Here is a 181007-nt window from a genome sequence, read left to right on the forward strand (position 1 = left end):
TATTATCCACTATTTATTTTTTGGAAACTATTTTATGGAAATTGTTAATATTTCGTTTGTACAAAACTTAGGTAATTATATATTTGATAATTTTTTTCAATTTATTAATATTTTGCAGTATGTACTTAAAATATTACCAGTGTTATAATTTATTTTGTGTATAGGGAGGGTAAGATATTTATGTATAATGTTAGAGAGAGAACTTTATTAAGTAATCTACAGTATATATTTAGTAAAGTTTTAAGCTTGATTTATGAGTATTATTTTGTAATAATAGGAGCATTTTTTCTGAAAAAGGCTATAAGACTCTGCATGTATCCATCAATTAGTCCAACGACTAAAGTATACATGTTTTTATTGGCTTTTATAAGCTTTTCAGCATATGGGGATATTAAAAAGAATGTAAAATTAATTCCTTTTTTATTGTTTTGTATTCCTTTTTTGATTTTCATATTTTTTCTAAACAAATACGGATATACATTGTGGGGAAAAATGCTCAGTTGGGAAATTTCAAAAAAAATAGTAGTAAATTTAAATTCCATATTCAGTAAAATACCTTTTAATGATGGATCTTTTGCCAGAATCTATAAAACCGAAACTCTAACCTGGTATTTCAGGATGGTCTATAACAATGGTTTCGTACTTCCTGTTCTTATAGCAATATATAGATCTGTCATTATAAAAGACTTTAAAAAGATGATACGGTATGGGTTATCTTCACATATTGTGCAAGTATTTTTGATAACACCTTTTTACCTGATTTTTCATCTTCAGGAAGTATGGTTTGTACTAAACCAACCAGATGGTCTAGCGAGACATTTAAGTAAAATGGCTGCCGCAGGAGTGACATTAAATTGTTTTCCATCCATGCATACTTCTATAAATTTTGCCATTCTATTATTAGTTTGGAGAGAAAAGGACAAGCCATTTAAAATTATCATGTCAGTTTTTTGTATAAGTGTGATATTCTCTACACTATACTTGGAAGTACATTGGGTAATAGACGTATTCGCAGGAATGCTATTAGCATTTGTAACAGTAAAATTAGTAGATTTCATACTTGCAAACTCACAAAGGCTTATTCAAAAACCTCTAAATAAATTTTATTATAAGAATACAAAAACTTCTTATATAAATAATTATTATTTAGATGTTACAAAAAAACATTAATATAGAAAATACAGCTGTATTTTCTATATTTGATCTAAAGACTTTTGTTTTGTTTCTACTCCTAATATTAAAATAATTAATGCCACGACTATTAATAGTATATCTAATGAAATAAATACTAATTTCACACTATAATTATTAATAAGCCAAGCTACTCCGTATGGAGTAAAAATTGTAGCAAGTCTGCCTATTGCATTTGAGAAACCAGTTCCTCTAAGCCTTATTTCTGTAGGAAATAGTTCTGGTACATAGACAGCAAGTCCAAGAGTTAATAATATGTATATCATAATTGTAAGGAAAAAGCCTATTACAAGTATTAACCACATAGTTTGCTGAACGGCATAGGCATATCCAAGCACCCCTGCAAGAATCATAAATATAATCAAACACCATTTACGTCCACATCTATCTACAATAAATCCTCCTACCAATGCTCCAAGTGGTGCTCCCACCATCATAATAGTAGTATATCCCAATGACTTTGATACATTTATGCCATTTCTAAGGAATAATGTAGGTGCCCATGTTACAAAAGTATATATAAGAGTATTAATGGCAATAAGAATCATACATCCTACTACTGTTCTTAGAAGTATGTTTCCCTTAAACAGATCAGAGAATCTTGCACTTTTTTTACTCTGTAGCTTAGACTGACTATTCATATCAAGTACTGGTCTTGATATGTGTATACCAGTTTCATCTTCAGCTTTCTTCTCAAACATCTCTATAACTTCTTCGGCTTTTTCTATCATTCCCTTTGATTCATACCATCTTGGAGATTCAGGCATTGTTCTTCTTAAAAACCAAACTATCAATGAAAGTATTCCTACAATTACAAACATCAATCTCCACCCAAGCCTTGGTATTATCAAATATCCAAGTAAAGCTGAAGCTGGAGCAGATACATTAGTTATAAGTGAAAGCATTGAAACCCATTTTCCTCTTGTTTTAGATGGAACAAATTCAGCAAGAAGAGCGTATCCAGTTACAATTTCTGCTCCCAATCCTATTCCCATTATGCCTCTGCAAACTATAAGGAATGTCATATTAGGAGCTACTGCTGCAACTAATGATGCCAGACCAAATATTAGAAGATTTAATTGATAGGCAAATTTACGTCCCATACTATCTCCTACAAATCCCGTAAGCAGTGATCCTATTAATAATCCTATAAAAGTTACTGATATAAATGTGGCATTCAAGTTAATCGTAGACCATCCACTTTTAAGTAAAACTCCTAAAACTCCACCTGACAAATAAACATCAAATCCATCTAGAAATATCCCAAGGCCAATTAGCCACAACATTTTGTAATGAAGCCTGGATATTGGAATATTATCCATTCTTTCAGAAACATAATTAATTTCAGACATAGATATTAAAACCTCCATTTGATAATAAAATAATATTAGTTCATATATATAAAAGCAGACTTTTCGTTGGGGCGAAAAGTCTGCCGCGGTACCACCCAAATTATTGATTATTTAATAATAGACACATAAACAAAGCGGCAATCTTCTCTTGGAGCGAGAAAATTACCGCATTACCATCCAAAATTATCTCTTGATTTAATAACGATTTTCACCGATAATACCTACTTGATTCAGCTTATAACTCAAGAATGAGTTTCAATATACAGCTACTGTGAATTTTCACCAAACTTCACTCTCTTTTAAAGTTTCCATACATTTACTTATTTCCTGTCATAGTCTTTTATTCTATTATAAACATGAAGTTATTATATTACTATTTATATTTTGTGTCAATAATTAAATTATTCTGCTTTAGCTATATCTGAAAGCACCAATCCTTTATTGTGTTCAAGTGCCCAACTAATTGACCATTCATTTTGGAATATCAAAAGATTTCTATCGCTTAGATCCTTAACTTTTTTAGTATCACTAGTTAGAACAAGATCCTCTACGTCATTAGTCCATTCTTCTATCCATCTTATTGCCCTATAAGGCAATCTTTCAACTTTTATATCTACATTATATTCATTTTTCATTCTATATTCCAAAACTTCAAATTGAAGTACACCAACTACTCCAACAATTATTTCCTCAATACCTATATGCAATTCCTTAAATACTTGAATTGCACCTTCTTCTGATATTTCATTTATTCCCTTTATAAATTGTTTTCTTTTCATAGTATCTACTGTTCTTACTCTGGCAAAATGCTCTGGCGCAAATATAGGTATTCCCTCAAATTTAAACTTTTTCTGTGATGAACACAATGTATCACCTATATTAAAAATTCCAGGATCAAATACACCTATTATATCTCCTGCATATGCCTCTTCAATTATTTCTCTATTTTGGGCTAGAAATTGCTGTGGTTGAGCAAGTTTAACCTTACTATTACCCTGTACATGAAAAACTTCCATTCCTTTTTTGAATTTTCCAGAACATATTCTCATAAAAGCAATTCTATCTCTATGGGCAGGATTCATATTTGCCTGTATCTTAAATACAAAAGCAGAAAAAGGCTCACTGTAAACATCTATTTCTCCACTATCTGAAGTTCTAGATAAAGGTGGGGTAGTTAAATTCAAAAACTCTTTTAAAAAAGGTTCTACTCCAAAATTGGTTAAAGCACTTCCAAAAAACACTGGAGTGAGCTCTCCAACGCCAACTTTTTGTATATCAAACTGATCTCCTGCAATATCTAGAAGTTCTATATCCTCTTTAAGTTTAGAATGAAGTTCTTCACCAATAAGATCCTTAAATATAGTATCATCCACATTTCCTTCCACAGACTTTACAGCAGTCTGACCATGATTTCCACCATTAAAAGCTTCTATTAGATTTCTATTTCTATCATAAACTCCTTTAAACTGTGAACCAGATCCTATAGGCCAGTTCATAGGATATGATTTTATTCCAAGTACATTTTCTATATCTTCCATAAGTTCAAAGGGATCTTTACTTTCTCTATCCATTTTATTTACAAATGTAAATATAGGAATTCCTCTTAAACTACATACATGGAATAATTTTTTAGTCTGTTCTTCTACTCCCTTAGCTGCATCTATTACCATAACAGCACTATCTGCTGCCATTAAAGTTCTATATGTATCTTCACTGAAATCTTGATGTCCAGGTGTATCCAATATATTTATACAGTAATCATTGTAATTAAACTGCATAACTGATGATGTGACAGAGATCCCTCTCTTTTTTTCTATATCCATCCAATCTGATACTGCATGTTTTGAAGCCTTTCTAGCTTTAACTGAACCTGCAAGTCTTATGGCACCACCATATAGCAGTAATTTCTCTGTAAGTGTAGTTTTACCTGCATCCGGGTGAGATATTATTGCAAAGGTTCTTCTTTTCTCTATTTCCTTCTTTAAGTCTGCCACACATTTCCCTCTCTTCTTATTTTTTATTCTCAACAATGATTTTAACTTTATTATACATCTATGTCAACAAAACTTATTATAACGTTTAAGTCTAAAATATTTAACTGTGATTTACTGATATTGCACTAAAGTGATGATATAATTATTTATATATCATACTAAATTATATATTTATGGAGGAGAATATGTACAAATTAATTGCAATAGACATGGATGGCACTTTATTAAAAGATAATAAAACCATATCAGATGAAAATATCGCCGCTATAAAAAGAGCAACCGACAATGGTGTTAAAATAGCTTTAGCTACTGGAAGACCTATTAAAGGAATTGAAAAATATTTAAAGCAGCTTAATCTGATTTCTGACTCAAATTATGCTGTAGGATTCAATGGAGCAGTAGTTGAAAACACCAAAAATCATAAAGTTATATCTGAAATTTTATTATCACCTGATGACATCAAATATATACATAAGCTAAGCAAAGCAATAAATGTAAATATTCAAATAGCATTAAAAGAATCTAGCATAACACCAGTACGAAATAAATACAGCGAACTAGATGCTCGATTAAATAATATAACTCTCTATATAGATAATTTTGAAAATATGTCTGAAGATGAGCACATTCTAAAAGCTATGTTTATGGATGATGATTGCAAACTGTCGCATGGCATACCCAATCTTCCTAAGGATATATATGAAAAATATACTGTAGTCAGAAGTGAACCATGGATATTGGAATTTATGAACAAGTCTGCCAACAAAGGTGAAGGAGTTAAAACCTTAGCTGAAAAATTTGGGATAAATAGAAACGAAGTAATATGTATTGGTGATTCCTTCAATGATATTCACATGATAAAATATGCAGGTCTTGGAATAGCAATGAAAAATGCCCTGCCTGAAATAAAATCTCATGCAGATTATATTACAAAGACAAATGAAGAAAATGGTGTAGCCTACGCTATAAATAAATTTATATTTGATAAATGATAAAGAGTGTAGTAAAATTCATCAATTGGTTTTACTACACTCTTTATAGTTCAAATATTATCGTGCAGGAGGAATAAATCCTATTTTTTTCTGCATTTTTCTCAGAACTTTATTTGATACATAATATGCCTTTTCCGCACCTTTTTTATAAATTTCTTCCAAATAATGTTTGTTTTCCAAATAATGATTGACTTTATCCTGTATTGGTTTAAGTTCTTGTACTATAGCCTCTGCTACATCATTTTTAAACCCCGCATATCCTAAATTCTCGTATTTCTTCTCTACTTCCTCAGCTGTAGTACCCTGAAGAGCTATAAGTATATTTATAAGATTTTTTATTCCAGGTTGATCATCACTATACCTTACTTTTCCTATACTATCAGTTACACATCTATTTATTTTCCTTCTTATAACTTCTGGTGGATCCATGATAAGTATAAAACTATTTGGATTATCAGAGGACTTCGACATCTTCTTGGTAGGCTCTTGAAGATCCATAACCTTGGCTCCGCTTTCAGGTATATATCCTTCTGGAATAGTAAAAGTAGGACTATAAATATTATTGAATCTTTGAGCTATATCACGTGTAAGTTCTATATGCTGGGTCTGATCTTTTCCAACTGGCACAAGATCTGCATTATACAAAAGTATATCTGCAGCCATCAGTATAGGATAATTTAAAAGTCCTGCACTTATTGGTTCTCCTGAATCACTATATTTTTGAGATTTGTTTTTATATTGTGTCATTCGGCTAAGTTCACCTACATATGTAAAACAATTCAAAAGCCATGCAGCTTCACAATGAGTTGGAACATGAGACTGAATAAATATAGTATTTTTTTCTGGATCTATACCTGCAGCAAGATATATTGCAAGCACTTCTAAAGTCCTTCTTCTTAAGTCCTTAGGTTGTTGCCTTACTGTTATAGCATGTAAGTCAACTACACAAAAATAGCAATCATATTTATCTTGAAGTTTTACCCAGTTTTTCAAGGCCCCTAAATAATTACCTATAGTAAGGTTGCCTGATGGCTGAATACCGCTAAATATTATCTTCTTTTTTTCTTCCATAATATAATTCCTGCTTTCTTAACTCTATCATAAAAATATATGTATAATTAATTATTGATTTATTATATCATAAAAATGAATATATAGTAAATCTCCTATAAAATATAGGAGATTTGTCAATATAATTATTTTGTTTTCCAAAGTCCATGAAGATTGCAATATTCTCTTGCAAATACAACCTTTTCATCTAACTTGAATTCAGCTTGTGGCTTGTCATCTGGAGTTAAATATTTTCTGTAAATCTTGTTATTGTCAGTGTGAACCTCAATCCATTGAATATAATGATCTTTTGTCATCGGATGTTCAACTGAACCAACCTTTACCAATACACCATCATCAGTTTTTTCAATTACTGGTACATGCTTTTCCAACGCGGCATCTACAGTATTTGCTTCAAGAAGCTTCATTGGTTTGCCACAACAGGTCAAAATACCTCCACCAACATTCAGCACCTCTACTATATTTCCACATAATTCACATTTATAAACTTGTTTAATTTCCATTATTCCTAATCCCTCCTCATTAAGTATAATTTATTTACTCAATTATAAAATTCTACATTACTATAAAAATTCCTGCTAACAGGATTTAAATATTGACAATTATTTTGTGAACTCCTTCTTTTAAAAATGGAATTATATTATCATCTACAATATTATCATCCAGCCAAATTCCCTTATTGGAATTTTTAGTTACTTTTATATTATATATACATCCATTTCTTTTATATTTTATATCATACTCATTCCAATTTTCAGGAATACATGGATCTATTGTAAAACCTCTATTATTTTTGAACTTAAATCCGAGTATACTTTCAATACCTGCTCTATACATCCATCCAGCAGCGCCAGTATACCAGCTCCATCCTCCCCTTCCAAAATTATTTCTTGAAGCATATATGTCTGCAGCAATTACATATGGCTCCAGTTTGTATGTTTCAGCATTTATATATGATTTACTATGATTTATTGGATTCAACATGCTGAATATACTATATGCCTTGTTATTGTATCCAAGTTCAGCAAATGCAAATATTGACCATATTGCACCATGAGTATATTGGCCGCCATTTTCTCTTATTCCAGGAAGATAGCCTTTTATATAACCCGGTTCTAAAGGAGAATTATTAAAAGCTGGTGTTAGTAGTAATACCATTCCCTTATCCTTTTTAACCAAATTTTTATTCAGTGCTTCCATGGCCTCTCTCGCTCTTGATTCTTTAGCGGCCTTTGATATTACTGCCCAGGCTTGAGCTATACAATCTATTCTACATTCATCATTTTCTATGGAACCAAGAGGTGTGCCATCATCGAAGTAAGCTCTTCTATACCAACTGCCATCCCATGCATTTTTTTCTAGGTTTTCACGTACAAATTCTTTAAGCTCGCTAAATTTTTCCACATTTTCATTATCTGATTCATGCCTGCAGATTGGTATGAATTTATCTAATATACTATATAAAAACCATCCAAGCCATACACTTTCTCCTTTTCCCTTATTTCCAACTGTACTCATGCCATCATTCCAATCACCTGAACCCATTAAGGGAATATTGTGACTTCCAAATTTAGATGCTCTTTCTATGCTCTTGATACAGTGTTCATATACAGTTCCCTTTTTCTCAGAAATTCTAGATATATTATATCTTTCATCTTCATCTTGTTTTAAGAGGTCATCCTCTAAATAGTTAGTTTCTTCTTTTAAAATGCTGTAATCTCCCGTATTATTTATATAGTCAGCCGTAACATACGGTAGCCATAGAAGATCATCCGAAAATCTAGTCCTTATACCACTATCTACAATAGGATGCCACCAATGCTGAACATCACCTTCCAAGTATTGTCTTGTTGTACTATATAGTATGTGCCTTCTTGTTATATCTGGGTTTAAATAACCTATTGCCATAACATCCTGAAGCTGATCTCTAAAACCATATGCCCCACCAGACTGGTAAAAAGCAGTTCTTGCCCAATATCGACATGCTAGTGATTGATACATAAGCCATCCATTGAGCATTATATCCATTGATTTATCCGGTGTTTTTACTTGTATGGTTTCAAGAAAATCATTCCAGAAAGTCTTGCAATTTTCAATTTCTGCCTCCCATTTCTCTATTTTGCTGTATTTTTCTATAACTCTGTCTATACTTTCAAGACTATCTTCCTGTCCAAGGAGAACAATTACCTCCTTTTCAGAATTAGGCTCCAAATCCAAATTTGAACTTTCCGCCAGACAAGGATCAAATCCGGCACCTGAAGTATTGGACAATTTATCTTTTGTAAAACATTGAGGATTATCTATACCACTACCTCTACCTATGAACTCTTCTCTACTTCCTGTATAAGAACAGTCCTGGCCACCAATAATTTTTAAATAACATATTAAATTTCCAAAATGTTGGCTATAAGAATTTTTGGAATAGATATATTCATTTTTATTGTTGAAATCCGTAAATATATACTGAGCCGTCTTCTCATGTGAAACTCCCATAACTAATTTTGCATAATAAGTTATGGAAAGTTTTCTCGTGATTTTACTATTGTTTTTAAGTTTTAACCTGCATAGTTTTACACTTTCATTCATATCCACAAACATAGTAATTTCCCCTGCTATGTCATATGCATAATGTTTGAAAATTGAATACCCAAATCCATGTTCTATTATATATTCCCCTGAATCCCTTATAGGTGCTGGTGATATGCTCCAAATATTTCCTGTTTCCCTGTCTTTTATATATACAGCCTCGGCTTCTCCATCTGATACAGCATCATTGGTCCATGCTGTTAATTTATTTTCTCTGCTATTTTTATTCCATGTATAAGCTACACCTGATTCTGATACATGAAATCCAAAACTACTATTTGAAATAACATTTATCCATGGAGCTGGAGTATTGCTATAATCTTTAAGAACTATAATATATGACTTTCCATCTCTGGAAAATCCTCCTAATCCATTAAAATAACAAAGCTTTTTAGTATCAACTTCCCAATTAAAATTATTTTCTTTTTTAAAATCTATAATCTTTTGTTCACTATCGTTTTGTAATAAAAATTTCTTATTTTCTTTTTTATAAATTATATTTTCTTTAATTTGTTTAAATAGTGCTCCATTTTCACTATCTATAACAAGCCTTGATATTCCCTTTATAAAATCAATATCTTCTCCTGGCATATTCCCACTATTGTATACAAATACACCCCCGGGTTGATTCCGTTTATTTCTAAGATGACTTGAATCTATAAGTTCCCTTAATTGCAATTGAACAGGAGCAGTATAAGAATTTTCTTCCAAATTGAATATAACTAAATCCACTTTTAATCCTTTTAAGCAAAAATATTCGTGAGCTCCTAAAATTTGTCTTGCAACAGATATATCTTTTTCTTGCTTAATTATAATAGTCATTATGGGTAAATCTCCTGAAATTCCATAAGACCAAAGTGAAGACTGGCTTTTTTGTATGTTTTTAATATATTTACTTCTCTTTTTCATAAGTTCATTTAAGAACAGTATTCTAGATGCCATGATCTGATACATATTTATCTTTGATGATGTTAAACCAAGATACTGCACTTGCATATTTGATTCACTGAAAGACAGTTCAAATATTCTATTTATAGTTGCTATATTCCTATATTTTTCAGCTAGTTTAACCACATCTTCTCTCGAATTGGTCACAGCTGTAGTATATGCAGTCCTACATGTTTTTCCAGGTTCTATTTTTACTCTAACTCTTATACTTATTACAGGATCAATTACAGAACCTACAGTCATGCTTAATTGTTTATCACTATCCATAGCTCTAGGATTGGAAACATCTCTATCTCTTCCTATAAAATTTTCTCTACTGGTTTCATATTGAAATGAACCTATCTGACTACCTTCAATTGCAACTGTCTGCATAATCCAATTTTTTTCAGCATTCTTCGTTCTAGGTCTTCTACTTGCAATTAAACACAGTGGATTTTGCAAAAATTCTGTTTGTATAAATAGATTACTAAATGCAGGATGAACTAAATCCGCATCATAAGGAGCCAATGTAACTTCTAAATAACTAGTGATTTCAACTTGCCTAATATGATTGCTGTTATTGGTAACTGAAATTTTTCTAATCTCTGCATCATCTTCCTGGGATACGGTAACTTCCATATCTGTTTTTAAATTTCCATCCTTTCTTTCAAATTCAGCTCTGTTCTCAGAAAATTTAACTTTATATTCTTCTCCTTCATATCTACATGGTTCATATGAAGCGCTCCAATATTCATTGGAATTTACATTTTTTATATAAAAGAACATACCTGTATTGTCACACACAGCATCTTCTCTCCATCTATAAATGGTCATTTCACCCTTTTTACTGTATCCACTTCCACTGTTTGTCAACATCATTGAATAGTTTCCATTTGACATGATATTTGATTCTGGAAATTTTGTATTGGCTGTTGTGTATTGTCTTTCCATCATATTATATGTTATTTCTTCTATTTTGTTTTTATTGTTGTTTTGCTCTGTTCTATCATAGACTATGGATTTAGGAACCTTTTCTTGAAGTAGTAACTCTACAGCCTTTACCCTGGGTATATTATGGAATCTATTTTGAAATATATTATTTTTTAAAGCATTATTTAATGACATAAGACTCATACCTTGATGATGAACCATAAAGCACTTGACTAATTTCATTTTTTTAGTATAATCCAACGCTTCATAAAAACCATATCTACCTTCAGCTCCAACATCAATTAATCTTTTTATATTATGTATAGTTTGATGTATATCAACTTGAAGTGCCATAATGGATGCATATGGAGCAACTACAATCTCATTTGCCGTATTCCTATCAAGTGCTATGTCTGGAACTCCAATAGCCTTGTATTGATATATGGAATTGACATCCAATCTATAATATGCACTTTCTGATATTCCCCATGGAATTCCCTTGCGCTCAGCATAGTTCATTTGTACCTTGATTACATTTTTATAGGTTTCACTTAAAAGTGTATTTGGAAAAGATTTCATTATGATAAGAGGCATTAAATACTCAAACATAGTTCCAGACCACGATATCAAGAGTTTCTCTCTTGATGCCAGTGCCATGGATCTACTTAACTTAATCCAATGATTTTTATCTATTTGATTTTTAGCAATAGCTATAAAACTTGCCTGTCTTGCTTCAGAGGCTAAAAGATCATAATAGCTTTTATCCTGTAAATTTTTATCTACATTATACCCAATAGAAAAAAGTTGTCTTCTTTTGTCATATAATATTCCAAAATCATGAGATTCTTCAATGCTCTTAAATCTTTTTACTATTTGCTTGAGTTTGTTTATCAAAATATCTATATTATTACTACTTGATTTAAGACAAGTTTTAAATCTTAATATAGAGCTATCCTCACCATGTTTTTTGTCTAAATTTTCCATTAACTGATTCATATATTTAGGTATATCTTGAAGTGAAATGTCATAGAGACTTTTATAAAACTGCTCTTTTATTTCTGAAAGATCTTCTGAATTTTTATAAAAATCATCATTAATCCAACTTACATAACTATCAATAAATTTCAAAAAATCTTCAGCAGTATTTTTAACCTTTTTACTCCAATAAAAATCATCATATTTATGTAAAATATAGTTTGATTTCTCCCTTAAATCTTTCAATATCTCCTGAAGAGTATAAATATTCATATTCTTTTTTAATTGTTCCATATTTTCTTCATATACACTTTTCACGTCAACTGATTTATTGATTTCATAATTTGCTAATTTAATAGTATCTTCAATTCCATTAATACAATTTTTACTTATAATAGGTGATTTCAAATATTCACAAAGAGTTTCTTCTGTAAGCCATATATAACAAACCAGATTACCACTATCTACTGTTGAAATGTACTTATTAAGTGGTTCTTTAGTTTTTATATCATACCAATTATAAAAATGACCATTGAATCTATCAAGTGTTTCCATAGTAGATACTATATTTTCCAATCTGTATTGAAGTCTATCTATGGTAATATACCCCAAATCATAGGCCGCTAAATTTGATGTTATACCCATAGCCATATTAGTTGGAGAAGTTCTACATGCCAAACCTACAGGAGGATATTCCTGATAATTATCTGGGGCTAACCAATTATTTTTCTCCGTAATAAAATCTTCAAAATAAGCCCAGGTTCTTCTTGAAATTTCTCTCAAAATTCCTGTTTCTTGAGAGCTTAGTTCATCGTCTACGATATTTTTGTCTTGACTTATTTTATATGCAATATATGGTGATAAAACCCATACAATACAGGAAGGAAGAAGTAAAAATCCTGTAACTTGAGAATTATAAAACGCCAGTACTTCTATAAGTACTGCTATAATGCTACCTAAATGCATGGACTTTACATAGTCAATAAACTTTTTACCTGATTTTAATTCTACATCTGCTGCAGTCTTCCATTCAAGCAAATGTCGTTTGCTTACAAACATTCTATATAATGTCCTAAGAATAGCATCCATCATTAGATATGCTTTATATGGTATAAATATAAATATAAGAATAAATTGTTCTGCGGTAATTTTAAAACTATTGACCCTGCCTGATAGACTTATTCCTCTAGACGGTAATACTACTGAATCGGATACATTGAAAAATACAGGACATATAAGAGTTATTAATGCTATAGCAAGACCTTTATCTGGATTTTTAAATACTATAAGAGACCAAAAAATAAGAGCTATTACCGAAGGAGATATCAAGCTTCTTCTTAAATTGTCAATTATCTTCCATACGGATAATTTATTTAGTCCTTTATTTTTAAATATCCATGGAATCAATTGCCAATCCCCTCTAACCCATCTGTGAAGTCTCTTTGAACTTGCATTATAATATGCAGGATATCCATCTATAAGTTCTATGTCCGTAACCAGCGCTCCTCTTACATAGCATCCTTCAAGCAAATCATGACTTAATACTGAATTTTCCGGTATTTTGTCTTTTAAAACAGCCATAAAAGTATCTATATCATAAATTCCCTTTCCAGTAAATATACCTTCATCAAAAAGATCTTCATATACATTTGAAATTGCATTGGTATATAAATCTATTCCTGTTTCTCCAGAAAAAATATTAGAATAAATAGTCTTATTTGCACTAAGAGTTCCCACACTTATTCTAGGTTGCATTAATCCATGTCCTCTTACTACTTTTCCATTTGTCAAATAAGGTCTGTTTAGAACATGTGCCATGGCACCTATAAGTATTTTTGCAGTATCTTTGGGCAATTGAGTATCTGTATCAAGAGTTATAACATATTTTATTTTATGTAATTTTTGTATATCTCCACTTATAACATTATAACTAGTAGAATCACTACCCCTCATAAGGTAATTAAATTCCATGAGTTTTCCACGTTTTCTTTCCCATCCAATCCACTTTTTTTCACATTCATTGTATCTTCTATACCTTGAAAAGAAATAAAATTTATCATCATTATTTCCACAATATCTCATGTTTAATTTTTTGATCATGTCAATCGCAGTGTCAACTATTAATTTATCATCTTGTTCATGCTGGTTGATACTATCTTTAAAATCTGAAAGAATGGCAAAGTATAAATTTTTTTCTTGGTTTGCAAGATAGTATACTTCTATTTCTTCAATAATATTTTTAACTGCATTTATATTATTTAAAATTGTAGGTATAACTACAATAGCTGCATATTTATCTGGTATTCCAGATTTGAATTCCAGCTTAGGTATGAATTTAGGCTCTACAAGCTTATTTATACTATAATTAAGGAGCGATATAAATATCTCACTTACTGGTACAGCAAGAAGTATAAATGTTATTATATACTTCCATATGGTATTGTAGGTTTGATTGTATATGTCCATATAACTTATAAGGGCACTTGCAATTACAGTTACAGCTATTATGCTCCATATATATTCACCTATGTTTAGTACTATATTGTCTTTATATGAATATTTGTAATTTTTTCTGGAATCTTTTATCTTGTTTTTAAGACATTCCAATCCCTTATCAATTATATAATATCCTACATGCATTTTATATTCTTCTACATTCAATCCATTTTCCTTCTGATTTAAAACTTCTTCAGCACATTCTATAGAATTTTTAGCTATAAAACCTTCTGATAGATTGAATTTTTTAGATAGTTTTTCTATACAGTGTCTATAATAATCTCTTGACTTGAAATCCATATTTTCATAAATTTCAAGTGGATCTCTTCTTAATATTTTCTCAACATTACTTAATCTTTCAAAAATTTTTTTCCAATTAAGCGTTGAAATATCCCTTATAGCATTAAATGAGTTACTCATGGAAATTTGGTAGCTACTCTGATTTTGATGATCTATGTTAATCATTAAATCAATAGTTCCATCTTGTTTGCTAAGTTCTCCATCTATCCATTTATAAACTTCTGAGTTCTGTATGAAATTATCTCTAAGTATTTTTATAAGTCTTTCTGTAAAAGCTGGGGTAAATTTTATTTTTTCATCTTTCAAATTTTGAATCTGATCTATCTTATTTTTGCTATTTATATCTATTATTCTATTTGCTATAATTTCTCCTCTATTTTTTTCTTTCTGCTCACAAACTATATTATTGGTTACTACACTTATATTTTGAATCAAAGCTATTCTAAGCATTATTGGGAATGCCCAAAGTTCTCCAATAGTAAGTAATGTATTTTCCTGATATGCATTTATAAATATTTCTATATTTTCCTCAGAGGTTTTTCCATAAGTTCTTGATAACATTTCTACTACAATATAATATATTCTTGGATATCCCTTCATATATCCTCTATTTATAACAGGAAGACTTTTATAGTATTCCAAAGGCATATTATATCTTATATCTTTATATTCTCTTTGAACTAGATAAAAATTATCAAGTATCCATCTGGCACATGGAACTATCTCTTTTCTGTTCTCAAATTGTTCATTTAAAAAATTATATCCTTTGTCTATATTTCTATAACATAGATTCAAATTTTTTATTAATTTTCTTTTACAATCTTTTATTTTAACGTGAGAAGACATAGATGCTATTTTATGTGCATGTATTTTTAAATTTTCACTGTCTTGATCTACAGGACTCATATCCTCCATTATATTTTCATCGTCATAACTAAACTTATTTAATATAATATATATTAACAATAAAATCAATATGATAATCATTAAAATACTGATATACAACAGCATAAAAAATTCATCCTTTCCTGTGAAGAGAATAATTTCACTTTGATTATTGTTCCCAATAACCTGCAAAATATTAATTCACAAAAGGATGAATTTTAGAAATCAAATATACTTTTTTACAATTTATTAAATCATTAATTCTCCACTTATTATATCCTGTAAACTCTGTCTTTTACAAACCAATGAAGTCATTCCTGCATTAACAAATACTACGGCAGGTCTCTCAGCCTTATTATAATTACTGGCCATAGAATAACCATATGCTCCAGTACTAAATACTGCTAAAATATCTCCACTATTAATTTTAGGAAGTTCTGCTTCATTTATTAATATGTCTCCAGATTCACAGAATTTACCGGCTATAGTTACTTTTTCCGTATAATCTGAGCTCATATTATTTGCCACTGCACATTCATAATCTGCTCTATAGAGTGATGGTCTTATATTATCAGCCATTCCTCCATCTACAGATACATACTTTCTTATATTTGGAATATTTTTTATAGCTCCAACAGTATATAGTGTTGTACCAGCATTTCCGATTATGGATCTTCCCGGTTCAATTACCAATGCTGGGAGTTTTATATTCAAATTCTCAGCCTTTTTTTCTGCTTTTTCCAATATAATAGAACAAAATTCTTCTATAGGTTTTGGATTATCACCATCAATATAGTATATTCCGAAACCTCCGCCTAAATCCAGTTCTTCAACATCGCATTTAAATTTGGATTGTATATCTTTTACTAATGACAACATTACTTCAACTTCGTGGCAATACGGGGCTACTTCAAATATCTGCGATCCTATATGAGAATGCAAACCTATAAATTTTATATTTGAAAGTTCCAATGCTTTTTTTACTGCATCTTCAGCTTTATTTCCCAAAATACTGAAACCAAACTTAGAATCTATCTGTCCTGTCTTTATATAATCATGTGTATGTGCTTCTATTCCTGGAGTAATTCTGAGTAATATATCCTGAATCTTATTTTCCTCTATGGCAATGGAATTTATTTTTTCCATTTCTTCTATATTATCCACTACAAATCTTCCGACTCCCAGTCTTACTGCCATTTTAATTTCATCCAAAGTTTTATTGTTTCCATGAAAATAAATCTTTTCCATAGGAAATTTACTTTTATATGCAGTATATAATTCTCCACCAGACACTACATCAAGACACAATCCTTCACTTTTTATAAGTTGGCACATTGACAAAGTCAAAAATGCCTTACCTGCATATGCCACTTTATTTAAACCCTTATTGACCTTAAAGGATTTATAATACCTACTGCATTTATCTCTAACTAATTTTTCATCAATAACATAAAGAGGTGTTCCAAATTTATTTACCAAGTCTACTGTACTAACCCCATCAATGTATAGAGTGTTGTCCTTAACTTTCATATTGTCAAATAATTTCAAGAAAGTTTCCTCCTAAACATTCATTTCTATTGTGCTTTATAGATTAAATTCTTTTGCTACTATTTTAACAGTTCTAAGTTTATCCTCATGCTTTATGGCACAAGTCACTCTTATTTCAGATGTAGTTATCATTTTTACTTGTATGTTATTTTCTCTAAAAAGCTTAAACATTTTAGCTGCTACTCCAGATGTAGTTTTCATTCCTATACCGACTATAGAAAATTTAGTTATATCTTCATCTACATCTACTTGAGTTTTTACATCACAATGATCTTTTAATATATTTAAACATTCATCTAATTCAATCTTTGGTATTGTAAATGATATATTTATTTTATCCTCTATAGGTGCAGTCTGACTTATCATGTCTATATTAATTTTTTTACTTGCAATACTTTCAAATAAATTTGAAATCAAATTTATTTCCCCATTTATATTTTTTATAGTTACAGCTACATCAGCATCACTAGTAGCAACTCCCGTTACAGGCTTATTTTCCATATTCATATTGCTTTCCCCCTTTATAATGGTTCCATTTATTTTACTGTTGCTTAGTCCAACATATATTGGTATATTGTATTTTTGTCCAAGTTCTATTGATCTAGGATGCATTACCTGTGCTCCAAGGCTCGAAAGTTCAAGCATTTCTTCATAGTCTATTTCATCAAGTTTTCTTGCTTCTTTATATTCTCTTGGATCTACACTGTATATTCCATCAACATCAGTATAAATTTCACAGACACCGTCCAGTTTTGCAGCTATGGCTACAGCAGTAGTGTCGGATCCTCCTCTTCCAAGTGTAGTTATGTTTCCTTCTTCATTTATACCCTGAAATCCAGCTACAATTATTATTTTTCCATCATCAATACTCTTTTTTAATCTGTTTTTATTTATATCTTCTATAAGTGATTTTCCATACTGTCCGCTAGTTTTTATACCTATTTGATATGCAGTATAACTTATCGCATCTTCACCTGATGCTTTAATAGCCATGGCAAGTAATGCTGCAGATCTCATCTCTCCAGTAGATAATAAGGCATCCAATTCTCTTTTATCTGGATTGCTGGTAACTTGATTTGCAAGATCTATCAATTCATCTGTAGTATCACCCATAGCCGATACTACAACTACCATACTATTTCCAGATTTTTTTCTATCTATTACAGTTTTTGCTATGTTTTTTATTTTTTCTACTGTACTAACAGAACTTCCTCCATATTTTTGAACAACAATTGCCACAATATCACTCCTTAAAACTTTATAAAATAAATGCAGCAAAGGAACACCTCTACTGCAAAAATCATGCAATGCCGTGTTACCTTTGTAGCTCTCCACTAAAAATAATTTAAATTTAGTGACAGACCTGAATATATTCTATACAAGTCCAAAAGATAATTCCGCCAAATTATCTCCTTCGGCTGCAATTCCTTTCTTTGAATTTAATAGCACCTGCCAGCTAAAATCAAATATTCTTAATTACAGCACCTCTACCCTAGGTAGGTCAAATTTTTAAATTTCTCTAAGTTTAACATAAACATTTACATATTTCAACTATATTTTTATAAATCATAAAATTCTTTAAAGGATCTTAATGCATATATATAGTCTTTTACACCGCCAAGTTCTCTTATTGAATGCATAGACAATATTGCAAGTCCCATATCAACAGACATAATATTTACATGACTTGAAGATATAGGTCCTATAGTTGATCCTCCTCTTTCATCTGATCTATTTACAAATGTTTGTACGGGAATACCCGCATTGCCACACACTTCTCTGTATATAGCACCAGATACTCCATCAGTAGTGTAACTTTGACTTGCACTTATCTTTATAATAGGTCCTTTATTTATTATAGGTCTGTTTACAGGGTCTGCTTTTTCTTGATAATTAGGATGAAGCGCATGTCCTAAATCACATGATATTATAAAAGATTTAGCTATAGATCTATAGAACTCATCTTTGTCTTTTCCAAGATTAATTGATATTCTTTCAAGAATAGATGACAACATAGGTGAATCTGCACCTTGTTTTGTTGTGCTTCCAACCTCTTCATTGTCAAAACATACCATTATATTGGTAGTTTTTTGAGGTTTTGTATTACATATTGATTTTATTCCGGAATATACCATACTTAGATCATCCAGTCTTCCTGAAGATATGAACTCGCTGTCTGCACCCATTATTTTTCCTTTTTCAACTTCATATAGATATAAATCAAAATCCAATATATCTTCTTTATTTACAGAAAGTTGTTGTGAAATAATTTCGAGAAGATATTTTCCCTTTTCAAATTTGTCATTTACAAGAGCTAGAAGTGGAAGTAAATGCTTCTGCCTGTTTAATTTTATACCGGAATTCACATCTCTATTCATGTGTATTGCAAGATTTGGTATTACCACAAGGGGTTTTTCCATATTTAGAAGCCTTATATCAGGTGAAAATGGATCTCGTCCCTTTAAAACAACTCGTCCTGCTATGGAAAGAGGCCTATCCATCCAAGTATTTAATATTGGTCCTCCATACACTTCTGTATTTAATTTCACATAGGAATTTTCTACTTCTATATCTGCATTTGGTTTTATTCTAAAACCTGGAGAATCAGTATGGGCTGCTATTATTTTAAATCCATGCTTCTCTAGTTCTGCATTTCCTACTATAAATGCAATTAGTGCAGATTGATTTTTTACTATAAAATATTTACCACCTTTTTCAAGATTCCATGGCTCTTCTTCTTTAATTTCAGCAAACCCTGATTTTTGAAGCAGCAGTGATGCATTTTTTACTGCATGGTATGCGGTAGGGCTTGCATATATATAGTCTATAAGTTCCTGTGCCTCTTTAATATCATCATATTCCACACTCTCACCCCATTTTTCATATACTCTTTACTCTAAATCCCTTATCTGAAGCAACTTCTCTTCCTATCATTACTATCTTGCCTGTAATACAATTTACACAGTGTGCAGGAGTATCTCCAGTACATATTTTCCCAGGATAAAGTGCATATAGTTTTCTATAAATTCCTTCAGTTACATTAGGCATGACAACGTTTGATCCACTGTTCAATGCTATAGTTCTGCCATTTGGATTCAAAGTCTCCATAGCAGTTGTAGCTGGTATATTTATATCAGGTATTAAAAGCCTTGTCATAGCTACTACTTTTAGTGCCAATTGAAAACTACCTCCCTCAGCTTCCTTAAGGGGTGTATCTGCATTGGGTATAAATGGACCTACTCCTACCATATCCGCATCTATGTCTTTAAAAAACAATATATCATCTGCCAATGACTCTAAACTTTGACCTGGAAGTCCTATCAAACATCCTGTTCCAACTTCATAACCCAGTTTTTTCAAATTATCAAGGCATCTCTTTCTATTCTCATGACTCATTCCTGGGTCCATATTTTCATATAATTCAGGATCCGTAGTTTCTATTCTTATAAGATACCTGTCAGCTCCTGACTCTTTATATGCCTTATATTCTTCAAAAGTCTTTTCCCCTATGCTCAAAGTTACGGCAATATCCATTTTCTTTATGTGTGATATAATATACTTCATCATATCAACAGTATAATAGTCATCTTCGCCAGATTGCATAACTACAGTTCTATATCCGTATCCAACAGCTTTTCTAGCCAATTCTATAATTTTATCTGGTGGAATTCTATATCTCTCTATATTCTTGTTTGAGTGTCTTAGTCCACAATACATACAATTTCTCCTGCATATATTTGAAAATTCTATAAGACCTCTTAAATGCACTTTGTCACCTACATATTTCTTTCTTACTCTATCTGCTGCTCCAAAAAGAGCTTCATCATATTTACTTTCTCTAAATAAGGAGACCATATCTTTCTTATCCATATAATGTAGGTTTTCTGCATTTTTTATCACATTCAGCAAGTCTTTCATATTAATTCAAATCCCTTCTGAAAATTAAAATATATCAAAAGTCTTATATACATGCAGCTGGTGAAGTGCTCTTGTTGCCATTATATATCTAAGTTTATTCTCATTTTGTGAAGATGTTGAAAAATCATCTATCATGAGAACTGCATCAAATTCCAAACCCTTTGCAAAATAGCTTGGAAGTATTACCTCTCCCTTAGAATATATCATATTTTCCTTATCAAATGTATCTATGTGAATTTTACTTTTAATCAATCCATCTATCAATTTTACTTCTCTCATAGATCTACATACAACAGCTACGCTTTCATATCCATCTTGCTTTAATTGAACTATGTCATGGACAATATTATCCATAAGATCATTTATGCCTTGGACTTGTATATCCTTAACTTTCTTTCCAGATCTAACTGAAGATATAGAATCTATACTATTATCCAAATATTTATTTGCATATTCAATAATCTGACTTGTAGATCTATAACTAGTTTTCATTGAAAAATATTTAATATGTTCATTTTTAAATATTTTTTCCAAACTCATCATAGCACATTTACCTGTTGCTGGAATAATTGTCTGATTTGTATCTCCTACTATAGTAAATGATTTACAATTTGTAATTTGCTTTATAACTATAAATTCCAAACTAGAATAATCTTGTGCCTCATCTACTACTATGTGCCTTAAATTTAAATTATATTTCAATCCTTCCAGTTTTATTTTAAGATACAATATAGGTGCTAAATCTTCATATATAATTTTGTGATTATTATTAAAATCATTATATATATTAATTATATCTGGATTTTTCAACCAACACAGTTTTTCATTTTTAATTTTTATAACTTCTTTTATTACATCTTTTATTGCATTTTTTCTTCTAAATTCTAAATTAGTAGCCTTATTGTTTAACTCTCCCTCTGCCAAATTAGATATACTTTTTTTATAATCTTCATTTATCTTTCTTACAATCTTATTCCTTTTATCTCGTATTTTAGAATATATCACACGAATTATTCTGTCGCTTCTCTTAAAAAGAGGCATATATTCAAAATGTATATTTAACATATCTTGTATTTCTGATTTTTTAACTATTACCTCATCATAGAACCTCACATCTTCAACTTTAAAATAGTTATTCTCAAGTTCATTAATTAAAGAATCAAGTTCATTAATATATTCAGTTGATCTTTTATGCATAATTTCAACTTTGAAATTATTTTTGTTTTCCAATATATCTTCCATATATTCCTTAAAATCCAAAGTATTATCTATACCTGCAATACCAGAAGCAAATTCTCTAAAAGTTGTCTGCAGTACTCCTTCTTCTCCAAGACTTGGTAGGACTGTAGAAATGTAGTCCATAAATATACTATTTGGTCCAAGTATGAGCACCTTTCCCTGCAGTTCAGCCCTATAATTATATAAAAGATAAGCTATTCTATGAAGAGCTATTGTAGTTTTACCACTTCCCGCAGCCCCATTTACAACCATAATGCTCTTTCTAGGCTGTCTTATAAGTTCATCCTGTTCTTTTTGTATGGTCATAACTATATTTTTTAATTTTTGATTGGAATTTTGACTCAAAACAGCTTGCAGTATTTCATCCTTAACATTCAAGCTTGAATCAAACATGCCTTCCAAATTTCCATCTTTTATTATAAATTGTCTTTTAGATAAAATATTTGCTTTTTCTCTTCCTTCAGGTGCAGTATACTCAACAGCTCCCAACTTTCCCTCATAAAATAATGAACTTACAGGGGATCTCCAATCAACTACTATAGGCTCATATTCATTTTCACTGGTTACTCCAAATCTTCCTATATATATTATTTCTTGACCATATTTATCAACAAATTCTACTTTTCCGAAATATGGTGAATCTTTTAAAATTGTAAATTGTTTGAGCTTCATATCTACTAATTTGAATTGTTCCTCTTTTACAAATATTTCATGATTAAAATAGTCTATCTTTTTATCTTCATCATCTCTATATTCTTCGAGATTTTTTTCTCTATATTTTAAGATAAAGTCAACTACCCTTTTTCTAGTATCTATAAACTCCAATATCTGACTATTGATTTCTTTAATAGTATCATCTAATTTTTCTTTTTCTTTATTTATCTCGATTTCCTTCAAAAGCTCTTTTTCCAATTCTGTATTCTTCATAAATCTATCCCCATTTTCACAAAATATATCTTAATCTGAATTCAATGGAAGCTCTTGCTTATGATTTTTTACTATATCCATAAATTCATCACCCATAAGAGTTTCTTTCTCAATAAGTAAATTCGATATTTCTTCCAAAAGATTCATATTATTTTCAAGTATACTGACAGCATCCTCATGACATTTTTTAATTATATTTAAAGTTTCCTCATCAATAATAGCTGATGTTTGAGCACTACAGTTTTGAACAGGTCTTCCATCTAGATATTTATTCTGCATGGACTCCAAACCCATCATGTCAAATCTATCTGTCATTCCATACATAGTTACCATGCTTCTAGCCATTTGAGTGGCTCTTTCTATATCGTTTGCTGCTCCTGTAGATATACTATTAAATTTAACTTCCTCAGCTGATCTTCCACCTAACATAACACTTATCTTATCTAACATTTCCTGCTTTGTATTCAAGTATTTTTCCTCTTCCGGAAGCTGCATTGTATAGCCTAGCGCTCCCATGGTTCTTGGCACTATGGTTATCTTGTGAACAGGATCCGTATGTTTTAAAAGAGCAGCTATAAGTGCATGACCTACTTCATGAAATGCAACCTTTTGCTTTTCTCCTGAAGAAAGTATTCTGTCTTTCTTCTCTTTACCAGCTATGATAACTTCAACTGCTTCCTCCAAATCTTCCTGTTTTACAGACATTCTTCCATCTTTTACAGCTCTTAGAGCAGCCTCATTTATCATATTAGCCAAATCAGCTCCTACTGCACCTGGAGTAGCTTTTGCTATATCATTCAAATCAACATCTGTAGAAACTCTTACACCCTTTATATGAACTTTTAATATTTCTTCTCTGCCCTTTAAGTCAGGTCTGTCAACTATTACCCTTCTATCAAATCTGCCTGGTCTTAAAAGTGCCTTATCAAGTACTTCCGGTCTGTTAGTAGCTGCCAATATGACTACACCACCTTTAGATGAGTCAAAGCCATCCATTTCAGCTAGAAGCTGATTTAAAGTTTGTTCTCTTTCATCATTTCCACCAGATATATTGCCATCTCTGCTTTTACCTATTGCATCAATTTCATCAATAAATACTATACAAGGTGCCTTTTCCTGTGCCTGTTTAAAAAGATCTCTTACTCTAGCTGCACCCATTCCAACAAACATCTCTACAAATCCAGAACCTGAAATGGAAAAAAACGGTACTTTTGCCTCTCCGGCAACTGCCTTCGCAAGAAGCGTTTTTCCTGTTCCTGGAGGTCCTACAAGAAGTGCACCTTTAGGTAATTTAGCTCCTATAGCTACATATTTTTGAGAATTATGAAGAAAATCTACTATTTCAACTAAAGACTCTTTTGCTTCCTCCTGTCCGGCTACATCTCCAAAATTTACACCGGTTTCATTTTCAGCATATATCTTTGCAGTATTTTTACCAAATGACATAACTCCACTGCCCATTTTTTTGCCAAATATACCGAGAAAAAGTCTCCACATCAAACCCAATATTATGATTGGTATTACCCAAACTGTAAAAAAGTTTTTTACTGCTGAATTTTCCTGTGGAATACCTCCATATTTAACTTTAGCTTTATCCAATTTCTCAACTAGATCTGGATCATTGATTCTTTCGGTATATAAAATTTTTCCGCTGCTGTCCTGTTTGGGAATAATCATTAATTTATCCCTGCTTATTTGTACTTCAGCAACTTTATTCTGATTAACATAATTCATAAAATCACTATATTGTATATGCTGTGATTTCGTACCGCTTATGTAATCATTTAATATAAATATTATTACAACAACAGCTAAAGCATAATATATAGTATACTTCCATTTATTGCCATTAAATTTCTTATTATTGAGCATATTTATCCTCCACTTTATTTCATATATATTTATATTATAACAATAAATAGACTTTTTCCGAATAGCATTAATAAAAATTTTTATATATTTCTATTAACATATTGAAAATATTATGAAAATCTCTAAAATTTGCGACAACAAATTTTAGAGATTTTCTTTGTGCTATTTAGCTAATTCATATATTGCATGAGCATATATCTTGGCATTTTTAATTATGTGATCTATTTTTATATATTCATTTGAATTGTGGATTGTCTCAGGTTCTCCCAATATCATTGGTCCAAAAGCTACCATATTGGGCATATCCTTTGCATAGGTTCCGCCACCTATTGCAAGAAGCTTAGCTTCCTCCCCAGTTTGTTCAGTATAAACTTTCTGCAATATCTTAATTAAAGGATGATTCTCCGGGAAAAACAATGGTTTTTGATGCATCATATTTTGAATTTCAAATCCTAATCCAGATATTCTATTATTAAATGGATCCATCATATCTTCATATTTAAAAGTTACTGGATATCTAAGATTAAATGCCAGAGAAATTTTATTATCCTTCATATGGACTGCACCTATATTAAATGTAAGTTTACCTGATTCCTTATCTTCAAGTGCTACTCCAAAAGATTTTCCATCTGTTTCATAGCCTACATATCTATTGAGAAAATCTATTATATCGGATATATCTGATTTTTCGATTTTTAATTCTCCTAAGATTTTAAACATCTGCATCACTGAATTGTTACCAAGCTCCGGAGTACTCCCGTGAGCTGCCAATCCAGTGACAGTTATCACAACTAATCCTTTTTTGCATTCTACTTTTGCTTCTATATTATTTTCATTGCAAAATTGATTTATAGCATTTATAATATCCTCCGAATTCTTAACTTTTAACCCAGCCTCACAATGGTTTGGAACCACATTGGCACGTTCGCCGCCTTCTATATATTGTACCGATACATCTCCGTAGGCCTTTACCTTAATATTTTTAACCAAATCAAATGTTACTATACCTTTTTCAGCGTATATAATAGGATAGTCTCCGTCTGGGGTGAAACCCATTATAGGAGGTTTTTCCCTATCTTTATAATATTGAATTTCAGAACATCCGTTTTCCTCATTAGTTCCAAAAATTATTCTAACTCTCTTGGAAAGGGGAAGTTTTAAATCTTTTATAACTTTAAGAGAATAAAGAGTAGTTATAATAGGCCCTTTATCATCCATAGTTCCACGTCCATACATTTTTCCATCATGAATTTCAGCACCATAAGGTGGAAATTTCCATCCCTTTCCCTCAGGAACTACATCAAGATGCCCTAAAACAGCAATATAGTCTTTTTCTTCGCCATACTCTGCATAACCCACGTAACCATCTAAATTTTTAGTCTTGAATCCTAATCTTTCAGAAATCTCAAGTGCCTTATCCAGTGCCTTCGACACACCTTCGCCAAATGGCTTACCTGGTTTTTTCTTATCTGTTACACTTTTTATTTGAACAATTTCTCGAATAGATCTTATCATTTCATCTTTTATTTCTTCAACTCTATCATTTATTCCCATATTAAACCTCCACTCTGTTTAAATATCAAATCTCAGATATCAAAATGCAAATATTGTAGCTATTCAGTTGATACCAAATATCTTAATTATTTGCATTTTGTTCTTTTTACTCTGAAATTTTAGTAGGCTCTTCCCCAATAAACCAATTTTTTAGCTTTCTTTCCGCAATACACACAAGTATCTGAAACTTCTTCCTGTTCAAATGGCATACACCTTGAAGTTGCTCCTGTTTCCTCTCTTATTTTATCTTCACATTCTCTATCTCCGCACCACATTGCTTTTACAAATCCTGTTTTATTTTCTACTATATCTTTAAATTCTTTCATATTTACTGCTGCATGAGTCTTTTCTTCTACAGATTGTTTTGCCCTATTAAACATATTATTATGAATATCATCTAAAAGTTCAGGAATTTTATCTTCTAAATCTTCCATTGGAACAAATATCTTTTCTCCTGTATCTCTTCTTGCAAGAACAACTTGATTTTTTTCAATATCTTTAGGACCTACTTCAAGACGAATAGGTACACCTTTCATCTCATATTCACTAAATTTCCAACCTGGCATTTTATCACTATCGTCTAATTTTACCCTGGCAATTTTTGATATTCTATCTTTTAATTCATTTGCCTTTTCAAGTACTCCCTCTTTATGCTGGGCTACTGGTACTATAATAACCTGTACTGGTGCTATTCTTGGTGGAACTACAAGCCCGTTGTCATCTCCATGGACCATTATAATTGCTCCTATAAGACGTGTAGTAATTCCCCAGGAAGTCTGATATACATATTGAAGTTTTCCATCTCTATCTGAATATTGCATTCCAAAAGACTTTGCAAAGTTTTGTCCCAGGAAATGAGATGTTCCTGCCTGAAGAGCCTTGCCATCATGCATCAATGCTTCTATTGTATAGGTAGCTTCTCCTCCTGCAAATTTTTCTTTCTCAGTTTTTTGTCCTTTTAAAACTGGCATTGCCAGAACATTTTCACAAAGTTCTGCATATATATTCAACATTCTCTTAGTTTCTGATTCTGCTTGTTCTTTAGTTTCATGAATTGTATGACCTTCCTGCCATAAAAATTCTGTAGTTCTTAAAAATGGACGTGTAGTCTTTTCCCACCTTACTACAGAACACCATTGGTTATAAAGTTTAGGAAGATCCTTATAGGATTGAACTATTTTTGCATAATGTTCACAAAATAATGTTTCAGAAGTAGGACGAACACATAGTCTTTCAGTGAGTTCTTCATCTCCTCCATGAGTTACCCATGCAACTTCCGGTGCAAATCCCTCTACATGATCCTTTTCTTTTTGAAGAAGACTTTCAGGTATGAATACAGGCATATATACATTTTCGTGCCCTGTTTCTTTGAATCTTTTATCAAGATAACTTTGTATACTCTCCCACATTGCATACGCATATGGTCGTATTATCATGCATCCCTTTATACTTGAGTAATCCGCCAATTCCGCTTTTTTTACTATATCAGTATACCACTGTGCAAAATCTTCATCTCGTGATGTTATCTGTTCTACTAATTTTTTTGACTTTTTTGACATTATTTTTCCTCCCAATTGTGTTTTAAAAATATAAAAAACCTCAATCCCTATAATAGGGACCGAGGTTATATCGGCGATACCACCCTGATTAATATACTTCAAATTTAAAATATATTCTCTCAAGTCATAACGACATCTCTGCCGCTGTAATTTTATATTACAGAACTCTAAGGTAGGTTCAAAACATTCTTTGGAAACTTTCACCTTCCGTTTCCTCTCTAAAAAAGATATGATTTTACTAATCCTCTTCTTTGATTTCAATTATTCAAAATTCACCTTTTATATTAAGATACAAAAATTATATTGTCAATAAAAAATTATTCCATTTTTGATATATATCTTTTAGGATCTATATCAAAATATTTACATATATCATATATTTCTTTTAGAGTACTGTCATTCATAGGAATTCCATTTTTCATCTTATCATTATATGCCTCAACTTCTTTTTGTCCATGAGTATATATTTTAACTGCACCTTTTGCTTTATTTGAATTTCTAAGTTCATCTAAATATTTTGAAAAACCGTCTTCAATTGATTTCTTGTCTCCAAATATTCCATAGTCCACTGCACAAAAATAATGACAAGTACCTGATCCGCCTTTACCATCCAGATGCACATAATTTCCTGTCAATCCACCTGATAAAATAGCTGTAAACATCTCAACTGCAAGAGCGAATCCATATCCCTTATGTCCTCCTGTCAATTCGCCTGATCCACCCAAAGGTACTATGCCTCCACCTAAATGTCTTGGAACATTATATAAAATGTCTTTAGGATCTGTGGTATCTTCTCCATTTGCATTTAACGCCCAACCTTTTGGAAGAGGTTCTTGTCTTTTATTGTATACTTCAACTTTTCCTCTCGTAACTACGCTTGTAGCCATATCCATTAAAAATGGATATGGCTCTGCAGGCATGGCTATAGCAATAGGATTTGTGCCGAGCATAGCCTCTTTCCCAAAAGTTGGTACTATAACTGCTGGAGAATTTGTCATTGAAATTCCCATTAATCCTTTTTGTTCCGCCATTCTAGCATAATACCCTGCAATTCCATAATGATTTGAATTTCTAACTGTTACCATTCCTATTCCAGAAGTCTTAGCCTTCTCAATAGCCATATTCATTGCCTTCTTAGCGATTAGCTGTCCCATTCCAGCTTGACCATCCAATGTGACAGATACTGGTGTTTTCTTAACTATTTTAGGTTCAGATTTAACATTTATTAATCCACTTTTTATTTCAGTGTAATATTTTACCAATCTCTGGATTCCATGAGATTCAATGCCAAATAAATCCGACAATAACAAAACCTCTGTTATAGTTTCACTATCTTCTAATTGGAAACCAAATTTTTCAAAAACAAGATCACACATTTTTTTTAATTCTTCATATTTAACTTTAGTGTATGTCATTTTTTCTCCTCCTACTATTGTTGTTTTACACATTGAAACTTTATCAAATTAAAATACAATTATATATTATCACATTATTTATTACTCCGTCTCCCATATTCCATCTTTTAAAAATGATTTCGCTTTTTCTTCAGCCTTATTTACAATATCCTGTTTATATCCTAAAATGCTTAAAAGTTTTATAGCATTTTGAGTTGTAGATCTTCCGTCATGAATTTTATAGTCGAACATTATCTCATTGTCAACTATATTCTCCTGGAAATGATAATTCTCAAAATAATCCTCAAGTATATGAGTAAGTTCTATATCATGGGTAGCGGCTATACATATACAATTGCTCAATGTAAGATATTTAAGTATTTGTGATGATGCTGCTATTCTCTCAATTGTATTAGTTCCTCTAAGTATTTCATCTACAAAACATATAGTTGGTATATCTTCACCTATACTATCGATGATTCTCTTCAGAGATTTTGTCTCTGCCACGTAATAACTCTCTTTACTGAATATATTATCCCGCAGCGCCATGGAGGTATAAATCTTCAGGTAGCATCCTTCGAAATAACTGGCAGTACATGTACATATGGTTTGTGAAAATATTATATTTAAAGCTAAAGTCTTCAAGAATGTTGACTTTCCAGATGCATTGGATCCTGTAATTAAAATGGAATCATTAATTTTCAAAGAATTGGCTACAGCTTTGTCTATAAGTGGATGAACCATATCCTTGATAATAATAGTATCACCTTGTTTATTATTACATTTACGTAATTTGGGGACAACATAGTTTTTCACTCTATCTCTATAGGATGCAATGGATATATAACTATCTATATTGCCAATTATGGAATATATGGTTCTAAAATCCTCACTTTTTTGTCTTAAAGCACTATTCATCTTTTCATAATTAATTAAGTCCGTTAAAAACAATATATTCATATATTCCATCATTAATCCTATATCCGAACCATTATTTTCTAAATTGAAGGAGAGATTTTTAATATTTTTTATAGATTTAATAGAATTTTTCAATCTGTCATTGTATTCTCCCAATTCATCCAAATTAGTTCTTAATATTGCATTACCACACTTTACTACTTTAGTTATATAGGTGAAATCTCTAAGTTTATAATCCAATCCTTTTTTAAAAAAGTAATGAAGCATAATATTTATTACAAAGCATAAAATTATACATGATACTCCTAAATACTTATTTAAGAATATTAACGCAACTGATGCAATAGGTAAAACCCTAAAAATTCTATATACATTTAAATATGATGTTGATTTTTCATTTTCATACTGATTATAAAAATAGTTAGTTATTGAGCTTCCTCTTTTTCTACCTAATTTAGCAATTATGTATTGTACAGTCTTCCTCTTATCAGAGTTTTTTCTAAAATATTCTATGACCTTGTTTCTATATTGTAGTTTTTCATCATTATATACAGGTTCTCTCAACATGGCATAAAATATCTCTTCTCCAGCAGTACTGAAAGTGGTATCTATATCCCTAAATACCTCATCCATCTCCAAATCATTCCATGTAATTTCATCAATAAAAAAACTGCCTTTTCCATATTGCTTTATATTGTAAAAGTATCCCGATATATCATTAAGTTCTTCTATATTATATTTTTTATCTGACTTTTTACCCCATTGTTCTTCCACTCTTCTTTTGGTATCTTCATTATTTCTTAAATTTGATACAATAGAAACTACAGCAATTATTATTACAACTATTATCAAGTATCCTATTATTGCAATCAACTGCATACCTCCTCATATTAAAATTGACATATTTTTATTATATCAGAAAATATGCTTGAAATTAAAAAATCTACCTGAAAATTACATTTCAAATAGATTTTTACCTGATTTTATAATTAATATTATTACTTTTTCAATACATGTCTATCATATCTTTCATACATTAAAAATGCAACTATTGAAAAGAATAAGGGCCCCCCCATCATCCAGATAGTATCTGTCCAATTTCCTTGAGTTGCCGGTTGAATTATTGTAAAAAAATTAGCAAATCCTACTGTAAAAGTAACCAATATAGTACAAACCCAAGTTATAGCTCTATTTTTATATACTTGAAAGGGTTTTGCTATTTTTTTGTTATTTTTAAAAGCTACAAATGCCCCTGATAAGAACATATAAGGCAGAGTCATCGCCACATTAGTCATTAAAACAAGCCTTGAAAAAAATTTAGCAGCAGCATCTCCTCCAAAAGATACAAGAGCCACAAATACCACTACTACTATACACTGTATCCACATGGCATTTAAAGGCATTCCATCTTTAATTTCAGACATTTTTTTTGGCCACAATTTTTTTGGTGTACCCTCTATAATCTGTTTCAAGGGTGAATAACACAATGTAAAGAAAGCTCCTGTCAAAGCCAAAAACATTGATAGCCCTACAAATCTAGCTATCCAGGCTCCAATAGTAAGGGAAGCAGCTTGGCTCATGTTAAAGCTTTGACCGAATTGATATCCTAGATTTTGCATAACTACATATGCAGCATTTGCCATATGAACTCCCTTTACTGATAATACATCGTTCCAATTAGTAAATATTCCACATAGAAATATTCCCACTGAATATCCTACTGTAATAATTAAAGCAGCTATAGTAACGCCCTTAGGAAATGTGACCTCAGCTTTTTCAGTCTGATCTACCAATCCTCCAACTACTTCAATACCTCCATATGCAAATATTGCAAAGACTAAAAACGATAACATCCCGATGGGAGATTGATATTCTGGATTAGGTGACTTTACAAAAGTATATGTTGAAGTAACCGCTTGTGCAATATGACCTCCATTTGCTGCAAGTATAATTAATGCCCCGATCAATAATACTATATTCAGAATTACAACTGCTGTACCTCCTACCGAAGTTATTTTAGTAATCTTTCCTAATCCTTTTGAAGCTATAAATGTTACAAGTATTATCCATAATATTCCCAATATTCCTATAGTTTGAGTAGAATTTAAACCAAAGATTGTCCATGTAGAGGTTATATCTTTTCCAAATATTGCATTTGAAAAAGGAATCCATATTGTGGAGCATATATTCACCATCCATACAATATAAGAAGCAAACCACATAAATGTTCCTACAAAAGCATATTTAGGACCTACAGCTCTCTCCATCCATGAATAAATACCACCTTTTTCATTCTTAAATGCCGCACCATATTCAGCCATCATAAATGCATATGGTATAAAAAATGTAATTCCAGATAAAATAAACCACGGAATTGCTCCATATCCCATTAAATAAAATGATCTTGGCATATTTGCAAAACCAAATACAGAAGTAAATATCATTAATATCAGAGTATTAATTTTCATTTTATCCTTTTCGATTACGTTTACATTCGGTGATGTCATTATTTCCCCTCCTTGTTTAAAATATTATATCTATTTATTACAACCCTATTATATATACCATATTTTCATACTTTTTTGCAATAATAAACTTATAATTCATCATAACAAAATATTTTTTAATATATTGACATTTTTTAAACGTTTTATTTGATGTTTACAATTATTTTTAATTTCTTTATTCTGAATATTAATACTGATTATTAATTCGAATTTTATAACAATATTAATTTCATATCAGTTATCTCAATTTAATTCATATATATATACTGTTTTTATTGTTAATTGCCTTATAATTGTTTACTATAAATCATCTTCAATACTTTACTAATTTATCAATGCATTACAGTGTATTAAACAGATATTATGTATTAGCATTTATTCATTATCATATATATTAATTCTAGAATTTTAATGCATATTAACTTTTATGGGGATATTTTTCTTTGTTTAAATAATTTTTTATAATAATTATTTATAATAATTATTTGATTTTAATATTAATTTTTTAAATTTCACTATTAAAATTTATTATACTTACATATAAAAATCAATAAAAATTTATTTATATGATAAATACGACTATCTAACTCAAAGTTCATTTTGAATTAGATAGTCGTATAATTCATAATTTAAGGAATCTTTTCCTGTTCTCTAATTTTTAAACAAATCTCGTGGTATATGGCAGTATCCGTTAGGATTTTTATGAAGATAGTTTTGATGATATTCCTCTGCCTCATAAAAATTCTTAAGATGCTCTACTTCAGTAACTATTGGATCTTTGTATTTTTTCTGCTCATCTTTCTTGGATTTATCTATTTCTTCTATATCTTCCTCATTTAGATAGTAAATTCCCGTTCTATACTGATTTCCTACATCATTACCCTGTCTATCCTTTAAAGTTGGATCAACTATCTTCCAGTACGCCTCCAATAATTCCTTAAGTATTGTAAGATTTTCATCGTATTCTATAAGGCAAGCTTCTGCAAAACCGGTATTGTAATTACAAACTTCTTCATAAGTAGGATTTTTAGTCTTTCCATTTGCATATCCCACTACTGTTTTTGAAACTCCTTTCATTGAATCAAAGTATGACTGTACTCCCCAAAAACATCCTCCTGCAAGAACAATTTTTTTCATATATATACTTCCTTTCAATTAGAAATTAAGTTTATTATATACCAAATTGCAAAAAATAAAAGAGCAGCTGTCTCAAATTTCATATTTGAACAGCTGCTCTTTTATTTTATATGGATTCTGCAATAAGATCTCCCATCTTTACAGTTCCAACTAATTGTTTTCCTTCCCTCATAATATCTGGAGTACGATATCCCTTATCCAAAACTTTTGAAACAGCATTTTCTATATCATCAGCTGCTTCATTCATATTAAAACTATATCTAAGCATCATGGCAACACTCATAATCGTAGCTATTGGATTGGCTTTGTCCTGCCCTGCAATATCCGGTGCAGATCCATGTATAGGTTCATATATACCTACCTTTCCATCGCCAACACTTGCAGATGGAAGCATTCCAAGAGAACCTGTAAGCATTGATGCCTCATCACTTAAAATATCTCCGAAAGTATTTTCAGTTACAATTACATCAAATTGCTTTGGATCTCTTATAAGCTGCATGGATGCATTATCCACATACATATATTGTAAATCTATATTCTTATATTCTTTTCCAATTTCAGTTACAGTTTCTCTCCAAAGCCTTGAACTTTCAAGAACATTTGCCTTGTCTACCAATGTAAGTTTTTTACCTCTCTGGCCTGCTATTTCAAAAGCCTTGCGTGCAATTCTGTCAATTTCCGGAGTTGAATAGGAAAGCGTATCCCAGGCCTTTTGTCCTCCTGGTATATCTATACGTTTCTTCTCTCCAAAATAAGCTCCTCCAATTAGCTCCCTTACAATCATGATATTCAATCCATCACCTAGAACTTCAGGTTTTAAATTAGAAGCTTCTTTAAGCTGTGGAAATAAAATGGCAGGCCTTAAATTTGCAAATACTCCAAGTGCTTTTCTTATACCTAAAAGTCCTATCTCCGGCCTCAAATTACTTGGTATGTTATCCCACTTTGGTCCTCCAACAGCACCTAGAAGAACTGCATCACTAGCTTTACATACATCTATAGTTTCCTGAGGAATAGGTCCTCCAGTTTTATCTATAGCTATTCCTCCTAACAGTACCTCATTCAAGTTAAAATTTACTTTATATTTTTTAGAAACAGCATTTAATACTTTAAGTGCTTCACCTACTATTTCCTTGCCTATTCCATCGCCTCTTATAACTGCTATCTTCACTTGTTTGACACTTCCTTTTTAACATAATTTATCAATCCATCTGAATCTATGATTTTTTGCATGAATGGTGGAAATGGTGCAGCTTTATAAGTTTTTCCCTTGGTAATATTTTTTATAATACCTGCAGCTACATCTATTGAAACCTCATCCTTATCTTCTATATCCTTGGCTGCTTCTTCACATTCCATTATTGGAAGACCTATATTTATTGAATTTCTAAAGAAAATTCTTGCAAAACTTTCTGCAATTACACATCCAACTCCTGCTGCCTTTATAGCTATTGGTGCATGTTCTCTTGAAGAACCACATCCAAAATTTCTTCCTGCTACAATTATGGATTTCTTCTTGGTTTTTTCATTAAATTGACTATCCAAATCTTCCATACAATGAGAAGCTAATTCTTTAGGATCACTTGTATTTAAGTATCTTGCAGGTATTATTACATCTGTATCCACATTATCTTTATATTTAATTGCTTTTCCTTCTATCATTATTTTACCTCCTCAGGTGATGTAATTTTTCCAGTTATTGCAGATGCTGCCGCTACTGCTGGACTAGCCAAATATACTTCACTTTCTGGATCTCCCATTCTTCCAACAAAGTTTCTATTTGTAGTGGATATTGCTCTTTCACCTTTAGCAAGTATTCCCATATATCCTCCAAGACAAGGTCCACAGGTTGGAGTACTTACTACTGCCCCTGATTTTATAAATGTTTCAATAAGACCTTCTTTTAATGCTTGGAGATAAATCTTCTGAGTTGCTGGAATTATAATTGCTCTTACATTTTTATGCACCTTTTTGCCTTTAAGCACTTTAGCCGCTATTCTCAAATCACTTATTCTTCCATTTGTACATGAACCTATAACGGACTGATCTATAGCTATATCTCCAACTTCATCAATAGTTCTTGTATTTTCAGGAAGATGAGGGAATGAAACTGTAGGTTTTATAGATGACAGATTAATCTCTATGGTCTGTTCATATTCCGCATCATTATCTGCAGTATATACAGTATATTTTTTTGTAGAATGTTCTTTCATATATTCAATGGTGTTTTCATCAACTTCAAAAATACCATTTTTAGCTCCAGCCTCAATGGCCATATTGGTAATTGTAAATCTATCATCCATAGGTAGGTTACTTACTCCATCTCCTGTAAATTCCATGGATTTGTAAAGAGCTCCATCTACTCCTATCTGGCCTATAATATGAAGGATTACGTCTTTTCCACTTACCCATTTTGAAAGTTTTCCTTTTAATACAAACTTAATTGCAGGTGGTACCTTGAACCATGCCTCTCCTGTTGCCATGCCAGCTGCCATATCTGTACTTCCTACCCCTGTAGAAAAAGCTCCAAGTGCACCATAAGTACAAGTATGTGAGTCAGCGCCTATAATCACTTCACCTGCTACTACAAGTCCCTTTTCAGGCAATAGTGCATGTTCAATTCCCATCTGTCCTACTTCAAAATAATTCTCTATACCTTTATCCCTTGCAAATTCTCTGACACATTTACATTGTTCAGCAGATTTTATATCCTTAGTAGGTGAAAAATGGTCTGGTACAATTGCGATTTTCTTCTTGTCAAAAACCTTATCTAATCCTGTCTTTTTAAATTCCCCTGCAGCAACAGGTGTTGTTATATCATTTCCTAAAACCAAATCTAATTTACAATTAATTAGCTGGCCAGCTTTTACGCTATCTAATCCTGAATGTTTTGCTAAAATCTTTTGTGTCATAGTCATTCCCATTTGCGTATCTCCTCCTATTGTTTCGATTGCTTAGATATTTTAACTCTAATTTATTTATTATATATTAAATTTAAATTTAATAAAACTACTAATTTTAATTATCTGCTACTTTTGAATATTTTATAGTTTCATCATATATTCTGTTTATAGCATTTACAAGTGCTCTTGCACTTGCCTCTACTACATCTGTACTCATTCCTTTAGCATTAAATACCTTGCTGTCACCTTCTTTTTGTATTTGCACGGTTACTTCTCCTATGGCATCTTTTCCACTTCCTATTGATTTTATAAAATAATCTTTAAGTTTCAGATGCATTCCTGATGCTTTTTCAATTGCTTTAAATGAAGCATCAACAGGTCCATCTCCATAGGCAGCTTTTCTTATCTTTTCACCTTTAAATTCAACTTCCACAGTAGCAGTTGATATCATTGTATTTCCACTTGAAAATTGGAAATAGTCTAAACTATATGCCTCTGGAACCTGAAATATTTCATGATTCATTATTGTTTCTATATCTTCATCTGACACTATCTTCTTCTTTCCTGTTAAATCTTTAAATTTACTAAATGCTTCATTTATCTTATCATCACTTAAATTATCATATCCTAGTTCTTTTAAATGTTCTGCAAATCCATGTCTTCCTGAATGTTTACCTATTACCAAAGTACTTTTCTTAATTCCAACGGATTCCGGAGTCATTATCTCATAAGTTTCACTGCAGGCAAGTACTCCATGCTGATGAATTCCAGCTTCATGTGCAAAAGCATTAGCTCCAACTATAGCTTTATTATTTGGTATGTTCATTCCTGTTGCATGACTTACTATCTTGCTTGTTTTAGCTATTTCTTCAGTTATGATGTCCGTCTTGCATTCAAAATAAGATTCCCTGGTCTTAATGGCCATGACGACTTCTTCCAATGCAGCATTTCCTGCTCTTTCTCCAATTCCATTAACCGCACATTCTACCTGTCTTGCACCATTTTTAACTGCCGCTATTGAATTTGCAACTGCCATACCTAAATCATCATGACAATGAACGCTTATAATCGCTTTATCTATATTAGGTACATTTTCCTTGATTCCTTTAATGAATTTTCCATATTCCTCTGGAATATCATAGCCAACGGTATCTGGTATATTTACTATATCAGCTCCTGCATCTATTACACCTTCCAGTACCTTGTATAAAAATTCAGGATTCGTCCTAGTTGAATCTTCTGCAGAGAATTCAACACTTGGACAAATTGACTTTGCATACTTAACCATATCTACTGCTCTTTTATAAACTTCCTCCGGTGTCATTTTTAATTTATATTTCATATGAATATCGGAAGTAGCTATAAATGTGTGTATTCTAGGTTTTACTGCATATTGGACTGCCTCCCATGCTCTATCAATATCCTTTTTTACTGCTCTTGAAAGTGCTACAATTACTGGTTTTTTTACAGTCTTAGCTACAGCTCTAACTGCCTCAAAATCTCCTTCAGAAGCTATTGGAAACCCTGCCTCTATAACATCTACATTCATTTTTTCAAGCTGCTTTGCTATTTCTATTTTATCCTTAATATTCAAGTTAACTCTAGGAGTCTGTTCTCCATCTCTCATAGTAGTATCAAATATATAAACTTTATTATTTTTCATATTAATTCCTCCAAATTTTAATTTTAAATACAAAAAGGCATTCTTCTCGCTATGGGGCGAAAAGAATGCCGCGGTACCACCCAAATTATTACTCAATGTATATAACGACTTATGCCGACACAGCTTACTATAATTCAGCCTGCAATTCAAGGATGAGTTTCAATTTACAGTATTTATGAGTTTTCACCATTTCTCACTCTCTTTAAAATATCTGAAAATTTAATTTTTCCTATCACTATTTTTAACCTATATTTATTTTTATTCCAATAACATCCTAATTTTATGCATAAAAAAAGATCGTACACTATGGGGCGAAAAATCTGCCGCGGTACCACCCAAATTATTACTCAATATATATAACGGCTTACGCCGGCACAGCTTACTGTACTTCAGCCTGCAACTCCAGGGTGAGTTTCAATTTACAATGTTTGTGAGTTTTCAGCATTCCTCACTCTCTTTTAAAACTAATAAATTTACTTTTCCCTATCATAGTTTATAATTAACTTTAACTTACAAATAGTATAATATATATATTCATAGATGTCAACATATCTTTCAATTTTATAAATGCAACTAAAAAGGGATCAAAATAATTCAATCCCTTTTAGTTAATATTTTTATGAAGTTTTTTCTTGATTATTATTGGACTGTGAAGTTACAATGCTGTGCTTATAACCATATCCAAAATAAATTATAAGCCCAAATACAAGCCAAATTAAAAATCTTATTTGAGTTACATGTGGAAGTTTAAATATGAGTCCTCCACAAAATATTATTGCCAAAATAGGTACAACTGGAACCCATGGGCATTTAAATACTCTTTTTCTATTAGGTTCTTTCTTTCTCAAAACTATGACAGCTATAGATACTATTATAAATGCACATAATGTTCCTATATTAGTAAGTTCTGCCACTATATTGATAGGTATAAATCCTGCAACCACTGCAGTAACAATTCCTATAAGAATTGCACTTCTAGCTGGAGTCTTGTATTTTGAATGTACATGTCCAAACACTTTAGGAAGTAATCCATCTCTTGACATTGCAAAAAGTACACGAGTCTGACCAAACATCATAACTAAAATTACAGAAGTTAATCCGCATATAGCTCCAACTGAAATAAGAGCAGCACCCCAGTGATATCCAACTTGTTGCATTGCAAATGCAACAGGTGCGGCAGTAGCTTTAAACTTCAAATATGGAACCATACCTGTCAATATTGCAGATACTACTATATAAAGTAAAGTACAGACAATAAGTGAAATTATAATTCCTCTTGGTAATGACTTCTGCGGATTTTTAACTTCCTCCGCTGCTGTAGAAACAGCATCAAATCCTATATATGCGAAAAATATTACGGATGCACCAGATATGACTCCTCCAAAACCATAAGGCATAAATGGATGCCAGTTTGTAGGATTAACATGACCTACCCCAAGTGCTATAAACAAAAATATAACGATCAATTTTATAGCAACTATTATATTATTTACTGTAGTACTCTGTTTTACACCTATTACATTAATATAAGTTATGAATGCTATTATAAGTACTGCAGGTAAATTTATAATTCCCCCTGCCAAAGGTGCTGATGTTATAGCTTTGGGCAAATTAATTCCAAAATCATTAATTATATTTACTATATATCCTGACCATCCTATAGATACAGTACCAATTGCGAAAGCATACTCAAGTATCAGATCCCATCCTATAATCCAGGCCCAGAATTCTCCCAGTGCTATATAACCATAGGTATAAGCACTTCCTGCCGCCGGTACCATGGCAGCAAATTCTGAATAACATAATGCTGCACATCCACATGCAATTCCAGCTATTATAAATGAAATTACAAGTGCAGGTCCTGAATAGTTTGCCGCTGCCACTCCCGTCAGCACAAATATACCAGTTCCAATTATAGCTCCAATCCCAAGCATGGTAAGTCCAAAAGTACCCAATACTTTTTCCAGACCACCATCTCTTTTAGTTTCATCCATAAGTGCATCTATGGATTTTGTTCTAAAAATACCCTTCATAATCATTCCCCCTTAATGAACAATAATATAAGATTAAGTAATAATGCATTTTATTATGTTTTGCATATTGTTATTATAATACTCCCATTTTAAATTAATTTCAATACGGTTTAGCATTTTTCAGTCGTTTTTTTTAATAAAGTAATATATTATTGCATATTTTTAAATTAAATTTAGAATATGTTGTGTATGGTCATGAATAATTTCTGTATAGTTATTGCATGTTTTATATCTTTAATATAAATAAATGAGACCCTATAAATTATGGAGTCTCATTTAAAAATCAGATTTATAATTACCCAGCATTCTAAAATATTTGCAGTTGTTTTTTATACCTTCCATAGCTATTTTAGTATCTTCATTCATAAAATTTCCGTTGAAATCCACATAAAAAAAATATTGCCATGGTTTATCTACTATAGGTCTCGATTCTATTTTAATCAAGTTTAAATTATTTTCTTTAAAATAACTAAGTATATTAAATAAAGTTCCTACTTTATGATCTAAAGTAAATACTATACTTATTTTATCTTTGTTTTCACAATCAATTTCTTCTTTGCCTATTACTATAAACCTAGTATAATTATTTTTATTATAATTTATGTTTGATTTTATCATGTCAAGTTCATAAAGCTCTCCTGCTTTTTCACTTGCTATGCAAGCTTTGTTCTTTAGTTTAACTTCACTTATATATTTTGCACTTCTGGCTGTGCTGAAGTATGGTATGAGTTTCCAGTCCTGATGTTCTATTAAAAATTTTTTGCTCTGTAAAAAGGCTTGACTGTGTGAATATACTTCATCTATATCATCTATTTTTGTGCCTTTTATCCCAAGTAAGTTATGATTTATTTTTATGCATTTTTCACCAACTATGTAAAATCCATAATCTCTCATTAAATCATAAACCTCAAGTATTCCTCCTGTAGAGGAATTTTCAATTGGAACTACTCCATACTTTATATGATCATCATTAAGAGCGTCAAATACATCCTTAAATTCAGCGCAGCTTAAAGTATCTACTTCATTTCCAAAATATTTCAATAGAGCTTCATGACTAAAAGATGCTTCAACTCCATAAAAACCTATTCTATAATTTTTAAAATTGCTCAAAAAAATTTCCTTCTTCCTAAAATAATTAAATATCCATCATATCTAATATTCCTATAGCAGCAACCGCTTCAATCACGGGAATCGCCCTAGGTACAATACATGGATCATGCCTACCCTGTATTATAAGTTCGGAATTCTGCATTTTTTCTACATCTACAGTTTTCTGTACCTTTGAAATTGAGGCCGTAGGCTTTATAGATGTTTTAAATAAAATTGGCATACCATTGGTAATTCCGCCCAAAATTCCACCATTATTATTGGTTTTTGTTTTTATTTCATTATTAGCATCTACATAGTATTCATCATTTGCCTGTGAACCTTTCATACTACTTATATTGAATCCTTCACCAAATTCTACTCCTTTAACAGCAGGTATGGAAAAAAGCAAATGTGAAAGTATACTCTCTACAGAATCAAAAAAAGGATTTCCTATACCAGATGGAATATTTATAATTGCAGTTTCCACAATACCACCTACAGAGTCTGCTTCCGATTTTGCACTTATAATGGTATCTTTCATTTTTTGACATGATTCCTTATCTATTACTGGGAATCTACTTTTAGAAAGTAATCTTAAGTCATCTTCTTTTATCAAAACAGGATCAAATAAACTAGTATCGGAAATATTTCCTATACTCTTTATATGGCTCCCTATTATTATATTTTTATCTTCTAAAATTTTCTTGCATATAGCTCCTGCAAAAACCAAAGGTGCAGTAATTCTCCCCGAAAAATGTCCTCCACCTCTATAATCATTAAATCCATTATATTTTACAAAACCTGTAAAATCAGCATGTCCTGGTCTGAGAAGATTTTTAGTTTTTTCATAATCCTTGGAATGAGTATCCTTATTTTTTATAATGGCACAAATAGGTGCCCCAGTAGTTTTTCCATTAAAACAACCACTTAATATTTCAAACTCATCAGCTTCTTTTCTTGGTGTAGTAAATTCACTAGTACCTGGAGCCCTTCTTCCCATCTGTTCTTTTATATAATCCAAATCCAATTCAATCCCTGGCTTTAATCCATCAATTGTAATTCCTATAGCTTTGCCGTGTGATTCTCCAAAAATAGACAATTTTATTTTATTACCAAAAATTCCACTCATGCTAAAACTCCAATCACTCTATTATTATATTCCCACCTAAACTCTTAAAATCTTTCCAAAAATCAGGATAAGATTTTTTTACACATTCTGCATTCTCTATTATTAGATCATCTGAACATTTTGAAGACACCGCTGCAAGAGCCATAGCTATTCTATGATCATTAAAGCTTGAAACTATTCCACCTTTTAATTTTTCCATACCATTTATAATTAATCCATCTTTTTTTTCTTTTACATCTGCACCTATTTTATTTAATTGAGAAGATATAGCTGTCAATCTATCAGATTCTTTTATTCTAAGTCTTTCTGCATTTATTATTTGAGTAGTTCCACTACTTACTGAAGCTAATGCCGCTACAGCAGGTACTAAATCAGGGCATTGAGCTGCATCAAAAATCACTCCATTTGTTTTTGATGATCTGGCTATTATATTATTTCCTCCTACTTCTATATTTGCCCCCATATTTTTAAATATATCCACTATAACCCTATCACCTTGAGAAGACTCAATTTTAATATCACTACAGCAAACTTCATCTCCCAGTATTCCAATAGCCAGCAAAAATGCAACTTGCGAGAAATCACCTTCTACAGTATAATTTGAATTTCTATATTTTTGATTTCCTGAAATTACAAATTTTTTATATTGAGCATTTTCTACATTTATTCCAAAATGTTTTAAAACATCTAAAGTTATATCTACATATGGTTTTGATTCTAGATTGGTAGTTATATTTATTTCGGAGTCTCCATCTAAAAGTGGAAGCTCATACATAAGTCCTGTTATAAACTGGGAACTTATATCTCCTCTCACTTGATAATTGCCGGATTTCAACTTTCCCTTTATGGCAAGTGGCAATCTTCCAGAATTATTTTTATAGTATATATTTTGTTCTTTAAATATATTGTAATATACATCAAGAGGTCTTTCTACAAGCTTTCCCTCTCCAGTTAAAATTACCTCTTCATTCATTGAAGCCGCCAAAGGAATTAAGAATCTCAAAGTAGACCCTGATTCACCACAATGTATATTCTTACTCTTTAGAACCAATTGTCCAGTTCCATCTATAACAAGCCTGTCTTCTTTTCTATCTATTTTAACGCCAAAATTTTTCATGGCTTCTGTTGTAACTTCTATATCACGTGAAAAATATACATTATCTATTATACTTTTTCCTGATGCCAGTGAAGCACATATTATACTTCTATGGCACCCACTTTTAGATGATGGAACTTTTACTTTTCCTCCCAATCTACCAGGTTTGATTTTAACAGTTTTCATACAAAATCCCCTTTTTATTTAAATCTATTTCTAAGAGCATTAGACTTTTCAAAGACTGTTTCTAAATCCTCTACATTTTTATTTAAAACATCATTTTTAATTCTATCTAAAACTTTTTGAAATCCATTTATTGTATCAACTAGTTTATCAGAATTAAGCATAAATAGTTCCGACCACAATCTCGAGTTAATTAAAGCAACTCTTGTAGCATCCCTAAAGCTGCCTCCAACAAACAACTCAGGTTTGAATTCCTGTAAATTTGCATTCATAAGTGCTGCAGCTATTACATGTGGAAGCTGGCTTGTATAGGCAATTATTTTATCGTGCTCATCTGCAGAAATATATTCTACATTTTTACATCCAAGTTTTCTAGCCATGGACGTTATAAAATCCACACTGGATTTTTTATTCTTGCTACTTGGAGTTATTATATAATTTGCATCTTTGAATATATTGGCATCAGCATAGTCTATTCCTTTGTATTCCTTACCTGCCATAGGGTGACCTGATACGAATTCCATGTCATCAGGTAAAATTGATTCCACAGATTGAAGTACTATTTTCTTTATACCTGAAGTATCTGTTATAAGTACTCCTGATTTAAAATATTTTATATTCTGTTGTATAAAAGAAATGGTATCTTTTGGATAAAGAGCTATTATAATAAAATCTATATCTTTTAAAAATTCTCCAGGTTTTTCATAGGCTCTATCTATTATATTCATCTCTACAGCTTTATCTAAGGTTTCCAAATTTTTGTCTATACCGACTATATATTTTGCATTCAAAGATTTTAGCGCCATGGCATAGGAGCCTCCAATGAGGCCCAATCCCACAACAGCTATTTTTAAATTATTAAAGTCACAATCCTCCAATTTTATTCCCCCTATATTCTAAACATTAGCAGTACTGTATGACTGCCTTATACCAGATTCTACCAATTTATTCAAGTCACCCATTAAATTATCAAATCTATCAGGAGTTATAGATTGCTGACCATCACATAATGCATTTTGTGGATCATTATGAACTTCAATTATAAGTCCATCTGCTCCAACAGCTACTGCAGCTTTAGCAAGTGGTTCCACCATCCACCATAATCCAGCGGCATGACTTGGATCAACTATTATTGGAAGGTGGCTCAATTTCTTTATTGCAGGAATTGCACTCAAATCCAAAGTATTTCTTGTGTAATTTTCAAAAGTTCTTATTCCTCTTTCGCAGAATATTACATTCTCATTACCTTCTGACATTATATATTCAGCTGACATTAAAAGCTCTTCTATAGTAGCTGAAAGTCCTCTTTTTAGAAGTATTGGCTTTCTTGTTTTTCCAAGTTCTTTTAAAAGGTCAAAATTTTGCATATTTCTTGCTCCAACTTGTATTACATCAACATCCTCAACAAATTTTTCTATCATATTTGTGGACATTATCTCTGTAACTATAGGAAGTCCTGTTTCCTGTCTTGCTATTTTTAACAGTTCCAATCCTTCAGTTTTAAGTCCCTGGAAACTATAAGGTGAAGTTCTTGGTTTAAATGCACCACCTCTTAAAAATTTAGCTCCGCTTTTTTTTACAGCTTTTGCTATTTCAACTATCTGTTCTTCACTTTCTACGGAACAAGGTCCTGCTATAACAGCTAACTCATTTCCTCCTATTTTTCTTCCGTCTATATTTACTACAGAATTATCTGGATGAAATAATCTATTTGCCAATTTATAATTTTGCTGAACTTTATGAACATCTTCAACATATACGTTTGCCTGAATTTTAGTTGTTTCAATCTTTGAGGTATCTCCAATTAAGCCAAGTACACAATAATTTTGCCCCTCCGAAACATTTACCTGAACATTCTCTTTTTCCAATTTGCCCTTTAATACCAATATTTCTTCTTTAGGTGCATGGGGTTTCATAATTATTACCATAGTCATACTCTCCAATCTTAATTTTAAATTTGTAATTTCATAAGGATTTTCTTAATTTTAATATATAAAAAAACAGGGTCTCTAATGAGCCCTGTTAATTAAAATACACTGTCACCGTTAAAATATGCATAATTTATATCATGTATTTATAATTATTCTTTTACTCATTAGAAATGAACCAAATATTTTTTTGCAAAACAAATAACCAGCACTAAAGTAATAGTAGCCCCAGCTAAAGCTAAATTCAAAATAGAATTTTTTGTTTAGTTTTTCGGTTCCCTTTCCAATGATATTTTTCATAATATATAATCCTCCAAAATATTAACTTCTGATGTGAATAATTATATCAGTTTTAAAGTTTATGTCAATAGCTTATTATTTTTTTATATTAAATGTAATGGTTTTATTTTACATCCTATATCTATAGGTTTTGTATAATAAACAGAACTTGTTACAATACCATTCACCCCTGTTTTTGCATACTTTGCTGCATTATTTTCATTTATTCCTCCAGCTGCAAGTATAACTATATCAGGATTTATATTTCTTAAAATATTTACATTTGATATTAAGTCTTCAGGTGAAAGTTTATCAAATTGTATTCCATCTATATTGTTTTTGCAAAGTTTTACGGCCTCATCTATATTCTCTACTTCTACTAATATTTTTTTCTCACATACTTTATTTTTAAAAGTTTCAATATTTTTGACAAATTCGTTGATTCCACCTAAAAAATCCAAGTGTTGTTTAAAAACCAATATAGTTTCGGATAGTCCTAATCTATGAGGGAATGCCCCTCCATCTATAACGGCCTTGGTAGACAGTTCTCTAGTTCCAGGCATACTTTTCCTTGTAGTAATTACAGCTATATCCGGGTTTACACTTGATACCTCATCTACCATTCGCCTTGTTTTAGTTGCAATTCCTGAGAAATTATCAATAATATTTTGACACACTTTCCATGCAATATGCAGATCCTCGACGTTTCCCATTCCTTCAAGTAAAATATCCCCTTTTTTAATTTGAGTTCCAGAAGTTTTTAAATTAATTACATCTATATTTAATTTTCTAAATATCCTGGCTGCCTCTTCTGTACCACATAATATTGCATTTTCTCTAGTAAAAAATTTTATATTTCCCCTAATACCCTTAATCTTTAGAACTAAACTTGTCAAATCTATATAAGGCACATCTTCTTTAATAAATTTATCCAGTGTTTCATCTGAAATATACATTTTAAATCCTCCAATACAATTTATTTTATTTAATTATATTCCATTAAAAACATATATCATAATTTGCAGGATTCCAGTAAAATTTTGTAGTATATTTAACAATAGCATCATATATAATATGAAACTGCTTAGTATAAAAATGAGATACTATCAAATAACTTGATAGTACCTCATTTTAATCCAGTTTAGAAGTACAGTGTGGGCATCTAGTTGCTTCTATTGGTATTTCACTTAAACAATACTTACACTTCTTAGTAGTGCTGGCCTTTTCCTCCTCTTTTCTACTTGTAAATCTAGTTAGCTGCCTTATAACTATAAATATAGAAAAAGATATTATTAAAAAATCTATTACATTATTTATAAATACGCCATAATTCAATGTAGGAACCCCTGCTTTTTTAGCTTCAGCTATAGTATTAAAATGTCCACTTCCAAGAGTAATAAACAGATTGGAAAAATCTACTTTTCCAATAATCAAACCAACTAATGGCATTATAATATCACTTACAAGAGAAGAAACTATTTTACCAAATGCTCCACCAATTACTACACCTAACGCTAAATCTACTATGTTTCCTTTCATCGCAAATTTTTTAAATTCTTTTAACATAGCCAATACACCTCATTTAATCTTTAGTTATTTATTCCATATGACATTACCAATACTTTCAAATCCAAGTCCAGAAGTACCAGGAATAGAAATTATTGATTTATCAAAAACCGCACCTCCTTTTACTGGATCTTCCATGCACAAAACAGGCCCGTCTAAATCAACTTTAGTAATGATGCTCTTTGCTCCAGCCAAATGTACAGCAGCTGTAACACTCAGCTTGCTTTCAATCATGCATCCAATCATACATTGAACACCAAAAGTTTCAGCAATTGAGCATATCTTTAAAGCATTATGAATACCTCCCGTTTTCATAAGTTTAATATTCAATAAATCTGCAGCTCTATTTTCTATTATTTTAGCTGCATCTTTAGATGAAAACATACTCTCATCTGCCAGTATAGGTATCAAAACATTATCAGTAACATATTTCAATCCTTTCATATCACAACATGAAACTGGCTGTTCTACAAACTCTATATCAATATCCATTTCTTCAATTTTTCTAATAATATTTACTGCTTCCTTTGGATTCCAACCTTGATTTGCATCTATCCTTAAAATAATATCATTACCTACAGCTCTTCTCACAGCTTTTATTCTCTCAATATCTGTTTTTATGTCATTTCCAACTTTGATTTTAAGAATTTCATATCCTAGTTTTGCTGCATCAATACTATCCGAGGCCATTTTCTCAGGAGTATCAATATTTACTGTAACATCAGTTGTTATTTTGTCTCTATATCCTCCTAAAAGCTTGTACAAAGGAGTATTATACAACTGACCAAGTAAATCATAAACTGCAATATCTACAGCTGCTTTTGCACTAGAATTTTTAACAATACATTTATCTAAGTTTAACATTATCCCCTCAATATTTTCAATATCCATTCCAATAATACAGGGCATTATATACTTTTCAATAGCATATTTGATTGAGCCTAGGTTATCACCTGTAATTACAGCAGTTGGTGCTGCCTCTCCATATCCTGTGTTTCCTGTATCAGTAATAATTTTTACAACTATATTTTTTAAATTTTCTACTGTTCTAAGTGATGTTTTAAAAGTTTTTTTAAGAGGAATGGATATAATTCCTATTTTAAAATCTACTATTTTCATAAAATATATCTCCCAGCTATTCAAATTATTAATCAAAATACATATTGTATTATATGCTTGTCTTTCTAATAATTTTATATGATAACTTATGAATAATATTGTTTTTGAGATATACACTATATAAAATACAAAAATTATATTGTATACTTATTGAAAAGTATAGTATTATGTAAACTGAAAGTTGATTTAAAAGGAGTGATGGATTTGAAGAGTTTTTTTAGATACAGTTATGGTATTGATAGGTTGTCAAAACATCTCTATATTATAGGATTGATACTTCTAATATTTAGACGTAGTTCTACATTTGGATTAGTGTGTATTGTATACAGTACATGGAGATGCCTTTCAAAAAACACTTATAAAAGACAGCGTGAATTACAATCCTATGAGAATTTTATTTCACCTTTAACTAGAAGATTTACTGATTTTATGAATTCAATAAATCAAAACAGACAATACAAAATTTTTAAATGTCCAAATTGTGCTCAAAAGATGAGAGTTCCAAAACATAAGGGTAAAATAACTATAACTTGCAAAAAATGTGGTACGATTTTTAAGGCTAAATCATAGCTTTTCTTTATCTCCCTAATTATTCATTTAATATGATTTATGATAAAATAAAGTAAACTATAGAGGTGGTGCTACTATTGGGAGAACGGAAAATATTCACTTCACTTTTTAAATTACTAATCTTTGCATTTTGGATTGTCTTTCAATTCATAGCAATGACATTGATTTATAACATATTCGACATATTTTTTATATATTACTTCATTTTCTTTGAAATAATAAGTGCTATTGCAGTAGTTCATCTAAATTATAAGGATGAAAATACATCTTACAAAATCAGCTGGGTAGTATTAATACTTTTGATTCCAGTAATTGGAGTAATGTTTTATATATTATCACGAATAGGTATAATACGTAATTTTAATAGAGTAAATAAAATAAATCTTAATGAAGGATTGCTAGCTAAAGAAGATTCAAATATGCTAAAGTCTTTAAGACACGAAAATATAACAAGATATAATGAAGTTAAACTTATTAAAAATATTAGTGGATATGCTTGTTATGAAAATACAGATATTAATTATTTTCCATGCGGCGAACTTATGTATGAAAATCTTATTGAAGAACTAAAAAAAGCCAAAAAATTTATTTTTCTTGAATTCTTTATAATTTCAAAAAGCAGTATGTTAGATGGAATTCTTGAAATTCTAAAACAAAAATCTCATGAGGGAGTAGAAATAAGAATATTAGTTGATTATATAGGCTCATTTTTTGTATTACCAGGTGACTTTAAAAAAATTCTCAGGGAAAATAATATAAAATTTAAAATGTTTAATCCAGTAAAACTTTTCCTCAGTATTATGTTAAATTATAGGGATCATAGAAAGATTGCAATAATTGATGGAAGAATAGCCTTTACTGGTGGAATCAATATTGGAGATGAATATATAAACAAATATAAAAAATATGGTTATTGGAAAGACATGGCCATATCATTAGAGGGTGATGCAGTCTACAGTTTCACTGTAATATTTCTAAAAATGTGGCAATCTATATCAAAGAAAAACGAAAACTTCGAAAAATATAAGTTTGCACACAGTATTAAAAATTTTCCAGGAATCACAATACCATATGCAAGTGAACCTGAAAAGCTTGACAGTACTGCTGAAGATATATACTTAAGTATAATAAACAGTACCAAAAACTATGTGTACATTACTACTCCTTATCTTGTTATAAGTTATGAAATGATGTTATGTTTATCATTGGCATCAAAAAGAGGTGTGGATGTAAGAATAATAACACCCTCTATTCCCGATAAAAAAATTGTGCAAATTCTTACAAGATCTCATTATGATAAATTATTGGACGCAGGAGTAAAAATATATGAGTATACGCCTGGATTTATTCACGGTAAAGTTATGTTGTCTGATGATGAATGTGCTGTAGTAGGAACAATAAATATGGATTATAGAAGTCTATTCCTGCATTTTGAATGTGCTGCTTATATGTACAACGTGTCTGTAATAAAAGATATTTATAAAGACTTTATTGAAACCATATCAGTATCACAAAAGATAGAAAAGCACATATGGGAAAGAAGAAATTTTTTAAGAAAAATTATGGAATCAATTTTAAAACTATTTGCTCCATTAACATAATATATAATAGGACTTGCTAATTAGATTTGTTTCTAATCGCAAGTCCTACTATTTTGGTGCAAATATATTATCCTAAATTGTTATGCCTTAAAAAATGCAGAACGATTAATCATAAAATAAATATTCATATTCTATACTATTATCTTTTGTGTATTTTTATCAAATATGTGAATTTTACTTGAATCTACAGTTAACTCAATTTTATCCCCTGATTCAGCATTTACTATACCTTCTGTTCTAGCTGTTATCCTAATTTGATTTTTAGATAAATATATATAAGTTTCTGCTCCCATAATTTCTGTTAGATCAACATTAAATTCTATTGTACATTCATCATCTTTATCTTCTTTAGGAAAATCTATGTGTTCAGGTCTTACTCCCAGTACCACATCCTTATTAATATATCCTTTGCGTTTCAAAAGTTCGAACATATTGTCCTGCAAAATTATTTTTTGCCCTCCAAATAGAGCTGCAGGTTTTCCATTTGCATATTCCAACCTAGCATCTATAAAATTCATCTGTGGGCTTCCAATAAATCCTGCTACAAACATATTTACCGGATGATTATATATTTCTCTTGGAGTATCCACCTGCTGTATAATTCCATCTTTTATAACAACAATTCTTGTACCAAGAGTCATTGCTTCTGTTTGGTCATGAGTAACATATATAAATGTAGTTTCCAACTTCTTATACAATTTTGATATTTCAGTTCTCATCTGAACTCTCAATTTGGCATCTAGATTTGATAGAGGTTCATCCATCAAAAAGACTTTTGGTTTTCTTACTATGGCCCTCCCCATAGCAACTCTCTGCCTCTGTCCACCAGACAATTCTTTTGGCTTTCTATCTAATAAATTGGATATATCCAATATTTCCGCTGCATTTTTAACTTTTTCATCTATCTGAGATTTTGGTACCTTTCTCATCTTAAGACCGAAAGCCATATTATCATATACAGTCATATGCGGGTATAATGCATAATTTTGGAAAACCATGGCAATATCCCTGTCCTTTGGTGTTACTTCATTCACAAGCCCATCACCTATATACAGTTCTCCCCCTGTTATTTCTTCAAGTCCTGCAATCATCCTAAGCACAGTGGACTTCCCACAGCCTGAAGGACCTACAAATACTATAAATTCCTTATCCTTTATTTCCAGATTGAAATCCTTAATTGTTTCAACATTTCCTTGATATGTTTTACGCATATGTCTTAATGATAAACCCGACATCTTATCATACTCCCTTCTATAAAAGACTATTAGCCAAATAACTTTTTAAGTATATTGGGGTAATTTGTTATAATACCATCTATGCCCAGTCCAATAAGCTTCTTCATCTCATCTTCCCTATTTACAGTATAGGCATTTATAAGTATCCCGCTTTTTTTAATGTCGTGAACCACATCTTGATCCATAACCAGAGAAAATAGTGGATGGAGTGCATCTGCACCCATCTGTTTTGCATATTCTTCCGGTTTACAAATAGTTGAGCCATACAACAGTCCTGTTCTTATGCTACTATCATACTGTTTTACCCTCTTCATGGACTGATGATTAAAAGAAGATATTATTACATTCTTTTCTAAACCATACTCATATATTTTATTTATTGTATCTTTCTCCAAATTATTGTAATTTACAACGTCATTCTTTAGTTCCAGATTTAAAAGCAAGTTTTTGTTCTTCATAAAATTCAGCAACTCATCTAGACTGGGAACTTTCTCTCCTTTTCCTGCATCAAATTTTCTTATTTCATCATAAGTATAGTCTTTTATAAACCCAGATCCATTGGTAGTCCTATCTATAGTTTCATCATGACATATAACTATAATACCATCGGAAGTCATATGAAGATCTGTTTCTATACCATCTGCACCTACCTCTACTGCTTTTCTGAAAGCCATCATGGTATTTTCAGGATACTTACCGCTGAATCCTCTATGGGCAATATTTAAAGTCCTATTCATATAATAATATCTCCCTCTTAATTTATACATTATTTTTGATTGTTCTGATTATATTCTTTCATAGCTGAATTTATACTGTCTGCAGATTTCTTCAAAGTTTGTTCTGGTGTTTGTTTATTCTGAAGCATCTGTTCTATATTAGCCTCAACGGTCTGTCTTGCTTCAGGGAATACTGACATAAGTGCCCCTTTAGCTGTTGAAGGTGATGCATGAAGCTGATTTATAGCAGTCTGGAATTGTGGTTTGCTCTTTAAGTTGTCTTTCATAAGTTGTGAGTTATAAGCCTTTTTAGTTACAGGAAAATATCCTGTCTTTGTGGCCCAATAAGCCTGTTCATCAGATGATACCATATATTTTATAAACTCCCATGTTGCCTTTTCCTTTTCAGTATCCTTGCTGTTAAGTGCCCAAAGTGAAGCTCCACCTATTGAAACTCCTCCATCTTTTATTCCATCAAATGATGGCAAAGATCCGGTTCCAATCTGGAATCTTCCACCAACTCCACTTAATACAGATGAAAGATCTGCTGTAGATTCAATATACATAGCTGTCTTACCTGCTATAAATGCATTTTCCGTATCATCTTCATTTCTTCCAAAATTAGCTGCATTACCAGACTTAACTAATTTCTGCCATTCCTTTAATACTTTTAATCCCGATCCATTTTTATCAAATTCTACTGCTGTAGGAGTTGCTTTCCTTCCATTACCATTATTGGCATAATTCTGTCCCTGCTTAATTATAAATTGTTCAAAGAACCATCCATATATAGCCATTGAATATCCATATTGAGTAACTTTTCCAGAACCATCTTTTTTAGTCAATTTTGCTGCTACACTTTCCAGCTCTGAAAATGTCTTAGGAGGATTATCAGGATCCAATCCTGCTGCTTTAAATGCATCCTTGTTATAATATAATATAGGAGTAGATGAATTAAAAGGCATTGAATACAATTTATTGTTGACTGTATAATATCCCAATATATTAGGTTCCAAACTTGATGTATCATATTTTTCATCATCTATGAAGTCCTGCATTGGTTTAACCCATCCACTGTCTATCATGAATCTTGTACCTATATCGTAAGTCTGCATTACATCAGGTCCATTTTTTGCTCTTTCAGCACTTTTCAGTTTATTTATAGCCTCATCATATTTTCCCTGATATTGTGCATTTACCTTGATGTTCTTATGGGAACTGTTGAAATCATTGATCATTTTCTCAAGTGCTTGTCCATTTTTACCAGACATAGAATGCCAGAATGTTATTTCAACAGGTTTGTTGCTGCTTGAAGTCTTACTTCCACTATTACCACAACCTGTTAAAACACCTCCTACCATCAATAATGCTATTAACAAACTTGCTAATTTCTTTCTCATTGTTTTTCTCCTTTCGAAATTGATTGCTATTATATAAATATAAATTCATATTCAGCCTTTTACTGCACCGGATGTAATTCCTTCTATCAGCTGTTTCTGACCAAATATAAAAATTGCAATTGAAGGTAACAATACCATTACAATACCTGCCATTATAAGTCCGAAAGATTGATTTTCAGAAAATTGTAACATGCTTATACCTATTTGGACGGTTCTTGAACTATCCTTACTTGTTACAAGCAAAGGCCACAGATATTGATTCCATGTAACTAGAAAAGTATATATTCCAAGAGAACCTACAATAGGTCTAGACATTGGAAATACTATTTTAGTGAAAAACTTGAAACTACTGCATCCATCTATTTTTGCAGCTTCATAAAGTTCTTGGGGAAGAGTAAGATAATACTGTCTCATCATAAATATTCCCATGGCAGCACTTAAATATGGAGTGATAAGAGCCTTATAGCTATCCAGCCATCCAATGGAACCAACAGTTAAATAATTGGATATCATAATTGATTCTGAAGGTATCATCATAGTTGCAAGAACAACTATAAATAATATCTTCCTTCCTTTAAAATTAAAGAACGAAAATGCAAAAGCTGCAAGGCATGAAGTTATAACTTGACCTACAGTTACTCCTAAAGACACAATAAAACTATTCAATATGAATTTTATTATTGGTGCCGCATTTAATGCATCCCTGTAATTCCGAAAATACAATCTTTTAGGTATCAATTTTGGGGGATATGAAAATATCTGGTCAGGCGGCATAAAACTTATGGCAAGAGCATATAAAATAGGTGCTATTGCTATTAACCCAAATATTATATTTACTATATAAAGAACTGTTTTATTTATATTTCTTTTCATATAATTTACCTTCCAATGTATATTTTTTATTTTTTATTTATAAAATACTTTCTTCTTTTCATATCTAAATTGAATCAGGGTTATTACAAGCATAAGCAAAAACAAAATTATTGATTCTGCACTTGCAGCACCAAATCTACTGTTAAAAAATGCATCTCTATATATAGAATAAACAAGTACATTGGTAGCTTCACCAGGCCCTCCAAGTGTCATTATGCTTATCTGTCCAAAAGTTTGAAATCCATTTATGATGTTTATTATGAGCACAAAGAAAAGTGTAGGTGAAAGGCATGGCAGGATAACACTTTTCAATCGCTGAAAATAATTAGCTCCATCTATAGATGCACTTTCTACTAGTTCTTTAGGAATATTTTTAAGACCAGATGTTATAAAAATAAAATTTATACAACTGTTAAGCCATATACCTACTATGGAAACTGCTATAAATCCCCAGAACGGACTTGTAAGCCATCCTATACTTCTCTTCATCAGGAAGTTTATCAATCCTATACTTGGATTGAATAATAACATCCATATTATTGCTGCTGAAGCAGAAGAAACTGCCATGGGCATGGCATACATAGTACTGAATAGTCCCTTGAATTTCAACTTGTTGTTACAAACAAGTGCCAATACCAACCCTATTAATATGGATGGTATTGTAGTTACAATTACATATTTAAAAGTAACAAGTATGCTATTAATAAATGACGGTGACTTGAATAAATTAATATAGTTTGACAACCCAGCGAAGGAACTCATTTCTCCACCAGCATTTGTATTAAACAAACTCAAATAAATTGTCTTTAAAAATGGAAAATACGTAAACCCTACAAATATAATCATGCATGGAACGATGTAGAAATATGGTTCCAAAGTTTTTATAACTTTCTTTTTGTCAACAGTCTTCTGTATCATGCTCACCTGTTCTGCTGTTTTTTCCATATGAATACCTCCACTAATTTTTACTCACGTATATATCATAAACTTTGAAGATTAATAAGAATTTATGGAGAGGTTAAATAAACTTAACACAATAATTATATTTGTATATAAAAATACCCACTTTAAAAAGTGGGTAAACCCTATTTTCTCAGAAATTCAAGAAGTGTAGAATTAAATTTTTTCAACTCATCATGGAAAATTCCATGGCCACTAAACTCAAATGGGTATAGCTTAGAATTCTTTATTCCTATTTTTAATTGTTCTGCAAATTCAAAGGGACATATTTTATCCAATCTTCCGTGAAATATGCCTGTTGGTACATTAATTTTACCAAGATCAGATCTAAGATCTTCATTTTTAAGTGACTCGGCAGCTTTTATAGTTGCATAACCTGCAGCTGTAAGGCCTATATTTTGAAACCAGTTTACAAAGCTAGGTGTAACACTGCTTGCAAAAAATATGCTGCCAAGGTTTGAAAGCATTTCAGGACGGTTTTCATAAGTTTGTTTAATTAAATCGTCAACCTCATCAGATGTCATTCCATATGGATATCCTGGCCTCATTACAAATGATGGTGCTGCTGCAGATAATAAAATAAGTTTTGATACATTGTAACTATAATATCTTGACATATATCGAATTGCTATAGCAGCTCCCATAGAGAATCCTACAAGTGTTATATTTTTTAAACCAAGTGTTTCAATAATTATACGGACATCATCTGATAATCTATCATATGAATATCCACTCCATGGTTTATCAGAGTCTCCAAATCCCCTTAAATCAATGCTTATACACCTATAACCATGTTTAGGAAGCACATTAAACTGATATTCAAATATATTATGGTTTAAAGGCCATCCATGTATAAAAAAAATAGTCTCTTTTCCATTTGGATTTAAATCTTCTACTAAAATTTTTATGTTTTTTTCTACTTCAATATAATACATTATTTTACCTCATTTCAAATACTCTTTTTATTATATGCATTATACCTAAGCAACTATGTTAAATTTTAACCAATATTTTTATCCTGATTTTCAACTGTGCTATGAGTTCTTCCATATGCAAAGTATACTACAATTCCTATAGCCAACCATACAATAAACCCAATCCATGTTATTAATCGCATTGATACCAAAAGTATCAGGCAGCAAACTACCGTTATTATAGGTGTATATGGAACTCCTGGGCATTTAAATTTTCTCTCAATATCAGGCATGGCTTTTCTAAGATAAACAACTCCTATGGACACAACCATAAAACTCATCAAAGTTCCTATACTCAAAAATTCCACTATTACATTTAATGGTAAGAGGCCTGCTATAATAGATGCAATAACACCTGTTATTATAGTGGCTTTAATAGGAGTATTGTGGGTTTTGTTAATTTTAGAAAAAATTTTAGGTATTAATCCATCTCTAGACATAACCATAAATATTCTTACCTGTCCATACAGCATTGCAAGCATTACAGATACCATACCAAGAATGGCTCCAACCCCAACCAAAGCTGATCCCCAGTTAATTCCCACTCTAGCTAATGCTGCCGGTACTGCATTATCAGAAACTATTTCTTTATATGGAACAATTCCTGTAAGCACTATTGCTACCAATACATATAGTATACATACTACTATAAGACACATTATAATTCCCCTGGATACATCTTTTTTAGGATCCACTGCCTCTTCTGCTGATGTTGAAATGGCATCAAAACCTATAAAGGAGAAAAATACCGTACTTGCTCCTGTAAAAACACCTTTCCATCCATATGGCATAAAAGGTTTGTAATTTGATACATTTATATGTGATATTCCTAAAAAGATAAAAAGTAAAATTATAAATATTTTTACTCCAACAATTATGTTATTCACTTTCGAGCTTTCATGCATTCCATAGCAAAGAAGGCATGTTAATAGCAATATTATAATTACTGCCGGGAGATCCACCACACCACCATTGCTGGGAGAAAAGGCTATAACTTTGGGCAACGTTATACCTGCGGACTCCAGAACTCCTTTAAATGTTCCAGACCAGCCTGATGCAACAGCACTAACTGCAACTAAATACTCTGCAGTTAAACACCATCCAATAATCATAGCTACAAATTCTCCAAATGCAATATAGGCATATGAATATGTACTTCCTGCTACAGGAAACATTGTAGCAAGTTCACAATAGCATAATCCACATAAACATGCTACTATTCCAGCCAGTACAAATGAAATAATAATACCTGGTCCGGCAGAATGTGCACCTTCTCCAGTAGCAACAAATATACCTACACCTACTACAGCTCCTATACCAAGTAATGCTATATCTTTAGCTCTAAGATTTTTTTCCAAATTAGTTTCCCTTACATTATTTCTCAACTGTTCCAATGACTTTTTCTTAAAAAGATTCATAAAATGCCGCCTTCTGATTTTTCAATCAATTAATTCTTACTTTTATTTTGTACAATACTATGTTTTCTTCCATATATAAAATAAATTATCAATCCTATAACTAACCAGATAATAAATCCTATCCATGTTATTAACCTCATCGATATTAAAAGTGCTATACAACTTATTATGGTTATTATAGGTGTATATGGAACTCCTGGGCATTTAAACTTTCTTTCAATATCAGGCATAACCTTTCTAAGATAAATAACTGCTGCAGACACAACTATAAATGCAAGCAATGTACCTGTACTTACAAATTCTACTATTATATTCAATGGTAAAAAACCTGCTATTAAAGATGATACAATTCCTGCTATTATAGTAGCTATCCATGGAGTTTTATGAGTTCTATGAATTTTTGAAAATGATTTTGGAATCAATCCATCTCTAGACATTGCCATAAATACTCTAACCTGACCATATAGAACTGCTATTATAGTAGAAATCATACCAAAGATTGCTCCTACTCCCACCAGTGCAGAACCCCAGTTAATTCCCAATCTTGCCAGTGATTCCGGGACTGCATTATCTGAAACTATCTCATTATATGGAACAATTCCTGTAAGCACAACGGCAACTGAAACGTATAATATACAAACTATTACAAGACACATTATAATACCTCTAGATACATCCTTTTCCGGATTTTGTGCCTCCTCTGCTGATGTTGAAATAGCATCAAATCCAAGAAAGGAAAAAAACACTGTACTTGCTCCTGTAAAAACACCCTTCCATCCATGAGGCATAAAAGGTTTATAATTGAATACGTTTATATGTGATATCCCTAAAAATATAAAAATAATAATTATGGATATCTTTATTCCTACAATTATATTATTTACTTTTGAGCTTTCCTGTATGCCATTATAAAGTAATACCGTTAGCATTGCTATTATAGCAACTGCGGGAAGATCTATTATTCCTCCTTTAGCAGGTGATGATGAAATGGCTTGTGGAAGTACTATACCTATAGATTGTAAAATTCCTTTAAAAGTTGCTGACCATCCAGAAGCTACAGCGCTTCCCGCTACTATATATTCCGCCGTTAAACACCATCCTACAATCATAGCTATAAATTCTCCAAATGCAATATAGGCATATGAATATGTACTTCCTGCTACAGGAAACATTGTAGCAAGTTCGCAATAGCATAATCCACATAAACATGCCACCATTCCAGCTAAAACAAATGACAATATAATTCCAGGACCTGCCATATGTGCTCCTTCTCCTGTAGCAACAAATATACCTACACCTAATACAGCTCCTACTCCAAGTAATGCTATATCCTTAGCCTTAAGATTTTTCTGCAAATCTGTTCTTTGCATACTGTCTCTTAGTTGTTCCAGTGACTTTTTTTTAAAAATGTCCATTAAATCTTTCCTTCCATAATTCGACAACAAGCAATTTATTATTTTACATACTTGTTTATTATATAATAATTTTTAAAAAAACAAAACTTTATATATGTTTTTTAAATGTTTTATTTTAATATTTATATTTTATAAATTATTAAAAAAACTTATTTCTGTCTTTTTTATTAATAAATAATTAATAATATTCATAAATAATATGGAATTCAATATAATTTGCAAAATATTAAAGCTATCTCAATATAAAAGATAGCTTTAAATTATTAACATTATGAATTCTATGAAAATCATGATGCATATTAATCAACAATTTCCCATATATCCTTCATAGATTTAATATAGTTATATTCTATAATATCTGTATCTATGGTTTCTTTTTCCCTATTATAATATGATACAGGTATTGCAACTTCCAGTGATCCATGATCAGACACCTTGCCATTTAAGTATTCCTCTTTCATTTTGCCGAAATTTTGAACGAGTCTTATTCCTAAATTGGAGCCGGTATTATACGTAGCTTTCCAAAAATCTTCATTAGTAACATCTTTTTTTAATTTTACCTTTACCTTTTTATAACCCATATTATACCTCCATTTCTATAAGAATATAATATTAATATTTTTATATTTCAAAACTATCAAAGGCTTCAAGGAATTTGTCGATATCTTCCTCTGTATGTTTGACATTTAAAAAAACAGCCTCAAACTGAGAAGGTGCAATATATATTCCATTTTTAATCATATGTTTGAAATATCTGTTAAAGATATCAATGTTGCATTTCTTGGCATCTTCATAATTTTTTATTTTAGAATTTTTGGTGAAAAATATAGTCAACATTGCTCCGCATCTATTGAACACAACTGGAATATTTTTATTTTTTGCTATTTCCTCTACACCACTTTGAAGTTTATTCCCAAGTTTATCAAGATGTATATAGTACTCAGGATTTTCATGTAATTTTTTTAATGTTGCAAATCCAGCTGCCATTACAACAGGATTTCCAGACATTGTACCAGCTTGATATACAGGTCCCATTGGAGAAAGCTTCTCCATAATATCACGCCTTCCACCATAAGCCCCACAAGGCAGACCTCCACCCATTATTTTAGCAAAGGTAGTTATATCAGGTTTTATGCCATATAGACTTTGAGCACCTTTATATGCTACTCTAAATCCACTCATTACTTCATCAAATATAAGCAGACTTTTATATTTATCACAGATACTACGCAATCCACCTAGGAATTCTCTATCTCCTGGAATTACCCCCATATTTCCTGCTACAGGTTCTACTATAATTGCCGCTATATCACTCTTGTATTTTTCAAAAATACTCTGCACACTTTCTATATCATTATATTGTGCTATTATAGTGTTTTTTACACTTTCTTCTGGAACTCCCGCACTTCCTGGAATTCCTTCTGTCATAACACCTGAACCAGCTTCTACAAGGAATCCATCAAAATGTCCATGATATCCACCTGCAAATTTTATTATCTTACTTTTACCAGTGTATCCTCTTGCAAGCTTTACAGCACTCATTGTAGCCTCTGTGCCTGAATTTACCATTCTAATCATATCAATATTATCCACAGTTGTGCATATGTATTTAGCAAGTTCCAGTTCAATTTTAGTAGTAGCTCCAAAAGAAATGGCTTTTTCACTCATATTCTTTATTGCATTAACTACATCGCCATCGCAATGTCCTAAAATCATAGGCCCCCAAGAGCATACAAAATCTATGTATTTATTATTATCCTCATCATAAACATAGGCACCTTCACCTTTTTTTATTACTGGTGGGTTTAGATCTACATCCTTAAATGCTCTGACAGGACTATTTACTCCACCAGGCATGTATTTTTTGGATTCTTCAAATATATCGTAATTTTTCATTTTATCTACATCCCCTTATTATCTATATAAATTTTATTTTTCATTACTGCAAAATATCTCATCTATAAACCTGAGACAATTGTCCTCTGTTCCATTTAATTTCTCTTTTTTCAATAATTTTATAGCTCTATTAATATATACCTTGGCTGTACTTTGTATCATGATTCTGGCCAAAATTTCATTGTCCTTTGTATATCTTTTGTTCTTAAAGGTTTTTATTCTCTTTTCACAAATTTCCTCTCCATAATTTTTTATTCTCTGTATCTCCGGAGAAAGCTCATTTAGAGTCTGCCATTTTATAAATTTCTTAATATATTTATCAATTATATATCTATATTGTGCCATTTTCTGTTTTCTCATAACTTTATTATTTTTGTCAATTCTACTTATATCATCAATATCATATACTTTAATATTTGAAAGTAAAAATACATCATTATCTACATCTCTAGGAACTGCAAGGTCAAATATAGACAACTGCTTTTCAGGAAGCTCTTGTCTTGATATGATAGAATGAGGTGCTGATGTACAAGTAACAATACAATCTATATCTCCATAATAGTTCTTTCTTTCATTAAAAGTTATGAATTTAACTTCACTTTGTAATCTTTCCAAATCACTTATCTTGCTTAAATCACGGACTACAACATATATAACAGCAGCATTTGAATTTACTAAATATTTAAGAACAAGTTTCCCAATTTTGCCAAAGCCTATTATCATATATCTCCTAAAACCACTATCCAAAGCTCTCTTTACAACTATTGAAGGTGATGACACTGGAATCTTATACATTTCACAGGCATTTTTAAATTCCTTCCCACAGGTTATAGCATATTGAAATAATCTTTGAAGTCCTCCCTTTATAGTCCTGGCTTTAAGTCCACTTAAATATGAATCCTTGATCTGACCCAATATCTGATCTTCTCCTAAAATTTTAGAATGGAATCCACAACTTACTTCCAATAAATGTTTAACAGCCGTTATGTCTTTAACATAAAATATATAATTCGTAAGTTCTAAATTCCAGCCTAATTCCGCAAATATCATATTTATTAACTTCTTTCCCTGAATATCAGAATCTACATATACTTCAGTTCTATTGCAGGTGCTTAAAATTAAACTACTATCAACAAACTTGTTGAGTTTCTTTAGCTTTTCTTCTAAGCTTGATGATACTATAGAAAACTTTTGTCTTATATCAATGTCACAATCACTCTTTATTCCGATAAGTTGTATCATTTTACCAACCCCAAATGTATATTCAAATTTTATATAAAATAAAAATTCCCCCTAACTAAAATGCTAAAAGGAAATTAATCTTATATTGTAATTCTTAAACTTCATTTAATTTTTATTATAACATTATTCTAAAAAAGTTCAATAATATAAGGCATTACTATAATTTAATAATACCTTATATCCATATTTATAATCCAAAATACTCATTTATACTTTCAAAACATTTATCAACCATATATTCTATATCTATTTTTTCAATAACATAAGGAGGCATAAAATATAATACATTCCCTATAGGCCTTAAAAGTAATCCTTTATTTAAAGCTATTCTATATATTCCATATCCTACTCTTTCCTTCCAGCTGAAACTTTCTTTCGTATTCTTATCTTTAACAAGTTCTATCGCTGTTATCATGCCAATTTGACGTATGTCTCCTACAAACGGACTGTCTTTTGCTCTATCAATTACAAGTTTCTTAATCAATTTAGCTTTGTCCCTGTTCTTTTCAATTATATTTTCATCTTCAAATATATTTAAACTTTCACAAGCTGCAGCACATGCCATTGCATTACCTGCATATGTATGACTGTGTATAAAAGTCTTTAATTTAACATAATCATCATAAAAAGCATCATATATTCTATTAGTAGTTAAAACTGCAGACATTGGCATATAACCCCCACTGATACCTTTGGATAAGCACATTATATCAGGGCTTATGTCAGCATGATTACAAGCAAACATCTTTCCTGTTCTTCCAAATCCAACAGCTATTTCGTCTGCAATTAAAATAATATCATAATAGTCACAGGCTTTCCTAAGTTTTCTTAAATAAATAGGAGAGTAAATCTTCATGCCTGCCGCTCCTTGAACCATAGGTTCTACAATTATGGCACAAAGTTCATCATGATAAATTTCCAGTTCCCTTTCCATATGTTCAAAACATTCAGCACTGCAGCTGTCTCTGTTTTTTCCATATTTACATCTATAGCAGTCTGGTCCTTGAACTCTAAGTGTATCAATAAGAAGTGGCTTGTAAATTTTATTATACAAATCCAAAGCACCTACGGACAATGCACCAATTGTTTCTCCATGATAAGCATCAGTTAATGCAGCAAATCTTATTTTTTTAGTTTTCCCCTTTTGCTGGTAATACTGAAAACTCATCTTTAGAGCTATCTCTACCGCAGAAGAGCCATTATCTGAAAAAAACATTTTTTCTAGTCCCTCTGGGGCTATATTTATAAGCCTCTCTGCTAATTCAACAGCAGGTTTATTAGAAAAATGTGCAAAAATAGAATGTTCAATTTTGCCTAATTGCTTTTGAATTGCCCTGTTAATTCTAGGATTGCTATGTCCGAAAATGTTTGTCCACCATGAACTTATGCAATCCAAATATGAATTACCGTGTATATCCTGTAAATAGCATCCCTTGCCCCTTTCTATGATAATAGGAGGCAACTCCTCACAGTCTTTCATCTGTGTACATGGATGCCATATATATTTCAAATCTTTTTCTTCAAGTCCTTTCATTATTCATACCTCCTTCATACAATCAATTATCCCTTTTGAATTAAATACTTTTTCTGATACTTTCTTTATACTTTCCATGAAATCCCGTGTATTTTTCTCAATATGGGGCATAATCCCCAGTATGGGAATTCCCGTCATTCTTTTTATCATATCTATATTATCATTACACATAACTGTGTCTTTATATCCATTTATTATAATTCCTTTTATACATATTCCCATATCTTCAATGTATTTAGCAGTCAAAACAGTATGATTTATAGTTCCTAAACCTGCAGTTGAGACTAAAATCATATCCATTCCCAGTTCTTTTATAAGTTTGTCCAAAGTATATATTTTTCCATCAAAATCAGTGAGTGGACACGTTACTCCTCCACTACCTTCACATATTATATAATCATACTTTTTCTTTAAATCATTAAATCTGTCCTCTATTATTTTTATATCAATAGGATTATTTTCAAGTTTTGAAGCCAAATATGGCGATACTTCAGTTTTATATATGTATGGAGTAATGTAATCATATTTTTCTTGAATACCGGCAAGTGAACATACAAATTTAGTATCTCCTGGGATCATCTTTCCATGTTCCATTTCGGCTCCACTCAATGCCGCCTTAAAATAAACTGTATTGTATCCATCTTTACGCAGAGTATAAGCCAAAGCTCCAGTAATCAATGTTTTTCCAATTTCCGTATCAGTCCCCACTATATACACGCCTTTAGTCATTTTAGATACCCTCTTCCAATATTATAATTTTTTATAGACCTAACTATAAAGTTTATTTAGTGCTTTTAATTTTAATGATAAAAGTGCAGCTGATACACTTATTACAAGATCACCACCTACACAAATAATAAATCCGTAAAATACTGCCCATGCCATAGTTTTCCTATCTCCCATATATAAGTTATAAATAAGATAAAGATGTAAAACCCCAAATAAATAAACAAAAAATAACCCGCTTAATATACACAATAAAGATTTAATAAAACTAATTTTTTTAATTTTAGAGCTTAATTTTCCAATTACAAATGAAGCAACTATAAATCCTATCAAGTACCCAAAAGTAGGTTTGAATATGTAGTATAATCCCCCGCCTTCTGTAAAAATTGGAATTCCTATAAGTCCTATAACCACATATAGGATCTGTGACAATGCTCCTAATTTGGCTCCGAGCACAATACCGCTAATAGCACAAAACAGCCATTGAAGTGTAAATGGAACATATGGTATAGGTATTTTTATAAAAGCCCCTATAGCGGTCAAAACTGCAAAAATGGATACCATAATCATATCTCTTGTCTTCAATTAAATTTTCCCCCTTACCGTTATTATTGTCAACTACTATAAGTATAATAGTTGACAATTAAATATTATAGACTTTTTTACATTTTGTCAACTCACGCTCATATTATTTAACAATACAAATATACATATTATATTGATACAAATTAAAATATTATAAATTTCACACATATTAGGTATTCATCATGCGTAATATTTAATAATAAGTTAAGGGGGAAAGATACTTATGGATTTTAAAGATATAATTGAAAATGATAGAGAATCAAGGAAAAAGGAAGAATTTGAAGGAACATTTCTAGAATATTTACAACTTGTAAAGAATAATCCCGATATAGTCAAACTAGCACATAATAGAATGTACAATATCATAATAAATAAAGGCTATGAAGTATTAAAACCTGAGGATAACCCAAGAATAAAGAAACTATATGGTAATGAACCAATAAAAAGATACAACTTTTTTAAAAATGAATTTTTTGGAATAGATAGAGTAATAATGAAGCTGGTTAACTATTTCCATTCTGCATCTATGAAGGGTGAAGAAGCAAGACAAGTGCTCTATTTAGTAGGTCCTGTTGGTGCAGGTAAATCATCCCTGGTAGATTCAATTAAAAAGGCCCTGGAAACTGCAGAATCTATTTATGCACTAAAAGGATGCCCTATTAGAGAAGAACCTCTTCATCTAATACCAAAACATTTAAGAACCGACTTTGAAAAAAAATTAGGTGTAAAAATTGAAGGTGATTTATGCCCAGTTTGCAAATATAGATTAAAGCACCAATACGATGGTAAATATGAAAATTTTCCTGTTGTAACTACAGACTTTTCTATACGTTCAAGAAAGGGTATAGGAGTAGTGCCTCCAGTTGATCCTAATAATCAAGATACATCTGTCCTTACAGGTTCTGTAGACATATCAAAAATGGATATGTATCCTGAGGATGACCCAAGAATATTTTCTTTAAATGGTGCTTTTAATGTAGGAAACAGAGGAATTGTAGAATTTATAGAAGTTTTTAAAAATGATGTAGAATACCTTCATACAATAATAACTGCAACACAGGAAAAATCCGTTCCTTCTCCTGGAAAAGGCTCAATGATATATTTTGATGGAATTATACTTGCTCATTCAAATGAATCAGAATGGAACAAATTTAAGTCTGATCACACCAATGAAGCAATACTAGATAGAATTGTAAAAATCGAAGTTCCATACTGCATGGAATTAAATGAAGAAGTCAAAATATATAAAAAAATACTTGGCAAAAGCCAGTTTGATGCTCATATAGCACCACATACTCTTGAAATTGCAGCCATATTCGCCATTCTTTCAAGACTTTCACCATCTAATAAAGTTGATCCTATGACAAAATTAAAAATTTATAATGGAGAAGATATCGTAGAAAAAGGAAGCACTAAAAAAATTGACTATTCAGAGTTAAAAGAAGAAGCTGGAATGAGAGAAGGTATGTCTGGAATTTCAACTAGATTTATTATCAAAGCTTTAGACAGTGCCCTTTCCAATTCAGAATACAACTGCATTAATCCAATAAGTGTAATAGACATACTTGTAAAATCAGTTAAAGATTTAGATATAGCTGATGATGATAAAAAAAGATATCTTACATTTTTAAATGATACTATCAGAAAAGAATACAATAAAATACTAGAGAAAGAAGTAACAAGAGCCTTTATTCAAAGCTTTAGAGAACAAGCTGAAAGTTTATTTGACAATTATTTAGATCATGCGGAAGCATATGTAAATAGAAATAAAATTAAAGATCGTTCAACAGGTGAGGACTTAGATCCAGATGAAACTTTCATGAGATCTATTGAAGAACACATTGGTATCTCTGAAAGTTCAGCAAAAGGTTTTAGAACAGATGTTACATCATATATGTTTTACGTAATAAGAAATGGTGGAAAAATCGACTATACATCTTATGAACCACTTAAAGAAGCTATTGAGAAAAAGCTTACTACATCTGTAAGGGAATTATCCAGAATAATAACTAAATCCAAAGTACGCAATAAGGATCAGGCAGAAAAATATAATTCCATGGTTGAAGAAATGAAAGCAAATGGTTATTGCGATCACTGCTGCGATGTTATATTAAAATATGCTGCCAATAATCTATGGAAGGATTGATGTTATGGCTATTTTCAGAGAATTTGATGAAAGCCAGCATCATGATAGATCTTTAGAGGATAGAAGACGTCATAAACAATTAGTAGAAAAATCTATCAAAGACAACTTAGCCGATATAATATCAGAAGAAAGTATTATAGGACAAAGTAAAAATAAGAAAGTTAAAATTCCAATAAAAGGAATTAAAGAGTATAGATTTATATATGGAGACAACAAATCTGGTGTAGGCAGTGGAGATGGCTCACAAAAAAGAGGAGACAACCTTGGAAAAGCTGCTAATGGAAAAAGTGTTAATGGCAATAAAGGTGCTGGCAATGCTGAAGGTGAAGACATATATGAGACAGAAATCACTATAGAGGATGTTATAAATTATCTTTTAGAAGATTTGGAACTTCCTTTAATGGATAAAAAAAGATACTCTGAAATACTTTCAAAAAACTCTATTAAAAAAGTTGGCTATCAGAAAAATGGAATAAATCCCAGACTTGCTAAAAAGAGAACTGTTATAGAAAAACTTAAAAGATGTCAAACAGCCAAAAAAGATCTACATGAAGCTAACTCTGATAAAGAACTAGAAGAAGATTCAAAATCAAGATTTCCATTTAGACAAGATGATTTAAGATATTATAGAGTTAAAAAAAGACCAAAGCGTGAACTAAATGCTGCTGTAATTTGTGTAATGGATACTTCAGGCTCTATGGACAGTACTAAAAAATTCCTGGCCAGATCTTTCTTTTTTATTCTCTATGAATTTGTAAGAATGAAATATAACAATGTAGAGGTAAAATTTATAGCACATTCCACTACTGCAAAATTAGTTACAGAAGGAGAGTTTTTCCATAAAGTAGAATCTGGAGGTACTTATATTTCCAGTGGATTTAAAAAGGCTTTAGAAGTAATTGAAGAAAATTACAATCCTGCTTACTGGAATCTATACACTTTTTATGTAAGTGATGGCGATAACTGGAGCGAGGATGATGAGAGAGCTGTAAAATATGGCAAAAAATTAAGTGAAATCTGCAATCTCTTTAGCTATGCAGAAATAATCCCAAGCCCCTACAGCAGTAATATAAAGGAACTCTTGAAAAATGAAATTAGCAAGAACAACTTTGCAGCTGTTACTATTAATCAAAAACAGGATTTATGGGAATCTTTAAAGAAGATATTAAAAAAAGAGTTGGAAATGGGGTGATGTGTTTGGACTATTCAACTACAGATTTAAAAAATTGGTGTTCTACTATAGAAACTATGGCAAAAAATTCAGGTCTTGACTTTTATCCTCAGGAATTCGAAATTGTAAGCTATAAAGATATGATTGGATATGAGGCATACTTAGGTATGCCCTCCAGGTATCCACACTGGAGTTTTGGAAAATCTTACGATAGAGCTGAATCATTATACAGATATAATCTTACAGGGCTTCCCTATGAAATGGTTATAAATTCCGATCCGTGCCTGGCCTATTTAATGAAGGATAATACACTATTGCTTCAAATATTAACTATGGCACACGTATATGGTCATAATGACTTCTTTAAAAACAACAGACTTTTTAAAGATGGAACCAATGCATCATATACTATTGAAATGTTCAAAAACAATGCAAATATGATAAGAGAATATTTAAATGATCCAAGCATAGGATATACTGGAGTAGAAAAAATTTTAGATGCAGCCCATGCAGTAAGATATCAAACAAGAAGAGCTATAGGACTAAAAAATTCTGAAGAAGAACCTTGTGATGACTTAATTCTATTTATCATTAAACACGGAAATTTGGAAGAATGGCAAAAAAATGTCTTAAATGTAGTAAGAAAAGAAACAGCATATTTCATACCTCAAATTGAGACAAAAATTATGAATGAAGGATGGGCAAGTTACTGGCACTACAAAATACTTCATAAGCTTGACCTTCCAGATTCACTTTTTATTGAATTCATAAAAAGACATAATGATGTTATAACTCCTGCCATGGGAAGTATTAATCCATATCATCTTGGATTTAAGATGTTCGAGGATCTTGAAAAAAGATATGGAACTGAAAAAATATTCGAAGTCAGAAAATTAGAAAGAGATGAATCTTTCATTCGCAGATATCTTACAAAAGATATCTGTTATAGACTGAATTTATTTGAGTATATGAAAGATGGAGATGCCTATATAGTAAAAGATATTGCAGATGATACAGGATGGCTTGAAATTAGAAATGCTTTATGCAATTCCTGTGGTATGGGAACAATTCCTAATATTGAAGTCAAGGAAATCTCATCAAAAGATAATACTCTAATTTTAAATCAGATTTATGATGGACGAGAATTGAATTCTAAATATATGGAAGCCACTTTGAAATATATTTATGACCTGTGGAATGGTCCAGTGCAATTGAATACTAAAATCAGCAAAAAAATTACAGGTGTTAAATGTGATGCAGATAAAAAAATTTCATATACATCTTTAGAATAAATATGTTTTTTAATAGCTGTCCCAAAATAAATTTGAGACAGCTTCTTCTAATTTACAGACCATGATGGATCTTTTCCACTTCTTATTATTCATTAGTAATCAGTTTAAATACATCCAGTAAATTTTCAGCTATATATTTAGGTCCTGAAGTTCTTAATTCCTCAATAGAACCATATCCATATGAAACAGCTATACAATTTATATTATTTTCTCGTGCTCCAACTATATCATGTTTTCTATCTCCTACCATTACTACTTCCCCATGGTTAACAATATTATATTTATCTAAAATATATTTAATAACTTCCCCTTTTTTACTTCTAGTACCATCTATATTACTTCCAACAATATCGTCAAAATATGCATATAAATTAAAATGCTTTAGTATCCTTCTAGCAAATACTGTAGGTTTAGATGTAGCTATTATTAAATTAAGTCCTGATTCTTTCAATTTAGCAAGAAGTACCGCAACATTTCCATAAACCTTATTTTCAAAAATACCATATTTTTTAAAATACTCTCTATAATATTCCACTGCTTGTACTGACTTTAATTCATCAAATTTATAATATTTTATAAATGACTCTTTTAATGGCGGTCCTATAAACTTTTCAAGCAAATCCAAATCATCCACTATAATACCATACTTTTTTAATGAATACTGTACAGATTTAGTTATACCTTCTTTAGAGTCTGTTAAAGTTCCATCCAGGTCAAATAGCACATATTTATATTTCAATTTATCTCCTCCATTATGTTATTAAATTTCCAATTTATGAGTAATCCATTGTTTTCCCTCTACAAGTCTTGATATTAACATACTTGATACCGTATTTCCAGTTGAATTCAATACTGTAGCAGGTGCATCTATAATAACACTTATAATTGCAATTACAGGTAGAAGTTCTGAAGGAAAGCCATAAATGCTCAATATAAGCATTTCACCAATCATACCTCCACTTGGTATTGCAGCCATCACAGCACCTACTAAAAATGACACTATTATTATGGACAACAGCGATGAAACACTTGTCATATCCCTACCGAATAATCCAAATAGAAAAGTAATTTTCATAACTCCCCCAATTACAGACCCATCTTTATGAATATTTGCTCCAAGGGGAATTACAGTTTCTGATATATCTTTTGGGACAAGCATTTTCTTTGTAAATTCCAAATTTACCGGTATACTTGCAGCACTAGAACATGTAGCAAGCGCTGTTATGGTAGGAGTTACAGCATTCCTCCAAAACAGACCTATTCCTTTTCTTCCACCAGATAGAAATGCATAAATAGTAAAAAAGGCAAAATAATAGATCATAGCTATAATTACATACAAAACAAATACTCTTAAATATCCCTTTAATATTTGTGGTCCAAGTTCTCCTATTAATGCAGCAAAATAACATCCAAGTCCTATAGGAGCATAGTACATAATTATTTTAACCATCTTCATCATTATGTTTGACGCTGAAGTCAAAAACTTAGTTACGGGCTCTGCCTTTTTTCCAATCATAGCTGCTGAAATGCCGAAAATTACGGAAAATACAATAAGCTGCAGCATGTTACTTTTAGAAAATAGAGAAACAAAATCTGAAACTGTTACAGTATTTATAAATTGCTGTGCAGCACCTAAATGCTTAACTTTTTCTACGGTATTATCTGTTGATACTATTTCTTTAAGCATTGAATAGTTGATTCCCTGTGCAGGATCCACTATTACAGCACCTATAACCCCAATTACAGATGCTATAAATGCCGTAAATATAAATACTAGAAAAGTACTGATCATTATTTTACCAAGCCTTTTCATTCCATTCATATTAGCTATAGCAGAAGTTATACTGAAAAATACCAATGGTGTTATTATCATAAACATTAAATTTAAGAACAAGTCTCCAAAAGGTTTAAGCACACTTGATTTTGGTCCTAGTAATACACCTATGATTGCTCCTATTGCTATTGAACCGAGAAGTATAATAGAAAATCTGTAATTTTTAAGAAATCCTTTCATTTTAACAACCCCCAATACATATTTAATATTATTCCATTTATTATTATATTCCATTTTCAAATCGTTTTCATAGATTAAAGTAAAAAAAATTATCTATAGTTGAGAATTTACTCTTAAACTGTAGATAATTTTCACTAACTTAATTTAACTGTCTCTGCTGCTGTCGTCTTGGTTTTAAAATCAAATAACGTGCAGCTACAAATATAATATATAGATAGAATACTATTTGAATTATAAATACATAAGTAACCTTCTGTCCACCTGCGAAACCTATTATATAAGTTAAAAATGTAGCACCTAAATTGTTGAAAACAGTTATAAGTGCAGAAGCAGGAGGTACATCTTCCCTACTTACATGTTGTATTATATATCCTTGAATAGCAGGATAAATCATAGACATTGTTATTCCAAGAATTGCAATACCTATCAACGCCTGAATTCTAGAATTACCGAACAAAATAATAAATATGCCACAAATGGATATAATAGGTGAAATTAAAAGGAATCTCAATTGACCTACCTTATTTAAGAATTTATCACCTATAGCTCTTCCAAAAGTGAACAAAATCCAAAAACCTAGAAGAATGTTTGGAACTTCAGTCTTATTAATTCCATAGTAATTTTCAAGAAAAGTGCCTGTCCAATTTGTAGTTGATATTTCAGCTCCTACATAGAAAAATACCGCTATAACAAATAATAAAACCAATGGATTCTTTAGTACAGAAGACTCTGGTTTTTTACATTCACTACCTTCATCAGCACACAAGGATATTCCTTTGATTTGTGTAGCCAATACGAGAAATACAGCTACAAGTATTATGTGAACAATATAAGCATAACTAAAATGTATATTACCTTTTAATATCAACCTGTCTATAGGTAAAATTAAAATTCCACCCAGTCCAAAAAATGCATTGGCAAGGCTAAATTTCTGATACTGCTTTGGAAGAAGTGAAAGCATTGTAGTTAAGAATACAGTGCCCATACCTACTGCAAATCCTGATATAAAATATCCCACCATAAGAACATAAAAAGACTTTGATAAAATTATTATAACGCTTGCAATGATTGCAAATAAAAATCCTAGATTCAATCCTTTTTTAAGTCCTAACGTATACATAAACTTCGCACTTACCATACTCATTATAAATGAAGCACAATATACTACTGATGGAAGCATTGCAATAATCCCACTTGATACATGATAAGTATTTTTTATAGTTGTTATAAATGGAGATAAAGTATTTGAAAACAGAGACAAAAAAAAGAAACCAGCAAAAATAATTATCATGTTTTTAAAGTTCTTGTTCATTTGCTTCCTCCTAAAATTTATTGTTAATTTATTAACTTTCAATTTCTATATATATCAGTATAGTATAAAAAGCTTTTAAAATCAATCATTTTTATTTAAAATCTTTCATTTTTTTTCATTAATCAATCAAAACATGTTATAATAAGCATATTTGAATATATTATGACTAAAAATGCTATAATTTTTATACAATAATAAACATATGCTATTATGATTTATGATATCATCTATAGTGTAATTAAATATATTAAGAAGGTAAATATTATAATGAATAAAATAAATTTCAATAATTTTGATTTAAGTAAAAACATATTAAAGTCACTAGAACAATTAGGATATAAAAATCCATCTGAAGTTCAAGAAAAGGTTATACCATTTATTCTTGACAACAAGGATGTCATAGTTAAATCTCAAACTGGAAGTGGCAAAACTGCTGCATTTGCTATACCAATTTGTGAGAATATACAACTTGAAGAAAGAAAACCTCAAGTGCTGGTACTTACTCCTACAAGGGAATTGGCAATTCAAATAAAACAGGACTTTTCAAGTATAGGACTATTCAAAAGGATAAACTGTATTGCAGTATTTGGCAAAGAACCTTCTAATATTCAGAAGGAGAAACTTAATCAAAGAGTTCATGTAGTAGTTGGCACACCTGGCAGAACACTGGATCACATCAAGAAAAACAATCTGGATGTAAAGAAAATAAAATATCTTGTTATAGATGAAGCCGATGAAATGTTCAATATGGGATTTATATCTCAAGTTAAATCCATAATAGATAAGCTGCCAAAAAACAGAGCAACTTTTCTTTTTTCAGCAACTATACCTAAAGAAATACTGGAATTATGTGATTCATATATGAATCATCCAACTAATATAGAAGTTGCTTCAAAAAATTCCATACAAGATAAAATCAGGCAAATATATTATGAAGTTGAATCCTATAAAAAATTTGATTTATTAAATAAAATAATATATAAAGAACTTCCAGACAGCTCTATAATATTCTGCAGGACTAAAAAAAATGTGGATGACTTAATTGAAAAGATGAAAGATAAAGGATATTCTTGCAGCGCTTTACATGGTGGCATGCTTCAGGCTCATAGAATCGATGTAATGGAAAAGTTTAAAAGAGGAGAATTTACTTTCTTGGTATCTACCGATATTGCTGCCAGAGGAATTGATGTGGAAAATATAACTCATATAATAAACTATGATATACCTATGGAAAAGGAAAGTTATGTCCATAGAATTGGAAGAACCGGTCGTGCTGGAAATACAGGTGTTGCTATAACTTTAGTAACTCCCAGGGAATATCGATTTTTGCATGAAATAGCTCTGCATTATGAATTTAATATAGAAAAGGGTACAATGCCTTCCCTTGAAGAGGTTGAAAGAGGAAAACAATTATTCAAACAGAAATCAAAAATTCCACATAAACCCAAAAATGACAAATCTCAAAAATTAAATGATAATGTTACAAAAATATATATAAGTGCCGGCAAGAAGAAAAAAATAAGACCTGGTGATATAGCAGGGGCTATTTCAAGCATTCCAGGCATAAGCGCAGATGACATAGGAATAATAAATATACAGGACAATTTTTCCTATGTAGACATACTTGCAGACAAGGGTAATATAGTATTAGACGGACTTAAGGACAAAACTATAAAAGGTAAAACCATAAGGGCTGAAAGAGCACAAAAATAATATTCTCTATCTTACTGAATTTGATTTAAGAAATTTAGCTACACCATTGTTATCATTGGAATCTAGAATGTCTGTAGCTAAATTTTTTATTTCTTTATAGGCATTCTCAACTGCATATGATTCATCTGATAACTCAAAAAGTGATCTGTCATTTAAATTATCACCAAAACATATAAGTCTATCTACATTCAAATAGTTTTTTAAGAATTTAGCCGCTGAACTCTTGTTGGCTTTTAAATTTGTAGTTTCAAGCCAAAAATATCCTCTAGAATATATTTCTTCAGTATACTGACAACTTATGTTCAACTTATCTGTAAATATTTTATATTCAGTATCCAGAACATCTCTTCTTTCTATGGCGAATATGTTTATTATTCTATAATTTTGAATTAATGAAAAGTCCCCTACTTTAGTAAGTCTTTTATCTTTGTTTTCTTTGCGTGAATTTAAATATATTTCTTGTCCTTCATTAAATACATCTTTATAAAATATCTTTTTGTTGCCTCTTGAATCTATTGCTGATATTAAAGGAGAAATATTATTTTCATGATAACTTCTTAATATAAATTCAGCATCATCATTTTTTAAATAATTTGCAACAATATTTTTATGTGAAATTGGATCGTAGACAAATGCTCCATTATTCAAAATTACAGGAAGTTTTAATTTTAAAGGCTGCAATATTTCTTTGGAAGCATCATAAGACCTTGCCGTGGCTATAGTAAAATTCAATCCATCATCTATTAGTTTATTTATTATCTCAACAGAAATTTTACTTACAACTTGCTTTGAATTCAATAGTGTTCCATCTAAATCTGAAATGTATAAATCCAATATTTTACCTCCAGTTAACCTTTTATAGTATTTTAATCTCATCTTGTGGTTTTATCCATCCACTATTTAATACTTTTGCAAATATACCTTCTCTTGGCATAATGCAATCTCCAACCAAATTTTTTATGGCACATCCTTTATGACATTCCTTGCCAATTTGAGTTACTTCCAGCAGCACTTCCCCTACTTTTATTTTTGTTCCAACAGGGAGTTCATATAGAATCACCCCTTCAGTAGTTAGATTTTCTGCAAATTTGCCACTGCTAAGCCCTTTTACTCCTGAAGCCTTCATCTTGTCTATACTTTCCTGAGCTAGTAAACTTACTTGTCTATGCCAGTTTCCTGCATGTGCATCACCTGACAAACCATGGTTTTCTTTAAAATATCCTTTTTCAATAGGATGTTTTACAACTCCCTTTTTCTCACTTGTATTAACAGCCAAAACTTTACTCAAATGTTATCTCTCCCTTCATAATATATAGCTATCGTGCACATTCAGAATCTTCTCCTTTGAGAATAGCTATTCCATGTGGCAAAACAGGTAAGATTGCATGAAGATTTTCTGTTGCTCCTTTGGGACTTCCTGGCAGATTTACTATAAGAGTGCTATTTCTAATTCCTGATATAGCTCTGGACAACATAGCTTTTGGAGTTATTTCCAAAGACTTAAGCCTCATAGCTTCACCAAACCCAGGAACATACTTATGTATTACATTTTTAGTAGCCTCCGGAGTAACATCCCTTTTGGAGAAACCAGTTCCTCCATTAGTTAATACTAAATCTAACTTTATTGTATCTGAAAGATATACAAGTTCCTTTTCTATATCTTCCATTTCATCAGGTACAATTTTATAATATTCTACATTATAATCCTTATCATTCAGTAATTGTTTTATTGCAGGTCCCGTACTATCTACCCTTTTACCTTTAGAACCTTTATCACTGACAGTTAATATCCCCACCTCTATCAATTCACACAGCCTCCGATTTAAATATTTGGTCTATTAAATAATACACTATATTGTTTTTCCTGTTTAAATCCGCATTGAAAATAAAATTTTTCAGCATAAGTGGTCCAAAGAACTTTACTAGTATTTTTTATACTTGGATAATCAACTATTATCTGAATAAGTTTCCTGCCCAGTCCTTTGCCCCTATACCTTTCATCTATAATCACATCCATTATAAGAGTATATACAGAATAATCACTTATAAATCTTGCAAATCCTATTTGTATATTATTATGATAAACAGCAAAGCATACACTATTTTCAATGGTGTTTGCTATAATTTCCTTTGAACGATTATTTGCCCAATGAGATTGTTTTAATAATGTATATACATTATCCAGCTTGATTTTATCAATATCATCAGTAAATATATATCCATCTTGTTCTATTTGCATATCAAAATATCTCCCATTCAAAAATATATTATATTTATTTTCTATTAAAATATTGATAGTAATAGCATTTCAATCTTCCATTATAAAGTTTTCTGTTCTTATTGGATTCCTTTCCAAAATATTTTTCAAATTTATCGTCCGCTGTTATTATAAAATAATTCCAATCCTTTAGTTTCGAAAATACTTTACCTATATCCTCATATAATTTTTCAGCTTCCTCCAACTCTCCAAGTCTTTCTCCATAGGGTGGATTGCTTATTATAAAGCCTCCACATTTACTGGAGCTAAACTCCTGGACGGATATTTTTTGAAATGCGATACAATCCTCTACTCCTGCTTTTTCAGCATTATTCATAGCTGTTCTAACAACTCTTCCGTCTATATCAGATGCCAATATTCTGAATTCTTTATTATTTATAGAGTGCGATGCATACTTTCTTAAATCTCTCCATAGATCTTGTGGAATTATACCCCACTGCTCAGAAACAAAATTTCTATTTAATCCAGGTGCCATGTTCTTTCCTATCAATGCAGCCTCTATGGCAATTGTTCCTGAACCACACATTGGATCTGCAAGAATTATGGAAGGATCCCATTTACTTAACAATACTAAAGCTGCAGCCAATGTCTCCTTTATAGGTGCTTTTCCTGAGTTCTTTCTATATCCTCTTTTATGTAATCCCTCACCGGAAGTATCAACGGTCAGAGTAACTATATCCTTTAAAATTCCAACTTCTATTTTATATTCTGCCCCAGTCTCCTCAAATTTCTCCAGGTGATATTTATTTTTCATGGATTCAACTACAGCTTTTTTAACTATAGATTGACAGTCCGGTACACTATGAAGCTTTGACTTTACAGATTTACCTTCAACATGCATAAATGCATCTTCCGGCATGAGAGATCCCCACTCTACTTCAGTTGTACCCTGGAAAAGCTCCTCAAAACTTTCTGCTTTGAACTCGGCCATTCTTATAAGAACTCTATCCGCAGTTCTAAGCCATAGATTACAGGTAACTATATCCATCTCGTCACCCTGAAAAATCACTCTTCCATTTTCTATATGTAAATCTTCATATCCAAGATCTTTAAGTTCCATTGCAACTACAGATTCCAATCCAAATGTTGCCGTAGCAATTAACGTATATTCCATATTTTCCTCCTATTATATTACCTGTCTATAATTACTTGTAATTATATTTCTATCAAACTATAGTTTCTAGTTCCAAGACCGATTTCTTCCCCATATGATAATTGAATATAACCGTAAGTATTATCTCTGAGTCCTTTAAATTTATCATGACATTTCTCATGATCATGATTATCACTTAACATAGTATGCTGTAAAGTTATTGCATTATTCACCAAATCATAACATGCACAATCCAGTGCTACTGGATCAGTTGAAGCCAGAATTCCTATATCAGGCACTATAGGTGCATCACTCCAGGGAACGCAATCACAGTCAGGAGTAACATTTATGACAAAATTAATATAACCTACTCTACCCTTCTTGCCTCTCAATGCTCCATAAGCATACTCCGTAAGTTTTTCAGTAAATATTTTTGCCTCCATTTCCCCACCTGAGTCAATGGCCTTCACTGGACAGACCGTCATACATTCTCCACAACCTATGCATTTCATCTTATCTATAGATGATTTTTTATTTTCAACAGTTATAGCCTGTTTAGGACAGACCTCACTGCATTTTCCACAACCTATGCACTTTTCTATATTTACACTTGGTCTTATAGAGTGTTGATCTCTTTTTCCTGCTGGATTGGCGCATCCCATGGCAAGATTCTTGATTGCTCCACCAAAACCTGCAACTTCATGTCCTTTAAAATGTGATAGTACTATCATACTGTCCGCTTGAGCTATTGCCCCTGCTATTCTTGTTTCTTTAAAGTGTTTTTTATTTATTTTTACTTCTTTTACGTTTTCACCTCTTAAACCATCTGCTATTATTACAGGAGCATCAACTACTGAATGGCCAAATCCATGAAGAGATGCTGTATTTGCATGGTCTACTGCATTGGATCTACTTCCAGAATACAATGTGTTTGTATCTGTTAAAAATGGATTGGCCTGTGATTCCCTTATTTTATCAACCACCTGTCTTATAAAAACAGGATTAATGTATCCATCTCCTCCAAGCTCTCCAAAATGAATTTTAACTGCAGTTAAATCTCCTTTACTTAATACATTTTCAAATCCAGCCTTATCGAATAATTTTCTTATTTTAGTTACTTTATTTTGATTTTCATTTCTTGCTCTCAAATTTGCAAAGTAAACATTACTTTTCACAAAATTACCTCCATATAATCATATTAATAGTTTAATATAAGAGGATGCTACAATCATTTGTTGTCTGTAACATCATTACTTATTTTTAAATTTGATTATTAAAATTTTTCATAATGAACTCTTTTTTCATCAAATCTATCTATAAATTTATTTTCCTGTCCATCGGGATATCCTACTGCAATCAACGCAAAAGGTTCAATATTGCCGGGTAAATTAAATACCTTGCATACATAATCCATTCTTTCCTTAATGGAACCTACTCCAAGCCAGACAGCACCAAGTTCCAAGTCCACTGCCTCCAGCAGGAGGTTTTCTGCAGCTGCTCCCATATCCTGTGATACACAACCTGGTACAAGCAAATTACCTTTCCTTGATAATAAGACAAAAGTAACACTTGAATCAGCCACCATTTTAGAATATGGACTAGTATTTGACAACTCTTTTAATTTTTCTTTATCCTGCACAACAATAAATTCCCATGGCTGCTGATTCGCTGCAGATGGTGCCTGCATAGCAGCCTTTAAAAGTTTATCTATCTTTTCCTTCTCAACTGGTTTATCTTTGTATTTTCTTATACTTCTTCTATTAAAAATTATGTCCATTATATTCCCTCCTCAAAATAATTTGGATTTTACAACTTTTCTACTATAATTCTACTATAAAATAATATATTAAAACAAATAAAATCACCCTCCTATTTCATACATCATTTTTTTGCTTGAGCTTATGCCAGCTTCTAAATGATGTTCCACAGGCTTACTAAGTATAATTTTTTTTAATAATAAAATGAGATTCTCCTCATTTCCTATATAGGGCTTTATATCATATTCCTGTTTTGAATGGAGACAGGGCTTTATAGTGCCAGTAGAAGTAAGCCTTATTCTATTGCAAAAGCTGCAGAATTTACAACTTATAGGTCTTATAAAACCTACCAATCCCTTTGCATTTGGTAATTTATACAATTCTGCAGTACTGCTTTTTTCATTTGTTATATGTTCAAGAGAAGTAAAATTTTTAATAATTTTGTCACATTTTATATTTTCATCTTTATAAAGATCAACTGCAGTACCCATGGGCATTAATTCAATGAACCTTACATGAATTGGCATATCTAGTGTCAAATTAATAAAATCTTGAATTTCATCATCATTTATTCCCTTTAAAAGCACCACATTTATTTTGACTGGTGAATATCCAAGACTTATACATTTTTCAATAGCCTGTATAACTTTATTCAGATCTCCACCTCTTGTAATACTATTAAACTTTTTTTCATTTAAAGTGTCCAGACTTATATTTACTCTATTCAATCCGGATTTTTTTAAATCTCCAGCTGCATCACAGAGCAGAATACCATTGGTAGTTATAGAAATATCCTCAATACCTTCAATAGATGAGGTCTCATATATAAGATTATCTATCCCATTCATTATAAGAGGTTCTCCACCAGTATACCTTATTTTATTTATACCTATTAAAGATGAAGCTTTTATTATCTTCAATATTTGTTCAAAATGAAGTATATCCTCATGATTGAGCTTAGGTACAACACCTTCTTCCGGCATACAGTATCTACATCTTAAATTACACCTATCTGTAAGAGATATGCGTAAATAATTTATATTTCTCTTATATTTATCTATCATATAAAATTCATCCTTTAATGACTATTATTTTACCTATATATTAAAGCAGATATACCCTCCAAATCCATAGTCTTTTCTTCTTTACTCTATAAAAGTTCAGTTTCCATAAAAGCAATTGAACAATCAAGAACTTCATCTTCCCATTCTTTGGAATTAAAAGTGTGGTCTGCTCCTTTAACAATATGAAGAACTGCATTGGTTCCATAAAGCTCCAAATATCTCTCTGATATGCAAAGTGGAACCGTTTCATCCTTGTCACCATGAATAATCAAAACATTTTTATCATATGAAGATGCTTTACGGAAAATATCAATATTTTCTATATCACCTAAGAATTCCGTACCAATCGACAATCCTTCAAAATCAAAAAAACCTTTCCTGCGAATTTGCCTAACATCATCTTTACTTTTTCCTTTTATTATAATATCTCTCATGTTTCCTGCTGGAGCCCATAAACAAAGTGATTTTATAGTTTCCCTGCGATCTCCAGCGAGCATACTTGCAATGGCTCCACCCAAACTAAGACCTATAACACCTATTTTGTTTATATCTACAAAATCCAAAGATCCAGCATAATCAAGTATTGCATTTGCATCCTCAAGTTCTTTTGAAACAGTCATGTCAATAAATTCGCCATCACTTTCTCCACTTCCCCTGAAATCAAAACGCACACTGGCGATCCCCATATCAGCCAGCTTTCTTGATAACTTCACAAACATAAAATGAGCTTCAGTTTTGTCACTGTAAAATCCATGAAAAATACAAACTATTGGAATCTTGCCATTAATACGTTCTGGAACATGAAGCATGCCCCTTAAAGTCAATTCCTTACTTTCAATTTCAACTGATTTCTGCATAAACAACACCTCCATGAATATATTATAATCCTTAATACCTGTTTAATGTATTATTTCATTATACCTAATAACATCTTTATATTTCAACAGCTCATATATAAATATAAAATAAAAAATACCAGACTTACTATTATGCAAGCCTGATATTTTTAAATATGTTTCCATTAAATTTATTCATATTTTAAGTCTTTCTACTATTTCTCCGCCTTCAATATGTTTGTCCATTATCTCCTCTACATCGTCTGGAGTAACTCCTCCATACCATACTCCTTCTGGATATACAACAACTATTGGTCCCTGGGCACACATACCAAAACATCCTGTATTGGTAACTTTAACTTCATCATTCAAATCCCTGTCTTCTATTTCTTCCATGAATCCACTGACTATATCAACAGATTTTTTAGAAAAACATACTCCCTGCTGCTTTCCATTGATTCTAGAGCTTGTACAGACAAAAATATGATGTTTTAGTTGATCCATAATAACATATCCTCCTATAACAATTTTAAATTTGATTACCAAATCAACATATCACAATTTATCATAAAACTCAATATTATTTTAATGAATCATTAAAATAATTGCATATAATTATCTTAATATTAAATTTTCGCCTAGTTATTTAACAAAACACATAACCAATGGTATCGTAGCAAGACTAAACAATGTTGTCATAAAAATTGATTGCGATGCTGTCTTTGTATCAGTGTTATACTGTTCTGAAATAATTGAAACTGACGATGGAGCCGGTAATGCAGAAATCAGAATCAATAACCCGGGTATTAAACTTCCCCTCCCAAATGGAAGCATTCTCACAACTGCAATAGTAATAAACGGAATAATTAAAAGCCTCATAAAAGTAAGAATATAAATTTTTTTATTTTTAAATATTTCCTTAACATTTGACTTGGATATAGATAAGCCTACAACAATCATGGAAAGTGGGGCAGTCAAATTCCCAAGATCTTTTAAAATTTTCATTACAACCTCTGGTATATGCCACTGTGTAAAATAAAATATCAAGCCAAGAACTACTGCAATATTTATATTATTGTAAAATAGCTGACGTCCACTTAGTTTTACTGTATTGTTTCCTCGTATAAGCAGTTTCACACCAACAGAGAAGATTAAAAAGTTAGATACTACATTTCCAATTGCCATTAAAAATAAACCACTGTTTCCATAAATGGACTGGGAAAGTGGAAATCCCATAAATCCATTGTTTGAAAACATACATATAAAAATCCAAACCCCTGCCTGAATAGTTTTTATATTGCATATCTTTACTACTGCAAGTCCTATAAATAGACATACAATATGAAAAATAATCATAATAACAAATATCTGAATACTTTCAACTAAAAGACTCTGCTCAAAGGGACGGATCATTGAACAAAATATGGTAATGGGCAATGCTACTTTTACTAAAAAATTCGACAAATCTGAAGTACAATAAGTATGTATAACCTCTTTTTTCCCCAAAAAGTATCCAAGAAAAATAAATACAAATAATATTACTACATTTTCAAGTACAAGATACATTTTAAAATCCACCTTTTTTAAAGTTCTACAATATCAAACTTATTATATATCATTATTGAGAACGCTCCAAATTAAATAATTATTGTGACAACAGACACATAAAAATTTAATATATCATGATATATTAAATTATAAATTACAAATTTAAAGGCAGGGTTCAAAATGTTAAAATTAATTTCTTACGTTATTGGTTTAATTCATTACCAACATAAGTTTATATTTCTAAATAAATTTAAGAAATCTCTATTAATTGGATTATGTGTTTTTGCATGTGTATTTACAATTAATAAACTTGGTTACCACTATAAAATAATACTTTTAATTCCTCCTATAGCCGCAAGTTGTGTAATAATTTTCACTTTACCAAATAGTCCATTTTCACGGCCAAAAAATATTATAGTAGGACATATAATGAGTGCTTTTATTGGCTTATTTCTTATGAATTCAATGAATATTACTTCAGTGAGCTTAGCTTTAGCACTGAGTTTATCCATATTTTCCATGCTTTTAACAGACACACTTCATCCTCCTGCAGGAGCTACTACTGTTTTAGTCATGTATACCAAAGCCGGATGGCATTTTGTGCTATTCTCAGTAATAATTTCAACAATTATAATATCCATAATTTCAATTGTATATAAGCGAATGCATGGTTTTGTAAAAGGTAGTAAAAAAGAATTTAATGTGCAAAAGTTATAAATATGTGTGCTACATTTATTTTCTACCAAAGAGACAGCATAAAGTTGAAGCTATTAGTTGTTATTTTAACTATTCCTTTTTGATTTGATTATTTTGTATATAATTCCAAGAATTATAAACCATACAGGTGTTACAAATAATGCTACACGAGTTTCTTTATTAAGTGCCAATACAACTAAAACAAAAGCAATAAATGCTAAAATTATATAGTTGGATATTGGATAAAATGGCATTCTGAATTTACTTTTTGCAGCAAGCTCAGGGTTAGCTTTTCTGTACTTTAAATGGCATATAACTATAATAGCCCAAATAAAAATAAAACAAAATGTTGATATACTAGTAATAAGTACAAACACCCCTTCTGGCATAATATAACTCAAAATAACTGAAAGCAATATAACAACTGCAGAAAATATTAGAGCATTAGAAGGTACTTTATGTGATGTCAGCTTCTTCATTGACTTGGGTGCATTATTTTCTTTTGCAAGAGAATAAACCATACGGCTTGTACTGAATATACCACTGTTACAAGCTGATGCAGCTGATGTAAGCACAACAAAATTTATAATACTCGCCGCTGCTACTATTCCCACTGCAGCAAATACCTCAACAAATGGACTTTTAGCTGGATTAATTGAATTCCATGGATATATACTCATAATTACAATAAGTGCTCCAATATAGAAAATAATAATTCTAATTGGAATATTATTAATAGCCCTTGGAATAACATGTTTGGGATTTTCAGTTTCGCCTGCTGTCAAGCCAACAAGTTCAATTCCAGTAAAAGCAAATACAACCATTTGGAATGAGAGTATAAAACCACCTGACCCATTAGGAAACCAGCCGCCGTGCTTCCAAAGATTTGCAAAACTGGATGCACCAGCATTTGTAGAAAATCCTTTAATAATCATAAATACACCAACTATAATCAACAATAAAATTGCAACAATTTTAATCAGTGCAAACCAGAATTCCATTTCGCCGAATAACTTTACCGCAGTAAGGTTCATTCCAAGTAAAACTACAAGAAATATAAGACTTGGTAACCATTGAGGTACACCAGGAAACCAGTATTGCATATAAAGCCCGGAGGCAGTCAAGTCAGCCATAGCCAGTGAAATCCAGCAGAACCAGTAGGTCCATCCCGTAATAAACGCTGCCCCGTTTCCCATATAATCATGTACAAATTCTACAAAAGAATGATAATTTAAATTAGAAAGCAATAATTCCCCGAGGGCACGCATAATAAGAAAACAAATTAATCCTGTTATTGCATATGCAAATAAAATAGATGGTCCTGCCAGGTGAATTGACCTACCTGAACCAAGGAATAATCCAGTACCAATTGCACCTCCAATTGCAAGTAATTGAACATGACGATTTTTTAATCCTCTTGATAAGTTTTGATTTTCAGACATTTCAGACATATGTATTCCGCCTTTCTAAATATTACTGTTTCTAAATTCATATTAATGCCACCTTTGGTATTGTATATTTTCATTTTTCTCAAAATTCAGGTCAATAGACAATTAGACAATCAGTACAGTGACGGACATATACAGTAAGACAAAAAATCAAATTTCAATACTATAGAATTGATTTTAGTAAATAATTTTGCTGTTGATTTACTTATACATCCAATATTATTCAAAAGATTGCACTGAATATTTTATTATTTGTAATTGGATATATAAACGGAATAGATAAGATCTAAATGAAGTAATTGATTACATATTACTCTTACAAGATATGTTACCTTCCCCTGTCCTTTTACCTGAGAGTTTTGCCCTGCGACTTTCTCCTTCGGTGCTCATTAAGAGTCTCTCCAAGGATTCATCCAATAGCAGTCATCTCTAATTAAATAGGTACCTGAAAGATTCACTTCTTCGGTGAATGGCTATGCCACAACTCTCCCACTATCTTCATCTGAATTATTGAGTTTTACCTTCATATAATAATACATAATTAATAAAATTGCAATAATTTATTCTTTTTTATCTAAAATAAAAATACTATTTTGTCTAAATTATTAAAAATATTTATAATAATAAACTAATATAACTTTTCATAACAATATGAACTGAAGTTTCCATATATTTTTAACTATAAAATTTGTTATGTCTGAACCTTTAATCATACAAACACTATATTGTTTTTTATTGTATTTAGGTTTCTTAAAAACTGACATTTTTCATGTCTTTAATGCAACCTAATTAAATAAATAAATTCAAAAAAGCTCTGGATTTCTCCAAAGCTCTTAAAATCAAAAAAGTTATTATGTTTAATCATTTACTCAGGAAAGTTTTTATCCCAACTAAAATAATAAATATTCCAAAAGTCTTTTTCATTACATTGGCAGGAAGCACGTTTGCTAATTGACCGCCAAATTTAGCACTTACTAGCATTGCAGCACAAATAATTATACCGCCAACTAAGTCAGTATTTCCCTTTTTATAGTACTCAATAAATGCAAGTATGCCAACAGGTGGAAGCATGGCAATCAATGAAGTCCCCTGAGCTTTTAATTGAGAAAATCCTTCAAAAAACATTAAGGCTGGAATTATAATTACTCCACCGCCAACCCCAAATAATCCACTTAAGATACCTGCCGCAATGCCTATTACAATAAAGATAATTACATTTAACATAAATTTCCTCCTTGATCATTTAAAAATTTTTTTCTTTATACAATTCTAAATTGCCAATACATCCCACCTGCTTTTGATTACATTATATCATAATGATTAAACGTTTTCTTATTTAGTGATTTAATGTACTTGGAATAAGCTTTTATTTCCATTTAACTAAAAAGATGAAGAAACATATTGTAAGCATTTTGGAGATCATAATTGCCACCTGAAAATAAAAATCGGTGGCAAGACCTTCTAAAGAATCATCTCTCCTGGTTTATAACCCTCAGGCAATTCTTCTTCACTTAAAAATTTGAAATTTTCATCACGCAGTATTGGTAAAAATGCTTCATATGGAATTCTAGAAAACTCACAGGCATAATCACTGGCTCCAAACCATTTACCCTCTTTGCTGCTCAAGTTTAAATCTCTAGCAAATTTTGTATAGTTTGAGCAGTCATGAACTACTAAATCCCACTTTTCTTCATCAGCTATTTTCATGAATTTCAGAGTTAATTCCCTACTCCAAATTGGAGATATATAACCTTGTCTGGAAATATACATATTTTCCCCATAATAATTGTCTATGTTATTATCATTCAAATGTAATTCCGCACAATTGATAAAATCAAGTTCTGTATCTAAGATAGCTTGCTTTTTCTTAAAAAAAGCTTCGAAAAACTCAGGAGTCATTGGAGTTTCAATACCTACATTTTTAATATATTTTTTCGCTATTCCGATATTTTCAATCACTTTGTCTGAACACTTAGAAGCACCCAGATTGAAACGTATCTCATTAAGGCCGGCTTCACCTAATGCTTTTAATGTCTCTGAACTAGCTAAAATTCCATTTGTATATAGATGTTGATGAATTTTGGCATTACTAAATTTCCTTATTACCGAATAGTATTTTTCAATTTCCATGAATGGCTCTAAATAAACGTAGCAAATACCAGTGGGTTTCTTCTGTATGGAAAGAAGTAAATCAATATCCTTGTCATAAAATCTTGTGCCTCCAATTTCCCACATACCTTCGCCAATTGGGGGAATATCTTCTAGCTCTCCATAGTTATAACAAAACTTACACTCTATGTTGCATTTGTTTGTCTTTCTGATTGCATTCAAGCCACTACCCAACAGACAGGAACGACATCCTTTTGGGAATTTACCTTCATCTCCAACAAAAAAAGTCCTATTTTTCAAAGTTTTCAAATTTTTAATCTTCGACATTAACATATCATTTCTATGATTGATGGCTGCCTCAATTTGCGCAAAGGTAGAATAAATTATTTCTTGTTGTTTTGTCATAATTTCCTCTTCCTCAGGTAATGTTGAAAAAAATTCAAACCATATCAACGCATCTTTTTTTGAAATTTTCATAATATATTCTCCTCGTATAATTATCTTCCTAAAGACTCAATTCAAGCCTTCCTGCTGTGCTTTTTATACATTGTCATTATACCATTTTTAACTCAACAACAGTATGCGATGTAAAAAGCAAATTATAGATTGTTCTAATAACTGTTTCAAGAACCTCAGTTTGACGCTTATATGACCTTTCTATACTAAACTAAAATATAAAAATAAATAATATTATAACAGTCAGTTAACTGGCTATAATATTATTTAGACCAGCTAGTAAAAGTCAATAGAAATTAAAAAATAGTTTATGAGTAAAAATAAGTATAACAAATAATCCATCGAAAAACACGAACAATGGAATTAATTGTTAATAAAATGAACTTTATTTTTTAGCCGCTAGGCTGCAAAATTAGATTGCTTATTAAGATACATTTTAGCGTGTATTTTAGGGTCACGTAGTTCATACTCTTTTTGGTTTTTAAGAACGGAAAATATGTAATTGATTAGCTTATGCATTATTGCCACCAAGCCGACCTTCTTGCTTTTACCTTTCATATTTTCTTGTAGAAATTAAGTAGAACTCGGATTGCCCCCCTTATTTACAACAAAATCTAACGAATGCTAACTAAATCATAGATTTTTTTATAAACTCATTAGGACTCAAGTAATTTAAACTTCCACGAATTCTTTCTTCATTGTAGAACTTTATATATTCATCAATAAGCATATACCCATGAGTAAAGTTTCTAATCTCATTCCAACTAATGCACTCCTTAGAAAGTAAAGAATGAAAGGACTCTATGTGTGCATTATAGTTAGGAGAGCTTGTTGGGATAAGTTCATGGTATATATTATTTATTTTGCAGAATTCTTCAAATTTTATAGATGTAAACTGGGGACCATTATCACTTCTTAAAATTATGTTTAAAGTAACATTATTGTCTATAAGTGCTCTTTTCACAGCTGTTTTTGCATCTTCTGTAGTAGCAGTTCGTGTAATTTCTCTACCAACTAATTTTCTAGAATAAACGTCAATAATATCAGTAAGCATTATAAACTGTCCATTTAAAGCTTTTACATACTTTATATCAATTTCCCATAATTCATTTACAAAATTGATATTCCTTGCAATAGCAAGATGTCCTTGCTTAACGTGCTTAACATATGGGAGAAGCAATGCTAGCTTTTTAGCTAATCTGTATACTTTCTTGGCATTAATTTGAAGCCCATGACTCCTACGGAGTATATGAGTTATTTTTTTATATCCGTAGAATGGATATTTTTCACATACTTCATGTAAAAGAGTTTCAATAACAGAATCATCCACAATGCAATTATTTATTCCACATGAGAAGCCTGGTATTGGTCTACCAACACTTCTTGCTAATGATAGTTTATCCACAACAAGTTTTTTTCTTGGATAAAATGATGTCCTTGATATTTGCAATAGCCTACATACTCTAGAAACTTTAAGACCTTTTTCATTATATTTTCTTCCAAGAGTCTTTTTATCTTCTACCGTAGGTAATTCTTTTTTTTTAATAGTTCTTAAAGCATATCAAGTTCCAGCTCTTTCTTACCGATCAGTTCTTTAAGCTTACGATTTTCTTCTTCTAGTGCCTTTTCTTTAGGGGTAGCCTTTTTATTCCCTGATTCAGTTCCATTAATTACATTAAGTTGCTTCTTAAATGTGGATAATGTTGATGATGTAATTTCATATTTCTTACATATTTGTGCATTACTCAATCCTTTATTTAGCTCTTCAACCATTTTGATTTTTTCCTCTAAAGTATACCTTCTTCTTCCCATATTTCTAACCTCCACTATGTATTTTTATATTACCATGTTCGTTAGATTCTGTCGAAGATTATTATGGGGTCAGAGAGGCATGACCTACGTCACCTCGTCCAGTCACTGTTACAGCAGGAGCTTTTATACGGAAATCATTCTTATAATACCCAACAATTCCATCATTGGTTAGTGCATTAGCTAAAACAGGATATTTTCCTGAATCAACAATTTTATTTTTATCAATATCTCCACCAGCAACAATTTCCATTGATTCATCACCCAACTTATGCTGTTCCCAAGCAAGTGTGGGAAAATAAACGCATTAGCTCCAGCTTCATTTTTAAACTGGTGGAATTCGACCAGTTTATAATTTGGATTATTCATTCTTTCCCATAATCCTAAAAACTCAATAGTACTATTTCTTAACCAATTTTTAATTATGTCAGCAGAAACTTCTGGATTTTTATATTTTGCAATATCAATTAAACTGATATAATCATCTCTCCCCGGAAACAATAGGAATTACCTATTTATGATTTTTTATCCAATATATTATATCTTTCTGATTTAACTTTCCGGATGCTATATTCACACCCAAATCAACTAATTCTTTTTGGGTAAATTCTAATTTAATATTGTTATACTCAAGAAGCATAAGCATAACGTATATGCCAGTTCTTTTATTGCAATCCACAAATGCATGATTTTTTATTATATTAAAACAGATATTTGCGCATTTAGATTCAGCAGTTGGATATAAATCTTGCCCACCAAATGTAGCCCTGGAATTTTCTATTGATGATTTCAAAAGTTCTATATCCCTAATTCCCTTTGATCCACCTGTACTATCTATCATCTTATCATGCAATTTTATTATATATTCCAAAAATATATATTTCATCTATCAGCCAGTTCCTTAAAAGCTTCTATATTTTCTTCAAGAATTTTATCTGCAATCCTATCAAGAGTCTGTTCTTCAGATACAGCTTCTTTAGTAAATTCTTCAAAGTCCAAAACAACATATTTAGGTTTATTATTTTTCATAATAACCACCGATTTGTCCTCATCAACCATCTTGGCTACTTTAGAAAAATTCTGGTTAGCTTCTGACATTGAAACTATCATTTTAGTATTTACCAACATTGAAATCCCTCCTTAACACTATAATATATTTATATTATATCATAAGTAGGATAAAAACATCCTACTTATATAAAGTTTTGGTGAAAACCTTAATATTGATGCAGATAACTTTAAAGGCAAAAACACAACAATATATAAAAACTGCGGTTCTGAACTTCCAAAGGATAAATTTGAAGATTTGGAATGTCAACTCTTCTGAATTAATAAGAGTTTCATCATAAAAATTTCCCGTATTCTTTTCAGTTACTTTATCTGAAATCGCACCTAACTTACGCCGTTTTCACTACCAACAACTCTAAATTTTTACACCTAAAATCTTCAACCGTTCATTAATCTTCGCTTCAAGTTCTGCAATTTCCTTATTATCTTGTTCTAACTGCTTATTTACTTCTTCCAAATCAATTGGAGCTTCTTCTTCAAAAGTGTCAACATAACGTGGAATATTCAAGTTAAACTCATTTTCCTTGATTTCATCAATTGATGCCACGTGAGCATATTTATCAACATCTTTACGTTCTTTAAATGTATTGATGATTTTATCTACATTTTCATCATTTAAGTTATTTTGATTCTTACCTTTTTCAAAATCATTACTTGCATCAATAAATAATATGTCTTTGGTTTTACGATTTTTCTTAAATACTAAAATGACTGTTGGTATACTTGTTCCATAAAATAAGTTAGCTGGCAGACCAATAACCGTATCAAGATAATTTTTTTCAATTAGAGTTTGACGGATTTTACCTTCTGCTGCACCACGAAATAGCACGCCGTGAGGCAAAACAATTGCCATTGTTCCATCACTATTTAAATGATATATACTGTGCAATATAAAAGCATAATCTGCTTTTGAGGCTGGTGCTAATTTCCCATAATCGCTAAAACGTGGATCTTTTAATTTTGTTTTATCATTATCCCATTTTGCAGAATATGGTGGATTTGCAACCACTGCATCAAAACTACGTGGGTGGTCAATCCCTTTTCCGTCTGGTCCATCTGGCCAATCGCTTCCCAAAGTATCAGCATTATTTAGTGTCATATTGTTATAAGGTACATCGTGCATCATCAAATTCATACGAGCCAAGTTATACGTTGTCGTATTCAACTCTTGACCAAAGTACTTAATAGGACTACAATTAGGCAATTCTTGTCCAACAGTAAGCAGTAAAGAACCTGAGCCCATTGTAGGATCATATAAATTGAAGAATTCATCTGATTTTTCTACATCGTTAGTGACCAATTTAGCTAAAATCTTACTTACTTGATGAGGTGTATAGAATTCTCCACCTTTTTTACCAGCACTTGCAGCAAATTTACCAATTAAATATTCATAGATTTCACCTAGAATGTCTTTTCCGTCATCCTCTTTGTATTCAATTTCATCTACTAACTTAACTATATTGTTAAGTGATTTTGCACGTTCATTTATAGAACTTCCAAGACGTGAATCTCCCAGGTTAATATCGTTGAATATACCACGAAAATCTTTAACCGCTTCTTTATTTAATTCAGCATTTTTATTAAAGTTATCAAAAATAGTTTGGTAGTCACTGGGAATAACTTGTGAATCATTAATTTTATTAATCAAAGACTCCCATGTATCATTTGGTGCAATCGCATACCCAAGACTTGATGAAATATCTTCTAAATAATCATCCAAATCTGCACCTACCGCTTGTTTTAGGTAAGCATCATTGGTAGATTGTCCATCAGCAACATCAATAACATTGTTTCCTACTAAATACTGCTCTTGATGTTCTGAAAGGTATACCTTCATTCTGTAATGTTTCTGAGACTTCTGACAATGCAGTATAAGTACATCCTTTTTCATGCGGACTTCCATTTACTAATAATACTTTCATTTTATCCATTCCTTTCTTCGTCAATACTCTTTACTTGTTCTTTAAATTATCATGCCTGAATCAACCATACCATCTAGAGTTAACTCTCTGTCAAGCATTTTTTAATATCTATTTTCCAGCTCTTTTAGCATAGTCTGATCCCACTGGATAACGCTCTCCCACTACAGTAATTTTTGATAATGCATCGTTTAATTTACTGAGCTCCTCATGAGTCAGCGTAATTTCCACTGCTCCTGCATTCTCCGCTAAACGATGAACTTTTGTTGTCCCTGGTATTGGGACAATCCATGATTTTTGTGCCAATACCCATGCCAAAGCTATTTGTGCAGGTGCAGCACCTTTTTCTTCAGCCACCTTATGAATCAAATCAACCAGAGCCTGATTCGATTTCATATTTTCCGATGAAAATCTCGGAAGTTGACTACGAAGGTCACCCCTGGCAAACTCAGTGTTCTTATTGAAAGCACCTGTTAAAAATCCTTTTCCCAATGGTGCAAATGGCATAAATCCAATTCCTAATTCCTCCAGAACCGTTAACAATTCTTTTTCGGGCTGTCTCCACATCATAGAATATTCACTTTCCACTGCTGTTAACGCACATACTGCATGCGCTTTCCTAATTGTGTCTACTCCCGCTTCTGAAAGTCCCCAATGCTTTATCTTCCCTTCTTTTATCAAAGCCTTCATTGTATCTGCCACTGCTTCAATCGGCACATTTGTATCCACTCGATGTAAATAGTACAAATCAATTACATCTGTTTTCAATCTTTTCAAAGAACCCTCCACAGATGTTCTAATCACTTCTGGTCTTCCATCCAAGACCTGTTTTCCATTAACTATTTTTATTCCACATTTAGTACTGATAATAACTTTTTCCCTATAAGGCTTTAACGCCCCTCCAATCAGTTCTTCATTAATATATGGCCCATAGACCTCTGCTGTATCAAATAGAGTAATTCCCATTTCAATAGCTTTATGAATTAATGAAATCATTTCTTTTTTATCTGACACAGTTCCATAACCATAACTCATTCCCATACATCCTAGTCCAATGGCTGAAACCTCAAGGTCGCTATTTCCCAATTTACGTTTTTTCATTCTTAAAACCTCCTATCATTATCTTAAAAGAGTGAAACTGGCTGAATTCATTAAGAATCCCCAGGAAAGTTAGACTTTTGGTCTAACTTTCGCACGGCAGCTCAGATTTTTCAGACTTTTTATCGCATACTTGACATTCTACTATTGTTGTATTGATTAGAGACGTTTATCGAAGAAATCTACTGCTTTCTTTATCTTTATTTTCCCATTGGAAAAGCACCAACTGAGCATGATTCCATACATTTCCGAATTGATAGCTGATGCTAGTTTATTAACAGGAGTATCCTTTACCAGTTCACCTTTTTCGATTGATTCATTTAAGATTTGCTCTAAACACATTATATCTTTCTGTAGTTTCGCTTCGCCTGTTTTCTTTCCCTCACTTTCTTCGTTAGAATCCAGACAATATTTTATCCATTGTCTGGTAAGAGCAATGTTTTCCTCTTCAATTATCGATTGAAATTGTGTAATATACCATAATAATCTTTTAGTTACTGGCTTGTTTTTAGTTTTTTCAAAATCTTTAAAAAAACCTGTCCAATGAGAACTTGACATTACTTCAAGTAATTCTTCCTTACTTCTAAAATAATGATAAAATGTACCCTTGCCGCGACCACAGGAATCTGTAATATCTTCTATTCTAACTTTATCATAACCATACTTTGTAATTAATTTTTGAGCAGTTTTAATAAGTATGAGTTTTGTTTCTTCTGCCTGTTTTTGCCTATTATTCATTCATTAAGTTCTCCATATCTGATATTTTCACATAATATGCTAATATGATATATTATTATCAACCTCAAGTTAATAAAGTAAACATTGCAATTATAATTCTGCAGAATTATTTTCTTTCTACCTTTAACGAACCATGCCACACAGTCTCTCAATGGCAGCAGGATCGTGATGTGAGAAGAAACAGCTCTTGCCTGTATCGAGAGAAGCAATAGACTGCATATCCTCATCGGTTAAAGTAAAGTTAAACACATCAAAGTTTTGCTCAATACGTTCTTTTTTCACAGATTTAGGGATGCACACTACACCTCGCTGAATAAGCCAACGCAATACTACCTGTGCAATAGATTTACCGTATTTTTCTCCTATAGTTTTCAATATTTCATTCTGGAACAAGCCATTTTGTCCCTCTGCAAAAGGTCCCCATGACTGGATTTGCACACCCTTTTTCTTCATAATTTCTTGGTCAAAAGTACGTTGGCAGAAAGGATTTATCTCTATCTGATCGATGGCTGGAGTAATTTCATTGTTCATTACAAAATCCACCAATCTGTCAGGCATGAAATTTGCCACCCCAATTGCACGAATCCTCCCTGTTTTATAAAGCTCCTCCATTGCCCTCCATGATCCATATACATCTCCGATAGGCTGGTGAATCAAATACGAGTCGAGATAATCAAGATCCAACTTTTTCAGAGAAGTCTCAAAGGCTTTCATAGTTTTTTCATACCCTGCATCAGACAACCACAGCTTCGTTGTGATAAACAGTTCTTCACGGGATATACCACATTTTTTGATTGCACGGCCAACTGCTTCCTCATTGTGATAGGACATAGCCGTATCAATTAAACGATATCCAGTATGAATAGCATCTATCACCGCCTGTTCACATTGTGCCTCATCTGTGATTTGAAAAACGCCGAATCCAAGAATTGGCATTTCCACTCCATTGTTTAAAGTTACTTTTTCCATAATAAATTCCTCCTGTTTATTTCAATTTTGTCATGCAACTACAATGTCAATAAATATAGAAATCTTTATCTGCATAGACCATAAGATACTTATCTTATAAAATTAGTGAATATTCCAGTTTCACGATCTAGCATTTTCACACCATTCTTAAGTCCTGCTTCCTTACACTTTAAGAAAAACGCCATGTTCCTTCCCAAGGTTCTCATAGTCTGATGTCCTTCCAAATCCTGTTTAACCTGTTCAGGAGCTGCACCATGAACCATATTCCAGTACTGTGATGAAACAATCGGCATCTGCATTAATCCGAAATACTTATTCAATTGATCATAGGTTGCCGTTGTTCCGGCTCTTCTGGCAGATATTACACATGCTGCTGGTTTCAAATAGAATGACTGTCTTCCTCCATTAAGATCTGCATAAAATACTCTGTCTAAGAATGATGGTATGGCTCCACCTGCCGATGCCCAATGTACCGGTGAGCCAATAATAAACCCATCATAATCTCCAGCTATATCAAGAAATTCATTTACTCTATCATTGAATACACATTTTTTCTTCGTAACACATGTCTTACATGCAATACATCCATTCAATGCCTTATTGCCAATCCAAAATATCTCTGTATCGATACTTTCCTTCTGTAATGTCTCCGCAACTTCTGACAATGCAGTATAAGTGCATCCTTTTTCATGTGGACTTCCATTTACTAATAATACTTTCATTTTATCTATTCCTTTCTTTTTAATAATCTTTACTTGTTCTTTCAATTTTATTTGAAATCCTTCAAACAAATTGTTATAATAAAATATATCATTTAATAGACTTATGCAGTCAATGACTCTAAGTCTATTTTTGTGTTAAAATCAATAACTTCAATCATTCTATTTGCTATGTTATTGCCTAAAAAGCTTACAGCCTGACCAAAGTATCATATTCTGCTTACACAAATGCTACATCTCCCTTTGCAGCTGACAGCAAGGTTTTTCATTTGGATGAATGCTAATTACTCCAGGTTGTAGTCAGTACTTTGATTAGGATAATTCCTTTCTAATTTCCTCATTATTTTTTTCTTGACATATTACCAAATTACTTTTTTCTTTGATTTTTATTATTAAATAGCCATCCCATGATATCTGCATCTTTGGCAAACAATGCCCCACCACCGTCATGTTGATTTGTTATTCCATGGCTTGTAAAATAATCAGCACTCTTTACATCCAGAACAAGCAACTGTTCAATCTCTTTATTGGACAACCCCTGCTTCCGATAAAGCTTATAAAGTGTATTATAAGCTTTCTTTAATGGCTTGGAACCATAATATTCATCATTTTCACCAACGGCAAAATATACTGGTGTCCTGCTTTTCACCACTGTGTCATATGCTCCATCCCATTTGGAACTGCATTGCAGATAAGCAGTGAAAAGTTCTGGCCTTTTCCCCATTACCAAAGACATAGTTTCTCCACCACCTGAATATCCGCTGGCATAGACCTTCTTCTTGTCAATATTGTAATTCTTTAAAAAGTATTCCACCAATTCAATTGTCTGATTTGCTGATGTTTCGCCCCAATCCTCCAATTGTGGAGCTACGACGATCATTTTATGATTGTACTTTTGTGCCTCAAATCCAAACTCTTCTGTTTTAATATTTTCTGCTGCCCCCTGAAAGTAAAGTCCCTGGTAGCCTGGAAGTGTAAAATACAAAGCATATGCTTCTTTTCCATCATATCTTTTAGGAATATAAACATTATAATGAATCGCTTCACCCGATTTAGTATGTAAAACATTGTCTACAGAAAATCCTCTATATTCCTTTATTCCTGATATAACATATTCATCTGGTTTATCCGTTTCACTCTTGTGTGCATCATTTTTTTCACTTATTTCTTTCTTCTGTGGCCATTGATTCCGATTGGTAATTGTATCTAATGATGCATTTCTTTTACCAGTCGAATTATGACAAGCTGTTATGGCAAAAAGTAAACAGAGCACAATTGCTATCATATAATACTTTTTTTCTTCATAAACTATTTTCTCAAACTTTCCACCCATGACTGTACATCTTCTGTAGAAGCACCAGAAGAGAACCTTTTACCTTCAAGCCAGTTACCTTTTCCCGCCATCTTGGCAAGTAAATTGCCGCTATCTTCCATACCTGAGGATTGGGAAGTACAAAATGGAATAACTGTCTTTCCTGTAAAATCATTTGCTTTTATAAATCCATCTACAGGCCAGGCTGCAATTCCCCACCAGATTGGATAGCCGATAAACACTGTATCGTATGACTTCCAATTATCAACTGTTGCAGCGGTAAGCTGAATATTTCTGCTGTTAGGATTATCATGTTCCTTTGTTACACGACTGTTATCATTTGACCAGTTCAGATCAGCGTTACTATATGGTTTTACAGGTTTTAATTCAAAAGTATCTGCTTTCATAGTCTTTGCAATTGTTTTAGCAACTGCTGCTGTGTTACCTGTTGCCGAGTAATACACAACAAGCACTTTTCCACTCTGTTTCAGTTGATTTTTTTGTGATTTTTCTGCCTTGTTTCCATTTGTATTGGATCCACATCCGGCAAGCACACCAATAAGAAATGTGCAGATTAAACTCATAATGATGATTTTTTTGTTTTTCATGATTATTCTCCTTATAAAATAAATTTTTAAATTAACTCTATTGGGAAAATCAACTTCTTGAAAGGTAAAATACACTATCATAAGAACTCTAAATATTATGACAAATAATTTCTATTAACTGCTATATAATACCTGCTCTTTTCAGCCATACAGATATGGCAGTCTTTGAATTTTTTACATCTGAACCATATATATCCAGTCCATCCAGAACATCAGCCCCAAGACAAGTTTTTATAATATCTTGTTCGCTTCGCCCCATCCGACTGCCTCCATGCGTACAGTAAGGTAAAATTATTTTACCTGTAAAATCATACTGCTCTAAAAATGTAAATACAGCCATTGGTATAGTTCCCCACCAGTTTGGATATCCCAGGATAATCGTATTATAAGTATCCATGTCAGCAACCATTGTTTTCAATTTCGGACGCATGTTCGCCTTTTGCTCCTGCTTAGCAATGTCTACTACTGTATTATAATTTTGTGGATATGCTTCAACAGTTTGAATCTTAAAAATTTCTCCACCAATTTGTTTCTGAATTTCCTTCGCAACTATACCTGTATTTCCAGAATGAGAAAAATAGGCAATTAATATTTTTACATTTTTTTGCATTTTGACATCCTCCCTTTAAAAATTCAATAAAATTTGTTTTCTGCTTTTATTGCTTTCTATGCATTTCTTACTATTTGATATGCCTGATTCAGATAATCTGTCCGTCTCTTACAAACGAGCACTCCATTTCTCAAGATTGGATTCAGGCATCGCCATTTTATCTGTATCAAATCTAATATCAATTTCATTTGTAACAATAGTATTCTTACAAACCTTTTTGATGTCCTTTATTGTATGTCCAATCCATCCTCCATTGGTTACAAATGGAACTATCGTTTTGCCTGACAAATCATATTCAAATAAAAATGTTGCAACTGCCGGTGCGTATGTATACCACCACACCGGTATACCAAGGATAATCGTATCATAATCTTCCAGATTTACAGAAAGCGGCTTAATTGCTGGTTTATGTCCACTGTCTACTTCCTGTTTTCCCTGGTCTACTACTGAATTGTAATCTCCTGTATAAGGCTTTACTGTTTCAATCCTACAGATATCTAAACCAGTAGCCTTCTGGATCTTTTCTGCAACCTTCTTTGTATTATTTGTATATGAATAATACACAATCAACTTTTTCTCCATAATATTTAGTCCTCCCATACTTCTTTTGCCAGTGTAAATGCTGCCCAAGCATTTGGCCATCCCACATAAAATGCAAGATGTGTAATAATCTCAGCAATTTCCTCTGCTGTCACTCCGTTGTTTTTAGCATTTGTCATATGATATTTCAATGAATTATCAAAAATCCCTTTTGTGATTAATGCCGTTACCGTAATCACGCTGCGGTCTCGAAGCGATAATTTATCCTCCCTTGACCACACCTCACCAAATAGAACATCGTCGTTTAATTCTGCAAATTTGGGTGCGAATATTCCAAGGGCATCTCTGCCCGCCGTTTGCTTCTTCATAACTGCCTCCATTCCGATAGGTAAACTACTATCTATCTATAAACTATAAAATATTATTTCAATTTTTTATATTCTTCATCCGTTAATGGTTCACACCACTCATTAGAACTGCCTTCTGCTGGAACAGATAAAGCTAAATGTGCAAAAGCCTCGTCTTTTACAGCACCATGCCAGTGTTTAATTTCTGGAGCAATATATACCACATCTCCGCTCTTTAAAAGCTGCGGCTCTTTACCCATTTCCTGATACCATCCATGACCACCGACACAGATTAATATCTGGCCGCTGCCATGATGAATATGCCAGTTATTACGACATCCTGGTTCAAATGTAACATTGCAAATGGTTACTTCTTTGTTATTTAAAAGACTTAAGTAGCTTTTTCCAATAAAGTATTGTGCATAAGCTTTGTTTTCTTCGCCTAGTGAAAAATCAGATACCTTTTCTAGTTCTTTTCTATCCATAAATTTTCTCTCCTCATGTTTAGTTTTTACCTGTATGATTTCTCGTAGATCTTCACGCAGTCCTCATGTGACAATTTACATGGATCACACATAAATAAACCACCCATAGTCTCTCTTGCATTTTTTGCCATCTTGTCAAATTCATTTCTTTGAATACCATAGTCCGACATTTTAAGTTCAGCTACTCCACATGCCTTCTGCAGCTTTACAAGCATCGTGATAAAATCCTGTGGTTCTTTTGCATCCTGCATACCCAATGCCTTTGCCATATGAATGAACCTGTCATCACATACATGCTTAGCTACAAAATACTGATAATACTCTTTACTAATCATGATAAGTCCTGCTCCATGAGGAAGTTGCTGACGATAGGCACTCATTGCATGTTCCATGGAATGCTCACTAGTACATGCACTAATGGTCATGACCGTCCCCGAAAGGGTATTGGCAAATGCCACATGTTCTCTTGCTTCCATATCATTTCCATGTTTCACAGCTCTTGCAAGATAAGTTCCCACATTCTCAATGGCTGTTAAGGCATACATGTCACTCATCATATTGGCTGCTGCTGAAATATAGCATTCCGTACTATGGAATAATGCATCAAAGCCTTGATAAGCTGTAAAGGTAGCTGGAACACTTTTCATCAATTCTGGATCTACTATTGCCAGAACTGGATAAAGAGAATCATAACCACCAAATCCCATCTTTTCATTGGTTTCTTCATTTGTGACAACACCCCACTGATCAACCTCTGAACCAGTTCCTGCTGTAGTTGTAATTGCTACAACTGGCAATGGTTCTTTTGTAAGTGGCTGTCCCTTTCCAGTTCCACCACTCATATAATTCCATAGGTCTCCATCGTTTGTAGCCATAGCTGCAATTGCTTTGGATGCATCCATAACGCTTCCACCCCCAAGCGCTACTACAAAATCGCACTTATTTTCTCTGGCATATTCTCCACCAGCCATAACTGTAGATTTTAATGGGTTGGCTTCCACTTTATCAAAGAGAACTGTTTCTACTCCTGCAGCATGCAACTCTTCCTCACATTTGCTGAGATAACCGTTTCTCTTTGTTGATTTTCCATTAGAAATAACAAGTATAGCCTTCTTGCCAGGAAACTGCTGTTCTCTTAAATGATTTAATTGTCCTGCACCAAATATTAATCTAGTTGGTGAATACTTCATAAAACTCATATCTAATACTCCCCTTTTCTAAATTTAATTAATGTAAAATACACTTTAGACTTGCATAAACTTCTTTAATATACTATGATGAATATATTATAATACCTAAACCTAACTTTAGGTCAATACTTTTTTTGTAAATTTTTTGGAGGTGCTTTATGACTTATTCTATTGGAGAAATATCAGAAATGCTGAATATATCCATATCAACCCTGCGCTACTATGACAAGGAAGGACTGCTTCCTCTTGTCAATAGAACTTCTGGAAATATAAGAGTATTCGATGATACAGATGTTGAATGCTTGAAAATGATAGAATGTTTAAAAAATACAGGTATGCCACTTAAGGATATCAAACTGTTCTTTGAATGGTGTGAAGAAGGGGATGATACAATTGACCAGCGATATGATCTATTCATTCATCAAAAAGAAAAAACTGAAAAACAGATTGCTCTCTTACAAAACGCACTTGACCGTATCAATTACAAATGCGAGTTTTACAGAATATCAAAAGAAAAGGGTACAACCAATGTTCCTGGATTACGTGAAGAGCTTGCTATGAAATTTCTAAATAAAGATGCAGAAAAAGGGATATCAGAGTAATCTAAGGATATATTCTGAGAGAATTGAATCCTATACTCTTCGCTGTTCAACCTTGCCTTCTCCAGCATACTCTAGATTTCCAAATGTCTTTTCAATGTTCGGAATTACATATTTTAATTCCATATACTTTACCTCTTTTCTTCTTATTTATAATATTTAATTTACAATTATTTTCTTATTCTGTTTGATAAAGCATACCTTTCTGTAATTTAAATAGTGGAGAACGTAGTTCTTTATTCTGATCTTGATATAATATGATCACTTCCTTTTTAATTTGGGTATAAGAATAGACGTTCATTTCTGAACGTCTAAAAATGAGAAAGTGGGTACTGTTTTTATTTAACATTCCATCCCTTATAAACCTTATTTTATTGTATCTCAGCACTCTATATCAACTACTACTGAAACATTAATATAATTTTTTATCTCTTTATTTCGGCTTTTATCACTATTTTCTATAAACACGATATGTTTGAGAAAGTGCTTAAAATCAAGGATTTCTACATATCTTTCCTTTGTAGCAACACTATAGTCTCAGCAGTAGACTGCTCCCAATCAGCCATCGCCTTAGCTCGTCTTCTTGGGCAGTCCTTGCATGGTCAGTTATAAACTGCTTGCGTCGTCTTTTCAATCCTAGTAAGCAGAACAACTGACTCAACATGAGCAGTCTGGCAAAACATGTCTACGGGTTGTACTTCTTTAGTCGAATATCCAAGTTCCTCAAGAATTTTAAGATCCCTGGCAAGAGTACTGGGATTGCAGGACACATATACTATTCTCTTTGGCTTCATCCTGCCAATTGCGTCAAGTAGAACCCTTTCACATCCTTTTCGAGGGGGATCCACTACAACAACATCAGCTTTTATTCCACGATCTATTAACCTTGGAATAGCTACTTCTGACTTTCCAACTATAAACTCAGCATTATCTATTCCATTTTCTGCTGCATTTAATCTGGCATTTTCTATAGCCTGCTCTACTATTTCCACCCCATATACTTTTTTTGCTCTTTGTGATAAAAATAATGATATTGTTCCTGTTCCACAATAAGCGTCGAATACTATTTCATTGCCTGTTAATTCTGCATATTCCAGTACCTTATTGTAAAGTATTTCCGTTTGAACTGGATTTACCTGAAAAAAAGACAATGGCGATATTCTAAATTTGAACTTTCCTATATAATCATGTATACTTTCTTCACCCCAGAGAGTTATACATTTTCCACCCAATACAGTATTTGTCTTTTTACTATTTATATTTTGAACTATACTTTTAACTCCGCATATATTATTTGTTATAAGTTCTATAATTTCAGATTTAAATGGCAGGCTAGAAACAGCCGTTATAATAACTACCATTACCTCATCAGTTGAAAATGCTCTTCTCACCATTATATGCCTTACAACGCCTTTACCGCTTTTTTCATCATAAGCTTCTATATTATATTTCTTCATCCACTTACGTATAATTTCAACTACTATATCTGCAGTTTCATTCTGTATACAACAGGAATCCATATCTATTATTTCATGACTTCTCCTTGCATAAAATCCTATGTTTATATCTCCATTATTCTGTCCTACAGGCAGCTGGACTTTATTTCTATATCTCCATGGATTTTTCATTCCAATAGTATCCAGTACATCTATTCCAGTATCTGCTTCTACATTAAACTTTCCTATTCTTTTCAAGCAGTCTATAACTCTTGTTTTCTTAAAATTCAATTGTGAATCATAAGACATATGCTGAAGTTGACAGCCTCCACATCTCTTATATATATTACATTCTGCTTTTAATCTGTCTTTTGACTCTTCAATTATCTCAATAATTTTCCCAAAGGCAAAGTTCTTGTTTACCTTTACGATTTTTATCCTTACTTTTTCATTAAATATAGCTTCGGGAACGAATATTGTGAACCCATTTATTCTTCCTACGCCTTCACCTTCATATCCCATTCCATCTATAGTTATTATATATTCTTCATTTTTTTGTACTGCCTTTTCCATTGCTCCACCACCATAAAATCACATTATATATAAATTTTTAAGTATAACTAAAAAAATAGCACCTGTTTTAAAGGTGCAAAATAATATAGAATCAGTTGTCTCTTAGTTTCATATCAATAATTCTAACCGTGTATCATTATATTATACATTAACTTTGTATAATGTTTCAATATTTTTTATTAAATTTATTAAAATTTTTAAAAAAGAAATAACTCCAGGCAAAATCCCGGAGTTATTTAATAAACTGACTATTTAACTACATTAACCTTGATCATGTTTGTAGTACCAGTAGTGCTAACTGGTACTCCTGCAGTTATAACCGCCAAATCTTCTTTCTTTATATAACCAGCTTTTAATGATGCATCTATAGATTTTTCTACCATTTCATCTGTAGATTCATATTTGTCTGTAAGTATTGCAAAAACTCCCCAATTAAGAGCTAATTTTCTACATACTTTTTCATTTGGAGTAGCTGCAATAACTGGACAAGCAGGTCTGTACTTTGAAACTCTTACAGCTGTACTTCCGCTCTGAGTAGCTGTTATTATTGCATCTGCATTTAATTCAGCTGCTGTAGAACAAGCTGCAAAACTTATGGCATTGGATACATCAGTTACACTAGCTTCTCTTTTCTTTTTAAGTAATTCATCAAAATTAATCTTGGATTCTGCAGATTGAGCTATTCTTGCCATAGTTTGTGCTGCTTCTACTGGATATTTACCATTTGCAGATTCTCCACTTAGCATTATAGCATCTGTTCCATCAAAAATTGCATTTGCTATATCTGATGCTTCTGCTCTTGTTGGTCTTGGATTTCTTATCATTGAATCAAGCATTTGAGTAGCTGTTATAACAGGTTTACCTACACTATTGCATTTAGCTATTATGGATTTTTGTATAAGAGGTACTTTTTCTATTGGAATTTCAACTCCCATATCTCCTCTTGCAACCATTATTCCATCTGAAGCTTCTATTATTTCATCTATGTTGTCTACACCTTCCTGATTTTCTACCTTTGAGAATATCTGGATATGTTCTCCGCCGTTTTTCTTAAGTATATTTCTTATAGTTATTACATCTTGAGCTTTTCTTATAAAAGATGCTGTTACTATATCCACGCCTTGTTCGCATCCAAATTTCAAATCTGATTCATCTTTTTCTGTAGTAGCTGGAAGCTTGATGGATACTCCTGGTACATTAACACCTTTATGACTGCTAACTAAGCCAGTATTCTTAACTACACACTTTATTTTGTTTCCATCTACGCTTTCAACCTCCATACCTACTAATCCATCATCAATAAGTATGCTGTCTCCAGGCTTTACATCTTTATAAAGATCTGCATAAGTTATGGAACACTTAGTTTCATCTCCAAGAATTTCTTCTCCACAATATACAGTGAATTTTTGACCTTCTTCTAATTCAAGCTTGCCTTTAAAATCTCCAGTTCTTATTTCTGGTCCTTTTGTATCAAGTATGATAGCTATTTGTTTATTGTATTTCTTTCTAAGTCTCTTTATTGAATCCATTCTTCCCTTATGCTCTTCATGGTCACCATGTGAAAAATTATGTCTTGAAGCACTCATACCAGCTTCAATAAGTTTTGATAAAATTTCATCTGTGTCACTAGCAGGACCAACGGTAAAAATCATTTTAGTCTTTTGCATATTTTAATCTCCTTTAAATACAATTTTAATTTATTTAATTTATTATGATAAAGCATTGGCTATTTCAAATAATTTTTCATCAAAATGTTTAGGTTCCTCTAAAGCTTCATCTATATCCTCATCTATTATCTTTCCATCTTTAATTCCTACAACTCTGGAAGACTTTCCTTCTTCAAGTAATTCTACAGCTCTAAAAGCCATTCGTGAAGCCAGAATTCTATCTCGGCAACTTGGGCTTCCACCTCTTTGGATATGTCCAAGTTTTGTAGCCCTTGCCTCTATTCCAGTTATTTCTTCAACTTTTTTAGCAAGATCTTCTGCACCGCCAATTCCTTCTGCAAGTACTACTAAATTATGCATTTTGCCATGCATTTTTCCTTCTAATATAGTTCTGCATAGAGCATCCTGTTCATATCCTTTTTCAGGGATGATTATATTTTCAGCTCCACCAGCCAAACCTGCATAAAGTGCAATGTCTCCACAATTTCTTCCCATGACTTCAACTATACTTACTCTTTCATGAGATGTAGAAGTATCTCTTAATTTATTTATAGCATCTAATACTGTATTTGTTGCAGTATCAAAACCTATAGTAAAATCTGTATAAGCTAGATCATTATCTATAGTGCCTGGTAAACCTATGGTTGATATTCCAAGTTTTGATAATAGTTGTGCTCCTCTGAAGGATCCATCTCCACCAATTACAACCAATCCATCTATTCCAAAAGTCTTTAATATATTGGCTCCTCTTTTTCTTCCTTCTTCTGTTTTAAACTCTGAACAACGTGCAGTTCTTAAAATTGTTCCACCTCTTTGGATTATGTCTGCAACACTTTGTCTATCCATAGGTATTATTTCACCACTTATGAGTCCACTATAACCTCTCAGTATTCCCATAACATTGAAGCTTTTATCTAAACCGGCTCTTACCACTGCTCTTATGGCCGCATTCATGCCAGGGGCATCGCCACCACTTGTTAATACACCTATTGTTCTCATACGCTTATACCTCCTATGACCGCTGGGACTATTTATGTCCCACTTATATCATACAAACTTGCATTTTTTAAATACTAACTATGTTTTTAATTATATCATATATTTACCCATTTTTCATCAAAAAAATATAAAGTTAATTTAAACAAAAGGTTAAAATACTAAACTCATATTTCATTTAGTATTTTAACCATATTTATATCAAATTATTCCAATTACATAAATTTAATATTTGTATTACCAAAAGTATTTTTCAAATAATCTAAAATACCATTTTCATTTTTAATCCACAATTCTCTATCGAGTCTAAATTTTTTTCTTTCCTTTTTGGTGCAAATATATACTGGAATATTTCCCTTATACCTTTGTACTAAAGATCTAAATTTATTTACATCATCTTTTAGATCGTCTTCACTTTCAATTAAAATATACAACTTTTTAGTATCAATTTTAATAAGAGGTTCTATAGTCTCACATATTATCTTGGGCTCTTCTTCTTCTCTTATGCTAACTCTTCCCTTTAATATCAATAGTGCATCTTCTTCAATAAGATTTCGAAATTTTTGGAGTATCTTTGGAAATATTATAACTTCTATAGATGCATATAAATCCTCTAATTTTGCAAATGCCATAATGTCATTATTTTTAGTTACTTTTTTAGAAAGTTCAGAAACAATTCCTCCTATTATAACCTTGTCTCCATCTTTTACTTTTGATTCAGTAACAATTTCTCCCTCAAGATTTTTATCCATGAGTATATCTGAAATTTTTACACTAGTCTTGAAAGCAAGCGTTTTTTTGTATTCGTCCAATGGGTGACCAGATAGATATAGTCCAGTCATCTCCTTTTCCATAGCCAGCCTATCTCTTTCTTTAAATTCATTTATATCAGGGTAATGTATTCTTATGCTGCTGTCATCAACTGTAGAAAACAAGCTTACCTGACCTTCAATATTTCTTCTTCTAGATGTGTTTATACTTTCAAGTACTTTTTCATGAACAGCACTAAGTTTGGATCTATATATCCCAAAACAATCAAAAGCTCCTGATTTAATTAAACTTTCTATTAATCTCTTATTTATACATGTGATTTCCACATTGTTGCAAAAATCAACCAGGTCTTTAAACTTTCCATACTTATTTCTGGATCTTACTACACTATCTATGATATTTTCTCCTACATTTTTTATAGCAGAAAGACCAAATCTTATACTATTCCCTTTGACTGTAAATTTAGCATAACTCTCGTTGATATCCGGTGGAAGTATATCTATATGCTGATCTTTTGCAAATCTTATATAATATGCAACTTTTTCACTGTCTCCCTTTATACTATTCAGCATCGCCGCTGTAAATTCAACAGGATAATAATGCATTAAATAAGCAGTTTGAAATGATACTACTGCATAAGCTGCAGCATGGGACTTGTTAAAAGCATAGGAGGCGAAATCTATCATGGAATCGTATATCTTATTTGCAATTTCCTTGGATATACCATTTCTTATACATCCCGGTACCTTGACATTTCCGTCATCATCAACTATTCCATATACAAAATTATGTCTTTCCTCTTCCATAACATGATGCTTTTTTTTGGACATGGCACGTCTTACCAGGTCACTTCTTCCCATGGAATATCCTGCCAAATCTCTTACAATTTGCATTACTTGTTCCTGATACACCATACATCCATAAGTAACTGACAAGATGTGTTCAAGTTGTGGAGTTATGTAATTGACCTCCTCGGGATGATTCTTATTTCTTATGTACTTTGGTATTTCAGACATAGGTCCCGGTCTGTAGAGACTTGTTCCGGCTATTATATCCTCCAATGAATCTGGTTTTAATTCCTTCACAAAATTAGTTATCCCTGGAGATTCAAACTGAAATACACCTACTGTCTTTCCTTCACCTATCATACTGTAAACGGATTTATCATCATAATCTATGTTGTCTAGATCTATATCAATATTTTTATTTTCTTTGATCATTGTAATGGCATCTCTAAGTACAGTTAAAGTTCTCAGCCCCAAAAAATCCATCTTCAACAAACCAAGTTCTTCCAAAGTGCCCATTGTAAACTGAGTTACTATATTATCTTCATTTTTCTGAAGAGGAACATAGTTTACAAGAGGCTGGGAAGCTATAACAACTCCTGCCGCATGGGTGGATGTATGTCTTGGCAATCCTTCCAAAGCCCTGGCTATATCTATAAGTTCACTAGTTCGAGGTTCACTATCATAGTCCTCTTTAAATTCAGGATTCATTTCAAGTGCCTTATCTATAGTTATATTTAATACCGTAGGAATCATCTTTGCTATTCTGTCGACTTCACCATATGGATAATTCATGGCTCTCCCTACATCTCTTATACACGCTCTAGCCGCCATGGTTCCAAAGGTTATAATCTGAGATACATTATGTTCTCCATATTTCTTTACAACATACTCTATTACTTCTCCACGTCTTTCATAACAAAAATCACTATCAATATCCGGCATGGATACTCTTTCAGGATTCAAAAATCTCTCAAATATAAGATTATACTTTATTGGATCTATCTTGGTAATTCCCAGAGTATACGCAACTATAGAACCTGCACCGCTTCCACGTCCAGGCCCCGTCATTATTCCATTCTGTCTGGCAAATCTTATAAAGTCCCATACAATAAGGAAATAATCAACATATCCCATTTTCTTTATTATTCCAAGTTCATATTCTAGTCTGTCTTTTAGAATCTGATTAATCTCAGCATATCTTTCCTTTAACCCCTTATAGCACAGATCTTTCATGTATTCATAATGGTCTATGCCTTCATCAAGAGGAAAATTAGGTAATTTTGATTTATGGAATTCGTAGTCAAAATTACACTCATCAGCTATTTTCAACGTATTTTCAATAGCTTCAGGAACATCTGAAAACATTTCATACATTTCATTCTGGGACTTCAAGTAAAACTGGTCTGAAGGGTATTTCATTCTATTTTCTTCATCTACAGTTTTTCCTGTTTGTATACATAACAATACATCATGTGATTTATAATCTTCTCTTCTTATGTAATGGACATCATTAGTTGCAACCAAGGGTATATTTAATTCTTTTGACATTAATTTCAACTGTTTGTTGATCTTAATCTGATCTTCTATACCATGATACTGAAGTTCAAGATAAAATCCATCTTTAAATGTATCTCTATAGAATACAGCGTTCTCTTTAGCTCTCTTTAAATTATCTTTTAATATATTTGATTGAACTTCTCCACTTAAACATGCACTTAAGGCAATCAAGCCTTCACTGTGAGAGGATAGATAGTCATGATCTACTCTAGGCTTATAGTAAAATCCTTCTGTAGATGCTGTAGAAACTATTTTCATTAAATTTCTATAGCCTGCTTCATTCTTTACTAAAAGCACCAGATGATAATTTTCATTTTTACCGTTATTTTGTTTTATATGCATCGAATTTTGTGAAACATATATTTCACAACCTATTATAGGCTTAATACCCTGGGCTTTTGCCTCTTTATAAAATTCTACACATCCATACATAACTCCATGATCTGTTATTGCCATGCTCTTCATTCCAAGTTGCTTTGCCCTTTTTATAAGATTGGGTATTTTGGCAGAAGAGTCTAAAAGAGAGTACTCTGTATGTTGATGCAAACTTACCCATTCATGATTTTCATTTTCCATGCATACTCACCTCATCTTTCAGATAGCACTAAAAAAGTGCTATATAAAGTTTAAAAATCTACTGATACCGATGAATCCATCATTGGCTTCAGATTAGATAGAACTTCATTTACATGTACTGGATGAATCTGATATGCCTCCATATCCTTTATTGAATCAAATGTAGCAATTAATGCAAGATCATAAGATCTATCGGATTTTACTACGTCAATACCTATCTTTATAGTCTTCAAAGCCGGTATCTTTCCATCTACTTTCATAAGTATTTCCTTTGCCTTTTTTATATTTTCAGTATTTCTATCCTTTAATTTGAAAAAAACAATATGTGTAAACATTAATACAATTCCCCCTTATATTAACTTCTTATTATTCGTGCTGATAAAATACATTTACCAGCAATTTGTTTTTTGTCATTATACATATCTATTTCTATCTTGCAAAAATTTCTTCCTATATCAACTATATTAGAATATATGTGTATAACACTATCTATTTGAAGTGGTTTCATAAAATAAGTACTGATACTGTCTACAAGTACATTTATATTGTTGTTTTGTCTCAATGTCATGACACCCATAGTAGAAAGAATCATATTAAGAGAACTCCATGATGCAGTTCCAATTGGGTTCAACATTTCTGGAACTATCTTTCCATAAAAATGAATACAATCTCCTTCTGTATTAAATTCAAATTCCTTTAATACCAGATCCTCAAAAGTTTCTCCAAGCTGAGGTTGCCTAGCCATATATTGGAGAGCCCTTATGACATCCTTTCTTGTAACAACTCCCACTAATGTTTTACCATTTACTACTGGGAATAATTCTATGCCCTCCCATCCCATTATATGTGCTGCATAGGCTACTGTAGCTTTTGGAGTAAGCGTTATTGGATTCTTATACATCAACTTGCCTATTAATTCATCATCTGATGTTTTATTTGGTATATCTTTTAATGTGACAATGCCAACTACCCTCTTTTTATTATCTACTACAGGATACCTTTCATGCTGAGTTCTTTCTAAATTTTCCCTCCACTTTAAAGCTGTATCATTTATACTTAAATATTCAGGGTTGTTTTCCATTATGTCTTCTATAAGGACAATATCCTTTTTTATTAAATTCTCAGAAATTGCTTTATTTATCATACTTGCCACTGTAAATGTATCATACGTAGTAGATATGACTGGAAGACATTTTTCATTTGCAAGTTCTCTTATTTCATCACTACATTGAAATCCACCAGTAATTAGAACTCCTGAATTATTTAGTAATGCAAGTCTTTGGGCCTCTTCTCTATTTCCAACTATTAAAAGACAATCCTTCTTTATATATTTTTCCATTGCATCTATAGTCATGGCCCCTATAACAAAATAGTGAAGCACCTTATATACTCCATCTTTTCCTCCAAGCAGAGTTCCATCTATAATATTTATAACTTCACCATAAGTAAGAGATTCAATATTTTTCTTTTCAACTTTTTCTATTCGTATTGTACCTACCCTTGGAATAGTCGTAACAATTCCCAAATTATCAGAATCCTTTATTGCCCTATATGCCGTTCCATCACTTACTCCCAAATCACTAGCTATACTTCTGACTGATATTTTGGTACCAACATCAAGTGAAAGTATATACTTGATTATATCTTCATGTTTTGACATAATCTACTCCTACCTCTCTTCTCTCCTCAGTTCATCTGCTATTTTTTCAATTCTCCTTAATCTATGATTTACTCCTGATTTTCCTACAGTAGGATTTAGCATTTCACCTAATTCTTTAAGCGATTCATCTGGATGATTTAGTCTTAGTTCTGCTATTTCTCTTAGGTTTTGTGGAAGACGTAAAAGCCCGATTTCCCTCTTTATCAATTTTATACTTTCAGTTTGTCTTACTGATGCATTTACAGTTTTACTTAAATTGGCAGTTTCACAATTTACCAGTCTATTAATATTATTCCTCATTTCTTTCATTATTCTTATGTTCTCTAAATCCAAAAGTGCAGAATGAGCTCCCACTATGTTTAATAAATCTACTATTTGCTCACCTTCTTTTAAATAAACTATAAAACTGCTTTTTCTCTGAATAACTTTAGAGTTCAGTCCATATTCATTTATAAGATTACTTAAGTCATGTGCATAATTTTCATTGTGAGTTACAAATTCAAGGTGATATGTTTTTTCTGGATTGCTTATACTGCCGCCTCCAAGGAAAGCTCCTCTTATATAAGCTTTTTTGTACTCATCTTTTTCAAACACTATATCTGGTATGCTATAATCCAGCGAAAATACATTTTCCTCTTTTTTAAGAAGTCCTATATCTTTGAGTAAATTTTCAACATGCATTTTTTCAGTAATAACAACTATATATATATTGTTCTTCTTTAAGGAATTGCTCTTTGTTGCCAATATCTTACTATGTATGTCAAATTTATCTTTTAATATAATAAAAATAAATCTTGCAATAGTAGGATTCTCTGTATTTACTTTAAAACTCATCTGTTTATTGGAACCTAAAGATAACGTACCGCTTACCTTCATTATAGCGGACAACTCAGCTACAGCTTCCCCTTTACTAATATTTATATGCCTGCATACTTCATTTTTTACCTTCAACGAAAATGACATTTTTATCACCTTCCTACTGCTTTTTATTTTCTTTAATTCTCTCAGACAAATAGAAATATTCGATTATCTTCTTTCTATCATACAACAATTTTTTATCCATAATTGTTTCTATTAATATAGATGCAAGTTTTTCAGAATTATGCCTTATTAATCCATTTTTTGCACTAATAAAATCTCCCTCTATAACTTTTACTCCTAATTTGTTTACTTCATCTTCATCTATATCTACAAGATGTGAAGCTTCTTCATGATATTTACCTGCCAGGCTTTTATCTATTCTCCCTGCATTTACAATCACATAGTCAATTATTCCATTTCCACCATGATTATAAATTGTCTTTATATGATCTGAAACTGAAAAGCCATCTGTTTCTCCTGGTTGAGTCATTATATTGGATATATAAATTTTTATACCTTTTGTTTTCTGAAGAGCCTCTGCAATGTCCTTAACTAATAGATTTGGTATAACACTAGTATATAAACTTCCTGGTCCGAGAATTACAGCATCTGCCTCAACTATAGCTTGAATTGCTTCTTTTAAAGCCCTGGCTCCCTTTGGTTCAATAAATAATTTATCTATTTTAGTATTCCTCTTTATAGCTTCTTCAGGAATAGTGGATTCTCCTTGAGCCATAGAACCATCTTTATACTTTGCTTTTAACACCAGATTGTCAAGAGTTACCGGCATGACTTTTCCCGTTACTGCCAATACTGAACTCATCTTATGAACAGCTTCTTCAAAATTTGAAGATATGCCATCCATGGCTGCCAAAAATAGATTCCCAAAGCTTTGATTTTTTAGCCTTCCATCTTTAAATCTATACTGAAGCAAATCTTCCATAAGGGGTTCAGTATCTGCAAGAGCCAATATGCAGTTTCTTATATCTCCAGGTGGTAATATTCCCAAATCTTCTCTTAGATCTCCCGAACCTCCACCATCATCTCCAACTGTTACTATTGCAGTTATATTGGAAGTGTAATATTTAAGACCTCTAAGCATGGTTGAAAGTCCAGTTCCCCCACCAATTGCAACTATTTTAGGTCCTTTTACAAGAAGTCTTTTTTCATATATCAAGTTTTCCAATTTTGCGGAACTTAAGGATACATTTAAATAACCTTTGTTTATAAGTGCTATTATGGATCTCATTCCCTGAGTTACTGAAATGTATACTACAAAAACTCCGGATATAATTAGGAATATATAAAATGATATATAATACATACTATAAAATCTTCTGTTTATAAATTCAATTACCCCGAATATTATAAATAGTCCACCCATGATTCCAAGCATAACCCATCTTTTGACTTTTATTCCAGGTCTGAGCCAACCCATAATTTTCATAGTTTTTTACCACCTTTATTTACATCTTCCTCAATATCCCTATGATCTATATTAACTTTATGACCGATTTTATTTAATTTGTCATAAATTATATTTGCAATTGCTACAGACCTATGTCTTCCTCCAGTACATCCTATGGATATAATAAGTTGTCTTTTTCCTTCTTTGATATAATATGGTATTAAAAATTCCAACATGTCAGAAAGTTTATCTATGAATTGTCCTGTCTGGTCAAATCCCATTATATAATCTGCAACTAATTTATCATTTCCAGAATACTTCTTTAACTCTGGTATATAAAATGGATTAGGAAGGAATCTAACATCAAATACTAGATCTGAATCTACTGGTATTCCATATTTGAATCCAAATGAAAGTACTGTTATCATAAGCTGGGTTTCTATCTGTCCCTCTTCTGAATATATCTTGGTTATTTCTTCCTTGAGTTCCCTTGTAGCCAGTTTAGAAGTATCTATTATATTATCTGCTTTATTCTTTAATTCTCTAAGTTTATTTCTCTCCATAGTTATTCCCTTTAATATTCTTCCTTCTGGAGCTAAAGGATGTTTCCTTCTTGATTCCTTAAATCTCTTTATTAAAACCTCATCTGATGCATCTAAAAAGAGTATCTCATATTTATATCCCTGTTTTTTTAAATAACTCAGGCTTTCAAATATATTATCAAAAAATTGGCCACCCCGTATATCTATAACCAAGGCTATTTTATCAATTTTACCATCAGCTTTATAACATGCTTCCACAAATTTAGGTATTAATGTAGATGGAAGATTATCCACACAAAAATATCCTAAATCCTCTAAATTTCTTACAGCCTGAGTTTTACCTGCACCGGATAGACCTGTTACTATAACAAATCTCATAATCGTCCCTCCTAATTAGCAATAATTTTATTATATTACAATAGATGCACTGTTATAATTATAACATAAAAAAATTTCATAAAAAATAGAGGATCCAGCCTATCTCAAGCGGATTCTCCATTTCTATAATATATGAATTATTCCTGAATATCAATCTTCTCCAATAATTCTAACTTCTGTATAAAGATCTACATCGAACTTCTGTTTTACTGTATCTTGAACTAACTTTATTAGATCCAATATATCATTTGAGGTTGCATCCTTTTTATTTATTATAAATCCTGAATGTTTTTCAGATACTTGTGCTCCCCCAATACTCGTCCCTTTTAAACCACTGTCTTCTATTAATTTAGCTGCGAAATGGCCTTCTGGTCTCTTGAAAGTACTTCCTGCTGATGGATATTCAAGAGGCTGTTTTTCACTTCTTCTTCTATTTAGACTTTCAATTCTGTCATTGATTTTACTATGATTTCCCTTTTCCAAGTTAAACGTAACTTGCAAAACAATATATCCATACTTTAATATAGAACTCATCCTATAAGCAAGTTCCAATTGTTCAAGGTTTAGTATTCTCTTTTTAGTATGGTTGTCTATTACAATTACACTTTCAATAACATTTGATATTTCTCCATTATATGCTCCTGCATTCATAGTAACAGCTCCGCCCACGCTTCCAGGAATCCCACATGCAAATTCAAATCCCGTCAAACTATTATCCAAAGCTTTCTGTGAAACATCCTTTAAACATGCACCACTTGATACTATAATTCTGTTGCCCTGAACTTTTATACTCTTCAACTTGGTTAGCTTTACAACTACTCCCCTTATTCCCCCATCTTTAACCAACAAATTAGAACCATTTCCCATTATGTAGTAAGGTACATTCTTTGCTTTACACAGTTTCACTACATCTAAAACTTGATCTGCACTTTCAGGAGTTATAAGAATATCTGCAGGCCCTCCAACTTTAAAAGAAGTATGATTACTCATAGGCTCATCTATTTTTATATCTTTTTCATCTAATATTTTTATTAAATCATTACTAAAATCTCTAAATTTATTCATGGTTCTATTCTCCTTGAAATTTAATTTAAAATCTTAATCTAGTATAGTGTACATATGCATCTTAATCAAGGCTTATATATACTTTTTTTGATAATTAGACAGAAAGATGCCAGCACAACTAATTTTTCTGATTTTTAAAAAAATCTACAATACTTTGAGCTGTACGTCTGTCAATAGAAGGTGTATTTACAAGTTCTTCTATTTCAGCTGTTTTTATGTTGTCTATACTCCCAAATTTTTTCAATAGTTCTTTTCTTCTATGATTTCCTACATTAGGTATATCATCCAATATTGAATGAAGTACTCTCTTGTTTCTCAAACTTCTATGGTATGTTATAGCGAACCTATGAACTTCGTCCTGTATTCTAGTTATAAACCTCATCAGGTTTGAATTGGATTTTATTAAAAGCTCTATATTATTATATATAAGTCCCCTTGTTTTGTGATTATCATCCTTAACCATTCCACAAACTGGTATACTTATATCAAATTCTTTTAATACTTTAAGTGCAATGTTTATCTGACCTTTTCCACCATCCATGAGAATCAGGTCTGGAAATACACAAAATTTCCCCGCGCTTAGTTTTAAATTTTTATCCTGTATCCTCTTTATTTCGTCTAACCCATGTTTAAATCTTCTGGACAATATCTCGTATAAACTGTCATAATCATTTGCACCTTTAACGGTATTTATTTTAAATCTTCTATAATCGCTGTGCTTTGCTGTTCCATTTTCAAAAACTACCATGCTTCCAACAGAATCAACACCTTGTATATTTGATATGTCATAAGCTTCTATTCTATGAGGAATATCATCCAAATTTAAACTTTCAGTTAATTCTTCTAATGCCTTCTTATGTATTTGATTATCCTGGATAAACTTCATCTTGAAATTTGCAAGCATAGTTTGAGAATTTTTTTCGACTAATTTTAAAGTAGCTTTCTTATCACCTCTATATGGAATCTTTATATTTACCTTGGAATTTTTTTTCATTGATAACCACTTTTGCAGCAGTTCATAATCTTCCACTACAGGTACATATATATTCTTTGCTATATGTGCAGTTCCACCATAAAATTCTTTAATAAAATCAGCAATTATTTCCCCCTTAGGAGAATCTACAGTATTTTCAATAATATAATGCTCTCTTCCAACTATTTTGCCATCTCTTAAGAAAAATATTTGTACGCAGCTATCTACTTCATCGGATGATATATTTATGAAATCTTCATCTTCAAAATTTCCAGTTATTATCTTTTGCTTCTCTGTTACTTTTCGAACTGCAAAAATTTTATCTCTTATGTTGGCTGCTTTTTCAAAATCCAACTTCATAGATACATTGTTCATTTCTTCTTTTAATCCACTTAGTATTTTTTTGTCTTTGCCTGATAGAAGTTCTATGATTTCGTTCACTATTATTCCATATTCATTTTTATTTATATGAGCAGCACAAGGTGCCTTGCACAATTTTATAAAATAATTCAAACAAGGTCTTATATGAGTTTCATTTTCTATTATTTTCATTCTGCATGTTCTTATTGGAAATATTTTTTTTATAAGTTCTATAGTTTCATATACAAAAGACGAATTGGGAAATGGTCCAAAGTATTTTGATCCATCTTTTTTAATGCTCCTTGTAATAATTATCCTCGGGAAATCTTCATTCATGGTAATCTTCATAAACGGATAATGTTTGTCGTCCTTAAGCAGTATATTATATTTCGGCCTATACCTTTTTATAAGGTTACACTCCAATATAAGAGCTTCTATTTCAGAATCTGTAACTATATATTCAAACTCGTATATATTTTCCACCATTGCTTTTACCTTGGCAGAGTGATGTCTTGAACTTTGAAAATATTGTCGCACTCTATTTTTTAATACTTTGGCTTTTCCAACATATATAACTCCACCAAGGGAATTTTTCATAATGTATACACCAGGTTTATCCGGCAATACTTTTAATTGAAATTCAAGGTCAAACATACTATCATCCTCTATATAATAAAGTTTCTAGATTAAACTATTTATAAAATATCACTGGTATTTTATAAATAGTAAATAAGAGTCCGCCTATCATAAGTAATTGCTCTATAGCAGAACCGATTTTAGAATTAGTTTTATAAGTAAATGGAAACTTTACTTTTTTCTTTCTAAAAGGATAAAATAAGGGCACTCCCATATTAGTAAACATGTCACATATAAGGTGCATACCATATCCTATCATAAAATAATATACCAGATAATGTATATTATACATATTGCCTATATATCCAGCTACAAAGGAAAATAATGACATTCCCATTAAACTATGGGTAAGTCCTCCTCTATGTGAGGATACTGCTATTATAATAAAAACTATACCCAGAGCCTTTATTATAGGTTTATCCAAATACAAATAATTGTACCATAAAAGCACTGCACCTATACAACCATATAGAGTAACTTTTGTCATTTTATTTTTAAAAGGAAGTATATATTTATTTACTATACTTTTAGGATGATCTATATCTGGCAATATAGATGCAAATAAAACTACTATCATACCTAAATAGTTAAATCCTCCCGGGAGAAATTTATAAATGGATAAAAAAGTAATTACTCCCATTCCAGCATGAGTTCTACCTTTCATTTTTTCTCCTTTTCGTTGAATAAAGTTTAACTTAAGTGAGTATATTATAGCATTAAATCTTATATAATATTACTTTTTTCAACAAAATTTCCCGGGAAAACAATGGATTATACACTTATTTTCCTAAAGCTGTACTTATTACTTGTGATGCTATTGTGGCAGCGGCTTTTCCTCCCTGACCACCATTTTCTACAATTACTGCAATGGCAACTTGTGGATCATCGTATGGTGCAAAACCTATAAACCATGAATGTGGAGGAGATCCGGCCCCCATAGTCTGATTATCTGCAGTACCAGTTTTTCCTGCAACTTCTATTCCATTTATATAGGCTCCCGTTCCTGTACCATTATCAACTACTGATTTCATCATATTCTTCATAATATCGGCTGTATTTGATGATATTACCTGACCAGCTGATTCTGGAGATATTGTCTTTACCAAATTTCCTCTGCTGGTAACTACACTTGTTACAAGATGAGGCTTCATCATTACACCACCATTTGCTATAGTACTTGTTACTACTGCCATCTGAAGAGGACTTGCAAGAACACTACTCTGACCTATACCACTTTGAGCTATGCTTCCTCTTTCATAAGATTTCAATGTTGGAAAATGGCTGGCTTCCACAGGTATACCATCCGTTGGAATGCTCTTGTTGAAAAAGAATTTCTCAGCAGTATTTTTCAATGTATTATTACCAAGCTCAAGTGCTAAAGTTCCAAAATACACATTGCTTGAATGAGTATAAGCTTGATAAAGATTCAGAGTTCCGAGAACTTCCCCATTATAATTATGCAGTGCATAATCTGATCCTATTTGAACAGAACCTGTATCCTGTATGGTTCTATTTTGTGCATTTGACATGTTCTCAAGTGCACTTATTGCTGTTACAGTTTTAAATGTAGATCCTGGAGGATACAATCCTGCAGTAGCTCTATTTAAGAGAGGTCTGCTTGAATCTTTATTTATAGCTGACCAATTGTCTTCGAGATTATTAGGATCAAAAGAGGGTTTTGATACCATTGCAATTACTGCTCCAGTTTTAGGATTCAGCACAACAACAGCCCCCCTATTATCTCCTAAAAGGTCATAAGCTTTTTTTTGAGTTGCCATGTCAAGAGTAGTTTTTACTCCATTACCAACTTTTTTCTTACTTTGTCCTTTACTTAAAATCAGACTTTTTAAACTGTCCTTTATATCTGTAGTCATAAGATCTGAATCATATTTTCTTTCAAGCCCTGTTATTCCATACTTTTGATTTACATACCCAAGAGCGTGTGAAAATGCTGCTCCTCCTGTATATTCTCTTTTTTGAGTTTCAGAATTTACAGGCTCACTTTTAGTCAAAGCATCTCCATTTCTATCATATATGGTACCTCTCAGTACTTCATTTCTCTTGATCCATGTTCTTCTGTTATAACCACTATTTACTACACTGGGTCCTACAATCATTTCAAAATAAGTCATATAGGAAATCAATCCTATAAAACATATTAAAAAAACAAACATCACTTTTTTTATATTATTTAGTGTATTATTCATACTACCTACCCTCTTCTGATATCTTTTGAATTATACCCAGAGAAAAAAATGTTATCAACATGGAACTTCCTCCGTAACTCACAAGTGGCAGAGTTACTCCTGTAAGTGGAATTGCATTCATAACACCTCCAACTATAACCAAAACTTGAGATGCAATCATAGCACTATATCCTACCGCCAAAAGTCTTGAAAACTTATCATTGCAATAAACTGCTGCCCTCATACATCTGTAGAAAAGTAAAAAATACAATATTATAATGGCAAATCCCATCAATATACCAAGTTCCTCACATAAAGCTGCAAATATAAAATCCGTAGTATTTATTGGTACAAATTCCGGATGTCCTAATCCAAGTCCAGATCCTGTTAGTCCTCCAGATGCTATAGAAAATAAGGACTGTACTACTTGATAACTTTGGTCACTAACATAAGGCCATGGATTTCTCCATATCATTACCCTTAATCTTACATGTCCAAACATATGATAACTTATAACTGCTCCAACTGCTGCCAATAAAAAACACACTATTACATATCTGAATTTTGATGTAGCTATGTATAGCATAGTTATAGTTATCCCAAAAAATATAAGTGCAGAACCAAGATCCTTTTGAATTACCATAAATCCCAGAGAGATCATTACTACTATACATGGAATTATGAGATTCTTGAAATTTTCATATTTTTTTAACTCAGAAGCCAGATAAGCCACTAAAAATAATTTACCAAACTCCGAGGGTTGAAATTGCATTCCACCTATACTAACCCAGTTTTTAGAACCATTTATTTCTGTACCTGCAAAAAAGCCCATACCCATAAATATTAAAGTACATATTAAATATATATATTTATATTTACTAAAACTTGTTGTGTCTGGCATTAAAACTACAATTAATATAAACCCAGTAACTCCAATTGCAAACCATATAATTTGCTTAATTGAAACAGCCGTATTTATTCTATATAGCATTACCATGCCTATAACTGACAAGATACTTGAAAAAATAAATATATATTTATCTCCATCTGAAAAAAATCTTCTTATTACAAAATAAGAATATCCAACTAACAGGCAAATGACTACTGCCATTATCATAGCCCCTTTATCAAAAGGCTGTTTTATTACAGCTAGATTAAAAAAACAAAATAAACACAGTAAATATGTATATTTAAGTAATTTTTTCTCATCTCTAGTAGTATCCAATTACACTCACCACCCTATAAAATATGCCTAATAATATGATACACTACTATATAACCTTAAAAGAAGTATTCCCAATTTTTATTTCGTCTCCAGAATTTAAATATTGACGTCCATTCAATTTTTTACCATTCAAAAGAGTACCATTAGTGCTTCCCAGGTCCTCTATCATGCAATCCTTACCATTCTTAACGTATACTCTAGCATGATGGGACGAGGTATACGGATCTTCCAATCTCAATAAATTATCATTTTTTCTGCCTATGGTTATCTCCTTTCTTATGGGGATAACAGCACCCTTTCTAAGATTAGAATTATTTCCTGGAACTACTACTTCGAGACCGAAAGATCTTCTATTTGATACCCTTACTCTTTTTCCGCCATTTTTTATATCCTTGTACATTATTCTTAGTGCCCAAAATATTATTATATATACTATTCCAATAATTACTATTTTAAAAATTAAACTTAATTTACTCAGATCCATTTTTACATATCCTCCCCTAAAGATGAAAAGATTAGCATTATGAATCTAATTACGCTAATCTTTATGTAGATTATAACATCTTTTTTAAATATTGTCCTGTATAAGATGTTCTATCTAGGGCTATTTTTTCAGGTGTACCTACACACAATACCTTACCACCCTTTTCACCGCCTTCTGGTCCAAGATCTATAATATAATCTGCACATTTTATAACATCCAGATTATGCTCTATGACTACAACCGTGTTACCTGTATCTACAATTCTTTGCAGTATATCTACAAGCCTTTTTACATCATCTATATGAAGACCTGTAGTAGGTTCATCCAATATATAGAGCGTTTTTCCAGTACTCCTTTTTGAAAGTTCATAAGCAAGTTTAATTCTTTGAGCTTCTCCACCTGACAATTGTGTTGATGGCTGACCCAATTTAATATATTCAAGGCCTACATCCACTAAAGTTTGAAGTTTATTCTCTATTCTAGGTATATTTTTGAAAAAAATCACGGCTTCTTCTACAGTCATATTTAAAATGTCATCTATATTTTTACCTTTGTATTTTACTTCAAGGGTTTCTCTATTGTATCTTTTGCCCTTGCATACTTCACATGGAACATATACATCAGATAAAAATTGCATTTCAATCTTTATTATCCCGTCTCCTCTACAAGCTTCACATCTGCCGCCTTTTACATTAAAGCTAAATCTTCCAGGCTTATATCCCCTCATCTTTGCTTCAGAAGTATTTGAGAATACCTCTCTTATTATGTCAAATACTCCCGTATATGTTGCAGGATTTGACCTAGGTGTTCTTCCTATAGGACTTTGATTTATATCTATGATCTTATCTATATTTTCTATTCCAAGTATACTTTTATGCTTTCCAGGATTATCTTTAGAACCATTTATATTCTTATTAAGTCCCTTATAAAGTATTTCATTCACAAGGGTACTTTTCCCCGAGCCTGATACTCCCGTTACACAGTTAAAAATCCCAAGGGGGAATTTCACATTTATATTTTTTAGGTTGTTTTCGGATGCATCTATTATATTTATATATTTCCCATTTCCAGTTCTTCTATTCTTAGGTACTTCTATCTTCTTTTTTCCACTTAAATATTGTCCCGTTAGAGATCTATCACTTTTCATTATATCATTTATAGTACCTTGAGCAACTATTTCTCCGCCATGTTCCCCGGCTCCAGGCCCTACATCCACTATATAATCAGAAGCTTTCATTGTATCCTCATCATGTTCTACGACCACTAATGTATTGCCTATATCCCTTAGATGTTTTAATGTCTCAATAAGTCTGTCATTATCTCTTTGATGAAGTCCTATACTCGGTTCATCCAATATATAAAGCACTCCAACAAGACCTGAACCTATTTGTGTAGCCAGTCTAATTCTCTGTGATTCACCGCCTGAAAGCGTACCTGATGATCTAGCCAGACTAAGATAATCAAGACCTACATCTATTAGAAATTTAAGTCTGCCTTTTATTTCTTTTAGAACTTGATCTCCTATTAATTTATGTTTTTCAGAAAGATTAAGGGTATTTAAAAATTTCAATTCATCTTTTATAGGCATACTGCAGAAATCATATATATTCTTTCCTCCTACAGTAATTGATAGAGTCTCTCTTTTTAATCTAGCTCCCTTACAATCAGGACATGGATTATTGTTCATATAATTTTCTATTGCATTTTTTATATAGTCAGAATTGGTTTCAATATATCTGCGTTTCAAGTTATTTATTATTCCTTCAAATGCATGATTAAACTCCATTAATCTTCCTTGTTTTTCATACTTTACCTTTATACTGTCACCTTTTAATCCATAAAGTAAAATATCCAGTATCTTATCACTGAGTTTTTTTACTGGAGTATCTAATTTGAATTTATACTTTTCCGAAAGGGCCTTAAGTATGCTAAAAGTCCATGAATCCTCTTTTAAGCTCCCTTCTCCCCATGGAAGAATTGCCCCATCAATTATGCTCTTGCTTCTATCTGGTATAACTAAATCTTCATCAATTTCTAAAAGAGTTCCAAGTCCATCACATGTATCACATTTTCCAAATGGGGAATTAAAGGAAAAAGTTCTGGGTGTAATCTCTCCAATACTTATTCCACAATGAATACAGGAAAATTTCTCACTAAAAAGTGTGTCTTTTCCATCTACTGTATTTATAATAACTACTCCATCTGACAATTTAAGAGAAGTTTCTATGGAATCAGTTAATCTGCTTCTTATTTCATCCTTTACTATAAGTCTGTCTACTACAACTTCTATAGTATGTTTCTTGTTCTTTTCCAAACTTACTGTTTCATCTTCAAGATCTACTATTTCACCATCAACCCTAGCTCTAACATATCCATTCTTTTTTATATTTTCAATTATTTTTACATGCTGACCTTTACGCCCATTTACCAATGGTGCAAGCACTTGTATTTTAGTTCTATCAGGCATGGATAGTACATTGTCAACCATCTGATCTATAGTCTGTTGTGTTATTTCCCTGCCGCATTTAGGACAGTGAGGTATTCCTATCCTAGCATATAACAGCCTTAAATAGTCATATATCTCAGTAACTGTTCCTACTGTAGAACGGGGATTTTTACTCGTAGTTTTTTGATCAATGGATATTGCAGGAGACAAACCTTCTATATATTCTACATCAGGTTTATTCATTTGGCCTAAAAATTGCCTGGCATAAGCTGATAGGGATTCCATATATCTTCTTTGTCCCTCTGCATATAGAGTATCAAAGGCAAGAGAAGATTTACCTGATCCTGAGAGTCCTGTAAAAACTACCAACTTATCTCTCGGTATAGTTAAATCTACATTTTTCAAATTGTGAACTTTAGCACCTTTTATAATTATGCTGTCCCTCATAATTCTAACTCCTTAGTATATAAATCTATTTTATCTTCTTTTTCTCTTTTTGTAACTTTAGTATTATATCTCTAAGTACAGCTGCCTCCTCAAATCTTAATTCCTTTGCAGCTTGCCTCATCTGTTTTTCATTACTTTCTATTAATTTATCTATATCTTTATTATTTCCAATAATAGCTTCATCTAATGTATTATATTCTTCTTTTTTTTCTAAAACTGTAGTAGCCTCAATTACATCCCTAATTCCTTTATTTATAGTTTTAGGCACTATTCCATGTTTATGATTATGATCCATTTGTACTTTTCTTCTTCTCTCTGTTTCTGTTATAGCTTTATTCATGGAATCAGTAATTCTATCAGCATACATTATAACCCTGCTTTCAGAATTTCTAGCTGCCCTTCCTATAGTTTGTATAAGTGATCGTTCTGACCTTAAAAAGCCCTCTTTGTCTGCATCTAATATGGCAACTAGTGCTACTTCAGGTATATCAAGACCTTCCCTTAAAAGATTTATTCCAATAAGTACATCAAATTCACCTTTTCTAAGATCTCTAATTATTTTCATTCTCTCTATAGTAACTATACCTGAATGCATATACCTGGCCTTTATATTCATATCCTTAAAATAATCAGTAAGATCCTCTGCCATCTTTTTGGTAAGAGTCGTTACAAGAATTCTGAAGCCTCTTTTTATTGTCTCGTTTATACTGGAATATAAATCATCTATTTGTCCTTTGACAGGCTTAACTACAATCTTAGGATCTAATAATCCTGTAGGTCTCAATATTTGTTCTGCAGTATTTTGGGAATTCTTGATTTCATAATCAGATGGAGTAGCACTTACAAACACCACTTGATTTATTTTTTTCTCAAATTCCTCAAACTTTAATGGTCGGTTGTCAAAAGCCGATGGAAGTCTAAAGCCATAATCCACCAAAGATTGTTTCCTTGATCTATCTCCAGCATACATAGCTTTTACCTGAGGAAGTGTAACATGACTTTCATCTATAAACAACAAAAAATCCTTTGGAAAATAATCTATTAGAGTCTGAGGTGAAGATCCTTTTTCTCTTCCATCCAATATTCTGGAATAATTCTCAATTCCACTGCAATAGCCAACTTCTCTCATCATTTCTATATCAAAATTGGTTCTTTGCTTTATTCTTTGAGCTTCAAGAAGTTTATCTTGAGTGGTAAGGTCATTTAATCTATTCTCCAATTCTTCTTCTATTTTTGATATAGCTATCTCAAGTTTCTCCTTGGAAGTGGCAAAATGAGAAGCCGGGAATATGGAAACATGTTTTCTAATGCCTATAGTTTCACCTGTTAAAGCATCAAATTCCTTTATTCTGTCAATTTCATCGCCAAAAAATTCCACCTTTATGGCATGATTTGTAGATGAAGCTGGAAATATATCTAAAGTATCCCCTTTTACTCTAAAAGTTCCTCTAACAAAGTTGATATCGTTTCTCTCATATTGTATTTCAACTAATTTTTTAATTATTTCATCTCTGTCTTTTATCATACCCGGTCTTAATGATATAGTAAGCTTTTTATATTCTTCCGGATTTCCAAGACCATATATGCATGATACAGATGCAACTACAATTACATCTTTTCTCTCAAGAAGAGCTGAAGTTGCCGAATGTCTTAGTTTATCTATTTCATCATTTATAGAAGCATCTTTTTCAATATATGTATCAGTTTGTGGAACATAAGCTTCTGGCTGGTAGTAATCATAGTAAGAAACAAAATATTCTACACTATTTTCCGGAAAAAATTCTTTAAATTCAGAACACAACTGAGCTGCTAATGTCTTGTTATGTGCAAGTACAAGAGTTGGTTTTTGAACTTTTTGTATTATGTTTGCCATAGTAAAGGTCTTTCCTGAACCAGTTACACCTAGGAGTGTTTGAAATTTATCTCCCTTTTCTATACCACTGCCTATACTATCTATAGCTTGAGGTTGATCACCTTTAGGTTTAAATTTAGAATGTATTTTGAAAACTCCCATTTTCTAATCATCCTTATCCTTGTTTTTATTTTTAACTTTATTAAGTACATCTGAAAATTTATCTTTATTCAATTTTATTATTCTACTATCTTTAGGAACATTTCTAGGTACAAATACTATTCCGAGTCTTCTATCTTCATTCATCTTATTATAGCTTACCTGTTCAAATTTTCCAGTTACTTTTTTAATTTTAAACCATAAGAAATTTGAACACTGTCTAACTATTTCAGTTATTTTTTCTTCACTTTCAATCTTTTCGTTATTTATCTCAACTAGCAAGTCACCACTTTTTATTCCCATTTCATTGGCTGGAGAATTTGGTGCTACAGCAAGAACCATAATTCCTTCATCACTGCTTATATATTTTGGTTTTCCAACAGTTTCTATATATCTTTGTATAAATATCATACCCTCGTGAGCAAGTGGAGCAAATACTATAACAGCTAATTTCAAGAATAAATTTATATTTGCAAATTGTGCTAAAACAAATAACAGAACGCTATAAATTATTATAAACATACCGGACATAAAAGTTTTTTCTTTAACATTTTTTGTAAAAGTAACCGAACTATATCCAATTACTGCATAAAATGGCATTAATGTAAGCACTGCTGCCTTCAAGACATTTACATTAATTATTTGATTTTTTAAAATTGGCCACCAATTTGGAGTATACAATTGTACATATGAGCCCGTATCAGGTTTAACTTGGAGAATAAAAAATATAGCTATAGGAATTAGCCAATACCTCTGAAGTGCAAATCCTCCAACTATTCTTCCTGACTTATTTGTAAAAACTGGTATACTCCCTTTTTTACCATCAATTATAACAAGTATGCCTTCTACAAAATGAAGTACAGCAACCATACTCATAAGTGATACTATGTCTATTTTCAAGAAATCCAAACCTGACATGTTGAAGTGCATGGAAACTACATTTAATAAAATGCTTATAAATCCAATTAATGCCCCAGAATAAGAAAAGCATATAAATCTAGGATTAAAAAACATAAAGACTATAGAAGTTAAAAATATCAATTCCACTGAAGAATTATTATTAAATGTAATTCCCAAATAAGATATTATAACACTTGCCAAAGTTCCTGCAAAAATTCCTATTACAATTTGAGAAATAGTAAGTTCAAGTGTAGTATTAATTTTTTCTCCTATTATCATCCTCTGCATCATCACTATCTTGCTATTTTTTCTATATAGCACAAAAGCTAGTATAGCTAAAAGCACTATAAAATAAAAATTTGTAAGTGCATAAGCTATAGCTTTTAGTGTGTAAACCAACATATTCATTAAAAGTTAATACCCCTTTTCCTCAAATCAAAATTTACTATTTAATTTTACTCTTTGCAATCTGCAACGCCTTTATAAATTGAGGATCTGAGTTTCTATCATATGGCTTGTTTTTTAAGTTATCAGGATATACTACTTGAACATTCGGTTTTATTCCTTTTTTGTGTATATTTTCACCACTTGGAGTATAGTATTTTGATATGGTCACCTTTAAGGCAGTCCCTTCTCCAGTATCAAACATAGTTTGAACTACACCTTTTCCAAAAGTTTTTTCTCCAACTAAAGTTCCTAATTTATAATCCCTAATTGCTCCAGAAAATATCTCCGATGCACTGGCAGAATTTCCATTCGTAAGTACAGTAATAGGCATACTAGAAAAATTGCCACCTTCAGATTTATATTCTTTTTTGTTATTATATTTATCTATTGTAGAAACTACTACTTTACCACTAGGCAAGAAATTAGATACCATTGATACGCACTGATCCAGTACACCTCCTGGATTATCTCTCAAATCTATAATTAAAGATTTCATGCCTTTGCTCTTTAACAACGTCAATTCCTTTTTAAAGTTTTTAGCTGTATTTTCATCAAACATGGATACTTGAATATATCCAACATTATTGTCTACAATCTCTCCAGTTACAGTTACCATATTCACTTTGGCTCTCTTTACTTTAACATCAAAGCTGCCTTTATTTTTTCTGAAAATTGTAAGCTTGACTTCTGTTCCCTCTTTTCCCTTCATTATAGAAACAGCTTTTTCTAGCTCATTTCCATTAACTGCAATTCCATTGACTTTTTCAATTATATCATTTGTCAGCAATCCAGCTTTTTTAGAAGGAGAATCTTCAAATACTTGCTGTATTTGTATCTTGTTGTCCTTTGAAGCAACCTGTATTCCAATTCCACTATAATTTCCTTCAGTTTCAGTATTAAAGTCACTAAATTCTTTTTTATTCATAAATACAGTATATGGATCTTTTAATGATGATGTCATTCCTTTTAATGCACCTTCCAAGAGAACACTATCATCTATCTTTCCATCATAATATTTATACAGTGTATTTCTAACTTCAAATATCTTTCCAAATTTATTTATTGCATTTCCCTCTCTGATTTCCCAGAAATTATAAGTTCCAAACATAGTGGCTATATTAGTAGCAATTATAATAAATACTATCCAAAATATCCATTTTTTCTTTTTATTCAAGCTATCTTCACCTCTTTTAATAACATTTAAGCATATAAAAAACTGTCTTATATTAGTATTTATGTAGATATGAAATAATTATAACACTAAAAAAATATAAATATACAAAATTACTTAAAATGTTTTTGTATAAAACTGGCATGCAGATAACTGCATGCCAGTACTTAAAATCATAAATTAAACTGCTAAAAATTTTCTTATAGAAAGCAGACTTCCCAATGCACCTATTATAACCCCTACTAATACAAATATTCCCAATATATTACTATATACATATTGAGGACTTATTAACTGCATTAATATAAGTGAAGAAGATGTCTTAAAATATAACATCCTATATAGATAATATAAGATTATATCTGCCACACCTGCTCCTATTATACCTATAATAATACCTTCTATTATAAAAGGCCATCTTATAAACCAATCTGTAGCTCCTATATATTTCATTATACCTATTTCTCTTCTTCGTGAATATACTGTAAGTTTTATAGTATTTCCAATTAAGAATAGAGAAACTCCTACCATTATAACCAATATAACAATTCCTATCCACCTTACAGTTCTAGTTATTTTTACGATTTTATCCACAATTCCTTTTCCATCTTGAATACTTTCAATACCAGGCATATCCTGTATACCGCTTACTAACTTGGAAACATACTCTGGATTTGTTACCTTTATTATGTATGAATTAGGAAGTGGATTATCTTTTTCAAGACCATCAACTAACGATTTGTTCTGTTCTCCCAATTGATTTCTGAACTTATCTACAGCCTGCGACTTAGTTACATATGTTACTGATTGAATATTACCATTTGACTTGATCTTATTTTCCAAATCCTTTTTCTGTGAACTAGTTATATTATCTTTTAAGTACACATCTATCTCTACTTTTGATTGAACCTGAAGTATTCCCTGATTTACATTTACCATAGCAAGTATTGATACTCCAAGTATAAAAAGAGTGGCGGCAACTGTGGCTACTGATGCAGTACTTATAGTCTTATTTCTATTTAAACTTTTTAAAGACTCACTTATAAAAAATTTTATCGTACTAATTCTCATAACCGTATGCACCTCTCTGTTCATCTCTAACAATTATTCCTTTTTCTATTGCTATAACTCTTTTCCTCATGCTATCTACTATTTCTTTGGCATGAGTTGCCATAACCACTGTAGTACCCGCATTATTTATATCACTTATTGTATCCATTATATCCATGGCAGTTTCAGGGTCTAGATTTCCTGTAGGTTCATCTGCTATTAATATGGAAGGATTATTTACTATAGCTCGTGCAAGCGATATTCTCTGCTGTTCTCCACCAGACAACTCATTTGGAAATGATTTATATTTTTTAGCCAAACCAACAAGTGATAACACTATTGGAACTTTTTTTCGTATCTGTCTTGGAGATGATCCAATTACTCTCATGGCAAAAGCTACATTTTCATATACATTCAATGTAGGTATCAATCTGAAATCCTGAAAAACCACTCCTAGATTTCTTCTATAAAATGGTATTTTTCTTCTTGATAAATTTGTTATATCTTTTTCATTTACTACTATATTTCCACTAGTCGGTTCAACTTCTTTAAGCATCATCTTAACAAAAGTTGTCTTTCCAGCTCCACTCGGACCTACTAAAAATACAAACTCACCTTTTTCTATTTTAAGGTTTATATTGGACAACGCAAATATGTTATTGTTGTAAACTTTACTTACGCCTCTAAATTCTATCATTTATACCTCTCCTCAATACATTTCTTTTATTATAAAAGATTTCATACCCCCGATTTTCATTATATCATATAAAAATAAGTAATTGAAAATTAAAGTATTAAATTATTATTAATAAAAAAAAGGGTAAAAATACCCTTAAATAGTTTACTGAAGACCTACACTAACTAAAAGTGCATTATCTACTTTTTTCATATCTATATCTGTCATATGACCGATTTTTTCTTTCAATCTTCTTTTATCCAATGTTCTTATTTGTTCTAACAATACTACCGAATCCTTATTAAGTCCATATGCCTCTGAAGAAATTTCTACATGGGTCGGAAGTTTTGCTTTATTTATCTGAGAAGTAATAGCCGAAACTATAACAGTAGGGCTATATTTATTTCCTACATCATTTTGAATAATAATCACAGGCCTAATTCCACCCTGTTCAGATCCTACTACAGGGCTTAAATCAGCATAAAATATATCTCCTCTTTTCACTATCGTTGTCATTTGGCAAATCACTCTCCGAAAGCTTCGCTTCATATTCTTTTAATTCCCGTATGTCACATGCAAAGCCCATTTCCGCAAACTCAAGATTAAGTTGTGCCATTTCTTTATATCCTCTTTCCATTTCAGATATAATATTTAACCTTTTTTTCTCCTTAATATATAATATGATAGCTTCTCTAATAAATTCACTTCTTTTTTTACAATCTTCTTTAAGTGCTGCATTGAACTCATCATATAGTCTTTCTGAGAGGTTCACTACTAATCTTTTTGAATTTGACATTAAAAATTAATACCTCCTATTAACGTAAGCAAAAGATAAACATAAAATAATTATAGTCATAATAATTGTACATGTCAAAAAAATATTCATATTTCAACAATATTTTATATATTTTTTGACACAAATCCTCTACTAGACGTATATTTTTTATATAAAGACCTGTACTTTTAATTTTGGTATGTATTTCAATAAATTAAAATCTTATGTAATAGGAAAATATTAATTTTATAATATATAATTTTTGACCTTAACTACCTTATTATGTTTAATATACACTCTTGGAAGTCTTTTACTCATCATACACAGCACTTCATAACTTATAGTTTCAAGTATAGAAGCTATATTCTCAGCATCAAATCTCAATTTGTTCTGCTGACCCATAAGTATAACTTCGTCTCCAACATTTATGTTTTCAATATCAGTTACATCAACCATACATTGATCCATGCATATATTCCCAATAACGGGAGCAAACTTATCGCCTATAATAACCTTCGCCCTATTAAATAATCTTCTGGAATAACCATCTGCATATCCAATAGGCAGTGTTGCTATAACAGTTTTTTTATTAGTTGTGAATTTTCTACCGTAACCAATATACTCGCCTGCATCTAAAGTCTTTAAATGAACTATCTTAGCTTTTAATTGCATTACCAGTTTTATATCGAGGGCATCCTTGTTTACTTCTCCCGACGGATAATATCCATAGATTATTATTCCTGGTCTTACTTCATCAAGATAGGTAAATGGAAGTTCCATTATTGCAGCACTATTAGCTATATTTCTCATATTTATATTAACTTTTCTTAAACTAAGCATGTTATAAAACTCATTATATTTTTCAAATTGGAGTTTAGTATATTCTTTATTGGTCTCATCAGCTGTAGAAAAATGAGAAAATAAACTTTCTATTTCAATATTAGTAAGTTCATTTATTTTACAAATTAAATCTACGCTATCCTCATTAGGTAAAAATCCTATTCTTCCCATTCCTGTATCTACGGCAATGTGAATTTTTACTTTCTTATTATACAAGCCTGCAACTTTTGATAGCTTTATAGCATATTCATAAGAACACACAGTAGGTTCTATATCGTATAATACTATGTCTTTCAAAAAATTATCATCTGTAATTCCCAATATCATAATAGGACATTTTATTCCCTTTTTTCTCAATTCTATAGCTTCATCCAAAATAGCAACAGCTAATTTTGTAAAACCATTTTGTAAAAGAGTCTGAGCGACTTCAAAAGCTCCATGTCCATATGCATCGGCTTTTACCACTCCTATTATATCTCTGTCCCCTACTTTGTTTTTTATCTGCCTGACATTGTAAATTAAATTATCTAAATCTACCTCTACCCATGCAGGTCTGAAGACCTTATCCACTTATGTCACTCCTCATTTATACATGGTACCTATATCAAAAATATCTTTTTTCAATTCTATATTTGATTTAAAATCAGTATACTCAACATTTACCATTTTTTCGCCGTTAGAATTATAAATTATTAAAAATCCAGGTACAGAACTTACTGCATTTATATATAATTCTGCTTTACACATATTTTTATTATTCCCTGGTATATCCAAACTTATAACTTGATACTTTTCATTATATATATTCTTAAATGAATTATCAACCCTTTCATTAGTATATATAAGACTTACATATTCATCTATAAAACAGAATTTAAATAAGCTATCAAAATCTTCATCTATATTATAATTACTTCCACTACTAAGGTCACTTGCAAATATTTTATTCTGCTTATATATAAATAGTCTATTCTTCCCCAGTTCAAATCTTTTTCCATATTTTTTATCGTACAATTGTTTACCAGTATAATTTATTTTTTGTTTATCATTTTCTATTTGTATATTTACATTACAACTGTAGCTGTCTAAATCTTTAAGATAATTTATTATTTCTTCAGTGTTTTTTATCTTTTTTCCGCAGGATACAAAGACAAAAATCACAGCAAAGCACATAATGAAAATACTTAGCAGCTTTTTATACATTTTATTCCCCCTATAAATGTATTTCACTACTAATACTATTCCATTAGTTATATTTGTATTACAATCATCTTAACAAATCATCATTTATATAATATATCTTTCAATATAAATGGTATTTGACTTATAATATCACCGGCATTTACACAAAACATATTTTCCGATAGCCTATCCCCACAAAGTCCATGCACATAAGCAGCCATGCAAGCAGCCTCAAAAGGAGTATAATTTTGAGCTGCAAGAGATGTGATCATACCAGTCAAACAATCCCCCATTCCACCTGATGCCATTGCACTGTTTCCTGTAGAATTTATGGCTAAACTGTATCCATCTGTTACAATAGTATTATAACCTTTAAGTACTAATGTTATATCATTTTCCCTGGCAAATTTTCTAGCAATATCTATTCTATTTTCTTTTATATAATCTATAGTTAATCCTGTAATTCTTGACATTTCTCCTAAATGTGGAGTCATTATAATTTTACACTTTCTACCTTTTAAAATATCCATCCTACTCTTTAGAACATTAATTCCATCTGCATCAATTACCAAAGTACTTCTTACTTTGTCTATAAGCATTTTTAAAATATTTAGTGTGAATTCATTATTTCCCATACCTGGTCCTACAGCTAGAGCATCACATTTTTGAATAAGTTCTTCAAGTTTCTGAACATTTGCTAAATCAACAGTCATTGCTTCTTCAAGTTTTGAACTCATACTATTTTGAAGTTCTCTTCTGCATGCAAGAGTAACTAGTCCTGCCCCACTTTTAACCGCAGACTGGGTACTTATATATGCCGCTCCTGAAAATCCAACTGATCCTGCAATAATTACTACTCTGCCAAAATCTCCTTTGTGAGAATATTTATTTCTTATTTTTAATGTGTGCTTTGCTATTGTATCAGTTATAATAAAATCTCTAATATTAAATTTATTAATTGCAATGCTTGGAATTCCTATATTTTCAATAATTATACTTCCAGTAAATTCATTAGCCTTATAATTTAAAAATCCCTTCTTATATAATTGAAATGATATTGTTTTATTGGCCTTAATACAATTTTTTAATACTTTGCCTGTATTACCACTAAGACCTGAAGGAATATCTATGGACAACACATACTTACTGTTTTCATTTATAATTTTTATAATATCTCCGTATATTCCATCTACATCTCTTGAAAGCCCAGTTCCAAAAATAGCATCAATAATCATGTCACTAAAATATATGGCTGATTTAACCTTTTCTATTTGTTGACTATTATCTATTATATCTACTTTAATTCCTAAGTTTTTTAATATATCATAATTAGTCCTGCAATCATTAGTCATGTTTTTTTCATTTCCAATTAAAAATACATTTATACGTTTTCCTAAATTATATAAATGTCTGGCAACGGCAAATCCATCACCTCCATTGTTTCCCTTGGTACAAATTATACAAAAAGAACTGTATTTTTTAGTATCAATATTTTTTATTACTTTTAACGCTGCGTTTTCCATAAGAACTATGCCTGGTATTTTAAGTTCGTTTATACAATAACTATCTATATTTCTCATTGTTTCAACATTAGCAACTTTCAATATCATCAACCTCCATAACTGCAAATGCTATTGCATTATTAATTTCATGAGATATACTCAAGTGAATTCTATAATTACCATATTCCTTTGCTAATACTTCAGCTTTTCCTTTTAAAATCACGTTAGGCTTGCCTAAATTTGTTCTATGTATACATATATCCTTGAATTCAAATCCTCTAAATCCAGTCCCAAAAACTTTAGATATAGCTTCCTTAGCTGCGAAACTTCCAGCTATAGACTCAGGTTTATTGTTATTTTTATTAAAATATTCAATCTCATCTTTATCAAATAATCTGTCTATAAAATTAGTATGTTTGTCCAATGCATTTTTTATCCTAGATATTTCAACTATATCCACTCCAACACCTAAAATCAACAATACTACCTCCAATACCAATAGTGTTATTCAAGTATAATTATACACTATAAAAATTAAGAATATAAAATAAATAATAGGAATAATTACAAATTCTATTATTTGTTCTATATTCTTCAATGTTTCTTAATAAGCTATATTTTTTATTTGTTTATCAAAATCCATAGCATAATCATCAACATAATCACCAATTATATCTATAAGATGAATTGGCGAAACTTCCTGCGTGTACAACAATCTTAGTAAATTATGTACCTTATATCTATCAGGGCTTATATTTTTTACACAATCTCTACATATATCAACTAATTTTTCATTAAATATATCCTGTCTTTCTATTTCAATTCCATATGATTGTATCTGAATTGTATCCCATCTACATATAATATCCAAATTGTTTTTAATTAGTCTATAAAAATAATTACTCTTTTTACTGTCACTCAATTTTGTTCTCATAAGATTATCAATTACCATATATTTCTCCCCCAAACTATATTGTTTTTACAATTGATTTACAAAAATTATATTAGCACAAATCTCAAAAAAATTATGTCACTTTGTGATAAAGTTAAATTATTAATTATCTCTTTTATATGACAACATAATTAGATAACTTCACCATAAACATTCTATCCATTATAATTTGACAATCTTATTCTATTGAATTGCACCATATCAGTAAATGATTTACAAACAATTATAAATTTGGAATCTGATTTTTAGATAAGTACTCACAGAGTAAGCGATTCACACCAAATCACAGATTTGGGTTTTCTGCTTATCTCATTCTATACGTTATTATTGGATCCTTACCAGCTTTAACGCAAGAGTTTAAATTACATTTAAAATTTATATCACAAATAACATCCATGTTTGTTATAATCACAGGAGTTATAAGCGAATATCCTTTACTTTGTATGAATTTTTCATCTATTTTTATGATTATATCTCCAGCTTTAATTTTAGAACCTTCTGATACTACCCTTTGAAATCCTTGACCTTGCAAATCTATAGTGTCTATACCTATATGGACTAAAACTTCCAAACCATTATCCAGAATAATGCCAAAAGCATGATTTGTATTAAATATAAATGATACTACTCCATCAGCTGGAGATAGTATCTTATTTCCGATAGGCTGAATAGCCACTCCATCTCCCGCAATTCTATTTGAAAATATCTGATCAGGTACTTTTGACAAACTCACAACCTTTCCATCAGCTGGAGAAAGTATCTTAAATTCCTTCTTTAAGAAATCAAACATTTTTACCCCCATAATTATAAAATACTCAAGCATCAAAAGTATATATTGCTAAAATTTGTTTGTCAACACTTAATCTAAATTTTAACTATTTTTGTTGATTTTAGTTTATAACTATATTATACTGTATTTATATTTAATAATAATTATTAGGTAATAGATAGGAGGCTTTAACATGAATGAATCCATACAAATAAAAAAAGATATTCAAAAGAAAAAATGGAAATGTCTTATTTGTGGTGTAATATTTGAGGGAGATGAACCACCAAAGATCTGTCCTGTATGTGGAGCAGACTCCAGCCAATTTGTGGAAGTAACAGAAGATAGTATGTCATTTAAATCCAACTCAAAAGATAGGTTTATAATAATAGGAAACGGTGCAGCAGGATTTAACGCTGCAAAGTCAATAAGAACACGAAATACCAAGGCTGACATAACATTAATATCAGAAGAAAAATATTTAACATACTACAGGCCTGAGTTATCAGATTATCTTGCAACTTCCATACCTGATGATAAATTTTATGTAACCACCCCAAAATGGTATGATGAAAACAATATAGAATTAATCCTCAATACTTCAGTTAAGTCTATAAATTCAAAATCTAAAAAAATATACCTTAGTGATAATAAGGAACTATTATATGACAAATTAATTCTTGCAAATGGAAGTGTGAATTTTATCCCTCCTATAAAAGGCAATGATAAGAAAGGAGTATTTACTCTAAAATTTTTAAAAGATGCGGACAATATAAAAGAATACATGAACAAATCCAAAAATGCCGTAGTCATAGGTGGTGGTTTGTTAGGTCTTGAAGCAGCATGGGAAATGAAGAAAAATGGTCTTTCTGTAACTGTTGTTGAATTTTCAGATAAACTGCTTCCTAAACAGCTAGACACTAAAGGAGCTGAAATATTCAAAAAATATATTGATGAATCTGGTGTTTCCATAATTCTTGGTGATAGTGCAGATGAAATACAAGGTCAGGATAAAGTATCCTCTGTAAAATTAAAAAGTGGAAAAATTATCAATGCTGATTTAGTTCTATTCTCTGTAGGAATACGTCCTAATAAGACATTAGCTGAAAATACAGGTATAAAAGTCAACAAAGGTATTATTGTAAATGATAAAATGGAAACTTCTGAAAAAGATATATATGCATGTGGAGATATATGTGAATACAAAGAAAGAATCTACGGTAACTGGCCTGCTGCTGTAGAAATGGGAAAAACAGCTGGTAATAATGCTGTAGGTAATGAAGTCCATTTTACATCTTTTGTATCTTCCGTTATATTTGCTGCAATGAATTGTAATTTGTTTTCCTGTGGAAACTTCTCAGAGGATTTTAAAAATATTTCATCTAGTGATTCTTCCAAAGGAATATACTCAAAATTATTCTTTGACAACAATAAATTAGTAGGTGGCATTCTTATAGGTGAAACTTCAAAATCCGGTAAAATAATGTTAGCAATACAATCTCAGAAAACATTAAATGATGTTTTAAAAGAAAAATTTTTATAATGTAAAATTATGAAAGCTCCAGAATTAATATATTCTGGAGCTTATTTATTAACAAATCTTCTTTTATTCCAAAAAAGCGCATTAATTTCTCCACCTATTATAGTAATATTAGATAAAATAAACAACCACGTCAAAAGTACTATTGCAGCACCTATACTTCCATATATTAAAGAATAATTGGCAAAATTATTTACATAAAAAGCAAAACATATAGATACCAAAATCAATGCTATAGTAGATACTATTGATCCCGGGATTACTTCATACCACTTCAACCTTACATTAGGTGTATAAATGTAAACTGCTCCAAAAATGGAACTTATTGAAAAAATTATTATTAAATATCTTACTACATTCCATGCAAAATTAAAATTTCCATTAAGCCCTAATTCTATTATCAGAAATCGTCCTAACAATTGCCCAAATACCAAAAGTATACTAGTAATTAAAATTATAAATATAATTCCAAAAGTACACAGTATTGATACCGTATATAATTTTAACATCCCTCTATCCTCATCTTTGCCATATGCTTTGTTAAGGCCTTTAATAACAGCTTGAAAACCATTTGAAGCACTCCATATAGTAAAAATCAAGCTTAAAAATAATATCTTATTATTTCTAGTATCTACGATATTTATAATTGTACTTTCTATAATTTTTAAAATATCCTGTGGTAATATTCCATTTAACATAATCAATATATCACCGCTTTCCACAGGAATATATCCAACAAGACTTATAACAAATATTAAAAAAGGGAAAAAAGAGAAAACTAAACTATAGGCAAGTTGGGAGGAAAGTGCCATAACATCATCTTTTACAAATCTTATTACAAATATTTTTAAATTATATATAAACTTGCTTTGCATATATACACCAACCTTCATAATTAAACTACATAGTATATATAGTATTTCCTACTTTATAAATTTATTATTTGTTTTACTCCTTTATTCTAAATATAAATAAAACAATTTCATAAAATTTGTTGAAACCTAAACAAAAAAAGGATAAACTAATTATATATAATAAAAATAGAGAAGGAAGGTTAATAATGAAAAGTTTTACTAAACACTTATTAATTGTATGTGCTGTATGTGCAACAACAGGAATAGCAAGCCACAGTACTGCATTTGCTGCAAATAATGAAGACAAGTCTTCTATTGAATCTTCTCAAATAACAACATCTAGTTCGGCTGTAATTTCAAACACAGATAATAATTCCACAAACACAGAAGGTTCTATTGAGGACAAGTCGATTTCTACTACTAAAGATGACACTTCTTCATCTGAAAAAAATACTTTATCTAGTACTAATACAGAATCAAGTGTAGAGTCGAGTGAAAAATCAAAAAATACATATTCAACTGAGGACAATGGAACAATTACTGCAAACTATTCTCAAAAAGTAAATTCAGATAGTAGTAATGTAGTTACGAAGGATAATGTTGCAACAACTAAAACATGGCAGGTCAAGTTTAATCAACCTGTTACTATTGATTCATTAGAAGGAAAAATAGAGCTAATAAACGAAACTACAAATGCAGAAGTTCCAATTACAATGACAATAGTAGAAAATAGTCTCGATCAAACTGTACTAATAACACCATCAGTTGCGCTTGACTTTGATAATGAGTATCATTTGTCAGTTTCCCAAAGTATAACATCAAAATTTGGAAAAGTTCTTTCAAATCCTACTATAGTTAGCTTTAAAACACAGCAGGATATATCAATATCTTCTATTAATGACATCAATTTAAGTATAAAACAAGGAGGAGCTTTTACTTTACCTACAACTGTAGATGCAACTATGTCCGATGGAACTACATCCAAAGTTGCTATATCTTGGGACAAGCAATTGAACAGTACAAGAAGTCCTGGCAATTACACATTCAATGGTACCGTAAGTGGTTATAAAAATACTGTAAAATTAAACTTGACTATAGAAGCTGTTCCTCAATCTCCTTCACCTACAGATGGTAAGAGAACTCAAAATGCTACTGAGCTTAAATTGTATAATTATCTTTCAGATTATACTAATAGAAATTCGGTTTACGATAGAGCTGTTCAAATACATGCTTCCTTAGGCTATGGTGATGATCCATACAGTAACAACTGTGCATTTTATCAAAGTACAGCATTGAGAAGTATAGGTATAAATATACCAAACTCTACTGCAAATACTAGAACTCTTACAAATGTACTTACAAATTTGGGATGGAAAATATCATATGATTTATCTCTTTTGTTACCGGGAGATATATGTTTTACTATTGGTGCTTCGAACGGGACAGGTCCAACTCATACCTACACTTTTATGAAGTGGGCTGATCCTGATGATTTCCATTATGCTTATATATGTGATAATCAAGGCGGCGATTGGCCTTATACTGATGATGGAAATACAGATGCATACCATGAAAGAAGTATTGATACCCAAACATCTATAGCTGATAAAATATCATATTTCATGTATCCACCAGCATAATAAAAATAAGCTTGTACTCTTTATTAAAGGTACAAGCTTATTTTTTATCTAGATTCAGCTCACATTAGGCCTCACACCAAATCGCAGATTTGGAATCCTACTTAAAATATCTGTTTAATACTCCCTGAAAAGCTGCTCCGTGTCTAGCTTCATCTTTGCACATTTCATGTACTGTGTCATGAATTGCATCATAATTCAATTTTTTTGCAAGTGTAGCTAATTTCTTCTTTCCAGCACAGGCACCTCTTTCAGCATCTACTCTCATCTGTAAGTTTTTCTTTGTATCATTTGTAAGTACTTCCCCTAAAAGTTCAGCAAATCTTGATGCATGATCAGCTTCATCTTCAGCAGCTCTTCTATATGTTGCTGCAACTTCTGGATAACCTTCTCTATCTGCTTGACGAGCCATAGCAAGGTACATACCAACTTCTGAACATTCACCAGTGAAATTGTCTCTTAATCCCTGTAAAACTTCAGGATCAACTCCCTTTGCAATTCCTACTTTATGCTCATCAGCCCAAGAAACCTCATCATCAGTTTTTTCTTCGAACTTATCAGCTGACGCACCACATACTGGACATTTTTCTGGTGCCTTTTCTCCTTCATATACATATCCACAAACTGTACAAACAAATTTTTTCATAATAAAAATCCTCCCTTAATGGTTTATATTTAATAATTTATATCGTAAATTTTTTTATGTTTCTTTCAACAATTATTATTATATAACACTAATTATTAAATTGCAAGTATTTTTATAATTTTTTATAATAAAAAACATAATAAGTAAAAAAACTTACCATGTCTCTTATTAAAACTTATTATATCTTTTCTACTTCTTTTAATATTTCTGATTCAACTTTTTCAAAATCTGGTACATAACTTTTTACAAGTTTCATATTACCCCTTAATCTATATTCTCCAAGTGATGCTGGAATAAGTATACTATCTCCAACATTTATAGGTTCGGCACCATTGTCATATATAATATCGCCTTGTCCTTCCACACATGTAAATATATAAAATCTTTCCTTATCGCTAATTTCAACAGCTTCTTTATAAATATCATAAAGTTCTAAAGAAAATTCTTTTGAAATGCATATATAGGTTTTAAAAAATCCTTGTCTCTCTACCCTAAGTCCTGTACTTTTTTCACCTCGTAATTTTAAATTGACTACATCCAAGGCCTTTTTTACATGTAATTCCCTTCCCCTATTATAATCATACACTCTATATGTTATATCACTGCTCTGTTGTATTTCTGCTAAAATTACACCTTCACAAATTGCATGTATCATGCCGCTTCTTATAAAATAAACATCTCCTTTTTCTACAGGTATCCTATTCATATACCTTTCTAAATTTCCATTTGAAATTCCATTTCTAAATTGTTCCAGAGTACACCCTTCTTTAGTTCCAACTATTAAGCTTGCTCCTGGAAATGCCTTTATTACATACCATGCTTCTGTCTTGCCCATTTGATTTTCAACTCTATTTGCATATCTGTCATCTGGATGAACTTGTATGGATAGTTTGTCCGTAGCATTGATTATTTTTACAAGTATAGGAAAATTTTTCTTGTCTATTTTTGTGCCTACTATTTTATCTCCCGTCTGCTTAATAAGTTCATCAAATCTCATGTCTTTGAATTTACCATTTGCAACTATACTCATTCCATTAGGATGGCAAGATATATCCCAGCTCTCACCAATATCCCCCTCCGGAAGATTACTCCTAAACAGTCCTAAATCTCTACCTCCCCATATCTTTTCAAAATATAAATTTTTAAATTTTATAGGATACATAAAATCAACTCCTCATAAACTATTTAGTAAATATAAAAGTATTCATTAATTAATATTATAACATTATAATATTGTGACAATTTACCATTGTATTACTTTTATTGTGTTGTATTTCCATAAATCTGATGGTATATTGATGTTAATTAATATTAATTAATATCAATTATTATATAACATTAATTAATATGTGAATTTTAGGAGGGTTATAAATGAACTTTTTTAATAAGATGAAAGTAAAGAAAACAATGCTATTAAGTTTCTGTGTAGTAGCAATATTTATCGTAATAGTAGGTGCTATAGGATGTATAAATATTAAAAGAATAAATTCAGCTTCCAATCAACTATACAATGAAGATCTAAAAACCATTAAAAATTTAGACAAATTTGATGCCAATACAATGCATTTACGTTTAGAAATAATAAATTTAGTTGAAATCCGTGATAAAAATAAAACTGCTGATACTTTAAAAACTATATCTCCATATAAAGATGAAAATGATCGTATATTAACTTTATATAAGCAATCAAATTTAACTTCTGAGCAGAAAACATTGGTATCCCAATTAGACAATGAACTTATTTCATGGAGAACTATATACAATAAAATTCTGAATTTAATGGCTGCGGGAAAATATGACGATGCAATGTTATTAAACAAACAAGCTGCTAGTTATAGAAATAAGTTAACATCTACTATAGAAAAGCTGATTCAAATAACAGTGCAGAACTCCAAAAGCAGTAATATTAAAAACAATGCTCTATATACGTCATCTTTAATTGCTATAATTTTAATTACAATAATCGGATTGACTATTGCAATACTTTTAGGTAATATCATAGCTTCTTCCACAGGAAAAGTGCTTAATAAAATTTTATTATTTGCAAATTCTCTTAGTAATGGTGATTTAACTAAACGTTTAAGTATTTCAAGTAAAAATGAATTTGGTACCATATCAAATGCATTAAATAATGCTACTGAAGATATAAAAAATCTAGTTAGTGAAATAACAAGCAGTATAAAAACCATAAATTCCTCAAGTCAGGATCTATCTGCTACAACTGAAGAAATATCCTCCATGATGTCCTCTGTAAATGAATCGACTGCCCAAATAGCTGAAGGCTCTCAAAATTTAAGCAGTATTACAGAAGAAATAAGTGCGTCATCGGAGGAAATGGAAGCAAATACAAGTGAACTTTCAGGAAAAGCTAATGAGGCTTCAAAGTCATCTGTTGAAATAAAAAACCGTGCTGTAAAAATAAAACAGAAAGCTTCCAAAAGTATAGAAGAAAGTGCCTCTGTATATGAAGAAAAGAACAATAAAATTTTAAAAGCTATTGAAGATGGAAAGGTTGTTTCAGAAGTAAAGACAATGGCAGCTTCCATTGGAAATATAGCCGAGCAAACCAACCTGCTTGCATTAAATGCAGCAATTGAAGCAGCAAGGGCTGGTGAGCAGGGAAGGGGATTCTCTGTAGTTGCAGATGAAGTTAGAAAACTTGCTGAAGAGTCATCAACTACCGTTGAAAGTATAAATAAAATGGTACTGGCTGTAGAAACAGCTTTTAAAAATCTATCTGACAGCAGCAAAGAAGTACTCGAATACATAGCAAACAATGTCAAACCAAATTATCAGTTCCTTATGGATACGGGAATTCAGTATGAAAAGGACTCTGAATTTATAAATACTATATCCAAAGAAATAGATAGCTCTTCAAAACAGATGCATGAAGCTGTATCCCAGGTAAGCACAGCTATACAAAGTGCTGCATCCACAGCAGAGGAATCTGCTTCAGGTTCTGAAGAAATACTTGGAAGTGTAGGCGAAGTTACCAAAGCCATTGAAGAAATCTCAGTTTCTTCTCAAAGTCAATCCGAAATGGCTGAAAAACTTTCAGCCATGATAGATAAGTTCACAATAAATTAAATTGTAATAAATATATTTTTGTTCTATAATAATTAGAATATCACTCATCGGGAGGGTTCATAATGAATATATTGGTTTGCGGTGGTGCGGGTTATATAGGAAGCCATATGGTTGCCCACTTATTAGAAAATAATCATAATGTAGTAATACTTGACAATCTTCAAACAGGTCATAAAGATGCAATTTTAGGTGGAAAATTCTATTTGGGGAATTTAAAAGACAGTATTATCTTAGATAAAATATTTACTGAGAATAAAATTGATGCAGTAATTGACTTTGCAGCAAATTCCCTAGTCGGTGAAAGTGTAGAAAATCCACTTAAATATTTTGATAATAATATTGGATCCACTATAAGTCTTTTACAATCCATGAACAAACACAATATAAAATATATTGTATTCTCATCTACAGCTGCAACTTATGGAGAGCCTGAAAATGTGCCTATACAAGAACAGGACAAAACATTTCCAACGAATCCATATGGTGAATCCAAATTAGCAGTAGAAAAAATATTGAAATGGTGTGACAATGCCTATGGCATAAAATATACTGCACTTCGATATTTCAATGCATGCGGTGCACATATAAATGGAAAAATAGGAGAAGATCATAATCCAGAATCTCATCTTATTCCAATAATACTTCAGGCTGCTATGGGTAAAAGAGATAAGATAATGATCTTTGGTGATGATTATAATACTGAAGACGGGTCTTGTGTTAGAGATTATGTACATGTATCAGATCTGGCTTCTGCCCATTTACTTGCTCTAAAAAGATTGCAATCTGGTGGTGAAAGTAAAATTTACAATTTAGGCAATGGAAAAGGTTTTTCAGTAAAAGAAGTAGTTGAAGTTGCAAAAAAAGTTACTGGAATAAATATCAAGTCAGAAATTGCAGATAGACGTCCAGGAGATCCTGCAACACTAATAGCTTCTTCAAACAAAGCAATTAAGGAATTAGGCTGGAATCCTAAATTCAACTCTTTGGAAACAATTATTGATACTGCATGGAAATGGCATAAGAATCATCCAAATGGATATACCAATTAGTTATACAAAAATAATGGGTATAGATTTGGTTTTTACACAAATCTATGCCCATTCCCATTAATTATGCTGAAAAATATTTATCATTACCTTAAACACAATAATATCCAATATTATTGCAATACTTTTTTAGTTTCAAATACAACTCTAAACTCAGTGCCTTTTCCTACCTCACTTAACACATCTATGATGCCATTATGTTCTTCTACTATACATTTTGCAATTGAAAGTCCAAGTCCAAAACTACCTTCTCTTTTTGCCCTTGATTTATCAACTTTATAAAATCTATCAAAAATTTTACTTAAGTGTTCTCTTGGTATACCTTCCCCTGTATCTGATACTGTTATTTGAATTCTACTTTTAACCATGGTCGTTTTTATTGTAACAGTATCTCCAGATTTTGTATGTTTTATAGCATTGTCAATTAAAATAGCTATAAGCTGCTTAATTCTTCCTTCTGTTCCTTTTAGAAAGATATCCGGTTCAACCTTGGATATAATCTTTATTCCACTTTGAATTGCCACTGCTTCAAAAGGTTGTACTGATTGAACAACCGCATTGCTCAAATTAAACTCATTTTTACTAAAAGAAGTTTTACTTGAATCAGACCTTGCAATAAATAAAAGTGCCTCTATAAGTTTAGTCATTCTAGTTGTTTCAAGTTTTACATTCCCAAGCCACTTTTTCTGACTTTCCACACTATATTCCCTATTATCCAATACTATATCAAGATTTGTAGTTATAACGGCAAGAGGCGTACGAAGTTCATGAGATGCATCTGCAACAAATGCTTTTTGTCTTTCCCATGCTGTCATAACAGGTTTAAGAGATACATTGGCAAGAAACAAACTTATTATAAATACAAGTACAAGACTTATTATACAAACTAATATAGAAATCATAATTAATCTTCTTAATACTTCATTATCAAATGATTTATCTACAAAAACTATAATACGTCCATAGGGCTTAGCTATCTCAAGATATCGTAATTTATAGCTTTTATACGTTATAATTCCTTTATCCTTATTATCTTTTAAAATCTTTTCTATTACATTATATGACGAATCTCTAGTTATAATGGAATTACTGGAGATTTCACGAACAGCTCCAGATCTATCTATTTTTATAAAGAAACTATCAGATGGTGTTAAATTTCTTTCAGGTGGTGAAGGTGGCAAATTTTCCATCTCTGCTGTTTTAACCATTCTCATATAAGAAGAATGATCAAAACTTTTTTTCATAAGTATGTATATACCTGAAAATATAGTAATAAGCACCAAACTCGTTAATATCAAATTAATCAAAATAAGTTCTATTTTTAATTTACGGAACATAATCAAACCTCTTTCAAGCAATATCCGATTCCTCTTATAGTTTCAATAATAACATTACAATTTAATTTTCTCAATTTCTTTCTTAAATATGAAAAATACACCTCAATATTATTATTCATTTCAACATCTGAATCAATTCCCCATACTCTATCCAAAATCTGATCTTTGGTTATTACTTGATTTTTGTTTCTAACTAACAATTCTAAAAGTTGTGATTCTTTGGCAGTAAGCTTTAAACTTTTATCATTACATCTTATTTCTGTCCTTAATGGGTCAAAAATCAAAGATGATATTCTTATTTCCTCACTTTGAATAAAATGAGTGTGTCTTCTACCAAGAGCTCTCACCCTTGCAAGAAGTTCCTCTGTAGAAAAAGGTTTTACAAGATAATCATCTGCGCCATTATCTAGTCCTTCCACCCTACTTTCAATGGAATCCATAGCAGTCAAAATAATCACAGGAATCTCACTTCCACTTTTTCTAAGATCTCTTAGCACATCCAAACCCTCTTTACCTGGAAGCATTCTATCTAAAATTATAAGATCATATATTCCTGTTTCAGCCATCTCCTGACCTTTAATACCATCATAAGCAGCATCTACGCTGTAGTTATTTTTCTTTAATATGTAAACTAGAGCATCTGAAAGCATGTTTTCATCTTCAATTAAAAGTATTCTCATAATTTACCTCCTCATTTTAATTATAAACAATAATAAAGTATAAATATAGTAATGTTTAAATTTATTTTACATTTATTAAACATACTTTTAAGCATTCTTTAAGGTTTATTCTGCAAAATAATATTAACGTGAATTAATTATATTTTAGATTGAGGTGAATTAAATGCATAATAAGAATATAGTATATTCTATTGTAGTTCCACTTTATAACGAGGAATTGGTAATTGATGAAAGCTATTCCAGATTAAAAGAAGTTATGGATTCCACTTATGAAAACTATGAGATTATGTTCATAAATGACGGGAGCTCTGACAGCACAGAAAAAAAGGTACAGCAGATATGTAAAACAGATGAAAATATAAAACTTATTAATTTTTCAAGAAATTTTGGTCATCAATGTGCAATAACTGCAGGTATGGAAAACTCTGTTGGAGATGCAATAGTAGTTATAGATGCCGACCTTCAAGATCCTCCTGAAGTTATTCCTGAAATGATTAAAAAGTGGAAAGAGGGCTATGATGTAGTATACGGAAAAAGAGCCAAAAGGCAGGGAGAATCTTTCTTTAAAAAAATGACTGCTAGAGCATTTTATAGGCTTTTAAAAGATATGACTAGTATAGATATACCTGTAGATACAGGTGATTTCAGACTTATAGATAGAAAAGTCTGCAATACTTTGAACTCATTGCCTGAAAGGAATAGATACGTAAGAGGTCTCGTAAGCTGGATAGGTTATAAACAAACTTCTGTAGAATTTATAAGACATGAAAGATTTGCAGGTAACAGCAAATATCCTCTTAAAAAAATGTTGAAGTTAGCTTTTGACGGAATTACCTCATTTTCATATAAACCACTTGTATTATCTGGATATTTGGGTGTACTGTCGTTAATTATAGGGATAATTTCAACTATAGCAACTATAACAAAACACTTGATTAGTAATACAAATATAATAAATTTTGGGTTTATCATATCAATCAACTTAATTATGTTTGGAATTGTCTTAGGATGTATAGGCATATTAGGTCAATATATGGGAAGAATTTTTGATGAGAGCAAAGCAAGACCTAATTATATTATAGAAAGTATAATAAATAACAAGGAAACTATAAAACATGAATTCACTAGCTAAAACAATAAAGCATATTTTCAACGGTAAACTCAAATTATTAAGTCGTTTTTCTATAACAGGTGTATTAAATACACTAATAGATTTTATAGTATTTTCCCTATGTCAAAGTGTATTTGGATTTCATTACACTATAAGTCAGATAGCAGGATATAGTTTTGGAGTAACAAACAGCTTTATATTCAATAAAAAGTGGACCTTTGAAAGCAATAAACCAAAGAAGAAATTATATCATGAATTGATTCAATTTATTATAGTAAATATAGTTTCACTATTAATAACTATATTTTTTATGAAATTATTAATAAATACTTTTATCATAAATGTATATGTATCAAAGATAATAGTAACTCTCATAGCACAAGTAATAAATTTTTTATCATACAAACTTTGGGTATTCAATTAAGGAGGAACATTGATGAAACAACTTAAATTAACTAAAGAAAAGATTGGAATAATATTAGTACTAATTCTGTCTGGAATCCTAAATCTTGCAAATTTAAGCATAGAAAATTACGGAAATGAATATTATGCAGCCGGTGTAAAGAGTATGGTTTTAAATTTCAAGAATTTTTTCTTTGTATCATTTGATCCTGCAGGATTTGTATCTATCGACAAACCTCCTTTAGGATTTTGGATTCAAGCCATATCTGCCAAAATATTTGGATTTAGGGGGTGGAGTATACTACTTCCCCAAGCGTTGGCAGGTATTATATCAGTTGCTTTAATATATTATATAGTCAAGAGATCTTTTGGTTATGCTGCTGGAATTATTGCAGCCATATGCCTGGCTATAACACCAGTATTTGTAGCTGCAAGCAGAAATAATACTATAGACAATCTATTGGTTCTAGTATTATTAATTGCATGTATGTTCTTTTCTAAGGCTGCCGAAAAGGGAAAATTCAAATATCTAATAATAAGTTTGATTTTTATAGGTTTAGGTTTTAATATAAAAATGCTTGAAGCATATATGATAGGTCCAGCTATATATATAACTTATTTAATCTCTTCTGCAGCACCTGTAAAAAAGAGAATAAAGCATCTGGTTATAGGTACAATTGTACTAATCGTGGTCTCACTTTCATGGGCAACTATAGTAGATTTAGTACCTTCTCAAAACAGACCATTTGTAGGAAGTAGTACAAACAATACAGTTATGGAACTTATATTTGGTCACAATGGATTGGAAAGACTAAGCAGCAATAGCGGAGGTATGGGTGGAGGACCAGGAAATGGCGGCCAAAATCATAAGAATTTTAATTCAAAGAGCAGCACCACTAATTCCAATAGCATGCAACCTCCTAATGGAACAGGAAAACAAAATAATTCTAATTCAAATGACATGCCACCGTCTGGAAATACAGACAATAAAAACTCAAATTTGCAAAATCAAAATATGCAACCACCTAATATGACCGGTAAAAGCTCAAAAGGTCAAAAATTTGGAGGAATATCAGGTGGTGGACCAGGAGGATCTGGAACATCTAATCTTCAAGGAACTTTTGGAGGGCAGACAACAGCTGGAATTTCACGTTTATTCTCTAAAAATATACTTTCCGATCAAATAGTTTGGTTTATACCATTGTCAATATTGGGAATTATAGCAGCAGTTATATTAGAAAAGATAAGATTTCCTTTTAATAACAAGAAAAAACTTGATGTAGTTTTCTGGGCTCTATGGCTTATACCTGGATTTATATACTTCAGTTATACAAAAGGATTATTTCATCCATATTATTTAACTATGCTTGCACCTCCTATTGCAGCATTATCAGGTATAGGAATTGTATCAATGTGGAAACTATATAATCAAAATGGTATAAAGTCTTGGTTATTGCCAATAGCTTTCATTGTAGAAGGATTAGTCCACTTACTAATGTTATTCTATTTTATCAGCAATATGACATCAACAATTAAAGCTATAATTATAGCTGCATTAATATTGTGCTTTGCATCATCTTTCATTCTTATAATATACAAAATAATGAAAAAATCCATTATGGATAAAACTGAAAATATAAGATTTGCTAAGATATTTACAACACTTGCTATAATAGGTATTCTTGTAACTCCAGCTATAGGTTCCTCTGCTGCTATAAATCATTCAGTAAATGGAACCATACCTTCAGCTGGCCTTGAACTTTTATCAAAAGATAGTAGTTCTAAATCAAATAATTCTATGATGAAAAGAGGAAACTTTGGAGAAGGAAGCAATGAAAAACTTATTAAATTTTTGGATAAAAATATTAAAACTGAAAAATATGCGCTTGTTGTATCAAGTGCCAACAATGCTGGAGGTATAATAATTGAAAGTGGCAAGAGTGTAATGGCCCTTGGAGGTTTTTCAGGCTCGGATAATATAATATCCTTAAATAAATTTAAACAACTTGTAAAAAAAGGTGAAGTAAGATACGTTCTCACAGGAGGAATGGGAAGAAATTCTAATTCCATTATGAGTTGGGTTGAAAAGAATGGTAAAGCTGTTTCAGAGAGTAAATGGAAAGATACATCTAGTTCCAATAATATTAAAGAACAATTTACCAATAGGTCTTCTTCTAAATCAGACAATACCAAAACAAATAGCAACTCAAAGCAAAATGATAAGAATAATAGTTTTGGTGGAATGAATGATTCTCAAACATTATATGATTTGGAAGGTACTGTAAAATAAATGATAAGAGCTGTTCCAAATTTATGGAACAGCTCTTATCATTTATAAAGTTTTCCTTAACTCCCAGCTCTTAAACTACAATGGCTAAAATTTTAATATTCTTTAATCACATTGTTAAATACTGAAATTTTTTAATATTGACAATATACGTAAATTATCTAAAGAGTTGTCCACTTAATATCAATTTCTGTATTTCATTTGTTCCTTCATATATCTGGGTTATCTTTGCATCTCTAAGCATTCTCTCAACTTCAAATTCTTTCATGTATCCATTTCCACCAAGCATCTGAACTGCTTCTGTAGTTACATGCATGGCTGCATCTGTGCATGCTATTTTTGCTTTGGCAGCTGACAATCCATATGGTCTTCCCTCTTGTTTGTCTATGGCTGCCTTATACAATACATATTTAGCCTGTTCTATTTCAAGATCCAATTCAGCCATTTTGAATGCCAAATATTGTTGTTTGAACAATGGCTTGCCAAATTGTATTCTCTCTTTCATATACTGTTTCGCACGTTCAAATGCTCCTTCGGCTATTCCAAGGCCCTGAGCTGCTACGCCGATTCTTCCTCCATCCAATGTACTTAATGCTATCTTTAGTCCTTTCCCTTCTTCAGAAACTAAATTTTCTGCAGGAACTTTGCAATTTTCAAATACAAGTTCTGACACCTGAGCTGCTTTTATTCCACACTTGTCCTCTATTTTTCCTATTGAAAATCCAGGGTATCCCTTTTCAACTATAAATGCTGATACTCCCTTAGGTCCTTTACTCTTATCTGTTATTCCAAATACTAAAAACGTTTCTGAAAGAGGTCCATTTGTAATAAAACATTTAGTACCATTTAATATATAGTAGTCTCCCTTTTTATCTGCTGTAGTTGTTGCTGCTGACGCATCTGAACCTGCATTAGGTTCTGTCATTCCAAAAGATCCGAATTTCTTTCCGGATAATATGTCTGGAAGGTATTTTTTCTTCTGTTCTTCTGATGCGTTATTAAATATACCTCCTGCACATAGGGATGTAGTTACAGAATATGATATTCCTACAGATGCATGCACCTTTGAAACTTCCTCTACAGCTAATACATAAGAGAGATAATCGGCTCCTGATCCACCATATTCCTTAGGATATGGAAGTCCTATGAGTCCCATTTCCCCCATTTTTTTGTATTTGTCTATAGGAAATTCACTTTTTTCATCATTTTCAATTGCTATAGGTTTTAATTCCTTTTCTGCAAAGTCCCTTGCTGTTTTTTGTACAAGTTCCTGTTCTTTTGATAATTCAAAATTCATAATCTTTTCCTCCCTATTTTAAAAACAATCTATTTCTTTAAACCCATCAAGTTATTACAAAATATTCTTTTATCCATTAATCTTAAATTCTTATCTATTTTAGGCTTAAATTCCATTAATTTTAATACATCTTTTTCAATATCAACGCCTGGAGCTATCTCTGTAATATATAGCCCATCTTCTTTAAGTTCAAATACTGCCCTTTCAGTTATATAAGTAACCGGCTGCTTTGTTTTAATAGCATATTCTCCACTGAAAGTTATCTGCTCAACTTGTCTTAAAAATTTTATTGATCTTCCTTCTTGAATTATCTTTAATTTTCCATCACCTGTGTCTATTTTTAGTCCTCCAGCTGTAAAAGTACCACAGAATAATACTCTTTTAGCATTTTGAGTTATATTTATAAAGCCACCGCATCCAGCTATACGAGGTCCAAATTTACTTACATTTATGTTCCCATTTTTGTCTACTTGGGCCAATCCTAAAAATGCTATATCAGTTCCACCACCATCATAAAAATCAAATTGATAAGCCTCATCCAAGATTGATTCAGGATTTATGCATGCACCAAAGCCAGTTCCTCCAAGAGGCACGCCTCCTACAGCTCCAGCTTCTACTGTCATAGTCATGTATTCCCCAATTCCCTCTTCATTTGCAACCATTGATATGACTTCAGGTATTCCTATACCTAAATTTACTACTGCGTCGGGTTTAAGTTCCATAGCAGCTCTTCTAGCTATTATTTTTCTTGCATTTAATTCAGGATATTGTATAGTTTTTAAAGGTACTCTCACTTCACCGGTTAATGCAGGATCATAACCATTACAACCAAAAAATTGCTCATGATGTTCAGGTTCTGCAACAACTACTACATCAACATATATGCCTGGTATCTTTACAAGTCTTGGATCCAAAGTTCCTGAAGAAACTACTTTCTCAACTTGTACAATTACAGTACCTCCACTGTTTCTGCAAGCTTGGGCAATAGACAAAACATCTATAGTTCCTACTTCTCTTTGTAGTGATATGTTCCCATTTTCATCTGCAAAAGATCCTCTTAAAAAACATACGTCAACAGGAAAAGCTTTATACAATAATCTTTCCTGACCTTCTATGTTTATAAGTTTTACTACATCATCTTTAGTAACATCATTTAATTTTCCACCCTGGATTCTTGGATCTACAAAAGTATTTAATCCAACATGAGTTATAGTGCCGATTCTTTTACCTGCAATGTCCCTGAACAATTGAGCAATAGTTCCCTGTGGCAGATTGTATGCCTCAATCTTATTTTCGACTGCCATTTTTCCAAGCTTAGGTGATAAATTCCAATGTCCTCCTACCACTCTTTTCAACAATCCCTCATGTGCAAAATGATCTGCACCTTTTCCTTTGCCATCTCCTTGAGCTGCAGAATATACCAACGTTAAATTTTTTGGATGTCCTGTCTCTTCAAAACGCTTTTCTAAAGCTATACTAAGTTCTTCTGAACAAAGACTGCCTACAAAACCACTTGTTGCGATCAAGTCTCCATCTTTAACCATTTCTACAGCATCACAAGACTTTAAAAACTTTACTCCCATGAAAAAACCCCCTTAAAGATTTTACTTTACTATGAAAGATATCATATATATAATTAACAATCTTTAAAATTAGCTTTTCTCTTTTCTAAAAAGGCTTTCATACCCTCTTTTTGATCTTCAGTTGAGAAACATAAGCCAAAAGAATTTGCCTCGTATTTAAGCCCAGCTTCCAAATCAACATCCAATCCATTGTTTATTGATGCCTTTGCCAATTTGACACCCCATGGGGATTTATTCATTACCTTTTGCGCAAATTCTTTTGACTTTGAAAGTAACTCATCAGATTCATAAATTTTATTGACAAGTCCTATGCGATAAGCTTCATCAGAACTGATCATATCTGCAGAAAAGATTAATTCTTTTGCTATTCCTTTTCCAACTAATCTTGGAAGTCTTTGTGTTCCCCCAAAACTTGGCAGTATACCTAAGTTAACTTCCGGTTGTCCAAATTTAGCTTTTTTTGAAGCAAATCTTATATCGCATGCCATGGCAAGTTCACAACCTCCTCCAAGAGCAAATCCATTGACTGCAGCTATTACTAATTTAGGAAGGTCTTCTATTTGTGAAAATACATTTTGGGCAAGTCTTGAGAATTTTGTTGCTTCTATTGAATTCAGTTTACTCATTTGTGCTATATCAGCTCCTGCTACAAATGATTTTTCACCTGAACCTGTTATTATTACTGCTTTAATATTATCGTTTACACTTATATCGTCAATTACACTTCCAAGTTCTTTTAATGTTTCACTATTTAACGCATTAAGTGCTTTAGGTCTATTGATAATAACTTCTGCAATACCATTCTCTTCTTTTAAAATAACATTTTCCATTTAAACTACCCCCAATATTAAGCCATTAAAATGGCAATCTATTTTATTATATTTAAGTAATAAATTATTTATGTTAACGTTTAATTTAATTTTACTTGTATGCAAACTATTTGTCAACAAGTAATTTTATTTTATTAAGAATCCATATATAATTGTGGCTGTAATACACATACTACCTCCTACTATGGATTCATAAGGAATAAGCTTCATACGATCAGATATATTCATTTTAACTGATTGTGCAGATACTAAAAAAAAGTTACCATGTGGAAGATGATCTATTACAACTGAACCTGTATGAACCATAACAGCTGCACTTATAGGAGCTATGCCCATAGATAAAATAGCTTTTCCAAATGATCCTGTAGCTAAAATTGCACCTGTAGATGTAGAGCCTGTGGCTGCAGCCATTAATATACCTGAAATTGGTGCGAGAAGTGTACCTGAAATTCCTGATAATTTAATAATATTTACTATGACTAAACTTAGATCTGATTTAGAAATAATTCCTGCTATTGATCCTGCACCTATTAATAAAATTGCTGTACCAGACATTCTATTTAGTCCTGATGTAGTATACTTAATTACATTTCTAGCTTTTCCCATAGCAAGCAGTCCAATCAATCCTGCCAGCGGCAAAATTATCATCGAATCTATGCTGATTTTTTTTAGAAATTCTATATTTAAAATATTTCCCATAGGATTAATTCCCAGTAATACTATTGCTACAATTGGAGCAACCATAGCTCTTAAAAAAGTAGGTTTTTCTTTGTTATCTGATTCACCTCCTGATATTAGATCTGAATCTTTAATCTCAACTCCTTTTTCACTTAAAAACTTAGCCACAATACATGTTACTATTACTCCTACCACTGCAGGTATAAATCCTGCTATCATTACTTGAGTCAATTCTAAATTAAATCCTTTAGCTACAGCTATAGTATTTGGATTTGGAGAAATTATATTTCCTGCTTTTCCTCCTCCTACCATAGTTAAAAGAACCGCCGTCTTAGAAATTCCAACTCTCTTTGCTACAGAAAGTGCAATTGGCGCAACTATAATGATTGCAACTGTTACAAATACTCCAACTGCAGTAATTATCAATGTAGCTAGCGCAATAGCTAATACTGCTTTTTTTTCGCCAAGCTTGTCTACTATTGTTTCTGCAATTTTTTCTGCAGCTCCAGATTCAATAAGTACACCTGCCAATATACCAGCTGTCAGTACACGTACCACTGCAGGCATTACACTATTAGTTCCTTCAATAATAAATGTCACGGTTTGATTTAAACTAGCACCGCCTATAACAGCTCCTATAATGGAGCCTCCAAATAATGCATATACGGGATTTACTTTTTTAAGGATTAAAACTATAGCAATTACCAATCCTAAAACAGCACCCCACCAATAAATAGGAATTCCAGTCATTTTAACTACCTCCAAACTATCTTATTTATACTTTTGGCAAATTTCTAGTAAACGTTTATAATGTATATTTTTAATATTACTTGTATGCAAACTATTTGTCAACAATCAATATTAAAATAAAAAATCACTACCACATTATAAATTATATATGCAGCAATGATTTTATATTCTAATGATTTGCAATTAGTCTTAAAAATTCTTTGAATTTCTTCTGATCTTTCTCTGTAAATATTTCAAGCATATATTGATTAACTTTATTCACAACTTCTTCTACTGGCTTCTGAAGCCTGGAACCTTCATCAGTAATAACAACTTTAATAGTTCTCCTGTCTTGTGGATTTTCAGTTCTCTTTAAAAATTTTTTCTTTTCCATCCTATCTAGAATTCCAGTAATTGTTGATCCATCAAGTCCTAAAATATCTGCTATTTGTTTAGGTGTTTGACTGTCTTCAGTCCAAAGACATTTTAATATTCCATATTGAACTGGTGTAACATCAAGTACTTCAAGATTTGTCTTCAAATATTGAAATACATTATGCTGTGCTTTTGTTAATAAAAAATTTATACATTCGTTTAATTGCATGCTGATTACCTCTCATTTATACATAATGCATATAATATATTATAAAATTTAATCATTTGTCAACAAATATAAATTAAACTTTAATGAAAGGAAAATATCAAGTACTAATATAAAAACACTTATATCAAAATCCGCATCTAAATTTATTAATAATATATTGTAAATTCTCCCAAAAAGCACAATATAAATCTTATAATAGCTAACCATTCTACAAAATTGGATATAGGAGGATAATTATGGTTATTTCAACACATATCTTACTAAAAAATTGATGAAATATAAATAATTTACATACAAATTATTTATATTTCATCAAATAAATTAAGTATTAGTCTATTAACACGACAGGTTTAATCAAATCCTTAGGTTTATCTTTCATAAGCATAAGTGCTTCTTCTATATGATTAAATCCATGATATACATGAGTTACTAATTTTGAAGGATCTATACGTCCATATTCTATAAGATCTATAAGTTTTTCCATTCTAAGTCTTCCTCCTGGACATAATCCGCCCTTTATAGTTTTATGAGCCATTCCACAACCCCACTCTACTCTCGGTATAACCAAATCACCACTTCCATGGTAATTTACATTTGAAACTACTCCACCCGGCTTAAGCATTTTTATTGCCTGTCCTAGTGTATCAGTTCCACCACCAGCCATTATAACACGATCAACACCTTCTCCATTAGTAAGTTCTGATATTTGATCTACTATATTTCCATCTTTATAATTTACAATTTCATTTGCTCCATAAAATTTTGCAGTTTCAACACAAACAGGTCTGCTGCCTACTCCTATTATTCTACCGGCTCCATGAATTTTTGCACCTGCAATAGACATTAGCCCAACTGCTCCTATTCCTATTACAACAACACTTGAACCAGTTTCAATCTCTGCAAGTTCAGCTCCATGAATTCCAGTAGTCATCATATCCGTGATCATTACAGCTGTCTCAGGTGAAATATTATCTGGCAAAAACGCAAGATTGGCATCAGCTTCATTTACATGGAAGTATTCAGCAAATACACCATCTTTAAAATTTGAAAACTTCCATCCAGCAAGCATACCTCCTGAATGTTGTTGAAATCCTCTTTGAACGTCTATGGATTCCCAATTAGGTGTTGTACAAGGCACTACCACCTTATCGCCAGGCTTGAAATCTTTTACTTCACTTCCTACTTCAGCTACTATCCCTACTGCTTCATGCCCCAAAATCATATTACTTCTCTCTCCAAGAGCTCCCTCAAAAACTGTGTGTATATCTGAAGTACATGGAGAAACTGCCAATGGCTTTATTAGAGCATCATATGGCCCAAAATTCGGTCTTTCCTTTTCAATCCATCCTACCTTATTAACTCCAATCATTGCAAAACCCTTCATATACATTCCCCCTAAAGAATTATTCTAATAAATTGTTATATAATTAACATTTATTTATAATATAAGCAACATATATGCCATATATTAAAATAATATCTTGCCTTATTCCCAGATACTACTGGTATACAGCCATTTATTTAATTACTTAATCATCTAAAAATAAATATAGTAAGAATCTTTCAAAATAGTAATCGTTTAAATATTATACAAAGCTATATTAAATTTCGTTGTATTTTTAAACATTGTAGAATATTTAATCACTGCAGCTTATCTTTTAATCCATACTTATTTATCTTATTATATAAGGTAGTTCTATTAATTTTCAATATTTTAGAGGCTTTAGATATATTTCCATTACACATTTTAATACATTTTTCAATGGCTATTTTTTGCCATTGATCCAATGAACACATATTGTATTCACAATTATCACTAAAATCACGATGAATACCGTCATTATGCCTGACAAAATCAAAGGATATATTTCCATCCATATTGACTATATTCTCTATACAATTTTCAAGTTCTCTTATATTACCAGGCCATCTGTAATTTAATAATTTATTATACAGACTAGTTTCTATTTTTACAATAGATTTACTGAGTTTAGATGATTTAATTTTTAAAAAATGATCTATTAATATTGGAATATCTCCTATTCTATCCCTAAGAGGAGGTACATATATAGGTATAACACTAAGCCTATAATATAAATCTTCTCTAAAATTACCCATTTTCACCTCTTCTTTTAAGTCTTTATTTGTAGCAGCAATTATTCTAACATTTACTTTAATATATCTTTTACCTCCTATTTTCATAATACAACCTTCTTGAAGAACTCTTAAAAGATTTACCTGCATATCAATGGGCATTTCACTTATTTCATCTAAAAAAATAGTGCCGTTATCAGCCAACTCAAATTTTCCTAATTGCCCTCCTTTTTTTGCCCCGGTAAATGTTCCATCCTCATATCCGAATAATTCGCTTTCAATTAGATTCTTAGGTATAGCACCGCAGTTTATTGCTATAAACCCAAAATTTCTCCTATTGCTACTATTATGTATTGCTTGAGCAATAAGTTCTTTACCAGTTCCACTTTCACCTTGTATTAACACAGTAGATGGGCTATCTGCAATACACTTTGCCTTTTTCTTTAAATCCATCATTATTTTACTTTTACCTATTATATCCGAAAAATTATATCTAGCCTTCATTCCTATATACCTATTTACCATATTATAAACTTTCTGTATATCTCTAAGTACAAGTGCGGCTCCTGTTATACAATTTTTTTTATTTCTTATAGGATATGCATTCAAATTGAATCTTTTACTTTTTCCGTTTACTGTGCAATTGTTATTTTCATATCTATTTCCATTACTTATTTCATCATATATGTTTCTCCAATTGAATATTAAATTTTTTATATTCTTGTCTATAACTTCATACTGTCTAACTTTCAACATCATACATGCTATATTATTTATTGATCTCACTATTCCAGATGAATCTATGGTCAAAATTCCTACATCTATAGAATTTATTATAGTGTGTAGGTATTGGTATGCCTGAAAAAGTTCATTTTGAGACTTGTTCATCTCCATATGATTTTCTATAGATTTAACTGCTGCAACTACAAGTCCTAAAGTATGGGGATGTACAAGCTGATGTCGTCCTGTCAAATTAAGACATCCGATTATATTACCATTTACATCATGTATTGTATCAGCAGAACATGTCCAAATATGATATACGTTTAAATAGTGCTGCTTTCCAGCCATTTGTATTGGATTATTTTCATAAATAGATGTTCCAATAGCATTAGTTCCTGTACTTTTTTCACTCATATCTGCCCCTTCTATCATTCCCATACTTCTTGCTTTTTCTATTACATCTTCATCACCTATTACAATCAGTATTATACCGTTTTCATCTGTTAGATCTAAAAAGAATCCTGATCCTTTAAGAAAATCATATAATATTTTCATAAAGGGTTTTGCTATCTTTATTAATTCCAATTTTTCTTTACATAATTCTTTAAATTCTATTCCTCTTAATATTTTATCAGGAAATATTTTACTCTTATTAATTCCATATTCTTTGCATCGCACATGTGAACGTGTTATTATATTATTATTTTCTATTGAAATACACACATAAATCCCCCGATCCCCTTAAAGATTAATCTTTTATAAAAATATTATATCATAATTTATTTATACTGAATCTCTTATGGACTTAACAAAATAGGGCTGTTTCAAAATAAAATTTTGAAACAGCCCTATTTTATTGTTGTTTATCGTCAAATTTTTGCGAGTGCTTGATCCAAATCATATATAATATCATCAATACCTTCTACACCTATAGAAAGTCTTATAAGATCAGGCGTTACGCCTGCCTCTTTTTGCTCTTCTGGTGTAAGTTCTGCATGTGTAGTACTTGCCGGATGTATTATCAGAGACTTTGCATCCGCCACATTGGCAAGCAAAGAGAATAGTTTAACACTGTTTATAAATTTCTTTCCAGCTTCAAGTCCTCCCTTTATTCCAAAAGTAAATATTGAACCTGCTCCCTTTGGCAAATATTTTTTGGACAGTTCTCTATATGGACTCGACTCTAATTCAGGATAGTTTACCCATGAAACCTTAGGATGTTTACTTAAAAATTCTACTACCTTCCTTGCATTTTCTACATGTCTCTCAACTCTAAGCGATAGTGATTCCAGCCCTTGTAGAAGATAGAATGCACTTTGTGGACTTAAAGTTGCCCCTGTATTTCTCAAAAGCTGAACTCGTGCCTTTGCTGCAAATGAAGCCGGGGCAAGGTCTGCATATACAAGTCCGCCGTAACTTTTATCAGGTGTTGTAAAATCGGGAAATTTACCACTTCCTGCCCAATCAAACTTTCCACCGTCTACTATAATTCCACCGAGCGTTGTTCCATGTCCGCCTATAAACTTAGTTGCAGAGTGTACAACTACATCTGCACCATATTCTATTGGTCTTACCAAGTATGGAGTTGCAAATGTATTATCTATAATAAGTGGTATTTTATTTTCATGTGCAATATTTGCTACTTTTTCTATGTCAAGTATATTTATTTTTGGATTTCCTATTGTTTCAGCATACACTGCTTTTGTTTTGTCAGTTATGGCCTTTCTTATATTTTCAGGATCATCTGGATCTACAAAAGTTACACTTATACCTAATTTTTTCAGTGTTACTGAAAACAATTCATATGTTCCACCGTAAAGAGTACTTGCAGATACTATGTTGTCGCCTGCACTTGCCACATTGAGTATTGAATAAAATATTGCTGCAAGTCCTGAAGCAGTAGCCAGGCCTGCAACTCCTCCTTCAAGTTCTGCAACTCTTTTTTCAAAAACATCTTCAGTCGGGTTCATTATTCTTCCATATACATTTCCTGGTCTTTTTAATTGGAAAAAGTCAGCTGCCTCATCTGCATCCTTAAAAACATAAGAAGTAGTCTGGTATATTGGAACTGCTCTTGCTCCTGTTACCGGATCAGGAACCTGTCCTGCATGTACCTGTAATGTTTCAAATGACAATTTTCTCTCTTCACTCATGATTAATCTCTCCTTTTATTAATTATGTATTTTATCATACTGGGAATGTAGGTAAATAAAAAACTTCCTACAGAGAAACTGCAGGAAGTAATATCCTCTTGTATCTCATCTATCAGGTTTTACCTGCTGGAATTAGCACCAATGAATATTCTATATTCAGGTTGCCGGGCATCATAGGGCCAGTCCCTCCACCTCTCTTGATAAGAAATATATATTTAATTGTTGGTAATTAAGTTAAATATAATATACAGTTTTTCAACTAATTTGTCAATAGACTTTCAAAATATATCAATAGAAAATTTTATAAATAATCTTTGATATATAATACAAAATTTGATATTCTATTTAAGCCTATTTATAAAATTAGGAAGATTAAAACAAGATTTGACAATCTCCTTTGTTACATATCTTGTATTATCAGGGAGTCTATTTTGATCTAAATTTAAAGGATCATATACATCAGAAGCTATAGTAAAGCTCCAAAGTCCACCTGGATAACTTGGGACAAAAGCAACATAGGTCCTTACTATGTTAAAATTATCTTTCAATATCTTTCTTGTATTATTGATTATATCCATATGAAGCATTGGAGATTCACTCTGACATACCATTACTCCATCATCATTCAAAGATTTTTTTACATTTTTATAAAATTCCTCTCCAAATAAATCCTTGGCATAACTTTCAGGATCTGGAGAATCTACGGATATAACATCATATTTTTGAGGAACATTTTTTACATATTCCACTCCATCACCAAATTTAAAATTTACTCTATTATCAAAATTTTCTCCACCACTTATTTCGGGAAGAAACTTTATACATTCTCTTGTTACAACTTCATCTAATTCTACCATATCTATAGAATCCAGTTCTCTATATTTGGAAAGTTCTCTAACTGCTCCACAATCTCCTCCACCTATTACTAAAGCTCTTTTAGGTTTTTTATGAGTAAGCATTGGTATATGAGTTATCATCTCATTGTATATAAATCCATCTTTTGTAGTAGATTGCATTATTCCATCTAAAACCAGACATATTCCAAATGCATTAGTGTCAATTAAAGCAATTTCCTGATATTTTGATTTACAATAAGAAAGTATTTTATTCAATTTGTAAGTAATCTTCATAGTTTTCTTTTCCACTTCAAATTCTTCAAACCAAATTCCATCTTTATCAAACTTGAAATATTTAGGTAATTCACTGTTATTCATAAAACGCCTCCTATTTATTTTATATTTATTCCATAAAAAATTTCATTAATTTCTCTTTCAAGCTTATTGAGAATATCTGTTTTTTCTTTATTGGAAACATTACTATTTTTAGTATCAAACAAATATTTATTAATATTCAATTCATTTATTCTCATCTTTGTATGAAATATATTTGATTGATATATATTCATATCTATAAGATGATATTTATCAAGAATATCCTGATATACAAAATTCTGAATAGAACTTATGTCATGATCTATAAAATGCTTTTCTCCATATATATCTCTAGTAAATCCTCTAACTCTATAGTCTATAGTTATAACATCTGAATCAAAACTTCCAATTAAATAATTAAGCGCATTTAATGGCGATATTTTTCCACATGTTGATACATCTATATCTACACGAAAAGTGGCAACATTATTCTGAGGATGACTTTCCGGATATGTATGTACTGTAACATGACTTTTATCAAGATGAGAAACAATGTTTTTTCTAAGAGGAGTTAAGATTCCTCTATTACAACTATTATCAATCATATATACAGGGATCTCCTCTTCCGAAATGAGAATGGTTACACTTGCTCCTTGAGGATCATAATCCTGTTTTGCCACATTTAATACACTTGCTCCAACTATTTCAGTTACATTTTTTAAAATTTCTGTAAGTCTATCAGAATTATACTGTTCATCTATATAATCTATATATCTTTTTCTCTCTTCTTCGGATCTAGTATAGCATACATCATAAATATTGAAACTCAAAGTCTTTGTAAGATTATTAAATCCATACAATTTTAATTTATTTTTTAGATTATTCATAATATAATTCTCATCTCTTTCATGCAGAATTTCAATTTAACAGTTATACAAATTTTAATTTTATGTATTTAAAATTTAAGCACACATTTATATACTTAAGTTTATATATATAATTATTTAATAAAACTTCATGGATTATACAATTGCTATTATTAAAATTGTATTTTAGGATATGAAAACTCAATACGACATTAAAATTATACAGCCATTTAATATCTCTTACAATATATAAAATTAAAAAATTTAACTAATAAAATTATTTGATGAAAAAATAAAGACATTCAACACAATAAGTACAAAATTGTACCATTGTGTTAAAAGTCTTACAGCGGTAAATCCAAACAGAAGACACTATGTTAACTTTATCTTTGTTAATGAATGATTACTAACTTTTAACTGCATTTTGATGTTATTTTAAATAACAAATAAAACATCGTTTATGTCAATAGAAATTAAAGTTCTTTCAAAGCGCTGTCAATATCTGCTATTATATCTTCCACATCTTCTATACCTACAGATAATCTTAAAAGATCTTCATAAACTCCCATTTGTTTCTTTTCTTCATCAGTATTATTAGAACATATGGTAGATGAAGGATGAATTATAATAGATTTAGTGTCTCCTATATTTGTAAGATTCAATATCAATTTTAAATTGTCCAAAAATTTAAACGCCTTTTCTTTACTTCCAAGCCTGAATGTTAGTATGCCACCAGATCCATTTTTATAATACTTTTTTGCTAAATCATAATACCTGGAACTCTCAAGTCCTGGATAGTTTACATCCACTATCTTCTCATTATCACTTAAATATTTAGCAACACTCAATGCATTTTTACAATGCTCTTTCATTCTAAGAGATAGTGTTTCCACTCCCGTAAGATTTAAAAATGCATTAAATGGTGAAAGCGATGGTCCAATATCCCTGCCTATTGTATCCTTTAATTTAGCAGTAAATGCCATCTTGCCATATTTTTTTGTATAAGGCAAAAAGTTTTCATATCTTTTATCTGTATATTTACTACTTCCACCGTCTACTATAATTCCTCCTATAGAATTAGATGTTCCATTTATATATTTGGATGTAGAATGTATTACAATATCGGCACCATATTCTAATGGTTTTATAAGATATGGAGTAGTCACAGTTGAATCCACAACAAATAAAATATTATTATCCTTGCAGAACTCCGATATAGCCTCTATATCCAAAACATCAAGTTTTGGATTTCCAATAGTCTCTGCAAAAACTAATTTTGTTTTTTTGTTTGTTACAGTTGACAATGTATTTGTATTTATATCTTCCAGGAAATGGACTTTTACTCCAATAGATTTTAAATTTCTCATAAGGGTATATGTACCACCATAGAGACCACTTGATGAAACTATCTCATCTCCGCTTTCGACTATATTCATTATAGCAAGATACATAGCACTCATACCAGATGCTGCAGATGTAGCAACCATTCCATTTTCTATACTTGCAATTCTTCTTTCAAAAGAAGTAACTGTAGGATTTGATATTCTAGTATATGCATACCCCATATCCTTTCCCTGAAATATCTTTTCAAGTTTTTCTGCACTTGTGTGAGCATATGCATTAGAAAGATATACTGGAGTATTAGTAGCACCTGTTCCATCCAATCTTGCATTTCCATGTATAAGTTTGGTATTAAACTTCATATTTTCACCTCAATCTATTTAAGATGGAACAAATTAAATTTATTCCATCTTTCTAAACTAGTTTCTATTTTTTCTCTACAACAAGCAAATTATATCCTTCATAATTTGTATCTATGGAAATTATTTTATGTCCTTCTTTTCTAACACTTTCAGGAACATTTTTTATTGGATCTCCATCATCTAGATAAAATCCTCTTTTTTCGCCAGATTTAATCTTGGATAACTCAATTTTGACTTTTACAAAATTTATAGGACATTTTACCCCTCTAAAGTCAATAACCTTGTATCCATCTTTTTCATTATTATCTTCCTTGTCATCAGATTTAGAATCTAAATTTTCTTCCTTTGGAAGTGTTATTTCAAGTTTTCCATCCAATGACTTATACATAGCTTCTACTTTTTTAAACAAATATTCAACTTCAGGCAATTTATCGGATATATTAGCTGAATCTCCAAGTTTGTAATCTATAAGGCTTTCAAATAACTCTTTAATCGATGATTTTACATAACCGGTATCCACGAAGTTCTTTTCAAATTCCTTGAATATTTCCCTATCCTTGTTTGTATCTACTCCTCTTAATACTAGAAGTGTTCTTGCTGAGGAAACTGCTGAAGAATACAAAGCCAAATCTTTTTTAGTCTGCTTGTATTTTTCAAGTGATGATCCTGCGTTTGATAAATCCAGTTTGATTACATCCATTACGCCGCTGCTGCATTCTCCAGGACCCCTACCTTTGAGTGAGAAGCTCTCACATGAACCAAAATCAAAATAAATGTCAGAATCTGCTATAAATTTTTCTATATCAGTATATTTACTAACTAATTCTTTTATATCATTATTTTTATTATCCATGAATTCATAAAAATCTTCATAACCTGAATCTACTTTTAGAGATGCTAGTTTATGTAAAAATTCAGGTATCTTCTTTGCTGGAATATCTCCATATTCATCTCCCATTTTTGCTCCACCAGAACCTATTCTTCCTCCAAAAGATACAGAATACATTGGGACAAGTCCATTTTGAGTTCTTTTAGCTCTTCCGTGTAAACCTATCTTACCTTTTTCATGTTGAGCACAGGAATTAGGACATCCTGATATATATAATCTTGGAAGTGCTGCTTTCACACTTTTGTCCGCAGATTTAAACTCATCCTTTATTCCTACCAAAAGATTTTGTGAAAGGCAAAGTCCAAGCTGGCATGTTGAAGCACCTACACAGGTTAAAGAATTGTCTATATTGTATATAGATGTAAATTCTTTAATTATATCAAGTAATTTTTGGGCATCATTTTCTTTTAGGTCTCTTACTATAAAGCCCTGTGTATTAGTTGTTCTTATTGATATATCGTAGCCAAGTTTTTCAATAAAATTAAGTATTTTGTCAAGATTATCTACATCTAAATTTCCGCTTTGAGGATGTATGTAAACTGAATAATATCCCGCTTGTTTCTGTGGAAATAATATATTTTCAAAATCTTTTGATACTTTAACTTTTTCTACTATTTCAGCTGATTTATTTACTGTAAATTCATCTGAATTTACATTTATGTCAAGTTTTGACTCTGCTTTTAATTTATTTACTTCTTCATTAAATCTTTCAATAAATTTTTCTTTTCCAAGTCTTTTAACTATAAATCTTATTCGTGCCTTATTTTTATTGGTTCTATCTCCTTCTGCTTCAAAAAGATTTTTCATTCCCTGAATATAATATAAAATATCTTTATCAGATATAAAATCTTTAAGTTTTAAAGCTACCTGTGGACTTCCACCAAATCCACCACCACCATACAATTCAAAGCCTCTTTTTCCATCTACAATTTTAGCTATAAAACCAAGATCAGAAATTGTAGCATTACCAGTATCAGCTCCACTATTTGAAAAAGCTATCTTATACTTTCTTGGCATATTCATTGTAGTAGGATCTTTTATTAAATAATTGGTAGCAGCCTTCATATAAGGTGTTACATCAAATACATCGTCTAATGAAACTCCTGAAAGTGGCGAACACTCAATATTTCTTACAGTATTTCCACCTGTTCCTTTTGTAATTATTCCAACTTCTATAAGAGACTTCATTATTGGGTATGCATACTCTAGATTTATACTGTGAAATTGTATATCCTGTCTTGAAGTAAATCTCACTTTTCCATCTGCATATTTTCTTCCAAGTTCACTTATACGCTGAAATTGTTTTAAATTTATTACTCCACCTGGTACTCTAGTCCTTAACATATAAGTTTCTTTTTTCCTCTGTTCATAAAATCCCATAGATACTCTGAAGGCCTTAAATCTTATAGGATTTATGTTACCTTCAGCATATTGCTTTGACTTTTCTCCTATATCTTCTATAGCTTTATAGTTTTCTTGACTTATATCTATCATAAATATCAATCACTCCCAATAATTTACTTAAACAATTTCATACTTAAGCTTTTCAACATTTTTATCCTTGTCTACTTTAAATAAGTTAAACACAGGTTCTTCCTTTTCAAGTGATAGTATTCCATACAGTATGCTAGGATCAAAGGCAAGTCTTTTATCTTCTTCTGATGGTCTAGAAGGAGATTCTGGATGTGAATGATAATTTCCTATCATTACAAGTCCTTCATTTCTTATAGCTTTTATAGCATTGAACTGTTCATTTGGATCCATAGAGAAATGTTCATTGCTATGATCTATATTTGTCAAAGGATATACTTTTTTTATAAAAATATCTCCTTCAGATTTTTTGCCTCCTATATATCCACAACACTCATCAGGAATTTCTCTTCTTGCCTGATCTACAATTTTCTCGTATTCCAATTTATTTATATAAATCATATTATATCACCCTTTTAAATTTCCTGTTTTTAGATCACAAGCAGCTTGTTCATAATCTATAAGATTCGTTATAGTAGGATGTTCACCGCATATACCGCATTTTTTATTTTTAGAAACCTTTATCTTTCTAAACTGCATAGTCAATGCATTATAAGTTAAAAGATATCCTGCCAAGCTGTCTCCAAGACCTAGAATGTATTTTAGTGCTTCAGTAGCCTGAAGAGATCCTATTACTCCTCCCATTACACCTAAGACACCTGCTTCTCTACAAGTTGGTACAACACCAGCTGGTGGTGGTGATTGAAATATACATCTGTAACAAGGTGTTCCATTATCAGGTATATATGTAGTTAACTGTCCCTGAAATCTTATTATGCCACCATGTGAAAATGGTTTTTTGGCAAGAACACAAGCATCATTTATAAGAAATTTTGCAGGAAAATTATCTGTTCCATCTATTATAAAATCATAATCTTTGTCCTTTATAATATCCATTATATTCGTAGAATCTGCAATTTCATTGTAGGTAATTACATTTACATCTGGATTCAATGCATTTATTGTCTCTTTTCCAGATTGCACTTTAGGTTTGTTTACATCTTTTGTCTGATGTATTATCTGTCTTTGAAGATTGGAAAGATCAACTACATCCCCATCTACAAGTCCAATAGTTCCTATACCGGCAGCTGCCAAATACATAGCTGCTGGAGCACCTAACCCACCAGTTCCAATTACAAGAACCTTGGAATTTAAAAGTTTTTCCTGTCCTTCCACTCCAACTTCTGATAATATTATATGTCTTGAATATCTTTCAATTTGTTCTTCATTAAAATCCAATAGATCCACCTCCCATAAAATACAAGAACTCAATTTTATCGTCTTGTTTTAATACAGTACTAGAAAATTTATCTCTGTCTACAAATTCATCATTTAATTGTACTGAAACCATATCTGGCATCTCTACATTTTCAATTTTCAAAATTTCAGTTACTGTTACCCCGTCCTTTATATCTCTGTCTTCTCCATTTACTTTTATATTCATAATTTTCCTCCTAATTATAATTATCTAAATATTTTTCCATTATTACGGCAGCAGCACCTATGGCTGCGGTATCTTCTGCAAAATACTCTTTCTTTTTAAAAATAACTTTTGTACCTTTATCCAAATGTAACTTTTCAGACACCATTTTAATACATATATCATAAAACATTTTGGAGCTTTTTGGTAAATCTCCAGTTAATATTACGACTTTTAAGTCCAGCAATTGTATGTAATTAATCAATCCTATTCCAAATGCCATTGCAGCTTCTTTTATTATACTTATTGAAAGTTGATCATTTTGTTCAGCTGCAATACATATATCTTTATAGTCTATATTGCTTAAAGGTTTGTTTATAATTGTAGTAATACCTTTACTTATCCTGGCAATAAATCTTTCCACTAATGCATCTGTTGATGAATAAGTTTGAATGCATCCATTTGAGTTATTTGAATATTGGTTGACATCTACAATCATGTTTCCAAATGCATCTTGTCCATTATCAAAAGTTTTCAAAATTTTCCCTGATAAAATTATCCCAGTTGTAATTTGAGACTCACAGCTAAAATAGCCTAAATTCTCAAATGCACAATTAAACTTATAAAAATACTCCAAAACAGCAGATGAAATTGCTCTATTCTCTAATATAACTGGACACATCAACCTTTTTTGCAGAATGTTTTTTATAGATATATTTTTTAAATCATTATTATTACCAACTGATATTCCTATACCAATAAGATTCAAACAATCAAAGCTTAAATTTAAAACCATCTTGTCTATAGTCTTAAAAATTTTTTCTGTAATCTTATCAGAAGTATCTTTACATTCTATTTTAAATACTTCCTTACATACTATATCAATTTTTAAATTACTAAATACAATTTTTACATAATTATTATATATATCCAAACCTATTATATATGAAGCACATAGGTTTATATTATATAATACAGGTCGTCTTCCTCCTGTAGAATTTCCCATAAGATATTTAATTACCATATTGTTTTGCTCAAGAGGTTTCATTACACGGTTTAGAGATGTCAATTTCATTTTTGATGCAAATGAAATTTCATTTTTTGTCATAGAACCTTTTTTTTGAAGTAAACTAAATATTTTTTTACCTTCAGGACTCAGACTGCTAAATAAGTCACAATTACAATTGACATTTATTTTTCAACCACACCTTCCCTAAGCTTTTAACCATTATGGTAAAAAGATCGTAAAATAAAACTTAATAAAGTAATTTACAAACTATCATTTTATTACAACTGAAAATCAAGTAACCTAAAATTCAAAAAAGCTTTCCTGACTAAAATTACAAGAAAGCTTTTTTATTGTACTCTCTCATCTTTCAGGTATATACCTGCTGGAATTAGCACCGTTGAATAAGCTTACTCAGGTTGCCGGGTGTCATAGGGCCAATCCCTCTACCTCTCTTGATAAGAATTCCGTATTTAGTTATCTTAACTTTACCATATTTCAATTAAATTTTCAATATAAAAAATTATCCAATAATCTTTTACATATACTTTTCTATAACATTTTATTGACTTGACAAGTTAAATATTTTAATATTTATATATAAATATTTTTAGTTTATATAAAAAATTATTATGGGAGATAGCTAATGGAGACTGAATTACTATTAATAAGGCATGGAGAAACTAAATGGAATAAATTAGGTAAATTTCAGGGGTGTTCAGACATAGAATTAGCATCAAAGGGAGTAGAGCAAGCTGAATATTTGGGTAAAAAACTAAATGGAGACTTTGATTATATATACTCAAGTCCTTTAAAACGTGCTAAAAAAACTGCCTCAATAATCGCCAATGGGACTGGAAAAAAGCCCTTAATAGTAAATGATTTACACGAAATCAACTATGGAAAATGGGAAGGATTAACTACAAAAGAAATTTTACGTAACTATAAGGAAGAATATAAAGCTTGGAGAACAGACGATATAGAGGGACCTTTATGCGGTGGAGAACTAAGTCTCAAGAATGCTTGCTTTAGAGCTAAAAATGCTATATTATCCATTGTAAAAGAACATAGAGGCAAAAAAATTGCTATGGTTGCTCATGGTGGTATTATAAAAGCGGGATTAACTGGATTATTTGATTGGAAGCTCACTATGTATCATAAAATCATACTTTTAAATACATCTGTGTCAAAAATACTTTTTGATGATAATTTAAATCCTGTAATACTTACCATAAACGATACTTCACATTTGCTTAAATAATTAGTTAAAACTATAAATATAGATATGTTCTATATTTATAGTTTCTAAGCATCTAAAAAACATAAAATACATTAATATTCATATCTTTTAAATATATAAAAAGTCAATCTGCTGCATATCAATCCCAATGCTATACCGCCCATCACATCTGTGGGATAATGCATATACAAATATAGTCTTGAAAAGGCTATTAAAACTGCTAGTATCCAAAATGCCGCCCCATATTTTTTAAAACATTCAGATAGTATACCTGCAGCTGCAAAAGCTGCCGTGGTATGTCCTGATGGGAAAGATGATGATGTTGGTTTTGAAATCAGCACATTTAATGTGTGTACAGCAATAAATGGTCTTGGTCTTTGAAATATGTGTTTTAATATAACTTCTCCAAATACAGCTCCTAAAATTATAGCCATTACAGTCATATACCCTATATGTCTATATTTTTTATTTGCTATTAATAGAATAGCTATCGCTATCCATATAATACCCATGTCTCCAAGAGATGTCACCAAAATCATTAGTTTGTCCATAATATATCCATGCATATTATTCTGTATGAATTGAAGTAAATAAAAATCAAATTTATAAACTGATGATATCATGCTTATTACCTCATTTTCTTTTTATTAAATATAATAACATAAAATAGAAAACTACTAAATAAACAATTATAATTGCTCTATATTATAAAATTTTTTATTTTAAAGGCCATACTAAAATTCAATAAATCATCTATATTTTTGACATTAGCTCCAGATATATCCTGTATTCTTTTAATTCTATAATTTAATGTATTTTTATGAATAAAAAGAGCATTGGAGGTTTTTATAAAATTACAATTATTTTCTATATATATTTTTAGTGTTTTAACTAATTTAGTAGAATTTTTCATATCATACTTGATTAATTTTCCAAGTATTTCTTCATAAAATATTTTAATTTCATCCTTTTTTTCTATCTCAAGCAATAATTTATATATACCAATATTATTATAACTACATATATGGGTTTTATTTTTTACAGTTTTCAAGATTTTCAAAGCTTTTTGAGCTTCATTAACACTATATTTAAAATTTTCCAGTCTTGACCAAAAATTACTTATTCCAATACTTATGTTAATATACTTTAGTTTATATTTTATTCTATTAATCATCTCATTTGCAAGTAGATTTATTTTATTTCCTTTTATATGCTCAATAGGAATCATAATTATAATAGAGTTATTTTCCACTATACGAATTGCACTATTTTTATCATGAAAATTCATTATATCAACTATAATTTGATTAATTTGCTGTATAAGTCTAAATGCAAGTTCTTCATCCCAAATACCATTATTAAAAACAATTTGCGTAAAATTGTCTACATTTATTATAACCGTACAATAAATTGATTCTGGATTATATCCATAAAAAATTGCTCTATTTGTAACTTCCTGACTATAACTTTTATAATTATAAATTACATTTTTCATAAAATCATTCATGGAATCCTGTTCAATTCTGCTCATAAAAATAGCCTTACATATACTCTGACTTAAATCAATAAATCTCACTTCAAAAGGTAATTCAAATATGGGAAAATTAAATGAATTTGCAATATCTATTACTTTTTGTGGGGTCTTTTCTATATATGGTCCTATATTAATAACAAGCCCAGAAACATTTTTATTATTCAAATCATCTACAATTTTAATCAGTGCACCTAAATCATTTTTTATTATTATACCTGTTATTAAAACCAATTCACCTCCTTTTAGCCACACAACATATTCAGGATTTTCCATATAATGAACCCACTTTATAACTCTGTCAAGTCCATTTTTTCCTGCTATAAGTTTCAATTTATTTGCATATGGCAGGGTACTTACATTTCCACAATTAACTATCATAATTCATCAAACATCTCCATTAAATGCTAATAAACACAGGCAATATAATAAAGTTACTTTTTATAAGTTTATAGAAGATTCAATCTTAATACATTATATTGAATTATCAAAAATTTATTTATATACTTTTTCCACTGCTTATCTCAAAATTTTATACAATGGGTACATCTTCAAAAATTCAAATCAAACGGTCTTTTAAATTATCCTGTTGTTTATTATTAATTTATTTTTATCCATTTATACTATAATAATTCATATTATAAAAATAGTAAAATTACATTTTTAACTGATAAACATTTGTTCTTTTCACGTCTAATAATTTAATGTACAGTGAAAAAAAAGATATGAGGCATTACTTGCAGATAGCAGAAAGATAATTATTTCCATTATAAAAAAGTTTCTACCTGAAATTTCCTGTCTTTAATAAATACTCATTGAATTAAATAGACTAACAACTGATTCCATCACTATTGAAACTTTTTCAAGTATTTCTACATGATGCCTACAAAAAATTATTTATGAATTTCAACATTATTTTTTTCTGACATACACATGAAATAAGGTGGTATTTACGATATAGAAACATAGATTGAAAACAGTAGTGTAGATTTTAATCTGTAAATTATAGCATAGTATTGAAATTTTTAAAGATTCCATGGATATTTTCTAAACTTTATTTGTATTTGTTTTTATTAAATTCGTCTATTAAATATAATAGACGAATTTAATATGGCGTTCATAGCGGTTTTTATCACAAAGTTCTATTTTTTTGTATAGCAAATAAAATCCATACAAGTCATTAAAAATTTTTGTTTTGAGCTTATTATCCTTAAGAAATGGAATACACAAAATCATTTTAACAGCTCATATTATCAATGGAATGAGTATAAATTTGATTTTTTACACAAACTATCTACACTCGTTCTCCATATAATTAACTCAAGAAAATAAATTTTCAATTATACTCAACTAAAATTTATCAATATTAGCAATCAACTTTTTCTACTTCAAATATAACTGTTTCTTGATAGTCAGGACACTGAACTATAAGTTTCTCTCCATAACCCATCTGTTCTGGAGTAACACCTTTTCTAGAAGCATATACAAATGGGAAAATTGCTTGAAGTGCCATAACACAAACATTACTTGTTCTTTTCATATTAATTAGCATATCTTCTATATATATTTTATCTCCCTTTTTATAACAATCGCACTTAGATCCTATAACATTAATAATAACTTTCTCCATTATATATCCACCTTTCTATCTTTCCGTAAATATTATTTATTTGAAGAACATGTATATTTATTTTTTAATCTATAATTGAATATGTTCTGAAGCGCAAGAATTATGATCGTAAGTAAAATTAATATACATGAAACTGCAGCCAAAGTAGGTGTTAATTCTGTTCTCATGGTTTCCCACATAGCTACTGGCAAAGTTTTTGTTTTTGTACCTGCTAAAAATAAAGTAACTGATACTTCATCAAAAGAAGTAATAAAGGCAAATAGGCATGCAGAAAGCATTGATGATTTTAATTGTGGAAGTATTATTTTAAAAAATACTCTTATTTCTGTTGATCCTAGTCCCTCAGCTGCTAATTCAATATTTTTATCCAACCCCTTCAATCCCGACATTACTGTAACAAATACAATAGGAACTGCTATCAAAGTATGTGCTATTATAAGTCCTATCATGGTATCATTGAGACCAATTTTAGCAAAGGAATTAAGCAATGCTACCCCAATAATAACTATTGGAATTATCATAGGAGTTACCATTAAGGCCATAAATGCTTTTTTAAACTTAAAATTTACTCTTGAAACAGCTAAAGCAGCGATTGTTCCTATAATTACAGATAATATTACAACAACACATGATAATTCCAAACTCTTAAAAAAGCTCTTCAGCCATTCATCATTCTGAACAAAACTATTATACCATTGAGTAGAAAAACTAGGAGGCGGAAATTTAAAATAGGATAATGAAGTAAATGAAATAGGAACCAAAACTATTATAGGTGAAATAAGAAAAATTACTACTAAAAATGTAAATATATATAATAGCATTACAAACCCTCCTTTAACATAGGATTATTCTTAAAAATTATTAAGGACACACCTAAAATAAGTAACATTAATATAAACAACATTAATGCTAAAGCTGATGCCATAGGCCAATTTAGGGTACTTATTATATCATTTTGTATTAAAGTCGAAACCATCATATCTTTTGTGCCCCCAAGAAATGATGGAATTATAAAGTATCCCATAGCTAGAACAAATACAAGAAGTGACCCTGTAAATATACCCGGTATAGATAATGGGAAAAATATTATCCAAAAAGTTTTATATGGTCTAGATCCCATGATTTCAGATACCTGAAGTAGTCTAATATCTATATTGACCATATTTGCATATATATTTAAAAACATATATGGAAATAATATATGTGTCATGCCAATAACTACTCCAATGGTATTATACATTAAATGTATTGGCTGATTTATCAATCCAATGCTTATTAAAAAATTATTGACTATACCTTTATCCTGTAAAATTATCATCCATGAAAAAGTACGTGCTAACAAACTTATCCAAAATGGAATCAAAACAAGTGCCATTATTATTCCTTTAATCCTCTTTGATTTAAGTTTTATTAAACAATAACAAACCGGATATGCCAAAACAAGAGTTAACAGTGTTACTAAAATTGATGTTATCAATGTTATAAGTATTACTGTTAAATATATCTTTTGTGTAAAAATCTGTCCTAAATATTTTAAAGTAAAACCATCAGTATCAAATACAGCTAACTTAAATAATTTTAATATTGGTATAAACATAACTATTATAATAAAAAGTGCTGGTATTATTACTAGAAGCCATTCTTTTTTAAATTTCTTAAATAAATTCAATAAAAAATTATCTTTATTAATTTTATTCACTATTTTGCTCATACTTTCACTCAAAATTAATTTACCTCCTTAAAGTGGCTTATAAAAATAAATTATATTAAAATAAGTTATTTCAAAATTCGCTTTTAATATATAATCATTTATTGCAACAGCCACTTTTGAAATTGATCATTAACTTTATTGTAATTTTTTCCCCAATATTCAGAATCAACAATAATTTGGGTAACTGAATTATCTGTAAATATGCCTAGTCTTTTCTTATCATCCTCAGATAAATATTTATATGCTTCTGAATTAGTTGGTCCATAATCTATAAGTTTTGAAAACTCAGCTTGATGTTCAGCCTGACTAGCAAAATTTATAAATTCCATAGCCAATTTTTTATGAGGTGCATCTTTAGGTACTACCCAGCTTTCTGATGAAACTAAAGCTTGATTATATTCTATTTCTATAGGTTGACCTTTCTTTTTGCCATCAACTATTCTTCCATTCCATGCTGCAGCCAAACCCACCTCACTACTTGCAAGCATAGTCGGAGCTTGTGCACCTGTAGTCCACCATTGCTTAACATTAGGTTTAATTTTATCAAGACTCTTAAAAGCTCTATCTAAATCCAGAGGATATAAATTTTCTGGTTTGACTCCATCGGCAAGTAATGCAGCTTCTAATGTTCCTTGAGGATCTTTTTCTAAAGTACGTGCTTGAGGATATTTTTGCAAATTCCAAAATTCACCCCATGTTTTTGGATGATTGCTTTGAGAAAAATCATTTTTATTATAGCCTATTGCCGTAGAAAATGTATCTGAACCTACACTCCAATCTGAAATAAACTTTTTGTCAATTCCCTTAGTATCAATTACATTGAAATCAAGTTTTTCCAATAATCCGTCATTTCCAGCTTGTATTGCAAAATATGACATTACATTAGCTATATCCCATTGTTTATTTCCAGATTCAACTATAGATTTAAGCTTACCATTATCTATTGGTGACACTATGTTTATTTTTACACCATATTTTTTTTCAAATGGTTCATAATTAACCTTTTTTCTAGACTCTGAATAAACTCCTCCCCAGTCAACAATAGTTAGTTCCTTATCAGTATCAGTTTTACTTGAATCTTTTCCAGTCGATCCTCCACAGCCAGTAATACTAAATAGTAAAAAAGTTGATAAAATAATTGAACAAATTTTCTTAATTTTCATGTTATTTCCTCCCTTATTAAATTTATTAACAAACTTAGTACTGTTTTCATTTAGTAACAATGTAACAATTTTCTATTGTCCAACTCAAAAAAATATTTTTTCCTATAGACAAAAAATTATCTATATTGATAGAACCTGAAGTTCTTAATAAATATATCTCACCACTTTCTACAGCGACTTTTATCTTTAAAGCATCTCCAACAAAAATAACTTCTCTAATAATTCCTCTAATATTATTATCATATTTAGGTTTATCTTGACTAATAGCAATATTCTCTGGTCTTAAAGCTATAGAAATGGCTTTGCCTTGGACATATTGATCGGGATTTTCCATTTCTACCTTGACAATTTGTTTATTAAAAACTTCTATAATTGCCATTTTATCCTTTGTTTCAATTACCTTTCCTTTTATAAGATTTATATCACCTATAAAATCTGCTACAAATCTATTTGCAGGCCTTTTATATATATTTTCAGGAGTATCAATCTGTTCAACTTTTCCATTATTCATTATACATATTTTATCTGACATAGTTAGAGCTTCTTCTTGATCATGAGTAACACTAATTGTTGTAATTCCAATAGTCCGCTGAATATGTTTTATTTCCAATTGCATATTTTCTCTTAACTTTTTGTCTAATGCACCTAAAGGTTCATCCAATAATAACAATGGTGGTTCAAAAACTATGGCTCTGGCTAAAGCAACTCGTTGCTGCTGTCCTCCACTTAATTGTTTAGGATATCTGTCTTCTACATTGTCCAATTTTACAAGTTTTAGTATATCTTTTACCTTGTTTTTTATACTATCTTTACTATATTTTCTCAACTTAAGTGGATAAGCAATATTTTGAAAAATAGTCATATGCGGAAATAAAGCATAATTTTGAAATAACATCCCTATGTTTCTCTTATATGGCTTCTCTAAACTTATATTTCTATTATTTAATAAAATTTTACCACTATTAAGTTTTTCAAATCCCGCAATTAATTTCAATAATGATGTCTTTCCTGAACCGCTGGGACCAAGTATAGTTAAAAATTTTCCTTTATCGACTTTAAAACTAACATTATCAACAGCTTTAAAACTTTTATAATATTTTTCTACATTATCTACCAATAAATCTGCACCAATTACGCCCATTTATATTTCCTCCCTTATATGCAATATATTAAATTATATATATATAATTTAA

The 181007-nt window shown here is 31.1% G+C and carries 154 protein-coding genes, 3 pseudogenes, 4 riboswitches and 4 other annotated features; of the genes and pseudogenes, 18 read left to right on the forward strand and 139 right to left on the reverse strand.

The window, feature by feature from the left end:
- Positions 1 to 180: 180 nt before the first annotated feature.
- The gene (locus KM800_RS00850; protein WP_217811367.1) at positions 181 to 1170 is read left to right on the forward strand and encodes a phosphatase PAP2 family protein; all 990 of its coding nucleotides are present in this window, start codon (positions 181 to 183) and stop codon (positions 1168 to 1170) included.
- 23 nt (positions 1171 to 1193) lie between these two features.
- Here KM800_RS00850 and KM800_RS00855 read toward each other — a convergent pair whose 3' ends face one another.
- Both KM800_RS00855 and KM800_RS00860 read right to left on the reverse strand, forming a co-directional pair.
- Positions 1194 to 2543 carry an MFS transporter gene (locus KM800_RS00855; RefSeq protein ID WP_217811368.1) on the reverse strand — a complete coding sequence of 450 codons (1350 nt, stop codon included), beginning with the start codon at positions 2541 to 2543 and terminating at the stop codon, positions 1194 to 1196.
- A 64-nt stretch (positions 2544 to 2607) separates the two neighbouring features.
- Positions 2608 to 2886, reverse strand: a binding site (T-box leader).
- Positions 2887 to 2944: 58 nt separating this feature from the next.
- Positions 2945 to 4537 (reverse strand): peptide chain release factor 3, encoded by a 1593-nt coding sequence (locus tag KM800_RS00860; RefSeq protein ID WP_217811369.1) that lies wholly within the window; start codon positions 4535 to 4537, stop codon positions 2945 to 2947.
- A gap of 185 nt (positions 4538 to 4722) precedes the next feature.
- Between KM800_RS00860 and KM800_RS00865 the strand changes: the two genes are divergently transcribed.
- A complete protein-coding gene (locus KM800_RS00865; protein WP_217811370.1) occupies positions 4723 to 5529 on the forward strand; it encodes a Cof-type HAD-IIB family hydrolase in 807 nt (268 codons plus the stop codon).
- A gap of 57 nt (positions 5530 to 5586) precedes the next feature.
- On the opposite strand, the gene trpS is transcribed toward KM800_RS00865, so the two are convergent.
- The 29 genes from trpS to KM800_RS01010 form a co-directional block, all read right to left on the reverse strand.
- Positions 5587 to 6600 carry a tryptophan--tRNA ligase gene (gene trpS, locus KM800_RS00870; protein ID WP_217811371.1) on the reverse strand — a complete coding sequence of 338 codons (1014 nt, stop codon included), beginning with the start codon at positions 6598 to 6600 and terminating at the stop codon, positions 5587 to 5589.
- Positions 6601 to 6725: 125 nt separating this feature from the next.
- Positions 6726 to 7103: a desulfoferrodoxin gene (locus KM800_RS00875; RefSeq protein ID WP_254906423.1), complete on the reverse strand. Its 378-nt coding sequence runs from the start codon at positions 7101 to 7103 to the stop codon at positions 6726 to 6728.
- Positions 7104 to 7188: 85 nt separating this feature from the next.
- Positions 7189 to 15825 carry a GH36-type glycosyl hydrolase domain-containing protein gene (locus tag KM800_RS00880; protein WP_217811372.1) on the reverse strand — a complete coding sequence of 2879 codons (8637 nt, stop codon included), beginning with the start codon at positions 15823 to 15825 and terminating at the stop codon, positions 7189 to 7191.
- Between the two features lie 123 nt (positions 15826 to 15948).
- Positions 15949 to 17247, reverse strand: coding sequence for a diaminopimelate decarboxylase (gene lysA, locus KM800_RS00885; protein ID WP_217811373.1), 1299 nt, complete (start codon positions 17245 to 17247; stop codon positions 15949 to 15951).
- 36 nt (positions 17248 to 17283) lie between these two features.
- Positions 17284 to 18486: an aspartate kinase gene (locus KM800_RS00890; protein WP_217811374.1), complete on the reverse strand. Its 1203-nt coding sequence runs from the start codon at positions 18484 to 18486 to the stop codon at positions 17284 to 17286.
- Positions 18487 to 18563: 77 nt separating this feature from the next.
- A riboswitch (Lysine riboswitch) is annotated at positions 18564 to 18745 on the reverse strand.
- Between the two features lie 61 nt (positions 18746 to 18806).
- Positions 18807 to 20111: a M18 family aminopeptidase gene (locus KM800_RS00895; RefSeq protein WP_217811375.1), complete on the reverse strand. Its 1305-nt coding sequence runs from the start codon at positions 20109 to 20111 to the stop codon at positions 18807 to 18809.
- Positions 20112 to 20127: 16 nt separating this feature from the next.
- Positions 20128 to 21165 carry a [FeFe] hydrogenase H-cluster radical SAM maturase HydE gene (gene hydE / locus KM800_RS00900; RefSeq protein WP_217811376.1) on the reverse strand — a complete coding sequence of 346 codons (1038 nt, stop codon included), beginning with the start codon at positions 21163 to 21165 and terminating at the stop codon, positions 20128 to 20130.
- A 24-nt stretch (positions 21166 to 21189) separates the two neighbouring features.
- Positions 21190 to 23331 carry a HelD family protein gene (locus KM800_RS00905; RefSeq protein WP_217811377.1) on the reverse strand — a complete coding sequence of 714 codons (2142 nt, stop codon included), beginning with the start codon at positions 23329 to 23331 and terminating at the stop codon, positions 21190 to 21192.
- Between the two features lie 30 nt (positions 23332 to 23361).
- Positions 23362 to 25203: an ATP-dependent zinc metalloprotease FtsH gene (ftsH, locus tag KM800_RS00910; RefSeq protein ID WP_217811378.1), complete on the reverse strand. Its 1842-nt coding sequence runs from the start codon at positions 25201 to 25203 to the stop codon at positions 23362 to 23364.
- A 162-nt stretch (positions 25204 to 25365) separates the two neighbouring features.
- Positions 25366 to 26757, reverse strand: a complete 1392-nt coding sequence (pepV, locus tag KM800_RS00915; RefSeq protein ID WP_217811379.1) for a dipeptidase PepV — start codon at positions 26755 to 26757, stop codon at positions 25366 to 25368.
- Positions 26758 to 26876: 119 nt separating this feature from the next.
- Positions 26877 to 28316 (reverse strand): proline--tRNA ligase, encoded by a 1440-nt coding sequence (gene proS / locus KM800_RS00920; RefSeq protein ID WP_217811380.1) that lies wholly within the window; start codon positions 28314 to 28316, stop codon positions 26877 to 26879.
- Between the two features lie 51 nt (positions 28317 to 28367).
- Positions 28368 to 28577, reverse strand: a binding site (T-box leader).
- A 56-nt stretch (positions 28578 to 28633) separates the two neighbouring features.
- A complete protein-coding gene (locus KM800_RS00925) occupies positions 28634 to 29731 on the reverse strand; it encodes an Ldh family oxidoreductase (RefSeq protein ID WP_217811381.1) in 1098 nt (365 codons plus the stop codon).
- Between the two features lie 81 nt (positions 29732 to 29812).
- The gene (locus KM800_RS00930; protein ID WP_217811382.1) at positions 29813 to 31501 is read right to left on the reverse strand and encodes a MutS-related protein; all 1689 of its coding nucleotides are present in this window, start codon (positions 31499 to 31501) and stop codon (positions 29813 to 29815) included.
- A 125-nt stretch (positions 31502 to 31626) separates the two neighbouring features.
- The gene (gene yjeM, locus KM800_RS00935) at positions 31627 to 33135 is read right to left on the reverse strand and encodes a glutamate/gamma-aminobutyrate family transporter YjeM (RefSeq protein ID WP_217811383.1); all 1509 of its coding nucleotides are present in this window, start codon (positions 33133 to 33135) and stop codon (positions 31627 to 31629) included.
- Positions 33136 to 33786: 651 nt separating this feature from the next.
- Positions 33787 to 34272 carry a peptide-methionine (S)-S-oxide reductase MsrA gene (gene msrA, locus KM800_RS00940; RefSeq protein ID WP_217811384.1) on the reverse strand — a complete coding sequence of 162 codons (486 nt, stop codon included), beginning with the start codon at positions 34270 to 34272 and terminating at the stop codon, positions 33787 to 33789.
- Positions 34273 to 34378: 106 nt separating this feature from the next.
- Positions 34379 to 35443 carry a 3-isopropylmalate dehydrogenase gene (gene leuB / locus KM800_RS00945; protein WP_217811385.1) on the reverse strand — a complete coding sequence of 355 codons (1065 nt, stop codon included), beginning with the start codon at positions 35441 to 35443 and terminating at the stop codon, positions 34379 to 34381.
- Positions 35440 to 35934 (reverse strand): 3-isopropylmalate dehydratase small subunit, encoded by a 495-nt coding sequence (leuD, locus tag KM800_RS00950; protein ID WP_217811386.1) that lies wholly within the window; start codon positions 35932 to 35934, stop codon positions 35440 to 35442. Before leuD ends, leuB begins: the two co-directional genes overlap by 4 nt.
- Positions 35934 to 37196, reverse strand: a complete 1263-nt coding sequence (gene leuC / locus KM800_RS00955) for a 3-isopropylmalate dehydratase large subunit (RefSeq protein WP_217811387.1) — start codon at positions 37194 to 37196, stop codon at positions 35934 to 35936. Before leuC ends, leuD begins: the two co-directional genes overlap by 1 nt.
- 94 nt (positions 37197 to 37290) lie before the next feature.
- The gene (locus KM800_RS00960) at positions 37291 to 38838 is read right to left on the reverse strand and encodes a 2-isopropylmalate synthase (protein ID WP_217811388.1); all 1548 of its coding nucleotides are present in this window, start codon (positions 38836 to 38838) and stop codon (positions 37291 to 37293) included.
- A gap of 49 nt (positions 38839 to 38887) precedes the next feature.
- Positions 38888 to 39083 (reverse strand) — a binding site (T-box leader).
- Positions 39084 to 39142: 59 nt separating this feature from the next.
- Positions 39143 to 39337 (reverse strand) — a binding site (T-box leader).
- A 118-nt stretch (positions 39338 to 39455) separates the two neighbouring features.
- Positions 39456 to 40871 carry an amino acid permease gene (locus KM800_RS00965; RefSeq protein WP_217811389.1) on the reverse strand — a complete coding sequence of 472 codons (1416 nt, stop codon included), beginning with the start codon at positions 40869 to 40871 and terminating at the stop codon, positions 39456 to 39458.
- 276 nt (positions 40872 to 41147) lie between these two features.
- Positions 41148 to 41981: a prephenate dehydratase gene (locus tag KM800_RS00970; protein WP_217811390.1), complete on the reverse strand. Its 834-nt coding sequence runs from the start codon at positions 41979 to 41981 to the stop codon at positions 41148 to 41150.
- 25 nt (positions 41982 to 42006) lie between these two features.
- Complete coding sequence (aroC, locus tag KM800_RS00975) at positions 42007 to 43089, reverse strand: chorismate synthase (protein ID WP_217811391.1); 1083 nt, start codon at positions 43087 to 43089, stop codon at positions 42007 to 42009.
- Positions 43090 to 43102: 13 nt separating this feature from the next.
- Positions 43103 to 44371: a 3-phosphoshikimate 1-carboxyvinyltransferase gene (gene aroA, locus KM800_RS00980; protein WP_217811392.1), complete on the reverse strand. Its 1269-nt coding sequence runs from the start codon at positions 44369 to 44371 to the stop codon at positions 43103 to 43105.
- Positions 44372 to 44385: 14 nt separating this feature from the next.
- Positions 44386 to 45246 (reverse strand): prephenate dehydrogenase, encoded by an 861-nt coding sequence (locus tag KM800_RS00985; protein WP_217811393.1) that lies wholly within the window; start codon positions 45244 to 45246, stop codon positions 44386 to 44388.
- A gap of 18 nt (positions 45247 to 45264) precedes the next feature.
- The gene (gene aroF / locus KM800_RS00990; RefSeq protein WP_217811394.1) at positions 45265 to 46296 is read right to left on the reverse strand and encodes a 3-deoxy-7-phosphoheptulonate synthase; all 1032 of its coding nucleotides are present in this window, start codon (positions 46294 to 46296) and stop codon (positions 45265 to 45267) included.
- A 138-nt stretch (positions 46297 to 46434) separates the two neighbouring features.
- Positions 46435 to 46596 carry a hypothetical protein gene (locus KM800_RS00995; protein ID WP_217811395.1) on the reverse strand — a complete coding sequence of 54 codons (162 nt, stop codon included), beginning with the start codon at positions 46594 to 46596 and terminating at the stop codon, positions 46435 to 46437.
- 83 nt (positions 46597 to 46679) lie between these two features.
- Positions 46680 to 47531 carry a ModD protein gene (gene modD / locus KM800_RS01000; RefSeq protein ID WP_217811396.1) on the reverse strand — a complete coding sequence of 284 codons (852 nt, stop codon included), beginning with the start codon at positions 47529 to 47531 and terminating at the stop codon, positions 46680 to 46682.
- A 175-nt stretch (positions 47532 to 47706) separates the two neighbouring features.
- Positions 47707 to 48141, reverse strand: coding sequence for a large conductance mechanosensitive channel protein MscL (mscL, locus tag KM800_RS01005; RefSeq protein ID WP_217811397.1), 435 nt, complete (start codon positions 48139 to 48141; stop codon positions 47707 to 47709).
- A 27-nt stretch (positions 48142 to 48168) separates the two neighbouring features.
- The gene (locus KM800_RS01010) at positions 48169 to 49260 is read right to left on the reverse strand and encodes a dipeptide epimerase (protein WP_217811398.1); all 1092 of its coding nucleotides are present in this window, start codon (positions 49258 to 49260) and stop codon (positions 48169 to 48171) included.
- Positions 49261 to 49464: 204 nt separating this feature from the next.
- Here KM800_RS01010 and KM800_RS01015 point away from each other — a divergent pair, with 204 nt between their 5' ends.
- Entirely contained in the window at positions 49465 to 49830 is a 366-nt protein-coding gene (locus KM800_RS01015; protein ID WP_217811399.1) for a hypothetical protein, read from the forward strand.
- A gap of 68 nt (positions 49831 to 49898) precedes the next feature.
- Positions 49899 to 51431, forward strand: a complete 1533-nt coding sequence (cls, locus tag KM800_RS01020) for a cardiolipin synthase (protein WP_330655452.1) — start codon at positions 49899 to 49901, stop codon at positions 51429 to 51431.
- Positions 51432 to 51562: 131 nt separating this feature from the next.
- Here the strand turns inward: cls and KM800_RS01025 are convergent, their stop codons facing one another.
- The 14 genes from KM800_RS01025 to KM800_RS01090 form a co-directional block, all read right to left on the reverse strand.
- On the reverse strand, positions 51563 to 52666 hold the full coding sequence (locus tag KM800_RS01025; RefSeq protein WP_217811401.1) for an ABC transporter ATP-binding protein: 1104 nt from the start codon (positions 52664 to 52666) through the stop codon (positions 51563 to 51565).
- Between the two features lie 29 nt (positions 52667 to 52695).
- Positions 52696 to 53403 (reverse strand): glycerophosphodiester phosphodiesterase, encoded by a 708-nt coding sequence (locus KM800_RS01030; protein ID WP_217811402.1) that lies wholly within the window; start codon positions 53401 to 53403, stop codon positions 52696 to 52698.
- A gap of 29 nt (positions 53404 to 53432) precedes the next feature.
- On the reverse strand, positions 53433 to 54782 hold the full coding sequence (locus tag KM800_RS01035) for an ABC transporter substrate-binding protein (protein WP_217811403.1): 1350 nt from the start codon (positions 54780 to 54782) through the stop codon (positions 53433 to 53435).
- Positions 54783 to 54833: 51 nt separating this feature from the next.
- Positions 54834 to 55655 (reverse strand): carbohydrate ABC transporter permease, encoded by an 822-nt coding sequence (locus KM800_RS01040; RefSeq protein WP_217811404.1) that lies wholly within the window; start codon positions 55653 to 55655, stop codon positions 54834 to 54836.
- A gap of 33 nt (positions 55656 to 55688) precedes the next feature.
- Positions 55689 to 56600 carry a carbohydrate ABC transporter permease gene (locus tag KM800_RS01045; RefSeq protein WP_217811405.1) on the reverse strand — a complete coding sequence of 304 codons (912 nt, stop codon included), beginning with the start codon at positions 56598 to 56600 and terminating at the stop codon, positions 55689 to 55691.
- 140 nt (positions 56601 to 56740) lie between these two features.
- Positions 56741 to 57550 (reverse strand): alpha/beta fold hydrolase, encoded by an 810-nt coding sequence (locus KM800_RS01050; protein WP_254906424.1) that lies wholly within the window; start codon positions 57548 to 57550, stop codon positions 56741 to 56743.
- A gap of 65 nt (positions 57551 to 57615) precedes the next feature.
- Positions 57616 to 59007, reverse strand: a complete 1392-nt coding sequence (locus tag KM800_RS01055; RefSeq protein WP_217811406.1) for an APC family permease — start codon at positions 59005 to 59007, stop codon at positions 57616 to 57618.
- A 29-nt stretch (positions 59008 to 59036) separates the two neighbouring features.
- Positions 59037 to 60422, reverse strand: a complete 1386-nt coding sequence (locus KM800_RS01060) for an APC family permease (RefSeq protein WP_217811407.1) — start codon at positions 60420 to 60422, stop codon at positions 59037 to 59039.
- Between the two features lie 299 nt (positions 60423 to 60721).
- On the reverse strand, positions 60722 to 61003 hold the full coding sequence (locus KM800_RS01065) for a hypothetical protein (protein WP_017752346.1): 282 nt from the start codon (positions 61001 to 61003) through the stop codon (positions 60722 to 60724).
- Between the two features lie 40 nt (positions 61004 to 61043).
- On the reverse strand, positions 61044 to 62318 hold the full coding sequence (gene hemL, locus KM800_RS01070; protein ID WP_217811408.1) for a glutamate-1-semialdehyde 2,1-aminomutase: 1275 nt from the start codon (positions 62316 to 62318) through the stop codon (positions 61044 to 61046).
- Between the two features lie 33 nt (positions 62319 to 62351).
- Positions 62352 to 63560: a glutamyl-tRNA reductase gene (gene hemA / locus KM800_RS01075; RefSeq protein ID WP_217811409.1), complete on the reverse strand. Its 1209-nt coding sequence runs from the start codon at positions 63558 to 63560 to the stop codon at positions 62352 to 62354.
- Between the two features lie 187 nt (positions 63561 to 63747).
- The gene (bioA, locus tag KM800_RS01080) at positions 63748 to 65094 is read right to left on the reverse strand and encodes an adenosylmethionine--8-amino-7-oxononanoate transaminase (protein WP_217811410.1); all 1347 of its coding nucleotides are present in this window, start codon (positions 65092 to 65094) and stop codon (positions 63748 to 63750) included.
- Between the two features lie 3 nt (positions 65095 to 65097).
- Positions 65098 to 65823: a dethiobiotin synthase gene (bioD, locus tag KM800_RS01085; RefSeq protein WP_217811411.1), complete on the reverse strand. Its 726-nt coding sequence runs from the start codon at positions 65821 to 65823 to the stop codon at positions 65098 to 65100.
- 39 nt (positions 65824 to 65862) lie between these two features.
- Positions 65863 to 66405, reverse strand: a complete 543-nt coding sequence (locus KM800_RS01090) for a biotin transporter BioY (protein ID WP_217811412.1) — start codon at positions 66403 to 66405, stop codon at positions 65863 to 65865.
- 223 nt (positions 66406 to 66628) lie between these two features.
- Here KM800_RS01090 and KM800_RS01095 point away from each other — a divergent pair, with 223 nt between their 5' ends.
- The 3 genes from KM800_RS01095 to KM800_RS01105 are packed head-to-tail and all read left to right on the forward strand — an operon-like array spanning position 66629 to position 71014.
- Positions 66629 to 68551, forward strand: coding sequence for a PrkA family serine protein kinase (locus tag KM800_RS01095; protein WP_217811413.1), 1923 nt, complete (start codon positions 66629 to 66631; stop codon positions 68549 to 68551).
- Positions 68552 to 68555: 4 nt separating this feature from the next.
- Positions 68556 to 69743: a sporulation protein YhbH gene (yhbH, locus tag KM800_RS01100; RefSeq protein ID WP_217811414.1), complete on the forward strand. Its 1188-nt coding sequence runs from the start codon at positions 68556 to 68558 to the stop codon at positions 69741 to 69743.
- The gene (locus tag KM800_RS01105) at positions 69743 to 71014 is read left to right on the forward strand and encodes a SpoVR family protein (RefSeq protein ID WP_217811502.1); all 1272 of its coding nucleotides are present in this window, start codon (positions 69743 to 69745) and stop codon (positions 71012 to 71014) included. The genes yhbH and KM800_RS01105 overlap by 1 nt, the downstream gene beginning before the upstream one ends.
- Positions 71015 to 71099: 85 nt before the next feature.
- Here the strand turns inward: KM800_RS01105 and KM800_RS01110 are convergent, their stop codons facing one another.
- The 3 genes from KM800_RS01110 to KM800_RS01120 form a co-directional block, all read right to left on the reverse strand.
- Entirely contained in the window at positions 71100 to 71753 is a 654-nt protein-coding gene (locus KM800_RS01110; RefSeq protein ID WP_217811415.1) for an HAD family hydrolase, read from the reverse strand.
- 21 nt (positions 71754 to 71774) lie between these two features.
- Positions 71775 to 73028, reverse strand: a complete 1254-nt coding sequence (locus tag KM800_RS01115) for a dicarboxylate/amino acid:cation symporter (protein WP_217811416.1) — start codon at positions 73026 to 73028, stop codon at positions 71775 to 71777.
- A 139-nt stretch (positions 73029 to 73167) separates the two neighbouring features.
- Positions 73168 to 74340 (reverse strand): MFS transporter, encoded by a 1173-nt coding sequence (locus KM800_RS01120; RefSeq protein ID WP_217811417.1) that lies wholly within the window; start codon positions 74338 to 74340, stop codon positions 73168 to 73170.
- 267 nt (positions 74341 to 74607) lie between these two features.
- Here KM800_RS01120 and KM800_RS01125 point away from each other — a divergent pair, with 267 nt between their 5' ends.
- Positions 74608 to 76053, forward strand: a complete 1446-nt coding sequence (locus KM800_RS01125) for a DEAD/DEAH box helicase (protein WP_217811418.1) — start codon at positions 74608 to 74610, stop codon at positions 76051 to 76053.
- A gap of 6 nt (positions 76054 to 76059) precedes the next feature.
- Here KM800_RS01125 and KM800_RS01130 read toward each other — a convergent pair whose 3' ends face one another.
- The 11 genes from KM800_RS01130 to KM800_RS01180 all read right to left on the reverse strand — a co-directional run bounded on the left by KM800_RS01130 (position 76060) and on the right by KM800_RS01180 (position 84647).
- Positions 76060 to 76887, reverse strand: coding sequence for an HAD family hydrolase (locus KM800_RS01130; RefSeq protein WP_254906425.1), 828 nt, complete (start codon positions 76885 to 76887; stop codon positions 76060 to 76062).
- A gap of 22 nt (positions 76888 to 76909) precedes the next feature.
- A complete protein-coding gene (locus KM800_RS01135; RefSeq protein WP_217811420.1) occupies positions 76910 to 77341 on the reverse strand; it encodes an MOSC domain-containing protein in 432 nt (143 codons plus the stop codon).
- Positions 77342 to 77369: 28 nt separating this feature from the next.
- Positions 77370 to 77858 (reverse strand): molybdopterin adenylyltransferase, encoded by a 489-nt coding sequence (gene mog, locus KM800_RS01140; protein WP_217811421.1) that lies wholly within the window; start codon positions 77856 to 77858, stop codon positions 77370 to 77372.
- Positions 77859 to 77875: 17 nt separating this feature from the next.
- Entirely contained in the window at positions 77876 to 78292 is a 417-nt protein-coding gene (locus tag KM800_RS01145; protein ID WP_217811422.1) for a GNAT family N-acetyltransferase, read from the reverse strand.
- Between the two features lie 34 nt (positions 78293 to 78326).
- On the reverse strand, positions 78327 to 79445 hold the full coding sequence (locus KM800_RS01150) for a THUMP domain-containing class I SAM-dependent RNA methyltransferase (RefSeq protein ID WP_217811423.1): 1119 nt from the start codon (positions 79443 to 79445) through the stop codon (positions 78327 to 78329).
- Positions 79446 to 79486: 41 nt separating this feature from the next.
- Positions 79487 to 80599 carry a DUF362 domain-containing protein gene (locus KM800_RS01155; RefSeq protein WP_217811424.1) on the reverse strand — a complete coding sequence of 371 codons (1113 nt, stop codon included), beginning with the start codon at positions 80597 to 80599 and terminating at the stop codon, positions 79487 to 79489.
- 98 nt (positions 80600 to 80697) lie between these two features.
- A complete protein-coding gene (locus tag KM800_RS01160) occupies positions 80698 to 81201 on the reverse strand; it encodes a nitroreductase family protein (RefSeq protein WP_217811425.1) in 504 nt (167 codons plus the stop codon).
- An 84-nt stretch (positions 81202 to 81285) separates the two neighbouring features.
- Positions 81286 to 82245 (reverse strand): GTP 3',8-cyclase MoaA, encoded by a 960-nt coding sequence (gene moaA / locus KM800_RS01165; protein ID WP_217811426.1) that lies wholly within the window; start codon positions 82243 to 82245, stop codon positions 81286 to 81288.
- 86 nt (positions 82246 to 82331) lie between these two features.
- Positions 82332 to 83102 (reverse strand): alpha/beta hydrolase, encoded by a 771-nt coding sequence (locus KM800_RS01170; protein WP_217811427.1) that lies wholly within the window; start codon positions 83100 to 83102, stop codon positions 82332 to 82334.
- A 174-nt stretch (positions 83103 to 83276) separates the two neighbouring features.
- Positions 83277 to 83585 carry a 2Fe-2S ferredoxin gene (locus KM800_RS01175; protein WP_017752324.1) on the reverse strand — a complete coding sequence of 103 codons (309 nt, stop codon included), beginning with the start codon at positions 83583 to 83585 and terminating at the stop codon, positions 83277 to 83279.
- 138 nt (positions 83586 to 83723) lie between these two features.
- A complete protein-coding gene (locus KM800_RS01180) occupies positions 83724 to 84647 on the reverse strand; it encodes an AEC family transporter (protein ID WP_217811428.1) in 924 nt (307 codons plus the stop codon).
- Positions 84648 to 84809: 162 nt separating this feature from the next.
- On the opposite strand from KM800_RS01180, the gene KM800_RS01185 reads away from it, so the two are divergent.
- Positions 84810 to 85346 (forward strand): HPP family protein, encoded by a 537-nt coding sequence (locus tag KM800_RS01185; protein ID WP_217811429.1) that lies wholly within the window; start codon positions 84810 to 84812, stop codon positions 85344 to 85346.
- Between the two features lie 65 nt (positions 85347 to 85411).
- On the opposite strand, the gene KM800_RS01190 is transcribed toward KM800_RS01185, so the two are convergent.
- From KM800_RS01190 to KM800_RS01290, 22 genes and pseudogenes are all read right to left on the reverse strand, one after another.
- Positions 85412 to 86767, reverse strand: coding sequence for an amino acid permease (locus KM800_RS01190; RefSeq protein WP_217811503.1), 1356 nt, complete (start codon positions 86765 to 86767; stop codon positions 85412 to 85414).
- Positions 86768 to 87101: 334 nt separating this feature from the next.
- A riboswitch (glycine riboswitch) is annotated at positions 87102 to 87188 on the reverse strand.
- 446 nt (positions 87189 to 87634) lie between these two features.
- On the reverse strand, positions 87635 to 87997 hold the full coding sequence (locus KM800_RS01195) for a sulfite exporter TauE/SafE family protein (RefSeq protein ID WP_017752319.1): 363 nt from the start codon (positions 87995 to 87997) through the stop codon (positions 87635 to 87637).
- A 237-nt stretch (positions 87998 to 88234) separates the two neighbouring features.
- Positions 88235 to 89359, reverse strand: a complete 1125-nt coding sequence (locus tag KM800_RS01200) for a radical SAM protein (protein ID WP_217811430.1) — start codon at positions 89357 to 89359, stop codon at positions 88235 to 88237.
- A gap of 607 nt (positions 89360 to 89966) precedes the next feature.
- The gene (locus KM800_RS01205) at positions 89967 to 90884 is read right to left on the reverse strand and encodes an IS3 family transposase (protein ID WP_330655468.1); all 918 of its coding nucleotides are present in this window, start codon (positions 90882 to 90884) and stop codon (positions 89967 to 89969) included.
- 5 nt (positions 90885 to 90889) lie between these two features.
- Complete coding sequence (locus KM800_RS01210; RefSeq protein WP_217811432.1) at positions 90890 to 91150, reverse strand: transposase; 261 nt, start codon at positions 91148 to 91150, stop codon at positions 90890 to 90892.
- 61 nt (positions 91151 to 91211) lie between these two features.
- Positions 91212 to 91418: pseudogene (locus tag KM800_RS01215) on the reverse strand (type I restriction endonuclease subunit S); the annotation flags it as partial.
- A complete protein-coding gene (locus KM800_RS01220; RefSeq protein WP_217811433.1) occupies positions 91331 to 91648 on the reverse strand; it encodes a KilA-N domain-containing protein in 318 nt (105 codons plus the stop codon). The gene KM800_RS01220 and the pseudogene KM800_RS01215, both read right to left, overlap by 88 nt.
- Positions 91649 to 91658: 10 nt before the next feature.
- Positions 91659 to 92033 carry a type II toxin-antitoxin system death-on-curing family toxin gene (locus KM800_RS01225; protein WP_217811434.1) on the reverse strand — a complete coding sequence of 125 codons (375 nt, stop codon included), beginning with the start codon at positions 92031 to 92033 and terminating at the stop codon, positions 91659 to 91661.
- Complete coding sequence (locus KM800_RS01230; RefSeq protein WP_217811435.1) at positions 92030 to 92275, reverse strand: type II toxin-antitoxin system prevent-host-death family antitoxin; 246 nt, start codon at positions 92273 to 92275, stop codon at positions 92030 to 92032. Before KM800_RS01230 ends, KM800_RS01225 begins: the two co-directional genes overlap by 4 nt.
- A gap of 295 nt (positions 92276 to 92570) precedes the next feature.
- Positions 92571 to 94052, reverse strand: a complete 1482-nt coding sequence (locus KM800_RS01235) for a type I restriction-modification system subunit M (RefSeq protein WP_217811504.1) — start codon at positions 94050 to 94052, stop codon at positions 92571 to 92573.
- Positions 94042 to 94137, reverse strand: a pseudogene (locus tag KM800_RS15390) (NAD(P)H-dependent oxidoreductase); the annotation flags it as partial. The pseudogene KM800_RS15390 and the gene KM800_RS01235, both read right to left, overlap by 11 nt.
- A gap of 108 nt (positions 94138 to 94245) precedes the next feature.
- Positions 94246 to 95235: an aldo/keto reductase gene (locus KM800_RS01240; RefSeq protein ID WP_217811436.1), complete on the reverse strand. Its 990-nt coding sequence runs from the start codon at positions 95233 to 95235 to the stop codon at positions 94246 to 94248.
- A 156-nt stretch (positions 95236 to 95391) separates the two neighbouring features.
- Positions 95392 to 95970, reverse strand: coding sequence for a TetR/AcrR family transcriptional regulator (locus KM800_RS01245; protein WP_217811437.1), 579 nt, complete (start codon positions 95968 to 95970; stop codon positions 95392 to 95394).
- 123 nt (positions 95971 to 96093) lie between these two features.
- On the reverse strand, positions 96094 to 96939 hold the full coding sequence (locus tag KM800_RS01250; protein WP_217811438.1) for an aldo/keto reductase: 846 nt from the start codon (positions 96937 to 96939) through the stop codon (positions 96094 to 96096).
- 89 nt (positions 96940 to 97028) lie between these two features.
- Entirely contained in the window at positions 97029 to 97661 is a 633-nt protein-coding gene (locus tag KM800_RS01255; RefSeq protein WP_217811505.1) for a flavodoxin family protein, read from the reverse strand.
- 364 nt (positions 97662 to 98025) lie between these two features.
- Positions 98026 to 98991, reverse strand: a complete 966-nt coding sequence (locus tag KM800_RS01260; RefSeq protein WP_254906426.1) for a prolyl oligopeptidase family serine peptidase — start codon at positions 98989 to 98991, stop codon at positions 98026 to 98028.
- On the reverse strand, positions 98967 to 99578 hold the full coding sequence (locus KM800_RS01265) for a flavodoxin (RefSeq protein WP_217811439.1): 612 nt from the start codon (positions 99576 to 99578) through the stop codon (positions 98967 to 98969). The genes KM800_RS01260 and KM800_RS01265 overlap by 25 nt, the downstream gene beginning before the upstream one ends.
- A 121-nt stretch (positions 99579 to 99699) precedes the next feature.
- Positions 99700 to 100188: a flavodoxin gene (locus KM800_RS01270; RefSeq protein WP_217811440.1), complete on the reverse strand. Its 489-nt coding sequence runs from the start codon at positions 100186 to 100188 to the stop codon at positions 99700 to 99702.
- A gap of 108 nt (positions 100189 to 100296) precedes the next feature.
- Positions 100297 to 100770, reverse strand: coding sequence for a flavodoxin (locus KM800_RS01275; protein WP_217811441.1), 474 nt, complete (start codon positions 100768 to 100770; stop codon positions 100297 to 100299).
- A gap of 5 nt (positions 100771 to 100775) precedes the next feature.
- The gene (locus KM800_RS01280) at positions 100776 to 101096 is read right to left on the reverse strand and encodes a carboxymuconolactone decarboxylase family protein (RefSeq protein WP_217810871.1); all 321 of its coding nucleotides are present in this window, start codon (positions 101094 to 101096) and stop codon (positions 100776 to 100778) included.
- Positions 101097 to 101149: 53 nt separating this feature from the next.
- Entirely contained in the window at positions 101150 to 101560 is a 411-nt protein-coding gene (locus tag KM800_RS01285; RefSeq protein WP_217810872.1) for a cupin domain-containing protein, read from the reverse strand.
- Positions 101561 to 101586: 26 nt separating this feature from the next.
- Positions 101587 to 102759 (reverse strand): iron-containing alcohol dehydrogenase, encoded by a 1173-nt coding sequence (locus tag KM800_RS01290; protein WP_217811442.1) that lies wholly within the window; start codon positions 102757 to 102759, stop codon positions 101587 to 101589.
- Positions 102760 to 102908: 149 nt separating this feature from the next.
- Between KM800_RS01290 and KM800_RS01295 the strand changes: the two genes are divergently transcribed.
- Positions 102909 to 103352, forward strand: coding sequence for a MerR family transcriptional regulator (locus KM800_RS01295; protein WP_217811443.1), 444 nt, complete (start codon positions 102909 to 102911; stop codon positions 103350 to 103352).
- Between the two features lie 33 nt (positions 103353 to 103385).
- On the opposite strand, the pseudogene KM800_RS15395 reads toward KM800_RS01295, so the two are convergent.
- The 30 genes and pseudogenes from KM800_RS15395 to KM800_RS01445 all read right to left on the reverse strand — a co-directional run.
- Positions 103386 to 103475: pseudogene (locus KM800_RS15395) on the reverse strand (DUF961 family protein); the annotation flags it as partial.
- A 476-nt stretch (positions 103476 to 103951) separates the two neighbouring features.
- Positions 103952 to 105358, reverse strand: a complete 1407-nt coding sequence (gene rlmD / locus KM800_RS01305; RefSeq protein ID WP_217811444.1) for a 23S rRNA (uracil(1939)-C(5))-methyltransferase RlmD — start codon at positions 105356 to 105358, stop codon at positions 103952 to 103954.
- A gap of 248 nt (positions 105359 to 105606) precedes the next feature.
- Positions 105607 to 107025 carry a pyruvate kinase gene (gene pyk, locus KM800_RS01310; protein ID WP_217811445.1) on the reverse strand — a complete coding sequence of 473 codons (1419 nt, stop codon included), beginning with the start codon at positions 107023 to 107025 and terminating at the stop codon, positions 105607 to 105609.
- 42 nt (positions 107026 to 107067) lie between these two features.
- Entirely contained in the window at positions 107068 to 108024 is a 957-nt protein-coding gene (gene pfkA, locus KM800_RS01315; protein WP_217811446.1) for a 6-phosphofructokinase, read from the reverse strand.
- A 212-nt stretch (positions 108025 to 108236) separates the two neighbouring features.
- A complete protein-coding gene (locus tag KM800_RS01320; protein ID WP_217811447.1) occupies positions 108237 to 111713 on the reverse strand; it encodes a DNA polymerase III subunit alpha in 3477 nt (1158 codons plus the stop codon).
- 50 nt (positions 111714 to 111763) lie between these two features.
- Positions 111764 to 112048 carry a Dabb family protein gene (locus KM800_RS01325; protein ID WP_217811448.1) on the reverse strand — a complete coding sequence of 95 codons (285 nt, stop codon included), beginning with the start codon at positions 112046 to 112048 and terminating at the stop codon, positions 111764 to 111766.
- 20 nt (positions 112049 to 112068) lie between these two features.
- Positions 112069 to 113373 (reverse strand): DRTGG domain-containing protein, encoded by a 1305-nt coding sequence (locus tag KM800_RS01330; protein WP_217811449.1) that lies wholly within the window; start codon positions 113371 to 113373, stop codon positions 112069 to 112071.
- Positions 113374 to 113382: 9 nt separating this feature from the next.
- Positions 113383 to 114336 carry a DNA-binding protein WhiA gene (whiA, locus tag KM800_RS01335; protein ID WP_217811450.1) on the reverse strand — a complete coding sequence of 318 codons (954 nt, stop codon included), beginning with the start codon at positions 114334 to 114336 and terminating at the stop codon, positions 113383 to 113385.
- A gap of 13 nt (positions 114337 to 114349) precedes the next feature.
- Entirely contained in the window at positions 114350 to 115681 is a 1332-nt protein-coding gene (locus KM800_RS01340) for a gluconeogenesis factor YvcK family protein (protein ID WP_217811451.1), read from the reverse strand.
- Positions 115678 to 116562: an RNase adapter RapZ gene (rapZ, locus tag KM800_RS01345; protein WP_217811452.1), complete on the reverse strand. Its 885-nt coding sequence runs from the start codon at positions 116560 to 116562 to the stop codon at positions 115678 to 115680. Before rapZ ends, KM800_RS01340 begins: the two co-directional genes overlap by 4 nt.
- A 150-nt stretch (positions 116563 to 116712) precedes the next feature.
- On the reverse strand, positions 116713 to 117627 hold the full coding sequence (murB, locus tag KM800_RS01350; protein ID WP_217811453.1) for a UDP-N-acetylmuramate dehydrogenase: 915 nt from the start codon (positions 117625 to 117627) through the stop codon (positions 116713 to 116715).
- Positions 117628 to 117745: 118 nt separating this feature from the next.
- The gene (gene uvrC, locus KM800_RS01355) at positions 117746 to 119614 is read right to left on the reverse strand and encodes an excinuclease ABC subunit UvrC (protein ID WP_217811454.1); all 1869 of its coding nucleotides are present in this window, start codon (positions 119612 to 119614) and stop codon (positions 117746 to 117748) included.
- 37 nt (positions 119615 to 119651) lie between these two features.
- Positions 119652 to 120260, reverse strand: coding sequence for a metal-dependent hydrolase (locus KM800_RS01360; protein WP_217811455.1), 609 nt, complete (start codon positions 120258 to 120260; stop codon positions 119652 to 119654).
- 115 nt (positions 120261 to 120375) lie between these two features.
- Positions 120376 to 121803: a peptidoglycan D,D-transpeptidase FtsI family protein gene (locus tag KM800_RS01365; RefSeq protein WP_217811456.1), complete on the reverse strand. Its 1428-nt coding sequence runs from the start codon at positions 121801 to 121803 to the stop codon at positions 120376 to 120378.
- A gap of 1 nt (position 121804) precedes the next feature.
- Positions 121805 to 123007, reverse strand: a complete 1203-nt coding sequence (locus KM800_RS01370) for an FtsW/RodA/SpoVE family cell cycle protein (RefSeq protein ID WP_217811457.1) — start codon at positions 123005 to 123007, stop codon at positions 121805 to 121807.
- A gap of 46 nt (positions 123008 to 123053) precedes the next feature.
- Positions 123054 to 123491 (reverse strand): FHA domain-containing protein, encoded by a 438-nt coding sequence (locus KM800_RS01375; protein WP_217811458.1) that lies wholly within the window; start codon positions 123489 to 123491, stop codon positions 123054 to 123056.
- 70 nt (positions 123492 to 123561) lie between these two features.
- Entirely contained in the window at positions 123562 to 126384 is a 2823-nt protein-coding gene (gene uvrA, locus KM800_RS01380; protein WP_217811459.1) for an excinuclease ABC subunit UvrA, read from the reverse strand.
- A 25-nt stretch (positions 126385 to 126409) separates the two neighbouring features.
- Positions 126410 to 128398 carry an excinuclease ABC subunit UvrB gene (gene uvrB, locus KM800_RS01385; RefSeq protein WP_217811460.1) on the reverse strand — a complete coding sequence of 663 codons (1989 nt, stop codon included), beginning with the start codon at positions 128396 to 128398 and terminating at the stop codon, positions 126410 to 126412.
- 3 nt (positions 128399 to 128401) lie between these two features.
- Positions 128402 to 129703 (reverse strand): PDZ domain-containing protein, encoded by a 1302-nt coding sequence (locus KM800_RS01390; protein ID WP_217811461.1) that lies wholly within the window; start codon positions 129701 to 129703, stop codon positions 128402 to 128404.
- A 37-nt stretch (positions 129704 to 129740) separates the two neighbouring features.
- Positions 129741 to 130916 (reverse strand): S41 family peptidase, encoded by a 1176-nt coding sequence (locus KM800_RS01395; protein WP_217811462.1) that lies wholly within the window; start codon positions 130914 to 130916, stop codon positions 129741 to 129743.
- Between the two features lie 177 nt (positions 130917 to 131093).
- On the reverse strand, positions 131094 to 131984 hold the full coding sequence (gene ftsX, locus KM800_RS01400) for a permease-like cell division protein FtsX (RefSeq protein ID WP_217811463.1): 891 nt from the start codon (positions 131982 to 131984) through the stop codon (positions 131094 to 131096).
- Positions 131974 to 132660 (reverse strand): cell division ATP-binding protein FtsE, encoded by a 687-nt coding sequence (gene ftsE / locus KM800_RS01405; RefSeq protein ID WP_217811464.1) that lies wholly within the window; start codon positions 132658 to 132660, stop codon positions 131974 to 131976. The genes ftsX and ftsE overlap by 11 nt, the downstream gene beginning before the upstream one ends.
- A 144-nt stretch (positions 132661 to 132804) precedes the next feature.
- Positions 132805 to 133155 (reverse strand): type II toxin-antitoxin system PemK/MazF family toxin, encoded by a 351-nt coding sequence (locus KM800_RS01410; protein WP_017753273.1) that lies wholly within the window; start codon positions 133153 to 133155, stop codon positions 132805 to 132807.
- Entirely contained in the window at positions 133115 to 133435 is a 321-nt protein-coding gene (locus KM800_RS01415; RefSeq protein ID WP_017753272.1) for a CopG family ribbon-helix-helix protein, read from the reverse strand. Before KM800_RS01415 ends, KM800_RS01410 begins: the two co-directional genes overlap by 41 nt.
- 225 nt (positions 133436 to 133660) lie before the next feature.
- Positions 133661 to 134824, reverse strand: a complete 1164-nt coding sequence (alr, locus tag KM800_RS01420; RefSeq protein WP_217811465.1) for an alanine racemase — start codon at positions 134822 to 134824, stop codon at positions 133661 to 133663.
- A 12-nt stretch (positions 134825 to 134836) separates the two neighbouring features.
- A complete protein-coding gene (locus tag KM800_RS01425; protein WP_217811466.1) occupies positions 134837 to 135457 on the reverse strand; it encodes a germination lipoprotein GerS-related protein in 621 nt (206 codons plus the stop codon).
- 80 nt (positions 135458 to 135537) lie between these two features.
- Positions 135538 to 137040: an NAD(P)H-hydrate dehydratase gene (locus KM800_RS01430; RefSeq protein ID WP_217811467.1), complete on the reverse strand. Its 1503-nt coding sequence runs from the start codon at positions 137038 to 137040 to the stop codon at positions 135538 to 135540.
- A complete protein-coding gene (gene acpS / locus KM800_RS01435; protein WP_217811468.1) occupies positions 137027 to 137416 on the reverse strand; it encodes a holo-ACP synthase in 390 nt (129 codons plus the stop codon). Before acpS ends, KM800_RS01430 begins: the two co-directional genes overlap by 14 nt.
- Positions 137417 to 137542: 126 nt before the next feature.
- Positions 137543 to 137890 carry a DUF6514 family protein gene (locus KM800_RS01440; RefSeq protein WP_217811469.1) on the reverse strand — a complete coding sequence of 116 codons (348 nt, stop codon included), beginning with the start codon at positions 137888 to 137890 and terminating at the stop codon, positions 137543 to 137545.
- A gap of 304 nt (positions 137891 to 138194) precedes the next feature.
- A complete protein-coding gene (locus KM800_RS01445; protein ID WP_217811470.1) occupies positions 138195 to 138680 on the reverse strand; it encodes a PTS sugar transporter subunit IIA in 486 nt (161 codons plus the stop codon).
- Positions 138681 to 138852: 172 nt separating this feature from the next.
- Between KM800_RS01445 and KM800_RS01450 the strand changes: the two genes are divergently transcribed.
- A complete protein-coding gene (locus tag KM800_RS01450; RefSeq protein ID WP_217811471.1) occupies positions 138853 to 140199 on the forward strand; it encodes an FAD-dependent oxidoreductase in 1347 nt (448 codons plus the stop codon).
- Positions 140200 to 140240: 41 nt separating this feature from the next.
- Here KM800_RS01450 and KM800_RS01455 read toward each other — a convergent pair whose 3' ends face one another.
- Positions 140241 to 141071, reverse strand: a complete 831-nt coding sequence (locus tag KM800_RS01455) for a YihY/virulence factor BrkB family protein (protein ID WP_217811472.1) — start codon at positions 141069 to 141071, stop codon at positions 140241 to 140243.
- 185 nt (positions 141072 to 141256) lie between these two features.
- Between KM800_RS01455 and KM800_RS01460 the strand changes: the two genes are divergently transcribed.
- The gene (locus KM800_RS01460; protein WP_217811473.1) at positions 141257 to 142690 is read left to right on the forward strand and encodes an Ig-like domain-containing protein; all 1434 of its coding nucleotides are present in this window, start codon (positions 141257 to 141259) and stop codon (positions 142688 to 142690) included.
- A gap of 97 nt (positions 142691 to 142787) precedes the next feature.
- On the opposite strand, the gene KM800_RS01465 is transcribed toward KM800_RS01460, so the two are convergent.
- Both KM800_RS01465 and KM800_RS01470 read right to left on the reverse strand, forming a co-directional pair.
- Complete coding sequence (locus KM800_RS01465; RefSeq protein WP_017753262.1) at positions 142788 to 143333, reverse strand: NADH peroxidase; 546 nt, start codon at positions 143331 to 143333, stop codon at positions 142788 to 142790.
- A 178-nt stretch (positions 143334 to 143511) separates the two neighbouring features.
- Positions 143512 to 144495 (reverse strand): type I phosphomannose isomerase catalytic subunit, encoded by a 984-nt coding sequence (locus KM800_RS01470; protein ID WP_017753261.1) that lies wholly within the window; start codon positions 144493 to 144495, stop codon positions 143512 to 143514.
- A 209-nt stretch (positions 144496 to 144704) separates the two neighbouring features.
- Here KM800_RS01470 and KM800_RS01475 point away from each other — a divergent pair, with 209 nt between their 5' ends.
- Both KM800_RS01475 and galE read left to right on the forward strand, forming a co-directional pair.
- On the forward strand, positions 144705 to 146420 hold the full coding sequence (locus tag KM800_RS01475) for a methyl-accepting chemotaxis protein (protein WP_217811474.1): 1716 nt from the start codon (positions 144705 to 144707) through the stop codon (positions 146418 to 146420).
- A gap of 62 nt (positions 146421 to 146482) precedes the next feature.
- Positions 146483 to 147469 (forward strand): UDP-glucose 4-epimerase GalE, encoded by a 987-nt coding sequence (gene galE, locus KM800_RS01480; RefSeq protein WP_217811475.1) that lies wholly within the window; start codon positions 146483 to 146485, stop codon positions 147467 to 147469.
- 110 nt (positions 147470 to 147579) lie between these two features.
- Here galE and KM800_RS01485 read toward each other — a convergent pair whose 3' ends face one another.
- Entirely contained in the window at positions 147580 to 148803 is a 1224-nt protein-coding gene (locus KM800_RS01485; RefSeq protein ID WP_039656577.1) for a sensor histidine kinase, read from the reverse strand.
- A 2-nt stretch (positions 148804 to 148805) separates the two neighbouring features.
- The gene (locus KM800_RS01490) at positions 148806 to 149483 is read right to left on the reverse strand and encodes a response regulator transcription factor (protein WP_195510288.1); all 678 of its coding nucleotides are present in this window, start codon (positions 149481 to 149483) and stop codon (positions 148806 to 148808) included.
- A 163-nt stretch (positions 149484 to 149646) separates the two neighbouring features.
- Here KM800_RS01490 and KM800_RS01495 point away from each other — a divergent pair, with 163 nt between their 5' ends.
- Genes KM800_RS01495 through KM800_RS01505 form a run of 3 tightly spaced genes read left to right on the forward strand, consistent with a single transcriptional unit; the run spans position 149647 to position 153286 of the window.
- Positions 149647 to 150615, forward strand: coding sequence for a glycosyltransferase family 2 protein (locus tag KM800_RS01495; RefSeq protein ID WP_217811476.1), 969 nt, complete (start codon positions 149647 to 149649; stop codon positions 150613 to 150615).
- Positions 150599 to 151018 carry a GtrA family protein gene (locus tag KM800_RS01500; protein WP_217811477.1) on the forward strand — a complete coding sequence of 140 codons (420 nt, stop codon included), beginning with the start codon at positions 150599 to 150601 and terminating at the stop codon, positions 151016 to 151018. Before KM800_RS01495 ends, KM800_RS01500 begins: the two co-directional genes overlap by 17 nt.
- Positions 151019 to 151030: 12 nt before the next feature.
- Complete coding sequence (locus tag KM800_RS01505) at positions 151031 to 153286, forward strand: glycosyltransferase family 39 protein (RefSeq protein ID WP_217811478.1); 2256 nt, start codon at positions 151031 to 151033, stop codon at positions 153284 to 153286.
- Positions 153287 to 153440: 154 nt separating this feature from the next.
- Here the strand turns inward: KM800_RS01505 and KM800_RS01510 are convergent, their stop codons facing one another.
- The 16 genes from KM800_RS01510 to KM800_RS01585 all read right to left on the reverse strand — a co-directional run bounded on the left by KM800_RS01510 (position 153441) and on the right by KM800_RS01585 (position 172641).
- On the reverse strand, positions 153441 to 154580 hold the full coding sequence (locus KM800_RS01510; RefSeq protein WP_217811479.1) for an acyl-CoA dehydrogenase family protein: 1140 nt from the start codon (positions 154578 to 154580) through the stop codon (positions 153441 to 153443).
- Positions 154581 to 154609: 29 nt separating this feature from the next.
- Positions 154610 to 156163 carry an acyl CoA:acetate/3-ketoacid CoA transferase gene (locus KM800_RS01515; RefSeq protein WP_217811480.1) on the reverse strand — a complete coding sequence of 518 codons (1554 nt, stop codon included), beginning with the start codon at positions 156161 to 156163 and terminating at the stop codon, positions 154610 to 154612.
- A 53-nt stretch (positions 156164 to 156216) separates the two neighbouring features.
- On the reverse strand, positions 156217 to 156993 hold the full coding sequence (locus KM800_RS01520) for a short-chain-enoyl-CoA hydratase (RefSeq protein ID WP_217811481.1): 777 nt from the start codon (positions 156991 to 156993) through the stop codon (positions 156217 to 156219).
- 126 nt (positions 156994 to 157119) lie between these two features.
- On the reverse strand, positions 157120 to 158421 hold the full coding sequence (locus tag KM800_RS01525) for a GntP family permease (RefSeq protein WP_217811482.1): 1302 nt from the start codon (positions 158419 to 158421) through the stop codon (positions 157120 to 157122).
- Between the two features lie 169 nt (positions 158422 to 158590).
- The gene (locus tag KM800_RS01530; RefSeq protein WP_217811483.1) at positions 158591 to 159004 is read right to left on the reverse strand and encodes a MarR family winged helix-turn-helix transcriptional regulator; all 414 of its coding nucleotides are present in this window, start codon (positions 159002 to 159004) and stop codon (positions 158591 to 158593) included.
- 328 nt (positions 159005 to 159332) lie between these two features.
- On the reverse strand, positions 159333 to 160388 hold the full coding sequence (locus tag KM800_RS01535) for an NAD(P)-dependent alcohol dehydrogenase (protein WP_217811484.1): 1056 nt from the start codon (positions 160386 to 160388) through the stop codon (positions 159333 to 159335).
- Positions 160389 to 160645: 257 nt separating this feature from the next.
- Positions 160646 to 162544 carry a sigma-54-dependent Fis family transcriptional regulator gene (locus KM800_RS01540; protein ID WP_217811485.1) on the reverse strand — a complete coding sequence of 633 codons (1899 nt, stop codon included), beginning with the start codon at positions 162542 to 162544 and terminating at the stop codon, positions 160646 to 160648.
- 146 nt (positions 162545 to 162690) lie between these two features.
- Entirely contained in the window at positions 162691 to 163974 is a 1284-nt protein-coding gene (locus tag KM800_RS01545; RefSeq protein ID WP_217811486.1) for an O-acetylhomoserine aminocarboxypropyltransferase/cysteine synthase family protein, read from the reverse strand.
- Positions 163975 to 164076: 102 nt separating this feature from the next.
- Positions 164077 to 164181: riboswitch (SAM riboswitch) on the reverse strand.
- A 134-nt stretch (positions 164182 to 164315) separates the two neighbouring features.
- Positions 164316 to 165188 carry a polyamine aminopropyltransferase gene (gene speE, locus KM800_RS01550; RefSeq protein WP_217811487.1) on the reverse strand — a complete coding sequence of 291 codons (873 nt, stop codon included), beginning with the start codon at positions 165186 to 165188 and terminating at the stop codon, positions 164316 to 164318.
- Between the two features lie 14 nt (positions 165189 to 165202).
- Positions 165203 to 166015, reverse strand: coding sequence for an adenosylmethionine decarboxylase (gene speD, locus KM800_RS01555; RefSeq protein WP_217811507.1), 813 nt, complete (start codon positions 166013 to 166015; stop codon positions 165203 to 165205).
- Positions 166016 to 166464: 449 nt separating this feature from the next.
- A complete protein-coding gene (locus KM800_RS01560) occupies positions 166465 to 167694 on the reverse strand; it encodes an O-acetylhomoserine aminocarboxypropyltransferase/cysteine synthase family protein (RefSeq protein ID WP_217811488.1) in 1230 nt (409 codons plus the stop codon).
- A 64-nt stretch (positions 167695 to 167758) separates the two neighbouring features.
- A complete protein-coding gene (locus tag KM800_RS01565) occupies positions 167759 to 170077 on the reverse strand; it encodes a sulfurtransferase TusA family protein (RefSeq protein WP_217811489.1) in 2319 nt (772 codons plus the stop codon).
- A gap of 27 nt (positions 170078 to 170104) precedes the next feature.
- Positions 170105 to 170515 (reverse strand): M67 family metallopeptidase, encoded by a 411-nt coding sequence (locus KM800_RS01570; RefSeq protein WP_217811490.1) that lies wholly within the window; start codon positions 170513 to 170515, stop codon positions 170105 to 170107.
- Between the two features lie 6 nt (positions 170516 to 170521).
- Complete coding sequence (locus KM800_RS01575) at positions 170522 to 171352, reverse strand: HesA/MoeB/ThiF family protein (protein WP_217811491.1); 831 nt, start codon at positions 171350 to 171352, stop codon at positions 170522 to 170524.
- Complete coding sequence (gene thiS / locus KM800_RS01580) at positions 171342 to 171557, reverse strand: sulfur carrier protein ThiS (protein WP_217811492.1); 216 nt, start codon at positions 171555 to 171557, stop codon at positions 171342 to 171344. The genes KM800_RS01575 and thiS overlap by 11 nt, the downstream gene beginning before the upstream one ends.
- Positions 171558 to 171567: 10 nt before the next feature.
- Positions 171568 to 172641, reverse strand: coding sequence for an ROK family protein (locus KM800_RS01585; protein ID WP_217811493.1), 1074 nt, complete (start codon positions 172639 to 172641; stop codon positions 171568 to 171570).
- 258 nt (positions 172642 to 172899) lie between these two features.
- Positions 172900 to 173004: riboswitch (SAM riboswitch) on the reverse strand.
- Positions 173005 to 173185: 181 nt separating this feature from the next.
- Between KM800_RS01585 and KM800_RS01590 the strand changes: the two genes are divergently transcribed.
- Positions 173186 to 173800, forward strand: a complete 615-nt coding sequence (locus KM800_RS01590; protein WP_017895550.1) for a histidine phosphatase family protein — start codon at positions 173186 to 173188, stop codon at positions 173798 to 173800.
- A 71-nt stretch (positions 173801 to 173871) separates the two neighbouring features.
- Here KM800_RS01590 and KM800_RS01595 read toward each other — a convergent pair whose 3' ends face one another.
- The 7 genes from KM800_RS01595 to KM800_RS01625 form a co-directional block, all read right to left on the reverse strand.
- Positions 173872 to 174402 (reverse strand): phosphatase PAP2 family protein, encoded by a 531-nt coding sequence (locus tag KM800_RS01595; RefSeq protein ID WP_217811494.1) that lies wholly within the window; start codon positions 174400 to 174402, stop codon positions 173872 to 173874.
- A gap of 77 nt (positions 174403 to 174479) precedes the next feature.
- The gene (locus KM800_RS01600; protein WP_217811495.1) at positions 174480 to 175691 is read right to left on the reverse strand and encodes a PucR family transcriptional regulator; all 1212 of its coding nucleotides are present in this window, start codon (positions 175689 to 175691) and stop codon (positions 174480 to 174482) included.
- A 985-nt stretch (positions 175692 to 176676) separates the two neighbouring features.
- A complete protein-coding gene (locus tag KM800_RS01605) occupies positions 176677 to 176940 on the reverse strand; it encodes a TIGR04076 family protein (RefSeq protein ID WP_217811496.1) in 264 nt (87 codons plus the stop codon).
- A 32-nt stretch (positions 176941 to 176972) separates the two neighbouring features.
- A complete protein-coding gene (locus KM800_RS01610; protein WP_217811497.1) occupies positions 176973 to 177761 on the reverse strand; it encodes an ABC transporter permease in 789 nt (262 codons plus the stop codon).
- Positions 177761 to 178663: an ABC transporter permease gene (locus tag KM800_RS01615; RefSeq protein ID WP_254906430.1), complete on the reverse strand. Its 903-nt coding sequence runs from the start codon at positions 178661 to 178663 to the stop codon at positions 177761 to 177763. The genes KM800_RS01610 and KM800_RS01615 overlap by 1 nt, the downstream gene beginning before the upstream one ends.
- A gap of 86 nt (positions 178664 to 178749) precedes the next feature.
- Complete coding sequence (locus KM800_RS01620; protein WP_217811498.1) at positions 178750 to 179814, reverse strand: ABC transporter substrate-binding protein; 1065 nt, start codon at positions 179812 to 179814, stop codon at positions 178750 to 178752.
- A 46-nt stretch (positions 179815 to 179860) separates the two neighbouring features.
- On the reverse strand, positions 179861 to 180955 hold the full coding sequence (locus KM800_RS01625; RefSeq protein WP_217811499.1) for an ABC transporter ATP-binding protein: 1095 nt from the start codon (positions 180953 to 180955) through the stop codon (positions 179861 to 179863).
- Positions 180956 to 181007: the final 52 nt, after the last annotated feature.

Origin of the sequence: Clostridium tyrobutyricum, from assembly GCF_019144085.1 — a bacterium.
In the GTDB taxonomy this organism is placed as follows: domain Bacteria; phylum Bacillota; class Clostridia; order Clostridiales; family Clostridiaceae; genus Clostridium_B; species Clostridium_B tyrobutyricum_A.

Coding starts and splice junctions, on each gene's coding strand:
- KM800_RS00850 (WP_217811367.1), top strand. CDS start 181: ATGTATAATGTTAGAGAGAGAACTTTATTAAGTAATCTACAGTATATA.
- KM800_RS00855 (WP_217811368.1), bottom strand. CDS start 2,543: ATGTCTGAAATTAATTATGTTTCTGAAAGAATGGATAATATTCCAATA.
- KM800_RS00865 (WP_217811370.1), top strand. CDS start 4,723: ATGTACAAATTAATTGCAATAGACATGGATGGCACTTTATTAAAAGAT.
- trpS (WP_217811371.1), bottom strand. CDS start 6,600: ATGGAAGAAAAAAAGAAGATAATATTTAGCGGTATTCAGCCATCAGGC.
- KM800_RS00875 (WP_254906423.1), bottom strand. CDS start 7,103: ATGGAAATTAAACAAGTTTATAAATGTGAATTATGTGGAAATATAGTA.
- KM800_RS00880 (WP_217811372.1), bottom strand. CDS start 15,825: ATGCTGTTGTATATCAGTATTTTAATGATTATCATATTGATTTTATTG.
- hydE (WP_217811376.1), bottom strand. CDS start 21,165: ATGAAAGACTTGCTGAATGTGATAAAAAATGCAGAAAACCTACATTAT.
- KM800_RS00905 (WP_217811377.1), bottom strand. CDS start 23,331: ATGAAGAATACAGAATTGGAAAAAGAGCTTTTGAAGGAAATCGAGATA.
- ftsH (WP_217811378.1), bottom strand. CDS start 25,203: ATGCTCAATAATAAGAAATTTAATGGCAATAAATGGAAGTATACTATA.
- pepV (WP_217811379.1), bottom strand. CDS start 26,757: ATGGGAATAAATGATAGAGTTGAAGAAATAAAAGATGAAATGATAAGA.
- proS (WP_217811380.1), bottom strand. CDS start 28,316: ATGTCAAAAAAGTCAAAAAAATTAGTAGAACAGATAACATCACGAGAT.
- KM800_RS00925 (WP_217811381.1), bottom strand. CDS start 29,731: ATGACATACACTAAAGTTAAATATGAAGAATTAAAAAAAATGTGTGAT.
- yjeM (WP_217811383.1), bottom strand. CDS start 33,135: ATGACATCACCGAATGTAAACGTAATCGAAAAGGATAAAATGAAAATT.
- msrA (WP_217811384.1), bottom strand. CDS start 34,272: ATGAAAAAAATTGTTCTTGCAGGAGGATGTTTTTGGGGAGTACAGTCA.
- leuD (WP_217811386.1), bottom strand. CDS start 35,934: ATGATAGAAGGAAAAGCAATTAAATATAAAGATAATGTGGATACAGAT.
- leuC (WP_217811387.1), bottom strand. CDS start 37,196: ATGGGAATGACTATGACACAAAAGATTTTAGCAAAACATTCAGGATTA.
- KM800_RS00960 (WP_217811388.1), bottom strand. CDS start 38,838: ATGAAAAATAATAAAGTTTATATATTTGATACTACTATGAGAGATGGA.
- KM800_RS00965 (WP_217811389.1), bottom strand. CDS start 40,871: ATGAAGGGTATTTTTAGAACAAAATCCATAGATGCACTTATGGATGAA.
- aroC (WP_217811391.1), bottom strand. CDS start 43,089: ATGAGTGGAATTTTTGGTAATAAAATAAAATTGTCTATTTTTGGAGAA.
- aroA (WP_217811392.1), bottom strand. CDS start 44,371: ATGAAAACTGTTAAAATCAAACCTGGTAGATTGGGAGGAAAAGTAAAA.
- aroF (WP_217811394.1), bottom strand. CDS start 46,296: ATGGTAATAATTATGAAACCCCATGCACCTAAAGAAGAAATATTGGTA.
- KM800_RS00995 (WP_217811395.1), bottom strand. CDS start 46,596: ATGAAAAATATCATTGGAAAGGGAACCGAAAAACTAAACAAAAAATTC.
- modD (WP_217811396.1), bottom strand. CDS start 47,531: ATGTATATTTCAGATGAAACACTGGATAAATTTATTAAAGAAGATGTG.
- mscL (WP_217811397.1), bottom strand. CDS start 48,141: ATGTTAAAAGAATTTAAAAAATTTGCGATGAAAGGAAACATAGTAGAT.
- KM800_RS01010 (WP_217811398.1), bottom strand. CDS start 49,260: ATGAAAATAGTAGATTTTAAAATAGGAATTATATCCATTCCTCTTAAA.
- KM800_RS01025 (WP_217811401.1), bottom strand. CDS start 52,666: ATGTCGGGTTTATCATTAAGACATATGCGTAAAACATATCAAGGAAAT.
- KM800_RS01030 (WP_217811402.1), bottom strand. CDS start 53,403: ATGAATAGGACTTTAAATATTGCCCATAGAGGATTCAGCGGTAAGTAT.
- KM800_RS01035 (WP_217811403.1), bottom strand. CDS start 54,782: ATGAGAAAGAAATTAGCAAGTTTGTTAATAGCATTATTGATGGTAGGA.
- KM800_RS01040 (WP_217811404.1), bottom strand. CDS start 55,655: ATGAAAAGAAATATAAATAAAACAGTTCTTTATATAGTAAATATAATA.
- KM800_RS01045 (WP_217811405.1), bottom strand. CDS start 56,600: ATGGAAAAAACAGCAGAACAGGTGAGCATGATACAGAAGACTGTTGAC.
- KM800_RS01050 (WP_254906424.1), bottom strand. CDS start 57,550: ATGTATTATATTGAAGTAGAAAAAAACATAAAAATTTTAGTAGAAGAT.
- KM800_RS01055 (WP_217811406.1), bottom strand. CDS start 59,007: ATGAATCTTTTTAAGAAAAAGTCATTGGAACAGTTGAGAAATAATGTA.
- KM800_RS01060 (WP_217811407.1), bottom strand. CDS start 60,422: ATGGACATTTTTAAAAAAAAGTCACTGGAACAACTAAGAGACAGTATG.
- KM800_RS01065 (WP_017752346.1), bottom strand. CDS start 61,003: ATGGGTTATAAAAAGGTAAAGGTAAAATTAAAAAAAGATGTTACTAAT.
- hemL (WP_217811408.1), bottom strand. CDS start 62,318: ATGAAAAATTACGATATATTTGAAGAATCCAAAAAATACATGCCTGGT.
- hemA (WP_217811409.1), bottom strand. CDS start 63,560: ATGATACAACTTATCGGAATAAAGAGTGATTGTGACATTGATATAAGA.
- bioA (WP_217811410.1), bottom strand. CDS start 65,094: ATGAAAGGACTTGAAGAAAAAGATTTGAAATATATATGGCATCCATGT.
- bioD (WP_217811411.1), bottom strand. CDS start 65,823: ATGACTAAAGGCGTGTATATAGTGGGGACTGATACGGAAATTGGAAAA.
- KM800_RS01095 (WP_217811413.1), top strand. CDS start 66,629: ATGGATTTTAAAGATATAATTGAAAATGATAGAGAATCAAGGAAAAAG.
- yhbH (WP_217811414.1), top strand. CDS start 68,556: ATGGCTATTTTCAGAGAATTTGATGAAAGCCAGCATCATGATAGATCT.
- KM800_RS01105 (WP_217811502.1), top strand. CDS start 69,743: ATGTGTTTGGACTATTCAACTACAGATTTAAAAAATTGGTGTTCTACT.
- KM800_RS01115 (WP_217811416.1), bottom strand. CDS start 73,028: ATGAAAGGATTTCTTAAAAATTACAGATTTTCTATTATACTTCTCGGT.
- KM800_RS01120 (WP_217811417.1), bottom strand. CDS start 74,340: ATGAACAAGAACTTTAAAAACATGATAATTATTTTTGCTGGTTTCTTT.
- KM800_RS01125 (WP_217811418.1), top strand. CDS start 74,608: ATGAATAAAATAAATTTCAATAATTTTGATTTAAGTAAAAACATATTA.
- KM800_RS01145 (WP_217811422.1), bottom strand. CDS start 78,292: ATGCAAATAGAACAAGATGGATATATATTTACTGATGATATTGATAAA.
- KM800_RS01150 (WP_217811423.1), bottom strand. CDS start 79,445: ATGGAATATACGTTAATTGCTACGGCAACATTTGGATTGGAATCTGTA.
- KM800_RS01160 (WP_217811425.1), bottom strand. CDS start 81,201: ATGGACATAATTTTTAATAGAAGAAGTATAAGAAAATACAAAGATAAA.
- moaA (WP_217811426.1), bottom strand. CDS start 82,245: ATGATAGATAAATATAAGAGAAATATAAATTATTTACGCATATCTCTT.
- KM800_RS01170 (WP_217811427.1), bottom strand. CDS start 83,102: ATGCAGAAATCAGTTGAAATTGAAAGTAAGGAATTGACTTTAAGGGGC.
- KM800_RS01175 (WP_017752324.1), bottom strand. CDS start 83,585: ATGGATCAACTAAAACATCATATTTTTGTCTGTACAAGCTCTAGAATC.
- KM800_RS01180 (WP_217811428.1), bottom strand. CDS start 84,647: ATGTATCTTGTACTTGAAAATGTAGTAATATTATTTGTATTTATTTTT.
- KM800_RS01185 (WP_217811429.1), top strand. CDS start 84,810: ATGTTAAAATTAATTTCTTACGTTATTGGTTTAATTCATTACCAACAT.
- KM800_RS01190 (WP_217811503.1), bottom strand. CDS start 86,767: ATGTCTGAAAATCAAAACTTATCAAGAGGATTAAAAAATCGTCATGTT.
- KM800_RS01195 (WP_017752319.1), bottom strand. CDS start 87,997: ATGTTAAATGTAATTATCTTTATTGTAATAGGCATTGCGGCAGGTATC.
- KM800_RS01200 (WP_217811430.1), bottom strand. CDS start 89,359: ATGAAAATTTCAAAAAAAGATGCGTTGATATGGTTTGAATTTTTTTCA.
- KM800_RS01210 (WP_217811432.1), bottom strand. CDS start 91,150: ATGGGAAGAAGAAGGTATACTTTAGAGGAAAAAATCAAAATGGTTGAA.
- KM800_RS01225 (WP_217811434.1), bottom strand. CDS start 92,033: ATGAAATATATATTTTTGGAATATATAATAAAATTGCATGATAAGATG.
- KM800_RS01230 (WP_217811435.1), bottom strand. CDS start 92,275: ATGTTGGTAAATACTAAAATGATAGTTTCAATGTCAGAAGCTAACCAG.
- KM800_RS01235 (WP_217811504.1), bottom strand. CDS start 94,052: ATGAAGGTATACCTTTCAGAACATCAAGAGCAGTATTTAGTAGGAAAC.
- KM800_RS01240 (WP_217811436.1), bottom strand. CDS start 95,235: ATGAAAAAACGTAAATTGGGAAATAGCGACCTTGAGGTTTCAGCCATT.
- KM800_RS01245 (WP_217811437.1), bottom strand. CDS start 95,970: ATGAATAATAGGCAAAAACAGGCAGAAGAAACAAAACTCATACTTATT.
- KM800_RS01250 (WP_217811438.1), bottom strand. CDS start 96,939: ATGGAAAAAGTAACTTTAAACAATGGAGTGGAAATGCCAATTCTTGGA.
- KM800_RS01255 (WP_217811505.1), bottom strand. CDS start 97,661: ATGAAAGTATTATTAGTAAATGGAAGTCCACATGAAAAAGGATGCACT.
- KM800_RS01260 (WP_254906426.1), bottom strand. CDS start 98,991: ATGGGTGGAAAGTTTGAGAAAATAGTTTATGAAGAAAAAAAGTATTAT.
- KM800_RS01265 (WP_217811439.1), bottom strand. CDS start 99,578: ATGAAAAACAAAAAAATCATCATTATGAGTTTAATCTGCACATTTCTT.
- KM800_RS01270 (WP_217811440.1), bottom strand. CDS start 100,188: ATGCAAAAAAATGTAAAAATATTAATTGCCTATTTTTCTCATTCTGGA.
- KM800_RS01275 (WP_217811441.1), bottom strand. CDS start 100,770: ATGGAGAAAAAGTTGATTGTGTATTATTCATATACAAATAATACAAAG.
- KM800_RS01280 (WP_217810871.1), bottom strand. CDS start 101,096: ATGAAGAAGCAAACGGCGGGCAGAGATGCCCTTGGAATATTCGCACCC.
- KM800_RS01285 (WP_217810872.1), bottom strand. CDS start 101,560: ATGGATAGAAAAGAACTAGAAAAGGTATCTGATTTTTCACTAGGCGAA.
- KM800_RS01290 (WP_217811442.1), bottom strand. CDS start 102,759: ATGAGTTTTATGAAGTATTCACCAACTAGATTAATATTTGGTGCAGGA.
- KM800_RS01295 (WP_217811443.1), top strand. CDS start 102,909: ATGACTTATTCTATTGGAGAAATATCAGAAATGCTGAATATATCCATA.
- rlmD (WP_217811444.1), bottom strand. CDS start 105,358: ATGGAAAAGGCAGTACAAAAAAATGAAGAATATATAATAACTATAGAT.
- pyk (WP_217811445.1), bottom strand. CDS start 107,025: ATGCAAAAGACTAAAATGATTTTTACCGTTGGTCCTGCTAGTGACACA.
- pfkA (WP_217811446.1), bottom strand. CDS start 108,024: ATGAGAACAATAGGTGTATTAACAAGTGGTGGCGATGCCCCTGGCATG.
- KM800_RS01320 (WP_217811447.1), bottom strand. CDS start 111,713: ATGGAAAATGAAAATCATGAATGGGTAAGTTTGCATCAACATACAGAG.
- KM800_RS01325 (WP_217811448.1), bottom strand. CDS start 112,048: ATGTTTACACATATTGTTTTTTTCAAATTAAAGGATAGAAATACTGAA.
- KM800_RS01330 (WP_217811449.1), bottom strand. CDS start 113,373: ATGTCAAAACATGAAGATATAATCAAGTATATACTTTCACTTGATGTT.
- whiA (WP_217811450.1), bottom strand. CDS start 114,336: ATGTCATTTTCGTTGAAGGTAAAAAATGAAGTATGCAGGCATATAAAT.
- KM800_RS01340 (WP_217811451.1), bottom strand. CDS start 115,681: ATGAAAATTATGGGTTGGCTCAGACCTGGAATAAAAGTCAAAAGATGG.
- rapZ (WP_217811452.1), bottom strand. CDS start 116,562: ATGAGATTTGTTATAGTAACAGGTCTATCCGGTGCAGGTAAAACTCAG.
- murB (WP_217811453.1), bottom strand. CDS start 117,627: ATGAATAAATTTAGAGATTTTAGTAATGATTTAATAAAAATATTAGAT.
- uvrC (WP_217811454.1), bottom strand. CDS start 119,614: ATGTTTGACCTTGAATTTCAATTAAAAGTATTGCCGGATAAACCTGGT.
- KM800_RS01360 (WP_217811455.1), bottom strand. CDS start 120,260: ATGAAAGGTAGAACTCATGCTGGAATGGGAGTAATTACTTTTTTATCC.
- KM800_RS01365 (WP_217811456.1), bottom strand. CDS start 121,803: ATGAATAATACACTAAATAATATAAAAAAAGTGATGTTTGTTTTTTTA.
- KM800_RS01375 (WP_217811458.1), bottom strand. CDS start 123,491: ATGGATCTGAGTAAATTAAGTTTAATTTTTAAAATAGTAATTATTGGA.
- uvrA (WP_217811459.1), bottom strand. CDS start 126,384: ATGAGGGACAGCATAATTATAAAAGGTGCTAAAGTTCACAATTTGAAA.
- uvrB (WP_217811460.1), bottom strand. CDS start 128,398: ATGGGAGTTTTCAAAATACATTCTAAATTTAAACCTAAAGGTGATCAA.
- KM800_RS01390 (WP_217811461.1), bottom strand. CDS start 129,703: ATGAATATGTTGGTTTACACACTAAAAGCTATAGCTTATGCACTTACA.
- ftsX (WP_217811463.1), bottom strand. CDS start 131,984: ATGAGAATTAGTACGATAAAATTTTTTATAAGTGAGTCTTTAAAAAGT.
- ftsE (WP_217811464.1), bottom strand. CDS start 132,660: ATGATAGAATTTAGAGGCGTAAGTAAAGTTTACAACAATAACATATTT.
- KM800_RS01410 (WP_017753273.1), bottom strand. CDS start 133,155: ATGACAACGATAGTGAAAAGAGGAGATATATTTTATGCTGATTTAAGC.
- KM800_RS01415 (WP_017753272.1), bottom strand. CDS start 133,435: ATGTCAAATTCAAAAAGATTAGTAGTGAACCTCTCAGAAAGACTATAT.
- KM800_RS01425 (WP_217811466.1), bottom strand. CDS start 135,457: ATGTATAAAAAGCTGCTAAGTATTTTCATTATGTGCTTTGCTGTGATT.
- KM800_RS01440 (WP_217811469.1), bottom strand. CDS start 137,890: ATGGTAATTGATAATCTTATGAGAACAAAATTGAGTGACAGTAAAAAG.
- KM800_RS01445 (WP_217811470.1), bottom strand. CDS start 138,680: ATGTTTGATTTCTTAAAGAAGGAATTTAAGATACTTTCTCCAGCTGAT.
- KM800_RS01450 (WP_217811471.1), top strand. CDS start 138,853: ATGAATGAATCCATACAAATAAAAAAAGATATTCAAAAGAAAAAATGG.
- KM800_RS01455 (WP_217811472.1), bottom strand. CDS start 141,071: ATGCAAAGCAAGTTTATATATAATTTAAAAATATTTGTAATAAGATTT.
- KM800_RS01460 (WP_217811473.1), top strand. CDS start 141,257: ATGAAAAGTTTTACTAAACACTTATTAATTGTATGTGCTGTATGTGCA.
- KM800_RS01465 (WP_017753262.1), bottom strand. CDS start 143,333: ATGAAAAAATTTGTTTGTACAGTTTGTGGATATGTATATGAAGGAGAA.
- KM800_RS01470 (WP_017753261.1), bottom strand. CDS start 144,495: ATGTATCCTATAAAATTTAAAAATTTATATTTTGAAAAGATATGGGGA.
- KM800_RS01475 (WP_217811474.1), top strand. CDS start 144,705: ATGAACTTTTTTAATAAGATGAAAGTAAAGAAAACAATGCTATTAAGT.
- galE (WP_217811475.1), top strand. CDS start 146,483: ATGAATATATTGGTTTGCGGTGGTGCGGGTTATATAGGAAGCCATATG.
- KM800_RS01485 (WP_039656577.1), bottom strand. CDS start 148,803: ATGTTCCGTAAATTAAAAATAGAACTTATTTTGATTAATTTGATATTA.
- KM800_RS01490 (WP_195510288.1), bottom strand. CDS start 149,483: ATGAGAATACTTTTAATTGAAGATGAAAACATGCTTTCAGATGCTCTA.
- KM800_RS01495 (WP_217811476.1), top strand. CDS start 149,647: ATGCATAATAAGAATATAGTATATTCTATTGTAGTTCCACTTTATAAC.
- KM800_RS01500 (WP_217811477.1), top strand. CDS start 150,599: ATGAATTCACTAGCTAAAACAATAAAGCATATTTTCAACGGTAAACTC.
- KM800_RS01505 (WP_217811478.1), top strand. CDS start 151,031: ATGAAACAACTTAAATTAACTAAAGAAAAGATTGGAATAATATTAGTA.
- KM800_RS01510 (WP_217811479.1), bottom strand. CDS start 154,580: ATGAATTTTGAATTATCAAAAGAACAGGAACTTGTACAAAAAACAGCA.
- KM800_RS01515 (WP_217811480.1), bottom strand. CDS start 156,163: ATGGGAGTAAAGTTTTTAAAGTCTTGTGATGCTGTAGAAATGGTTAAA.
- KM800_RS01520 (WP_217811481.1), bottom strand. CDS start 156,993: ATGGAAAATGTTATTTTAAAAGAAGAGAATGGTATTGCAGAAGTTATT.
- KM800_RS01525 (WP_217811482.1), bottom strand. CDS start 158,421: ATGACTGGAATTCCTATTTATTGGTGGGGTGCTGTTTTAGGATTGGTA.
- KM800_RS01530 (WP_217811483.1), bottom strand. CDS start 159,004: ATGCAATTAAACGAATGTATAAATTTTTTATTAACAAAAGCACAGCAT.
- KM800_RS01535 (WP_217811484.1), bottom strand. CDS start 160,388: ATGAAGGGTTTTGCAATGATTGGAGTTAATAAGGTAGGATGGATTGAA.
- KM800_RS01545 (WP_217811486.1), bottom strand. CDS start 163,974: ATGAGTGAAGAGAGAAAATTGTCATTTGAAACATTACAGGTACATGCA.
- speE (WP_217811487.1), bottom strand. CDS start 165,188: ATGAATAACAGTGAATTACCTAAATATTTCAAGTTTGATAAAGATGGA.
- KM800_RS01560 (WP_217811488.1), bottom strand. CDS start 167,694: ATGAAGTTTAATACCAAACTTATACATGGAAATGCAAGATTGGATGGA.
- KM800_RS01565 (WP_217811489.1), bottom strand. CDS start 170,077: ATGATAGATATAAGTCAAGAAAACTATAAAGCTATAGAAGATATAGGA.
- KM800_RS01570 (WP_217811490.1), bottom strand. CDS start 170,515: ATGATTTATATAAATAAATTGGAATACGAGAAAATTGTAGATCAGGCA.
- thiS (WP_217811492.1), bottom strand. CDS start 171,557: ATGAATATAAAAGTAAATGGAGAAGACAGAGATATAAAGGACGGGGTA.
- KM800_RS01585 (WP_217811493.1), bottom strand. CDS start 172,641: ATGACAAAAAATGAAATTTCATTTGCATCAAAAATGAAATTGACATCT.
- KM800_RS01590 (WP_017895550.1), top strand. CDS start 173,186: ATGGAGACTGAATTACTATTAATAAGGCATGGAGAAACTAAATGGAAT.
- KM800_RS01595 (WP_217811494.1), bottom strand. CDS start 174,402: ATGATATCATCAGTTTATAAATTTGATTTTTATTTACTTCAATTCATA.
- KM800_RS01600 (WP_217811495.1), bottom strand. CDS start 175,691: ATGATAGTTAATTGTGGAAATGTAAGTACCCTGCCATATGCAAATAAA.
- KM800_RS01605 (WP_217811496.1), bottom strand. CDS start 176,940: ATGGAGAAAGTTATTATTAATGTTATAGGATCTAAGTGCGATTGTTAT.
- KM800_RS01610 (WP_217811497.1), bottom strand. CDS start 177,761: ATGCTATTATATATATTTACATTTTTAGTAGTAATTTTTCTTATTTCA.
- KM800_RS01620 (WP_217811498.1), bottom strand. CDS start 179,814: ATGAAAATTAAGAAAATTTGTTCAATTATTTTATCAACTTTTTTACTA.
- KM800_RS01625 (WP_217811499.1), bottom strand. CDS start 180,955: ATGGGCGTAATTGGTGCAGATTTATTGGTAGATAATGTAGAAAAATAT.